At 68.1% G+C, this 220,353-nt stretch carries 209 protein-coding genes and 1 pseudogene (1 of these 210 only partly in view); 123 read left to right on the top strand and 87 right to left on the bottom strand.

Going from position 1 to position 220,353, the window contains the following annotated elements; genetic code table 11:
* From AC1RVY_RS22345 to AC1RVY_RS22335, 3 genes are all read left to right on the top strand, one after another.
* A protein-coding gene (locus AC1RVY_RS22345) for a hypothetical protein (protein ID WP_492808222.1) crosses the window boundary here: on the top strand, positions 1-2,269 show its 3' portion. It extends 1,316 nt beyond the left edge of the window; 2,269 of the gene's 3,585 nt are visible here — the last part of the coding sequence; its start codon lies off the left edge, out of view; it ends in the stop codon at positions 2,267-2,269.
* Positions 2,269-3,153 (top strand): UbiA family prenyltransferase, encoded by an 885-nt coding sequence (locus AC1RVY_RS22340; protein ID WP_492808220.1) that lies wholly within the window; start codon positions 2,269-2,271, stop codon positions 3,151-3,153. The genes AC1RVY_RS22345 and AC1RVY_RS22340 overlap by 1 nt, the downstream gene beginning before the upstream one ends.
* Before the next feature lie 138 nt (positions 3,154-3,291).
* Complete coding sequence (locus AC1RVY_RS22335) at positions 3,292-4,002, top strand: glycosyltransferase family 2 protein (protein ID WP_492808218.1); 711 nt, start codon at positions 3,292-3,294, stop codon at positions 4,000-4,002.
* Between the two features lie 101 nt (positions 4,003-4,103).
* Here AC1RVY_RS22335 and AC1RVY_RS22330 read toward each other — a convergent pair whose 3' ends face one another.
* The gene (locus tag AC1RVY_RS22330) at positions 4,104-4,667 is read right to left on the bottom strand and encodes a shikimate kinase (RefSeq protein ID WP_369641073.1); all 564 of its coding nucleotides are present in this window, start codon (positions 4,665-4,667) and stop codon (positions 4,104-4,106) included.
* Positions 4,668-4,723: 56 nt separating this feature from the next.
* Complete coding sequence (locus AC1RVY_RS22325; RefSeq protein ID WP_492808215.1) at positions 4,724-5,866, bottom strand: serine hydrolase domain-containing protein; 1,143 nt, start codon at positions 5,864-5,866, stop codon at positions 4,724-4,726.
* Between the two features lie 424 nt (positions 5,867-6,290).
* On the opposite strand from AC1RVY_RS22325, the gene AC1RVY_RS22320 reads away from it, so the two are divergent.
* The 5 genes from AC1RVY_RS22320 to AC1RVY_RS22300 all read left to right on the top strand — a co-directional run bounded on the left by AC1RVY_RS22320 (position 6,291) and on the right by AC1RVY_RS22300 (position 10,882).
* The gene (locus AC1RVY_RS22320; protein ID WP_218296566.1) at positions 6,291-7,154 is read left to right on the top strand and encodes a branched-chain amino acid ABC transporter permease; all 864 of its coding nucleotides are present in this window, start codon (positions 6,291-6,293) and stop codon (positions 7,152-7,154) included.
* Between the two features lies 1 nt (position 7,155).
* Positions 7,156-8,139, top strand: coding sequence for a branched-chain amino acid ABC transporter permease (locus AC1RVY_RS22315; protein ID WP_218339186.1), 984 nt, complete (start codon positions 7,156-7,158; stop codon positions 8,137-8,139).
* The gene (locus AC1RVY_RS22310) at positions 8,132-8,896 is read left to right on the top strand and encodes an ABC transporter ATP-binding protein (protein WP_492808213.1); all 765 of its coding nucleotides are present in this window, start codon (positions 8,132-8,134) and stop codon (positions 8,894-8,896) included. Before AC1RVY_RS22315 ends, AC1RVY_RS22310 begins: the two co-directional genes overlap by 8 nt.
* Positions 8,883-9,590 carry an ABC transporter ATP-binding protein gene (locus tag AC1RVY_RS22305; RefSeq protein ID WP_218296569.1) on the top strand — a complete coding sequence of 236 codons (708 nt, stop codon included), beginning with the start codon at positions 8,883-8,885 and terminating at the stop codon, positions 9,588-9,590. The genes AC1RVY_RS22310 and AC1RVY_RS22305 overlap by 14 nt, the downstream gene beginning before the upstream one ends.
* 113 nt (positions 9,591-9,703) lie before the next feature.
* On the top strand, positions 9,704-10,882 hold the full coding sequence (locus AC1RVY_RS22300; RefSeq protein ID WP_369641075.1) for an ABC transporter substrate-binding protein: 1,179 nt from the start codon (positions 9,704-9,706) through the stop codon (positions 10,880-10,882).
* Between the two features lie 190 nt (positions 10,883-11,072).
* Here the strand turns inward: AC1RVY_RS22300 and AC1RVY_RS22295 are convergent, their stop codons facing one another.
* The 4 genes from AC1RVY_RS22295 to AC1RVY_RS22280 form a co-directional block, all read right to left on the bottom strand.
* A complete protein-coding gene (locus AC1RVY_RS22295; RefSeq protein WP_492808211.1) occupies positions 11,073-12,770 on the bottom strand; it encodes a long-chain fatty acid--CoA ligase in 1,698 nt (565 codons plus the stop codon).
* A 41-nt stretch (positions 12,771-12,811) separates the two neighbouring features.
* On the bottom strand, positions 12,812-14,038 hold the full coding sequence (locus tag AC1RVY_RS22290) for an acyl-CoA dehydrogenase family protein (RefSeq protein ID WP_218296572.1): 1,227 nt from the start codon (positions 14,036-14,038) through the stop codon (positions 12,812-12,814).
* 40 nt (positions 14,039-14,078) lie between these two features.
* Entirely contained in the window at positions 14,079-14,852 is a 774-nt protein-coding gene (locus AC1RVY_RS22285) for an SDR family oxidoreductase (RefSeq protein ID WP_218296573.1), read from the bottom strand.
* A gap of 222 nt (positions 14,853-15,074) precedes the next feature.
* The gene (locus AC1RVY_RS22280; RefSeq protein WP_369641078.1) at positions 15,075-15,887 is read right to left on the bottom strand and encodes an IclR family transcriptional regulator; all 813 of its coding nucleotides are present in this window, start codon (positions 15,885-15,887) and stop codon (positions 15,075-15,077) included.
* Positions 15,888-16,014: 127 nt separating this feature from the next.
* Between AC1RVY_RS22280 and AC1RVY_RS22275 the strand changes: the two genes are divergently transcribed.
* Complete coding sequence (locus AC1RVY_RS22275; protein ID WP_218296575.1) at positions 16,015-16,941, top strand: YihY/virulence factor BrkB family protein; 927 nt, start codon at positions 16,015-16,017, stop codon at positions 16,939-16,941.
* Between the two features lie 40 nt (positions 16,942-16,981).
* Here AC1RVY_RS22275 and AC1RVY_RS22270 read toward each other — a convergent pair whose 3' ends face one another.
* Positions 16,982-17,893: a DUF72 domain-containing protein gene (locus AC1RVY_RS22270; protein ID WP_492808208.1), complete on the bottom strand. Its 912-nt coding sequence runs from the start codon at positions 17,891-17,893 to the stop codon at positions 16,982-16,984.
* A 267-nt stretch (positions 17,894-18,160) separates the two neighbouring features.
* On the opposite strand from AC1RVY_RS22270, the gene AC1RVY_RS22265 reads away from it, so the two are divergent.
* Positions 18,161-18,970, top strand: a complete 810-nt coding sequence (locus AC1RVY_RS22265) for an outer membrane lipoprotein (RefSeq protein WP_492254351.1) — start codon at positions 18,161-18,163, stop codon at positions 18,968-18,970.
* A gap of 64 nt (positions 18,971-19,034) precedes the next feature.
* Here the strand turns inward: AC1RVY_RS22265 and AC1RVY_RS22260 are convergent, their stop codons facing one another.
* The 4 genes from AC1RVY_RS22260 to fdxA form a co-directional block, all read right to left on the bottom strand.
* Positions 19,035-20,222 (bottom strand): amidohydrolase family protein, encoded by a 1,188-nt coding sequence (locus tag AC1RVY_RS22260; protein ID WP_492808206.1) that lies wholly within the window; start codon positions 20,220-20,222, stop codon positions 19,035-19,037.
* Between the two features lie 64 nt (positions 20,223-20,286).
* Positions 20,287-21,009, bottom strand: coding sequence for a TetR/AcrR family transcriptional regulator (locus AC1RVY_RS22255; protein WP_492808204.1), 723 nt, complete (start codon positions 21,007-21,009; stop codon positions 20,287-20,289).
* Positions 21,010-21,055: 46 nt separating this feature from the next.
* Entirely contained in the window at positions 21,056-21,832 is a 777-nt protein-coding gene (locus tag AC1RVY_RS22250) for a ferredoxin--NADP reductase (protein WP_218296579.1), read from the bottom strand.
* 66 nt (positions 21,833-21,898) lie between these two features.
* A complete protein-coding gene (gene fdxA / locus AC1RVY_RS22245; protein ID WP_218296580.1) occupies positions 21,899-22,228 on the bottom strand; it encodes a ferredoxin FdxA in 330 nt (109 codons plus the stop codon).
* A gap of 174 nt (positions 22,229-22,402) precedes the next feature.
* On the opposite strand from fdxA, the gene AC1RVY_RS22240 reads away from it, so the two are divergent.
* The 11 genes from AC1RVY_RS22240 (at position 22,403) to AC1RVY_RS22190 (ending at position 36,749) form a co-directional block, all read left to right on the top strand.
* Entirely contained in the window at positions 22,403-24,052 is a 1,650-nt protein-coding gene (locus AC1RVY_RS22240; protein WP_492808202.1) for a 6-hydroxynicotinate reductase, read from the top strand.
* Positions 24,053-24,063: 11 nt separating this feature from the next.
* The gene (locus AC1RVY_RS22235; protein ID WP_492808200.1) at positions 24,064-24,990 is read left to right on the top strand and encodes a UPF0280 family protein; all 927 of its coding nucleotides are present in this window, start codon (positions 24,064-24,066) and stop codon (positions 24,988-24,990) included.
* 21 nt (positions 24,991-25,011) lie between these two features.
* Positions 25,012-25,653 carry an amino acid synthesis family protein gene (locus AC1RVY_RS22230; protein ID WP_218296583.1) on the top strand — a complete coding sequence of 214 codons (642 nt, stop codon included), beginning with the start codon at positions 25,012-25,014 and terminating at the stop codon, positions 25,651-25,653.
* A 48-nt stretch (positions 25,654-25,701) separates the two neighbouring features.
* On the top strand, positions 25,702-26,286 hold the full coding sequence (locus tag AC1RVY_RS22225) for an amino acid synthesis family protein (protein WP_218296584.1): 585 nt from the start codon (positions 25,702-25,704) through the stop codon (positions 26,284-26,286).
* A 74-nt stretch (positions 26,287-26,360) separates the two neighbouring features.
* Positions 26,361-27,566, top strand: coding sequence for an ABC transporter substrate-binding protein (locus tag AC1RVY_RS22220; RefSeq protein ID WP_218296585.1), 1,206 nt, complete (start codon positions 26,361-26,363; stop codon positions 27,564-27,566).
* A 169-nt stretch (positions 27,567-27,735) separates the two neighbouring features.
* The gene (locus AC1RVY_RS22215) at positions 27,736-29,646 is read left to right on the top strand and encodes an ABC transporter permease (protein WP_218296586.1); all 1,911 of its coding nucleotides are present in this window, start codon (positions 27,736-27,738) and stop codon (positions 29,644-29,646) included.
* Positions 29,643-30,428, top strand: a complete 786-nt coding sequence (locus AC1RVY_RS22210; protein WP_218296587.1) for an ABC transporter ATP-binding protein — start codon at positions 29,643-29,645, stop codon at positions 30,426-30,428. The genes AC1RVY_RS22215 and AC1RVY_RS22210 overlap by 4 nt, the downstream gene beginning before the upstream one ends.
* Positions 30,429-30,430: 2 nt before the next feature.
* The gene (locus AC1RVY_RS22205) at positions 30,431-31,174 is read left to right on the top strand and encodes an ABC transporter ATP-binding protein (protein WP_492255350.1); all 744 of its coding nucleotides are present in this window, start codon (positions 30,431-30,433) and stop codon (positions 31,172-31,174) included.
* A 142-nt stretch (positions 31,175-31,316) separates the two neighbouring features.
* On the top strand, positions 31,317-32,489 hold the full coding sequence (locus tag AC1RVY_RS22200) for an ABC transporter substrate-binding protein (protein ID WP_218339176.1): 1,173 nt from the start codon (positions 31,317-31,319) through the stop codon (positions 32,487-32,489).
* A 22-nt stretch (positions 32,490-32,511) separates the two neighbouring features.
* Complete coding sequence (locus tag AC1RVY_RS22195; protein ID WP_218296590.1) at positions 32,512-33,015, top strand: (2Fe-2S)-binding protein; 504 nt, start codon at positions 32,512-32,514, stop codon at positions 33,013-33,015.
* A complete protein-coding gene (locus tag AC1RVY_RS22190) occupies positions 33,012-36,749 on the top strand; it encodes a molybdopterin cofactor-binding domain-containing protein (RefSeq protein WP_492808197.1) in 3,738 nt (1,245 codons plus the stop codon). Before AC1RVY_RS22195 ends, AC1RVY_RS22190 begins: the two co-directional genes overlap by 4 nt.
* Before the next feature lie 520 nt (positions 36,750-37,269).
* On the opposite strand, the gene AC1RVY_RS22185 is transcribed toward AC1RVY_RS22190, so the two are convergent.
* Both AC1RVY_RS22185 and AC1RVY_RS22180 read right to left on the bottom strand, forming a co-directional pair.
* Positions 37,270-37,806, bottom strand: a complete 537-nt coding sequence (locus AC1RVY_RS22185; RefSeq protein WP_492808195.1) for an EVE domain-containing protein — start codon at positions 37,804-37,806, stop codon at positions 37,270-37,272.
* Positions 37,807-37,909: 103 nt separating this feature from the next.
* Positions 37,910-38,530 (bottom strand): LysE family translocator, encoded by a 621-nt coding sequence (locus AC1RVY_RS22180; RefSeq protein WP_492808193.1) that lies wholly within the window; start codon positions 38,528-38,530, stop codon positions 37,910-37,912.
* Positions 38,531-38,632: 102 nt separating this feature from the next.
* Here AC1RVY_RS22180 and AC1RVY_RS22175 point away from each other — a divergent pair, with 102 nt between their 5' ends.
* Positions 38,633-39,085, top strand: coding sequence for an Lrp/AsnC family transcriptional regulator (locus AC1RVY_RS22175; RefSeq protein ID WP_492808191.1), 453 nt, complete (start codon positions 38,633-38,635; stop codon positions 39,083-39,085).
* 30 nt (positions 39,086-39,115) lie between these two features.
* On the opposite strand, the gene AC1RVY_RS22170 is transcribed toward AC1RVY_RS22175, so the two are convergent.
* The 3 genes from AC1RVY_RS22170 to AC1RVY_RS22160 all read right to left on the bottom strand — a co-directional run bounded on the left by AC1RVY_RS22170 (position 39,116) and on the right by AC1RVY_RS22160 (position 40,905).
* Positions 39,116-39,544, bottom strand: a complete 429-nt coding sequence (locus AC1RVY_RS22170; protein ID WP_218296596.1) for a VOC family protein — start codon at positions 39,542-39,544, stop codon at positions 39,116-39,118.
* A 15-nt stretch (positions 39,545-39,559) separates the two neighbouring features.
* A complete protein-coding gene (locus tag AC1RVY_RS22165; protein ID WP_492808190.1) occupies positions 39,560-39,937 on the bottom strand; it encodes a VOC family protein in 378 nt (125 codons plus the stop codon).
* An 86-nt stretch (positions 39,938-40,023) separates the two neighbouring features.
* Complete coding sequence (locus tag AC1RVY_RS22160) at positions 40,024-40,905, bottom strand: helix-turn-helix domain-containing protein (RefSeq protein ID WP_492808189.1); 882 nt, start codon at positions 40,903-40,905, stop codon at positions 40,024-40,026.
* A 103-nt stretch (positions 40,906-41,008) separates the two neighbouring features.
* Here AC1RVY_RS22160 and pobA point away from each other — a divergent pair, with 103 nt between their 5' ends.
* Entirely contained in the window at positions 41,009-42,181 is a 1,173-nt protein-coding gene (gene pobA / locus AC1RVY_RS22155) for a 4-hydroxybenzoate 3-monooxygenase (protein WP_492808187.1), read from the top strand.
* Between the two features lie 191 nt (positions 42,182-42,372).
* On the opposite strand, the gene AC1RVY_RS22150 is transcribed toward pobA, so the two are convergent.
* Complete coding sequence (locus AC1RVY_RS22150; protein ID WP_492808185.1) at positions 42,373-42,576, bottom strand: hypothetical protein; 204 nt, start codon at positions 42,574-42,576, stop codon at positions 42,373-42,375.
* Between the two features lie 374 nt (positions 42,577-42,950).
* Here AC1RVY_RS22150 and AC1RVY_RS22145 point away from each other — a divergent pair, with 374 nt between their 5' ends.
* Positions 42,951-43,166 carry a hypothetical protein gene (locus AC1RVY_RS22145; RefSeq protein WP_218339168.1) on the top strand — a complete coding sequence of 72 codons (216 nt, stop codon included), beginning with the start codon at positions 42,951-42,953 and terminating at the stop codon, positions 43,164-43,166.
* A 794-nt stretch (positions 43,167-43,960) separates the two neighbouring features.
* On the opposite strand, the gene AC1RVY_RS22140 is transcribed toward AC1RVY_RS22145, so the two are convergent.
* The 6 genes from AC1RVY_RS22140 to AC1RVY_RS22115 form a co-directional block, all read right to left on the bottom strand.
* On the bottom strand, positions 43,961-45,673 hold the full coding sequence (locus tag AC1RVY_RS22140; RefSeq protein WP_492808184.1) for a tannase/feruloyl esterase family alpha/beta hydrolase: 1,713 nt from the start codon (positions 45,671-45,673) through the stop codon (positions 43,961-43,963).
* A 123-nt stretch (positions 45,674-45,796) separates the two neighbouring features.
* Positions 45,797-47,551: an acyl-CoA dehydrogenase family protein gene (locus AC1RVY_RS22135; protein WP_492808182.1), complete on the bottom strand. Its 1,755-nt coding sequence runs from the start codon at positions 47,549-47,551 to the stop codon at positions 45,797-45,799.
* Between the two features lie 310 nt (positions 47,552-47,861).
* The gene (locus tag AC1RVY_RS22130) at positions 47,862-48,851 is read right to left on the bottom strand and encodes a Bug family tripartite tricarboxylate transporter substrate binding protein (RefSeq protein WP_218296604.1); all 990 of its coding nucleotides are present in this window, start codon (positions 48,849-48,851) and stop codon (positions 47,862-47,864) included.
* Positions 48,852-49,063: 212 nt separating this feature from the next.
* Complete coding sequence (locus tag AC1RVY_RS22125) at positions 49,064-49,849, bottom strand: SDR family NAD(P)-dependent oxidoreductase (RefSeq protein ID WP_492254364.1); 786 nt, start codon at positions 49,847-49,849, stop codon at positions 49,064-49,066.
* A gap of 42 nt (positions 49,850-49,891) precedes the next feature.
* Positions 49,892-51,760 carry a feruloyl-CoA synthase gene (locus tag AC1RVY_RS22120; protein WP_492808179.1) on the bottom strand — a complete coding sequence of 623 codons (1,869 nt, stop codon included), beginning with the start codon at positions 51,758-51,760 and terminating at the stop codon, positions 49,892-49,894.
* A 53-nt stretch (positions 51,761-51,813) separates the two neighbouring features.
* On the bottom strand, positions 51,814-52,599 hold the full coding sequence (locus AC1RVY_RS22115; protein WP_492808177.1) for a crotonase/enoyl-CoA hydratase family protein: 786 nt from the start codon (positions 52,597-52,599) through the stop codon (positions 51,814-51,816).
* Between the two features lie 157 nt (positions 52,600-52,756).
* Between AC1RVY_RS22115 and AC1RVY_RS22110 the strand changes: the two genes are divergently transcribed.
* From AC1RVY_RS22110 to AC1RVY_RS22100, 3 genes are all read left to right on the top strand, one after another.
* Positions 52,757-53,977, top strand: coding sequence for a thiolase family protein (locus AC1RVY_RS22110; RefSeq protein ID WP_218339162.1), 1,221 nt, complete (start codon positions 52,757-52,759; stop codon positions 53,975-53,977).
* Between the two features lie 2 nt (positions 53,978-53,979).
* Positions 53,980-55,248 (top strand): thiolase family protein, encoded by a 1,269-nt coding sequence (locus AC1RVY_RS22105; RefSeq protein WP_492808175.1) that lies wholly within the window; start codon positions 53,980-53,982, stop codon positions 55,246-55,248.
* Positions 55,249-55,330: 82 nt separating this feature from the next.
* The gene (locus AC1RVY_RS22100; protein ID WP_492808173.1) at positions 55,331-56,905 is read left to right on the top strand and encodes an acyl CoA:acetate/3-ketoacid CoA transferase; all 1,575 of its coding nucleotides are present in this window, start codon (positions 55,331-55,333) and stop codon (positions 56,903-56,905) included.
* A 29-nt stretch (positions 56,906-56,934) separates the two neighbouring features.
* Here the strand turns inward: AC1RVY_RS22100 and AC1RVY_RS22095 are convergent, their stop codons facing one another.
* Together AC1RVY_RS22095 and AC1RVY_RS22090 are read right to left on the bottom strand one after the other, a co-directional pair.
* Positions 56,935-57,435, bottom strand: a complete 501-nt coding sequence (locus AC1RVY_RS22095; RefSeq protein WP_218296611.1) for a MarR family winged helix-turn-helix transcriptional regulator — start codon at positions 57,433-57,435, stop codon at positions 56,935-56,937.
* A 155-nt stretch (positions 57,436-57,590) separates the two neighbouring features.
* The gene (locus tag AC1RVY_RS22090; RefSeq protein ID WP_492808172.1) at positions 57,591-59,135 is read right to left on the bottom strand and encodes a YifB family Mg chelatase-like AAA ATPase; all 1,545 of its coding nucleotides are present in this window, start codon (positions 59,133-59,135) and stop codon (positions 57,591-57,593) included.
* 218 nt (positions 59,136-59,353) lie between these two features.
* Here AC1RVY_RS22090 and AC1RVY_RS22085 point away from each other — a divergent pair, with 218 nt between their 5' ends.
* The 11 genes from AC1RVY_RS22085 to AC1RVY_RS22035 all read left to right on the top strand — a co-directional run bounded on the left by AC1RVY_RS22085 (position 59,354) and on the right by AC1RVY_RS22035 (position 69,265).
* Positions 59,354-60,085 carry a TorF family putative porin gene (locus tag AC1RVY_RS22085; RefSeq protein ID WP_218296613.1) on the top strand — a complete coding sequence of 244 codons (732 nt, stop codon included), beginning with the start codon at positions 59,354-59,356 and terminating at the stop codon, positions 60,083-60,085.
* 47 nt (positions 60,086-60,132) lie between these two features.
* Positions 60,133-60,471 carry a P-II family nitrogen regulator gene (gene glnK, locus AC1RVY_RS22080; protein WP_010466918.1) on the top strand — a complete coding sequence of 113 codons (339 nt, stop codon included), beginning with the start codon at positions 60,133-60,135 and terminating at the stop codon, positions 60,469-60,471.
* A 36-nt stretch (positions 60,472-60,507) separates the two neighbouring features.
* Complete coding sequence (amt, locus tag AC1RVY_RS22075; RefSeq protein WP_492244748.1) at positions 60,508-62,046, top strand: ammonium transporter; 1,539 nt, start codon at positions 60,508-60,510, stop codon at positions 62,044-62,046.
* A 276-nt stretch (positions 62,047-62,322) separates the two neighbouring features.
* A complete protein-coding gene (gene glcE, locus AC1RVY_RS22070) occupies positions 62,323-63,459 on the top strand; it encodes a glycolate oxidase subunit GlcE (RefSeq protein ID WP_492808170.1) in 1,137 nt (378 codons plus the stop codon).
* 24 nt (positions 63,460-63,483) lie between these two features.
* Positions 63,484-64,281 (top strand): YoaK family protein, encoded by a 798-nt coding sequence (locus tag AC1RVY_RS22065; RefSeq protein WP_218296616.1) that lies wholly within the window; start codon positions 63,484-63,486, stop codon positions 64,279-64,281.
* A 44-nt stretch (positions 64,282-64,325) separates the two neighbouring features.
* Positions 64,326-65,576, top strand: coding sequence for a glycolate oxidase subunit GlcF (gene glcF / locus AC1RVY_RS22060; protein WP_369641105.1), 1,251 nt, complete (start codon positions 64,326-64,328; stop codon positions 65,574-65,576).
* Positions 65,577-65,664: 88 nt separating this feature from the next.
* Positions 65,665-66,576, top strand: coding sequence for a ProQ/FINO family protein (locus AC1RVY_RS22055; protein WP_492808167.1), 912 nt, complete (start codon positions 65,665-65,667; stop codon positions 66,574-66,576).
* Between the two features lie 16 nt (positions 66,577-66,592).
* Positions 66,593-67,258: an alpha/beta fold hydrolase gene (locus AC1RVY_RS22050; protein WP_492808165.1), complete on the top strand. Its 666-nt coding sequence runs from the start codon at positions 66,593-66,595 to the stop codon at positions 67,256-67,258.
* A 171-nt stretch (positions 67,259-67,429) separates the two neighbouring features.
* Positions 67,430-67,720: a DUF2798 domain-containing protein gene (locus tag AC1RVY_RS22045; RefSeq protein ID WP_218339154.1), complete on the top strand. Its 291-nt coding sequence runs from the start codon at positions 67,430-67,432 to the stop codon at positions 67,718-67,720.
* A 178-nt stretch (positions 67,721-67,898) separates the two neighbouring features.
* Positions 67,899-68,378, top strand: a complete 480-nt coding sequence (locus AC1RVY_RS22040; RefSeq protein WP_218296620.1) for a GyrI-like domain-containing protein — start codon at positions 67,899-67,901, stop codon at positions 68,376-68,378.
* Positions 68,379-68,530: 152 nt separating this feature from the next.
* On the top strand, positions 68,531-69,265 hold the full coding sequence (locus tag AC1RVY_RS22035) for a helix-turn-helix transcriptional regulator (protein WP_218296621.1): 735 nt from the start codon (positions 68,531-68,533) through the stop codon (positions 69,263-69,265).
* 38 nt (positions 69,266-69,303) lie between these two features.
* On the opposite strand, the gene AC1RVY_RS22030 is transcribed toward AC1RVY_RS22035, so the two are convergent.
* Positions 69,304-69,783: a VOC family protein gene (locus AC1RVY_RS22030; RefSeq protein WP_492808163.1), complete on the bottom strand. Its 480-nt coding sequence runs from the start codon at positions 69,781-69,783 to the stop codon at positions 69,304-69,306.
* 411 nt (positions 69,784-70,194) lie between these two features.
* On the opposite strand from AC1RVY_RS22030, the gene AC1RVY_RS22025 reads away from it, so the two are divergent.
* Both AC1RVY_RS22025 and AC1RVY_RS22020 read left to right on the top strand, forming a co-directional pair.
* Positions 70,195-70,392 carry a hypothetical protein gene (locus tag AC1RVY_RS22025; protein WP_492808161.1) on the top strand — a complete coding sequence of 66 codons (198 nt, stop codon included), beginning with the start codon at positions 70,195-70,197 and terminating at the stop codon, positions 70,390-70,392.
* Between the two features lie 85 nt (positions 70,393-70,477).
* The gene (locus AC1RVY_RS22020) at positions 70,478-70,975 is read left to right on the top strand and encodes a GNAT family N-acetyltransferase (RefSeq protein WP_218296728.1); all 498 of its coding nucleotides are present in this window, start codon (positions 70,478-70,480) and stop codon (positions 70,973-70,975) included.
* 8 nt (positions 70,976-70,983) lie between these two features.
* On the opposite strand, the gene AC1RVY_RS22015 is transcribed toward AC1RVY_RS22020, so the two are convergent.
* Both AC1RVY_RS22015 and AC1RVY_RS22010 read right to left on the bottom strand, forming a co-directional pair.
* Positions 70,984-71,472: a glutathione peroxidase gene (locus tag AC1RVY_RS22015; protein WP_218296623.1), complete on the bottom strand. Its 489-nt coding sequence runs from the start codon at positions 71,470-71,472 to the stop codon at positions 70,984-70,986.
* A gap of 74 nt (positions 71,473-71,546) precedes the next feature.
* Positions 71,547-72,443 carry a DMT family transporter gene (locus AC1RVY_RS22010; RefSeq protein ID WP_492808159.1) on the bottom strand — a complete coding sequence of 299 codons (897 nt, stop codon included), beginning with the start codon at positions 72,441-72,443 and terminating at the stop codon, positions 71,547-71,549.
* A gap of 404 nt (positions 72,444-72,847) precedes the next feature.
* On the opposite strand from AC1RVY_RS22010, the gene AC1RVY_RS22005 reads away from it, so the two are divergent.
* The gene (locus AC1RVY_RS22005; protein ID WP_492808158.1) at positions 72,848-74,101 is read left to right on the top strand and encodes an ankyrin repeat domain-containing protein; all 1,254 of its coding nucleotides are present in this window, start codon (positions 72,848-72,850) and stop codon (positions 74,099-74,101) included.
* Positions 74,102-74,164: 63 nt separating this feature from the next.
* Here the strand turns inward: AC1RVY_RS22005 and lplT are convergent, their stop codons facing one another.
* The gene (gene lplT / locus AC1RVY_RS22000) at positions 74,165-75,469 is read right to left on the bottom strand and encodes a lysophospholipid transporter LplT (RefSeq protein WP_218296625.1); all 1,305 of its coding nucleotides are present in this window, start codon (positions 75,467-75,469) and stop codon (positions 74,165-74,167) included.
* Between the two features lie 155 nt (positions 75,470-75,624).
* Between lplT and alr the strand changes: the two genes are divergently transcribed.
* The gene (gene alr, locus AC1RVY_RS21995; RefSeq protein ID WP_492808156.1) at positions 75,625-76,740 is read left to right on the top strand and encodes an alanine racemase; all 1,116 of its coding nucleotides are present in this window, start codon (positions 75,625-75,627) and stop codon (positions 76,738-76,740) included.
* 133 nt (positions 76,741-76,873) lie between these two features.
* Positions 76,874-77,749 (top strand): hypothetical protein, encoded by an 876-nt coding sequence (locus AC1RVY_RS21990; protein WP_492808154.1) that lies wholly within the window; start codon positions 76,874-76,876, stop codon positions 77,747-77,749.
* A gap of 130 nt (positions 77,750-77,879) precedes the next feature.
* Here the strand turns inward: AC1RVY_RS21990 and AC1RVY_RS21985 are convergent, their stop codons facing one another.
* On the bottom strand, positions 77,880-78,353 hold the full coding sequence (locus tag AC1RVY_RS21985) for a MarR family winged helix-turn-helix transcriptional regulator (protein ID WP_492808152.1): 474 nt from the start codon (positions 78,351-78,353) through the stop codon (positions 77,880-77,882).
* Positions 78,354-78,421: 68 nt separating this feature from the next.
* Between AC1RVY_RS21985 and AC1RVY_RS21980 the strand changes: the two genes are divergently transcribed.
* Complete coding sequence (locus AC1RVY_RS21980) at positions 78,422-79,243, top strand: siderophore-interacting protein (protein ID WP_218296629.1); 822 nt, start codon at positions 78,422-78,424, stop codon at positions 79,241-79,243.
* Here AC1RVY_RS21980 and AC1RVY_RS21975 read toward each other — a convergent pair.
* A complete protein-coding gene (locus tag AC1RVY_RS21975; protein WP_492808150.1) occupies positions 79,227-80,114 on the bottom strand; it encodes a LysR family transcriptional regulator ArgP in 888 nt (295 codons plus the stop codon). The two genes, AC1RVY_RS21980 and AC1RVY_RS21975, sit on opposite strands and share 17 nt — an antisense overlap.
* Before the next feature lie 77 nt (positions 80,115-80,191).
* Between AC1RVY_RS21975 and AC1RVY_RS21970 the strand changes: the two genes are divergently transcribed.
* Positions 80,192-80,800 carry a LysE/ArgO family amino acid transporter gene (locus AC1RVY_RS21970; RefSeq protein ID WP_218296631.1) on the top strand — a complete coding sequence of 203 codons (609 nt, stop codon included), beginning with the start codon at positions 80,192-80,194 and terminating at the stop codon, positions 80,798-80,800.
* Between the two features lie 75 nt (positions 80,801-80,875).
* Complete coding sequence (locus AC1RVY_RS21965) at positions 80,876-82,456, top strand: ABC transporter substrate-binding protein (protein ID WP_492808148.1); 1,581 nt, start codon at positions 80,876-80,878, stop codon at positions 82,454-82,456.
* Between the two features lie 76 nt (positions 82,457-82,532).
* Here the strand turns inward: AC1RVY_RS21965 and AC1RVY_RS21960 are convergent, their stop codons facing one another.
* From AC1RVY_RS21960 to hpaI, 3 genes are all read right to left on the bottom strand, one after another.
* Positions 82,533-83,156, bottom strand: a complete 624-nt coding sequence (locus AC1RVY_RS21960; RefSeq protein WP_492808146.1) for a glutathione S-transferase family protein — start codon at positions 83,154-83,156, stop codon at positions 82,533-82,535.
* Positions 83,157-83,231: 75 nt separating this feature from the next.
* Positions 83,232-84,209, bottom strand: a complete 978-nt coding sequence (locus AC1RVY_RS21955) for a 2-dehydropantoate 2-reductase (RefSeq protein ID WP_492808145.1) — start codon at positions 84,207-84,209, stop codon at positions 83,232-83,234.
* Positions 84,210-84,284: 75 nt separating this feature from the next.
* A complete protein-coding gene (hpaI, locus tag AC1RVY_RS21950; RefSeq protein ID WP_492808143.1) occupies positions 84,285-85,115 on the bottom strand; it encodes a 4-hydroxy-2-oxoheptanedioate aldolase in 831 nt (276 codons plus the stop codon).
* Positions 85,116-85,232: 117 nt separating this feature from the next.
* Here hpaI and radA point away from each other — a divergent pair, with 117 nt between their 5' ends.
* The gene (gene radA / locus AC1RVY_RS21945) at positions 85,233-86,612 is read left to right on the top strand and encodes a DNA repair protein RadA (protein ID WP_218296636.1); all 1,380 of its coding nucleotides are present in this window, start codon (positions 85,233-85,235) and stop codon (positions 86,610-86,612) included.
* Here radA and AC1RVY_RS21940 read toward each other — a convergent pair.
* Entirely contained in the window at positions 86,609-87,295 is a 687-nt protein-coding gene (locus tag AC1RVY_RS21940) for a hypothetical protein (RefSeq protein WP_218296637.1), read from the bottom strand. The genes radA and AC1RVY_RS21940 overlap by 4 nt on opposite strands.
* A gap of 77 nt (positions 87,296-87,372) precedes the next feature.
* Complete coding sequence (locus tag AC1RVY_RS21935; protein ID WP_218296638.1) at positions 87,373-89,130, bottom strand: methyl-accepting chemotaxis protein; 1,758 nt, start codon at positions 89,128-89,130, stop codon at positions 87,373-87,375.
* A gap of 226 nt (positions 89,131-89,356) precedes the next feature.
* Between AC1RVY_RS21935 and AC1RVY_RS21930 the strand changes: the two genes are divergently transcribed.
* The 6 genes from AC1RVY_RS21930 to AC1RVY_RS21905 all read left to right on the top strand — a co-directional run bounded on the left by AC1RVY_RS21930 (position 89,357) and on the right by AC1RVY_RS21905 (position 94,215).
* Positions 89,357-89,791 (top strand): glycerate kinase, encoded by a 435-nt coding sequence (locus AC1RVY_RS21930; RefSeq protein WP_218296639.1) that lies wholly within the window; start codon positions 89,357-89,359, stop codon positions 89,789-89,791.
* Positions 89,792-89,830: 39 nt separating this feature from the next.
* On the top strand, positions 89,831-90,769 hold the full coding sequence (locus tag AC1RVY_RS21925) for a branched-chain amino acid transaminase (RefSeq protein ID WP_218296640.1): 939 nt from the start codon (positions 89,831-89,833) through the stop codon (positions 90,767-90,769).
* A gap of 5 nt (positions 90,770-90,774) precedes the next feature.
* Positions 90,775-90,981, top strand: a complete 207-nt coding sequence (locus AC1RVY_RS21920; RefSeq protein WP_492808141.1) for a zinc-finger domain-containing protein — start codon at positions 90,775-90,777, stop codon at positions 90,979-90,981.
* A 3-nt stretch (positions 90,982-90,984) separates the two neighbouring features.
* A complete protein-coding gene (locus tag AC1RVY_RS21915; protein ID WP_218296642.1) occupies positions 90,985-91,803 on the top strand; it encodes a glycosyltransferase family 2 protein in 819 nt (272 codons plus the stop codon).
* The gene (locus AC1RVY_RS21910) at positions 91,800-93,053 is read left to right on the top strand and encodes an O-antigen ligase family protein (protein WP_218296643.1); all 1,254 of its coding nucleotides are present in this window, start codon (positions 91,800-91,802) and stop codon (positions 93,051-93,053) included. Before AC1RVY_RS21915 ends, AC1RVY_RS21910 begins: the two co-directional genes overlap by 4 nt.
* A 187-nt stretch (positions 93,054-93,240) precedes the next feature.
* Complete coding sequence (locus tag AC1RVY_RS21905; protein WP_218296644.1) at positions 93,241-94,215, top strand: glycosyltransferase; 975 nt, start codon at positions 93,241-93,243, stop codon at positions 94,213-94,215.
* Positions 94,216-94,604: 389 nt separating this feature from the next.
* On the opposite strand, the gene AC1RVY_RS21900 is transcribed toward AC1RVY_RS21905, so the two are convergent.
* Together AC1RVY_RS21900 and AC1RVY_RS21895 are read right to left on the bottom strand one after the other, a co-directional pair.
* Positions 94,605-95,765, bottom strand: a complete 1,161-nt coding sequence (locus AC1RVY_RS21900; protein WP_492808139.1) for an NAD(P)H-dependent flavin oxidoreductase — start codon at positions 95,763-95,765, stop codon at positions 94,605-94,607.
* 55 nt (positions 95,766-95,820) lie between these two features.
* Positions 95,821-96,690: a LysR substrate-binding domain-containing protein gene (locus AC1RVY_RS21895; protein WP_492808137.1), complete on the bottom strand. Its 870-nt coding sequence runs from the start codon at positions 96,688-96,690 to the stop codon at positions 95,821-95,823.
* Positions 96,691-96,737: 47 nt separating this feature from the next.
* On the opposite strand from AC1RVY_RS21895, the gene AC1RVY_RS21890 reads away from it, so the two are divergent.
* Positions 96,738-98,021 carry a YbfB/YjiJ family MFS transporter gene (locus tag AC1RVY_RS21890; RefSeq protein WP_492808135.1) on the top strand — a complete coding sequence of 428 codons (1,284 nt, stop codon included), beginning with the start codon at positions 96,738-96,740 and terminating at the stop codon, positions 98,019-98,021.
* Here AC1RVY_RS21890 and AC1RVY_RS21885 read toward each other — a convergent pair.
* The 3 genes from AC1RVY_RS21885 to AC1RVY_RS21875 all read right to left on the bottom strand — a co-directional run bounded on the left by AC1RVY_RS21885 (position 97,990) and on the right by AC1RVY_RS21875 (position 101,550).
* Positions 97,990-99,249: a HAMP domain-containing sensor histidine kinase gene (locus AC1RVY_RS21885; protein WP_218296648.1), complete on the bottom strand. Its 1,260-nt coding sequence runs from the start codon at positions 99,247-99,249 to the stop codon at positions 97,990-97,992. The genes AC1RVY_RS21890 and AC1RVY_RS21885 overlap by 32 nt on opposite strands.
* A 46-nt stretch (positions 99,250-99,295) precedes the next feature.
* Entirely contained in the window at positions 99,296-100,018 is a 723-nt protein-coding gene (locus AC1RVY_RS21880; RefSeq protein ID WP_218296649.1) for a response regulator, read from the bottom strand.
* 149 nt (positions 100,019-100,167) lie between these two features.
* Complete coding sequence (locus AC1RVY_RS21875; protein ID WP_369641121.1) at positions 100,168-101,550, bottom strand: AmpG family muropeptide MFS transporter; 1,383 nt, start codon at positions 101,548-101,550, stop codon at positions 100,168-100,170.
* 126 nt (positions 101,551-101,676) lie between these two features.
* On the opposite strand from AC1RVY_RS21875, the gene AC1RVY_RS21870 reads away from it, so the two are divergent.
* Complete coding sequence (locus AC1RVY_RS21870; RefSeq protein WP_218296651.1) at positions 101,677-102,528, top strand: M48 family metallopeptidase; 852 nt, start codon at positions 101,677-101,679, stop codon at positions 102,526-102,528.
* Positions 102,529-102,656: 128 nt separating this feature from the next.
* Here AC1RVY_RS21870 and AC1RVY_RS21865 read toward each other — a convergent pair whose 3' ends face one another.
* The 6 genes from AC1RVY_RS21865 to AC1RVY_RS21840 form a co-directional block, all read right to left on the bottom strand.
* Positions 102,657-103,742 carry a GGDEF domain-containing protein gene (locus tag AC1RVY_RS21865; protein WP_218296652.1) on the bottom strand — a complete coding sequence of 362 codons (1,086 nt, stop codon included), beginning with the start codon at positions 103,740-103,742 and terminating at the stop codon, positions 102,657-102,659.
* A 123-nt stretch (positions 103,743-103,865) separates the two neighbouring features.
* Positions 103,866-104,195, bottom strand: coding sequence for a DUF2218 domain-containing protein (locus AC1RVY_RS21860; protein ID WP_218296653.1), 330 nt, complete (start codon positions 104,193-104,195; stop codon positions 103,866-103,868).
* On the bottom strand, positions 104,192-105,013 hold the full coding sequence (locus AC1RVY_RS21855) for an ABC transporter ATP-binding protein (protein ID WP_218296654.1): 822 nt from the start codon (positions 105,011-105,013) through the stop codon (positions 104,192-104,194). The genes AC1RVY_RS21860 and AC1RVY_RS21855 overlap by 4 nt, the downstream gene beginning before the upstream one ends.
* Before the next feature lie 165 nt (positions 105,014-105,178).
* Complete coding sequence (locus AC1RVY_RS21850) at positions 105,179-106,267, bottom strand: FecCD family ABC transporter permease (protein ID WP_492808131.1); 1,089 nt, start codon at positions 106,265-106,267, stop codon at positions 105,179-105,181.
* A 65-nt stretch (positions 106,268-106,332) separates the two neighbouring features.
* Entirely contained in the window at positions 106,333-107,268 is a 936-nt protein-coding gene (locus AC1RVY_RS21845) for an alpha/beta hydrolase (RefSeq protein WP_492808129.1), read from the bottom strand.
* An 8-nt stretch (positions 107,269-107,276) separates the two neighbouring features.
* Complete coding sequence (locus AC1RVY_RS21840; protein WP_218296656.1) at positions 107,277-108,431, bottom strand: ABC transporter substrate-binding protein; 1,155 nt, start codon at positions 108,429-108,431, stop codon at positions 107,277-107,279.
* 229 nt (positions 108,432-108,660) lie between these two features.
* Between AC1RVY_RS21840 and AC1RVY_RS21835 the strand changes: the two genes are divergently transcribed.
* Positions 108,661-109,662, top strand: a complete 1,002-nt coding sequence (locus AC1RVY_RS21835; protein ID WP_492808127.1) for a helix-turn-helix transcriptional regulator — start codon at positions 108,661-108,663, stop codon at positions 109,660-109,662.
* A 353-nt stretch (positions 109,663-110,015) separates the two neighbouring features.
* Positions 110,016-112,145, top strand: a complete 2,130-nt coding sequence (locus tag AC1RVY_RS21830; RefSeq protein ID WP_492808125.1) for a TonB-dependent receptor — start codon at positions 110,016-110,018, stop codon at positions 112,143-112,145.
* Positions 112,146-112,378: 233 nt separating this feature from the next.
* On the opposite strand, the pseudogene AC1RVY_RS21825 reads toward AC1RVY_RS21830, so the two are convergent.
* Positions 112,379-112,477 (bottom strand): annotated as a pseudogene (locus AC1RVY_RS21825) (MBL fold metallo-hydrolase); the annotation flags it as partial.
* Positions 112,478-113,019: 542 nt separating this feature from the next.
* On the opposite strand from AC1RVY_RS21825, the gene AC1RVY_RS21820 reads away from it, so the two are divergent.
* Positions 113,020-115,713, top strand: coding sequence for an IPTL-CTERM sorting domain-containing protein (locus AC1RVY_RS21820; RefSeq protein ID WP_492808123.1), 2,694 nt, complete (start codon positions 113,020-113,022; stop codon positions 115,711-115,713).
* 161 nt (positions 115,714-115,874) lie between these two features.
* Here AC1RVY_RS21820 and AC1RVY_RS21815 read toward each other — a convergent pair whose 3' ends face one another.
* Both AC1RVY_RS21815 and AC1RVY_RS21810 read right to left on the bottom strand, forming a co-directional pair.
* Positions 115,875-116,513, bottom strand: a complete 639-nt coding sequence (locus tag AC1RVY_RS21815) for an MBL fold metallo-hydrolase (protein WP_492808122.1) — start codon at positions 116,511-116,513, stop codon at positions 115,875-115,877.
* A gap of 60 nt (positions 116,514-116,573) precedes the next feature.
* A complete protein-coding gene (locus AC1RVY_RS21810; RefSeq protein ID WP_492808121.1) occupies positions 116,574-117,491 on the bottom strand; it encodes a LysR family transcriptional regulator in 918 nt (305 codons plus the stop codon).
* Between the two features lie 111 nt (positions 117,492-117,602).
* Here AC1RVY_RS21810 and gstA point away from each other — a divergent pair, with 111 nt between their 5' ends.
* From gstA to AC1RVY_RS21795, 3 genes are read left to right on the top strand one after another with little or no spacing between them, the layout of a single operon-like run.
* Positions 117,603-118,211, top strand: a complete 609-nt coding sequence (gstA, locus tag AC1RVY_RS21805; RefSeq protein ID WP_492808119.1) for a glutathione transferase GstA — start codon at positions 117,603-117,605, stop codon at positions 118,209-118,211.
* A 36-nt stretch (positions 118,212-118,247) separates the two neighbouring features.
* Positions 118,248-118,475 (top strand): tautomerase family protein, encoded by a 228-nt coding sequence (locus tag AC1RVY_RS21800; RefSeq protein WP_218339123.1) that lies wholly within the window; start codon positions 118,248-118,250, stop codon positions 118,473-118,475.
* A complete protein-coding gene (locus AC1RVY_RS21795) occupies positions 118,472-118,849 on the top strand; it encodes a nuclear transport factor 2 family protein (protein ID WP_492808118.1) in 378 nt (125 codons plus the stop codon). Before AC1RVY_RS21800 ends, AC1RVY_RS21795 begins: the two co-directional genes overlap by 4 nt.
* Before the next feature lie 144 nt (positions 118,850-118,993).
* Here the strand turns inward: AC1RVY_RS21795 and AC1RVY_RS21790 are convergent, their stop codons facing one another.
* Entirely contained in the window at positions 118,994-120,901 is a 1,908-nt protein-coding gene (locus AC1RVY_RS21790) for a GspE/PulE family protein (protein ID WP_492808117.1), read from the bottom strand.
* A gap of 22 nt (positions 120,902-120,923) precedes the next feature.
* Positions 120,924-121,727 carry an exodeoxyribonuclease III gene (locus tag AC1RVY_RS21785; protein WP_218296731.1) on the bottom strand — a complete coding sequence of 268 codons (804 nt, stop codon included), beginning with the start codon at positions 121,725-121,727 and terminating at the stop codon, positions 120,924-120,926.
* Positions 121,728-121,737: 10 nt separating this feature from the next.
* Here AC1RVY_RS21785 and pyrE point away from each other — a divergent pair, with 10 nt between their 5' ends.
* Together pyrE and AC1RVY_RS21775 are read left to right on the top strand one after the other, a co-directional pair.
* Positions 121,738-122,436, top strand: a complete 699-nt coding sequence (gene pyrE, locus AC1RVY_RS21780; protein ID WP_492254395.1) for an orotate phosphoribosyltransferase — start codon at positions 121,738-121,740, stop codon at positions 122,434-122,436.
* A 5-nt stretch (positions 122,437-122,441) separates the two neighbouring features.
* On the top strand, positions 122,442-123,149 hold the full coding sequence (locus AC1RVY_RS21775; RefSeq protein WP_218339121.1) for a DUF4124 domain-containing protein: 708 nt from the start codon (positions 122,442-122,444) through the stop codon (positions 123,147-123,149).
* Positions 123,150-123,240: 91 nt separating this feature from the next.
* Here AC1RVY_RS21775 and gatB read toward each other — a convergent pair whose 3' ends face one another.
* From gatB to gatC, 3 genes are read right to left on the bottom strand one after another with little or no spacing between them, the layout of a single operon-like run.
* Positions 123,241-124,695, bottom strand: coding sequence for an Asp-tRNA(Asn)/Glu-tRNA(Gln) amidotransferase subunit GatB (gene gatB / locus AC1RVY_RS21770; protein ID WP_492808116.1), 1,455 nt, complete (start codon positions 124,693-124,695; stop codon positions 123,241-123,243).
* 1 nt (position 124,696) lies between these two features.
* On the bottom strand, positions 124,697-126,199 hold the full coding sequence (gene gatA / locus AC1RVY_RS21765; protein ID WP_492808115.1) for an Asp-tRNA(Asn)/Glu-tRNA(Gln) amidotransferase subunit GatA: 1,503 nt from the start codon (positions 126,197-126,199) through the stop codon (positions 124,697-124,699).
* 7 nt (positions 126,200-126,206) lie between these two features.
* Positions 126,207-126,506, bottom strand: coding sequence for an Asp-tRNA(Asn)/Glu-tRNA(Gln) amidotransferase subunit GatC (gene gatC / locus AC1RVY_RS21760; RefSeq protein WP_218296668.1), 300 nt, complete (start codon positions 126,504-126,506; stop codon positions 126,207-126,209).
* A 204-nt stretch (positions 126,507-126,710) separates the two neighbouring features.
* On the opposite strand from gatC, the gene AC1RVY_RS21755 reads away from it, so the two are divergent.
* The 4 genes from AC1RVY_RS21755 (at position 126,711) to mrdA (ending at position 131,473) form a co-directional block, all read left to right on the top strand.
* Entirely contained in the window at positions 126,711-127,754 is a 1,044-nt protein-coding gene (locus AC1RVY_RS21755) for a rod shape-determining protein (RefSeq protein ID WP_008907364.1), read from the top strand.
* Between the two features lie 129 nt (positions 127,755-127,883).
* The gene (mreC, locus tag AC1RVY_RS21750) at positions 127,884-128,807 is read left to right on the top strand and encodes a rod shape-determining protein MreC (RefSeq protein ID WP_218296669.1); all 924 of its coding nucleotides are present in this window, start codon (positions 127,884-127,886) and stop codon (positions 128,805-128,807) included.
* A gap of 82 nt (positions 128,808-128,889) precedes the next feature.
* Entirely contained in the window at positions 128,890-129,408 is a 519-nt protein-coding gene (gene mreD, locus AC1RVY_RS21745; RefSeq protein WP_218296670.1) for a rod shape-determining protein MreD, read from the top strand.
* Between the two features lie 124 nt (positions 129,409-129,532).
* Positions 129,533-131,473, top strand: coding sequence for a penicillin-binding protein 2 (mrdA, locus tag AC1RVY_RS21740; protein ID WP_369641136.1), 1,941 nt, complete (start codon positions 129,533-129,535; stop codon positions 131,471-131,473).
* Between the two features lie 136 nt (positions 131,474-131,609).
* On the opposite strand, the gene AC1RVY_RS21735 is transcribed toward mrdA, so the two are convergent.
* The 6 genes from AC1RVY_RS21735 to AC1RVY_RS21710 form a co-directional block, all read right to left on the bottom strand.
* Positions 131,610-132,500, bottom strand: a complete 891-nt coding sequence (locus AC1RVY_RS21735) for a DMT family transporter (protein ID WP_218296672.1) — start codon at positions 132,498-132,500, stop codon at positions 131,610-131,612.
* A 218-nt stretch (positions 132,501-132,718) separates the two neighbouring features.
* Positions 132,719-134,014 carry a DcaP family trimeric outer membrane transporter gene (locus tag AC1RVY_RS21730; protein WP_218296673.1) on the bottom strand — a complete coding sequence of 432 codons (1,296 nt, stop codon included), beginning with the start codon at positions 134,012-134,014 and terminating at the stop codon, positions 132,719-132,721.
* Positions 134,015-134,060: 46 nt separating this feature from the next.
* Entirely contained in the window at positions 134,061-134,807 is a 747-nt protein-coding gene (locus tag AC1RVY_RS21725; RefSeq protein WP_218296674.1) for an amino acid ABC transporter ATP-binding protein, read from the bottom strand.
* On the bottom strand, positions 134,804-135,586 hold the full coding sequence (locus AC1RVY_RS21720; protein ID WP_218296675.1) for an amino acid ABC transporter permease: 783 nt from the start codon (positions 135,584-135,586) through the stop codon (positions 134,804-134,806). Before AC1RVY_RS21720 ends, AC1RVY_RS21725 begins: the two co-directional genes overlap by 4 nt.
* A 34-nt stretch (positions 135,587-135,620) precedes the next feature.
* Positions 135,621-136,385, bottom strand: coding sequence for an ABC transporter substrate-binding protein (locus tag AC1RVY_RS21715; protein WP_218296676.1), 765 nt, complete (start codon positions 136,383-136,385; stop codon positions 135,621-135,623).
* Positions 136,386-136,749: 364 nt separating this feature from the next.
* On the bottom strand, positions 136,750-137,508 hold the full coding sequence (locus AC1RVY_RS21710; protein WP_056164834.1) for a sulfite exporter TauE/SafE family protein: 759 nt from the start codon (positions 137,506-137,508) through the stop codon (positions 136,750-136,752).
* Between the two features lie 365 nt (positions 137,509-137,873).
* On the opposite strand from AC1RVY_RS21710, the gene AC1RVY_RS21705 reads away from it, so the two are divergent.
* Entirely contained in the window at positions 137,874-139,220 is a 1,347-nt protein-coding gene (locus AC1RVY_RS21705; RefSeq protein WP_492808111.1) for an ammonium transporter, read from the top strand.
* 173 nt (positions 139,221-139,393) lie between these two features.
* Positions 139,394-139,726, top strand: a complete 333-nt coding sequence (locus AC1RVY_RS21700) for a hypothetical protein (protein WP_492808110.1) — start codon at positions 139,394-139,396, stop codon at positions 139,724-139,726.
* A 42-nt stretch (positions 139,727-139,768) separates the two neighbouring features.
* Here AC1RVY_RS21700 and AC1RVY_RS21695 read toward each other — a convergent pair whose 3' ends face one another.
* Positions 139,769-140,119 (bottom strand): antibiotic biosynthesis monooxygenase family protein, encoded by a 351-nt coding sequence (locus tag AC1RVY_RS21695; RefSeq protein ID WP_369641137.1) that lies wholly within the window; start codon positions 140,117-140,119, stop codon positions 139,769-139,771.
* A gap of 20 nt (positions 140,120-140,139) precedes the next feature.
* Entirely contained in the window at positions 140,140-141,819 is a 1,680-nt protein-coding gene (locus AC1RVY_RS21690) for a GMC family oxidoreductase (RefSeq protein ID WP_218339114.1), read from the bottom strand.
* Positions 141,820-142,094: 275 nt separating this feature from the next.
* On the opposite strand from AC1RVY_RS21690, the gene AC1RVY_RS21685 reads away from it, so the two are divergent.
* From AC1RVY_RS21685 to AC1RVY_RS21670, 4 genes are all read left to right on the top strand, one after another.
* Positions 142,095-143,222: an MlaE family ABC transporter permease gene (locus AC1RVY_RS21685; protein WP_218296682.1), complete on the top strand. Its 1,128-nt coding sequence runs from the start codon at positions 142,095-142,097 to the stop codon at positions 143,220-143,222.
* A gap of 219 nt (positions 143,223-143,441) precedes the next feature.
* Positions 143,442-144,302: an ABC transporter ATP-binding protein gene (locus tag AC1RVY_RS21680; protein ID WP_369641139.1), complete on the top strand. Its 861-nt coding sequence runs from the start codon at positions 143,442-143,444 to the stop codon at positions 144,300-144,302.
* A complete protein-coding gene (locus tag AC1RVY_RS21675; protein WP_218296684.1) occupies positions 144,302-145,267 on the top strand; it encodes an MlaD family protein in 966 nt (321 codons plus the stop codon). The genes AC1RVY_RS21680 and AC1RVY_RS21675 overlap by 1 nt, the downstream gene beginning before the upstream one ends.
* A gap of 9 nt (positions 145,268-145,276) precedes the next feature.
* Positions 145,277-145,984: an ABC-type transport auxiliary lipoprotein family protein gene (locus AC1RVY_RS21670; protein ID WP_492808107.1), complete on the top strand. Its 708-nt coding sequence runs from the start codon at positions 145,277-145,279 to the stop codon at positions 145,982-145,984.
* A gap of 122 nt (positions 145,985-146,106) precedes the next feature.
* On the opposite strand, the gene AC1RVY_RS21665 is transcribed toward AC1RVY_RS21670, so the two are convergent.
* The 3 genes from AC1RVY_RS21665 to AC1RVY_RS21655 are packed head-to-tail and all read right to left on the bottom strand — an operon-like array spanning position 146,107 to position 150,865.
* Positions 146,107-147,483, bottom strand: coding sequence for an NAD(P)/FAD-dependent oxidoreductase (locus tag AC1RVY_RS21665; protein WP_492808105.1), 1,377 nt, complete (start codon positions 147,481-147,483; stop codon positions 146,107-146,109).
* Between the two features lie 32 nt (positions 147,484-147,515).
* Positions 147,516-148,955 (bottom strand): DUF1501 domain-containing protein, encoded by a 1,440-nt coding sequence (locus tag AC1RVY_RS21660; RefSeq protein ID WP_369641141.1) that lies wholly within the window; start codon positions 148,953-148,955, stop codon positions 147,516-147,518.
* Between the two features lie 35 nt (positions 148,956-148,990).
* Positions 148,991-150,865: a DUF1800 domain-containing protein gene (locus tag AC1RVY_RS21655; RefSeq protein ID WP_218339108.1), complete on the bottom strand. Its 1,875-nt coding sequence runs from the start codon at positions 150,863-150,865 to the stop codon at positions 148,991-148,993.
* Between the two features lie 360 nt (positions 150,866-151,225).
* Here AC1RVY_RS21655 and AC1RVY_RS21650 point away from each other — a divergent pair, with 360 nt between their 5' ends.
* The 3 genes from AC1RVY_RS21650 (at position 151,226) to AC1RVY_RS21640 (ending at position 152,793) form a co-directional block, all read left to right on the top strand.
* Positions 151,226-151,444 carry a CsbD family protein gene (locus AC1RVY_RS21650; protein WP_492254403.1) on the top strand — a complete coding sequence of 73 codons (219 nt, stop codon included), beginning with the start codon at positions 151,226-151,228 and terminating at the stop codon, positions 151,442-151,444.
* Positions 151,445-151,513: 69 nt separating this feature from the next.
* On the top strand, positions 151,514-152,095 hold the full coding sequence (locus tag AC1RVY_RS21645) for a hypothetical protein (RefSeq protein WP_492808102.1): 582 nt from the start codon (positions 151,514-151,516) through the stop codon (positions 152,093-152,095).
* A gap of 170 nt (positions 152,096-152,265) precedes the next feature.
* Positions 152,266-152,793, top strand: a complete 528-nt coding sequence (locus AC1RVY_RS21640) for a hemerythrin domain-containing protein (RefSeq protein ID WP_492808100.1) — start codon at positions 152,266-152,268, stop codon at positions 152,791-152,793.
* A 140-nt stretch (positions 152,794-152,933) separates the two neighbouring features.
* On the opposite strand, the gene AC1RVY_RS21635 is transcribed toward AC1RVY_RS21640, so the two are convergent.
* The gene (locus AC1RVY_RS21635; RefSeq protein ID WP_492808099.1) at positions 152,934-153,257 is read right to left on the bottom strand and encodes a hypothetical protein; all 324 of its coding nucleotides are present in this window, start codon (positions 153,255-153,257) and stop codon (positions 152,934-152,936) included.
* Positions 153,254-154,696: a cell envelope integrity protein CreD gene (creD, locus tag AC1RVY_RS21630; protein ID WP_218296692.1), complete on the bottom strand. Its 1,443-nt coding sequence runs from the start codon at positions 154,694-154,696 to the stop codon at positions 153,254-153,256. The genes AC1RVY_RS21635 and creD overlap by 4 nt, the downstream gene beginning before the upstream one ends.
* Before the next feature lie 172 nt (positions 154,697-154,868).
* Between creD and AC1RVY_RS21625 the strand changes: the two genes are divergently transcribed.
* Complete coding sequence (locus AC1RVY_RS21625) at positions 154,869-155,249, top strand: phosphopantetheine adenylyltransferase (RefSeq protein ID WP_492808098.1); 381 nt, start codon at positions 154,869-154,871, stop codon at positions 155,247-155,249.
* On the opposite strand, the gene creC is transcribed toward AC1RVY_RS21625, so the two are convergent.
* The 4 genes from creC to AC1RVY_RS21605 all read right to left on the bottom strand — a co-directional run bounded on the left by creC (position 155,246) and on the right by AC1RVY_RS21605 (position 159,107).
* Positions 155,246-156,706: a two-component system sensor histidine kinase CreC gene (gene creC, locus AC1RVY_RS21620; protein WP_369641143.1), complete on the bottom strand. Its 1,461-nt coding sequence runs from the start codon at positions 156,704-156,706 to the stop codon at positions 155,246-155,248. The genes AC1RVY_RS21625 and creC overlap by 4 nt on opposite strands.
* A 73-nt stretch (positions 156,707-156,779) precedes the next feature.
* Positions 156,780-157,469 carry a two-component system response regulator CreB gene (gene creB / locus AC1RVY_RS21615; RefSeq protein ID WP_218296695.1) on the bottom strand — a complete coding sequence of 230 codons (690 nt, stop codon included), beginning with the start codon at positions 157,467-157,469 and terminating at the stop codon, positions 156,780-156,782.
* 99 nt (positions 157,470-157,568) lie between these two features.
* A complete protein-coding gene (locus AC1RVY_RS21610) occupies positions 157,569-158,204 on the bottom strand; it encodes a MarC family protein (RefSeq protein ID WP_218296696.1) in 636 nt (211 codons plus the stop codon).
* Between the two features lie 147 nt (positions 158,205-158,351).
* On the bottom strand, positions 158,352-159,107 hold the full coding sequence (locus AC1RVY_RS21605) for an SDR family oxidoreductase (protein WP_370627736.1): 756 nt from the start codon (positions 159,105-159,107) through the stop codon (positions 158,352-158,354).
* 171 nt (positions 159,108-159,278) lie between these two features.
* Between AC1RVY_RS21605 and AC1RVY_RS21600 the strand changes: the two genes are divergently transcribed.
* The 3 genes from AC1RVY_RS21600 (at position 159,279) to AC1RVY_RS21590 (ending at position 161,629) form a co-directional block, all read left to right on the top strand.
* The gene (locus tag AC1RVY_RS21600) at positions 159,279-159,968 is read left to right on the top strand and encodes a dienelactone hydrolase family protein (protein WP_218296698.1); all 690 of its coding nucleotides are present in this window, start codon (positions 159,279-159,281) and stop codon (positions 159,966-159,968) included.
* 11 nt (positions 159,969-159,979) lie between these two features.
* Positions 159,980-160,909 carry an amidohydrolase family protein gene (locus AC1RVY_RS21595; RefSeq protein ID WP_492808095.1) on the top strand — a complete coding sequence of 310 codons (930 nt, stop codon included), beginning with the start codon at positions 159,980-159,982 and terminating at the stop codon, positions 160,907-160,909.
* Between the two features lie 66 nt (positions 160,910-160,975).
* Positions 160,976-161,629 (top strand): glutathione S-transferase family protein, encoded by a 654-nt coding sequence (locus AC1RVY_RS21590; RefSeq protein WP_492808093.1) that lies wholly within the window; start codon positions 160,976-160,978, stop codon positions 161,627-161,629.
* 23 nt (positions 161,630-161,652) lie between these two features.
* Here the strand turns inward: AC1RVY_RS21590 and AC1RVY_RS21585 are convergent, their stop codons facing one another.
* The gene (locus tag AC1RVY_RS21585) at positions 161,653-162,786 is read right to left on the bottom strand and encodes a magnesium transporter CorA family protein (protein WP_369641145.1); all 1,134 of its coding nucleotides are present in this window, start codon (positions 162,784-162,786) and stop codon (positions 161,653-161,655) included.
* 60 nt (positions 162,787-162,846) lie between these two features.
* Entirely contained in the window at positions 162,847-163,854 is a 1,008-nt protein-coding gene (hemB, locus tag AC1RVY_RS21580; RefSeq protein WP_492808091.1) for a porphobilinogen synthase, read from the bottom strand.
* A gap of 332 nt (positions 163,855-164,186) precedes the next feature.
* Between hemB and AC1RVY_RS21575 the strand changes: the two genes are divergently transcribed.
* From AC1RVY_RS21575 to AC1RVY_RS21475, 21 genes are all read left to right on the top strand, one after another.
* Complete coding sequence (locus AC1RVY_RS21575; RefSeq protein ID WP_218296702.1) at positions 164,187-164,615, top strand: CopD family protein; 429 nt, start codon at positions 164,187-164,189, stop codon at positions 164,613-164,615.
* A gap of 154 nt (positions 164,616-164,769) precedes the next feature.
* A complete protein-coding gene (locus tag AC1RVY_RS21570; RefSeq protein ID WP_492808088.1) occupies positions 164,770-165,867 on the top strand; it encodes a VanZ family protein in 1,098 nt (365 codons plus the stop codon).
* A 9-nt stretch (positions 165,868-165,876) separates the two neighbouring features.
* The gene (locus tag AC1RVY_RS21565; protein WP_218296704.1) at positions 165,877-166,236 is read left to right on the top strand and encodes a (2Fe-2S) ferredoxin domain-containing protein; all 360 of its coding nucleotides are present in this window, start codon (positions 165,877-165,879) and stop codon (positions 166,234-166,236) included.
* 87 nt (positions 166,237-166,323) lie between these two features.
* The gene (locus AC1RVY_RS21560; protein ID WP_218339103.1) at positions 166,324-166,977 is read left to right on the top strand and encodes an alpha/beta hydrolase; all 654 of its coding nucleotides are present in this window, start codon (positions 166,324-166,326) and stop codon (positions 166,975-166,977) included.
* A gap of 100 nt (positions 166,978-167,077) precedes the next feature.
* Positions 167,078-168,247, top strand: coding sequence for a D-alanyl-D-alanine carboxypeptidase family protein (locus AC1RVY_RS21555; protein ID WP_369641148.1), 1,170 nt, complete (start codon positions 167,078-167,080; stop codon positions 168,245-168,247).
* A gap of 288 nt (positions 168,248-168,535) precedes the next feature.
* Positions 168,536-168,913: a 30S ribosomal protein S12 gene (rpsL, locus tag AC1RVY_RS21550; protein ID WP_007851137.1), complete on the top strand. Its 378-nt coding sequence runs from the start codon at positions 168,536-168,538 to the stop codon at positions 168,911-168,913.
* A gap of 171 nt (positions 168,914-169,084) precedes the next feature.
* On the top strand, positions 169,085-169,558 hold the full coding sequence (gene rpsG, locus AC1RVY_RS21545) for a 30S ribosomal protein S7 (protein WP_005798541.1): 474 nt from the start codon (positions 169,085-169,087) through the stop codon (positions 169,556-169,558).
* A gap of 151 nt (positions 169,559-169,709) precedes the next feature.
* Positions 169,710-171,812 (top strand): elongation factor G, encoded by a 2,103-nt coding sequence (gene fusA / locus AC1RVY_RS21540; protein WP_218296707.1) that lies wholly within the window; start codon positions 169,710-169,712, stop codon positions 171,810-171,812.
* A 220-nt stretch (positions 171,813-172,032) separates the two neighbouring features.
* The gene (tuf, locus tag AC1RVY_RS21535; RefSeq protein ID WP_056642984.1) at positions 172,033-173,223 is read left to right on the top strand and encodes an elongation factor Tu; all 1,191 of its coding nucleotides are present in this window, start codon (positions 172,033-172,035) and stop codon (positions 173,221-173,223) included.
* A 26-nt stretch (positions 173,224-173,249) separates the two neighbouring features.
* Positions 173,250-173,561: a 30S ribosomal protein S10 gene (gene rpsJ / locus AC1RVY_RS21530; protein WP_005796953.1), complete on the top strand. Its 312-nt coding sequence runs from the start codon at positions 173,250-173,252 to the stop codon at positions 173,559-173,561.
* A 225-nt stretch (positions 173,562-173,786) separates the two neighbouring features.
* Positions 173,787-174,461, top strand: a complete 675-nt coding sequence (rplC, locus tag AC1RVY_RS21525; protein ID WP_218298005.1) for a 50S ribosomal protein L3 — start codon at positions 173,787-173,789, stop codon at positions 174,459-174,461.
* Positions 174,461-175,081: a 50S ribosomal protein L4 gene (gene rplD, locus AC1RVY_RS21520; protein ID WP_008906425.1), complete on the top strand. Its 621-nt coding sequence runs from the start codon at positions 174,461-174,463 to the stop codon at positions 175,079-175,081. Before rplC ends, rplD begins: the two co-directional genes overlap by 1 nt.
* Positions 175,078-175,392, top strand: a complete 315-nt coding sequence (gene rplW / locus AC1RVY_RS21515; RefSeq protein WP_007847815.1) for a 50S ribosomal protein L23 — start codon at positions 175,078-175,080, stop codon at positions 175,390-175,392. Before rplD ends, rplW begins: the two co-directional genes overlap by 4 nt.
* Before the next feature lie 2 nt (positions 175,393-175,394).
* Positions 175,395-176,219 (top strand): 50S ribosomal protein L2, encoded by an 825-nt coding sequence (gene rplB / locus AC1RVY_RS21510; protein ID WP_010467175.1) that lies wholly within the window; start codon positions 175,395-175,397, stop codon positions 176,217-176,219.
* 10 nt (positions 176,220-176,229) lie between these two features.
* Complete coding sequence (gene rpsS / locus AC1RVY_RS21505; protein WP_010467177.1) at positions 176,230-176,505, top strand: 30S ribosomal protein S19; 276 nt, start codon at positions 176,230-176,232, stop codon at positions 176,503-176,505.
* Positions 176,506-176,514: 9 nt separating this feature from the next.
* Positions 176,515-176,847, top strand: a complete 333-nt coding sequence (gene rplV / locus AC1RVY_RS21500) for a 50S ribosomal protein L22 (RefSeq protein WP_007847806.1) — start codon at positions 176,515-176,517, stop codon at positions 176,845-176,847.
* A 15-nt stretch (positions 176,848-176,862) separates the two neighbouring features.
* Positions 176,863-177,744 (top strand): 30S ribosomal protein S3, encoded by an 882-nt coding sequence (gene rpsC, locus AC1RVY_RS21495; protein ID WP_142149114.1) that lies wholly within the window; start codon positions 176,863-176,865, stop codon positions 177,742-177,744.
* Between the two features lie 2 nt (positions 177,745-177,746).
* Positions 177,747-178,163, top strand: a complete 417-nt coding sequence (gene rplP / locus AC1RVY_RS21490) for a 50S ribosomal protein L16 (protein WP_218298006.1) — start codon at positions 177,747-177,749, stop codon at positions 178,161-178,163.
* 16 nt (positions 178,164-178,179) lie between these two features.
* Positions 178,180-178,374, top strand: a complete 195-nt coding sequence (gene rpmC / locus AC1RVY_RS21485) for a 50S ribosomal protein L29 (protein WP_008906429.1) — start codon at positions 178,180-178,182, stop codon at positions 178,372-178,374.
* A 9-nt stretch (positions 178,375-178,383) separates the two neighbouring features.
* On the top strand, positions 178,384-178,653 hold the full coding sequence (rpsQ, locus tag AC1RVY_RS21480) for a 30S ribosomal protein S17 (protein ID WP_218298007.1): 270 nt from the start codon (positions 178,384-178,386) through the stop codon (positions 178,651-178,653).
* Positions 178,654-178,787: 134 nt separating this feature from the next.
* On the top strand, positions 178,788-179,294 hold the full coding sequence (locus tag AC1RVY_RS21475; protein ID WP_218298008.1) for a peroxiredoxin: 507 nt from the start codon (positions 178,788-178,790) through the stop codon (positions 179,292-179,294).
* 67 nt (positions 179,295-179,361) lie between these two features.
* Here the strand turns inward: AC1RVY_RS21475 and AC1RVY_RS21470 are convergent, their stop codons facing one another.
* Positions 179,362-179,853 (bottom strand): GNAT family N-acetyltransferase, encoded by a 492-nt coding sequence (locus AC1RVY_RS21470; protein ID WP_218298009.1) that lies wholly within the window; start codon positions 179,851-179,853, stop codon positions 179,362-179,364.
* A 49-nt stretch (positions 179,854-179,902) separates the two neighbouring features.
* Positions 179,903-180,586, bottom strand: a complete 684-nt coding sequence (locus tag AC1RVY_RS21465; RefSeq protein ID WP_492244708.1) for a cytochrome b/b6 domain-containing protein — start codon at positions 180,584-180,586, stop codon at positions 179,903-179,905.
* A gap of 168 nt (positions 180,587-180,754) precedes the next feature.
* Here AC1RVY_RS21465 and AC1RVY_RS21460 point away from each other — a divergent pair, with 168 nt between their 5' ends.
* On the top strand, positions 180,755-181,210 hold the full coding sequence (locus AC1RVY_RS21460) for a c-type cytochrome (protein WP_218298011.1): 456 nt from the start codon (positions 180,755-180,757) through the stop codon (positions 181,208-181,210).
* 236 nt (positions 181,211-181,446) lie between these two features.
* On the opposite strand, the gene AC1RVY_RS21455 is transcribed toward AC1RVY_RS21460, so the two are convergent.
* Positions 181,447-181,950 carry a TlpA disulfide reductase family protein gene (locus AC1RVY_RS21455; RefSeq protein WP_218298012.1) on the bottom strand — a complete coding sequence of 168 codons (504 nt, stop codon included), beginning with the start codon at positions 181,948-181,950 and terminating at the stop codon, positions 181,447-181,449.
* Between the two features lie 160 nt (positions 181,951-182,110).
* On the opposite strand from AC1RVY_RS21455, the gene AC1RVY_RS21450 reads away from it, so the two are divergent.
* The 6 genes from AC1RVY_RS21450 to AC1RVY_RS21425 all read left to right on the top strand — a co-directional run bounded on the left by AC1RVY_RS21450 (position 182,111) and on the right by AC1RVY_RS21425 (position 187,805).
* Complete coding sequence (locus tag AC1RVY_RS21450; protein ID WP_492808081.1) at positions 182,111-182,665, top strand: hypothetical protein; 555 nt, start codon at positions 182,111-182,113, stop codon at positions 182,663-182,665.
* Positions 182,662-183,933 (top strand): MFS transporter, encoded by a 1,272-nt coding sequence (locus tag AC1RVY_RS21445; protein WP_218341846.1) that lies wholly within the window; start codon positions 182,662-182,664, stop codon positions 183,931-183,933. The genes AC1RVY_RS21450 and AC1RVY_RS21445 overlap by 4 nt, the downstream gene beginning before the upstream one ends.
* On the top strand, positions 183,930-184,382 hold the full coding sequence (locus AC1RVY_RS21440; protein ID WP_218298015.1) for a PTS sugar transporter subunit IIA: 453 nt from the start codon (positions 183,930-183,932) through the stop codon (positions 184,380-184,382). Before AC1RVY_RS21445 ends, AC1RVY_RS21440 begins: the two co-directional genes overlap by 4 nt.
* On the top strand, positions 184,351-184,620 hold the full coding sequence (locus AC1RVY_RS21435; protein ID WP_218298016.1) for an HPr family phosphocarrier protein: 270 nt from the start codon (positions 184,351-184,353) through the stop codon (positions 184,618-184,620). The genes AC1RVY_RS21440 and AC1RVY_RS21435 overlap by 32 nt, the downstream gene beginning before the upstream one ends.
* Positions 184,617-186,374 (top strand): phosphoenolpyruvate--protein phosphotransferase, encoded by a 1,758-nt coding sequence (ptsP, locus tag AC1RVY_RS21430; RefSeq protein WP_218298017.1) that lies wholly within the window; start codon positions 184,617-184,619, stop codon positions 186,372-186,374. The genes AC1RVY_RS21435 and ptsP overlap by 4 nt, the downstream gene beginning before the upstream one ends.
* Positions 186,375-186,560: 186 nt before the next feature.
* Positions 186,561-187,805 carry an MFS transporter gene (locus tag AC1RVY_RS21425; RefSeq protein ID WP_492808079.1) on the top strand — a complete coding sequence of 415 codons (1,245 nt, stop codon included), beginning with the start codon at positions 186,561-186,563 and terminating at the stop codon, positions 187,803-187,805.
* Positions 187,806-187,871: 66 nt separating this feature from the next.
* Here the strand turns inward: AC1RVY_RS21425 and AC1RVY_RS21420 are convergent, their stop codons facing one another.
* The 3 genes from AC1RVY_RS21420 to AC1RVY_RS21410 all read right to left on the bottom strand — a co-directional run bounded on the left by AC1RVY_RS21420 (position 187,872) and on the right by AC1RVY_RS21410 (position 190,279).
* Complete coding sequence (locus tag AC1RVY_RS21420; protein ID WP_492808078.1) at positions 187,872-188,477, bottom strand: class I SAM-dependent methyltransferase; 606 nt, start codon at positions 188,475-188,477, stop codon at positions 187,872-187,874.
* A 75-nt stretch (positions 188,478-188,552) separates the two neighbouring features.
* Positions 188,553-189,386, bottom strand: a complete 834-nt coding sequence (locus AC1RVY_RS21415; RefSeq protein WP_218298020.1) for a DMT family transporter — start codon at positions 189,384-189,386, stop codon at positions 188,553-188,555.
* 146 nt (positions 189,387-189,532) lie between these two features.
* Positions 189,533-190,279 carry an AraC family transcriptional regulator gene (locus AC1RVY_RS21410; protein WP_218341843.1) on the bottom strand — a complete coding sequence of 249 codons (747 nt, stop codon included), beginning with the start codon at positions 190,277-190,279 and terminating at the stop codon, positions 189,533-189,535.
* 136 nt (positions 190,280-190,415) lie between these two features.
* Between AC1RVY_RS21410 and AC1RVY_RS21405 the strand changes: the two genes are divergently transcribed.
* The 5 genes from AC1RVY_RS21405 (at position 190,416) to AC1RVY_RS21385 (ending at position 204,903) form a co-directional block, all read left to right on the top strand.
* Entirely contained in the window at positions 190,416-192,578 is a 2,163-nt protein-coding gene (locus tag AC1RVY_RS21405; RefSeq protein ID WP_492808077.1) for a type I secretion system permease/ATPase, read from the top strand.
* A 1-nt stretch (position 192,579) separates the two neighbouring features.
* Positions 192,580-193,995, top strand: coding sequence for an HlyD family type I secretion periplasmic adaptor subunit (locus tag AC1RVY_RS21400; protein WP_492254419.1), 1,416 nt, complete (start codon positions 192,580-192,582; stop codon positions 193,993-193,995).
* A gap of 5 nt (positions 193,996-194,000) precedes the next feature.
* The gene (locus tag AC1RVY_RS21395) at positions 194,001-194,666 is read left to right on the top strand and encodes a response regulator transcription factor (protein ID WP_218298024.1); all 666 of its coding nucleotides are present in this window, start codon (positions 194,001-194,003) and stop codon (positions 194,664-194,666) included.
* A complete protein-coding gene (locus AC1RVY_RS21390; protein WP_255591960.1) occupies positions 194,659-194,889 on the top strand; it encodes a hypothetical protein in 231 nt (76 codons plus the stop codon). The genes AC1RVY_RS21395 and AC1RVY_RS21390 overlap by 8 nt, the downstream gene beginning before the upstream one ends.
* A 141-nt stretch (positions 194,890-195,030) precedes the next feature.
* Entirely contained in the window at positions 195,031-204,903 is a 9,873-nt protein-coding gene (locus tag AC1RVY_RS21385; RefSeq protein ID WP_492808075.1) for a retention module-containing protein, read from the top strand.
* Between the two features lie 270 nt (positions 204,904-205,173).
* Here AC1RVY_RS21385 and AC1RVY_RS21380 read toward each other — a convergent pair whose 3' ends face one another.
* Positions 205,174-207,087 (bottom strand): EAL domain-containing protein, encoded by a 1,914-nt coding sequence (locus tag AC1RVY_RS21380; RefSeq protein ID WP_218298026.1) that lies wholly within the window; start codon positions 207,085-207,087, stop codon positions 205,174-205,176.
* A 30-nt stretch (positions 207,088-207,117) separates the two neighbouring features.
* Entirely contained in the window at positions 207,118-207,816 is a 699-nt protein-coding gene (locus tag AC1RVY_RS21375; protein ID WP_492808073.1) for a transglutaminase-like cysteine peptidase, read from the bottom strand.
* 138 nt (positions 207,817-207,954) lie between these two features.
* On the opposite strand from AC1RVY_RS21375, the gene AC1RVY_RS21370 reads away from it, so the two are divergent.
* Positions 207,955-209,436, top strand: coding sequence for a TolC family outer membrane protein (locus AC1RVY_RS21370; RefSeq protein WP_492244700.1), 1,482 nt, complete (start codon positions 207,955-207,957; stop codon positions 209,434-209,436).
* 47 nt (positions 209,437-209,483) lie between these two features.
* On the opposite strand, the gene lipA is transcribed toward AC1RVY_RS21370, so the two are convergent.
* The 3 genes from lipA to AC1RVY_RS21355 are packed head-to-tail and all read right to left on the bottom strand — an operon-like array spanning position 209,484 to position 211,551.
* A complete protein-coding gene (gene lipA / locus AC1RVY_RS21365) occupies positions 209,484-210,473 on the bottom strand; it encodes a lipoyl synthase (protein WP_218298029.1) in 990 nt (329 codons plus the stop codon).
* Positions 210,474-210,487: 14 nt separating this feature from the next.
* Positions 210,488-211,186: a lipoyl(octanoyl) transferase LipB gene (gene lipB / locus AC1RVY_RS21360; protein ID WP_369641159.1), complete on the bottom strand. Its 699-nt coding sequence runs from the start codon at positions 211,184-211,186 to the stop codon at positions 210,488-210,490.
* Positions 211,187-211,233: 47 nt separating this feature from the next.
* Positions 211,234-211,551 (bottom strand): YbeD family protein, encoded by a 318-nt coding sequence (locus AC1RVY_RS21355; RefSeq protein ID WP_218298031.1) that lies wholly within the window; start codon positions 211,549-211,551, stop codon positions 211,234-211,236.
* 276 nt (positions 211,552-211,827) lie between these two features.
* Between AC1RVY_RS21355 and AC1RVY_RS21350 the strand changes: the two genes are divergently transcribed.
* The 9 genes from AC1RVY_RS21350 to AC1RVY_RS21310 all read left to right on the top strand — a co-directional run bounded on the left by AC1RVY_RS21350 (position 211,828) and on the right by AC1RVY_RS21310 (position 218,999).
* Positions 211,828-212,301: an ATP synthase subunit I gene (locus AC1RVY_RS21350; RefSeq protein WP_218298032.1), complete on the top strand. Its 474-nt coding sequence runs from the start codon at positions 211,828-211,830 to the stop codon at positions 212,299-212,301.
* Between the two features lie 19 nt (positions 212,302-212,320).
* Positions 212,321-213,199: a F0F1 ATP synthase subunit A gene (gene atpB, locus AC1RVY_RS21345; protein ID WP_218298033.1), complete on the top strand. Its 879-nt coding sequence runs from the start codon at positions 212,321-212,323 to the stop codon at positions 213,197-213,199.
* A gap of 59 nt (positions 213,200-213,258) precedes the next feature.
* Complete coding sequence (gene atpE / locus AC1RVY_RS21340) at positions 213,259-213,528, top strand: F0F1 ATP synthase subunit C (RefSeq protein ID WP_099657604.1); 270 nt, start codon at positions 213,259-213,261, stop codon at positions 213,526-213,528.
* 34 nt (positions 213,529-213,562) lie between these two features.
* Positions 213,563-214,033: a F0F1 ATP synthase subunit B gene (locus tag AC1RVY_RS21335; protein WP_007847746.1), complete on the top strand. Its 471-nt coding sequence runs from the start codon at positions 213,563-213,565 to the stop codon at positions 214,031-214,033.
* Between the two features lie 10 nt (positions 214,034-214,043).
* The gene (locus AC1RVY_RS21330) at positions 214,044-214,586 is read left to right on the top strand and encodes a F0F1 ATP synthase subunit delta (RefSeq protein WP_218341840.1); all 543 of its coding nucleotides are present in this window, start codon (positions 214,044-214,046) and stop codon (positions 214,584-214,586) included.
* 42 nt (positions 214,587-214,628) lie between these two features.
* Positions 214,629-216,182, top strand: coding sequence for a F0F1 ATP synthase subunit alpha (gene atpA, locus AC1RVY_RS21325; RefSeq protein WP_055396240.1), 1,554 nt, complete (start codon positions 214,629-214,631; stop codon positions 216,180-216,182).
* A gap of 18 nt (positions 216,183-216,200) precedes the next feature.
* Positions 216,201-217,067, top strand: a complete 867-nt coding sequence (gene atpG, locus AC1RVY_RS21320) for a F0F1 ATP synthase subunit gamma (RefSeq protein WP_218298035.1) — start codon at positions 216,201-216,203, stop codon at positions 217,065-217,067.
* Positions 217,068-217,100: 33 nt separating this feature from the next.
* Entirely contained in the window at positions 217,101-218,507 is a 1,407-nt protein-coding gene (gene atpD / locus AC1RVY_RS21315; protein ID WP_055396243.1) for a F0F1 ATP synthase subunit beta, read from the top strand.
* A 75-nt stretch (positions 218,508-218,582) separates the two neighbouring features.
* Positions 218,583-218,999, top strand: coding sequence for a F0F1 ATP synthase subunit epsilon (locus AC1RVY_RS21310; RefSeq protein ID WP_218298036.1), 417 nt, complete (start codon positions 218,583-218,585; stop codon positions 218,997-218,999).
* A gap of 131 nt (positions 219,000-219,130) precedes the next feature.
* On the opposite strand, the gene AC1RVY_RS21305 is transcribed toward AC1RVY_RS21310, so the two are convergent.
* Positions 219,131-220,006, bottom strand: a complete 876-nt coding sequence (locus AC1RVY_RS21305) for a hypothetical protein (protein WP_492808067.1) — start codon at positions 220,004-220,006, stop codon at positions 219,131-219,133.
* A 146-nt stretch (positions 220,007-220,152) separates the two neighbouring features.
* The coding region (locus AC1RVY_RS21300; RefSeq protein ID WP_492303073.1) for a DUF4148 domain-containing protein at positions 220,153-220,353 on the bottom strand (201 nt) is incomplete at its 5' end.

Genomic DNA, 220,353 nt, shown 5'->3' with positions numbered 1-220,353 from the left:
GTTGATCCGCAACGTGGTGGCAACCTGGCCAAAGGCGGGGCTGACCGCGATTTCGGCGCTGACGCTGATGGCGGTCCCCTTGCTGGGCGCAGTTCTTTTCGGTGCGCGGTGGATGGCCCAGTCCGATGTGCCGGGGCGGTTTCTCATCGGGCCTTATGCACTGTGGCTGCCTGTCGGCATCGCCTTGATCGTGCCGTACCTTTCCGCGAGGAAAACCGCCCAGGCGCTCATCGCGATGGTGGTCGCGTACTGCGCATACCAGCCCATGAGAGCGCTGGCCTACGATGCCGTGCAGGCGATCGCCGTGCCGGCCTCCGAAAAGCTGCTCAACGAACCTTTTGAAGAGATTGTCGGACCCCTCATGCCGGCTGGCGCCCGCATTCTTTTCGTGGGGCACCAGGACGCTCGCGACTATCCGCTTTTCTCTCCGGCCACAGGCTATTCCAACGCGGTGATTCCTTGGGGCACGGGGCCCTTCGATCCGGCAAGAATGGGCCGCCTGATCGCATCGGAAAAGGTAACCCACGTCCTGGTCCAGAACGATGAACAGGTATTCTTCGAATGGTTTCCGGCCCTCGATACGCGCGAGATGGTGACGTGGCTGGCCGCGCAGGCCGGACTGAAGGCGGTGCCCCTCAAGACGCCCCGCATGCGGCTGTTCGAAGTGAGCGGCACCGCATTGGCGAATGAGAAACCCTTCCAGACCACGGAGGCCCCCGCCGCCGCCCCCTTGATCAGGATCGCCGACACCCTCAAGGCCAAGGTAGGGATCGATCCGACCTTGCTGGAGACCCCCTGGCCCATTGAAAACCTCGGCGGCCGGGAGGCCGGATTCCTGTGGATGGGACAGGGGCATGCCGAGGGCATCGAGTTCGGGCTGTGGTCGCGGGAGGAGCGCGATGTGGACATCCGGTTCGACGTATCTCCCGGCCACGGCCTGACGGCGCCCGACCGCAGAACCCTGGTGCTGCATGACGGTGTGCCCGCCGGCGGCGAGCACATCTTCCGGGGAAAGACGTCCCTGGTGGTGCGCACCCGTCTCCATGCGGGGCGGAACATCATCAGCTTCTTTGCCGTGGATGCCGCCACGATCAATCCGCTGCCAAACGGGGATACGCGGAACCTGGTCGTCGGCCTGCACGAGATTCGCGTCGAATCGGCGCCCGTGGCGGCACCCGGCGCCGCGGCACGCTCCGCTTCGCCCGGCCCGGAGAGCCACGGCCCCGGCCACACCCGCCAGGGCGGGCTTGCCCACAGCGCACGCCAGGCGGTGGGCCTGATCAGCCGCAGGCAGCAGGTCGATGGCTATTGGCTCACCGCGTACACCGGCGAAGAGCGTTTCGAGGCGCCCAGGCTGGAAATGAATACCTACGTCACCTCGATGATGATCGATGTTCTGGGTTCGAAGGGCGTCCCGGCGGGGCTTGGAGGGAGCCTGGAGCGGGCGCGTGCGCATCTGCGCAGCCAGATCGAGGCCAGCGGACTCGTTCGCTACCATGGCAGGCCCGACGGCCGCGCCATGACCACGCACGGGCTGTGCCCCATCACGCCGGATTCCGACGATACGGCCCTGGCATGGCGTCTCGCCCCCGGTGCCGATGCGCTGCGACCGGCCGCCCTGGCGGTGCTGGAGCAGTACCGCACCGCCGAAGGCCTGTACAAGACCTGGCTGGGGCAGCGCAATGACTACCGGTGCATTGACCCGGGCGCCGATCCGAATCCCACCGACGTGGCCATCCAGATGCATGTGCTCATGTGGCTGTCGCAGGCCGACCCGCCCGCGGCCCGGTCGTTGTGCGGCGCGCTGGGCCAGGCCGTCGATCAGGATCGCCTCTGGGTGTACTACCGCAGGGCGCCGCTGGTGCCCGTCATGCGGCAGGCCGATATGAAGGCCGCGGGCTGCGCGTTGCAGCTGCCGCCATCGCGTCTGCAAACGGCGATCCCCGGACAGGCCATCTGGCTGGACGCCGGCCACCTGCTGCAGCGGCTGGAGGAGGGGGGCACGGACAAGGCGCCCACGCCGGCCGAGGTCCGCCCATTGCTGGAGGCACTGTCGAAGGATGGCTTCTCGCCGGTGAAGCTGAACCCGCCCTTGCTGTACCACAACGATCTGACCGCGTCGGTACGACGGTTCTACTGGTCTGAAGACGTGGGTTATGCCATCTGGCTCAAGCTGTACCAGGAAAGCGTGCGCCTGGGACTGCTGGGGACCCATGACAACGACCGCGATGCAGCCGGCGGCGGCCAGGCTGTTCTGAAAACACCATGATGGACCGCCCACGAGGAGCCCGGTGGGTTCTGCGCCTGCTGTCGTGCATCCGGTTCGACGAAGTCCTGGTCCTGCAGGGCGCGCCCTTGCTGGGCGCCGTCTTTGCAATGAGCAGCTTCACGGTCCAGGGCGCGGCGGCGCTGCTGCTGCTGGCCGCGGGAAACGCCTTTCTGGTGGCCCATGTCTTTTTGCTCAACGACTGGTCCGGGGTCCAGCAGGATCTCCGGGATCCGTCCAGATCCGCGGGCGTGTTCCTGAACCGGGGCATCCACCGCCATGAGATCGGCGCCCTGCTGCTGCTGCTGCTCGTGCTGGGCCTGATGGCCTTCGGTATCCTGGGCCCGGCGACGCTCGGCCTCGGGCTGATGATCGCCGTCGCGAGTGCGCTGTACTCCATCCCCCATGTCCACATGAAGGGCGTCCCGCTCGCCAATTCGTTTCTTCATGTGTTCAGTGGGGTGCTGCATTTTCTCCTGGGCTATTCGGTATTCCAGGTTCCCGATGCCAGGGGCGTGGAGATCGGATTGTTCTTCGCCACGATATTCAGCGCGGGACACCTGACCCAGGAGGTTCGCGATTGCGCGGCGGACTTGCGCAATGGCATTCAGACCAATGCCGTGAAATTCGGCGAGAAGCGAAGCTTCCTCACCGGCTTCGCGCTTTTCACGTTCGCCAATGTTCTGCTGATCGTGCTGGCCCTGAGGGGCACCATCCCCCAGGGACTGGCGCTGGTCGCGGCGTTCTACCCGCTGCATGGCTATTGGACGCTGCAGGCGATGCGCGAAGGCCTCACGTTCGAGAGTGTGCGCAGGCTCCAGGTGCGCTACCGCGCGCTGTATGCGTGCATCGGAGTGGCCATGGTCCTGTCCGTCTTCCTGGCGTGAAGCACGCATGCAGGCTGCCGCCCTTCCAGGACATCGGGCGGGTGCCGTCTGTGCTTGGATCCGCGCGCGGGCATCATGGCCCCCGGATCACATCGTCACCACCATCCAAGCCACGTGCCTACAGAAATAGATTCAGCCATGCAAAGCATGCCCTCCTCGGCGAAGCTGACGGTCATCATTCCCTGCTTCAATGAGAAAAAAACCATCCGCAGCATCATCGATGCGGTGCGCGCCGCGCCTTATCCCTCCAAGGAAATCATCGTCATCGATGATTTTTCCACCGATGGAACCCGGGAGATCCTTGCGAACGAACTGGCCGGCAAGATCGACAGGATCGTTCTTCACCCGTCCAACCAGGGCAAGGGCGCGGCGCTCAGGTCTGGAATCCAACTTGCCACGGGCGATATCGTGGTCATCCAGGATGCGGATCTTGAATACGATCCGCAGGAATATTCGATATTGATCGATCCCATCCTGTCGAACAAGGCCGACGTGGTCTTCAGCTCCCGCTTCATCGGTGGAAACTGCCATCGCGTCCTTTATTTCTGGCACCGCGTAGGCAATGGCTTCTTGACACTGGTTTCCAATGTATTCACCAACCTGAATCTGACGGACATGGAGTCCTGCTACAAGGCCTTCCGGCGCGAAATAATCCAGTCCATCCACATCGAGGAAAACCGGTTCGGGTTCGAGCCGGAGATTGTGGCCAAGGTGTCGAAATTGCGGTGCCGCATATATGAAGTCGGTATTTCCTACTTCGGCAGAACCTACGAAGAGGGAAAGAAGATCGGATGGAAAGACGGCGTTCGCGCCCTTTACTGCATAGTGAAGTACAACCTTTTCAGGTAAGTCAGTTTCTGGCTGGATTGGCCCGGGTTGAATCGCCTTGCCGGCAAGCCCCGGCAAGCCCCGGCGAGGGTGGCACGGGGCATCGGAAACCCCACCCCCCTCTAGGGCAGCAGGCCGTCGGCTGGTGGGGGTGACTCCCTGGCGCTGGCCGCCGCCATCTCCAGCTGCATCATGATCATGTTGACCAGCGTGTGCACCGTGGGGCGGCCGGTCTCGATCACGAAGTGGGCCGTTTCGCGGTACAGGCCGTCGCGGTGCGCGTACAGCTCGCGCAGCTTGTCCATGGGGTTGCCCACCTGCAGCAGTGGCCGGGTCTTGTCGTGCTTGACGCGGCGGTAGATCTCTTCGGGCGAGGCGCGCAGGTACAGCACGTTGCCGAAGCGGCGCAGCACCTCCCGGTTGGCCGGGCGCAGCACGGCGCCGCCACCGGTGGAGAGCACCATGCCGCCAGGCTCCTGCGCCACCTCGGCCAGGACCTGGGACTCGACATCGCGAAAGCGCGCTTCGCCTTCCGCTTCGAAAAAGCTGCGGATGGTGGTGCCGAGGGTCTGCTCCAGCCGGTGGTCCAGGTCGACGAATGGAACACCCGCCCGGTGGGCGAGTTGCCGGCCGATGGTGGATTTGCCCGAGCCGGGCATACCGACCAGTGCACAGCGAATCTGCATAAATTTCCTGTTGTTATGGCTGCCCAACTGGACGCAGAGTGTAAGGCGGCGGGCGCTCAGAGCGCGGCGTACACCAGGGCCGGATACAGCTCGCTCAGGTAGCGCAGTTGTCCCGGGGCCTGTGTGAGCAGGATGGCGAACAGGTCCTGCGCCGGGTCCACGAGGAAGAAGGTGCCGCCCAGTCCGCTCCAGCTGTAGTGCCCCGCCGAGCCGGGGCGCGTCGCCAGCCCGGTGGCCGTGCGCACCGCCACGCCCAGCCCGAATCCGTAGCCGGGGGGCAGCACGTCGCCGGCCGTGGGGATGCCGCCCAGGTGGTCCGCCGTCATGAAATCCACCGTGGCGCGGCTGGCCAGCCGCACGGGGCCGTCCGTGCCTTCCAGGGTGCCCCGGCCCAGCAGGAGCTGCAGGAAACGCGCGTAGTCCGCGGCGGTGGACACCAGCCCGCCCCCGGCGGATTCAAACGCGGGCGGGGCGGCCACGTCGATCAGCGCGACCTCGGTACCCGTCTGCGGGTCGCGCGCGAAGGGCTCGGCCAGCCGGTGCAGGTTCCGGGGAGGGACGCTAAAGCCCGTGTCGTGCATGCCCAGGGGCCCGAACACGCGGCGCTGCAGGATGGTGCCCAGGGGCGCGCCTTCCACCACCTCGAGCACGGCGCCCAGCACATCCGTGGCGCGGCTGTACTCCCAGCGGCTGCCGGGCGCATGCACCAGCGGCAGGGGGCCCAGCGCGGCCGCGAGACCGGCATTGGTGTGGCGGCGCGAACCAATGCGGGCAGCGCGGTACAGGTCGGGCACCGGGCCCGCCTCCCACGCGTAGCTGAGGCCGGCGGTGTGGCGCAGCAGGTCGTGCACGGTGGCCTCGCGCGGCGCGGGTGCCCGCTGGCCGGTGGCAGGGTCGTACACCTGCTGCCCGGCAAACGCGGGCAGGTAGTGCGACACGGGGTGTGCCAGCAGCAGGCGGCCTTCCTCCATGAGCATCAGTGCCACCAGCGAGGCAATCGGCTTGGTCATCGAGTAGATGCGAAAGAGCGTGTCGTGCTCCATGGCGGGGGCGTCCGCCCCGGGGCGCTGTGCGCCCACCGCCTGGTGCAGCACGGTGCGGCCCTGGTGGTGCACCAGCGCCACCGCGCCGGGCAGCACGCCCTGGTCCACATGGGCTTGAAGTACGTGGCACAGGCGTGCCAGGGGGGCTGGGTGCATGGGTTCCTCGAGACGGTGGTGGCAATGGGCCCCGTGCACGTTCCGCGTGTCGGAACGTCGCCGGTGGTGGACGGATTGTTTCAGTCTGTTGCGGCATCCCGCGGCGGCAAGTCGCGCAGATGACTGGCGCACCCGCCAATCGCTGGGTGATTACCCTGAAATGTTCTGCACAGCGGAATACGAGGTTGGGCATCCGGGGCTTCGTTATTAAGCTGGCCCGGCCTCGACCGCAAGGGGATCGCGCCGCTTCGGCGCATCGCGTGCGGCATGCGGGGCGGCTGGGCCGATGGCCGCAGCCTGTCTGCAAACCTACCAGGAGCACGACGATGGAGACACGCCCCCGCGGGGACGCCCCGAGCCCACGCCCCGAGGCCATGCCGCCCGCGCAGCACGGCCGCGCACCGCTCGCAGGGAGGGGTGGTTGATGGACCTGTTCCTGCAGCAAGTGCTCAACGGCCTCACGCTGGGCGGCATCTACAGCCTGGTGGCCCTGGGCCTCACGCTGGTGTACGGCATCCTGCACGTGCCCAATTTCGCCCATGGCGCGTTCTACATGGCCGGGGCGTTCGTGTCGTGGCACCTCATGGCGGCCTGGGGCTTCAACTACTGGGTGGCGATGGCGGGCTCGGCCCTTGCCGTGGCGCTGATCGGCGTGGTGTCGGAGCGGCTGGTGTTCCACCCGCTGCGCAATGCCTCGGGCCTGCATCCGATGATCGCGGCCATCGGGGTGCTGCTGTTCCTGGAGGCCGGCGCGCAGGCCCTGTGGGGCGCGGACTTCCACCGCATGCAGACGCCGTACACCGGCATCATCGACCTGGGCGGAGTCACGGCGCCGGTGCAGCGCCTGCTGATCATCGCGGCGGCCTTCGTGCTCATGGTGGTGCTGCACCTGTTCCTCAAGAAGACGGTGACGGGCTCGACCATCATCGCCATGGCGCAGAACCGCGATGGCGCGTCGCTGGTGGGCATCGACGCGAACCGCGTGGCCATGCTCACCTTCGCCATCTCGGGCGCGCTGGCCGCGGTGGCCGCCACGCTGTACGCGCCCATCAACCTCGTGTACCCGGCCATGGGGCACCTCGTGATCACCAAGGCCTTCGTGATCATCATCCTGGGGGGCATGGGCAGCGTGCCCGGCGCCATCATCGGGGGGCTCATCATCGGCTTTGCCGAGAGCTTCGGGGCGTTCTACATCTCCACCGACTACAAGGACATCATCGCCTTCGTGCTGCTCGTGGCCATCCTGTCGGTGCGTCCGCAGGGCCTGTTCACCAAGGGGGTGCGCTGACATGGCATTCCTGGAAGGCAAATGGGGCTGGGCCCTGCTGCTGGCCGCCGGGCTGGCGTTTCCCCTGTTCGTGGGCAATGACTACCACCTCACGGTGATGGGCACCGCCTACATCTTTGCGATCGCCACCATCGGCCTGAACCTCATCACGGGCTACACGGGGCAGTTCAACCTGGCGCACAGCGGCTTCATGGCGGTGGGCGCCTACACGGTGGGCATCCTCACGGTGGACCACCAGGTGCCGTTCTGGGTGGCGTTCGCGCTCTCGGGCGTGGTCACCACCGTGCTGGGCTTCTTCATCGGCGTCCTGTCGCTGCGGCTCAAGGGGCACTACTTCTCGATCTTCACGCTGTGCGTGGGCTACATCATGTTCCTCGTGATCGAGAAATGGGAAGGGCTCACCCATGGCACGGTGGGCATCATCGGCATCCCCGCCCCGTCGCCCATCGGGGGGCTGCGGTTCGACACGCCGCTGGCGCTGTACTACCTGGCCTTCTTCTGGCTGGTGGTGGGCATGTGGGCCATGCGCCGTATCGTCAACTCGCTGCTCGGGCGCACCTTCATGGCCATCCGCAACAGCGACGAGCTGGCTGAGTCGCTGGGCATCAACCTCATGCGCAACAAGGTGCTGGCGTTCATGCTGTCGGTGTTCTACGCGGGTATCGCGGGGGGGCTGTATGCGGGCTATGTGCGCTTCATCGGGCCCGGCGTGGCGGGGGTGGAGCACACCTTCGACATGACCATGTACATGCTCATCGGGGGGCTGGGGACGCTGCTGGGCCCGTTGCTGGGCGCGCTCGCCATGCCCTGGCTCACGCAGTACCTGCAGTTCCTGCAGGAGTACCGCTTCCTTGTCTTCGGTCCCATCCTCGTGCTGCTGGTGATCTTCGTGCCGCACGGCATCGTGGGCACCTACCTGGGCTGGAAGGCACGCCGCGCCACCCGGCCGTCCGCCACACCGCCCGCAGGAGGCGACCGTGCTTAAGATCGAACACCTCACCAAGCGCTTCGGCGGCCTGGCCGCCGTCAACAACGTCAGCACCACCATCGAGGCCGGCAGGATCAACGCGATCATCGGCCCCAACGGTGCCGGCAAGACGACGTTCTTCAACCTCATCAGCGGAATGCACCGGCCCAGCTCGGGCACCATCACGCTGGAGGGGCGCGACGTGACCTCGCTGCGCACCGACGAGGTGGCGCGCCTGGGCGTGGCGCGCACCTTCCAGACCACGGCGCTCTTTGACATGGCCTCGGTGCTGGACAACCTCATCGTGGGCCACCGCCTGCGCACGCGCTCGGGCCTGCTCGACGTGCTGTGCAATTCCAGCCGCCTGCGCGAGGAAGAGCGCATCTGCCGCGAGAAGGCGCGCGAGGCGCTCGATTTCGTGGGCCTCGCGCACCTGGAAAACCGCATGGCGGGCGACATCTCGCAGGAGGAGCGCAAGCGCGTGGCCTTCGCGCTGGCGCTGTCCACCGGGCCGCGCCTGGTGCTGCTGGACGAGCCCGCCGGCGGCGTGAACCCCGACGAGACCGAAGGCCTGGCCCAGCTCATCCGCAAGATGGTGGCCCATGGCCTCACCGTGTGCCTGATCGAACACAAGATGAACATGATCATGAGCCTGGCCGACAAGATCATGGTGCTGAACTACGGCGAGAAGATCGCCGAGGGCACCCCCGCCGAGATCCGCGCCAACCCGGCCGTCGTCGACGCCTACCTGGGGAGCGAGCATGCTGCAGCTTGACAATCTCTCGCTCAAATACGGCAGCTTCCAGGCGCTCAATGGCGTGAGCCTGCATGCCCGGCAGGGTGAGCTGGTGGTGCTGCTGGGCGCCAACGGCGCGGGCAAGAGCTCGATCTTCCTGACCATCAGCGGCATCCACAAGGCCGCCGGGGGCAGCATCCGCTATGGCGACAGGGAGCTGGCGGGCATGAAGCCCTCTCAGATCGTGCAGCACGGCGTGGTGCAGTGCCCCGAGGGGCGCAAGCTGTTCCCCGGCATGTCGGTGCTCAAGAACCTGATGCTGGGCGCCTACGTGCACCGGGGCGACACGGCGGGCAGCAGGAAGGTGCTGGACGAGGTGTTCGCGCTGTTTCCCATCCTGGCCGAGAAGAAGGACGACCCCGCGGGCTCGCTCAGCGGCGGCCAGCAGCAGATGGTGGCCATCGGCCGCGCCATGATGGGCCGGCCCAAGGTGCTGCTGCTCGACGAGCCCTCGCTGGGCCTGGCGCCGCTGGTCATCAAACAGACCTTCGAGGTCATCCAGCGCATCAACCAGGCCGGAACCACGGTGCTGCTGGCCGAGCAGAACGCGTTCGCGGCGCTCAAGATCGCGCACCGCGCCTACGTCATCGAGAGCGGCCGCATCGTGATGGAGGGCGACCGCGACAGCCTCATGAACAACGAGGCCGTGCGCCGGGCCTACATCGGCGCATAGGAGATGAGGAGCAGCCCCCCCGCGGCGCCGCGCGCGTGCGACGGTAGTGCCACCTGTTTGACGACCCTGACTCGCAAGAGCCGCTTTTTCAGAAACCCCAAGGAGACATCAGCATGATCACGAAACGCAAGACCATCCTTCGACTCGGTGCCAGCGCCTTCGCGGTGGCCACACTGCTGGGTGCCACCGGCACCGCCTTCGCCCAGCAGGTCGTGAAGATCGGCTACTCGGGCCCCTTGAGCGGCGGCGCCGCGCTGTACGGCAAGAACGTGCTCAGCGGCATGGAGATGGCGGTGCAGGAGATCAACGCCAAGGGCCTGGAGGTGGCCGGCCAGAAGGTCAGGCTCGAGATCGTCGCGCTGGACGACAAGTACAACCCCAGTGAAACCGCCATCAATACCCAGCGCCTGGTGCAGGAGCACAAGGCTCCCGCGGTGCTGGTGCCGCATTCGGGCGGCAGCTTCGCGGTGATGGCCACCAACGAGGCGCAGAAGGTCCTGCTGCTCTCGTACACCAGCGTGCCGCAGATCACCGAGCGCAACAACAAGCTCACGCTGCGCATCCCGCCCGAGTTCACGTCCTACGTGAAGCCCTTCGTGAACCACGCCATGGGCAAGTACGGCAAGAACGTGGCCATCGCCAATGCCGACCACGACTACGCCAAGGCCTGGACAGCCGCCTTCAAGCCCGCGTGGGAAGCCGCGGGCGGCAAGGTGGTGGCCGAGAACCCCATGTCCTACAACCGCGCGACGGACTTCTACAGCGGCGTGAGCCGGGTGCTCGCCTCCAAGCCCGATGTGCTCTTCATCGGCGGCGCGTCCGAGCCCACGGGCCTGGTGATCAAGCAGGCGCGCGAGCTGGGCTTCAAGGGGGGCTTCGTGATCATCGACCAGGCCAAGATGGACGAGATCGGCAAGATCACCGGCGGCTACGGCCCCCTGGAGGGATCGATCGGCGTGCTGCCCGTGGTGGAGGACAGCTCGCCGGTGACCAAGGCCTTCGTGGAACGCTTTCGCAAGACCCACCCCGGCCGCGACCCGAGTTCCGAGGTCTCGCTCAACTACACCACCGTGCACGCCACCGCGCTGGCGATGAAGCTCGCGGGCAGCACCACCGACGCCGCCGCGATCCGCGCGCAGCTGGACAAGGCCTTCAAGTCATTGCCCACCGAAAACAACCCGCACGAGATGGACGGCGTGAACGAGCGCGGCGGCTCCACGGCCAACACCCGCGTGGCCATCGTGGAAGGCGGCAAGGTCAAGGAGATCCGGCTGGACGCGCTGGCTAAGTAGGTCGGCGCGGGCCCTGGCCCGCCACACCACGCCACGCAGGGCCTGCCACGGAGAAGGGGCAGGCCTTTTTTTGCAAGGGATCCTGCCGTGCACCGCGCGCTGCCCCGGCACGGGCTGACTCCTGGATTTGCAGTGCTTTTGGCCGCTGGCGATTGACTGGCAAGCGCAAGGTGCTATAAAAAATGAAGCGTCAGGCGCGCGGAACCGCCCCGGGGGCTGCGCTGCGCTCCTGTTCCTGCAGCTCGCGCCACTGGACCTTGCCCGTGCCCGACTTGGGCAGGCTGTCCACGAACTGCACAAGGCGCGGGCTCTTGTAGGCGGCCATGTGGTCGTGGCTCCAGTCGATGATGTCCTGCGCGCTCACCTGGCCCTTGAAGGCGTCGCGCAGCACGACCACCGCCTTCACGGTCTCGCCCCGGCGTTCGTCGTGCGCGGCGATCACGCACACCTCTTGGATGGCGGGGTGGGCGTACATCATGGCCTCGACCTCGGCGGGCCAGACCTTGAAGCCCGATGCGTTGATCATGCGCTTCAAGCGGTCCACCATGAAGAAGTAGCCGTCCTCGTCCACCTGCGCCAGGTCGCCGGTGCGCAGGAAGCGCTTGCCCTCCAGGGTGATGAAGCTGTCGGCCGTGGCCTGCGGGTTGTTCCAGTAGCCCACCATGACCTGCGGTCCGTGCACCACGATCTCGCCGGTCTCGCCCGGCGGCAGTTCGGCGAACGTCGCGGGGTCGACCACGCGCGCATCCACGTCGAACACCGGGATGCCCAGGCATTGCGGCTTGGGCCGGTGCGGCGGGTTGATGTGCGTGGCCGCCATGGTTTCGGACATGCCGTAGCCCTCCACGTAGTCCAGCCCCGTCAGCTCCTTGAGGCGCTGCGCCACCGCCTTGGGCATGGCCGCGCCACCGCCCCGGATGGCCTGCAGGCTGGAGATGTCGTAGTCGCCGATGCGCGGGTTGGCCAGGAAGTCCACCACCATGGTGGAGATGGCCTGCCAGATGCTGATGCGGTAGCGCTGCATGAGCCGGGCCGTGGCGTCGCGGTCCCAGCGCGGCAGCACCACCACGGTGGCGCCCACGAACAGCGGCCCGTTCATGCTGCCCGACATGCCCGTGACGTGAAAGAGCGGCAGCACGGCCAGATAGGTCGCATCCTGCGTGCGCGAGAACCACTGCGCGCCGCCCACCAGCGTGCTCATGGCGCTGCGGTGCGTGTGCATGCAACCCTTGGGGTGGCCGGTGGTGCCCGAGGTGTAGGGCATCACGCAAAGGTCATCGGGTCCGGCGGTCAGCGGGCCGGGCGCGAGCCGCTGCGCCAGCATGTCGCTCCAGAGCGTCACGCCCGGGGCGGCGATGGCCTCGCGCGCCGCGCTGACGAACGCGGGCACGGGCAGGTCGGTGGGCATCTGCAGGTAGTCGCTGTAGGCCGCGACGATCAGGTGCTTCAGGCCGGCGCCACCCTGCGCCCCGCCCACCAGCGGCTGCGCCTGCGCATGCAGGTCCTGCGGCAGGAAGGCCACGGTGGCCCCGCTGTCGTGCACATAGTGGCGCAGCTCGTCGGTGAGGTTCATGGGGTTCACCGGCACCACCACGGCATTGGCGCGCAGGATGCCGTAGAACGCCAGGATCCACTGCGGGCTGTTCTGCATGTACAGCAGCACCCGGTCGCCGGCCTTCACGCCGCACCGCTGCTGCAGGAAACCCGCGATGTGCTCGGCCTCCTGCTGGAACTGCCGGAACGTCACCAGCGTGTCGTAGAACACCAGGAAGGGCTTGTCCGGGTAGCGCGCCGCCGAAACCTCGGCGTTGTGGAACAGGTTGGTCTGCGGCAGCGTGAGGTGGCGGGACAGCCCCGGGGGCCAGTGGGCAAGGTGGCGGTCGGACATGCGGGGCGGGCTCCTGAAGGCGTGGTTCGGCGGCGGGGCGGTCAGCCGCGTTTCAGATGGCGTGCCAGCTCGTCCTTGGCGATGGCATTGCGGTGCACTTCGTCGGGGCCGTCGGCAAACCGCAAGGTACGTGCCTGGGCATAGGCGGCCGCGAGCGGGAAATCATCGCTCACCCCGCCGCCGCCATGCACCTGCATGGCCCAGTCGATCACCTGGCAGGCCATGCTGGGCGCGGCCACCTTGATCATCGCGATCTCCTTGCGGGCGACCTTGTTGCCCACGGTGTCCATCATCTGCGCGGCATTGAGCACCAGGAAGCGCGCCTGGTCGATCAGGATGCGCGCGTTGGCGATGCGCTCGCGCGTGACGCCCTGGTCGGCCACCTTGCGGCCAAACGCCGTGCGGCCCAGGGCGCGCTGGCACATCAGCTCCAGCGCGCGCTCGGCCACGCCGATGAGGCGCATGCAGTGGTGGATGCGCCCGGGGCCCAGGCGGCCCTGGGCGATCTCGAAGCCACGGCCCTCGCCCAGCAGGATGTTGGCCACGGGCACGCGCACGTTCACGAAGCTCACCTCGCCATGGCCGTGCGGCGCATGGTCGTAGCCGAACACGGGCAGCGCGCGTTCCATGGTCACGCCGGGCGTGTCCATGGGCACGAGGATCATCGACTGCTGCTGGTGCCGGCTGGCATGATCGGGGTCGGTCTTGCCCATGAAGATCAGGATCTCGCAGCGCGGATCGGGCGCGCCCGAGGTCCACCACTTGCGGCCGTTGATGACGTAGTGGTCGCCGTCGCGCACGATGCGGGCTTCGATGTTGGTGGCGTCCGAGGAGGCCACGTCGGGCTCGGTCATGGCGAAGGCCGATCGGATCCGGCCGTCGAGCAGCGGCAGCAGCCAGCGCTGCTGCTGCTCGGGCGTGGCATAGCGCGCCAGCGTTTCCATGTTGCCGGTGTCGGGCGCCGAGCAGTTGAAGGCCTCGGGCGCGATGTGCGAGCGGCCCATGATCTCGCACAGGGGCGCGTATTCCAGGTTGGTCAGGCCCGCGCCCAGGTTGGATTCGGGCAGGAACAGGTTCCAGAGGTTGGCGGCCCGGGCCTTGGCCTTGAGGTCCTCCATCACCTGGGTGGGCTGCCAGGCGTTGCCGGCCTTGCGGTTTGCGGCCACCTCGTGGTGGTATACCGGTTCGGCGGGGTAGATGTGTTCTTCCATGAACGCCGTCAGGCGCTGCTGCAGGTCGACGACCTTGGGGGAGTAGGTGAAATCCATGAAGGGGTGCTTTCCGCAAAGGGCAGGGAATGGCGCGGTGTCAGATCAGGCTGGCGCCGCCGTCCACCACGATCGCGTGGCCTGTGATGTGGCGCGAGGCCTCGGAGGCGAGGAACACCACGGCGCCCTTGAGGTCCTCTTCGCCGCCGATGCGGCGCAGCGGGGTGCGCTCGATCATGGCCGGGCCCAGTTTGTCGATGAGGCCGCTGGCCATCTTGCTCGGGAAGAATCCGGGGCAGATGGCGTTGACGCGGATGCCGTAGTGCCCCCATTCGGAGGCCAGCGTGCGCGCGAAGTGGATCGCCGCGGCCTTGGAGGTGTTGTAGGCAATGGTGTTCATGCCCGGCGGCGTGCCCTTGATGCCGGCCACCGAGGCCGTCACGATGATGTTGCCCTTGCCGCGCGGAATCATGCAGCGCTTGCCCACCTCGCGCGAGAGGAAGAAGGGCGCGTTCACATTGAGGTCCATCACCTTGTGCCAGGCGGCGTCGGGGTGGTCCTCGGCCTTGGCGCCCCAGGTGGCGCCCGCGTTGTTGACGAGGATGTCGATGGTGCCAAAGCGCTCCACCACCTGGTCCACCAGGCCGGGGATGTCCCCGGTCTTCTGCAGGTCGTTGACCACGGTCAACACCTCGCAGCCCAGGCCTTCCAGGTGCTTTTTCGCTTCGGCCAGCTCATCGGCCTTGCGGGCCGTGATGGCGAGCCTGGCGCCCATCTCGCCCAGGGCCTCGGCCATCTGCAGGCCCAGGCCGCGCGAGCCGCCGGTGACCAGGGCGACCTGGCCGGTGAGATCGAAGAGTTGCTTGACGCTCATGAGAAGGGCTTTCGTTGGAAGTGCGTGGAGCGCGCGGGCTCGAAGGCGACAGGGCGCCCGGGCATCGCGCTGCCGTGGGATGGGGAAAGGTGCGGGGCACCACGCTCGCGGCGCGGAACCCGCAACTGCACTTCATGCTAGTCGGGGCCGCACCCGATGTAAAACGCGAGCTGTCACCTGCGAAACTCGGTGCGTGCCCGCGAAGGCCCGCCAGCGCGGTCCTTAGCGGTAGACCGCGGTCTCGATGCGGGCCACGATCTCTATCAGCCGCGGCCTCACCGCATCGAGCAGGAAATCCTGCGGGACATTGAACGCGGGCCCGCCGCAGTTGATCACCATGGGCGGCAGCCCGCCCCCCGGCTGAAACCCGCGGGCGATCGCATTGACGTTCTTCTGCCAGTCACCGAACGACGTTGCCACGGACAGGCTGCGGTAGTCCTGCAGTGCCTGGTCGATGCCCAGCTGCACCTGCGGCCACGCGGTTTCGTCGCGGCCCTGGATCTGGGCCAGCACCGCGCTGCGCTCCTTGGGCGGCACGGCGGCGAGCCAGGCGCGCCCCATGGCGGACGTGGCCAGCGAGATGCGCGAGCCCACGTCCAGGCTGAGCGTGTGCAGGGCCGCGCTGCGGCAGTTCTCGACATAGATCATCGACAGGCGGTCCCGGGTGCCCATCGACACCTCGGCGCCCGCGAAGTCGGCCAGTTCCTGCATCAGCGGGCGCGCGACCTGGCGCACGTCCAGGCGCACCAGCATCGAACTGCCCAGCGACAGCGTGGCGGTGCCCAGGCGGTACTTGCCGCAGGCCTCCACGTGGATGAGGTAGCCCAGCCGGGTGAGGGTGGCGGTCAGGCGCGACACGGTGGATTTGGGCAGGCGGCAGCGTTGCGCGATCTCCTGGTTCCCCAGGAGCTTGTCGCCCGCGCGAAAGCAGGCCAGCACCTCCAGGCCCCGGGCCAGCGCCGTCACGAAGTGCCGGTCCTGGGGAGGCCGCGCCAGGGGCGCGCGGGGAGTGTGGGCAGGGCGGGGCGGCGGCATGGGCGCATTATGGCGATGCGGTTCCAGGGGACTGCCTGGCGCCGGGCGGCCGCTGTGGGAGCGCACCTACCTGCACAGCGGTGATCCGCGCATGGACGCAACGGCCTTGCGGCCTTAGGCTGTGGCGATGAACGTGCGCCCGACAGTCCAACGCCTCCTCCTGCCTTTTCAAGCCCTTTGGCGGCTGCTGCAGCCCTTCTGGCGCGCGGCCCAGATGTGGCTGGATGCCGACGGGCTGCGCATGAGCGCGGCCATGTCCTTCTACGGCATGCTCAGCCTCGCGCCCCTGCTGCTGCTGCTGGTGGGCGTGCTGGGCTGGTGGATGGACCGCAGCTATCTGGAGAGCAATCTCATCGCGCAGGTGCAGGCGGTGATGGGCCAGCAGGTGGCCGACGTGGTGCGGCAGGCGCTGGCCAGCGCGCAGGCTCCCAGCGAAGGGCGGCTGGCCTCCCTGGTGGGTTTTGTGGTGCTGGTGTCGGGGGCCACCGGGGTGTTCGTGGAACTGCAGTCGGCGCTGGAGCATCTCTGGCGCGGCGGCGGGCCGGTGCCGCAGCGGGCGGCCTGGTGGCGCATGGCCTCGCTGCGCCTGCGGGGGCTGGCCTATGTGTTGGCGCTGGGGTTCCTGCTGCTGGTGTCGCTGGCCCTGTCCACGCTGATCCACCTGCTGGCGGGCTGGGCCGGGGCGCACCTGTCGTTCGCGCCGCTCGCGCCCGTCATGCAGGTCGTCAACGAAGCCGTCGCCTTCGGCTTTGCCGTGGCGTTGTTCGTGGGCCTGATGCGCATCGGCGCGGGGGCCAAGCCGCCCGCACGCTGCATCATGGCCGGGGCCGTGGTGGGCGCCACGCTGTTCACGGTGGGCAAGCAGCTGCTGGCCTGGTACCTGTCCACCGCAGCCGTGGTGTCGGCCTATGGCGCGGCCGGGTCGCTGGTGGTGCTGCTGATGTGGATCTACTTCTCGTCCGCCGTCCTCTTGTTTTCCGCGAGCTGCGCCCGGGCGTTCCAGGAGCTGGGCGCCTTGCCCGCGCAGCGGGGGCGCCTGCACGTGCCGCAGTAAGGCCTGAGGCCGGCGGTGCCGAGGGTGCCTTCCCGCGCGCTCAGGCGGAAATGTGCAGCTGGGCGTCCAGGCCCAGCGTGCGGGCGAGCTTCAGCGCGTTCCCGGGCGCATGGGTCTTCATGGTGTTGTCGAAGAAGCAGAACACATTGCGCGCGGCCATGGCGGCGGGGCCGGCGTCTTCTGCGCAGAGCAGCCGCACGTCGGGCGGCACGCCGCCGGCGGCCCACGCGCGGATGCGCCCGGCCCAGGCCGCCAGCTGCGCATCGCTGTAGCCGCTCGCGTACAGCTCCTGGGCGCCGTGCAGGCGCAGGTACATGAAGTCCGCCGTCACATCGCCCACCTCGGGCCAGCGGCCCGCCGTGTCCGCCACCACGAGCGCCACGCCGTGGCGGCGCAGCAGCGCCACCGTCGCCGGCTGGCAGAAGCTCGCGTGGCGTACCTCGAGGGCGTGGCGCATCCGCATCGGGGCCACGGGGCCCAGCCATTCCTTGCCCCGCATGCGGTCCTCGCGTTCATGGGCAAGGCGGGCTGCGGCCTCGGTGTCGTGCGGCAGGTGGCCCAGGAAGGCATCGAGCAGTGCTTCCTCGAAAGCCAGGCTTGGCGGCAGCTGCCACAGGATGGGACCAAGCTTGCAGCCCAGGGCCAGCGGCCCCGACGCCATGAAGTTCGCGATGGCCGCGCGGGCGTCGCGCAGCCGCAGGACGTGGGTGATGTACCGCGGGGCCTTCACCGTGAAGACGAAGCCCTCGGGGGTGTCGGCGGCCCAGCGCCCATAGCTGGACGGGCGCTGCAGCGCATAGAAGGAGCCGTTGAGCTCGATGCTGGGGAACTGCCGCGACGCGAATTCCAGCTCCCGCGCCTGGGTGAGGCCCGGGGGGTAGAAGCTGCCGCGCCAGGGCGGATAGCGCCAGCCGGATATCCCGATGCGGATCTGTGCCGCAGCCATCGCCATCGTGAGCCTCCTTTCTTTCCGCATCCGCGCGGCGCACGGGCCGACGGCCAGCATAGGCGGCCGTTTGCGCGGGCACAACCCGGGTGCTTGCTACCCTTTGGCGCCGGGAGTTCGCAGGGGGCCACGTGCCGCCCTGCCTGCAGCGCAGAGAAAAATGTGTAAACAGGTTCTTACGTCCTTTACAGAGGCTACGCCCGGATTCCCGGTACTGCCGGGTACGCTGGCAGCCACCCGCCCAGAACCATCTGGACCTTTCGGAGAACAGCCATGAGCCTCATCGTTTCACCTTCCAATACCACCCGCTCCCTGGCCGCCGCGCCCGTGGGGGCCTTCGGCGCGGCGCCCTCCCTCAAGTGGCTGTGGGCGGCCATCGGGGTGCTCGGCGTGAGCGTGGTCGCGCTGGGTACGACCCTGGTGGTGCAGAACGCGGGGCCGTCCGCGGCCGATGCGCCGTCGCTGGCCGCTGCCGCGCAGCCCGCCAATGGTGCGCCAGGGGCTGCCACGCCCCCACAGTCCTACCAGGAGCCACCGCCCGTGGGCAACAGGAACGTTGCCATCCACAGCGTGGCCAACCAGCCGCCGGCCTTGGCGCAGGGGTATGCCGAGCCGTCCCGGCAGCCGCAACAGCAGCAGCAACAACAACAACCGCTGCGCACCGCCGCGCAGGCACCTGTGTGCGCCACCTGTGGCCGTGTCGAGTCCGTCCAGGCCGTGCAGCAGGCGGCACCCGCCACCGGCGTGGGGGCGGTCGCCGGCGGGGTGCTGGGGGCGGTGGTGGGCAACCAGGTGGGCAAGGGCTCGGGCCGCACGGCGGCCACCGTGCTGGGTGCCGTGGGCGGCGGCTATGTGGGCCACAAGGTCGAAGAGCGCACGCGCACGCAGACGGTCTACCAGATCGCCGTGCGCATGGAAGACGGCTCCGTGCGGCGTTTCACGCGCGCGCAGCCCCCGGCCGTGGGCACGCCCGTGGTGCTGCAGGGCAAGGGCTTCCGCGTGGACGACGGTGCCGCCACGCGGGCGGCAGAGCCCTATCCACGCCCGCAGCCCGGCGCCGTGCGCGTGGCGGACACATATTGATCCACCTCGTTCCCAATGCAAAAAAAGCCCGCTGCCAGCGGGCTTTTTCATGGGCTGGGGGGTGCTACAGCACCACGGGGATTTCAGTCGCAGGCGGCGTGTTGCGGCTGCGGCCGCAGCGCACCAGGCCGTCGATCATCACCATGCCGATGCCCGGGATGTCGCCCAGCTGCACGCTTTCGAGCAGCGTGGCGCCGGCGGTGTGCTGCGCGCGGTCCATGAACACGAAGTCCGCCGCGCGGCCCGGCTCGATCAGCCCGCAGTTCAGGTTGCGGATGCGCGCCGTGTTGCCCGTGGCAAAGCAGAACACCAGCTCGGCGGGAATGTCGGCGAAGCTGGAGATCAGGGCGATCATGCGCAGCATGCCCAGCGGCTGCACGCCCGAGCCGGCCGGGCCGTCGGTGCCCAGGATCACGCGGTGCGGGCACTTGAGCTCGATGGCCGCGCGCGCGGCCTGGATGGCGATCTTCTCGTTGCCGTTGTGCACCAGCTCGATGGCGCGCGAGGACTTCTCGCACAGCTCGCACACATGCTCCCAGGGCAGGGAGGTGTGGCCGCCGTTGATGTGGCCGATCACGTCGGCATCGGCCTCCAGCACCACGTCCTTGTCGATGAGGCCCGAGCCCGGAATGGAGGGTCCTCCCGTGTGGATGGTGCTCTGGATGCCGTGCTTGCGCGCCCAGGCCACCATCTGCTGGGCTTCGTAGCCGGCCTTGACGGAGCCCAGGCCCACCTCGCCCAGCAGCGTCACGCCCGCGTCGGCCAGGTCCTTGAAGTCCTGCTCGGTCATGCCCTTCTCGATGACGGGGGCGCCCGCGATCACCTTCACGCCGCCGGGGCGGAAATTGTCGAACGAGCGCTGCGCGGTGATGGCCAGTGCCTTGAGCCCCACGATGTCCTTGGGGCGGCCCGGCAGGTGCACTTCGCCGGCCGAGACCATGGTCGTCACGCCGCCGTTCATGGTGGAGTCGATCCAGCCGATCTGGTTCTGGCGCGGCGTCCAGTCGCCAAAGACGGGGTGCACGTGGCTGTCGATCAGGCCGGGGGCGACGCAGGTCTTGCGCGCGTCGATCATGGTCTGCGCGTGTTCGGTGTCGCAATCCTTTTCGCGGCCCACGGCCACGATGAGTCCGTCGTTGACGACGATGGTGTCGGCATCGAGGATGGGGCGGTCCAGGTCGCCCGACAACAAAAGACCGATGTTCTTGATGACGACCTTGCCCGACTTGCCGCCGGCTGCTGCTTCTGCCATGGGATGCTCCTCGTGGGGATGTTGGACGCGGCCCGGGCGGGCCGCGCGGGAAATGGCTGCCTGCCTAGGCGCCCCGGGCCGCCTGGCCCTGGGGCAGGCTGGGGCCGGGTGCGACGGTGCGCAGCACGCTGTCGATGACAAAGGACTCCCAGTGCGCAAGGGCCTCGGGCGCCTCGAGGTTCTCGCCCAGGAAGGCCGACAGCGTGTGCCGGTTGGACATGTAGAAATAGCCGGTGGCCGCGATCAGCAGGTAGACGTCGCGCGCCGAGACATCCTGGCGGAAGGCCCCCTGGGCCTGGCCGCTTTCCAGCACGCGGCGGATCACCTCGATGGCCGGCGACGAATATTCGCGGGCGCGCATCGACTTGGAGATGTGCTTGCCCTTGTGCAGGTTCTCTGTGTTGAGCAGGGTGACGAACTCGGGGTGCTTGCGGTAGTAGCCCACCACGAAACGGATCACCGCCTGCAAGGCCTCGCCGGGGTTGTCCACGTCGAGGTTCAGCTTGGATTCCGCGTCGTTCATGCGCCGGTAGATCTCTTCGAGCACCTCGATGAACAGGCCTTCCTTGCTGCCGAAGTAGTAGTAGATCATCCGGTCGAACGACTTGGCGGCCTTGGAGATCTTCTCCACGCTGCCACCTTCGTAGCCATAGCGCGCAAACACCTTGGTCGCTGCTTTCAGGATGTTGTCGCGCGTGGTCTGCGCCGCCAGTTCGCGCACCCCCGTCTTTCGGGCGGAAGGGGAGCGGGTGGACGCCGTCCGGGTCTTGGTGGGTGTGGCAGACATGGATGATCCAGGTGAGAAGGGCCGGCCCCGCGGGGCCGGCCGGGGGTCACTGCTCCGCGAAGGCGCGTTCGATCACGAAGTCGCCGGGCTTCGTGGTGTTGCCTTCCTTGAAGCCGCGCTCTTCCATCATGTGCTTGAGGTCGCGCAGCATTTCGGGGCTGCCGCAGATCATCACGCGGTCTTCCGCAGGGTTCAGCGCCGGCAGGCCCAGGTCGCGCGCCAGCTGGCCGTTCTCGATCACGGTGGTCACGCGGCCCTGGTGCTTGAAAGGCTCGCGCGTGACGGTGGGGTAGTACTTGAGCTGCTTGCTCACGATCTCGCCCAGGAACTCGTGCTGCGGCAGTTCCTGCGTGATGTAGTCGTGATAGGCCAGCTCCTTCACCTCGCGCACGCCGTGCACCAGGATGACTTCCTCGAACTTCTCGTACGTTTCGGGGTCCCGGATCAGGCTCAGGAACGGTGCCACGCCCGTGCCCGTGGAGAACATGTACAGCCGCTTGGCGGGCAGCAGGTAGTCGATCAGCAGGGTGCCGGTGGGCTTCTTGCCCACCACGATGTGGTCGCCCACCTTGATGTGCTGCAGGCGCGAGGTCAGCGGGCCGTCGGGCACCTTGATGGACAGGAACTCCAGGTGTTCCTCGTAGTTGGGGCTCACGATGCTGTAGGCGCGCAGCAGGGGTTTGCCGTTTTCCCCGCGCAGGCCGATCATCGTGAAATGGCCGTTGGAAAAGCGCAGGGCGGTGTCGCGCGTGGTGGTGAAGGAGAAAAGTCGGTCTGTCCAGTGGTGGACCGTCAGGACGCGTTCTTCGAGAAAGGCGCTCATGGTGCTTGGGTCGGGAAAGTTGAAGAAAACAGGGGAAAACTGGCTGAAGTCCGCTCCCGGAGCGCGTCAGAACGCGATATCCAGGCCGGAAAGCTTGTGGCTCACAACCCTCCATTGTTCCGCATCTGGAAGTGGAGGCTTTCTTTTGGTGATTGTGGGCAGGCCCGGGGCCAGGTTTTTGTTGAATTCCAGGAAGGCAGCGAACTCCGCCGGCAGGTCCGTGTCCGCGTAGATGGCATTGGCCGGGCATTCGGGAATGCACACCGCGCAATCGATGCACTCGTCGGGATCGATCACCAGGAATTGCGGCCCTTCCTTGAAGCAGTCGACCGGGCATACGTCGACGCAATCGGTGTACTTGCACCGAATGCATGCGTCAGTGACAACGTGCGTCATATTGGGGCTCCTCATGCACCTTTTCGGGGGGTGCGAAAACACCATTGCGGACCATGGATGATTACGCTACATTCGCGATAAATGTAGTGATCACAACATTTAAGTTAAGTGAATGCTACACAAAATGCACTGAGCGTACAAGCATTTGAAAAGATGCAATGAATGGGCCGCACGATGACTGAACACACCAAGACCGATGGGCTTCCGGGCATGGATGCGCCGGATCTGCCGCAAGTGCTCGAGCGCGCCCGGCCCCGCAATGAGCGCATGAACGCGGCCAAGGTCGAGTGCAATGCGTGCCCGGTGCTGTGCCAGATTTCCGAGGGCCGCGCGGGGGCGTGCGACCGCTACGCCAACCACGCCGGGGTGCTGGTGCGGCTGGACCCGGTGGTGCTGCTGCGCAAGACCCTGGAGGCCGGCGAGGCCACGCTGGTGCCGTTCGCGGCGCGGGCCCAGGCCGCGCAGCAGAGCGGTGCGGATGCCGCCGCAAGCGATGCGGGGAGCGGGCCTTCCACACCGCCCGCGCCCTGGTCGGGCGACCTGCTGCTGAGCGAAGAGGTCTTCGTGACGGGTGTGGGTTCGTCCACCACCTATCCTGACTACAAACCCGCGCCGTTCATCGTGGGCTCCCAGGTGCAGGGCGTGGACATGGTGACCGTGGTCACCGAAGGCATCTTCAGCTACTGCAGCTTCAAGGTGAAGATCGACACCGACCGCTTCCTCGGCTCCGAGCAGGCCAATGTGCGCTGCAAGGGCGAGGTGGTGGGCCACGTGACCACGGCGGAGTACGGTTCGCAGATGCTGTCGCTCGGCGGCGTGCACCACCTGACCGGCGGCACCAAGAAGGAAGGCCGCGTCACCGCCGAGATGATGCAGCTGCTGGGCAACAAGCAGGCCGTGGAGTTCACCATCGACGGCGGCTCGCAGCTCGTGATCCAGGCCGGGCGCGCGCCCATCGTCAACGGCGTGGCCGAGCAGCGCATGCGCGTGGGCTGCGGCTCGGCCGCCATCGGCATCTTCGCGCGCCAGTTTTTCGGCCATGCGGATGAGGTGGTGGTGGTGGACGACCACATCACCGGCGTGTTGACCGAGCACCAGGCTGGGCGCTGCCTGGACATGAAGTCCTCGGGCATCCAGATGCGCGGGCGAAAGTCCACGCCGGGGCGCTATTTCCAGGTGGCGAATCCGGGAACGGGCTGGGGCGGCACCGACATCGCCGACCCGCTGGCCATCATCGAAGGCTGGGACCCCGAGGTGGCATGGCCCGGCCTGCGCCTGCTCATGACATCCACCACGGGCGAGCATGCCTGCTGGTATGTGCTGGACGGGCAGCTGAACCCGGTGGAGGCGCAGATGCCTTCCGAAGTGCGCCGCATCGTGGACCGCATCGGCGAGAACTGCGAGCCCTCGCTGGCTTCGGTGCTTTTCCTCGGCGGCGCGGGTGGCAGCCTGCGTGCCGGCGTCACCGAGAACCCCGTGCTGCTCACCCGCTCCATCAAGAATGCGCTGGTCAATGTGACCTGCGGCGGCGCGCCGGCCTATGTGTGGCCCGGTGGCGGCATCACCGTGATGGCCGATGTGCTGCGCATGCCCGACAACAGCTTTGGCACCGTGCCTACGCCCGCCATCGTGGCGCCCATCGAATTCAGCATGCGCCGCACCGACTACGAAGCACTGGGCGGCCATGCCGGGCAGATCCGCAGCCTGCGCGAGGTGCTGGAGCACGGCGCGTGGCACAACGACGGCGCGCCCCAGGCGCTGGCATGGCAGACGCTGCCGTCCGTCAACCCCTGGCCGCTGGGGCGCCCGCCCCTGCTGGGCTGAGCGGCACCGCCATGCAAGCCTGCCGCAATCCCCTGTCCGACGGCCGCTGGCATTTCCAGCACGGGCCCATGGATCTCGTCATCCAGGCGGAGGGCGCAGCCGATGCCGTGGCCCAGGCCCATGAGCGTGCCTGGGCGCGTTTCGAGGGTCTGCTGCAGGAACTGGTGGACGAGCTGCCAGCCCTGCGCGCGCCGGTGGAGGGGGGCGCCTGTCCTCTGCGCGGCGTGGTCGCGCGCCGCATGTGGACGGCCTGCAGGCCGTACCGCGCAGGCTTCATCACCGCGATGGCTGCGGTCGCGGGGTCGGTGGCGCAGGAGATCCTCGGGTGCTATGCCCAGGACGGCATTGGGCGGGCCTGGGTCAACAATGGCGGAGACATCGCGCTGCACCTGGCCCCCGGGCAGTCGGCCACCGTGGGGGTGTATTCCGACATCGCCGCGCTGGACGCCGCGCAATGGCGCCACGGGCTGGTCCTGGACGGAAAGATTCGCATCGACAGCGCCATGCCCGTGCGCGGTGTGGCCACCAGCGGCTGGCGCGGGCGCAGCCACTCGCTGGGCATTGCCGACAGCGTCACGGTGCTGGCCCGCACCGCGGCCGAGGCCGACGCCGCGGCCACGATCGTGGCCAATGCCGTCAATGTGGATGACGAACGCATCCTGCGCATGCCGGCATGGCGGGTCCGCGATGACAGCGATCTGGGTGCCATTCCTGTCACAGTGGATGTTCCGCCATTGCCTGCCGGGCTCGTGCATCGCGCGCTGGGGCAGGGGCTGCAAAAGGCGCAAGAATTGCAGGCACAGGGCCTGCTGTGGTTCGCCCTGCTCGCCTGCCAGGGCCAGTTCGTGGCCACCGCGGCGGCGCAGCCAGCGGCGGATGGCATGGCGCTGCCGGTGGAAATGGCGCCGCAGGCAGAAGTTGGTTCGGTATTTGCTTAACGAATTGCACAGGTTTCCAAAATGATCCAGATACGACGTGTTTTCACCCATCTCGAGGAAGTCCGGCATGAATTCGGGCCCGTGGCCGATGTGCCGCTGCTGCGCGGCGCCATCGGCGCGGTGCTGACAAACCCCTATTCCGGCCGGTATGAGCCGGACATCCTCCCGATGATGGACGCCCTGCAGGATGTGGGGCTGGACATGGCCCAGCGGCTGCTCAAGGCCATGGCCGTGCCCGCCGAGCGCATCGCGACCTACGGCAAGGGCGCCATCGTCGGGGCCGCCGGCGAGCTGGAGCATGGCGCGCTGTGGCACGTGCCCGGCGGCTATGCCATGCGCGAGCTGCTGGGCTGGAAGGGCGACCGCAACGCCTATGCCAAGGGCCAGGCGGAAAAGAAGACCGGGCAGCCCGCCAATGCCCTGTCCATCGTGCCTTCCACCAAGAAGGTCGGCGGCCCCGGCGCGGCGCTGGATGTTCCGCTCACCCACATCAACGCCAGCTACGTGCGCAGCCACTTCGATGCCATCGAGGTGCGCGTTCCCGGAGCGCCCGCGTCCGACGAAATCGTCTTCATCCTCGCCATGACCACGGGCGCGCGCATCCATGCCCGCGTCGGCGGGCTCAAGGCCGCCGACATCAGCCAATGGGACGGCCTGCGCTGAAGGCGTCAGGCCCGCTGCCGCGCCCACAAGAAAACCAAGGAGCAACACATGCCAGCCAAGATCCGGAAAATCATTGTCCAGACGGATGAAGTCCGCGTGGAGATGGGGCGCGACGTGCAGCCCCCCGTGCGCAAGGCCCTCGCCATGGCCGTGATCGACAACCCCTTTGCGGGCCGCTATGTCGAGAACCTCGACGAGCTGGTGGCCATCGGCGAGGAGCTGGGGGCCCTGCTGGGCGCCCGCTGCGTCGCCGCGCTGGGCATCGAGCCGGGCCAGGCGCAGAGCTATGGCAAGGCCGCCATCGTGGGCGAGGCGGGAGAACTGGAGCATGCCGCCGCCATCCTGCACCCCAAGCTGGGCGCCCCGCTGCGCGTGGCGGTGGAAAAAGGCGCCGCGCTGGTGCCGTCGAGCAAGAAGATCGGTGGCCTGGGCACGGCCATCGACGTGCCCCTGGGCCACAAGGACGCGGCCTACGTGCGCAGCCATTTCGACGCCATGGAGGCCCGCGTGGCCGACGCGCCGCGGGCCAACGAAATCGTCGTCGCCGTCGTCGTGACGGACGGCGGCCGGCCGCTGCCCCGCGTGGGCGGCCTCAAGGCGTCCGAAATCCAGGGTACGGACGGGCTGCGCTGAGCGCGGTCCCCGGCACTACCATCACCCACCACCATCCCCCCTGTCTCCCCAACCCACCTTTCAGGAGTTTCCCCATGACGATGCGACGAAACCTCATGCGTGCCACGGCTGCGGCCGCGCTGGCCATCACGCTGGCCCCTGTGCACGCCCAGGATGTCATCAAGATTGGCGAGATCAACAGCTACAAGGCGCAGCCCGCCTTCCTGGAGCCCTACAAGAAAGGCATGGAGCTGGCCGTTGACGAGATCAATGCCGCGGGCGGCGTGCTGGGCAAGAAGGTCCAGCTGGTCATCCGCGATGACAACGGCAACCCCGGCGACGCGGTCCGGGCCGCCGAGGAGCTGGTGTCCCGCGAGAAGGTCGATGTGCTCACGGGGTCCTTCCTGTCGCACGTGGGGCTGGCGCTGACGGACTTCGCCAAGCAAAAGAAATTCTTCTTTCTGGCCGGCGAGCCGCTGACCGACAAGATCGTGTGGCAGAACGGCAACCGCTACACCTACCGCCTGCGCCCCTCCACGTACATGCAGGTGTCGATGATGGTGCCCGAGGCCGTCGCCCTGAAGAAGAAGCGCTGGGCGCTGGTCTACCCCAACTATGAATACGGCCAGTCGGCCGTGGCCACCTTCAAGCAGCTGCTCAAGGCGGCCCAGCCGGACGTGGAATTCGTCGTCGAGCAGGCGCCGCCGCTGGGCAAGGTCGACTCGGGCAGCGTGGTGCAGGCCCTGGCCGATGCCAAGCCCGATGCGATCTTCAACGTGCTTTTCGGTGCCGACCTCTCCAAGTTCGTGCGCGAAGGCAACACGCGGGGCCTGTTCAAGGACCGTGAGGTGGTCAGCCTGCTGACGGGCGAACCGGAGTACATGGACCCGCTCAAGGACGAGGCGCCCAACGGCTGGATCGTCACGGGATATCCCTGGTACGGCATCCAGACGCCCGAGCACAAGGCCTTCCAGACGGCCTACCAGGGCAAGTTCAACGACTACCCGCGCCTGGGCTCCATCGTGGGCTACAGCGCCATCAAGTCGCTGGCCGAGGGCATGAAGAAAGCCGGCTCCACCGACACCGAAAAGCTCGTGGTCGCGTTCAAGGGCCTGCAGGTGCCCACACCCTTCGGCCCCATCGTCTACCGGGCCGAAGACAACCAGTCCACCATGGGCGGCTACGTGGGCCGCACCAAGAACGAGGGCGGCAAGGGCGTGATGGTGAACTACCGCTACGTGGACGGCAGCAAGGTGCAGCCCAGCAACGACGAAGTCAAGAAGATGCGCCCCGCGGATTGAGTCGCAACCCTCCCTGAGACGCTTCGCGTCTTCCCCCTTCTGCCGTGCTGTGCGCGGGAAGGGGGCGCCGTCCCCGCTGCGGGGCGGCCCTTGCTCGGCTGCCCTGGCCTGGGGTGCGCCAGTTTCATAGGCTGTGGGCGGCGCGTAGGTAGCGCCGTGGAGACCTGAGATGGGTTTTTCGAGTTTTATCGTTCAACTGCTCAACGGATTGGCGGGGGCTTCCTCGCTGTTCCTGGTGGGCGCCGGGCTCTCGCTGATCTTCGGCGTCACGCGCATCGTGAATTTCGCGCATGGCTCGTTCTTCATGGTGGGCATCTACGTCGCCTACTCGCTGGTGGCCAAGCTGGGCACGGGCCTGGGTTTCTGGCCCGCGCTGCTGCTGTCGGCCGTGGTGGTCGGCGCGCTCGGCGCCCTGGTCGAGGTGGTGCTGCTGCGCCGCATCTACAAGGCGCCCGAACTGTTCCAGCTGCTGGCCACCTTCGCGCTCGTGCTGGTGATCAAGGATGCCGCGCTCTGGATCTGGGGCCCCGAGGAGCTGCTCGGCCCGCGCGCGCCGGGCCTGTCGGGCTCGGTGGACATCCTGGGGCGGCAATTCCCCTCGTACGACCTGTTCCTGATCGTGGTGGGGCCGGTGGTGCTGGGCCTTTTGTGGCTGCTGCTCACCCGCACCCGCTGGGGCACGCTGGTGCGCGCCGCCACGCAGGACCGCGAGATGGTCAGCGCGCTGGGCGTGAACCAGGCCTGGCTGTTCACGGCGGTGTTCGCGCTCGGCGCTCTGCTGGCGGGCCTGGGTGGCGCGCTGCAGCTGCCGCGCGAACCCGCCACGCTGGAGATGGACCTGAACACCATCGGCGCCGCGTTCGTGGTGGTGGTGGTGGGCGGCATGGGGTCCATCCCGGGCGCCTATGTGGCGGCCCTGCTGATCGCGGAGATCAAGGCCGTGTGCATCTGGCTGGGCGTGGTGGAGATCCTCGGCTACAGCGTCTCCTTCTCCAAGCTCACCCTGGTGGTGGAGTTCCTCGTGATGGCGGTGGTGCTGGTGGTGCGCCCCTGGGGACTGATGGGCCGTCCGCAGGGCGTGAGCCGCAACACGGGCCTGCCGGAGACACCGCTGCGCGCGCCCGACCGCTGGTTCAAGCTCGGCGGCGTGGCCCTGGTGGCCGTGCTGGTGCTGCTGCCGCTGCTCACGGCCGGATCGCCGTACCTCACCGTGCTGTTCATCGACCTCTTGATCGCCGCGCTGTTTGCGGCCAGCCTGCACTTCATCATGGGCCCGGCGGGCATGCACTCGTTCGGCCATGCGGCCTACTTTGGCCTGGGTGCCTACGCGGCGGCGCTGCTGGTGCGCTCTGCGGGTATTCCCATGGAGCTGGCCCTGGTGCTGGCACCGCTCGCGGCCGCGGCGGGCGCGCTCATCTACGGCTGGTTCTGCGTGCGGCTGTCGGGTGTGTACCTGGCCATGCTCACGCTGGCCTTCGCGCAGATCACCTGGGCCATCTGCTACCAGTGGGACGGCTTCACCGGCGGCAGCAACGGCCTCACCGGCGTGTGGCCGGCGGCCTGGCTGTCGGACAAGCGCAACTACTACTACCTCACGCTGGCACTGGTCGTGGGGGGCGTGCTGCTGCTGCGCCGCATTCTGTTCTCGCCGTTCGGCTATGCGCTGCGCGCAGGCCGTGATTCGGTGCTGCGCGCCGATGCCATCGGCATCGACGTCAAGCGCATGCAGTGGACGGCCTTCGTGATCGCCGGGTTGTTCGCGGGCCTGGGCGGCGCGCTGTTCGCGTTTTCCAAGGGCAGCATCTCGCCCGAGACGCTGCACGTGGGCCGATCGGTCGATGGCCTGGTGATGGTGCTGCTGGGCGGCATCCAGACACTCGCGGGCCCCGTGGTGGGCGCCGTCACGTTCACCTGGCTGCACGACACCGTGGCGCGCAACACCGACTATTGGCGCGCCATGCTGGGCGCCATCATCCTGATCCTGGTGCTGCTGTTCCCCCAGGGCATTGCGGGGGCCATCAAGCAGCTCTTCGACAACCGGCGCGAAGCCGATATCAACAAGCAGGAGGGCAAGGCATGAGCTTGCTCAAAGTCACGGGCCTGGGCAAGTCCTTTGGCGGCGTCAAGGCCGTCGATGGCATCCATTTCGAGTTGGCCGCCGGCGAACTGCTGGCACTCATCGGCCCCAACGGCGCCGGCAAGTCCACCACCTTCAATATGGTCAACGGCCAGCTGGCGGCGGACGCGGGCTCGATCCAGCTCCACGGCCAGGAGCTTGTGGGCCGCAAGCCGCGCGACATCTGGCGCATGGGCGTGGGCCGCACCTTCCAGATCGCAGAAACCTTCGCCTCCCTCACCGTGGTGGAGAACGTGCAGATGGCGCTGATCTCCCACGACAGCCGCCTTTTCGCGATGTGGCGCAAGGCGGCCGACCACAAGCGAGAAGAAGCCCTGGCGCTGCTGGACCAGGTGGGCATGAAGTCCCAGGCCGACCGCCCCTGCAGCGTGCTGGCCTATGGCGATGTGAAGCGCGTGGAGCTGGCCATCGCCATGGCCAACGCGCCCAAGCTGCTGCTCATGGACGAGCCCACGGCCGGCATGGCGCCCAAGGAGCGCAACGAACTCATGGCGCTCACCAAGCAGCTCGTGATCGACCGCGGCATGGCCGTGCTGTTCACCGAGCACAGCATGGACGTGGTGTTCGCGTACGCCGACCGCATGATCGTGCTGGCGCGCGGGCGGCTCATCGCCGAGGGCAAGCCCCTGGAGCTGCGCGACCACCCCAAGGTGCAGGAGGTGTACTTCGGCACCGGCAAGACCTTCGAGAAGAAAACGGCAGCCGCTGCTGCGGAGGCCGCATGAGCATGACGACCAACGAACCCAAAGAAGTGCTGCTGCAGGCCCAGGGGCTGCAGGCCTGGTACGGCGCCGCGCAGATCCTGTACGACGTGGATCTGGACGTCCGCCGGGGCGAGGTCGTGGCCCTGATGGGCCGCAACGGCGCGGGCAAGTCCACCACGCTCAAGACGCTGATGGGCATGCTCGCCAAGCGCAAGGGCCAGATCCGGTTCATGGGCCAGGACATCTCCAAAAGCGACCCGCACGATGCGGCGCGCCTGGGCCTGGGCTTCGTGCCCGAGGACCGCCGCGTGTTCACCGACCTCACGGTGATGGAAAACCTGGAGGTGGGGCGCCAGCCCGCCCGCAGCTGGCCCGATGGCACGACAGCCCCGGTGTGGACACCCGAGCGTCTCTTCAAGCTGTTCCCCAACCTGGGCGAAATGCCCCAGCGCCCGGGTGGGCGCATGAGCGGCGGCGAACAGCAGATGCTGACCGTGGCCCGCACGCTCATGGGCAACCCCTACCTGGTGCTGCTGGACGAACCCTCCGAAGGCGTGGCGCCTGTGATCGTGGAGCAGATGGCGCACATGATCCTGGAGCTCAAGGAACAGGGCGTGAGCATCCTGCTGTCCGAGCAGAACATGCACTTTGCCGAACTGGTGTCCGACCGCGCCTATGTGCTGGAGAAGGGGCAGATTCGCTACCAGGCCACGATGGCGGAGCTGGCGGCGAACGAAGAGGTTCGCCGCGCCTACCTCAGCGTATAGCGCCATGGCCGCTGCCCGCCCGCCCATGGCGCGGCCAGGGCCCGGGGTGGCGGCTATGACGGATTCACAACACCTCGCGGAAATGGTTGCACAGCCGCTTCGCTTGCAGGGAAACTTGCGCCTTTGATGTAAGGAGCGTTTCATGAAGTTTCGTGGGATGGAGGATGGGAGCATCGACCGCCGGGTGGTGCTGACGGCCCTGGCCGCCGCCGCTCTGGGAGCCGCTGGCCCGGCAGCGGCCGAGACCGGGGTGACGGACACCCGCATCAAGGTGGGGCAGTCGGCCGTTTTCACGGGGCCGGCCAAGGATTTCGGGGTGGACTACAAGGCCGGCATCGTGCTGGCGTTCGACAAGGCCAACAAGACCGGCGGGGTGCACGGGCGTGCGCTGGAACTCGTCTCGCACGACGACGCCTATGAGCCCAAGAAGACCGCCGAGAACACCACGCGCCTCATCGAGGAGGACAAGGTGTTCGCGCTGATCGGCTACGTGGCCACGGGCAACCTGATCGCGGCCATGCCCATCGCCGAGAAGGCGGGCGTGCCCATGTTCGCGCCGCTGGTGGGCACGACCTCGTTCCGCACCAACCACAACCGCCACCTGTTCCACGTGCGCGCCAGCTACGAGACCGAGCTGCGCAAGATCGTGGGCCACCTGGCCACCCTGGGCATCAACAACATTGCCGTCATCTACCAGAACAGCGCGTTCGGCAAGTCCAACCTCGAGACCTGCCTGCAGATCGCGCAGGGCCTGAAGGTGAAGGTGGTGGAATCCGTGCCCATGGAGATCGCCGCCACCGACGCCAAGCCCCAGGTTGCCACGCTCACCAAGGCCCAGCCCGGTGCCGTGGTGATGATCATGGCCGGCAAGATGGTGGAAGTGTTCCTGCGCGACTACCGTGCCAGCGGCAGCGCGGCGCCGCTGTACACCATCTCCGTCGGCATCACCGACGCGCCGGGATCTGCGCAGCGCCTGAACGGCGGCATCGAAGGGCTGGTGACCGCCAGCATCGTGCCGTCGCCCCAGTCCAGTCGCATGCCCATCGTGGCGGACTACCGCAAGGACCGCGCCGACGCCGGCGAGAAGATCGACAGCTACACCATGCTGGAAGGCTACATCGCCGCGCGCGTGTTCGTCGAAGGCCTCAAGCGCGCGGGCCGCAACCTCACGCGCGATGGCTTCATCAAGGCCATGGAGGACATGGGGACGACCAAGCTCGGCGACTTCCCGCTGCAATACGGCCCGGGCAACCACAATGGCTCCAACTTCGTGGACCTGGAGATGTACACGCGCTCGGGCACCTTGAAGCGCTGAAGGCCAGGAGTCCGTTCGCCCCATGCACGCCACCCCCAGCGCCACGGCCACCGTCAACGGCCAGCCCTGCGCACTGCCCGCCACCGGCGCGGACGGCGCCACGCTGCTGCACGTGCTGCGCAACGACCTGCAGCTCAACGGCCCCAAGTACGGCTGTGGCCTGGGGCAGTGCGGCGCGTGCACGGTGCTGGTGGACGGCGTGGCCGCGCGGGCCTGTGTGATCCCCGCGCGGGGCGCGGCGGGGCGCGACGTGACCACGCTGGAGGGGCTGCCGGCGCGCTGCGGCCAGGCCGCGGGGCTGCACCCGGTGCAGCAGGCCTTCATCGACGAGCAGGCCGCGCAGTGCGGCTATTGCCTGAGCGGCATGGTGATGATGGCCGTGGCCCTGCTGGAGCGCAACGCCGACCCCGACGAGGCCGCCATCCGCCGCGAACTGGCCAGCAACCTGTGCCGCTGCGGCACCCATGTGGAGATCATCCGCGCCGTGTTGCGCGCGGCCGTGCTGATGCGGGAGGCCAGGGCATGAGCACCACGCCCGCCGGCGCCTTGCCATTGCGCGCCCACGCACCCCTGACCCGCGCCGACTTCCATGCCGCGCAGGGTGTGCTGCTGGTGGTGCGCAACCCGCCGCCCGCGCCGCCGCCCGTCAAAGGCCAGCCCGCGCTGGTGGCGGGCAATCCGGCCGAGGGGGTCGAAATCCTGATTGCCGTGTGGGACGACGGCAGCGTGACCGCGCTCAACGGTCACGTCGACCTGGGCACGGGCATCCGCACGGCGCTGGCGCAGATCGTGGCCGAGGAACTCGATGTGCCGCTGGCCCGGGTGCACATGGTGCTGGGCGACACCGCGCGCGCGCCCAACCAGGGCGCGACCATCGCCAGCGCCTCGATCCAGATCCACGCCAGGCCGCTGCGCATCGCCGCGGCGCAGGCGCGCCACTGGCTGGTGGCGCGCGCCGCCGCGCGCCTGGGCGTGGCGGCCGATACCCTGCGGGTGCAGGCCGGGGTGGTGCAGGCGGCCGCCGAACCGGCGCGCCAGATGGCCTATGGCGAACTGCTCGCTGGCGCGCACACCGCCCTGGAGCTCGCCGAGGCCACGCCCACCAAGCCCGCGGCCGACTACACCGTGGTCGGGCAGCCGGTGCCGCGCGTGGACATCCCCGCCAAGGTCAGCGGCGAGCTGGTCTTCGTGCACGACATGCGCGTGCCCGGCATGCTGCATGGGCGCGTGGTGCGCCCGCCCTATGCGGGCGCCGACCATGGCGACTTCATCGGCAACACGCTGGAATCGGTGGACCAGTCGTCCATCGCCCACATCCCGGGCATCCGCGCGGTGGTGGTGATCCGCGACTTCGTGGGCATCGTCGCCGAGCGCGAGGAGCAGGCCGAGCAAGCCCTGCGCGAGCTGAAGGTGCAGTGGAAGCACTGGCCCGGTTTCCCGCGCCAGGACAGCGCTGAAGCGGTGGAGCAGGCCATTCGCGCCAACCCCGCCACCCAGCGCCGCCTGGTGGACGAGGGCGATGTGGATGCCGCGCTGGCCGCTGCCGACCAGCCCATGCCGCGCACCTATGTGTGGCCCTACCAGCTGCACGGCTCCATCGGCCCCTCGTGCGCGGTGGCCGAGTGGCGCCAGGACGAAACCTCGGGCCGTGCCCGCATGGCCGTCTGGGCCGGCACGCAGAACCCCCATGTGCTGCGCGCCGACCTGGCCCGGCTGATGGGCCTGGCCGACGTGGACATCGACCTGGTGCGCATGGAGGTTGCGGGTTGCTACGGCCGCAACGGGGCCGACGACGTGGCGGCCGATGCTGCGCTGCTCTCGCGCGCCGTGGGGGCGCCCGTGCGCGTGCAGCTCACGCGCGAGCAGGAGCACCTGTGGGAGCCCAAGGGCACGGCCCAGCTCATGCAGGTGCGTGGCGGGCTCAACGCCGATGGCTCGGTGGCGGCCTACGACTTCGAGACCTCCTACCCCTCCAACGGCGCGCCCACGCTGGCCCTGCTGCTCACGCGCACCATCGAGCCCGTGGCCCAGGCCTACGAGATGGGCGACCGCACCGCGCGCCCGCCCTACGGCTACGACAACCTGCGCGTGGCCGTGAACGACATGGCGCCCATCGTGCGGGCCTCGTGGTTGCGCGGCGTCTCGGCGCTGCCCAACTCGTTCGCGCACGAGTCGTATGTGGACGAGCTGGCCACGGCGGCGGGCGTGGACCCGGTCGAATTCCGCCTGCAGCTGCTGAACGATCCGCGCGCGGCCGAGCTCGTGCAGGCCACGGCGGAAAAGGCGGGCTGGGTGCGCCGCACCGGCCCCTTGCAGCGTGGGCTGGACGGCGACTGGGTGCAGGGCCAGGGCTTTGCCTACGCGCGCTACATCCACAGCAAATGGCCGGGCTTTGGCGCCGCCTGGGCGGCCTGGGTGGCCGACGTGGACGTGAACAGGAAGACCGGCGAGGTCCACGTGCGCCGCGTGGTCGTGGGGCACGATGCGGGCCTCATGGTCAACCCGGCCGGCGTGGAGCACCAGGTGCACGGCAACGTGGTGCAGACCACCAGCCGCGCGCTCAAGGAGCAGGTGCGCTTCGACCCCGTCACGCAGGCGGTGGACACGCGCGAATGGGGCAGCTACCCGATCCTGAGCTTCCGCGAGGTGCCGGTCATCGAGGTCATGCACATGCCCCGGCAGGACGAGGCGCCGCTGGGTGCGGGCGAGTCGTCCTCCGTGCCCGGCACGGCGGCCATCGCCAACGCGATCTTCGACGCCACGGGTGTGCGCTTTCGCGCGCCGCCCTTCACGCCCGAGGTGGTGCGCGCCGGGCTCAATCCGCTGCCGGGAAACGCCGGCGCGGGAGATGCGGGCACGGCAGGCACCGCCACCACGCAGCCTGCCGACGTGCTGCCCACCCTGGAGCTGCCAGCGCCTACCGTGCCCGCCACCGCCACGTGGCCGCGCCAGCGGAGCCCCTGGGCGCGTGCACTGGCCCTGGCCGCGGGTGGGCTGGCCATGGGCGCCGCGCTGCTGGGCTGGCGCCCGTCCATCGCGCCCGTGGTGCAGACGGCGGGCGGTGCGGCGGTGTACAACGCCGCCACCATCGAGCGCGGCCGCCTGCTGGCCGCCGCGGGCGACTGCGTGGTCTGCCACACCGCGCCCGGCGGCACGCCCAACACGGGCGGGCGCGGCATGGAAACGCCGTTCGGCACCGTCTACACCACCAACCTCACGCCCGACGCCGAGACCGGCATCGGCCGGTGGTCGTTCAGCGCCTTCCAGCGCGCCATGCGCGAGGGCATCTCGCGCGACGGCCGCCACCTGTACCCGGCGTTCCCGTACACCTCGTTCGCGAAGATGAGCGACGACGACCTCACGGCGGTCTACGCCTACCTCATGGCGCAGCCCGCCGTGCGCGCCGAGGTGCCCGCCACCCGACTTGCATTCCCCTTCAGCGTGCGCCCGCTCATGGCTGGATGGAACGCGCTGTTCCACGACGCCACGCCCTGGAAGCCCGACCCCGCGCGCCCGCCCGAGTGGAACCGGGGCGCCTACCTGGTACAGGGCGTGGGCCACTGCGGCGCCTGCCACACGCCGCGCAATGCGCTGGGCGCGGAGCAGGGCGGGGCGGCCTTCCTGTCGGGCGCGCTCATTGACGGGTGGGAGGCCCCCGCGCTCACCGGCTTGTCCAAGGCACCCGTGCCCTGGAGCGCCGAGTCGCTCTACGGCTACCTGCGCCACGGCCACAGCGCGCAGCACGGCAGCGCCTCCGGCCCCATGGCACCCGTGGTGCGCGAACTGGCGCACCTGCCCGACGGCGACATCCGCGCCATGGCCACCTACCTCGCCTCGTTCACGGCCGCCACGGAGCCTGCCGCCGACGCGGCGCGGGCCCGCGCCACGGCGGCCGTGGCCCAGGCCGCCGCGCTCGCGCCCCAGCCCGGCTCCGCGCAGCGCCTGTTCAACGGCGCCTGCGCCGCCTGCCACCACGACGGCGATGGGCCGAAGCTGCTGGGCGTGAACATTCCGCTGGCCCTCAACAGCAACCTGCACAGCGACCGGCCCGACAACCTGCTGCAGGTCATCGTGCACGGCATCCGCGAACCCGCCGCGCGCGACATCGGCTTCATGCCCGCGTTCGGCCACGCGCTCAGTGATGCGCAGATCGCCGAGCTGGCGCTCTACATGCGCCAGCGCTATGCCCCGGGCCGGCCCGCGTGGACCGGCGTGCCCGAGGCGCTGGCGCGTGTGCGTGCGGCGCCCGCCCATCCCTGATTCAGGGTGTTTTTGGCCTCTGGCGCTTTATTGATAAGCGCTGGCAGCTATGAAAATATGAGTGAATGAGGCCGGGCGCGCTGCGCTGGCCACCCGCTGCGGGCCGTGGGTGCAGTAGGTGGCGCCGCCACCGGAGGATGAACAGCGCCGCCATTCCCCCTCACATCCCTGCCTTGCCCGTGCGCCGCGGGGGCACAGTGGCATGGGGCCCGGCCCCTGGTTGGGCGGGCCCGGGTGCCTGCCGGCCAGCCGCGTGCACCCAGAGGGGCCGGCCAGCCCGCGCGGCGGTCGGGGGACTTTTCTCCAAGGGGAACACCATGACCGCTGTCGAACTGGAAATCCATGGGATCGTGCTGCGCATGATGCGCGAAGGCTATGCCGCCCTGACCGCTGCCCAGCGAAGAACCGTGGACGCGTTGATGGCCGTGTGCTGACCGGTGGGGCGCGCCGGCAGGCGCAGCCCCGTGGGAGCCGCCTTGCGGGCTTCATGACTCCGGGCGGCGGGTGGCGTGCGTGCGCCCTATGCCAGGTGCAGCAACGTGGCATCCGCCCCCATCGCCCGCGCGATCAGGCGCATGTCGTGGTTGCTGACGGCGAACAGCCCGAAGCGGAACTTGCCGCCCCAATGCGTGCGGTCGTCCACAAACTCGAAGTCATCGAGCAGCGGCGCGATCGGCGCCTCCCGCGCGGGCACATAGGCCACATCCTTGCGGAACGGCACGAACCCGCCGCCCATGTCAAACGCATAGGGCGCGCCCGGCAGCACGAGGCCGATGGAGACAAACGCCTGCAGCCGGTCCTTGCCCCCCATGGTGACCGTGGGCGCGTAGTAGGCCACGCGGTCTCCCGGCTGGATGCGCCTGAGCGGCGCGGCCTTGCCATGGCACACCTGCATGTAGCCGGCGCCCGGCTCGGCGCAGCCCCGGCGGGCGTGCTGGGCACTGGCCACGGCGATCCAGTTGCGGCGCGCGGGGGCGTCAGAGGTTCCCGCCGATACGGGCATTCGCACAGGCTCGGCATCCGGCCAAAGGGTGTGTTGCAGCACGGCGTCGGTCATGAGAAAAGCTCCTGGTCAAAGAAGCCACCGATGGTGCGGGCGTGCTGCTGACACCGCAGTGTCAGTACCCTTGCAGCATCTCCTGCGTTGGCTACACGAGCCGTCAGACCAGCTGCACCCACTGCCACAGCGCGAACCCGCCCAGCAGCAGCGCCGATGCCTGGTTGATGCGCTGGCGCCAGGCCGGCGTGAAGCGCCGCCGCTGGTACGCGATGGCGCCGGTCAGCAGCAGCCACCACGCTGCGGAACCCGCCAGCACGCCCGCCACCATCCAAAGCGGTGACGGCATGGCCTGCCGGCCGCCGCCCAGCGACCCAAACACCGCGATGAACGACACGATGGTGGCCGGGTTGGCCAGCGTGAGCGCAAAGGTGCCCGCCGCCAGGCCCAGCAGGCCGCGCGCATCGCGCGCCGGGGCGGCGGTGTGGGCTACCGGCGCATGCCAGGTGCGCCAGGCCAGCACCAGCAGCAGCGCGCCGCCGCCCAGCGCGAGCGGTGTCTTGGCGCTGGCCAGCAGGTCGATCAGCCAGCGCACGCTGAAGGCGCCGATGGCGCCGTACACCGCGTCCGCGGCAGCGGCGCCCAGGCCGGTGGCCAGCCCGGCCGCCAGGCCCCGCTCCAGGGTGCGCTGCATCGTCAACAGGCCGATAGGCCCCACGGGGGCCGCGATGAGGACGCCAATGAGGGCGGCTTGAAGAAAGAGGGTGAGTGATGCGAAGTCCATGCACCGATGCTAGGGGGGCGCCTTGCGAAGGAGAATGCTGAAAATTAGGTATTTTTCAATTCTGGTTTCCTATTTTTCTGCATTTACTCAAAAAGGCGTTCCATGGAAGTCGATGACAAGGCCTGGCGGCTCATCACCGCGCTGCAGGCCGACGGGCGTGCATCCCTCAAGGACCTGGCGCACACGGTCGGGCTGTCGGTGCCCGCCACGCTGGAGCGCGTGCGGCGCCTGCAGGAGGCCGGGGTGGTGCGTGGCGTGCATGCCGACATCGACCCCGCCCAGGTCGGCTACGGCGTACGGGCGGTGGTGGGCATCAACGTGCCGCAGCCCGGCAAGAAGGCGCTGATCGACAAGCTGCGCCAATCCGCGCGGGTGCTGGAATGCCACCATGTCAGCGGCAACGATTCGTATGTGCTGCAGGTGGTGGCGCGCGACCTGCCGGACCTGGAGCGTTTCCTGGGCGACATCAACGGCTATGGAGAGACACGCACTTCCATCGTGTTCTCCACGCCGATACCGCTGCGCGGCCTGGCCCGCCCCGAGGTGGGTTGTTGATCCAGTGGCGGGGCCCGGGGCGTCAGGCCATCAGAACGTCACCTTGACCGACGGCGCGCTGCGCTGCGCCTCGCCGTGGAACACCGCCTCGATGTTGTTGCCGTCCGGGTCCAGCACAAAGGCGGCGTAGTAGCCGGGGTGGTACGGCCGTTCGCCCGGGGCGCCATTGTCCGTGCCGCCATGGGCAAGGGCGGCCTGGTGGAATGCCTCCACCATGGCGCGGTCCCGGGCCTGGAAGGCCAGGTGGTGCCGGCCCGTGAGATGGCCCTGGGCAGCGGCGCTGTCGGCGGTGGAGACAAACAGCTCATCCGCCCAGAAGTACCCTTCGCCCGTGCCGCCCATCGGCACCTGGAGCGCCTTGAACACGGCGGTGTAGAAGGCCTGGCTGGCCGGCAGGTCGCGCACGACCAGCTGGATGTGGTCGATGAGGCGGCCCCTGTGCAGTTCCTGTGTTTCCATGCGGTTGTCCTTTCTTCAAGACAGTGCGTGAAGACCCACGCGGTTGCCATCCAGGTCATGGATGTGCGCGAAGAACCCCATGCCCGGCGGCAGTGCCTGGCGCGGCAGGGCCAGGCGGCCGCCCTGGGCCACCGCGCGCTCCAGCGCGGCGTCGAGCGAGGGTGATGCATCGAGGTACACCAGTGTGCCACCGCCAGAAACCTGCGGTGCCGTGGGGCCCATCATCAGCGCGCCCCCCGCGCCATCGGCCGCGGGGTCGTAGGCAAACACGGCGCCTTCGCTCGGGCCCATGTTCTCGCGGCGCATGGGCTGGCCCAGCACGGCTTCATAAAAGGCCTGGGCGCGGTCCAGCTGGGTGGTGGGGATCTCGAACCAGGCGACGGCGTTTTTCATGGGGGCTCCTTGTGTGTGAAAGAAAGAAGCCCTGATGGTGATCGGGGGCTGCTGACAGCGGCGTGTCAGCAGCCTGTCACGCGGCATCACATCGCCGGGGTGGGCGCCGACGCAGCCACCTGCGCACGAAACGCGCGGGGTGACAGGCCCGCATCGCGCGTGAAGGCACGCGTGAAGTACGCCGGGTCGGCATAGCCCAACGTGTAGGCGATGGTGGCCACGCCCAGATGGGTGTAGGCCAGGTTGCGCCGCGCCTCGCGCATCAGGCGCGCCTCAATGAGGCGCTGGGCCGACACCCCGGTGGTGGCGCGGGCCACCCGGCTCAGGTGCGTGGGCGATACGGCCAGCGCGCGCGCATAGTCCGCCACCTGCCAGTGCTCCAGAAAATGCGCCTCGATCAGCGCCTCCAGCCGCTGCACCAGGCTGGACTCTGGCGCCGCGGTGTCGCCCGGGCTGTGCTCTTCCATGGCGCGGGCCACCCAGCCCAGCAGCGTGGCGCTCAGGCCCCGCAGCACCAGCGCACGCGCCTTGGCGCGGCCCGAGAACTCCTGCCAGATCTGGCCCATGGCCTGGTACAGCTCGGGCGGCGCGGGCGCCACGGCCGGCCGCGCCAGGTCGCGCCGCACATCGCCCACGCGCACAAAAATCTCGTCCATCAGCTCGTCCGCCAGCGTGGCCACCCAGCCCTGCGTGTGCTGCGTGAAGCGAAACGCATGCACGTGCCCCTGCGGCACGTTGATGAGCGCACCCGCAAACAGCGCAATCCGTTCGCCATCCAGGTGCGCCATGCCCCCGCCCGAGGTGATCAGCAGCACCTGGTGCAGCCGCGTGTGCCGGTGCGGCGCCAGCTCCCAGTCGTGCAGCACCGAGCGCTCGGCAATCGTCTCGCAGTGCAATACATCGGGCAGGTGTTGCGACTCGCCGAACAGGCTGTACGAGTGGATGGTTCCGATGTTCGAAAAGTGCATGTTCTGGCTCCATCCGTCCATTCAACGCGGCGACTGTGCCACGTATCTTTGGGTGGTCCGTTTGACCCATGTCATGAACGCACCAACCACTCCAGGAGACACCATGAAAACCCAGGTCTGCATCATCGGCGGAGGCCCCTCGGGCCTCATGCTCTCGCAGCTCTTGCACCTCAAGGGCATAGCCACCATCGTGCTGGAGCGCCAAAGCCGCGAATACGTCCTGGGCCGCATCCGCGCCGGCGTGCTGGAGCACGGCTTTGCCGCACTCATGCGCGAGGCCCAGTGCGGCGAGCGCATGGACCGCGAAGGCGAGATCCACGACGGCTTCATCATCGCCCACGACGGCAAGATGGAACGGGTCGATTTGCACAAGTACAGCGGTGGTAGCTCGGTGGTGGTGTACGGCCAGACCGAGCTGACGCGCGACCTGTACGAAGCGCGCGACCGCATGAAGGGCGTCGTCATCCACAACGCCGAAGACGTGCAGCCCCACGACCTCAAAAGCGCCAACCCGTATGTGACTTACCGCCAAGGCGACGAGGTGGTGCGCATCGACTGCGACTTCGTCATCGGCGCCGACGGCTTCCACGGCGTGAGCCGCAAGTCCATCCCGCGCGACGTGCTCAAGGAGTATGAAAAGGTCTACCCCTTCGGCTGGCTGGGCGTGCTCTCGCGCACCCAACCCGTCTCGCCCGAGCTGATCTACGCCAAGCACGAGCGCGGCTTCGCGCTGTGCTCGCTGCGCTCGCAGGTGCTGAGCCGCTACTACATCCAGGTGCCGCTGACCGACACCGTGGAAGACTGGTCCGACGAAGCCTTTTGGGACGAACTCAAGCGCCGCCTGCCCGCCGAGGTGGCCGCCAAGCTCATCACCGGCCCCTCCATCGAAAAGTCCATCGCCCCCCTGCGCTCCTTCGTGGCTGAACCCATGCGCTACGGCAACCTGTTCCTGGCCGGCGACGCCGCCCACATCGTGCCGCCCACCGGCGCGCGGGGCCTGAACAGCGCCGCGTCGGACATCTACTACCTGTACCACGCCATGGTGGCGCACTACAAGGATGGCGACAGCACCAGCCTGGACAAATACTCCGAAAAGGCCCTGGCCCGCGTGTGGAAGGCCCAGCGCTTCTCGTGGTGGATGACGACCATGCTGCACACCTTCCCCGAGTCGCTGGCCTACGACCAGAAGCTGCAGGACACGGACCTGGCGTATCTGTTCTCGTCGGAGAAGGCGCTGGGGTCGTTGGCAGAGAACTACGTGGGGTTGCCGTTCTAGTCACCCGGCAGTAGCACGTCACCCAATCAAAGGCTTGCATGGGGTTTCCTCTTGCAAGCCTTTTTCTACGCCCAAATCGGCGTTCAGTGCAGGCAGTCGCGTTGGGCAGCGGTCTCCATCTGCTACGCAAAATTTAGGCAGAACTGATGCTTACGCCAGGACGGTAGGCTCGATAGCATCACACCAAGTTTTCAGATCATTTGCCCAGTGGTGTCGGCGTCAGCGTTGACGATGGCTTGAACACGATGAAGCTGCAGACGCAGCGTTTTAGGCAGTGCACTTCGCGTTAGAGAGTGCCAATCAACAGCCAGGAAAATCTCAACAATGGATTGGGTCCCGATAGTCTTCATTGTGTTCAAGGTGGCCGTGTTCGGCACCGGCATGTTCTTCGCCATCAAGTGGCATTACGACCAAGGGAAGAAAGGGAAGAAAGGGAAGAACGAAGCCAGCAGATCGCCAGTGCCGACTGAACGCACACCGGGCGCGTCAGAGCAATAGCTAATTGCTGTCGATGGTCATAGCTGCGTCAACCCAACTCCGTGCGCCTACTCCACCCTGGATCCAGCCCTGCCAATGTCGTTGCTTGGCGTGACTTCGGCACTGTCAACCGGCTGGCAATCGAGCTTGCGAATTGAGTGCGAAAGTACGGTAACAGACGGGCGACCGCTTCAGGCCGGTTGCGGACGTACGCTCCACTTTCGTGAATGAGTACTATCGGCCAGTACCGGCCGTTGGCTGATGCCGTTCATCTCGACCAGAAGAAGCCGCCATGACTAGGTATCAAGTCGCAATAGTTCTGCTTATCTTTGCCGTTGTGCAGTCAGTCTTGGCTGTAAAAATCGCCAAGCTAAGCAAGCGCAGGTCTTCACAAAAATCTGCGCAACTCGATGTAGAAATTAACCGTCTGAATGCAATTAGCAAGCGTATTCAAGTGGCGGCTTGCAGTGCACTTCTTGTTTGGCTGGCAATTCAATACTTCGCATAGCCGCCAAAACCAGCCGTTGCAGACGGTTGGATCCAACCCCCTCGAAAGCGGACGTTCGTCGCAGAATCAGGAACTAGCTGGAGGCAAAGGAATGCAAATTCGTCGAGCGCGTGAGTCGGACCAAGATGCGGTGCTCAGCCTGTACCGTGAGCTACGTCCAAGAGCTATCGCGCGTGGACGCTCCTCATGTCAAACGTTAGGTGCCCTTTGAAAGCGTCTGTGGCGATCTCGATTGGCGTCTTGTGCAGCCTGGTTCTGCTAGCGCTATTGTTCGCGGTACTCGGATGCCACGAGTTCCTTGTGCCTGGCGTCCTTGTATTGCTTGCACTTGGGGTGTTTGCTTTACTGCGCGCACGGCTGTTTGTGCGCATGGGGGCCTCGGTGTTGATGTTTGCTATCAATGTAGCGCTTGCCTCGCAAGCGATGTGCAGGTCTGACTCCGAGCCCAAATCCGCACCTAGCTCAGAGCCTAGTCGACGAGGTACATCTAACCTCCCCATCGAGCGGCAGCTGTCGGCAAGCCGCTAGCTGCCGCTCATGTCGAACGTTGAGCGTCCGCTTTGCTAGCCGCCACCGACTGCTCCTGGCCGATAGTACGCATTCGTGACCGAGATGCGAACGGCAGCAACCGCTGCAAAGCTGCCAATGAATCTGCGCAAATCGCTTCTCACTAGTGTGTAACCCGGGCCCAAAAGTCTGGAACTTCCGGGGCTGCACGCAGCAGCGCTTCTAGTCACCCCTTCGCCCGATGAAAAAGCCCGGCACAAGCCGGGCTTCCCACTTTCAATCCGCCATCACTTGCAGCTGAAACTGCTCGCACTCTCCACATCCCCCGTGCCGTTGTAGCGCGCCACCTTGGGGTACACGCACAGCGGCCGGGTGCGGTTGGCGGACCAGCTGGCGGGCAGCTCGGCATTCACCACATTGGCCTCTGCGCCGCGCGCCTTGGCCGTCACGTTGTCGGGTGCCTTGCCTTGTTCCACCCACGCCACCAGTGGGGCCAGCATGTCGAACTGGTCGGTGGCGGGGCCGCCGGAGCAGTGGTTCATGCCGGGCACCAGGAACAGGCGGGCAAACGCATCGGCCTTGCCGCTGTGGTTGGCCTGCAGGCGGTCCATCCAATTGGCGGTGTCCATGGGCGAGAACACGCCGTCGGCCACGCCATGGAAAACGATCATCTTGGCGCCCCGGTTCTTCAGGGTGCTCAGGTCGGCTTCGTTGGGCGGGGTCATGTAGGACCAGGGGGACTCGGTGTACGTGGTGTTGGTGGCGAACATCTTGGGGTAGTCCGTCTCCATGCTGAAGTTCAGCGCGTACTGCATGCCGGGGATGGCGGTGAACGCGGCCACGGTGGACGGGGGCGAGGTGAAGATGAAGGCCACGGCCCCTGCGTCGCGCGTGGCGGGCGAGCCAAAGTGCCAGGACGCGAAGTTGGCGCCCGCGATGCCGGGGTCGAACCAGGTGCCCGTGTACAGCGCCTCGCCCTTGCTGTTCCTGGGGCCCGCAAAGATGCTGGCCAGCACGCTCTTTTGTTCGCTGGTGATGCACGAACCGTCGCGCGCGCCGGTGCAGGTGGGCACGTCGGTCTGCAGGTTGAAGGCGGCCTGGCAGGCTGCCACGTCGTTGACCTGGCCGTCGGCCACGCCGTCCAGCGCGTCGCATTTGGCGACGATCTTGCTGCCGATGAGCTTGAACTCGGCGGGGCTCACGGCCGTGTTCAGGTCGGGCAGGCCGGTGGTGGCGTCTTTGGTGGACACCTTGGCGTATTGCTGGGCCTTCCACAGCTGGGTGGTGGCGGCCTTGGGCAGGTGAAAGCCGGGGTTGCCCGCCAGGATGCCGTCGTACTGGTCGGCATAGCGCGATGCGCCCACCATGGCGTGGCGGCCGCCGTTGGAGCAGCCGGCCAGGTACGAGCGGTCGGGCGCCTTGCCGTAGGCGCTCTTGATGAGGTTCTTGGCCATGGGGGTGAGGGTGCCCACGGCCTGGTAGCCGTAGTCCAGCCGGGCCTGCGGGTCCACGCCGAAGAAGGGAGTGGGCGCGCCATGGCCTGCGTCGGAGCTGAGCACCGCAAAGCCCTGGACCAGGCCGGGGGCCACCGGCGCGGCGCCGCTCACCGAGCCCAGCGCGGTGACCACGCTGCCGTCCAGTCCGCCGTTGGCCTGGTGCAGAAAGCGGCCGTTCCACGCCACGGGCAGGCGCATCTCGAAACCGATGGCGTAGCTGGCGCCATCCACGGGGCCGGTGCGCTCCTTCATCTTGCCCTTGACGAGGCAGTGCGCGGGCGCCTGGGTGGTCACGCCCTGCAGGGTCAGGGGCCCCTCGGGCACCTGCTCGGCGGAGGTGATGCGCGTGTCGGGCAGGGCCAGACTGGTGGCGAGCGTGGCGCACGACTGTAGGGGGGCCGGTGTGGCGGCGGAGAGCTGGGGCAGGGCGGCATCGGACGAGCCGCCGCAGCCCATGAGCAGGGCCGTGGTCACGGCCGACAAAGCGATGGGATGGGCGTGCATTCTGGTCCTTCTTTTTTTCAAGCTCATGGTGTGTCTCCTGTTTTTCTGAGGCGCAAGGAAACCCGCAGCGTGGCCTCAACACGCTGTGGGCGGGAGATCGGCGGAAGGCGGATTGCTACTGAATCAGGAGCTGCTGGCGCATATGGATCCAGCGCCTGTGGCCTCCTGGGGCCTGAATTCCAAGGCGTGCGCGATGCGCTGGCGCAGGATGCCGGTGCGCAGGTCGAATTCGGGCAGCACCCACAGGGCAAAGGCCTGGGCGGGGGCGGTCCAGCGGTCCGTGGCGCTGGTGGGTTCGCTCCCGCGTTCGCGGGGGCTGGCGGCGCCGATCTGGCCCCAGGCCCATTCCAGCAGCACCAGCGCCACGGCGCGCAGGTAGTCGTCGGCCACCCAGTAGGGCAGCTCGGGGTCGGACTGGGCGGCGGCCGCCAGGGTCTGCGTGATCTCGACCAGCGCATGGCGGCGCGCGCTGGCGGCAGTGCTGGGGGCCGCGCCGGGCAGACTGCCCAGCAGGGCGCCCAGGCCCTGGCCGCGATCGGCCAGCACCTTGCGCACCAGCAGGTCGATGGCCTGGATCTCGTTGGTGCCCTCGTAGATCATGGCCACGCGCGCGTCGCGCACGATCTGCTCGATGCCCCATTCACGCACATAGCCGTGGCCGCCAAACACCTGCAGGCAGGCGCTGGCCCCGTGAAAGCCCTGGTCGGTGAGCGCGGCCTTGAGCACGGGCGTGACCAGCGCGCACCAGCGCTGGGCGGCGGCGCGCGCGGCAGCGTCGGTGCTGTGCTTGGCCACGTCGAGCTGCAGGGCCGTGTGGTAGGCCAGCACGCGGCCGCCGTCGATCCAGGCGCGCTGCGTGTGCAGGATGCGGCGGATGGCGGAGTGGTCTTGAATGAGGCTGGTGTCCTTGGCGCCGGGGGCGCGCATCTGGCGGCGCTCGGCGGCGTAGGCGCTGGCCTTTTGCCATGCGGCTTCCAGGAGGCCGATGCCCTGCAGGCCCACGTGCAGGCGCGCCGCGTTCATCATCACGAACATGGCGTTGAGGCCCTTGTTCGGCTCGCCCACCAGCCAGCCGGTGGCGTCGTCAAAGCGCATCACGCAGGTGGGGCTGCCGTGCAGGCCCATCTTTTCTTCGATGCGCTCGCACACCACGGCATTGCAGCTTCCATCTTGAAGAATCTTGGGCACCAGGAACAGCGACAGGCCCTTGGGCCCCGCAGGCGCATCGGGCAGGCGCGCCAGCACCAGGTGCACGATGTTGTCAGTCAGGTCGTGCTCGCCGCCGGAGATAAAGATCTTGCTGCCGTTCACCCGCGCGCTGCCATCGGGCTGCGGCACCCCACGTGTGCGCACCAGGCCCAGGTCGCTGCCCGCGTGGGCTTCGGTCAGGCACATGGTGGCCAGCCATTCGCCGGTGGCGACTTTCTCCAGGTATTGCGCCTTGAGTTCGTCGCTGGCGTGGTGTTTGATGCATTCGTACGCGCCGTGCAGCAGGCCGGGGGCCATGGTCCAGCCGTGGTTGGCGCCGGCCAGCCATTCGAACAGCACACATTCGAGCACCGCAGGCAGGCCCTGGCCGCCGTCCTCGGGCGCGCATGACAGCGACGGCCAGCCCGCCTGCCAGAAGGCCTGGTAGGCGTCGCGGAAGCCTGCGGGCGTGCGCACCTGGCCTGCGTCGAAGCGGCAGCCTTCTTCGTCGCCGCCGCGCTGCAGCGGGGCGATGGCGCTGTCCACAAACTTGGCGGCTTCGTCGAGCACCTGCGCGGCCAGCTCGCCATCGGTGTCCGCAAACGGGGGCAGCGCCTGCCAGCGGCTGGGCGCCTGCAGCACATGGGTCAGCAGATGCTGGATGTCGGCAAGGGCCTGGCGTGCTTGCATGGTTTGCTCTTGTTCTGATAGCTATTGGCGCTTGATGGACGCGCGGTAGCGGCTGTTTTTGCTTGGAATCCTGGTCAGCCAGCGGCAGCCCGTTCACCCTGATCCGGTCGAACGGGCTGCGCGGGTGGCATGCCCAGGCTTCGACAGGCTCAGCCTGAACGGGTGGGGAATGGCTGCGCGCCCTCCCGCCGCGTTGCGCACTGCCCGTGATGCCGGCGCGGCCCCGGCCAGCGCCACCGTGGAGCTGGCTTTGCCAGGCCACGGGTGGCGTCCCCCTCAGGGGGAAGCGGCGAAGCCGCTCAGGGGGAGCTCAGGAATCCGCGGTGAAGCCAATCTTCTTGATCAGCGGACCCCAGGTGTCGTACTCGGCCTTCTGCCAGCGCGCCTGCTCCTCGGGCGTGGAGCCGTGGGGCATCAGGCCCACGATGGCCAGGCTGTCGATGACCGACTTTTCCTTCAGGGCTGCGTTGATGGCGGCGTTGGCGGCGGCGATCACCGGCTTGGGCGTGGCGGCGGGGGCGTAGAAACCAAACCATTCCTCGGTCGTCAGCTCGGGGAAGCCCTGCTCGGCAAACGTGGGCACATCAGGAACGTACTGCGAGCGCTTGGGGCCCGAGGTGGCCAGGATGCGCAGCTTGCCCGCCTTGTAGTTGGCGATGAAGTCGCCGTGTGGCGTGACCATGGCCGCCACCTGGCCGCCCACGACGTCCGTCACGCCGGGGATGGAGCCGCGGTAGGGCACGTGGCGCAGGTCCACGCCGCTGTTGATGCCCAAGAGCGCGCCCAGGAAGTGGGGCGTGGAGCCCGCGCCGGGCGAGCCGTAGCTCGCGTCCTTGGGGTTGGCCTTGGCCCAGGCCAGGAAGTCCTTCACCGTCTTGACGCTGGCGGGCACCATGGGGCCCACGGCCAGGCCGTGGTGCATGATGGCCGCGATCGACACGGGCGCGAAGTCCTTGTCGGTGTAGTTCATCTTGCTGTAGATGTGGGGGTAGTTGGCCAGGGCCGACACCTGCGCCACCGCCAGCACCGAGCCATCGGCCGGGGCCGACTTCAGGGTCTCCAGCGCAATGCGCCCGCCCGCGCCGGGCTTGTTTTCCACCACGCCGGCGTTCTTGCTGAAGGCCGAGCCACCCCATTTTTCGGCCACGCGCCGCGCCACGGTGTCGCCCGAGCTGCCGGCCGGAAAGCCGAAATACACCTTGACCTGGTCCACCTGCGCATGGGCGGCGAAGGGGTGCAGGGCGCCCAATGCGGCGCTGGCGCCAAGGGCCTGAACGAATTGACGGCGTGTGGTGGTCATGGTTTGTCTCCTGGTGTGTATCTGACGGACATCTCAAAAATCAACTGGGGTGTTCGCACACCCTCTCGTTATCAGCGGTGCGGTGCCTCCCGGGGCGCAAGAAACTGGCGCTGCCCAAGCCAGCGCCACCGTGGAACTGGCTTTGCCAGGCCACCGGTGGCGTCCCCCTCCCGCAGGAGAGGGGGACGGCGCGAAGCGACTCAGGGGGTGCATTACCGTGGCGCCATGCGCAGGGCACCATCGAGGCGGATCACCTCGCCGTTCAGGTGCCCGTTGGTGACGATGTGGCAGGCCAGCTCGGCAAACTCCTCGGGCTTGCCCAGGCGCGGCGGGAAGGGGATGCTCGCGGCCAGCGACTGCTGCACGGCCTCGGGCAACTCCTTCATCAGCGGCGTGGCGAACAGGCCGGGCGCCACGGTGCACACGCGGATGCCGTGCTGCGCCAGGTCGCGCGCCATGGGCAGCGTCATGCCCACCAGGCCGCCCTTGGAGGCGCTGTAGGCCTGCTGGCCCACCTGGCCGTCGAACGCGGCGGCCGAGGCGGTGAACATCATCACGCCGCGCTCGCCATTGGGCAGGGGCTCCAGCTTGGCGCAAGCGGCGGCGAACAGGCGGCTCACGTTGTAGCTGCCGATCAGGTTGATGGTGACCACGCGCGTGAAGTCCTCCAGCGGCGCGGCGCTGCCGTCGCGCTGCACGATGCGCTTGGCGCTGCCGATGCCGGCCACGTTCATCAGGATGCGCGCGGGGCCGTGGGCCGCAGCCGCCTTCTCCAGCGCGGCGGTGACGCTGGCGGGGTCGGTGATGTCGCAGGCGCAGGCCACGGCGCAGCCGTTGCCAAATTCCTTGCCAATGTCGGCCGCGACCTTCTCGGCCAGCTCGGCGTTGCGGTCGAGCACGGCGACCTTGGCGCCCAGGCGGGCGAGTTCGCGGGCGGTGGCTTCACCGAGGCCCGATGCGCCGCCGGTCACGATGGCGGCTTGTCCTTGGATGTCCATGCTGTGTGTCCTTGAGAAAAATGGTGGGTGTGTCTTTGGCGTTCAGCGGCGCGGCACCAGCGTGCCGGGCAGCGTGCCGCCGTGCAATGCGTCCACCACATCCGCGCGGTGTTGCAGCACGGCGCGCTGGTTGATGGAGCCCTTGTCGGTGATCTCGCCCTTGTCCAGCGAGGGCGGCTCGGCCATCAGGTGCGCACGGGCCACGCGGGTGGCGCTGCCGGTGGACTCGGCCGCAAGCTTGTCCAGCACCTGCTGGAAGTGCTGCTGCACTGGGGCGCTGTGCAGCACCTCGTGCAGGCTCGCGCTCTCGGGCAGGCCGCTGAGCGTGCGGATGGTGGCCGTGGGCACCAGCAGCGCGCCGATCTCCTTGAGGTTGATGCCGGTGATGACCGCGTCTTGCACGTAGGGCGCGCAGGCCGCGATGATCTTCGCGCGCATGGGGCCCACGCTCACGAAGGTGCCGGTGGAAAGCTTGAAGTCCTCGGCAATGCGGCCGTCGAACTTCAGGCCCTTGTTCGGGTCGTTCTCGTCGATCCACTTCACGGCGTCGCCCGAGCAGTAGAAGCCCTCTTCATCGAAGGCGTCGCGCGTGGCTTCGGCATTGCGCCAGTAGCCGGGCGTGATGTTGGGGCCGCGGTAGCGCACCTCGACCTTGCCGTCCACCGGCACGAGCTTGAGTTCGAGCCCCGGCGTGGGCACGCCGATGTCGCCGGCCTGCACGTCGGGGCTGTTCACCGCCACGCAGAAGGGGCAGCCTTCGGTCATGCCCAGGCCCGTGTTCATCACGATGCGCTCGCCGACCTCGCGCTCGGCGCTCTCGAACAGAGAGTCCCAGATGGGCTGCGAGAGCGCAGCAGCGGCAAAGAAGAACATCTTCACGCGGCTGAGCAGGTTCTTGCGCAGCTGCGCGTCGGTCTTCATGGTCTGCGCGATCACCTCGAAGCCCGTGGGCACGTTGAAGTACACCGTGGGCGCGATCTCGCGCAGGTTGCGGATGGTCTCGGCCATGCCCTTGGGCGTGGGCTTGCCCTCGTCCAGGTAGAGCGTGCCGCCGTTGTAGATGACGATGCCGAAGTTGTGGTTGCCGCCGAAGGTGTGGTTCCACGGCAGCCAGTCCACCAGCACCAGGGGCTCTTCGGCCAGCACCGGCATCGATTGGTTCATCTGCTGCAGGTTGGCGGCCCACATGCCGTGCGTCACGATCACGGCCTTGGGCAGCTTGGTGGAGCCCGAGGTGAACATGAACTTGGCGATGCTGTCGGCCGTGATGGCGCCATGCGCCGCATCCACAGCCGGCGTGGCAGAGGTGGCCAGCAGATCGCGGAAGGCCACGGTGCTGCGGCCCGGGATGCTGCCGGTGCCCAGCACCACCTTCACGTCGTCGGCCACGGTGGCCTCGATGGCGCGCGCGAAGCGCGTGGCGTCGCTCGCGAACACCAGGCCGGGGGTCAGGGTGTCCAGCACGTGGCGCAGCTTGTCGAAGTCCTGGCTGATGGTGGAGTACGCGGTGGACACCGTGCACTGCGGCACGCCGGCCACCAGGCACCCCAGCGACAGCAGCGCGTGGTCCAGATCGTTCTCGCTCAGGATGGCCACGGGGCGCTCGGCGCTCAGGTGCATGTCGAGCAGGGCCTGGGCAATGCTGCGCGCGGCCTGCCAGGCCTGGCCGTAGGTGATGTGGCGCCAGTCGCCCAGGCTGCCGTCGGCGTTCTTCACGCGCTGGGCCATCCAGGTGCGGTCGGGCACGGTCTCGGCCCAGTGCGCGAGCCGGTCGGTCAGGCGCAGCGGGTAGGCCTCCAGGTCCTGCGTGGCCCGCACATAGACCACGCCGTCGTCGGCCCGGCGGGTGCTGACTTCGGTCACGCCGAAGCGCAGCGGCCGGTAGCGGGGAGAGGGGTTGGTTGCCGTCATGGAAAAGCGTCTCGGTGGGGCTGGGGTGGCGCCGTGGGGAGCGTGTCGGTCGGTCAGTCCTTCTTGACCTTGGCAGCCTTGCCGTCCAGGAAGGCGCGCACGCGCGCCTTGGCCTCGGGGGCGCTCTGGGCGATGGCGGCCATCATGGCTTCGGTCATCAGGCCCTGGTCCGAAGGCTGCTCGGCGATGCGCGGCAGCGCGTGCATCAGCGCGTAGTTGGTCAGCGGCGCGTTCTGCGCAATGCGCTGGGCCAGCTCGAAGGCCTTGTCGAACGCCGTGCCGGTGGGCACGAGGTACTGCGCAAAGCCCACGCGCTCGCCGTCCGCCGCGTTGTAGACGCGGCCGGTCATCATCATGTCGGTCATGCGCGCCGTGCCGATCAGGCGCGGAATGCGCACCGCACCGCCGCCGCCCACGAAGATGCCGCGCGAGCCTTCGGGCAGCGCGTAGAAGGTCGATTCATCGGCCACGCGGATGTGGCAGGCGCTGGCCAGCTCCAGGCCCCCGCCCACCACCGCGCCGTGCAGCGCGGCCACCACGGGCACGGGGCCGAACTGCACGCGGTCCAGCGCCGCATGCCACATGCGCGAGTGGTGCAGGCCCTGGCCCGCATCGCGCTCCTTCAATTCGGACAGGTCCAGGCCCGAGCAGAAGTGCTCGCCTTCGCCATCGATCACGGCCGCGCCCACGGTGGCGGGCAGGTTGTCCATCACGTCCCGCAGCGCCAGGATCAGGCCGTCGTTCAGGGCATTGCGCTTGGCGGGGCGGGCGAGGCGGATGACCGCGATGTCCTCGCGTTCGCCGCGGATTTCGAGGGAGATGTCGGAGTGCTTGGTCATGGTCATCGAGGTGAGTTGGAGAAATTATGGTTATCAAAAATAACTAAAACAAGGCCATGGAGGCGGTCTTTGCTAGGTGCTTTCCCTAGCTTTTCTGGGTGCTCATATGATTATGATAAATAACTAAAATGGCACCGATTCATACCAAGGAACCGTCATGAACGCCTTCATCCCCTACGGCATTTACTGGTCGTCCCCGTTCGCCAAGTGGCAGGGCTCGCTGGCCAACCTCAACGCGCTGCCGCTGGCGGCCACGGTGGGCAAGCAGGCGCTGGCCGCGCGCGGGTACGACCTGGCGGCGGTGGACCTGGCGATCCTCGGCATCACCAACCCGCAGAAGGGCAGCTTCTACGGCCTGCCCTGGGTCACCGGCCTCATGGGCATCGACCGCGTGGCGGGCCCCACGGTGCAGCAGGCCTGCGCCACCAGTGTGCGCGCGCTGCAGATGGCCGCGCAAGAGGTGGCCTGCGGCACGGCCACCAGTGCGCTGCTGGTGATGGCTGACCGCCAGTCCAACGGGCCGGTGGTGTACTACCCCGATTCGAGCGGCACCGGCGGCTATGGCATCACCGAGCACTGGGTGCCCGACAACATGGGCCACGACCCCTACGCCAAGAACCCCATGCTGCAGACGGGCGAAAACGTGGCGGCGCGCTACGGCATCACCACCGAAGAGCAGCACGCGCTCAAGCTGCACCGCTACACGCAGTACCAGGCGGCGCTGGCCGACGACCGCGCCTTCCAGAAGCGCTACATGGCCGATGTGCCGGTCACCGACTCGAAATTCCGCAAGCAGACCGGCACGCTCAGCGCCGACGAAGGCATCTTCCCCACCACCGCCGAAGGCCTGGCCAGGCTCAAGCCGGTCAAAGAAGGCGGCACCGTGACCTTCGGCGGCCAGACGCACCCGGCCGACGGCAATGCGGGCGCCATCGTCACCACGCGCGACCGCGCCCGCGCCTTGGCCACCGACCCCGGCATCGAGGTCGAGATCCTGGGCTTCGGCATGGCGCGCGTGGAGGCCGGCTTCATGCCCATGGCGCCGTCGCCGGCGGCGTTCAACGCCTTGAAGCACGCAGGCCTGTCCATCGCCGACGTGCACGCGATCAAGACGCACAACCCGTTTGCGGTGAACGACATCGCGCTGGCGCGCGACACCGGCTTTGCGTGGGAGCGCATGAACAACTACGGCAGCTCCATCATCTGGGGCCACCCGCAGGCGCCTACCGGCCTGCGCGCCATCATCGAACTCATCGAAGAGCTGGTGCTGCGCGGCGGCGGCGTGGGCCTGTTCACCGGCTGCGCCGCGGGCGACACCGGCTACGCCACCGTGCTGCGCGTGACCGACAGCAGAACCAGCACCACCCCCAAGGCCTGACCATGACGACCACTGCGACGACAACCAGCACTGAACATTCCTTTTCCGCCCCGCTGAACGCCTGGCTGGTCGACGGCGTGCGCACGCCCATGGTCGACTACTGCGGCCCGCTCGGCCATGTGTCGCCCACCGACATGGGCATCAAGGTCGCCCGCGCCGTGCTGGACAAAAGCGGCGTGCCCGCTGCCGACGTGAACTCGGTCATCACCGGCTCGATGGCGCAGGCCGACTTCGACGCCTTCGTGCTGCCGCGCCACATCGGCTTGTATGCGGGCGTGCCGCAGAGCGTGCCGGCCATCCTGGTGCAGCGCATCTGCGGCACGGGCTTCGAGCTGTTCCGCCAGGCCGCGGACCAGATCGCGCTGGGCTATGCCGACGTGGCGCTGGTGGTGGGCACCGAATCCATGACGCGCAACCCGATCGCCGCGTACACGCACCGCACGGGCTTCAAGCTCGGTGCGCCGGTGGAGTTCAAGGACTTCCTGATGGAGGCGCTGATTGACACCGCCGGCCCCGTCACGATGATCGAGACCGCCGAGAACCTGGCCAAAAAATACGGCATCACCCGCGAAGACGTGGACGCGTACGCGGCGCGCTCGTTCGAGCGGGCGCTGCAAGCCCAGGCCGACGGCTTTCTGGCCGGCGAGATCGTGCCGGTGACGAGCGAGAAGTTCGAGCTGGCAGGCTACGCCACGCGCGGCATCACGCTGCCGCGCAAGGTGGCGCAGCTCGATCGCGACACGCACCCGCGCCCCTCCCCCATTGAGGCCCTGGCGGGGCTGCGCACGGTGTACCCCGGTGGCGTGCAGACGGCGGGCAACAGCTCGGCCCTGGTGGACGCGGCCGTGGGCGCCGTGGTGGCCAGCGATGCCTATGTGCAGCGGCGCGGCCTGAAACCCCTGGCGCGCCTGCGCGGTGCGGCAGCGGTGGGCGTGGCGCCCGAGTACATGGGCATCGGCCCGGCCCCCGCCATCCGCGCGCTGCTGGCGCGCACCGGGCTCACGCTGGAGGACATCGGCCTGTTTGAAATCAATGAAGCACAGGGCGCGCAGACCATCGCCGTGGAGCGCGAACTGGGCCTGGACCGCGACAAGCTCAACGTGAACGGCGGCGCGATTGCGCTGGGCCACCCCTTGGCCGCCACGGGCGTGCGCCTGACGGTGACCCTGGCGCGCGAGCTGCGCCGGCGCGGCCTGCGCTACGGCATCTCGAGTGCCTGCGTGGGCGGCGGGCAGGGCATTGCCTTGCTCATCGAGAACCCGGATGCTTGAAATTTAAGAGAAACAGGGCTCAAGCGCTTATGGGATAAGCGCGAGCAGCTATCGAAGTAATAGTGTTCAATTGAAGGTCACCATGAAAATCATCACCGCAGCCCAGGCCGGGGCCCTGATCCCCGACAACGCCACCATCTTCCTGGGCGGCCTGGCCGTCTCCAGCCTGCCCGAGGAAGTGCTCAAGGGCGTGGAAAAGAATTTCCTCGACACCGGACACCCGAAGAACGTGACCACCTGGGCCTGCGGCGCCATCGGCAACAGCAAGGACGCGGGCATGGTGCACTTTGCCCACCCGGGCATGATCAAGCGCACCGTGGCGGGCCACTTCGGCCAGACCGGCGCCGAGATGATGAAGATGGTCTTCGACGGCGAGGTGGAGGCGTACAACTTCCCGCAGGGCAGCCTGTCGCACCTCACGCGCCACATCGCCAGCCGCAGCCCCGGGCTGCTGACCAAGGTGGGCCTGGGCACGTTCGTGGACCCCCGCATCGAAGGCGGCAAGCTCAACAGCAAGTCCACCGAAGACCTGGTCAAGCTCGTCGAGTTCAACGGCGAGGAATGGCTGTTCTACCCCGCGCCCAAGGTTGATGTGGCCATCATCCGCGGCACGCTGGCGGATGAGAACGGCAACATCACGCTGGACAAGGAAGGCGTGCTGCTCGAGCAGATCAACATCGCCCACGCGGCCAAGGCCTGCGGCGGCATCGTGATCGCGCAGGTGGAGCGCATCGTCAAGGCGGGCAGCCTGCATCCCAAGTCGGTCAAGGTGCCGGGCGTGTCGGTGGACTACGTGGTGGTCAGCCAGCCCGAGAACCACATGCAGACCATCACCACGCAGTTCAACCCCGCGCTGTGCGGCGATGTGCGCGTGCCGCTCAACTCGCTGGCGCCCATGCCGCTGGACGAGCGCAAGGTGATCGCGCGCCGCACGGCGCTGGAGCTCACGCCCGGCGCCATCACCAACCTGGGTATCGGCATCCCGGCCGGCGTGCCGTCGGTGGCGGCGGAAGAGGGCGTGTCCGACCAGTTCACGCTGAGCGTGGAAAGCGGCATCACCGGCGGCATCCCGGCGCAGCTGGGTGACTTCGGCACCGCCTACAACGCCGACGCGATCATCGAGCAGTCGCTGCAGTTCGACTTCTACGACGGCGGTGGGCTGGACGCGAGCTTCCTGGGCCTGGCGCAGGCCGACAACCACGGCAACGTGAACGTGAGCAAGTTCAACGGCCGGCCCGTGGGCTGCGGCGGCTTCGTGAACATCACGCGGTCCACCAAGCACCTGGTGTTCTGCGGCACCTTCACGGCGGGCGGGCTGGAGGTGCAGGTGGCCGACGGCCAGCTCACCATCGTCAAGGAAGGCCGCTCGCGCAAGTTCATCGAGAAGGTCGAGCAGATCACCTTCAACGGGCTGGACGCCGCGCAGCGCGAGCAGAACGTGCTGTTCGTCACCGAGCGCGCCGTGTTCCACCTGACCACCGAGGGCCTGGAGCTGACCGAGATCGCGCCCGGCATCGACCTGGAACGCGACGTGCTGGCGCACATGGGGTTCAAGCCCCTGATGCGCGATGTGAAGATGATGGACCCGGGCCTGTTCCGTGCCCAGTGGGGCGGGCTGGCGCAGGCAATGGCCGCCAAGGCCAGGTCCGCTGCCTGATACGGAACGGAGCAACCCTGCGCGGGCTCTCAGGAGGCGGGGTCCGGCGAATAGACCTTCTGCAGCAACCGGATCAGCGTCTTGCGCTCGGCGGCGGTCAGGCCCGCCGTGGCGTCCACTTCCAGCTGGGCGGCGGTCTCCTCGGCCTGCGCGGTCAGCTCCACCCCCGCGGGCGTGAGGTGCACGCCCATGGCGCGCCCGTCGCTGGGGTGCGGGCGGCGCTCGATCAGCCCGCGCCGCTCCAGCGCGGCGATCAGCCCCACCAGGTTGGGCGGCAGCACATTGAGCGTGGCGCACAGCTGGCGCGAGGTGATGCCCGGGTTGTGGGCCACCAGCGACAGCACGGAAAACTCCACCACCTTCAGGCGGTACACCGCCATGCGCTCCATGAACACCTCGATGACCGCCAGCGACGCACGGCGCGCGTTGTAGCCCACCAGCGTGCGCAGGAAGCTGGTGTCCACGGCCTCCGGCGTGGAGAGCGCGGTGGCGGGGGGCGGTGGGTTTTTGAAGGGGCGGGCGCTGGACATGGGGCGATGGGTGCCGGAGCAAGGTCGGGTTTGGCGACGCATCGGGCAAGACCACTTTCTGACTCCCTTTCGCCGCTGCCGCTTATTTTATATACATCTTTTGCTATTAAAAATATAGCTATATCGCGAAATCGAAAAACGCGGCTCCACCCGCCTCAAGCGGGGCTGCGCAGCACGCGGCGGTATTGCACGGCCTCGGCCACATGGATGACCTCGGTGGTGGGCGAGCCCGCCAGGTCGGCGATGGTGCGCGCCACCTTCAGCGCACGGTGCGTGCTGCGGGCCGACCATCCCAGCCGCGCGGCGGCGGTGTTCAGGAATCTGGCGGCCGCATCGTCCAGCCGCAGGTGCGTGTCGATCTCCTGGCCCTGCAACGCCTGGTTGGCCTTGCCCTGCCGCGCCAGCGCCAGGGCGCGGGCATGTTCCACCCGCCCGCGGATGGCGGCGGTGGGCTCGCCCGCGGGGGCCTGCACCAGTTGCTCGGCGGGGAGGGCGGGCACCTCCACATGCAGGTCGATGCGGTCCAGCAGCGGGCCGCTGAGCTTGCCCTGGTAGCGGTTGACCTGGTCGGGCGTGCAGCGGCACGCGCGTTGCGTGGACCCGAGAAAGCCGCACGGGCAGGGGTTCATCGCCGCGATCATCTGAAAGCGCGCGGGGAAGTCCGCGCGCTGCGCGGCCCGCGAGATGGTGATGTGGCCCGTCTCCAGCGGCTCGCGCAGCGCCTCGAGGGCGGCGCGGGGAAATTCCGGCAGCTCGTCGAGGAAGAGGACGCCGTGGTGGGCCAGCGAGATTTCGCCCGGCCGGGGCGGCGATCCACCTCCGACAAGGGCCACCGCGCTGGCCGTATGGTGGGGCGTGCCCGTGGGCCGCTGCCCCCACAGTTCGGGGCGGAACCGCCCGGCCAGGCTGGCGATCGCTGCGCTCTCCAGCGCCTCGCCCACCGTCATGGCCGGCAGCAGCCCGGCAAAGCGCAGGGCCAGCATGGACTTGCCCGAGCCCGGCGGGCCGGCCATCAGGACACTGTGGGCTCCGGCGGCCGCGATCTCCAGCGCGCGCTTGGCCGTGGCCTGGCCTTTCACGTCGGCCATGTCCAGGGAGGCCGCTGCGGCCGCCATCGGCGTGGCTTGCAGGCGGGTCCAGCCATCGTTGTCCACGGAGGCATCGCCCGCCGCGGCGCTGCCCGGTGGCAGGAAGGCGCGCACCACGTCCAGCAGGTGCCGGGCGCGCACCACCTGCGCGGCGGGCACGAGGGCGGCCTCTTCGGCGCTGCCGGGCGGCAGCACCAGCACGGCGCTGATCTGCTGCGTCTGCAGCGCGAGGCTCGTGGCCAGCGCGCCGCGCACCGGCCGCAGTTCGCCCGACAGCGACAGCTCGCCCGCGAATTCGTGCCCCGGCAGGCGGGCGCCGTCCAGCTGCCCGCTGGCCGCCAGGATGCCCAGCGCGATCGGCAGGTCGAACCGGCCGGAATCCTTGGGCAGGTCGGCGGGGGCGAGGTTGACGGTGATCCGCTTGTTGTGGGGGAACTCCAGCCCCGCGTTCTGCAGTGCCGACCGCACGCGCTCGCGCGCTTCCTTCACTTCCACTTCGGCAAGGCCCACCAGGGTGAAGCTGGGCAGGCCGTTGGCCAGGTGCACTTCGACAGTGACGGACGGCGCCTGCAGCCCCAGAAGGGCGCGGCTTTGCACCAAAGCAAGACTCATGAAGCGATTCCTCCCCAGATGGGTGCGTTTTATGGCGTTCCCGCGCGGGCCCTTGGCGCCATGCACCAATAGCGTGCGTATGGCCGTGGCACGGTGCTGATGCTCACTGTACCGGGGATCGTTGTAACGCGAAGCAACGGCGCGCGCGGATGTATTGCGCCGCGTGGCACGGTCCGTGCTTAAAGCGCTCGTCCCTACTTTGTCCAACCGGAGGAAACATGACCCGCGCCATCATCAAGACCCTGGGCGTTGCCCTTGCAGCATCCCTTCCCCTGCTGGCCAGCGCCCAGCTCACCGGCAACGTCAGCCTGACCACCAACTACAAGTTCCGTGGCCAGGACCAGGACGCCTCCAAGGCCAAGGCCCTCAAGCCCGCGCTGCAAGGCGGTTTTGACTATGCCTTCGGCGAGTCTGGCTGGTACGTGGGCAACTGGAATTCCAGCGTGGACTGGCTGGCCAACAACTCGCTCGAAGCCGACCTGTACGGCGGCTACAAGTTCAAGGCCGGCGGCGCCGACCTGGATCTGGGCGCGCTGACCTACATCTACCCCGGCAATGCCAACGGCAACACCACCGAGCTGTATGGCGCGGCCACCATGGGCCCCTTCACCGCCAAGTATTCGCACACCATCTCCAAGGACTACTTCGGCTGGGCCGGCGCCAAGTCCGGCTCGGGCCTGAAGGGCCGCAACACCGGCTACCTGAACCTGGCGTTCGCCCAGGAAGTGGCTCCCAGCGTCACCCTGAAGGCCTCGGTGGGCTTCACCCGCTTCGCCAGCGACATCAAGGACCTGGGCGTGCCCAACTACATGGACTACAGCGTGGGCGGCGCGTATGACTTCGGCAGCGGCCTGTCGCTGGGCGCCGCCGTGGTGGGCGCCAACAAGAAGGCCTTCTTCGGCCACGTCAACAAGTCGCGCGTGATCGTCACGCTCACCAAAACCCTGTAAGCAAGTCTCGATGGGCGCCGGGTGCGCCCATCGTCGGAGGAACCAAAATGAAAATGGTGACAGCCATCATCAAGCCCTTCAAGCTCGACGAGGTGCGTGAAGCACTCTCGGACATCGGCGTGCAAGGCATCACGGTGACCGAGGTCAAGGGCTTCGGCCGCCAGAAGGGCCACACCGAGCTGTACCGCGGCGCGGAGTACGTGGTCGACTTCCTGCCCAAGGTCAAGATCGAGGCCGCCGTGGCGGATGACCTGGTGGACCGCGTGATCGAGTCCATCGAAAGCGCCGCGCGCACCGGCAAGATCGGCGACGGCAAGATCTTCGTGACCCACCTGGAGCAGGTGGTGCGCATCCGCACTGGCGAAACCGGCAAGGAAGCCCTGTAAGGGCCCGGCCGCATCACACCCAAGAAGAGAAACGCCATGAAAAAACTGCTTGCTTCCTTCATTCTGGGGCTGGGCCTGCTGACCATGGGCAACCTGTCCCTGGCCCAGGCGCCCGCCGCCTCCGAGCCGGCCGCCGCCGCGCCCGCTGCGGCGGCCGCTCCCGCCGCTGAAGCCCCTGCGGCTGCCCCTGCTCCCGCGGCGGCCGCTGCACCGGCCGCCGCCGCCGAAGCCCCCGCTCCGGTCCCCAACAAGGGCGACACCGCCTGGATGATGACCTCCACCATCCTCGTGATCCTGATGGTCCTGCCCGGCCTGGCGCTGTTCTACGGCGGCCTGGTGCGCAGCAAGAACATGCTGTCCGTGCTGATGCAGGTGATGGTCACGTTCTCGCTGATCGTGGTGCTGTGGTTCATCTACGGCTACAGCCTGGCCTTCACCGAGGGCGGCGCCTTCATCGGCGGCTTCGACCGGCTGTTCATGAAGGGCATCTGGGACAACGCCGCCGGCACGTTCGCCAACGCCGCCACCTTCAGCAAGGGTGTCGTGATTCCGGAAGTGGTGTTCGCCGCCTTCCAGGCCACGTTCGCCGGCATCACCTGCGCCCTGATCGTCGGTGCGTTCGCAGAGCGCATCAAGTTCAGCGCCGTCATGATGTTCATGGTGCTGTGGTTCACCTTCAGCTACCTGCCGATCGCCCACATGGTGTGGTTCTGGATGGGCCCTGACGCATACGCCTCCAAGGAAGTGGCCGACGCCATGACCGGCAAGGCCGGCCAGATCTGGCAGTGGGGCGCGCTGGACTTCGCCGGCGGTACCGTGGTGCACATCAACGCCGCCGTGGCGGGCCTGGTGGGCGCGTTCATGGTGGGCAAGCGCATCGGCTACGGCAAGGAAGCCATGGCGCCCCACAGCCTGACGCTGACCATGGTCGGTGCCTCGCTGCTGTGGGTGGGCTGGTTCGGCTTCAACGCCGGCTCCGCCCTGGAAGCCAACGGCTTTGCCGCCCTGGCCTTCATCAACACGCTGGTGGCCACCGCCGCCGCCGTGCTGGCATGGTCCATCGGTGAAGCGCTGATGCGCGGCAAGGCTTCGATGCTGGGTGCGGCGTCGGGTGCCGTGGCCGGCCTCGTGGCCATCACGCCCGCTGCCGGCAACGTCGGCATCGGCGGTGCGCTGGTGATCGGCCTCGTGGGCGGCTTCGCCTGCCTGTGGGGTGTGAACGGCCTCAAGAAGCTGCTGGGCGCGGACGACTCGCTCGACGTGTTCGGCGTGCACGGCATCGGCGGCATCGTGGGTGCCCTGCTGACCGGCGTGTTCAATGCGCCTGGCCTGGGTGGCCCCGGCTACGTGGCCGACTGGGTGACCGCCACCATGGTGACCTCCGCCGACTACTCCATCGCCGCCCAGGTGTGGACCCAGACCAAGGCCGTGCTGCTGACCATCGTGTGGTCGGGCGTGGTCTCCTTCGTGGCCTACAAGATCGTCGACCTGACGGTGGGCCTGCGTGTCTCGGAAGAAGACGAACGCGAAGGCCTGGACATCACCTCGCACGGCGAAACAGCGTACAACCGCTGAAGCAGGCTGGTGCGCCCGACGCGCCGCGGTGTCTGGTGGCACCGTGGCGTCGCAACAAGAACAAGCGAGTCGCTCCTTTGGTTGTTGAACCCGCCGGCAACGGCGGGTTTTTTTCGTACCGGGCGGGGGACTTGCTTGTCTGCATTCTGTTCTGGCACGCACGCCCAGAGCACACGTCCGCAGACATCCCTCCCGGCGGTCCCGAGCCATTTGCACGCGCGCTGTTCAAAAAATTCACGCGCTCTCCGCGTGGCGCCGGACATCGCTGGAGCTACGATGCAAGGCATGGACCTCGCCCTTGCCCAGATCGCCGACCGTGTGCGCACCGCCGCCGCCGACCAGACCCCCTTGCGCATCCGGGGCGGGGGCACCAAGGACTTCCATGGCCTGGCGCTGCATGGCGAGGTGCTCGACACCCGCGTGCTGCGCGGCATCGTGAGCTACGAGCCCAGCGAACTGGTCGTCACCGTGCGCGCGGGCACCCCGCTGGCCGAGCTGGAGGCCACGCTGGCCGAACAGGGCCAGTGCCTGCCCTTCGAGCCCCCGCACTTCGCCAAGACCCCGCCGGATGCCGCCACCGTGGGCGGCATGGTGGCGGCCGGCCTGTCGGGGCCGGCCCGCGCCAGCGTGGGCGCGGTGCGCGACTATGTGCTGGGGGTCACGCTGCTCAACGGCCGGGCCGAGCTGCTGAGCTTTGGCGGGCAGGTGATGAAGAATGTGGCGGGCTATGACGTGTCGCGCCTCATGGCCGGCGCCTGGGGCACGCTGGGCCTGCTCACCGAGGTCAGCCTCAAGGTGCTGCCGGTGGCCCCGGCCGAGGCCACGCTGCGCTTCGAATGCAACCAGGCCGATGCCTTGCGCAAGCTGCACGCCTGGGGCGGCCAGCCCCTGCCGCTCAACGCGAGCTGCTGGGTGCAGGACACGGGCACGGGCACCCTCTACGTGCGCCTGCGCGGGGCCGTGGCCGCCGTCGAGGCCGCGTGCAAGACCATGGGTGGCGTGCGCATGGACGACAGCGCCGCCGTGGCTGCCGATTGGGCCGCCTGCCGCGAACAGACCCTGCCCTGGTTCAGCGACCGCGCCCAGCGCCCCGGCCACGCGCTGTGGCGCCTGTCCCTGCCGCCCACGGCCCCCGCGCTCCAACTGCCTGCGGCGGCCCAGCCGCTCATCGAATGGCACGGCGCCCTGCGCTGGGTGCAGGCGCCGGAAGCGGCGGGCGATGCCCTGCGCGAGGCCGCACGCGCGGTGGGCGGAAGTGCTTCTGTTTTCATAGCTTCCAGCGCAGGTGCATCAAGCGGTAGCGGCCAGTTTGGCTTGAAATCCAGTGCGCTGGAGCAGATCCACGCGCGCCTCAAGCACAGCTTCGACCCCGCGGGCATCTTCAACCCCGGGCGCATGGCCCGCGCCTGGTAAGCCACGCGCCAGCCTGCGGCACCCATGCGACGCCTGCGCCATCTCACCGGACACCACCGCACGGTGGCGAGCAACCGCGTGCTGGGCCTGCTGCTGGCCTTCAATGCGGGCGCGGTCAATGCCGGGGGGTTCCTGGTGGTGCACCTGTACACCTCGCACATGACCGGCTTTGTCTCGATGCTGGCCGACAACCTCGTGCTGGGCAACATGGCCCTGGTGCTGGGCGCGGTGGGGGCGTTGCTGGCCTTCGTCAGCGGCGCGGCCACCACGGCCGTCATGGTCAACTGGGCGCGCCAGCGCAAGCTGCACAGCAGCTATGCGCTGCCGCTGCTGGTGGTGGCGGTGCTCATGCTGGTGTTCGGCCTGGTGGGCGCCATCACGCTCAACTGGCGCACGCCGTTCGCCGTGCCCACCACGGTGCTGCTGCTGTCGTTCATCATGGGCCTGCAGAACGCCACGGTGACCAAGATGTCCTCGTCCCAGATCCGCACCACGCACATGACCGGCGTGGTGACCGACCTGGGCATCGAGCTGGGCAAGATGCTCTACTGGAACCGCACCGGCACCGCGCCGGAATCCCAGGTGCGCGCCAACCAGGCCCGGCTGCGGCTGTTCGCGGGGCTCGTGGCGATGTTCCTCGTGGGAGGCGTTGCCGGGGCCGCGGGCTTCAAGCACGTGGGCTTCGTGTTCGTGGTGCCGCTGGCGCTGGTGCTGCTGGGGCTGTCGCTGCCCCCCTTGTGGGCCGACCGCGCGCGCCTGCGCCACCCCTTGCGCAAGGCGCTGCCGCTGGAGCCGCCGCTCACTCCGCCGCCCGCGCTCTGAGCGTTTCCGGCCCTGTTTTACCTTCCCCTGTCCAGGCATGCTCCATGCAAACCCAACTCGCCCCTGAATACCGCGCCCGCGCCGATGGCCTGGAGGCCGAGGCCATCCTGCGCAAATGCGTGCACTGCGGCTTCTGCACCGCCACCTGCCCCACCTACCAGCTGCTGGGCGACGAGCTCGACGGCCCGCGCGGCCGCATCTACCTCATCAAGCAGGTGCTCGAGGGCGCCGAGCCCACGCGCAAGACCCAGATGCACCTGGACCGGTGCCTGACCTGCCGCAACTGCGAAAGCACCTGCCCGAGCGGCGTGCAATATGGTCATCTGGTCGATATCGGCCGCAGGATCGTCGATGAGAAAGTCGCCCGCCCGGTGGGCGAGAAGGCCTTGCGCTGGGCGCTGAAGGAGGGCCTGCCTTCGCCCCTGTTCGCCCCCGCCATGAAGGCCGGGCAACTGGTGCGCGGCCTGCTGCCCGCATCCCTCAAGGCCAAGGTGCCCGCGCCCCAAAATGCCGGCGCCTGGCCCGTGCGCGAACATGCGCGCAAGGTGCTTTTGCTGGCCGGCTGCGTGCAGCCGGCCATGATGCCCAACATCAACACCGCCACCGCCCGCGTGCTCGACGCCGTGGGCATCCAGACCGTGGTCGCGCCCAAGGCGGGCTGCTGCGGTGCCGTCAAGTTCCACCTCAACGACCAGGACGGCGGCAAGGCCGAGATGCGCGCCAACATCGACGCCTGGTGGCCGCTGGTGGAGCAGGGCGGGGTGGAAGCCATCGTCATGAACGCCTCGGGCTGCGGCGTCACCGTCAAGGAATACGGCCACATCCTCAAGGACGACGCGCAGTACGCCGCCAGGGCCGAACGCATCAGCGCGCTCACGCGCGACCTGTCGGAGCTGCTGCCGGCCCTGCTGCCCGAGCTGGCCGACAAGCTGGCGGGCCGCGCCCAGCCCGCCGCCGACGTGCTGTACGCCTACCATCCGCCGTGCACGCTGCAGCACGGCCAGAAGCTGCGCGGCGGGGTGGAAACGCAGCTTGCGCGCCTGGGGTTCCGGCTGCGCGCGGCGCGCAACGAGGCCCACCTGTGCTGCGGCTCGGCGGGCACGTATTCGGTGCTCAACCCGGACCTGGCGTACCAGCTGCGCGACCGCAAGCTCGGCGTGCTCGGCGAGGCGTTCGGCGACCAGCCCCCGGACGTGATCCTGTCGGCCAACATCGGCTGCATCACCCATTTGCAAAGCGGCACCGGCACGCCGGTGCGCCACTGGATCGAGGTGCTGGACGAAGCCCTGGCCTGACAAGGGGATGCCGCCGCTGGCGGGCTTTTCTCCAACGCTGGCATGATTGAGGGTTTTGTTGCCCTCTCCCTCACCCATTCGCACCGCCATGACCGACTCCGTGCCCGCACAAGAACAACCGAACGCAGCCCCTGCCACACCGCTGGCGGCGCCTGTTTCGGCCGCACCGGCCGAGGCGGCTGCCGCCGCTCCCGGGGCGTCCGCCGCCGCCGACCCTGCCGGGGCACCCCAGCAGCGCGCGGGCGGATCACGCCGTGGCGGCCGCAACCGCCGCAAGCCCGAAGGGCGCCCGGCGCCAGAGGGCGGCGCCGAGGCCTCTGCCCCCGCACCTGCGGGCGCGCGCGCGCCGCAGCGTGTGCACCCCGCGCTGGAGCAGCTGGCGGGACTCTACCCGCACCTGTTCGGCGCGGTGTTCCGCCCGCTCAAGCGCGGCATCTTCCAGGACCTGCTGGCCGCGCACCCCGAGGTGTTCGAGCGCGAGGCGCTCAAGGTGGCGCTGGGCATCCACACCCGCTCCACGCGCTACCTGCAAAGCGTGGCGGCGGGCGACCGGCGCCATGACCTCTCGGGCCAGCCCGTGGAGGACATGGCCCCCGAGCACGTGCACCATGCGCTGCTGGAGGTCTACCGCCGCAAGAAGGCCCGTGCCACCGAGGACCTGCTGCCCAAGCTGCGCAACCGCATGATGGCCGCGTTCGAGGCCTCGGGGCTCACGCGCGAGGCCTACACCGAGCTGGTGCAGGGCCGCGACGAAGCCGCCAACGCCATCCTCGAAGAGGCCTTTGCCGAATGGTCGGCGCGCAACGCCAAGGACGAGGCCCTGCTGCGCGCGTTCGAGGCCAGCGGCCAGACACTGGAGGCCTTTGCCGACATGTACGGCCTGGTGCCCCGCACCGTGGGCCAGCAGCTCGAGCGCGCTCGCCGCCTCGCCGCCGCGCGGGTGCAGGCCGCGGCGGCCGCGGCCGTGGCCGCCATCGCACCGGCCCCGCAAGACGCCTGACGCGAGAGGCTCGCCCGTGCCGGCGGCACCTTCCAGGCTGATCTTCCTGCCCGGCGTGGGGGGTGACCCCGCGTTCTGGCAACCGGTCTCGTCGGCCATGCCGCTGCCCGCCGCGCGCGTGCTGCTGGGCTGGCCCTGGCGCGATGCCGGAGCCGGCGCGGGGCTGGCGCCGGACGCGGCCGGTGGCATGCAGGATCTGGTCGATGCGGTCACGCCGCACATGGACCGGCCCTGCGCGCTGGTCGCGCAGTCCCTGGGCGGCGTGGTGGCCCTGCTCGCCGCCCTCGAGCGGCCCGACCACCTGACCCACCTGGTGCTCGTGGCCACGTCGGGCGGCGTGCCCATGGACGACCTGCATCCCCACGACTGGCGGCCCGATTTCCTGCGCGCCAACCCCGCGTTTCCGCCGTGGATGGCCCAGGCGCGGTGGGACCTGTCGGCCCGGCTGGCGTCGGTGCGCGCGCCCGCCCTTTTGCTGTGGGGCGACAGGGACCCCATCAGCCCCGTGGCCGTGGGGCGGCGCCTGTGCGGCCTGCTGCCCGGCGCGCGCATGCACGTGCTGCCAGGCGGTGCCCACGACCTGGCCCGCACGCACGCTGGGGCAGTGGCCGGGCACATCCACCGCCATCTGCGGGGCGGCGCCTCAGGGGATGCCGGACAGGGCGCTTCGCAGAACGCCTAGAATCCCGCTGCGGCCCGGTTCATGGGTTGCCGTAAGCGTTTACGTCAATCAACGTGCCAACCAACGCCGGCCTTGCCGGGGTGGTGGCCCCTTTCCTGTCCCGGCGCGGCCCGCGCCGCGTGGGCGGGCGGGGGCGGCACCTTGTCTGACCGGCTGCTTTCTGGAACTGCAATGAACCACTCTTCGTCGCCCACCCCACCGCCTTCCCCCAGGACCTCCTGGGGCCTGCGCAAGCTGCCCGCACGGTCCGCGGCCTGGGTCATGCCCCTGCTGCTGTCGCTGCTCATGACCTTCATCGTGTCCCTGATCAGCACCGTGCGCGTGGTGGGCTTCTCGCTGGATCTTCCCCGCCTGTGGATGAGCTCCTGGGCACTGTCCTGGCTCGTCGCCTTCCCCACGCTGCTGCTGGTGCTGCCCGTGGTGCGCCGGGTGACGGCCGCCATCGTGGAGCCGCAGGGCTGAGGCCCCCCCGGGGCAGGCTGCTGACACGGTGTGTCAGCAGCCTGCCGCCCGGCCCCCAGCGCGTTGCGCACGCTACTGACATCAGGCTGTCAGCAGTGGGCCCGCACCATCGGTCCTTGCAGCTGCACACCACCGATCGATCCCTCGATCCCCTTCACAGACAAGAGAGGACCAGCCCATGACCACACCCACCACCGTCCAGATTCCCGCCTTCAGCGTGGCCGGCATTGCCGTCCGCACGCGCAACAGCGACGAGATGAACCCCGCCATCGCGCGCCTCGGGGGCCTGTGGGACCGCTTCTTCAGCCAGAGCTGGGAGCGCAAGTTGCCTGGCCGCGACAGCGATGGCCGCATCTTCGGCGTCTACAGCGGCTACGAATCCAACGAACACGGCGCCTTCGACGTGACCGCCGGCGTGGCCACGGCCGACCCGGAACTGGCCCAGGCGGTGCCCGGAGCCGCCCGCGTGGACATCCAGGCGGGCGACTACCTCGTCTTCACCGGCCATGGCGACATGCCCCAGATGGTGATCGACACCTGGGTCCGCATCTGGCGCTACTTCGCCGAGAACCCGCAGGTGCAGCGCCGTTTCGGCACCGATTTCGAGGCCTACGAGGGCCCGGACAGCGTGGCCATCCACGTCGGCGTGAAGCCGTAGCGCCACCGGCCTGCCGATGGCGGCGCATCCCGCCCAGCCGCCACGCGCAGCGCCTTGGCGTTGGTGCATGATGCTATATGTTCAATAGCTTCCCGCGCTGATGGCATGAGCGGTGCAAGCCAGGAATACCCACAAGATGTCCCCTTTCATCCATGCGCCGCGCTGACCGCCTTTTCCAGATCGTCCAGCTCATCCGGGGGCGGCGCCTGTCCACGGCGGCGTTCCTGGCCGAGCGGCTCGAGGTGTCTCCGCGCACCATCTACCGCGACGTGGCGGACCTGCAGCACCAGGGCGTGCCCATTGAGGGCGAGGCCGGCGTGGGCTACCGGCTGGGCGCCGGCTTCGAGCTGCCGCCGCTGATGTTCAGCCAGGGCGAGGCCAACGCGCTGGTGGCGGCCGCGCGGCTGGCGCAGGCCTGGCTGGACGCGGGGCTCGCGCGCGAGGTGGAAGGGGCCCTGGGCAAGATCCTGTCGGTGCTGCCGCCGGCCGCGCGCGCGGCGGCCGAGGCGCAGGCGCTGTATGCGCCGTCCGTGGGGCTAGACCCCCGGGCGCAGGCCACCCTGCAGGCCCTGCGCGAGGCGGTGCACAGCCGCCACGTGGTGCAGATCGACTACGCCGACGTGCACGGCCGCCCCAGCCTGCGCCGCCTGCGGCCGCTGGGGTGCTTCTACTGGGGCAAGGTCTGGACGCTGTCGGCCTGGTGCGAGCTGCGCAACGATTTCCGAGGCTTTCGCATCGACCGCATCGTGGACCTCGTGGTGCTGGAGGAGCAGTTTCGCCAGGAGCCCGGCAAGACGCTGGCCGACATGCTGCGCAAGGTGGAGGCGGAGATGGCCTCGCGGCCGCCCGAATGGCCGCCCGCGCCGACGCCCGGGCTGACGGCCTGAAGGCCTTCGGGCCCTGGGCCGCGCCGGCCCGCCAGGCATCAGCCGCGCCGGGCCGCCTCGATCGTGGCGATGTCGATTTTTTTCATCCCCATCATGGCTTCGAACGCGCGCGCGGCCGCCGCCTTGTCGGGACCGGTGACCGCGGCCGTCAGGGCGCGGGGCGTGATCTGCCACGGCAGGCCCCAGCGGTCCTTGCACCAGCCGCAGGCGCTTTCCTGGCCGCCATTTCCGACAATCGCATTCCACAGACGATCGGTTTCGGCCTGGTCCTCGGTCGCCACCTGGAACGAGAAAGCCTCGCTGTGCCGGAAGGCGGGGCCTCCGTTCAGGCCCAGGCAGGGGATGCCCATCACCGTGAACTCGACCGTCAGGACGTCGCCCTGCCGGCCCGAGGGAAAGTCCCCGGGCGCCCGGTGGACCGCGCCCACGGCGCTGTCCGGAAACGTCTCGGCGTAGAACTTCGCGGCATCCAGCGCGGTGCCGTCGTACCACAGACATACCGTGTTCTTGCTGACCATCTTGGTGCTCCTTGGGGGCGGGACAGCGCAGTAGCCTCTCACATCTGGCGGCAGGCTGCAATGCGCGCGAGGGGCCGTGGATGGCGGGGCATCGGCGGTGCGGTGGTTTTCTTCATGCTATTAAAAAAATAGCTATTTGCGCAGATTCGATAAGCGCTGATGGGACTTTGAGCTACAGATGCCCGGCCTGGAAGACGGCCCTCGCATGGGGCGCCAGGGCCGAGGGCCTGGGGTGCGGCGGTCCTGGCACCATAGTGCAACGAATTGCTACGCACCGGGATTTGCATGCGGTTTCGGGACGCTCGATCAAGGATTCCGGACCCCTAGGACAATCCGGGCCGGCGCCGTCGCCGTCGCCGTCGCGCAAGATCCGCTGCCGCGCCTGGGGCGCATGGCGGCCGCGAACCCGTCGTGCCCACCGGCGCTACGGCCTCCCTGGCGGCCGACCAGGCCGGCAATGCGCGGTACCTGGGCGCCGCCCTCGTGGCACCCGGGCACGCCGTGGTGCATGAAGGAGGCTGCGGGGCGCTGGCGCCCGCGCGACTGGGGCCGGTGGTGGAGCCGCGGGTCCTGGTGGCCGGGACGGTGGGGCTGTGTGCCGGGGGCTGACGGCGGTGGTGCGGCGTGTGGCGTGGCTGCGGCCGCTGTTCGGGTTGCCGGGCGGGCACGGGCGCGTTCCGAAGACAATGCCAGCATGCAGCCCCGCTCCCATGCCCCTGGCGTCCAGCCCGTGATCCGGCCGGCGACCGATGCCGACAGCCACGCCGGCCTGGCCCGCGTGTGGCGCAGGGCCTGGCGTTCCGCCAACCCCTCGGTGAGGCCCGTGGCTCCGCCCGGCCACTGGGAGGCGCGGGTGCGCGCGGAATTCGGTCCGCCGTGTGCGGTGCTGGTGCGTGCGGTGGGGCCGGAGGTCACGGCGTTCCTGGTGCTGGACGTGGGCGGCGCGCATCTGCACCAGCTGTTCGTGGACCCCGCATGCCAGGGCCGGGGCGTGGGGGCCGAAATGCTGCAGCAGGTGATCCGCCTGTGCCCGGGCGGCTGGACCCTGCACGTGGCCACGGGCAACCACGGCGCGCGCCGCTTCTATGCGCGCCATGGCCTGGTGGAGGGGCCGGTCGATACCCATCCGGCCACGGGCCGCGAGCGGGTGCTGTGCCGCTGGGCGCCTGCGGCGGCAGCGGCAGCAGGCTGAGCGCGGCCTTAGGCCGCGAGGGCCGCCTCGATGTCGCCCGCCAGCTTCTTGGGCGCGTCCTGCGGCGCATAGCGGCGGATCACGCGGCCGTCCTTGCCAACCAGGAACTTGGTGAAATTCCATTTGATCGCCTTGCTGCCCAGCAGGCCGGGCGCTTCGGCGGCGAGCCACTGGTACAGGGGCGACGCGTTGGCACCGTTCACATCGATCTTGGCCATCATCGGAAAGCTCACGCCGTAGTTGAGCTGGCAGAAGCTCGCGATCTCGTCGTTGCTGCCCGGGTCCTGGCTGCCGAACTGGTTGCAGGGAAAGCCCAGCACCACCAGGCCCTGGCCGCCGTACTGCTTGTGCAGCTCTTCCAGGCCCCCGAACTGGGGCGTGAAGCCGCAGGCGCTGGCGGTGTTCACGATGAGCAGCACTTTGTCCTTGTATTGCGACAAGGGCACGGTCTGGCCGTTCATCTGCTGGGCTTCAAAGTCGTAGATGCTGTCGGGCATGGCGCATGCTCCTGAAGGTGGAAGACTGTGCATGGTAGGGGTTGCGCCCCTTTTCCGCTTTTCACCCCGGCGGTTCAGGGGGTGCTGGGGCCTGCCCTGCGGAACTGCAGCGCGGCGAGCAGGGACGCCAGCAGGATCATCGCCCCGCCCAGCACGGTGCGCGTGTTCAAGGCCGAGGCGCCCAGCAGCGCGGAAGACACGCTGGCGAACATCACCTCCGACAGCATCACCAGCGCCGTGGTGCCGGCCGCCAGGCGCGCGGCGCCGAACTGCAGCGCCCAGTTGCCCAGCATCAGCACGCCGGCCAGCAGCAGGCCGGTGACGACCCAGGTGCTGTTGGGGGCGGGGAAGGGATCGACCACGCCCACCTGCAGCCCGAGGCCAGCCACGGCCAGCGCCATGAGCATGCAGCCGCCGAACATGGTGGCCATGCGCGCCGGCCCCGGCACGGCGTGCAGGCGGCGCAGGGTGACGTTGGTGAGCGCGAACATGAAACCGCCCAGCAGGGCCAGTGCGTCGGCCAGGCTGAGGTTCTGCAGCAGCCGGGCGGCGGGCGCGCCCTCGGGCAGCAGCACCAGCACCACGCCGGCGAAGGCCAGGGCCAGGCGCAGCAGCGCGGCGGGCGTGGGGCGTTCGCCCAGGATCCGCCAGGCCAGCAGCACGGCCCAGGCGGGCATCAGATAGAACAGCAGGATCACGCGCACCACGTCGCCGATGGTCACGGCCCAGTTGAAGGCCACGTTGTTCAGTCCCGAGGCCAGCGCCAGGAGCCACAGCTGCGGATGTTCGCGCACCTGCCGCAGGATGCCCGGGCGCCAGGCCATGAGCGCGAGCAGCACCACGGCGTACATGCAGGCCGTGGCCCACAGCGGATGCAGCCCCGCCTGGTGCATGTGCTGGAACGGCCACCACGCCAGGCCCCAGACGAAGGCGTTGAACAGCAGGGCGGCAAAGGGCAGGGGAGATTGCATTGACACCCTGTGACGGGAGGAGGAATTTCGCGAGTCAGCAGTCTAAGCCAAGCGGTCCGCAGCCCTCGGAGCACCTCCAGCGGCAGGCGCCGTCATGGTGCAGGGCAGATTTAGGCCTCCGTGGAGAACGTCAGCGCAGCGGCCCAGCGTGGCGGGCCGCCGTCGCGCCGAGGGCCGCGGGGGCGCCGAAGGGATTCGAGGACATTGCGCGGGGTCGCGTTGCGCAGCGAGCGGCCTGACAACTTGTCCATAGCACGCTGCGAAAGCTATCTATCATCACCATGGCGTGACAACGGCCGTCTCTGGTGCACCGTGCCGGACCAGCGGGGTTGAGGCGGTTTCCGCTTGAGCTTTGACAACAACGATATTCAGGACGAACACCCATGGGAATGAACTCTTCGGTCATGGCCACGACCGTAAGGATCAATGAGGGCAATCAGGCTGCCGCGTTGAAGAGCTTGCAGAGCGGGTGTATTTCGCACCCGGCGGTGTCGGGCTACATCGTGGATGCGCAGGAGTTCGGCCAGACCCCTTTCCTTGCCAGAGCGCTGGAGCTGCTGCACATGGAGTGCGAAATGGACGGGCGGGACCTTGTGCGCATCGGATTTGCGGGCGGCAAGAACGACATGTCTCACGATATCTGGCCCTTCCTCGAGAAGTTCGTGGAATCAGGCTCAGAGATTTCCACGCAATGGGAAACCGGTGAGGTGGAGATCGTGCGATGGGGCGGAGCCGGCGATGGCGAATATGGTGGAGACACGCCCAGCAACGTGAGCGAAGCGGCGGAGGGCTTCTTTGACGAAATGAGGCGGCGCAAGATCACCGATTCCGAACTCGATGCCATCGTCGATCTGGAGGGAGGCCTCGAATTTACCGACGAGAGCCGCAATACCCCTTTGCTGGCGGCATCTGAGAGCTACCGTTGGGCATTGCACCGCCATGCCGACGCAACGGCCGACGACGACGAGGATGCGGGCGCTGAAGCCGCAGAAGAGTGCGACATCCATGCGCACAACCTTGAAACCGTCTTGCGCCGCAATCCCGACCTGGCCGCTTGCGACAAGAATGGCTGCGACGCACTTGGGTTCGCCACCCAGTCCGGGAACGTTGAATTCGTCGACCAACTTTTGTCGCGCGGTGCCCGGGTCAACTCCGGAGCCTTCGAAGGAGCGGTGGAAAGCCTGTCCCTGGCGGTTTTCAAAAGAATCGCCGAGAACAATGCACCTTGGGCGGCTGGAGACTTGCTGGTCCGCGCTTGCGCCGCAGCGAGCTACGAGCCCGCCAAAATGGGCATGGTCCGCCATCTTGTGGAGGCCTTCGGCTGCGACGTGAACACCAGGGCGTCGGAGCCCATCTGGGTGATGGAGGGGCGCGTGGGCCGCGAGGGCACGCCCTTGATGGCCGCCGCGCTCACGGACGATATCGCTGTGGCGCGGTACCTGCTCCAAGCGGGCGCCGATGTACATGCCCTGGACAGCTATCACAACACGGCACTGCATTATTGCAGCGGGCAGACGTGGCTGGGGGGGAACGGAATGCAATGCTGGTTCGCCCGTGATGAAAACCCCCAGGTGATCGAGATATTGCGCCAGCATGGAGCAGATGCCCAGGCCAGGAATGCTGCGGGCCGGACCCCGGCCGATTTGGCTCTCAACTAGCGGGGCCGAGACGCACGGGGCGGCATGAATACCAAGTCGCCGGGCGCGCGCACAGGGGGCAACTCAGTGGTGCGTATCGTGCCGCGCAATGTGCAGCAGGTGGTTCACTTCGTCGCGGTGGTTGATGCAGTTGCGCTGGTGCCAGCGGCGGATGATCCACATGATGGCCGCCACCACGAGGCCGAAGGTGATGATCGCACCAAACACCGACAGGCCCAGCTTGAGCGACAGGCTGTAGAACGCGCCCAGGCCCAGGATGCAGGCCTGCTCGTTGAAGTTCTGCACGGCGATCGAGCGGCCCGCGCCCATGAGGTTGTGGCCCCGGTGCTGCAGCAGCGCGTTCATGGGCACCACCAGGTAGCCGCCCAGGCCGCCCAGCAGGATGAGGAAGGGGATCGCGAGCCAGATGTTGCTGATGAACACCATCAGGATCAGCAGCAGCCCCATGGCGATGCCCAGCGGGATCACCCGGGTGGCCATGTCCAGGCGCATGCGCATCGAGGCCACCACCGCGCCCACGGCGGTGCCGATGGCCACCACCCCGGTGAGTGCCGAGGCCTGCGTGGTGTTGTAGCCCAGCGCCACGGCGGCCCAGGCCAGCACGATGAACTTGAGGTTGCCGCCCGCACCCCAGAACAGGGTGGTGGTGGCCAGCGAGATCTGGCCGAGCTTGTCGCGCCACAGGCGGCCGTTGCAGGCCCAGAAGTCCGGCAGCAGGGCCAGCGCGTTGGAGAACACGCTGCGCGCGGGGTCGGCGCGCAGGGGGCGCATTTCCACGCCGGTGTGCGGGATGCGGGTGTTGAACCAGGCCGCCAGCGCATACACCGCGATCAGCGCGGCGATGGCGGACTCGGCGGGGGTGTCCACACCCGTGTCGATCATCGGCAGGTCGAAGCCCAGCAGCATGCCCGACAGGTGCTGCCCCACGAGCTGCCCGCCGAACAGCACGCCCAGGATGATGGACGCGATGGTGAGCCCCTCGATCCAGCCATTGGCCTTGACCAATTGCGAGGCGGGAAGGAGTTCCGTGAGGATGCCGTATTTGGCGGGCGAGTAGGCCGCGGCGCCCAGACCCACCACCGCATAGGCGATGAGCGGGTGCGAACCGAACAGCATCATCAGGCAGCCCACCACCTTGATGGCGTTGCTGACGAACATGACCTTGCCCTTGGGCAGGGCGTCGGCAAAGGCGCCGACGAAGGGCGCCAGCACCACATAGAACAGCGCGAACATGGGCACCAGGGCGGCGCGCTGCCACTCGGGAGCGCCTTCTGTGCGCAAAAGCTCCACGGCGGCCACGAAAAGTGCATTGTCGGCCAGCGAGCTGAAAAACTGCGCCGACATGATGGTGTAGAAACCGCGCTTCATCGAATGGCTGGTGGCTGCATCAGTTCGGCTGATGCCCTGTTAAATGTGGGGACCCTGGCAAGTGACGGACGGTTATATCACGCGGATAAACGGCCACGGTGCCAGAATCCTGCGCGTATTCCCCGGTAAATCCCTTGCCCCACCTGGTCCTTTCCATGCCCCGTCCCATCGCCGCCACCATCCACACCGCAGCCCTGCACCACAACCTGGAGCGTGTCCGACAGGCGGCGCCCGATGCCAAGGTCTGGGCCGTGGTCAAGGCCAATGCCTACGGGCACGGCATCGAACGCGCGTACGAAGGCCTGCGTGGCGCCGACGGCTTCGCGCTGCTGGACCTGGCCGAGGCCGAACGCGTGCGGCATCTGGGCTGGCGCGGGCCCATCCTGCTGCTCGAAGGCGTGTTCGAGCCGCGCGACCTGGAGCTGTGCTCGCGCCTGGGCCTGTGGCACGCGGTGCATTGCGACGAGCAGATCGACATGCTGGCCGCCCACAAGACGCAGGTGCCGCACCGCGTGTTCCTCAAGATGAACTCGGGCATGAACCGGCTGGGCTTCGCGCCGCAGCGCTTTCGCGCGGCCTGGGCGCGGCTCAACGCGCTGCCGCAGGTGGACGAGATCTCGTTCATGACCCACTTCAGCGATGCGGACGGCCCCAGGGGGGTGGCGCACCAGCTGGCCGTGTTCAACACCGCCGCCCAGGACCTGCCGGGCGAGCGCACGCTGAGCAACAGTGCCGCCACCCTGCGCCACGCGGCGGACGCGCGCGTGCGCGCCGACTGGGTGCGCGCCGGCATCGCGCTGTATGGCAGCGCGCCCGACTACCCCGAGCATGACGCCAGCCATTGGGGCATGCGCCCCCCGATGACCCTCGCCACCCGCCTCATCGCCACGCAGCAGCTGCAGGCGGGCGACACCGTGGGCTATGGCTCGCGCTTCACGGCCGAGGGGCCGCTCTTGATCGGCGTGGCGGCCTGCGGCTATGCCGACGGCTACCCGCGCCACTGCGATACCGGCACCCCGGTGCTGGTCAACGGCGTGCGCACGCGGCTGGTGGGGCGGGTGAGCATGGACATGGTGACGGTGGACCTCACGCCGCTGCAGCAGGCGGGCGTGGCCGCAGGGTTCGGCTCCGAGGTCACGCTGTGGGGCCAGGCTGGCAACGGCACGGTGCTGCGCGTGGACGAGGTGGCCGCCGCCGCGGGCACCGTCAGCTGGGAGCTGCTGACGGCACTGGCCCAGCGCGTGCCCGTGTCGGTGGATGGCATCGGCTGATCCGAACCGTCGACAAGTTCACGCACGGCGGGGCGCGGGGCCGCACGGCCGGGCCAAAGTGGTGTGAAATGGCGCGGCGCCGGCACGCAACGCCGCCGGCCGCGCCCCTCTTTCCACCGCAGGTGTTTCCTCCATGGCCACTTCCCGCAGCGACCGCCACAGCAACAGCAAGAAGAAAACCTCCACCTGGCGCTCCGTGCGCATGCCGCACCACAGCCGGGTGGCACGCACCCTGCAGCAGCGCTACAGCCTGCGCTGGCATGGCCTGCTGATCGGCAGCTTCACGTTGCTGCTCATGTGGTGCGCCTCCCACGTGCAGATGCTGGTGGGCGTGGAGTCGCTGGCGCTGCGGTATTTCGTCACCCTCTCGGTCGGCTACCTGGGGTACCTGCTGGTGCTGCGGGCCTGGGCGGCGCGGCTGGTGCGGCAGGACCGCGACACGGGTGGCGATGGCAGCGGCCTGGATGTGCCCGACGTGTCCTGGCCCGGCAACGGGCCGTCGGGCGGTGGCGGTGGCCAGGTGCCGCTGCCGCGCACGGGCGGCGGTGATTTTGGCGGTGGCGGAGCGTCGGGCGATTTTGGTGGCGCATGGACGCAGGGCCTGTCCAGCGGGGGCTCCGGCGGCGATTCCAGTGCGCTGGGCGACCTGGCCAGTGGCGCCGCCGACGCCCTGGGCAGCGCCGACGAAGGCGCCGTGGTGGTCGTGCCCGTGGTGGCGATCTTCCTCATCGGCGCGGCGATCATTTTTGGCGCGGGCTCGCTGGCCATGCTGTTCTTTGGCTGGGATGTGCTGCTGACCGTGGCGGTGGAGATCGCCTTCTCGGTGGCCACTGCGCGGGCCGCCGTGGGCGTGGAGCGCGAGGGCTGGCTCACGGCCGCCGTGCGCCTGACCTGGAAGCCGCTGCTGGGCGCGTTGGTCTGCGCCGTGGTGCTGGGTGCCACCATCGACCATTTCATGCCCGGCGTGCAGTCGTTGCCCCAGGCCGTGCGCGTGATCCAGGGGCAGTGATGCAAAAGGCAGAATGCTACTAAATTGGTAGCTTGAAATATAGACTTATCAAGCGGTAGGGGCCGGTTCTTTTCATGTCCTGGCGCCTCCCGGCCTGGGTCAGGCTGGCCCCGCGTTCCCTCTCCCGGCCTCAGCGGCGGCAGTCCCGGCCGCCCTGGCAGCCGGTCTCGATGGCGTCCAGGTTGCTGCGCACCTGCGCCAGCAGGGCGAGCAGCTGGGCCTGCGTGGCGTCGTCGCACCCTTTGAGCAGGGACGCCGCCAGCCCCCGGCGGGCGTCGCGCAGCGCCTGGTGCAGGGCCGCACCCTGGGCGCTCAGGCGCAGGCAGCGGCTGCGTTTGTCCTCGGCATTCGGTGCGCTCTCCAGCCAGCCCTTGTCCTGCAGCATCCCCACCATGCGGGCCACCTGTGCCTTGTCGGCGCCGCTGTGGGCCACCAGTTCGCGCTGCGTGGTGCCGGGGTGGCGGCCCACGAACATCAGCGCCCGCACTTCGTTGTGCGTCAGGTCGGGGTGGATGGCGGCCATGGCGCGCACCATGTGGGCCCGGTAGACATGCAGCAGGTCGTGCATGGCTTCAAAGACATCGGCGGGCGCGTGGGTGGTCATGGGGGTTTGTGGTTGACAAAATCAACCAATGCGCAGATCATTGGTTGATCAAATCAACATTTTAAGTCATGAACGCACCCCTGCCTACCGCCACACCCCGCGCCGACGCTGCGCACCTTGCCATCGAACGCGTCCGCCACCCCTTGCAAGCCCGCCACCTCCAGGTGGTGCGGCGCACCGCCGTCAGCCCCGGTTTCGTGCGGCTCACCCTGGCCGGGCCCGAGCTGGCCGGGTTTGTGAGCGCGGGGTTTGACGACCACCTCAAGCTCATCCTGCCCCAGCCAGGCCAGGAGCGCCCGTCGCTGCCGTCGATGCAGGACGGCCGCCCCGTCTTCCCCGACCCACGCCCCGTGCTGCGCGACTACACCCCCGCGCGCCATGACGCCGCTGCGGGCGAGCTGGACATCGAGGTGGCCCTGCACGACGCAGGCCCCGCCACCGACTGGGCCGCGAGCGCCGCCGTGGGCCAGTGGGTGGGCATTGCCGGGCCGCGCGGCAGCATGGTGGTGCCGACCGGTTTTGACTGGCATTGGCTGCTGGGCGACGAAACCGCCTTGCCCGCCATCGCCCGCCGCCTGGCCGAGCTGCCCGCGCACACCCAGGCCACCGTGCGCATCCAGGTGAGCAATCCTGCCGACCAGCGGGTCCTGGCCAGCGCGGCGCGGCTCGATCTGCAATGGGTAGACGCGCTGCCTGCGGCGGTGGAAGACCTGGCGCTGCCCACCGGCGCGGGGTTTGTGTGGGCCGCCGGCGAACACGGCGACATGGCCGCCGTGCGCCGTGCCGTGCTGGCCAAGCCGGGCGTGGACGCCAGGCGCATGCGCATCTCCGCCTACTGGAAGCGCGGCGCTGCAGACCACCACGAAGACCTGGTCAGCGCAGCAGCGTAAGCGCCGCCGCCTGCTGCACCGCTTCGGTCATGCGGTGCAGCGCCTGCACGTTCAGGCGCCAGTACTGCCAGTACAACGGAACATCGACGGGCTTGCCCGGAATCAGCTCGACCAGCGTGCCGGCCTTCAGGTCGTGCTGCACCATCGGGTCCGGCGTCATGCCCCAGCCCAGGCCAGCCCGGGAGGCCATGACAAACGCGTTCGCCTCGGGCAGCCAGTGCACGGGCGGCGTGAGTTTGCGGCGCGTGATGCGCCCCACGAAACGCGCCTGCAGCGCATCCTTGCGGTTGAACACCAGCATGGGCGCCTGTGCCAGGGTGGCGGCGTTCACCCCCTGGGCAAAGTGGCGCTGCAGGAAGGCGGGGCTGGCCAGCGCGCGGTACCGCAGCGTGCCCAGCGGCAGCACCTTGCAGCCCTGCACGGGTTGGGGGTCGGCCGTCACGGCGGCCATCACGCGGCCTTCGCGCAGCAGGTTGGCCGAATGGTCCTGGTCTTCGACATGGATGTCGAAGGTGACGGCCTGGCCCTCCGCGGCCTGCGCCATGGCATGGGGAAACCAGGTGGCCAGCGAGTCGGCATTGACGCCGAGGGCCAGGCGCGTGGACGCGTGCTGCCCGCCGCCGAGCGTGGCCAGCGCGTCGGCCTCGCTCAGGGCCACTTCGCGGGCGTGCCGGTACAGGGCCTGACCGGCCTCGGTGGGCGCGCAGGGCGTGGCGCGGCGCACCAGCACCTGGCCCACGCGTTCTTCCAGCAGCTTCACGCGCTGCGACACCGCCGAGCGGGTGACGTGCAGCGCGGCAGCGGCGCGCTCGAAGCTGCCCTCGTCGATCACGGTGGCAAAGGCGTTGAGCTGGGCGGAGTCGAGGCGCATGGATGGTTAGCCATTCTGACGGATCGTTAAAAAGTATAGCTGGCGTGACCATGGCACGCGGCCCACAATCCGCGCCCATGAGCACCACTGCCTTTCTTCACGGATTCACGTCGACGGCCATCCTGATCATGGCCATCGGCGCGCAAAACGCCTTCGTGCTGCGCCAGGGCCTGCGGCGCGAGCATGTGCTGCCGGTGGTGCTGGTGTGCGCCCTGTCCGACGCGGCGCTGCTGCAGGCGGGGGTGTGGGGCATGGGCGGCGTGCTCCTGGCCCGGCCGGAGTGGGCGCAGTTCATGCGCTGGGCGGGGGCGATTTTTCTGGCCGCGTACGCGGTGCAGGCCGCCAGCCGGGCCTTCAAGCCGGCCCATCTGCTGGTGTCGGCCAACGGGCCGGGTGCGAGCCTGCGCGCCACGCTGCTCACCGTGGTGGCGCTGACCTGGCTGAACCCGCATGTGTACCTGGACACCGTGGTGCTGCTGGGCACCATGGCCAGCCCCTACCCGGTGTGGGGCCGCGCCACGTTTGCGGCCGGGGGCTCGCTGGCCAGCGCCCTGTGGTTCCTGAGCCTGGGCTTCGGTTCGCGCTGGCTGGCGCCCGTGTTCGCTTCGCCCGGGGCCTGGCGGGTGCTGGACGGGGTGACGGCGGCCACCATGATGGTTCTGGCGGTGGCGATGGGTCTAAGCTAAGAAAGATAAGTTCGTTGGGTAAAACGCGGGCTTGCTCCATAGTCGGTCTATTGACTGATCTGGAGTGTTTTCCCCATGCGTTTCAAGACCCTTTTGCTCGCGGCCGCCCTGGCCACTGCCCTGCCGATGGCGGCACAGGCCAAGACCTTCCGCTGGTCCCGGTCGGTGGACATTTCCACCTGGGACATCCACGCCCAGAACGTGGGCGTGAACAACACCATGCACGGCGCGGTGTACGACACGCTGGTCGAATACAACAGCAAGACCTTCAAGCCCGAGCCTTCGCTGGCCACCGAGTGGAAGCTCATCAAGCCCACCCAGTTGCGCCTGACCTTGCGCAAGGGCGTGAAGTTCAGCGACGGCAGCGAGTTCACGGCCGACGACGCCAAGTTCTCGCTGGAGCGCGCCAAGGCCAAGAGCTCCAACTTCGCGGTGTACACCCAGGGCATCGACCGCGTGGAAAAGGTCGATGCGTACACCATCGACATCCACTCCGACCTGCCCAACCCGGTGCTGGTGAACCAGCTCACCGAGCTGCGCATTCTGAGCAAGGCCTGGGCCGAAAAGAACAAGTCGGTCGAGCCCAAGGACATCAAGACCAAGGACGAGACGTACGCCCACCGCAATGCGCTGGGTACCGGCCCCTACCAGCTCAAGCAGTGGACGCCCGACCAGCGCGTGGTGCTGGAGCCCAACCCGCACTGGTGGGGCAAGGGCAAGTACCCCACCAACCTGACCGAGATCGTCTACACCCCCATCAAGGCCGACGCCACGCGCACGGCCGCGCTGCTGTCGGGCGAGATTGACTTTGTGATCGACCCCAGCCTGCAGGACCTGGCGCGCATCAAGCAGACGCCCAACCTGCAGGTGCTCGAAGGGCCGGAGTACCGGACCATCTTCCTCGGCCTGGACCAGTTCCGCGACGAGCTGCCCGGCTCGGACGTGAAGGGCAAGAACCCGCTCAAGGACCTGCGCGTGCGCAAGGCGCTGTACCAGGCGATCGACATCCAGTCCATCCAGCGCGTGGTGCTGCGCGGCCTGGCCCAGCCCACGGGCACGCTGATCGCCAACCAGGTCAATGGCTGGACCAGGAAGGCCGACGTGCGCTGGCCCTACGACCCCAAGGCCGCGCAGAAGCTGCTGGCCGACGCGGGCTACCCCAACGGCTTCGAGGTGGACTTTGCCTGCAGCGCGGGCCGCTACATCAACGACGAGCAGCTGTGCCAGGCCATCACCGCGCACTGGGCCAAGGTGGGCGTGAAAGCCAAGCTGCGCTCGCTGCCGTTTGCCACCTACTTCCCGATGATCCAGCGCAACGAGGCCAGCATCTATCTGCTGGGCTGGGGCGTACCCACGTTCGACGCGTTCTACAGCCTGCAGTCGCTGGTGCGCTCGCCTGGCGCAGGCGGCGATGGCAACTTCAACCTGGGCCGCTTCTCCGACCCGCAGCTCGATGCCCTGGTGGAGCGCGTGAAGAAGGAGACCGATGCCACCACGCGCAACGGCCTGATCGAGCAGGCGCTGATCAAGGAGCATGAGCTGGTGTCGCACATCCCGCTGTACAACCAGGTGATCCCGTGGGCGGCGACGAAGAAGGTGGACATCATCCACCGTGCCGACAACCGGATCGACTGGCGCTACCTCAAGGTGAATTGATCACCTGCGCCCGCAAAAAAAGCCCCGGTGCTGCCAGAGCCCGGGGCTTTTTTCCTGCCGCTGCTCGCTGCGGGCTTCAGGCCAGGGCGCGCTGCACGGCGGGGCGTTGCAGCATGCGCTGGGTGTGGGCGTGCACCTTGGGAAAGAGCGCAATGTCCACGCCATCGCTGGCCAGCCAGCTGGCGATGGTGAAGAGATAACCATCGGCCACGGTGTACTGCGCGCCCATCACCCAGGGGCCGTGTTCCGCAGCGGGCAGGTAGTGGCTTTCGATGAGGTTGAAGCAGTCGGTCATGTTCTGCGGCACCTTGCGCTGCATGGCGGCAATCGCTTCGGGCTCGTCGGCCCAGCGGCTGGCGCGGGGGCGGTGCGCATGGGCGATGTGCACCGTGGAGGCCAGGTAGCTGTGGAACTCCTGCAGGCGCGCAAAGCCGTGGGCATCGGTGGGGGCCAGGCGCGCCTCGGGGAAACTCTGCGCCACATACGCCAGCAGGGCGGGTGTTTCGGTCAGGGTACCGTGTGGCGTGGCCAGCGCGGGCACGCGGCCCTTGGGGTTCACGGCAAGGTATTCGGGCGTGCGCTGCTGGCCCGCGGCGAAGTCCACGCGCACCAGCTGGTGCTGGGCGCCAGCCTCTTCCAGAGCGATGCGCACGGCCTGCGCGCAGGTGCCGGGGGTGTAGTAGAGCGTGAGAGTGGTCATGGTTGATGTGCTATAAAATAGATAGCTATTGGCGCTTGATAGGTAAGCGCTGACGGCCAATTTTCTTGAAATATTTCAGTACAGGCCTCGTGTGCGTGCCATCAGGCGGGTCAGGCCCAGCAGCGCATCGGTGTGGGGCGTGGGTGTGTGGGTGATCTGCCCCAGTTCGCGCACCGCGCCTACCAGGGCGTCGATCTCCATGGGCTTGCCGGCCTCCACGTCCTGCAGCATCGAGGTCTTGAACGCGCCCAGCTTGCGCGTGACGGCGTGGCGGTCCTCGGGCTGCTGGTCGATGGGCAGGCCCAGTTTCTCGCCAATGGCCTTGGCCTCCAGCATCACGGCGCTGACAAAACCGCGCACCAGGTCGTCCTCCAGGATGCGGTCGGTGGTGGCGCCGGTCAGCGCGCTGATCGGGTTCATGGTGAGGTTGCCCCAGAGCTTGAACCAGATGTCCTTCTGGATGCAGCCGGTCACCTCCACATCGATGCCGCCGCGCTGCAGCGTGTCGGCCAGCGCCTGCAGCCGCTCGCTGCGGCGGCCGTCGGGCTCGCCCACGATGAGGCGGTTGCCAAAGTGCTGGCGCACAAAACCGGGCGATTCGAGCGAGCAGCTGGTGTGCACCACGCTGCCCACCACGCTGCGCGCCGGGATGGCTTTGGCAATCACGCCGCCCGCATCCACCGACTGCAGGGCATGGCCCCGCGCCGCGCCGCCAAAACCGTCGAGGAACCACCACGGCACGCCGTTCATGGCCGTGAGCACGGTGGTTTCGGGCCCGATCAGCGGGGCCATGGCGCGCGCCACCTCGGGCAGGCCCGGCGCCTTGACTGCGACCACCACCAGGTCCTGCACGCCCAGTGCCGCCGGGTCGTCGTGCGCGGTGACGGCCACCTGCGCCAGCGTGCCGTCGGCGCGCCGCATGCGCAGCCCCTCGGCCTGCAGGGCGCGCAGCGTGTCGCCGCGCGCCACCATGCTGACCGGGTGGCCCGCCTGCGCGAGGGCCACGCCCAGCCAGCCGCCGATGGCGCCCGCGCCGTAGATACATGCTTTCATGGTTGTAGAGCCTTTTCTTCCAGGGTTGTTGTTTGTGGTGGTGAGGGATTCGGGGCGCGCGACTGCTGCGGGGCCTCAGTAGCCCGCCGGGCGCTGGGGGGTGCCCACGGCATCGGTGCGAAAGCGGGCCAGCAGATCCTGCGCGGCGCTGGCCAGCAGCATGGTGTCCACGCCCACGGCCACGAACAGGGCGCCCGCCGCCAGCCACTGGCGCGCCTGCGACTCGGTGGTGGCCAGAATGCCCGGCGCCTTGCCCGCGCGCAGGATGCGGGTGATGCCATCGTGGATGGCGGCCTGTACGTCAGGATGTGCCGGGTTGCCGGGGTGCCCCATGGAAGCCGACAGGTCGGCCGGGCCGATGAACACGCCGTCCACACCGGGCGTGGCGGCAATCGCATCCAGGTTGGCCATGGCTTCCACCGTTTCGGCCTGCACCAGCAGGCACACCTGCTGGTTGGCCTCGTGCACATACCGGGGGTAGGCCTGCCAGCGCGACGAACGGGCCAGCGCGCTGCCCATGCCGCGCACACCCTCGGGCGCATAGCGCGTGGCGCGCACCAGCTGCCGTGCCTGCTCGGCGGTGTCCACCATGGGCACCAGCAGGGTTTGTACGCCGATGTCCAAGTACTGCTTGATGAGCGCGGTGTCGCCCACGGGAACCCGCGCAATGGGGTGGGGCGCCCGCGCGCCGGGGGCGAGGGCGCTGCTGGCGCTGGCGATGGCCTGCAGCTGGTGCAGGATGGAGCGCACGTCGTTGGGCGCATGTTCGCCATCGACCAGCAGCCAGTCGTAGCCAGTGCCGGCGATGATTTCCGCGCTGTAGGCGTCGGCCAGCGCAAGCCACAGGCCGATCTGCGACTGGCCCTGGGCCATGGCCTGTTTGAAGGGGTTGACGGGTGTCTGCAATGTGAGCTTCCTGCGGCGGGGTGCCAAGCCCTCCATCGTACGGGCTGTTGCCAGCACGTGGGGGCATGGCCGCTATAGTCGGCTGCCCCACCCCGGGGGCTTTCCCTCTACATCGCCATGGCCAAAGAAAAAACCACGTTCACCTGCACCGAATGCGGCGGCACCAGCCCGCGCTGGCTGGGCAAATGCCCGGCCTGCGGTGCCTGGAACACGCTGATCGAGCAGGTGGCGGACGCGGGGCCGGGCAAGAACCGCTACAGCGGGTCGCAGTTTGCAGGCCTGGCCCAGGCGCAGGCGGTGATGCCCTTGTCGGCCATCGAGGCCAGCGATGTGGAGCGCACACCGAGCGGCATCGACGAGCTGGACCGGGTGCTGGGCGGCGGCATTGTCGAAGGCGGCGTGGTGCTCATCGGCGGCGACCCGGGCATCGGCAAATCCACGCTGCTGCTGCAAGCGCTTGATGCCCTGCAGCGCGCCGGGCTGCCCACGCTGTATGTGACGGGCGAGGAAAGCGGCGCCCAGGTGGCGCTGCGCTCGCGCCGCCTGGGGCTGGACCACAGCCAGGTCAACGTGCTGGCCGAGATCCAGCTCGAGAAGATTCTGGCGACCATCGAGTCCATGCAGCCTGCGGTGGCCGTGATCGATTCCATCCAGACGGTGTATTCCGACCAGCTCACGTCCGCGCCCGGCTCCGTGGCCCAGGTGCGCGAATGTGCGGCGCACCTCACACGTTGCGCCAAGTCTTCGGGCGTGGCCATCGTGCTGGTGGGGCATGTGACGAAGGAAGGCGCCCTGGCCGGGCCGCGCGTGCTGGAGCACATGGTGGACACGGTGCTGTACTTCGAGGGTGACACGCACAGCCAGTTTCGCCTGGTGCGCGCCATCAAGAACCGCTTTGGCGCGGTCAACGAGATCGGCGTGTTCGCCATGACGGAAAAAGGCCTCAAGGGCGTGAGCAACCCGAGCGCCATCTTTTTGAGCCAGCACAGCGAACCCGTGCCGGGCAGCTGCGTGATGGTCACGCTCGAAGGCACGCGCCCGCTGCTGGTGGAGATCCAAGCGCTGGTGGACAGCGGTGGTCCCAGCCCCCGGCGCCTGTCCGTGGGCCTGGACAAGGACCGCCTGGCCATGCTGCTGGCCGTGCTGCACCGTCATGCGGGGGTGGCGTGCATGGACCAGGATGTGTTCGTGAACGCGGTGGGCGGCGTGCGCATCAGCGAGCCGGCGGCCGATCTGGCGGTGATGCTGGCCATCACCTCCAGCCTGCGCGGCAAGGCGCTGCCGCGCGGCTTCCTGGCCTTTGGCGAAGTGGGCCTGGCGGGCGAGGTGCGACCCGCGCCGCGCGGGCAGGAGCGCCTGAAAGAAGCCGCCAAGCTGGGCTTCAGCGTGGCGGTGGTGCCCAAGGCCAACGCGCCCAAGAAGCCCATCGAGGGCCTGACCATCCACGCCGTGGAGCGCGTGGAGGAGGCGATGAACGTGGTGCGGGAGATGGGCTAGGAGGGCCTGCAGACGGCGGTGACGCGCTGGTACAGCACGCTGCCGCTGTACAGGCCCAGCACCTCCTCGCGCGTGCATTGCATGGTCAGCACATGCTGGCCCTGGGCGGAAATGGCCGCCGCCGATTCAGACCGCGCCGTGGCCTGGGTGCCATCGGCATTGACGCGGATGTCCAGCTTGCCCAGCCGGCTTGCGGAGCGCAGACCGCTGGCCTGCATGGCCTGCGCGGACTGCTGCTGCAGCGCACAGATCTCCGCGCGCCCGCCGGAGTACACGCTCGCGGGGCTGCTGCTGTGGTCGGTGAGCTTGAAACTCAGGTCGGGCGCGGCCAGCGCGCACTGGGCACGGTAGTCCGACCGGTCGCCGAGCTCCACGGCTCGCCGCAGCACACCCTCCACCACGGCCGGGGTCAGCCTGGTGATGTTCTCGGCCTTGGGGCTGCTGGCGGCGGGCGCGGCCGGTGGCGCGGAGGGCGCGCTGGCCTTGACCTTGGCCACGGGTGCCGTGGCGGGGGACGGCCGTGGGCTGGGCGGCGCGGCCGGGCGTGGCGCCTGGGCGCAGGCCCGGTCGGAGAAGGTGGTGTGCCCCTTGTCGTCCGTGCACTTGAACAGGTTCTGGCCGCTGGCCGTGGAGGCGGCCAGCATGGCGGCGAGGGCCGCCAGCAAAAGGGGAGGGTTGCGCATGGAAAGCGGTGGGGGGCTGGATGCAGAAGTGCGCAATTAGAGCAGCCGATGGTGGCGGCCCGTGCCGCACCGGCACGTCAGAAAGACTCCCAGTCGTCATCCGACGCCTTCTGGCCCGCCGGGGCCGCGGGTGCGGGAGGCGGTGCTGGGCGCGCCGCGGGGGCCTGCAGCGGCCTGGCAAGGGGCGGGGCGGCCTTGGCGGGGGCGGCTTTGAGCGCGCTGCCCGCCGCCCGAGGCCTGGGCGCCGGGGCCGGCGCGCGGGCAGGGCTGGGCGTGGTGCTGGCGGGCTGGTGGCCCACGTTGAAGACGGACACGACCTCGGCCAGGCGCTGCGCCTGGTCGCGCAGCGAGGCCGCGGCGGCCGCCGATTCCTCCACCAGGGCGGCGTTCTGCTGCGTCATCTGGTCCAGGTTGCTCACGGCCTGGTTGACCTGGCCGATGCCGTCGCGCTGTTCGCTGGAGGATGCGGTGATCTCGCCGATGAGGTCGGACACCCGGCGCACGCTGGCCACGATCTCGTCCATCGACTGGCCCGCCTGCGCGACTTGGCCCGAGCCGGTCTCCACGGTGTCGACCGAGGCGCTGATCAGCTCCTTGATCTCCTTGGCCGCGGAGGCGGAGCGCTGGGCCAGGCCCCGCACCTCGCTGGCCACCACGGCGAAGCCCCGGCCCTGTTCGCCCGCGCGGGCGGCTTCCACGGCGGCGTTGAGGGCGAGGATGTTGGTCTGGAAGGCGATGCCGTCGATCACGCCGATGATGTCGGCGATCTTGCGCGAGCTGCTGGTGATGTGCTGCATGCTCTCGACCACCTGCGCCACGACCTCGCCGCCCCGCGTGGCCGCCTGCGCGGCCGTGGTGGCCAGCTGGTTGGCCTGGCGCGCGGTGTCCGCCGACTGGGTGACGGTGGCGGTCAGCTCTTCCATGCTGGCGGCGGTCTCTTCCAGGTTGGCGGCCGTCTGCTCGGTGCGCGACGACAGGTCCTGGTTGCCCGTGGCGATCTCCACCGAGGCATTGGACATGGAGTCCACGCCGCTGCGCACCTCGGAAACCAGGCCGCGCAGGCGGGCCGCCATCTGCGATACCGAGCGCAGCAGGTGGCCGAACTCATCCTGGCGATCATCCTGCGCGGACACGGTGAGGTTGCCGCTGGCGATGGCATCGGACAGGTCCACCGCCCGGTTCAGCGGGCGCGTGATAGAGCGCACCAGCAGGAACGACAGCACCAGGCCCAGCGCGAACACGGCCCCCTGGGTGATCCAGGCCAGCAGGTTGGCGCGGCTGCGGGCGGCCTGGGCCTCCTGCCGGGCCGCGTCGCGCTGGCTCTGCTGCAGCTGCACGAAGGTCTCGAGGCTGTCCACATAGCGGCCGATGGACGGCAGGTACTTGGATTCGATGAACGACTTGAAGGCGGCCCCGTCGCCACCCTGCTTGATTTCGCGCGCCTGCTTGTTGAGGGCCAGCACATGGGTGCGCTCGGCGGCCACGCGCTCGAGGGCGGCCTTGTCCGCCGGGCTGGTCGCCAGTTCCACCACCTTGGCCTGGATGGCCGAGATGCCGGCCACGCCGGCCTTCACGCGGCCGTCGAACAGGGCCGTCAGGTCCGCATCGGGCGTGGAATTGCTGGCCAGCACCCGCTCGCCGGTGGTTTCGGTGGCGCCCTTCCATTGCGCGGCGAGCGTGATGCGATTCTCGAACGATGCCATCGACTCCATGGACCGGTCCATCACCTGGGCCACCTGGTGCTGCGCCCAGACCGACACCAGCAGCATGGCACCCAGCAGCCCCACGATAGAACCCCACAGCTTGGGCGACAGGCGCACGTTATCCAATTTCATTGACCATCTCCAGAAAGGACGAGTCCGCATTTTTCGTGCTTCCGCCACGGCCGTAAACACTTGCGGGGCCCGGCCCGCCTTCGCGTGCGATGTTCTTTCATTAATGTAGTGCTTACACAACGAAACAATTTCTCGGCCAGCGTCTGGAGGTGCCTTGCCGGCCGCTTGGCGCCCCGGCCTCGGGATCTTTGCCGGCGGCCCGGGCGCTCATATGACAATACCGCCCATGAATTTGCGCAAAATCCTGGTGCCCCTGGGCGTGGTGGGGCTGGTTGTTTTTGGTTTCATGGCCTACGGATGGCCCGGTGTGGCCGCCGTCATGGGCGGGCTCGTCATGTGGGCGCTGCTGCATTTCACGCGGCTCATGAATGTGATGAAGAAGGCCGCCAACCGCCCCATCGGGTATGTGGGCAGCGCGGTCATGCTCAACGCCCGCCTCGGCGAGGGAGTCAACCTGATGCATGTGGTGGCCATGACGCAGTCCCTGGGCGAGCAGCTGTCGCCGGCGCAGGCCGAGCCGGAGGTGTACCGCTGGACGGATGGCACCCAGTCGCACGTGACGTGCGAGTTCCGCCACGGCAAATTGGCGAAGTGGACGCTGTGGCGGCCCGAAGGCGACGGTTCCGCCGCCCCGGCGGGCCAGCCCCCGGCCGCCCCGTAAAATCCCCGGTTTGCGACCCACAGCAACAAAAGGACACCCATGAGCCCCGTAGTTCCCTCGATGGCCGACCGTGACGGCAAGATCTGGATGGACGGCCAGATGGTCGATTGGCGCGACGCCAAGATCCATGTGCTGACCCACACCCTGCACTACGGCTGCGGCGCCTTTGAAGGCGTGCGCGCCTACAACACCGCCAACGGCACGGCCATCTTCCGCCTGGAAGAGCACACCGACCGCCTGTTCAACAGCGCCAAGATCCTGCGCATGAAGATTCCCTTCAGCAAGGAAGAAGTGAACGAGGCCCAGAAGGCCGTGGTGCGCGAGAACAAGCTTGAATCCTGCTACCTGCGCCCGCTGACCTGGATCGGCTCGCAGAAGCTGGGCGTCTCCCCCAAAGGCAACCAGATCCACCTGATGGTGGCCGCCTGGGCCTGGGGCGCCTACCTGGGCGAAGAGGGCATGAAGCGCGGCATTCGCGTGAAGACCAGCAGCTACACGCGCCACCACGTCAACATCACCATGACGCAGGCCAAGGCGGTGAGCAACTACACCAACTCCATCCTGGCCAACATGGAAGCGCTGGACGATGGCTACGACGAGGCGCTGCTGCTCGACAGCTCCGGCTTCGTGTCCGAGGGCGCGGGTGAGAACATCTTCGTGATCAAGAACGGCGTGATCTACACGCCCGACCTGTCGGCCGGCGCCCTGAACGGCATCACCCGCAACACCGTGTTCCACATCGCCAAGGACCTGGGCCTGGAGATCGTGCAAAAACGCATCACGCGCGACGAGGTCTACATCGCCGACGAAGCCTTCTTCACCGGCACGGCCGCCGAGGTGACGCCCATCCGCGAACTCGACCGCATCGAGATCGGCGCGGGGTCGCGGGGCCCGATCACCGAAAAAATCCAGAGTGCCTTCTTCGACATCGTCAACGGCCGCAATTCCAACTACGCCCACTGGCTCACCAAGGTCTGATGAACATGTCGCAAGCAACCGTTGAACTCCTGGCCAAGGACCTGAACGCACAGGGCGGGGTTTTCTGCCCCAGCCCCAAGGCCGACATGAAAATCTGGAACAGCCATCCCAAGGTGTACCTGGACGTGGCCCGCACGGGCGAGGCCAAGTGTCCCTACTGCGGAACGGTGTACCGCCTCAAGGCGGGCGAGCGCGTGCACGCCGGTCATTGATTGATGCCAGTTGCAGCCGGCGGCGCATCGCCGCCGCCCACGTTGACCGTGGCGGTGCTGACCCACAACGAGGCGCACCGCATTGAAGCCTGCCTGAAGAGCGCCGCCTTTGCAGACCAGCTGCTGGTGGTGGACAGTGGAAGCACGGACGACACCGTGGCCATCGCGCGGGGCCTGGGCGCCGAAGTCCATGTCCACCCGGACTGGCAGGGCTTTGCCGTGCAGCGCAACCGCCTGCTCGCCCATGCGCGCGGCGACTACATCTTCTTCCTCGATGCTGACGAAGTGATGACACCGGCTTTCGCGCGGGAGCTGCAGGCCATCGTGCGCTCGGGCGAGCAGGCCGTGTGGAAGATCCGCTGGCGCATGGTGGCGTTCGGGCAGGAGCTCACGCACTTTCGCTCGCAGTCCCAGATCGAGCGGCTGTTCGTGCGCGGCATGGTCCGGGAATACACGGGCGTGGTGCACGAGCAGGCGCAGCTGCATGCGCTGCCCGGTGGTGGCGAGGTGCCGCGCCGCCTGATCAAGGCGCGCCTGCTGCACTACTCGCGCACCACGGTGCGCGGCAGCCTGGAGAAGCTCACGCAGTACGTGATGCTCGGCGCGGCGAAGCGCGCCGAGAACGGGCAGCGGGGGGGGGTGCTGCGGGGGCTGGCTTCGGGCACTTCCATGTTCGTGCGCCTGTACGTGTTCCGCCTGGGCTTCCTGTGCGGGGGCGCGGGCTTCCTGTACTGCTTCTTCGTGGCGCTGGAGGGGTTCTTCCGCTATGCGGCGCTGCGGTACGACCGTGACCGCCTCACGGGCCGGGTGATCCGCGGATGAAGGCCTACCGCTGGTTCGGGCGCTGCGCCAGCCTCGGCGCGTTCATGGTTCCGGGCCTGGCCCTGTGGCTGCCCTCGGGCTATTCCTATGGGGCGGTCGTGCTGCTGCTGGCCGCGCTCGCCAGCGCGCCGGTGTGGTGGAACCGGCCCGCGCCGCGCGCGGCCTGGTGGCTGACGGCGGCGTTTTCCTGCATGGCGGCGCTGTGGCTGCTGGACGTGGGGGCCACCTGGGGCTGGGGCAGCATGGACCGCCCCGTCAAGTACCTGCTGGCGCTGCCCTGCATCTTCTACCTGATGACCTTCGAGCCGCGCGCATCGTGGCTGTGGATGGGGGTGGCGGTGGGCGCGGTGGGCAGCGGCCTGGTGGCCATCTACCAGATCTGCGTGCAGGCGCTGCCCCGCGCCAATGGCTTCACCAACGCGATCCAGTACGGCAACCTGAGCATGCTGCTGGCCGTGATGAGCGGCCTGTTGCTGGTGGTGCAGTGGAAGCGCTGGGTGCTGTGGCAGCGGGTGCTGCTGGCGGCGGCCATCGTGCTAGGCGCGGCGGGGTCGGTGCTGTCGCAGTCGCGGGGCGGATGGCTGGCGCTGGTGCTGCTGCTGCCGGTCAGTGCGTGGCTGCTGGTGCGCACCACGGGGCAGCGCCGAATGTACTGGGGCCTGTGCGCGCTGGCGCTGGCGGCGGCCGCGTTGTCGCAGGTGCCCGCGGTGGAGCAGCGGGTGGACGAGGCGCGCCAGGAAGTGCAGACCTACAAGGACCACGGCGATGGCCGCAGCTCGGTCGGGCAGCGGCTGGCGCACTGGGGCCTGGCGTGGGAGATGGGCTGGGACCGGCCTTTGACCGGCTGGGGCCGCGCGGGCTATGCCGAGGAGAAGGCGCGGCGCGTGGCGGCCGGGCTGGCACACCCGGTGGTGCTCGAATTCGGCCACGCGCACAACGAAATCCTGGATCTTTTCGCCAAGCGGGGGCTGCCCGGCGTGCTGCTGTTGCTGGCGTTCTATGGCATTCCGCTGGCGATGTTCTGGCCCACGGCCCGGCGCATCCGCGATGGGGCGGGAAAGATGGACAAGGAATCGCTTTCCCTGTGCCTGGTGGGAGTGATGGTGCCCCTGTCGTACATCGGCTTCGGCCTCACCCAGGTCTTCCTGGCCCACAACAGCGGCAACATGTTCTATCTTTTCATGTGCCCGCTGCTGCTGGCCGCCCTGCACGAGCGGCGTGCCCGCATCGGCTGCGGCCGGCCGTTCTAGATGCGACACCCCCCTGAGCGGCTTCGCCGCATCCCCCCGCTCTCGCATTGCTGTGCAATGCGGGCAGGGGGACGCAGCCCTCGCTGCGGGGCGGCCCTTGCTCGGCTGCCCGGGACTGGGCCGTGCCGGTTTCAACCGTTGCGGGCCTCGCACAGAGCCATAGACAACTGAGACAGAGGCATTCTTCATGCACATCCTGCTGGTCAACAACTCCCCCATCCCCGTCTACGGCTACGGGGGAACCGAGCGCGTGATCTGGGACCTGGGCAAGACACTCGTCCAGCAGGGCCACCGCGTGAGCTACCTGGTGCCCGAGGGTTCGACCTGCGACTTCGGCGACGTGCTGCCCATCCGCCCGGACGAGCCGTGGGAGGGGCAGATCCCGAAGGGCGTGGACATCACGCACTTCCAGTTCAACCCCCGTACCGAGCTGGCCAAGCCGTACCTGGTGACCGAGCACGGCAACGCGCGCAAGCCCAAGCCGCTGCCACTCAACACGGTGTTCCTGTCGCGCGACCACGCCGCGCGGTATGGCTCCACCGAGTTCGTCTACAACGGCCTGGACTGGAGCGGCTACGGCCCGGTGGACTTCCAATCGCCGCGCCCGCGCTACCACTTCCTGGGCAAGGCGGCGTGGGGCGTGAAGAACGTGCGCGGCGCCATCAAGGTGGCACTGCGCGCGGGTGTGGAGCTGGATGTGCTGGGCGGCACGCGGATCAATTTCAAGCGCGGCTTTCGCTGGACACTGTCGCGCAAGATCCATTTCCACGGCATGGTGGGCGGCACGCAGAAGACGGGCTTGCTCAACGCATCGCGCGGGCTGATCTTTCCGGTGCGCTGGCACGAACCCTTCGGGCTGGCGGTGATCGAGAGCCTGTACTTCGGCTGCCCGGTGTTTTCCACGCCCTATGGCGCGCTGCCCGAGCTGGTGCCGCTGCACTGCGGCGTGCTGTCGGCCGAGGCGAACGTGCTGGCCGAGGCGGTGCGTGGCAACCGTTTCGATGCGCGCGCCTGCCACCAGCACGTGGTCGACCATTTCAGCGCCGAGCGCATGGCGCGCAATTACCTGCGGATGTACGAACGTGTGCTCGCAGGCGAGAAGATCAATGCCCAGCCGCCGGTGATCCAGGGGCCTGCGCGCGAACTGCCCTGGAGGCAGTGAAGCCCCCCTGAGGCGCTGCGCGCCATCCCCCGAGGGGGACGCACCCGGTGGCCCGGCAAAGCCGGTTCCACGGGTGCACTGGCGTCAGGGGCGCGCCAGTTGCGAGGACCGGGGCCTCTCCCTGCGCGGCTGCGCCGCTTCCCCCACAGGGGGACGCACCCTCTGGCCCGGCAAAGCCGGTTCCACGGGTGCACTGGCGGGGCCGCGCGCTTTGCAGAGACCGGGCTTGACCGTCCGCACTGCCTCCATCACTCCCACCCGTTCGGGCTGAGCCTGTCGAAGCCAGGGCGTACACGGTGTTGCAACGCCCGATCACTCTCCAGAGAATCCTGGTTGAATTGCCGATAGCGCTTGTCCAGTAAGCGCTAGAAGCTATCGAATAGATAGCGTCAATGCGCTTGCAGCAACGCTGCCTGCGCGGCCAGCGCCGTCCGCCATTCCGCTTCCAGCGCGGCCACCAGCGCGGCGGCGGGCATGGGGCGCACGGCGGCGACGCCCTGGCCGGCCCAGAGGGACAGGTGGTCGGCGCGGCCGGCTTCGGCGCTGGCCCGGCGCAGGGCGCCGGTGAGGGCGTTCTGCACCGGGTAGGCCGGCACCTCCGTCTCGTGCGCATGCAGGCGCTGCAGCATGGGGTTGACGATGCCGCGCGCGGGGCGGCCCGAGAACACGCGGGTGGTGCGCGTGTCGGTGGCGATGGCCTGGGCCATGGCATCGCGGTAGGCGCGGCCGATGCCCGATTCGTCGCAGGCGAGGAAGGCCGTGCCCATCTGTACCGCCTCGGCCCCCAGCGCCTGCGCGGCGGCGATGCCGCGTCCATCCATGATGCCGCCCGCCGCGATCACGGCCACGCCGCGTGGGCGCAGCGCATCCACGCACTGTGGCACCAGCGCGAGCGTGCCCACCATCGCGGCGGCAAAGTCGGCCTGCGATGGCACGCCCGCGCGCACGGTGGCGTCCGCGGGGGCAAGCCCTTCGGCCTGCGGCCGGCCCATGGGCAAAAAGGTGCCGCGGTGGCCCCCGGCCTCCATGCCCGACGCGCAGACCGCATCGGCCCCCACGTCGGCCCAGGCCAGGGCCTCGGCCACCGTGGTGGCGGTGCCGATCACGTAGCAGCCCGCGTGGTGCAGGCGCTCGACCTGCGCGGCAGTGAGGATGCCGAAGGTGAAGCTCGCCACGGCGGGCCGGGCCTCGACCAGGGCCTCGAATTGCGCAGGGAAGTCCTCGCACCAGCGCGCGGGCACGGCGGCCTGCAGGCCGAACTCGGCGTACAGCGGGGCCACGCGGGCCAGCGCCTGCTCGACGGTGGCGGCATCGGGCGCGGGTGTGTCCTGCACGAACAGGTTGAGCCCGAAGGGCCGGTCGGTGCGGCGGCGCACCTCGGCGGCGGCCTCGGCCATGGCCGCCGGCGAGCGCATGCCGCAGCCCAGCGTGCCCAGCCCGCCCGCGGCGGACACGGCGGCCGCCAGGGCCGGCGTGTCGGCACCGGTCATGGGCCCCTGCACGATGGGCAGGCGAAGGGAGAGGGCGGTGCGCAGGCTGCGGTCGGGCATGGTGACGTTCCGTGAAAGAAAGAAGGAAATAAAGGGGGAAACGAGCTGAAGGCGGTCACTCGACCAGCACCTGCTGCAGCGCATTGAGCGCGGCCGAGCGGTAGCCTTGGCGCCAGGTCAGCAAGGTGGTGATGGTGGTGATCGGCTGCTGGCTCAGCAGGGCCGCGTTCGGCGAGATGCTGAGCACCGAGCGCGGCACGATGCCCGCGCAGCCGCCGCCCGCCACACTGGCCAGGATGGCGTGGTACGAGCCCAGTTCCAGCAGCTGCATGGGCTCGCGCCGTGGCGCGAACCAGTCCTGCGCGATGCGGCGGTAGGTGCAGCCGGGTTCGAACACCGCCAGCGTGCCGGGCTGCACCTGGTCGGGCCCGGCGGCATGCGGGTGGCCGGCGGGCAGGACCAGCAGCAGCTCTTCGGTGAACACCGGCCGGGTTTCCAAGGCCGGGTCGGCGGGCTGGCCCGGCGGCCAGGCCACCAGCACCGCATCGAGCGCATGCGCGCGCAGGCGTTCCACGAGCACGCGGGTCGCGGCGGTCGTGAGCTCCAGCGCCACTCCGGGCCACTGGCGGTGCAGGCGCGCGAGCGGCGCGGGCAGGCGGCTCGCCGCGGTGCTTTCCATCGACCCCAGGCGCAGGCGGCCGGCGGGCGGCCCCGGGTGCAGCGCCTGGCGGGCTTCCTCGGCCAGCGCGAGCAGCCGGTCGGCATAGCCCAGCAGCACCTCGCCCTCGGGCGTGAGCGCCATGCGCTTGCCCTCGCGCAGGAACAGCGGGGTGCCCAGGTCGGACTCCAGCTGGCGCACCCGCGTGGTCACGTTGGACTGCACGCGCTGCAAACGCTCGGCCGCGCGCGTGACGCTGCCCTCCGCCGCCACGGTGCGGAAGATGTCGAGAGCGGCGAGGTCGAGCGGGGGTGGCCCTTTGTCCATCATGAAAAAGTATGAATTACAAAAATTCAATCTCTTGCTAAGATGATATGCAACAGCATTCCCCGTGGCAACCCCATGTCCCCACCGTGAACCCGGCGTCTCTTTCCCCTTCCACCTCCCGGCGCGCTGACGGCGCCACGGCCCTGCAGGTCGCCCTGGCCGGCATGGCCGCGCTGGCGGCGGCCATGGGCATCGGCCGTTTTGCCTTCACCCCGCTCTTGCCCATGATGCTGCACGACGGCGTGGTGGACATCGCCACGGGCAGCTGGCTGGCCACGGCCAACTACGCCGGCTACCTCGCGGGGGCGCTGCTCTACATGGCCTTGCCCTGGCTGGGCCGGCGCCTGGGCGGCGTGCCCGGCAACGCGGCGCTGGTGCGCGGCGGGCTCGTGGCCACGGTGCTGCTCACGGGGCTGCTGGCCGTGCCGTGGCCGGCCTTTTGGCCCCTGCTGCGCCTGCTCGCGGGCGTGGCCAGCGCGCTGGTGTTCCTGGGCACGGCCAACTGGTGCATGGGGCGGCTGGCGCACCTGGGGCGCCCGGCCCTGGGGGGGCTGATTTTCTGCGGGCCGGGGTTGGGCATCGTCATCACCGGCCTGCCCACCAGCGCCATGGTGGCTGCGGGCTGGAGCGCCGCGGCGGGCTGGGCGGCCTTCAGCGCACTGGCGGCCGTGCTGTGCGCGGGGGCGTGGGCGGTGTTCCAGGGGGTGGACGCCCCGGCCGCGGGGGCGGCCGCAGGCGGCGCCTCTGCGCCCGCGCGCCCCGTGGCCGAGCGGACCCTCCTGGCCGTGGCCTACGGCCTCGCGGGCCTGGGGTACATCGTCACGGCCACCTTCCTGCCCGTCATCGCACGCGCGGCGCTGCCCGCCGGATCGGTCTGGCCCGACCTGTTCTGGCCGCTCTTCGGCGCGGGCGTGGCGCTGGGCGCGCTGCTCTCCACACGGATCGCACCCACCCGCGACCGGCGCATGCTGCTGGCCTGGGCCTACCTGCTGCAGGCGGCGGCCATCGGGCTGGGCCTGCTCTGGCCGGGGCGCGCGGGGTTCGCGCTGGGCAGCCTGTTGCTGGGGCTGCCGTTCACCGCCATCACGTTTTTTGCCTTGCAGGAGGCGCGCCACCAGTGGCCCCAGGCGGGCGCGGGCTTCACCGGCCTGATGACCGCGCTCTATGGCATCGGCCAGATCGTGGGGCCGCCCATGGCGGCGGCGCTGCTGGCACGCGCGGGTTCGCAGGCGCAGGGTTTTGACTGGGCGCTGGGCGTGGCGGGGTCGGTGCTGGTGCTGGGGGCCGTGCTCTACGGCGTCATGGCATGGCGCTGGCGCCAGCCGTGCTGACCGGCAGGCGCAGCACGAAGCAGGCGCCACCGCCCTCGCGGTCCTCGCAGTGCACGGTGCCGTTGTGGCGCCCTGCGATGGAGCGCACCAAGGCCAGCCCCAGGCCCACGCCCCCCGCGCGCTCGCTGGCGCCCGGCAGGCGGTAGAAGGGCTCGAAGATGCGTTCGCGCTGGCTGGCTGGCACGCCTGGTCCCCGGTCGCACACGCGCACCTCGGCGTGGCCCTGGCGGCGGTGCACCACCACCGTGATCTCGCCCGTGCTGTAGCGCCGGGCGTTTTCCAGCAGGTTGCGGATGGCGCGGCGCAGCAGCTTGGAGACGCCGCGCACGTCCACGGAGTCGGCGCTGGAGCTCACATCCAGGTCGGCATCCACGCGCGCGCATTCCTCGGCGGCCAGGCCGATGAGGTCCACCAGCTCCACGGTGCCCACGTCGGCCTCGCGCGCATCGAGGCGGCTGGCCAGCAGGATCTCGTCCACCAGCTGGTCCAGCTCGGCGATGTTGCGCAGGATTTCCTCGCGGAACGCGGGCGAGGGCTGCTGCCCGCCCATCAGCTCCATGCCCATGCGGATGCGGGTGAGCGGCGAGCGCAGTTCGTGCGAGGCGTTGGCCAGCAGGGATTTGTGCGACTTGACCAGCGTTTCCACGCGCGCGGCGGCGGCGTTGAACTGGCGCGCGAGGTCGGCCACCTCGTCCTGTCCCTGCTCGGGCACGCGCACCGACAGGTCGCCCTCGCCGAACTTCTGCACGCTGCGCTGCAGCGCCTCCAGCCGCAGGGTCAGGCGCCGGATGATGGGGTACACGCCCACGGCCACCGCCAGGCTCACGATGCCCAGCAGCCACAGGAAGCCGAACGGCGGCCGGGTCCAGAACGCCGCGTCGCCCTGGTTGGGGCCGCCGGGCCGGCCGCCGCGTTCGCCGCGCGGCTGGCGGGGCGCCATCTGCAGCACGAACGGCTGGCCGGTGCCCGACTCGATATGGAACTCGGCCCCTTCGCCGGGTTCGCTGGGCTGGCGCGTGGCCAGGCCGCGCAGCACCAGGTTGCCGGCGGGGTCGCGCAGCACCATCTCGCGCGACGGCGGCACAAAAGGCTGCGCGTTCTGCGCCTTCTGCTCTTCGGCCATGCGCCAGGCCCAGCCCACGGTCAGCGTCAGCACCGCGATGCCGCCGACCACGGCCAGCCAGATGCGCAGATACAGGCGGCGGGAGAAGGGGGTGGAGAGGGACATTCAGCAAAGCGGGGGTGCGCGCCGTGGCAGGGCCGCGCTCCACCGGTCAGTCTTGTTGTTTTGCGAATACATAGCCCACGCCGCGCACCGTGAGGATGCGGCGCGGGTTCTTGGCGTCGGCCTCGATGGCGGCACGGATGCGGCCCATGTGCACGTCGATGGAGCGGTCGAACGCCTCCAGTTCGCGGCCGCGCACGGCCTCCATGATCTGGTCGCGCGTGAGCACGCGGCCCGCGCGCTCGGCCAGGGCCACCAGCAAATCGAACTGGTAGGAGGTGAGGTCGGCCAGCTCGCCGGACACGGTCACGGTGCGCGCGTCGCGGTCGATCTCCAGCGTGCCGAACCGCAGCACCTGCGTGGCCGCCGAGGCACCGCCGCCATCGGTGCGGCGCCGCAGGATGGCGCGGATGCGCGCCAGCAGCTCGCGCGGCTCGAAAGGCTTGGGCAGGTAGTCGTCGGCGCCCAGCTCCAGGCCGATGATCCGGTCCATGGGGTCGCCCTTGGCGGTGAGCATGAGCACCGGCACCTGCGCCGCGCTGCCCTGCAGCGAGCGGATGCGGCGGCACACCTCCAGCCCGTCCATGTCGGGCAGCATGAGGTCCAGGATCACGAGGTCGGGCAACGGCCCGGCGTCCGGCCCCTGCAGCTGCGCCAGGCCGCTCTTGCCGTCCGCGCGGTGCGTGACCTGCAGGCCCGACTGGCCCAGGTACTCGCCCACCATCTGCGCGAGGCGGGCGTCGTCTTCGATCATCAGCAGTTGGGAGCTCATGGGGGCAGTGTAGTGGGAGGCCTGGACAGAGCCCCCATGCTCGCGCGCGGGCGTCTCCCCGTGTTGAAGCCTCCGTAAAGTTGCGGTAAACCGCCGGGGGTGACAAACAGGCGATTGCTATAAATTGGATAGCTATTCGCGCCTTGCCATCAAGCGCCAGAAGCCGTTTTTACCCTGGATGCCAGCCACACCAGCACCAGCACCGGCAACCCCAGCATCGCGGTGGCCGTGAAGAAGTGCGCGTAGCCGAAGGCATTCACGTAGTCGCCCGAGAACCCCGCCACGAACTTCGGGGCAAGCAGCATCATGGAGCTGAACAGCGCGTACTGCGTGGCCGAGTAGCTCACGTTGGTCAGGCTCGACAGGTAGGCGATGAACGCCGCCGACGCGATGCCGCTGGCCAGGTTGTCGGCCGACACCACGGCGATGAGCGCCGTCACGTCGTGCCCGTGGCCCGCCAGCCAGGCGAACAGCAGGTTGCTCGCGGCGCTCAGGATGGCGCCCAGCATCAGGATGCGCATCACGCCAAACCGCATCGACAGCACGCCGCCCACGAAGGCGCCCGCCAGCGTCATGATCACGCCGTACACCTTGGTCACGGCGGCCACCTCGTCCTTGGTGAAGCCCATATCCACGTAGAACGGGTTGGCCATGATGCCCATCACCACGTCGCTGATGCGATAGACGGCGATGAGCGCCAGGATCAGCGCCGCGTGCCAGCCGTAGCGGCGCAGGAAGTCGGCGAAGGGCTCCACCATGGCGCCCTGGATCCACTCGGCCGCGTTTCTGGCCGGGGGCAGTTGCACGGGCGCGGGCTCGCGCGAGAACAGCACGGTGACCACGCCCACCGCCATCGACGCCGCCATGGCCAGGTAGGCCGCCTGCCAGGCGCCGTTCTGGTACGCGGCCGCGCCTTGCGCCACCACCTGCCCCACCGCAGGGGCCACTTCGGAGCGCGCCGCAATCCACAACACGCCCGCACCGGCCCAGATCATGGCCAGGCGGTAGCCTGTCTGGTACGAGGCCGCCAGCGCGGCCTGGTGGTTGGCGTCGGCCGATTCGATGCGGAACGCATCGAGCGCGATGTCCTGCGTGGCCGAGCCGAACGCCACCGCCAGCGCGCACCACACGATGGGTCCGAGCGTCTGGCGCGGGTCGGCCAGCGCCATGCCGATGAGTCCGCCCACGATGAGCGCCTGCGACAGCAGCAGCCAGCTGCGCCGCCGTCCCAAGGCCCGGGTGAGCAGCGGGATCGGCATGCGGTCCACCAGCGGCGCCCACACCCACTTGAAACCGTAGGCCAGGCCCACCCAGCTCAGGTACCCGATGGTGCTGCGGTCGATGCCCGCCTCGCGCAGGCGAAAGCTCAGCGTGCCCAGCACCAGCAGCAGCGGCAGCCCGGCGGAGAACCCGAGCGTGAGCATGCGCAGGCTGGCGGGCTCCAGGTACACGCGCAGGGTCTGCAGCCAGGGCGTGCGCGCGGACTTTTCGGGGCTGAGGCCGGGGGGGGATGAAGTGGATGTGTCTGACATGGGGGGCGGAGGTTTTGTCTATCATCGCCGACACCCTTGCAGCCCGGCCTGCCAGCCTCCATCTGGCGACAAGCCCTGGTGTGTGGTGCGCCAGCGCTGCTTATTATTCCTTCAGGGATTGCCTGTATGTGCCTTTTCTGCCCCGCTCCCTCCGTTGCACCGTCGTCCCCGTGGTCGGCGCGCCGTGCGTTCCTGCTGGCGGCCGGCGCCACTGCCGCCGCGCCGGTGCTCGCGCAGGTGGACGTGGGCACGGCGTCCAGCCTGCGCAAGCTGGTGCCCGCCGAGACGCTGGAAAACTCGGCCGCCCAGCAGTACCAGCAGATGCTGCAGCAGGCCAAGGCCAAGCGCGCGCTGGCGCCCGAGGGGCATCCGCAGCTGCAGCGCCTGCACGCCATCGCCAAGCGGCTGATCCCGTACGCCGCGCCGTGGAACGACCGCGCCAGGCAGTGGCGCTGGGAGGTCAATCTCATCGGCAGCCAGCAGATCAACGCGTTCTGCATGCCCGGCGGCAAGATCGCGTTCTACACCGGCATCCTGGACCAGCTCAAGCTCACCGACGACGAGGCCGCGATGATCATGGGCCACGAAATGGCCCATGCGCTGCGCGAACATGCGCGCGAGCGCATCGCCAAGACGCAGGGCACCAACCTCGCGCTGCGGCTGGGCTCGCAGCTGCTGGGCCTGGGCGACCTGGGCCAGGCGGCCGCCGGCCTGGGCGGGCAGCTGCTCACGCTGCAGTTCAGCCGCTCGGACGAGAGCGAGGCCGACCTGGTGGGCCTGGAGCTGGCCGCCCGCGCGGGCTACCAGCCCTCGGCCGCCGTGAGCCTGTGGAAGAAGATGGGCAATGCCAGCGGCAGCAAGCAGGGCGGGCTGGCGTTCCTGTCCACCCACCCCTCGGGTCCCGCGCGCATCCATGAGCTGGAGCTGAACGTGCCCAAGGTGCAGGGCCTGTACGAGGCGGCGCGGCGCAACGGCTGAGGCGCCGGGCGGCCCCCGGGGCCGGGTGCTGGCGCCGCGTTGCTATTAAAATGGTAGCTTGCTGCGCTTGTCCATCAAGCGCCAGCTGCCTTTTTTGTGCCCTGCCCCGCTCGGCATGGACGTTGGCCTCAGGCCACGCTCACGCGGTTGCGGCCTGCGTGCTTGGCTTCGTAGAGCGCCTTGTCGGCGCGCACGATGGCGGCCTGCAGGTCGTCCGCGCCATGCACCTGCGCCACGCCAAACGACATGGTGAGCGACAGGGGCGCGGGGCCGACCTCCATCGGCGTTGCCTGCACCGCGGCGCGGATGCGTTCGGCCGTGGCGCAGGCGGCGTCGAGCGGGCTGGCGGGCATCAGCGCCAGGAACTCCTCGCCGCCCCAGCGGGCGAGCACGTCGCCTTCGCGCAGGCTCTGGCTGAGCGTGCGGGCCATGGCCACCAGCACCTCGTCGCCCACGGCATGGCCGTACTGGTCGTTCACGCGCTTGAAGTGGTCCACGTCGCACAGCAGCAGGGCGATGGGCGTGCCGTCGCGCTGGCCGCGGGCCAGCGTGTGGGCGGCCAGCGCCTCGAAGTGGCTGCGGTTGTTCAGGCCGGTCAGCGGGTCCAGCGTGGCCTGCTTGCGCAACCGGCCCTCGGCGATGAGGATGGTGCGGCGGTAGAACGCCGCCAGCGCCGCCGACATCGCGAACACCAGGCAGATGTGGATCCAGTTGACGATCTTCACGCTCAGGGGCGGCAGGGGGGCCAGCGGCCCCAGGTGGTCGCACAGCACCTGCAGGCCCAGGTAGTACGCCAGCAGCGCGATCACCATGGGCGCCGCGAAGCCGCGCGTGTTGGCGATCACGATGGCCGGAATGAACAGCAGCAGGTAGTAGTGAAAGCCGCTGTTCCAGCCGATGAGCAGCGAGCCCAGTGCCGCGTGGCCCACCACCTCCAGCCAGATCAGCGCCAGCGCGGCCGCGTTGTAGCGCGACTGGATGAGCCGGTAGGCTCCCAGGTACATCGCGATGCTCACCAGGTTGACGGCCGCCAGCGGCAGCGACCCCAGCCACAGGAACAGCACGATGTAGCCGCCGTCGATGGCCGCCGCCGTGAGCGCCACGCGCTGCACCATGGCCCAGTAGGCCTTGCCCGCCAGGCTGGAGCCGCGCTGCGGGATGGCGAACGGGCGGGGCGGGCGGGGCTCGGGGCGGGCGGATGCGGAATGTGCCATGGCGGGCAGGGGCCTCGCCGGTGTTCGGGCACCGGTGCGGCGCGATAACAAAATGTCACATTCTAGGAAGCGCCTGCGCGGCCCATCGTCCGATGTGGGCGGCAGGCGGGCCGCAATTGGGGCTTAAGGGGCGGGGGGCGCCGTGCCAGCCGCCGGCGCGCTGACGGTTTGCACGGGCTGCCAGTCCACGGCCATGGGGCTCTTGCGCGAGAACAGCTCCACGTGCGAGTCGATCGCGAACTGCACCCGGTCCAGGCTGGCCTGGTCGTCGGCGCTGCAGTCGAAGTGCAGCGCCGCGCCATCGGCCCGCAGCAGGCACAGGCCCCAGGGAAAGTGGGCCTGGCCCTGGTGCTCGTCATACGTCACGGTGATCTTGCGCGTGAAGTGGTAGCACAGGCGCTGCAGGTAGCGGCTGGCGTCGGGCGTGGGCACATGGCCCTGGCGTCGCATCATGGGAAGGGGCTGGTTGTGGTCATGGAAGAAGCGGCATCCAGCGGCAGCGCGGCGTCGGCCAGCACCAGCAGGTTGCCTTGCGAGCAGCGCTCCACGCGGGCCTGGACGCCATAGGCGCGCCGCAGCAGCGCGGGGGTCAGCAGCGGGGCCGGCGCGCCGGCGGCCAGCACGCCGCCGCCGCCCAGCACCAGCACCTGCTGGCAAAAGCGCAGCGCCAGGTTCAGGTCGTGCACGGCCACCAGGCCCACGGTGCCCTGCTGCTGCACCAGGTCGCGCACGGCCTGCAGCACCTGCAGCTGCCAGCGCAGGTCGAGCGCGCTGGTGGGCTCGTCCAGCAGCAGCAGGCGCGGCGCGCGCACGATGGCCTGCGCCAGTCCCACCATCTGGCGCTGCCCGCCCGAGAGTTCATCGAGCCGGCGCAGCGCCAGCGCCTGCAGCCCCAGCGATGCCACGACGGATTCGATGGCCGCCTCGCGCCGGGCGGCGCTCCAGTCGCTGCGCCCGGCGCGCAGGGCGCTGTGCCAGGTCTCGTAGGCCACGAGCGAGGTGCTCTGGGGCAGCGCCTGCGGCAGGTAGCCCACGCGGCGCAGGCGCTCGCGGGGCGGCAGGGTGGCCAGGTCCGTGCCCTCGAGCCACACGCGGCCCTGCGCCGGCCGCAGCCCGGCCACGGCCTTGAGCAGCGTGGACTTGCCCACCGCGTTGGGCCCCACCACGGCCACCAGCGTGCCGGCGGGCACGGCAGGCAGGTCCACGCCCTGCAGCACGGGCCGGCCGGGGTAGCCGGCGGTGAGTTGTTCGAGGGTCAGGCCGGTTGTCATATCAAGCCTCCATGGCGCTACGTACCCTCGGCAGCCAATGAAACTGACGCGGCCCGGGCCAGCGCCCCCGCGCAAGGGCCGCCCCGCCGCGCTGGGGGCGTCCTCCTCCCGCGTCGCGCAGCAATGTGAGAGAGGGGGAAGACGCGCAGCGGCTCAGGGGGTGCTTCATGTGGCCCTTCTCTGGCGCAGCACCAGCACCATGAACAGCGGCACGCCCACCAGCGCGGTGATGATGCCGATGGGCAGCACCACGCCGGGCACCAGCGCCTTGCTGAGGATGGACGCGAGCGACAGCATCAGCGCCCCGGCCAGCGCGCTGCCGGGCAGGTAGTAGCGGTGGTCCTCGCCCAGCAGCATGCGCGCGATGTGCGGCCCCACCAGGCCCACGAAGCCGATGGTGCCCACGAACGACAGGGCGGTGGCCGCCAGCAGGCTCACGCGCAGCAGCGTGACCAGGCGCAGCCGCTCCACCCCGATGCCGAAGCTGCGCGCCTGGTCCTCGCCCGCGCGCAGCGCCGTGAGGGCCCAGGCCTGGCGCGCCGACCAGAGCATGCACAGCGCCAGCACGGTGCCCACGATGCCGATCTTGGTCCAGGTGGCGCGGCCTAGGCTGCCCATGGTCCAGAACACGATCTGCTGCAGCGCGTTGCTGTCGGCGATGAACTGCAGCAGCCACAGCAGGGCCTCGAAGCTGAACAGCAGCGCGATGCCGAACAGCACCACGGTGTCCACCGTGGCGCCCTGGCGCCAGGCCAGCAACTGGATCAGCGCCGTGGCGCTGGCCGCGCCCGCGAAGGCGCACAGCGGCACGGCCAGGTTCTCGCCCCAGGCCACGAGCGTGAAGCCCGTGACCACGGCGGCCGAAGCGCCCACGGCCGCCGCCGCCGACACCCCGAGCGTGAACGGGCTGGCCAGCGGGTTGTTGAGCGCGGTCTGCATCTCGGCCCCCGCCAGGCCCAGGCTGGCGCCCACCAGCACGGCCATCACCGCGTAGGGCAGGCGCACTTCCCACAGGATGACCTGCTGCGCCTGCGGCAGGCTGGCGGGGGCGAACAGGCCCCGCAGCACGTCGGCGAACGCGAAGGTGGAGGGGCCGAGCGCGATGTCGGCCACCACGCTGGCGCACAGCACGGCGAGCAGGGCGGCCAGCAGCAGCAGGCGCAGGCGCACGAAGTGCTGGTAGCGCCGCGCCAGCGAACCAGCGCGGGCCGCGTCCAGGGGCGGCGGCAAGGGAGACGGGGCGGCGGGGTTCAACGAAGGCAGTTCCGGGGCTGGGCGTGTGGGGTGCGAGAGGGTTCCATGGCGCGGGGCGGCGGTTTTCAGCGGGGCTGCTGGGCCCATGCCAGGGCGTCGATGAGCCCCGGCGCCATGGCGCCGCCATGGTCCACGCCGGGCAATATGCCCATGTGGACGCGCAGTTCGGGCCAGTGCAAGGCCTCCAGCTGGTCCGCCAGCGCCTGCGTGCGTTCGATCATGCGGCGTTCGTGCTGCACGGCGGCGCGTGCCGCGGTGGGGGCGGCCCGGGGCTGCTCCAGGCTGCCCACGCGCAGCTGCAGCCGGGCCCGGAAGGGGCGCGGCGCCGTCGCGTGCGCCTGCATGAACTGCGATGCCGTCTGCAGCACCTGCGCGCCGTTCCACCACACCGACGGGCTGGTGGCCGCATACCGGGTGAACAGCGCGGGGCGCGTGAACAGCGCGTGCAGCACCAGCAGGCCGCCGAACGAGTGCCCGCTCAGCGCCTGGCGCTGCGGGTCGATGGCAAACGCCCGCGCCACGCGCGGCTGCAGCTCGCGCGCGATGAAGTCGAGCAGGATGTCCGCGCCGCCGGCCTCGGGCGTGGCCGAGCCGCCGGGCGCGGGCGGCGTGTAGTCGCGCTGGCGTTGCGCGGGGTGGACCACGGCATCGCCGGGGTGGCCGATGCCCACGACGATGGCGCTGTCCGCGCGCATCTGCGCGGGGCGCGCTGCCTCATTGCGGGCCAGCTGGGCCGCGAGCGCAAAGGCGGCATTGCCGTCGAGCACATACAGCACGGGGTGTCCGGTGGCGGGCGCGGGGCCGGCGGACTGCTGCACCCAGATGCGCCAGACGCGGCCGCTCGCCGGGTCGCGCAGGTCCAGCTGGTGCGTGTCCGGCAGCCGCGCGGGGCCCGCCTGCAGCAGGGACGCCTCTGGCGCGCCGCTGGCGCAGCCCGCCAGCCACAGGCTGGCACCAGAGGCCAGCAGCGCGCGGCGGCGGGTGTCGCGGGGCATGGGCATGGAGCGCATCAGAGGCTGGTCCAGTACACGCCCGTCAGCGGGATGGGCTGGAAGCGGGTGAACATCGTCTGCAGGGTGTCGCGCGGGTCCAGGTCGGCAAACAGCTCGGGGTGCAGCCATTTGGCGAACACCTGCACCGCCACGACATTGAAGGGCGAGTTGTAGTAGTGGTGCCAGATGGCATGCGCGCGGCCGGGCTGCTGCACGGCCTGCAGCTGGGCGATGCCCCGGCGCTGCGTGGCGCGCGCCAGCGAGGCGCGGGCGGCCTCGGGCGTGGCGTCGGCGCCCAGCACGATGCGCAGGGGGGATTTCTCGGCCGTGGCCATGCTGCCGATGCCGGTGCCGATGTACAGCTGGGGCTGCGTGGCGATCAGGAATTCGGGGTTGAGCGTGCCGTGCTCGCCCGGAATGCGACCGCGCGCCACATTCTGAGCCCCGGCGGCATCCAGCAGCACGCCCACCAGGCCGACCATGGTGGCGCAGCATTCATCGGCCAGGCCCACGCGGTTCTCCAGGAACACGCCGGGGTGCCGCGTGCCGGCCGGCAGAGTGCGCAGGCGAGCTTCCACGCGGTCGAGCTGGGCCCGCCAATAGGTGTTGAACGCCTGGGCCTCCTGGCGCTTGCCCAGCACGGCGCCCAGCAGCTCCATGCTGCGCGCCGTGTTGCGGAGCGGGTCGTGGCGGAAGTCGACGAACACCACGGCCACGCCGGCCGCCTCCAGGCGGGCCAGCGTTTCGCGGTCGTTCTTGCTCGGGCCGTGGCCACCCGCCAGCCCCAGGATGGCGACCTGCGGACGCAGCGCGATGGCCTGTTCGTCGCTGAAGCTGCCGCTGCTGTTGCGGCCCACGCGCGGCACCTTGTCGATCTGCGGGAAACGGCCGCGCCACTGCGCATAGCCGGCGGCATCCAGCGTCTCGTAGTCGCCCATCATGCCCACCAGGCGGCGGGCCACGTCGTCGCGCTCGAACACGCCCAGCGCGGGCAGCAGCCGGCCTTCGCCCAGCAGGATGCGCTCCACCTTGGCCGGCAGGGTGACGGCGCGGCCCGCCAGGTCGGTCACGGTCTGCGTGCCCCCCTGCGCGCGCGTGGGCGAGGCACCCAGGACCAGGGCGCAGAGCAGGGCCGCCAGTGGCGCCCAGGGGCAAAAACGGATCAGGGGCATGGGAGGGACGGTGTGCGGGCGGCCATCGGCGGCGGCCGGTTCAATGGACAATATTGAGAATCATTTGCATTTATTATGCCGACTTGCTAGCATCCCATGCCCCGGTGCCCGCCGTGTTTGCCAAGCGGAGAAAAACCTTTGCGCAAACGCCAGGCCCCGGGTTCCACGCGCCGTGGTGCATTGCCGTCCGCTGACCCTGCCGCTTTTTCGCCGTCACACCTGCCTGCCCATGTCTGTCGTCAGCCCCTTGAAAGTGCTGTCCGCCGCGCCCGCGTCGGACGGCATGCAGGCGTCGCTGCAGCGCCATCTGCAGCGCCTGCGCGTGCTGCGCCCGGGCCTGCACCTGCACGCGGACGATGCCGCCGATGCGCAGGATTTCACGGCCAGCGGCGAGATGGAGACGGGCCTGCGCATCGTGGTGCTGCTGGAGGGCTCGGTGGACGTGAGCTATGGGCCGCGCCGCGTGGCGCTGTCGAGCGCGGCGGACCACGCCCGCCAGTCCCACGATGCAGGCCTGGCCAGCCTGCCGCGCGCCCTGCTGGTGTCGGTGGCGGAGCCGGAGCGCTTCGAGCGCCGCGCCCGCAAGGGCGCGTATGCGCGCCGGGTGAGCGTGGGCCTGGGCGGCGAATGGCTGGAGCAGGTGGCCGGCCCGTCGGCCTCCGGCGCCATCGAGGCCTTCCGCCGCCAACACCTGGCCATGCACCACTGGCAGCCCTCGGCGCGCATCGCCGCCCTGGCCGAGCAGATCACCCATGCGCCGGACCTGAGCCCCCTGCTGCTGCACCTGTACCTGGAGAGCCGCGCGCTGGAGCTGGTGGGCGAGGCGCTGGGCAGCCTGGCGCAGCACGCCCCCGGGCCCGCGCCCGCGCCGGCACCTGCTCCCGCGCCCACCGGGCTGCGGCTGCTGCCCCACGAGCACCGGCGCATGCGGGCGCTGCATGCCTTCCTGCAGACCGAAGGGGCCATGGACCTGTCGCTCGATGCCCTGGCGCGCCAGGCCGGCACCAACGCGAACACGCTGCAGCGGCACTTTCGGGCGGTGTACGGCACGACGGTGTTCGACTTCGTGCGCGAAAGCCGCCTGCAGCGCGCCCGCAAGGCCCTGGAGCAGGAGGGCCTGACCGTGGGCCAGGCGGCGCTGGTGGCGGGCTACAACAGCGCCGCCAACTTCGCCACGGCCTACCGCAAGCGCTTTGGCATGCCCCCCAAGCTGGCGCGAGTGAGGGTCTGAAGCCCGCCGGGCCGCCTCGCGGCTCCCCCGGTCCTGGCAAGGCCCGTTCCACGGCGGCCCTGGCGGGGCCGCGGCAAACGTCTTTGTTGGGCGTGCAAACACAGGGCGGCGGGCTGCGTGAAATCATCGCTCCCATGCCGGGTGGAACCAGCCGGCACGCCTTGCAACACGTTCCGGGCACCGCGCCTGGATGGCTTCCTCGCTGAGCCACTGCGCGCCCTGAGTGAAATCGCATTCATTCCTGTTTGCAATCCGTTGGCGAGGCGGACTCCCTTCTCGTTCGTTTTTGATTCAGGACTTCTATGCAGACTCGCCGCCCATCCCCGGGTGTCCCCCGGGCACATCCTTTTGCCTTGCGCCAGGTCGCCCAGGCCTGCGCGTGGACCTTGCTGGCGGGTGCCGGCGCGGCCCTGGCGCAGCAGAACGCGCCCGCCCCGTCCGCCACGCTGCTGCGGGAAGTCACGGTGAATGCGGCCGCCGAGACTCCCGACAGCCTGCCAGCCGCGGCCCCGGGCGGCCAGGTCGCCAGGGGCACGCGGCTGGGCGTGCTCGGCAACGTGGGGGTCATGGACACGCCGTTCAACATGACGGGCTACACCGCCGAAGGCATCGCCGACCAGCAGGCGCAGACCGTGGGCGCGGTGCTCAAGAACGACCCTTCGGTGCGCACCACCACCAACGAAGGCCACATCGTCGAGAACTTCATCATCCGGGGCTTCGGCGTGGGCGCCGGCTCGCTGGCCATCAACGGTGCCTATGGCCTGGCGCCCGAGCAGAACACGCCCACCGAGATGTTCGAGCGGGTGGAGGTGCTCAAGGGCCCCGGCGCCATGATGATGGGCCTGCCCCCCGCGGGCGACGTGGGCGGCGCGATCAACCTCGTGCCCAAGCGCGCGGGCAAGGAGCCGCTCACGCGCGTGACCACCACCTATTCGTCCCAATCCAACGTGGGCGTGCACGCCGACGTGTCGCGCCGCTTCGGCGGGGAACAGCGCCTGGGCGTGCGCGTCAATGGCGTGCTGTCGGGCGGCGAGACCTGGCTCGACCACCAGACCAAGGCGCGCGAGATCGGCCACCTGGCGCTGGACTACCAGGGCGAGGGCTGGAACGTGGAGGCCGATGCCTATTCGCTCAGGAACAAGGTGCGCAAGGGCTCGCCCATGCAGCCCATCATCGCGGGCTGGACCACGGTGCCCAAGGCGCCCGACGGCTCCACCAACTTCTTCTACGGCGAGGGCGTGTACAGCAACACGCAGACCCAGGGCCTCATCGTGCGCGGCCAGGCGAAGATCAACGCGGGCTGGACGGCGTTTGCCTCGGCGGGCAAGGCCGAGCATTCCTACGACGGCTTCATCTTCGGCACCCGCCCGGTGTGGACGGCGGCGAACGCGGCCTCGGGCAACGCCACGGGCACGGCCTACAACTCCTGGGGCGAGTACGGCACCACCACGGCCGAGCTGGGCCTGCGCGGCCAGTTCGGCACCGGCGCCGTGGCGCACAGGCTGACCCTGGCCGCCAACGTGATGAATTACGAAGGCGGCAGCCGCGGCAACGGCACGGCGCCCATCAACAGCAACATCTACCACCCCACGCCCATCACCATGCCGGCCGGGGCGGCGGCATCGACGTACAGCAAGATGAACGATGACGCGATGACGGCGCTGAGCGCGGTCGACACGCTGTCGTTCGCCGACGACCAGGTGCAGCTCACCCTGGGCCTGCGCGCGCAGCGGGTGCACCAAAAGCTCAACAAGTACAAGGAGAGCGCCGTGACGCCGCTGGTGGGCGTGGTGGCCAAGCCCTGGGGCGAGACCGTTGCGCTGTACGGCAACTACGTGGAAGGCCTGAGCGCGGGCACGACCGTGAAGGCGCCCTATGCCAACGAAGGCCAGACCTTCGCGCCGTACAAGAGCAAGCAGATGGAGGTCGGCGTGAAGTGGGTGAGCGGCAGCCTGACGCAGACCGTGAGCCTGTTCCAGATCAGCAAGCCCGCCCTGATCGAGCAAGACAACCGCCAGGTGCTCGACGGCGAGCAGCGCAACCGGGGCGTGGAGTGGAACGTGTTCGGGCAGTTGGCCCCGGCGCTTTCCCTGTTGGGCGGCGTGGCCTACACCGAGGCCGACCAGACCCGGACGAACAAGGGCGTGAACCAGGGCCGCGCGCAGTTTGGCGTGCCCCGGCTCACCCTGAACCTGGGTGCCGACTGGGCGGTTCCCGGCGTGCAGGGCCTGTCGGTGAACGGCCGCGTGAACCACACCGGTTCGCAATGGCTCACGGGCGACAACAGCGTGAAGCTGCCGTCCTGGACCACCCTGGACGTGGGCGCCCGCTATGCCACGCGTCTTGGCGCGCAACCGGTGGTGCTGCGCGCCACGGTGACCAACCTCGCCAACCGCGCGTATTTCGAGAGCATCTGGGGCGCGGGCCGGGTGAACGTGGGCGCGCCGCGCGCCGTGCGCCTGTCGGCCTCGTTCGACTTCTGATCTCGGCGAAGCACGGCGCGAGCGAAGCAACCCCGCCACGGGGTCTGGCGTGTGTCCTGGTGGGCACGCCAGGCGCCTGTGGTGGGGCTGGTTATGCTATTAATATAGTAGCTATTGGCGCTTGATGGATAGGCGCTGGCGGCCAAAAACATCCAAAACACCAAGACTTCCGTCGGCACGGCATGCAAGCCGGGCCACGGGCCGCGCGCCGCCGCGGGTCTGTCCAGCGGGGCTCAGGTCCCGCCCACGTAGGGATTGCTCTGGCGCTCCCGCCCGAACGTGCTCCCGGGCCCGTGGCCGGGAATGAACACCGTCTGATCTCCCATCGGCCACTGTTGTGACAACGTGAGGCCCAGGCTCCGAACCTCCGTGAACAGCAGGTCCAGGTTGCTCACGGGGTCCATCATGACGACCTGGTGGGGTGTTGCTGACAGAGATAGGCAGTTGCAAACAGGGATTGACGATCTCGCGGGGCCGCGCTGGAGCACCATCAGGATGCCGTGGATGCCGTGGATGCTTGGGGGCGTCGCATGGGCCCGTGCCCAGGCAAGCAGCCGGAGGATGTTGTGCCACGTCGGGCATGCCCGCACGCAGATTTTGATACGCACAGTCAATTTGTCTGAAACTCCCAGTCAATCTGGATGTGGTTGACCCTCCTAGGATGCGATAGCTGGTCAGCGATGTTCGTCTCGCGCTCACTCCAGCCAGGAGGTACTGGCTTTCATTCGGCGCCTTCTCCCCCAAGACTCATTCAGGGAAGACGGTTCCAGTGAAGCCATTGCAAGCCCAGTGCACAGCGGTCTTATTTCGCATTCATCAGATCCGGCGTTCGCTGTCCCGGATTTACCAGACGCCTGGCTCCCGTTGCGGGGCCATGGCGATGATCCGCCGCTCCGTCCCGGGGGCGCTTTTGCGCTGCACCGTCGCGTTGGCCATGGTGCTGCTGTCAGGTGTTGTGCAGGCGCAGACCAACACCTGGGCTGGCAGCGGCAGCCTGGCTACCGCACGCAAAGCCCATACCGCAACGGTCCTGCCCGATGGCACCGTGCTGATTGCGGGGGGCTGGGCCTACAGCAGCAGCAACCTTGCCAGCACCGAGTTGTATGACCCGGTCGCAGGCACCTGGAGCGCCAAAGGAAATCTAAATGCTGGGCGCGCGTACCACACCGCCACCCTGCTGCCCAATGGCAAGGTGCTGGTTTCCGGTGGAGCAGGGAGCCGCGGCGCGCTTGCCGGCGCCGAACTCTACGACCTTGGCACAGGCAGTTGGAGCGCCACGGGCAGCATGTCCGGCGCACGTTTGTTCCACACCGCCACCCTGCTGGCCAATGGCAAAGTGCTTGTCGCGGGGAATGGCGCAGAGGTCTACGACCCGGCCACCGGCCAGTGGAGCACCACGGGCACCATGGTCACCACGCGCGACGCCCACACTGCCACGTTGTTGCCCAACGGCAAGGTACTCGTCGCGGGGGGGAACAACGCGGACGTTGGCTACCTTGCCACCGCTGAACTTTACGACCCGGTCACTGGCACATGGAGCGCCACAGGCACTATGACCACACCGCGTATCAGTCACACCGCCACCCTGCTGCCCAGTGGCAAAGTGCTGGTGGCTGGTGGGGGAGGCAACGGCGCGCGCTCCAGTGCCGAGCTGTACGACCCGGCCACAGGCACGTGGAGCACCACTGGCAACCTGGCCAACAAGCGCAGTTCTCAAACCGCCACGTTGCTGCACAGCGGCAAAGTGCTTGTTGCCGGAGGAGATGGCAGCACTTACCTCGCTAGCGCTGAGCTCTACGATCCCGCTACCGGCACCTGGGACACTACCAGCAGCCTGGCCACCGGCCGGGTCAGCCACACGGCCTCCCTGCTGTCCAACGGTAGAGTGCTCGTTGTAGGCGGGTGGAATACTGGTGGCTACCTCGCAAGTGCCGAGCGATACGAAGTAGGCCCTGGCGCCTGGAGGGCTACCGGCAGCATGATTGGCGGGCGCAGTGTCCACACCTCCACTTTGCTGCGCAGTGGTGAGGTGCTCGTCACCGGCGGTTTCGGCGGTGGCGGGGGTTTTCTTGCAAGCGCTGAACGGTACAACCCCGCCACAGATAGCTGGAGCCCCACGGGCAGCATGATCACCGGGCGCACTTTTCACACCGCCACCGTGCTGCCCAGCGGCAAGGTACTGGTCACTTCAGGGGTCGCGAACGGCGGTGCGCTTGCCAGCGCAGAACTTTACGATCCCGTCGCTGGCACATGGAGTGCTGCCGGCACCCTCGCCGTCGCTCGCTACAACCGCACGGCCACTCTGCTGGCCAATGGCAAGGTGCTTGTCGTGGGAGGTGAGGGCGCTGGCAGCGTCTTCACCAAAGGCGAGCTCTACGATCCCGAGACGAACCAGTGGAGTGTCACAGGCAACATGGCCGATGAGCACATTTATCACACGGCCTCCCTTCTGCCCAATGGCAAAGTGCTTGTCGCAGGTGGATACACCAGCGTCGGCATGCTCTCCAGCACTGAACTCTACGACCCCGTATCCAACGCCTGGAGCCCCGCGGGCGGCATGGCCACCTGGCGCTATTCCCACACGGCCACCCTGCTGCCCGACGGCAAGGTCATCGTCGCGGGGGGGCGGGGCGTCAGTGGCATGCCGGCCGATGCAGAACTCTACGACCCTGGCGCAAATACCTGGCGCGCAGCGGGCAGTCTGGTACGCACCCGCACAGGTCACACGGCCGCCCTGCTGCCCAGTGGCAAGGTCCTCCTCGCGGGCGGAAGCAGCGGCGATTTCGCCAGCTCTGAGCTCTACGACCCGGCCACCGCCACTTGGAGCGCCACGGGCAGCCTGAACACCGGGCGCGTCAACCACCGAGCCACCCTGCTCGCTGACGGCAGGGTCCTGGCTACAGGGGGCAGCGGCAGCTCTGACGCCAGCGTCGAGCTTTATGCAACTTCTGCCCCTGCAGTGCAGACATACAGCGCCATGGTGTCCGTTCTGGTGGGTGGCGGGCCGGGCGGAGGGGGGAGCGTGGGCACGGGTGTGGGGTCGGTAGCGATCAGTGGCGGCGCGCCAGGCTGCGCGCTCGATACCACCGCCACGGGGTTCAGCAGCGCGGTGCCTTCAGGCCTGCCAGCCAACGCCAGCACGCCCGCCGGGATGTTTCGCTTCCGCTCCACAGGCTGCGCGGGCAACACGCTGACGGTGCGAATCACCTACCCCCACGCACTTCCTGCCGGGGTGCAGCTGATGAAGTATGGGCCTGCCAGCGCGGGGGCCGCCAGCAGCTGGTATCCAATGACCGGTGCAACGCTGAGTGCAGACCGGTTGACTGTGGCGTACGCGATCACCGACAACGGCATGGGCGATGGCAATACAGCCGATGCGGGGGTGATTGAAGACCCGTTCGCACCGGTGTTGCTGGCTGCGATCCCCGGCACGTCAGGCCCAGCTTCCATTCCCACCCTGAGCGAGTGGGGGCTGATCCTGTTGTCGCTGATGGCGGCTGGCCTGGGCATGCACCAGATGCGCCGTAGCAGCGCCTTCCGGTCCCGTGCCTGTGGGCGGGGGGCATAGGGCGAAATCGTAGACCTGCGTGGCGGGGCACGTCCCGAGAACTTCACGTCCTTGTCGACATGCTCGCTGCGCGCCGGCGCCGCCATGGCAGGCGTCACCAGGTAGTAGCCGTTGCGCCACTGCACCCTGGGCGAAGTCCGCTGGCAGCGAAACGGCCCAGGTCAGGTATTGCCCACGTAGGGATTGCTCTGGCGCTCCCGCCCGAACGTGCTCTCGGGGCCGTGGCCGGGAATGAACACCGTCTGATCTCCCATCGGCCACAGGCGCTGCGTGATGCTGTCGATGAGCTGCTGGTGGTTGCCCTGCGGGAAGTCCGTGCGGCCGATGCTGCCTGCGAACAGCACGTCGCCCACAAACGCGCGGTCGATCTGCGGCGCGTGGAACACCACATGCCCCGGCGTGTGCCCCGGGCAGTGGCGCACGTTCAGCGTCTCGTTGCCGATCTGCACCTGGTCGCCATCGTGCAGCCAGCGCGTGGGCGTGAAGTGCTGCGCGGGCGGAAAACCAAACATCGCGCTCTGCTGCGGCAGGCCGTCGATCCAGAACTGGTCGCCCGGGTGCGGGCCCACGATGGGCAGCGAAAGCCGCTGGGCCAGCTCGCCCGTGCCGCCCGCGTGGTCGATGTGGGCGTGGGTGAGCCAGATCTGTTCGAGCGTGAGGTCAAGGCGCCGGATTTCTGCCAGCAGCACATCCAGGTCACCGCCAGGGTCGATCACGGCGGCTTTGTGGGTGGCGTCGCACCAGACGAGGGAGCAGTTTTGCTGGAACGCAGTAACAGGGACGGTGAGGTAGCGGAGCATGGTGGGTGAGGATTGGTTTTGTGTATTTTGCGGGTCTGGCGCATGGCGGACGGGACGGGGTCAAGCCCGCGCCAGCCGATCAACAAGGAAATCCACCAGCACGCGCACGCGCAGCGGCATGTGCCGGTTGGCGGGGTACAGCAGTGAAAACGGGCGGGAGGCGCCCGCGTGCGCGGGCAGTAGCTCTTGGAGCGCGCCGCTGCGCAGGTCGGCCTCCACAATGAAGCGGTAGGTCTGCAGCAGCCCTGCGCCTGCACGCGCCAGGGTCACGGGGCCCAGGATGTCGTCGGCACAGCGCAGGTGGCCTTGGGTGGGCACCTCCACATCGCGCCCGGCGGCGTCGCGCAGTATCCATGGCACCGCCTGGCCGCTGCTGGGCAGCACGAACTGGATGCACTCGTGCGCCGCCAGGTCGGCCGTTTCGTGCGGCGTGCCGCGACGCGCCAGATACGCCGGGGCGGCGACCACCACCAGGGCGGCGTCCTCCAGCTTGCGCGCCACCAGCCCCGACTCGATGGGCGCGCGACCGCGCACGGCCAAGTCAAAGCCTTCCTCGGTGAAGTCCACGTTGCGGTTGCTCAACTGCAGCTCCAGCTCCACGTCGGGGTAGGCCTGCGCAAATGCGGGCAGCAGCGGCAGGATGCGGCAGTGCCCGTAGGACGTGGGCAGGCTGAAGCGGACCAGGCCCGCCGGGCTTTGCTGCTGGCCTGACAGTTCGCGCTCCGCCTCGGCCAGCTGCCCCAGCGCCTGGCGGCATTGCTCGTAGTAGCGCTTGCCAGCGTCGGTCAGCCGCACCTGGCGTGTCGTGCGCTGGAACAGGCGCACGCCCAGGCGCGCCTCCATGCGTGCCACGGATCGGCTCACCGCCGCCGCCGTCAGCCCGGCCGCCTGGGCGGCGGCCGTGAAGCTTTGCCACTGCGCGGTCAGGCAGAACAGCTCGATGCTGCCCAGCTTCAGGTCGTCAAATTGGCGCGCCATGTCTTGTTTATTACTTCATGTAATCAGTGAAATTCCAAGAACCTAGTTTATTGCTGTTTGGATCGCCAATACCATCGCTTCACCTTTCCACCACACCCCCAGGGCCTCTCCATGAAGCTGTACTTTTCCCCCGCCGCCTGCTCCTTGTCGCCCCACATCCTGCTGCTGGAATGTGGCCTGCCGTTTGTGCTGGAGAAGGTCGATACCGCGCGCCACCAGACGGCCGATGGGCAGGATTTCTATGCGATCAACCCCAAAGGCCAGGTGCCCGTGCTGGAGCTGGACGACGGCTCCCGCCTCACCGAAGGCCCGGTCATTGCGCAATACATCGCTGACCAGGCCCGGGCCACGCAACTGATGCCGGCCGCCGGCACGTGGGCGCGCTACCGGGTCATGGAGTGGCAGAACTACGTCAGCACCGAGCTGCACAAGTCCTTCACGCCCCTGTTCCAGGCCGGGCTGGACGACAACGCCAAGGCCGCGCTGGCCGCCCTGCTGCGCAAGAAGATGGAGTGGCTGGACGCGCAGCTGCAGCACGGCCCCTACCTGACGGGCGAGCACTTCACGGCGGCCGACGCCTATCTTTTTGTGGTGCTGGGCTGGGCCAAGTTCGTGAAGCTGGACATCAGCGATCTGGCCAGCCTGCAGGCGTTCATGCGCCGCGTGGCCGCGCGCCCCGCCGTGCAGGCCGCGATGCGGGCCGAAGGGTTGCTGGGATGAGACGCCGTTCATTCATCCATCCACAAGGAACACGCCATGCCTTACATCAACATCAAAGTGACGCGCGAAGGGGTCAGCAGTGCGCAAAAGGCCGCACTGATCCAGGGTGCGACCGATTTGCTGGTGCGCGTTCTGAACAAGGAGCCCGCCACCACCTTTGTCGTGATCGACGAGGTCGAGACCGACAACTGGGGTGTGGCCGGTGAGACGGTGACCGTGCGGCGCCAGCGTGCCCGGGTGGCCGCCGCAGGGAATGCGCCATGAGTGACCCGCGCTTCGACGCAGTCGCCGCCGTGCTGCAGGACTATTTCGACGGCCTGTGCCACAGCGACACGCAGCGCCTGCGCCGCGTGTTCCACCCGCAGGCGGTCTATGCCTGCGCCACGGCCGAGCCTGCGGTGATCCTGCGCATGGAGGCGTATTTCCCCATCGTGGACCAGCGCCCCTCGCCTGCCAGCCGGGGCGAGACGGTGCAGGAGCGCATCCTGTCGATTGAATTTGCCGGGCCGGTGACGGCCCTGGCCAAGGTCGAATGCGCCATCCTGCCCAAGCACTTCACCGACCTGCTGACCCTGATCCATGTGGACGGGCGCTGGCAGATCATTGCCAAGGTGTTTCACCACGAGCTGGATCGCTGAGGCGGCGGTGCGCGCAAGCCGGTGGGCGAGTTCCTCCTTTCGGAAGGACTCATTTATTGATAGCTGCTGGCGCTTTCCAGATAAGCGCTAGAGCCCATTTTTGCTAAAAAACCGGCGGCAGGCACCACCGGCGGTGTGCCCGCCTCACAGGTTGGTCGCCGCGACCACTTCCGACATGTCGGTCAACCCCTGCAGCACCTTCTCGATGCCGTCCTGGCGCAGCGTCAGCATGCCCGCGGCCAGTGCCGAATGGCGGATGTCCGACGCGGGGGCGCGGTGGCGGATGTGCTGGCGAATGGTCTCGTCGCTCAGCATCAGCTCATGGATGCCCAGGCGGCCGTGGTAGCCATGGCCTTCGCATTGCGTGCAGCCCACATGGCGCCACAGGCGCAGCTCGCCCTGTGCGCCACCGTGCTGCTGGCGCCAGCGCGCCACCTGTGCCGCGCGGGCCTCGGGGGTGTTGTGGGTGCCGCTGTCCAGGTACTGCGACGCCAGGCCCAGCAGCGTGTCGTGGTCGGCCACACGCGGCGCGCGGCAGGCTGTGCACAGGCGGCGCACCAGGCGCTGGGCCAGGATGGCGAGCAGCGAATCGGAGAAGTTGAACGGGTCCAGGCCCATCTCCAGCAGCCGCGCAATGCTCTCGGGCGCCGAGTTGGTGTGCAGGGTGGACAGCACCAGATGCCCCGTCAGCGAAGCCTCGATGGCGATGCGCGCGGTTTCCTCGTCGCGCATCTCGCCGATCATGATCACGTCCGGGTCGGCGCGCAGAAAGGTGCGCATGGCGGCGGCAAAGGTCCAGCCGATGCGCGGGTTCACCTGCACCTGGCGCAGCCCTTCCTGGGTGATCTCGATGGGGTCTTCGGCCGTCCAGATCTTGCGGCCTGCCGTGTTGATGTCGCGCACTACTGAGTGCAGCGTGGTCGTCTTGCCGCAGCCCGTGGGGCCGCACACCAGCACCAGGCCATAGCTTTTCTGCACCACCGCCCGCAGGGCCTGCAGGTTGGGCGGGCTCAGGCCGATGTTCTCCAGTGGCAGCGGCTTGGCACCGGCCAGCAGGCGCAGCACCACGTCCTCCAGCCCGCGCGAGGTGGGCACGGTGACCACGCGCAGCTCCACCGGCGGGCCGCCGAAGCGGGCGAAGTCGATCTTGCCGTCCTGGGGCTTGCGGTGCTCCGAGATGTCCATGCCCGCCATGATCTTGATGCGCGCCACCATGGCGAAGCGGTAGCGCGCTGGCAGCTCCAGGTAGGGCGTGAGGTCGCCGTCGATGCGCAGGCGGATGCGCACGTTCTGCGGAGCGGGCTCGGTCTCGATGTGGATGTCGGACGCGCGGTGGTGGATGGCTTCGTCGATCACCGAGTTGATGAGCCGCACCAGGGTGTTGTCCGACTCGCTGATCACGTCGGCCTGCTCGGAGTCCGCGTCCGGGACGGTGCTGCCCAGGTTGGCGGCCAGCTCGCGCGAGGTGGCGCGGGCGGCGGTGGTGGCGTCAGCGGCGCCGCCAGGCTGGGTGCGGTAGGCGCGGTGGATGGCGGGCATCAGCGTGCCTGGCGCGGCCTGCAGCGGAATGAGCCGGCGCTGCGTGAGAAACCGCAGTTCGTCCAGCAGCACGCGATCGAGCGGGTCGGCCATCAGCAGTACCAGCGCATCCTCGCGGGCGATCAGCGGCAGCACGGATTCACGTTCGGCCATCGCCCGGGGCACCAGGGCCAGGGCCGCCGCCTCGGGCGTGATGTCGCCGGGGTGCACGGTGTACTCGCCCAGCCACGCGGCAATGACCTGGCGCAACTGCTCCTGGGTCAGGACGCCATCCTCCACCAGAATCTGTCCGATCAGCCGGTGCTGCCCGCCGCTGCGCTCCTGCTGCTGGGTCTGCAAGCCGTCTTGCAGGGCCGAGGGTGACACCATGCCGGCATGGATCAGCGCCTCGCCCAGGTGCCGCGCTTTGCCGACGGTGGGGTGGGGAGTGGAGAGCTGCTTCCACAAGGATTCCGCGTTGACGGGGCGAAAACCATGGGGCGGGGGGGCGGTGGAGGCAGCGGTGTCGGGCATCAATGGTCAGGGGCGGGCATCGTCAAAGGCTGAAGTCATAGTCCACCGTGATGGGCGCGTGGTCCGAGAATTTCTCACCTTTGTAGATGGATTCAGCACGTGCCAGCGCCGCGATCGCGGGGGTGGCCAGGTGGTAATCCAGCCGCCAGCCCACGTTGTTGGCATACGCCTGCCCCCGGTTGCTCCACCACGTGTAGGCGGTGTCGGTGGCGGTAGGTTGTAACTGGCGGTAAACGTCTATGATGCCGCCGCCTTCATCAGTTGTGTGCAACAACTTTGTCATCCAGGCCCGCTCTTCGGGCAAAAAACCACTGTTTTTCTGGTTGCTGCGCCAGTTTTTGAGGTCGATTTGCTGGTGCGCAATGTTGATGTCGCCGCACAGGATGAAGTCGCGTTCGCCCTTGACTTTCATCAGATGGGGATGGAACTCGGCGAGGAAGCGGAACTTGGCCAGCTGGCGTTCCTCGCCGGACGAGCCGCTGGGAAAATAGGCGCTGATGATGGACAGCTTGCGGGCCGGCGTGTCAAAGCGCAGTTCCACGTAGCGGCCTTCTGTATCGAACTCTGGCGACCCATAGCCAATGACTACATCAGAGGGTTCATGCCGGGTATAGATGCCCACGCCGGAATAGCCCTTTTTCTGGGCAAAGTGGAAGTGACCCTGCAGGCCGGCCAGGCGCTCGAAGCGGTTGGCCATGTCGGCCGCCTGGGCCTTCACTTCCTGCACGCAAATACAATCCGGCCGCGTGGCTGCCATCCAGCTTTCCACGCCTTTGCTGGTGGCCGAGCGGATGCCATTGAGATTGAGGCTGGTTAACTTGAACAAGGATTTCCCCATGGTGGATGTTGGCGCGCAAACCTCAGAGCAGGGCCAGCTCGCGCAGGATTTTGTACGGTTTGCCGTCGAATCAGGCGTGCTGCGGTTCGGTGAATTCAAGACCAAGGCGGGCCGCCTGAGTCCCTATTTCTTCAATGCGGGCCTGTTCGACGATGGCCGCAAGATGGGACGGCTGGCGGAATTCTATGCAAAAGCCCTGCTGGCCAGCGGCATTGAATTCGACATGGTTTTTGGCCCGGCCTACAAGGGCATTCCCCTGGCGGCCACGGTCGCGGTGGAGCTGGCCCGGCTGGGGCGCAACGTGCCTTTTGCCTACAACCGCAAGGAGGCCAAGGACCACGGCGAGGGCGGCACGCTCGTGGGCGCCCCGCTCAAGGGGCGGGTGCTGATCGTGGACGACGTCATGTCGGCCGGCACCGCCGCCCGCGAATCGATCGCCATCATCCGCGCCGCGGGCGCCACGCCCCACGCGGTGGCCATAGCGCTGGACCGGCAGGAAAAAGCCACGGAGAATGGCCAGGATGTGGACCACAGCGCGGTGCAGTACGTTCGCGGGCAACTGGGCATGCAGGTGTGCGCCATTGCCCGACTGGCAGACTTATTGCTGTACCTCTCGCACAACGGGGAAGAGGGGATGCGCTCCCATCATGAGAAAGTGCTGGCCTACCGCCAGCGGTATGGCGTCAACGAAGGGTAGATGATTTGAGCAAGTCGGCGTGGATCATGGGCGGTGTTCTGCTGGTCACCCTGGGCGCCGAGCTGGCCTTGGCACAGCCCCAGGGTGCGCCCGGCAGCATCTATACCTGTGTGGACCGCAGTGGGCGCCGGCTGACGGCCGACCGGCCCATTCCCGAATGCCTGGACCGGGAGCAGCGCGAGCTGAGCCCCTCGGGCATCACGCGCCGGCAGATCGGGCCGTCGCTCACCGAGCTGGAGCGTGCGGCCCAGGACGCCCAGAACCGCAAGGATGCCGAGGAGCGGGCCCGCGTGGTGGAGGAGCGCCGGCGCGAACGCGTGCTGGTGACGCGCTACCCCGACAAGGCGGCCCACGATGTGGAGCGCGCGGCCGCGATCCAGCTGGTGGACGATGTGACCGCCACCGCCGAAAAGCGCATTGCCGAGCTGAAAGCGGAGCGCAAGAAGCTGGATGTGGAAATGGAGTTCTACAAGAAGGACCCCAACAAGGCACCCATGACGCTGCGCCGCAAGATCGGTGAAGTCGATGACAGCGTTGCCGAGCAGCAGCGGTTCATTGCCGGCCAGGACCAGGAAAAGCGGCGCGTGCACGCGCGGTTCGATGCGGAACTGGCCCATCTGCGCAAGCTGTGGGACGCGCAGCGTGTGCCTCCCGCCATGGGCTCGGCCAGTGCCGTTCCCCCCGTTGGCGCACCGGCAGCGCGCGTGCCCTAGGGCCGGGCTGGGGAAGTAAAAACAAAAGGGGCCCTGCGGCCCCTTTGTTTTTTTACTGTGCCTTTGCCCCGCAGGGCAGGCTGGTCAGGCGTCAGCTGCCCAGCTTTGCGCGCAGCAGATCATTGACCTGCTGCGGGTTGGCCTTGCCCTTGCTGGCTTTCATGATCTGGCCGACCAGCGCATTGAACGCCTTGTCCTTGCCCGCGCGGAACTGGGCCACGTTGTCGGGGTTGGCGGCGATGACTTCGTCGATGATTTTCTCCAGCGCGCCGGAGTCGTTCATCTGCTTGAGGCCCTTGGATTCGATGGTGGCGTTCACGTCCGTCGATTCGCCCGTCCACAGCGCGTCAAATACCTGCCTGGCGGCGTTGTTGGAGACCGTGCCGTCGGCGATGCGTGCAATCAAGGCCGCCAGCTGCGATGCACCCACGGGCGCCTGCTCGATGCCTGATTCGCTGGTGTTCAGGCGGCGCGATACCTCGCCCATGATCCAGTTGCTGGCCAGCTTGGGCTGGCCGCAGGCCTTGGCCACGGCCTCGAAGTACGCCGCCATCGCCTTGCTCTGCGTGAGCGTCGTGGCGTCGTACTCGGGCAGGCCGTAGTCGGCCACGAAGCGCGCGGCCATGGTGCGGGGCAATTCGGCCATCAGCGCCCGCTGTTCCTGCACCCATTGCTCCGAAATATGCAGCGGCGGCAGGTCCGGGTCGGGGAAGTAGCGGTAGTCCGCCGCGTCCTCCTTGGTCCGCATCGCACGCGTTTCGCCCGTGTCCGGGTCGAACAGCACGGTGGCCTGCTGGATGGCGTGGCCGTCCTCGATCTGGTCGATCTGCCAGCGGATCTCGTAGTCGATCGCCTGCTGCATGAACTTGAACGAGTTCAGGTTCTTGATCTCGCGGCGCGTGCCCAGCGGCCCGCCGGGCTTGCGCACGGACACGTTGGCGTCGCAGCGGAAGCTGCCCTCCTGCATGTTGCCGTCGCAGATGCCGATCCAGGTCACGATCTTGTGCAGCTCCTTGGCATAGGCCACGGCTTCGTCGGACGAGCGCATGTCGGGCTCGGTCACGATCTCCAGCAGGGGCGTTCCGGCGCGGTTCAGGTCGATGCCCGATTGGCCGATGAAGTCCTCGTGCAGCGATTTGCCCGCGTCTTCTTCGAGATGGGCGCGCACCAGGCGCACGGTCTTCTTCTCGTCGCCCAGGAAGAACTCCACCTCGCCGCCTTGCACCACCGGGATCTCGAACTGGCTGATCTGGTAGCCCTTGGGCAGGTCGGGATAGAAATAATTCTTACGCGCAAAAATGCTCACGGGCGCAATGTGGGAGCCCAGGGCAAGTCCTAATTTGATAGCGCAGGCCACGGCTTCGCGGTTCATCACGGGCAGCGTGCCGGGCAGGGCCAGGTCCACTGCACAAGCCTGCGTGTTGGGCTCGGCGCCGAAGGCGGTAGGCGCGCGGCTGAAGATCTTGCTCTGCGTGGCAAGCTGGGTGTGGGTTTCGAAGCCGATGACGACTTCATAACCGTGGATCAATTTGCTGGTCGTCGTCATGTCACAGACCTCCGGGTTGGCGGAGGTGGAAATCGGTGGCTTGCTGCAGGCGGTGCGCAGCGTTCAGAAGGCGGGCTTCCTGGAAGTAGTTGCCGATGAGCTGCAGGCCCACCGGCATGCCGCCTTCGCCAAAGCCGGCGGGCACGCTCATGCCCGGCAGGCCGGCCAGCGAGCCGGGCAGGGTGAAGATGTCGGCCAGGTAGTCGGCCAGCGGGTCGTTGCCATGTTCGCCCAGCTTCCAGGCCACGGTGGGGGCCACGGGGCCGGCGATCACATCGCATTCCTTGAACGCGTTCTGGAAGTCGTCGGCGATCATGCGGCGGATCTTCTGCGCCTGCAGGTAGTAGGCGTCGTAGTAGCCGTGACTCAGCACGTAGGCGCCGATCATGATGCGGCGCTTGACCTCGTCGCCAAAACCTTCGGCGCGGGTCTTCTTGTACATGTCCACCAGGTCGGTGTAGTCCTTGGCGCGGTGGCCGAACTTCACGCCGTCAAAGCGGCTGAGGTTGGACGACGCCTCGGCGGGCGCGATGATGTAGTACACCGGGATGGACAGTTCGGTGCGCGGCAGGCTGATGGGCACGAGCCTGGCGCCGAGCTTTTCGTATTCCTTCAGGGCGCCGTCGACCGCGGCGCGCACGTCGGGCGCGAGGCCCTCGCCAAAGAACTCGGCGGGAATGCCGATGCGCAGGCCGTCGATGCTGCCGTTCAGGTGGGCGCTGAAGTTTTCGGCTGGCACGTCGAGGCTGGTCGAATCGCGGTCCGGGTCGGGGCCGCACATGGCGGACAGCAGCAGCGCGCAGTCCTCGGCGCTGCGGGCCATGGGGCCGGCCTGGTCCAGGCTGGAGGCGAACGCGATCATGCCGTAGCGGCTGGCGCGGCCATAGGTGGGCTTGATGCCGGTGATGCCACAGAACGATGCGGGCTGGCGGATGGAGCCGCCTGTGTCGGTGCCGGTGACGGCAGGGGCCAGGCGCGCGGCCACGGCCACGGCGCTGCCGCCCGACGAGCCGCCGGGGATGCGGTGGGTGTCCCAGGGGTTGCGCACGGGCGCGGGGGCCTCGAAGCCCACGGGCGCCACGGCCGAGTTTTCATTGGACGAACCCATCGCGAACTCGTCGCAGTTGAGCTTGCCCAGGGTGACGGCGCCCGCGTCGGCCAGGCGGGTGACCACGGTGGCGTCGAACGGAGACTGGTAGCCCGCCAGCATCCTGGAGCCTGCGGTGCTGGGGAAGTCGCGCGTGACGAAGATGTCCTTGTGGGCGATCGGCACGCCTTCCAGCGCGCCCGCCGTGCCGGCGGCAAGGCGGGCGTCAGCGGCCTGCGCCTGCGCCAGGGTGGCGTCTTCGTTCAGGGCCACGTAGGCGCCCAGGTTCTGGTGCGCTTTGGCGCGGGCCAGGAAATGCCGGGCGGCTTCGACGGCAGAAAATTGCTTGTTGCGCAGGCCGGCGGCCAGCTCGGAAACGCCCAGGTCGTGCAGGGCTTTGGTCGTTGTCGTGCTCATGCGCGCCTCACTCGATCACTTTGGGGACGAGGAACAGGCCACGCTCCACGGCGGGGGCGCTCTTCTGGTTGGCTTCGCGCTGGTTGGGCTCGCTGGCCACGTCCTCGCGCAGCCGCAGGGCCACGTCCTGGACGGCCGCGACGGGGTGCGCCAGGGGCGTGATGCCCGAGGTATCCACAGCCCGCATCTGTTCCACGATGTCAAAGAAGCCATTGAGCTGGGTCAGCATGCGCTCACTTTCAGAGGGGGTCAGCTCAAGCCGTGCCAAATTGGCGATGCGGCCGATGTCCTGGGGGGTCAGTGCCATAGGGAGGAGAATTGAGGGAAACCAGAAGTAAAGCTGTGATCCGGGCCGCGCCGGAGGGAGTTATTCACAGGGGATGGGGTATTATCCCGGCTTTGCCGCAATACCCTCCTACCTGCCGGTCATTGTGCGAAAAAAGCGATATTTGACCCCGTAAACCCGGCGATGGCAGGCCGACGTGCATGCCGTGCCTGAGAGGATTTTTGAATGTTCGGAGCTTTCCGTCGGTATTTCTCCACCGACCTTGCCATTGACCTTGGCACAGCCAACACCCTCATCTTCGCCCGCGACAAAGGCATTGTGCTCGACGAGCCCTCTGTCGTCGCCATCCGCCACGAAGGCGGGCCCCATGGCAAGAAAGTCATCCAGGCCGTAGGCCACGAGGCCAAGGCCATGCTGGGCAAGGTGCCCGGCAACATCGAAGCCATCCGCCCCATGAAGGACGGCGTGATCGCCGACTTCGTGATCACCGAGCAGATGATCAAGCAGTTCATCAAGATGGTGCACCCGCGCACGCTGTTCACCCCCAGCCCGCGCATCATCATCTGCGTGCCCTGCGGCTCCACCCAGGTCGAGCGGCGCGCCATCAAGGACGCGGCCGAAGCGGCCGGCGCCACGGCGGTGTACCTGATCGAGGAACCCATGGCCGCCGGCATCGGCGCGGGCCTGCCCGTCTCCGAAGCCTCGGGCTCCATGGTCGTGGACATCGGCGGCGGCACCACCGAGGTCGGGGTGATCTCGCTGGGCGGCATGGTCTACAAGGGCAGTGTGCGCGTGGGCGGCGACAAGTTCGACGAAGCCATCATCAGCTACATCCGCCGCAACTACGGCATGCTGATCGGCGAGCCCACCGCGGAAGCCATCAAGAAGAACATCGGCTCGGCCTTCCCCGGCTCCGAAGTGCGCGAGATGGAAGTCAAGGGCCGCAACCTGTCCGAAGGCGTGCCACGCAGCTTCACCATCTCCAGCAATGAAGTGCTCGAAGCCCTGACCGACCCGCTCAACCAGATCGTCTCCGCCGTGAAGAACGCGCTGGAACAAACCCCCCCTGAGCTGGGCGCCGACATCGCCGACCGCGGCATGATGCTGACGGGTGGCGGCGCGCTGCTGCGCGACCTGGACCGCCTGCTGGCCGAGGAAACCGGCCTGCCCGTGCTGGTGGCCGAAGATCCGCTGACCTGCGTGGTGCGCGGCTGCGGCATCGCGCTGGAGCGCATGGACCGCCTGGGCAGCATTTTCACGAGCGAGTAAGCCCCCGGGCCTGTATGCTGCAGGCACTTTTTTTGCGCTCTGAACTGCATGATTGCACCCGCTCCAATGCTTTTTGAGCATGCGTCCGTGGCCCCGGCTCCACGCGACAGATCCTGACCGCTGCGCACGATGCCACTGGGTACCCTCGAGCGCAGCGCTCCGCCTTTCTTCAAACAGGGCCCTTCGGCCCTTTCGCGCCTGGCCGTCTATAGCGCGCTGGCGCTGTTCCTCATGGTGGCCGATGCACGTTTCCAGCTCACGGGGCCGTTCCGCCAGGCGGTTGCCACCGTGCTTTACCCGGTGCAGTGGCTGATGCTCAAGCCGGTGGAGTTCGCAAGCCATGGTTCCGGGTACTTCCAGTCGCTGCAGACCGCGCAGCAGGAACTGGACGCCGCGCGCAAGAAAATGACCGTGATGGGCCAGCGCGCCAACCAGGCGGAACAGCTGGCCCTGGAGAACGAGCGGCTGCGGCAGCTGCTCGCGCTGCGCGGCCGCCTGGAGACGCCCGCGCAGGCCGCCGAGGTGATCTATGACACCGCCGACCCCTACACGCGCCGCGTGGTCATCGACCGGGGGCAGATGGGCGGCGTGGAGATGGGCGCGCCCGTGATGGATGAGGCAGGCGTGCTCGGCCAGGTGACGCGTGTCTTTCCGCTCGTGAGCGAGGTCACGCTGCTGGTGGACCGCGACCAGGCCATTCCGGTCCTCAACATTCGCACGGGTGCGCGGGGTGTCGCCTATGGGGATCCGGTGGCCGGGCATGGCGGCGGCATGGAACTGCGCTTCATGCCCGCCAACGCCGATGTGCGGGAGGACGATCTGCTGACCACCAGCGGCGTGGATGGCCTGTACCCGTCGGGGCTCCCCGTGGCGCGGGTGGTGCGCGTGGAGCGCAGGGCCGATTCCGCCTTCGCGCGCATCTACTGCGTGCCCCTGGCACAGGTGCAGGGCGCCCGCCATGTGGTGGTGCTCAAGCCGCTGGCCGACAACGAGCTGCCGCGGCCGGAGCCCGCGCACCCGGCGCCGGCGAAACGCGGGGGGCGCAAGGGATGAGGGCATCGCCTGTGCCTGCCATGGCCCTTGTGGGGCCGCGCGTCCTGCGCGATGGCCCGTGGCTGCCGCGGGGAGGTGCGCGATGATCATGCCGCGCGGCGAGCCGCTGCTGCTTCCGGTCAATCCGGTCTTCATCGTCGCCAGCCTCGCTGCGGGGCTGGCCATCAACATGCTGCCGCTGGGCCGCATTGTCTGGACGCCGGATGTCCTGATGGTGCTGCTGGTCTTCTGGGGCGTGCACCAGCCCCTGCGCATCGGCATGGGCGTTGCTTTCGTGCTGGGCCTGTGCATGGATGTGAGCCAGTCGGCGCTGCTGGGCCAGCACGCGCTGTCCTACACCGTGCTGTCGTTTGGCGCCATCGCCATCCACCGCCGCCTGCTGTGGTTCAGCGTGCCGTCGCAGGCCCTGCAGGTGCTTCCCCTGTTCGCGCTGGCCCATGCCATCGAGCTCTTGCTGCGGATGGCGTCCGGGGGCATATTCCCGGGCCTGTGGAGCTTTCTGGCGCCGGTGCTCGAAGCCCTGCTCTGGCCGCTGGCCAGCTGGGTGCTGCTGGCGCCGCAGCGCCGGCCTCCCGACCGCGACCAGAACCGGCCTCTGTAGCCATGAAGCAACCTCCTGAGCGCCCGCGCCGCATCCCCCTTGTCCCGCAGCGCTGCGGGCCGGGGGACGGGCGCGCGCCGGTTTCAGCGCACGCCTTCGGGGCGTGGCGCGATGGAGCTGCCGCATGACCGAGGTGCGCAGCAGCGAGGCCGATGCCTCGCGCTTTCGCGTGCGGGCGCTGATCGTCGGCGCCCTGGTGTTCTGTGCGTTCTGCCTCATCGCGGCCCGGCTGGTGTTCCTGCAGGTGGTCCGGCACGAAGACCTGGCGGCGCAGGCCGAGAGCAACCGCACGGCGGTGGTGCCCATCGTGCCCAACCGGGGGCTCATCCTGGACCGCAACGGCGTGGTGCTGGCCACCAACTATTCGGCCTATACGCTGGAGATCACGCCCTCGCGGGCGGGAACGCTCGACGACACCATCGACGAGCTGTCCAAGGTGGTGGAGATCCAGAGCCGCGACCGCCGCCGCTTCAAGCGGCTCATGGAAGAGTCGCGCAACTTCGAATCGCTGCCCATCCGCACGCGCCTGACCGACCAGGAAGTGGCCCGCTTCACGGCCCAGCGCTACCGCTTCCCGGGGGTGGACATCAAGGCGCGCCTGTTCCGCAACTACCCGCTGGGTGACGTGGCCAGCCACGCCATCGGCTACATCGGCCGCATCAACCAGAGCGAGAAGGCGCGCATCCAGGATTCCGAGGACGAGGCCAACTACCGGGGCACGGAATACATCGGCAAGCTGGGGATCGAGCAGAGCTTCGAGTCCGCGCTGCACGGCGCCACCGGGGTCGAGCAGATGGAGACCTCGGCGGGCGGGCGGGCGGTGCGCAAGCTCTCCAGCCACGCGGCAACGCCCGGCGACAGCGTGATGCTGTCCATCGACATCAAGCTGCAGAAACTCATCGAGGAGCTGTACGGCACCCGCCGTGGCGCGTTGGTGGCCATCGACCCGCGCAACGGCGAGATCCTGGCCCTGGTCAGCAAGCCCACGTTCGACCCCAATCTTTTCGTCGAAGGCATCGATGTCGAGAACTGGACGGCGCTCAACGAATCCATCGACAAGCCGCTGCTGAACCGGGCCCTGCGGGGTACGTACCCGCCAGGCTCCACCTACAAGCCCTTCATGGCGCTGGCCGCGCTGCAGCTGGGCAAGCGCTCGCCCAGCCTGGTGGTGAACGATCCGGGGTACTACACCTTCGGCGGCCACACCTTCCGCAGCCACGAGGGCGGGCTGGGCGGTGTGGACATGCACCGCGCCATCCAGCAGTCGAGCAACACCTACTTCTACTCGCTGGCGGTGGACATGGGCGTCGATGCCATCCATGACTTCATGAAGCCGCTGGGCTTTGGGCAGTCCACCGGCATCGACCTCAATGGCGAAGTGCGGGGCACGCTGCCCAGCACGGAGTGGAAACGCAATGCCTACAAGCGCCCGGACATGAAGCGCTGGTTTCCCGGCGAGACCGTGTCCCTGGGCATCGGCCAGGGCTACAACAACTTCACCATGCTGCAGCTCGCGCTGGCGCAGGGCACGCTGGCCAACGGCGGCATCCGCTACCGGCCGCACATGGCCAAGGCCGTGAAGAACGCGGTCACGGGCGTCGTCACCGAGATCGTGCAGCCGCCCGGCGAAGACCTGGGGTATCTGCCCCGGAACGTGGACATCGTGCGCAATGCCATGGTCGCCGTGAACAAGGGCGGCACCGGCACGCGCGTGTTTGCCGGGGCGCCGTACACCTCCGGCGGCAAGACCGGCACGGCGCAGGCGGTGACCATGGGCCAGAACGTGAAGTACAACGCGAAGGCGCTGGAAGAGCACCAGCGCGACCACTCGCTGTATGCGGCGTTCGCCCCGGCAGAGCAGCCCACGATAGCGCTGGCGCTGATTGTCGAGAACGCCGGGTTTGGCGCGGCCCATGCGGCGCCCATCGCGCGCCGCGTATTCGACTACTGGCTGATGGGGGACTACCCGAGCGAGGAAGACATCGCGGCGGTGCAAAAGGGCCAGGCCGGCGCTCCCATTGGCAAGCCGCGCAAGGCGGCGGATGTGCCCGTGGCGGCGCCTTGATATAAAAACAATAGCTGTTAGCGCAATACAGATAAGCGCTGGAGCCCAATCCGGCATCGAATCGCGGTGCCGGCCATTCTCGAAATGAACCCGGTGCCTGCGCCTGGGCGCTGCCCCATGCCGGGCCGTGCCGCCCTCAGGCCGCCGCCGCCCGCGCTGGCGGTGGCTGAAGCTGGCTGAACACCAGCGCCGCCACGATCAGCGCCGCGCCGCCCAGGCCCGCCCATCCCAGCCGCTCGCCGAGCAGGGCCCAGGCGGTGAGCGCGGCGAACACCGGCTCCAGCCCGAACACGATGGCGCTGCGCATGGCGTCCACCCGCTGCTGGCCCCAGGCCTGCAGCGTGACCACCACCACGCTGGCCAGCAGGCCCAGGTACAGCAGCGCCACCCAGGCATCGGCGGGCAACTGCGCGGCGGTGTGCAGCCAGCCCATGCCGCCGCCCTGGCCCAGCAGCATGAACGTGGAAGCCAGTGCCATGACGGTCGCCTGCGCGGCCGCCATGCGCGTGGCCCGCGGCGGGCTTGCCGCCGTGCGGCGCGCGCACTCCTCCAGCGCCAGGATGTAGATGGCGTAGAACACCGTGCTCGCCAGCGTCAGCGTATCGCCCAGGTTCCAGGGCTCGTTCTCGTGGAACATCAGCGCCATGCCCGTGCAGGCCAGGGCGCACGCCGCCCACAGCGGCCAGCCGTAGCGGCGCCCCAGCGCCGCCATCGCAATCAATGGCACCACCAGCACATTGAGCCCGGTCACGAAGGCATTGCGGTTGCTGCTGGTGCGCGCCAGCCCCTCGATCTGCAGCCAGAACGCGAGGAACAGCAGGACCCCCAGCGCGCAGCCCCACCGCCGCTCGTGGCGCCGCATGCCCCACCACAGCGGGGCCAGCACCACCAGGGCGATCACGAACCGCAGCCAGATGATCTGCAGTGCATCAAGGTGCGCGGACAACAGCTTCATGGCGGGGAAGGTGGTGCCCCACACCACGGTCACCACCAGCAGGGCAATCAGGCCCAGACGTTCGGGTTTCATAGGCTCCAAAACAAGAAAGGGCTGGTCGGTGCCCCGGCCAGCCACTCGCAAAAGATTCCTTGCCGCGCATTGCGCACGGCGCACGGCCGTCGCTCAGGCGCAGCCCCAGGCCAGTGCCACCGTGGAACTGGCTCTGCCAGGCCACCGGTGGCGCCCCCCTCCCTTGGCGCGCAGCGCGTAGAGAGAGGGGTGAAGGCGCGCAGCGCCTCAGGGGGGTGTCAATTAAAAAGATAGCGTGCCTGCAGGTTCAGGCGCAGCATCTCGCCCTGCTGGCCGTCGAACGTCGTGCGGCGGCCGCCGATCAGCTCGCCGCCCAGCTCCACGTTCTTGATGGGCAGGTAGTACATGCCGGCATGCCACTGGTACAGCTTGTGGTTGCCTTCGGCGCCGTAGGCGTCCACATAGGCGTCGCCCAGCTTGTGGCGCGAGCGGACCATGCCCAGCGACACGGTGCCGCGCAGCTTCTCGCTGAACACGTTGGACAGGCCCAGCACCACGCCGTGCGACTTGTCCAGGCGCACGGTGCCGCCGTCCAGCACGGGGTAGTTGGTGCCCACCAGGTAGGCGCCGTCGCCGTCGCCGTCCAGGCGCGTGTACTGCGCCATCAGCGTGGTGGTGCCGGTGATCTTGTAGCCCGCGCCCAGGCCGAAGCCGGTGCCGCGCTTGCCGATGCCGTCCACGCGCTGCTCGTGCGAGAGCAGGCGGGCGTTGATGTTGCCCCAGTCGAAGGCCTTGTCCACGCGGGCCACGAAGTTCAGGCTCTTGGCGCCGTCGGTGGGCTCTTCCACCGCGAACTGGAACTTGGCCAGGTCCGGGTTGTTGTAGGTGTAGCGCACCTGGGCCGGGCGGCGGAAGGTGGCGCCGGGCGGGCCGTTGAAGTCCACGGTCTCGGGCAGGTTGTCCACGTCCATGAAGGTCGACCAGGTCTGGCCGATCAGCCAGCCGGCGTACTCGCCGTAGGCGTGGCGCAGGCGCAGGCGGTTGCGGTTGCACTCGGCGCCGCAGTAGGCGTAGAAGTCGGCCTCGATCTTGGTGTTGAAGGTTCCGATGGAGGTGGGCGTGGAGGTCTCGAAGCCGAAGCGCGAGGTCTGCGCCGTCAGGCTGCTCTTGCCGTGGCGGCTGTCGCCCAGGGGCTGCTCCATCAGGTTGGTGAAGGTGTCGCCGGGCGCCGTGCCCTTGAAGTCCTTGACCATGTTGGCCTCGGCAAAGCCGTACACGCGGATCGAGGTCTCGCTGCCCGGCAGGCGGAAGCTGCCCGGAATGTCGCCCAGCACCACGGCGTCCTTCTGCTTGAGTTCCACGGCCTCGATGCGGTCGTTCCAGGCCGATGCCGACGCGGCGGGCGCGGCAGGCGCCTGGGCCTGCTGGGCCTTGAGCTGGTTGAGCTCGGCGCGCAGGGCCTTGAGCTCGTTGCGCATCTCTTCGAAGTCCTTGGCGGACTGCGCGAACGCGGCGGGGGGCAGGCTGCACAGGCCGGCGGCCAGCAGGGCGAGGAACGTGGGGTTCAGTTTCATGGTCACTCCGGTAGGGGCTGGTAATGGCATTGCATGGGCCTGGATCTCAGGCGCTCATGCGGCCGATGAAGGCGCGGATTCGGTCGTTGGCGGGGTTGTTGAAGAATTCGGCGGGCGTGGCGTCGTGGGCGATGCGCCCCTGGTCGAAGAACATCACGCGGTCGGCCACCTCGCGGGCGAAGCCCATCTCGTGGGTCACCACGATCATGGTCATGCCGCCACGGGCCAGCTCGCGCATCACGTCGAGCACCTCCTGCACCATCTCCGGGTCCAGGGCCGAGGTGGGCTCGTCGAACAGCATCACCTGCGGCTGCATCGCCAGCGCGCGGGCGATGGCCACGCGCTGCTGCTGGCCGCCCGACAGCTGCCAGGGGTACTTGTGCGCGTGGTCCTGCATGCCCACGCGGCGCAGCAAGGCCATCGCCTGCTCGTTCGCCTGGGCCCGCGGCGTGCGGCGGATGCGGCGGGGCGCCAGGGTCACGTTGTCCAGCACGCTCATGTGGCCGAACAGGTTGAACTGCTGGAACACCATGCCGACCTCGCTGCGCTGCTTTTGCAGCGTGGCCAGGTCGTCGGTGACTTCCTCGCCGCCGATGGTGATGCGGCCGGAGTCATGGGGTTCGAGCCGGTTGATGGCGCGCAGCAGCGTGCTCTTGCCGGAGCCCGAGGCGCCGATGATCACGGTGACCTCGCCGGTGTTGAACACGGTGGACACATCGCGCAGCACCTGGTGGGCGCCGAACGACTTGCAGACCCGGTCCACCACGATGAAGGGTGTGGCCTGGCGTGTCATTGGTTGCGGCCTTCCACGTCGAAGCGGTATTCCACCGCGTTCGAGATCTGCGTGACCAGGGTGGTCAGCAGCAGGTAGGTGATGGCCACGGTGGACAGCGTGGCAATGGGCTGGAACGTGGCGGACTGGATGCGGTTGCCCACGTTGGTCAGCTCCACCACGCCGATGGCGTAGGCCAGCGACGAGTCCTTGAGCAGCGCCACGAAGTTGCTGACCAGCGGCGGCAGCGATATCTTGAAGGCCTGTGGAAACACCACGTCCAGGAACACATGCATGCGGCCCAGGCCCAGGGCCTTGGCGGCCTCGGTCTGGCCGCGCGGCACGGCCAGCAGGCCGGCGCGAATGGCCTCGGCGTTGTAGGCGCCCACGTTCAGGCCCAGCGCCAGCACGGCGGCCGCGAAGTCGGGCAGGTTCAGGCCCGGCACCAGCACCGGCAGCGCGAAGTACACGAACAGGATCTGCACCAGCAGCGGCGTGCCGCGGATGACCCAGATGTAGAAGCTGGCCACCCAGCGCACGGCGGCAAAGCGCGCGGTGCGGGCGAGCGCGGCGGCGGTTCCCAGCACCAGCCCGACGCTGCCGCTGATCAGCGTGAGCCACAGGGTGGTGCGCGCGCCGTCGGAGAACGCCTGGGCGTTGGGGCCGATGGGCTCGGGCAGGAAGGACAGCAGCTTGCCGAGCAGTGCCAGCACCAGCACCATCAGGATGACGGCCGAGACGAGCGTGGCGTTGCTGCGCTGCTGGCGGCTCCAGCGCTGCGGCCAAAAGGCGGTGAGCATGAAAAAGACCCCTGTGACTACAAGCGGGTCGTGCTTACTGGCAGCGGACGTCTTCGTTGAAATACTTCTTGGACAGCGCGGCATAGCTGCCGTCGGCCATGACTTCGGCCAGCGCCTTGTTCCAGCCGGCGGCCAGCGAGCTGTTGCCCTTGGCCACGGCGGCGGCGATGCGCTCGATGAACAGCATGTCGCCGAGCTTGAAGCCGGCGCCGGGGTTCTTCTCTGCCACGGCCTTGGCCACGAAGCGGTCGGTCACCCAGGCGTCCACGCGGCGCGAGTTCAGCGCGCTGCGGGCATCCACGTCGGTGGGGAAGTTCTTCATTTCCTTGATGGACGAGACCTTCTGCACGTTTTCGAGGTAGCTCGTGCCGGTCTGCACGGCCACCACCTTGCCCGCCAGGTCCTTGGCGCTCTTGATGGCGGGGTCCATGGCGATGATCATGCCGCCCGAGCAGTAGTGCGGGTCGGTGAAGGTGACGGCCTTGGCGCGCTCTTCGGTGATGCCGTGCGAGGCGATCACCAGGTCCCAGCGGTCCTGGCGCAGGCCGGTGAGCAGCGCATCGAAGCCCAGAGTCTTCCACTGGATCGCGAGGCCCATCTTCTTGGCCACCAGTTCGGCCGTCTCCACCTCGAAGCCGGTCAGCGTGGTGCCGTTGAAGAAATTGAACGGAGCGAACTGCCCCTCGGTCGCGATGAGGATCTTGCCGTCCTTCTTGACCTCGTCCAGCGTGCGGGCCTGGGCAGAAGCGAAAGCGGCGCAGAGCGCGAGGGCGGTGGCAACAGCCTTGAACAATTTCATGGGATGGGTCCTGTCGGGGGTATTTCAGGTACAAAAAATCCGGCATGCGGGTAGCAGGCCGGAGGCTGGTGGATCGGATGCACAGGCATCGCGAAACGCGAAGCCTGCCGTCATCAAGTAGTAACGATTATAAATATGCGAATTTTTTCCTTGGGCCTGCGGACAACCCTCAAAGCCCCGTTGTGTGCCAATTCACAACAGGTTTAGAGCGGCGTCCCCAACCGGACGCAGGGGCTGGGCCCGCGGTTGCAGTGCGCGGTCTGCACTACCGGCGCGCCCCAGCCCAGTGCCCCCGCGCAAGTGCCGCCCCGCCGCGCTGGGGGCGTCCCCCTCCAGGGGGCGGCGCCGAAGGCGACTCAGGGGGTTACCGAAGAAATGCGTCGTAGCCGGTCTTGAGGATCAGCGTGCTCACCACCACGATGAAGATGCCGCGCACAAAGCCCGTGCCGTGCTTGAGCGCCAGGTGCGTGCCCAGCAGGCTGCCCACCACGTTGGCCACCGCCAGCGTCACCGCGAAGTGCCACCACACGTGGCCCTTGGCCGCGAACAGTGCGATGGCGGCAAAGTTGGTCGCGCAGTTGAGCAGTTTGGCCGACGCCGATGCGTTGAGGAAGTCATACCCCAGCAGCCGCACGAACAAAAAGACGAAGAAGCTGCCGGTGCCGGGGCCGAAGAACCCGTCGTAGAAACCGATCAGCACGCCGATCAGGCTGGCGGCCACCACCTCCGTGCGGCCGCTGTAGCGCGGCGTGTGGTGCCGCCCCAGCTCCTTCTTGGCCAGGGTGTAGGCCAGCACACCCAGCAGCACCAGCGGCAGCAGCTTGCGCAGAAAGTCCGCCGACATCACCGTCACGGCCCACGCGCCGGCGAAAGATCCCGCGAACCCCGCGGCGGCCGCGGGCAGCATGGCGTGCCACCGCACCTGCACGCGCCGGCTGTACTGCCAGGTGGCCATGGCCGTGCCCCACACCGACGCGGCCTTGTTGGTGCCCAGCAGCGTGGCCGGCGGCGCCGCCGGAAAAGCCGCGAACAGCGCCGGCACCATCACCAGCCCCCCTCCGCCCACGATCGCGTCCACAAACCCTGCCAGCAGCGAGGCCAGGGTGATAAAAATCCATTCCATCGCTGGATTGTCGCACCCGGTGCGCTATCAATTCAGGAGTCATCGGTGCGCCCGTCGAGGCCGCACACGCTGCGAGCAGGCAAGAAAAAGGCGCTGGGATCGCCAGCGCCTGGAAAGGGTCTGCACCTCGTTGGGTGCTTTGAATATGTTTATTGGTAGAAAGTGTCTCCTCGGGCCCCTCGCTTGGCACACCGAAGCGCGCTCTCGAGTGCCGCAACTGTAACGGCCGCACCCCTGTGGTGCATTGGGGGTTTCCCGACCCCTTTCCGGGGCATGGGGCTGGGGCACCCCCTGCATCTCCCTGGCATTTTCTGCTGGCATGGCTCGTGCAACCTGCTTGTAACAATTTGCGATAAGGAGCCTTCATGCGGGGAACTGTGCACCGGATTGTGGCGTGGGTGGTCTTGACCTTGGGGCTGTGTGCGGCTGCGCTCGCGCAGGGCACGCCGCCGGACGCAGTGCCTGCGCCCGTGCGGCCCATGCTGGTGGCCCAGGACACGATCAGCGCTGCGCACACCGGCTGGATGATGACCTCGACCGCGCTGGTCCTGCTGATGACGCTGCCGGGCGTGGCGCTGTTCTATGCGGGCATGGTGCGCAAGAAGAACGTGCTCAACACCATGGCCAGCGTGGTGGCGGTGGCGGCGCTGGTCAGTCTGTGGTGGTTCGCGGCAGGCTACTCGCTGGCCTTCACGCCCGGCAGCCCGTGGCTGGGCGGGTGGGACCGGGCGGGCTTTGCCGGGCTGGACTTCGATCTCGCGGGCGGCAAGCTCGCGGTGAGCCATGTGGCGCCGCACATCCCCGAGTCGGTGTACGCGATGTTCCAGCTCACCTTCGCCATCATCACCGCCGCGCTGCTGGTGGGGGCGCTGGTCGAGCGCATGCGGTTTTCTGCGCTGCTCATCTTCACCAGCCTGTGGACCCTGGTGGTCTATGCGCCGGTGGCGCACTGGGTGTGGGAGCCCGGCGGCTGGCTCGCGAAGATGGGCGCGCTCGACTTTGCGGGCGGCTCGGTGGTGCACGTCAACGCGGGCGTCGCGGGGCTCGTCTGCGCGTGGTTCCTGGGGCGGCGCACGGGGTACGGGCGCGAGCCTTTCGAGCCCTACAACCTGGGGCTCACCATGGCGGGCGCCGGCATGCTGTGGGTGGGCTGGTTCGGCTTCAACGCGGGCTCGGCCGTGGCGGCCGATGGCCGGGCGGGCCTGGCCATGGCGGTCACGCACCTGGCCGCCGCCGCTGGTGCGCTGTCCTGGATGCTGGGCGAGTGGGTGGTGCGCGGGCGCCCTTCGCTGCTGGGGCTGTGCTCGGGTCTGGTCGCGGGGCTCGTGGCGATCACGCCCGCCGCAGGCTTCGTCACGCTGCGCTCGGCGGTGGTGATTGGCCTGGTGGCCGGGCTGGCATGCTACTGGGGCGCCACGGGGCTCAAGCGCCTGCTGCGTGCCGACGATTCGCTGGATGTGTTTGGCGTGCATGGCATTGGCGGCATCGTGGGCTCGCTGCTCACGGGGGTGCTGGCCAGCAAGACCGTGGGGGGCGTGCAGGGCAGCCTGCTCACCCAGGCCATCGGGGTGGGCGCCGTGATGGCCTACAGCCTGGTGGTGACGGCCGCGCTGCTGTGGATCATCAATTTTGCGATGGGCGTGCGCGTGGATGCGCAGAGCGAGCAGACCGGGCTCGACATCGCCCAGCACCGCGAACACCTGGGCGGCTGAATGAAGCCCGCTCTCCCGAGGCCCTGCGGGCCTTCCCCCGCTCTCGCACCGCCGCGCAATGCGGGCCGGGGGGCGCAGCCAGCGCGGCGGCCCGCGCCTGGGCCGCACCGGTTTCATTCGCCGCGGGTTGTGCGCAGCGCAATGGATGACTGAAATGCAGTAAGGAGCCGACCATGCCCGATTCCGACAAGCTCGCCATTGCCGCCCACCTGCATGTGCTGCTGCGCCGCAAGACGGGGCGCGTGACCGACACCGAGTGGATGGCGGCCAACGCCGAGTACGCGCTGGAGATCGTCCGGTTCGCGCGCCAGCGCGCGCAGGAGGACAACGCGCCCGAACTCACCGAATGGGCGGACCGCCTGGACCAGGCCATCCATGCCGCGCCACCGCCCGCCCCGCGCCGCCCCTTGCTGGATGTGGCCACCCAGGCGGTGCGCCAGCGCATGGCGCCGCCCCCGCCGGAGCCCGCGCCCGAGGTGCCCCGGTATGTCGGGGGAATCCGCTGACCGCGCCGCGGCCGTGGGGCCCGCGCGTGGGCGGGATCCATATCAGTGCGCTGCCGCGCCCTGCACGAACAGGCCCGCCGTGGGCAGCAGCCCGGCCAGCTTGTCGTCGCCATAGGTGCGCAGCACCTGCGCAATCACGACCTGGTAGCCGTTGAGCCACTGCGCTTGCGCCGCCTTGGCCTTCAGGTGGGCGGGGTGCTGCATCAATGCCTGCAGGGCCTCGAGCGACTGCCAGTAGTACACGTTGGACACCAGGCCCTTGCCCGTGTCCTCCCACGATTCCTCGCCCAGGTAGCCGTCGATGGAGCGGGCGGCGGTGGCAATCGCCTCGTCCAGGCGGTGGAAGGCGTCGTCGAACTGTTTGGTGGCGAAGATGAAGGTGGAGGAGTACATGGGCGCGATGGTACCCACGCCTATGCCGTGCGCCGCGCCTGGATGATCCACTCCGCCGCCTTCTCGGCCAGCATCAGGGTGGGCGAGTTGGTGTTACCGCTGGTGATGGTGGGCATGGCCCCCGCATCCACCACCCGCAGGCCCGCAATGCCGCGCACGCGCAGTTGCGAGTCCAGCACGGCCATCGGGTCATCATCCCGCCCCATCTTCGTCGTGCCCACGGGGTGGAAGATGGTGGTGGCGATGTCGCCGGCCAGGCGCGCCAGGTCCTCGTCGCTCTCGAACTGCACGCCGGGCTTCCATTCCTCGGGCCGGTACTTGGCCAGCGCGGGCTGGGCCACGATGCGGCGCGTGACGCGCAGGCTGTCGGCCGCCACCTGGCGGTCTTCGGCGGTGCTCAGGTAGTTGGGCGCGATGGCCGGTGCGGCCTTGAAGTCGGCGTTCTTGATGTTCACCGTGCCCCGGCTCGTGGGGTTGAGGTTGCACACGCTGGCCGTGAAGGCCGGAAAGCTGTGCAGCGGCTCGCCAAACGCGTCGAGCGACAGCGGCTGCACGTGGTACTCGATGTTCGGCCAGGGCTGGTCGGCGCTGCTGCGCGTGAAGGCGCCCAGCTGCGAGGGCGCCATGCTCATGGGACCGCTGCGCTTGGTCGCGTATTCGAGCCCGATCTTGGCCTTGCCCCAGAGCGAGCTGGCCATGGTGTTGAGCGTGGGCACGCCGCCCACCTTGAACACCGCGCGGATCTGCAGATGGTCCTGCAGGTTGGCGCCCACGCCGGGCAGGTCGTGCACCACGTCGATGCCGTGCTGGCGCAGCAGCGCGGAGGGGCCGATGCCCGAGAGCTGCAGCAGCTGCGGCGAGTTGACGGCACCGGCGCTCAGGATGACCTCGCCCGTGGCGCGGGCCGTGACCATCTCATGCCCGTCCCACACCTGCACGCCCGTGCAGCGCTTGCTGCCGTCGGGCTGCGTCTCGATGAGGAGCTTGGCGGCCTGCGCGCTGGTCCACATCTCGAAGTTGGGGCGGCCGTAGCAGGTGGGCCGCAGGAAGGCCTTGGCGGTGTTCCAGCGCCAGCCGCTTTTCTGGTTGACCTCGAAGTAGCCCACGCCCTCGTTGCTGCCGCCGTTGAAATCGTCGGTGGCGGGGATGCCGGCCTGCTGCGCGGCCTGGGCGAAGGCGTCCAGCACGTCCCAGCGCAGGCGCTGCTTTTCCACGCGCCATTCGCCGGAGCTGCCCGTGGCCTTGTTGCCGTGCAGGCGCTTGAAATTTTCATTCACGCCATCGGGCTGGTCCAGGCGCCAGTGGTCCTCGTGGCGGCGGAAGTAGGGCAGGGCGTTCTCCCATCGCCAGCTGGCGTCGCCCGTCAGCTCGGCCCACTGGTCGTAGTCGCGCGCCTGGCCGCGCATGTAGATCATGCCGTTGATGCTGCTGCAGCCGCCCAGCGTCTTGCCGCGCGGGTAGCGCAGGGTGCGGCCGTTCAGGCCCGCGTCGGGCTCGGTGTTGTAGAGCCAGTCGGTGCGCGGGTTGCCGATGCAGTAGAGATAGCCGACGGGGATATGGATCCAGTGGTAGTCGTCCTTGCGGCCTGCTTCGATCAGCAGCACGCGGTGGCGGCCGTCGGCGCTCAGGCGGTTGCACAGCAGGGCGCCGGCGGTGCCTCCGCCGATGATGATGGTGTCAAACGTGGTGTGGTCGCTCATGGGCAGGCGGTGCGGTGCAAGGGTTGGGACGGAGGGCCATTGTGCGGATGGCACCACGCGTGTCGAGAGGGTCAGTGCCTATTGCTACTAAATATGTAGCTTGAAGTGCTTGATGCCAAAGCGCTGGAGGCCTGTTTGATATTAATTTCACGCGGCCCCGGCCGGCCTGTGCTTGGCGGCCCGTGCGGGCGGGCGTAAATCCTACGCGCCGCCTGTGCGTGGCTCCGCTACCATGCACCCTCTCTTTCCCTCTTGGCGGCCGCGCCGCCCAGTCCATGACCGACCACGCACCTCGCATTGTTCGCGCCGACACGCCCCAGGGGGCGAGTGCGCAACTGCATGGGCGCTGGGGCGCGGCCGAACTGGGCACACGGCCGCAGTGGGAGGCGGTCTGCGAGCAGCTGCGCGCCAGCCCCCCCGCGCCCGGGCTGGGCTGGGACCTGACGCAGCTGCAGTGGCTGGACCACGTGGGCGCGCAGCTGGTGTGGAACCACTGGCAGCGGGCCTGGCCGGCGCAACTGGCCTGTACCGACGGCCAGCGCGACATGCTGGAGCGCGTGGCGGAGTTCACCACGGCCACCCCGCCGGCCCGGGAGCCCTGGCGCCTGGCCGAGCAGGCGGACCACCTGGGCGTGCTGGTGCTGCACGGCCTCAGCCATGCGCGGCACATGCTCGAAATGGTGGGGCAGCTGCTGCTCGACCTGGGCCGCCTGGCGCGCGCGCCGCGCCGGGGGCCGTGGCGCGACGTGTCGGGCCACCTGTACCGCATGGGCGCCACGGCGCTGCCCATCACGGCGCTGGTGGGATTTCTGATCGGCGTGGTGCTGGCCTACCTGATGAGCCTGCAGCTGCGCCAGTTCGGGGCCGAGTCGTTCATCGTCAACATCCTGGGCATCTCGCTCATCCGCGAGCTGGGCCCCATGCTGGCGGCCATCCTGGTGGCGGGGCGCTCGGGCTCGGCCATCACCGCGCAGATCGGCGTGATGCGCGTGACCGAGGAGCTCGATGCCATGCGCGTCATGGGCATCCCGCACGGCTTTCGGCTGGTGATGCCGCGCACGCTGGCGCTGGCGCTGGCCATGCCGCTCATCAGCGTGTGGACCACGCTGGCCGCGCTGGCCGGGGGCATGCTGGCGGCCGACATCTCCATGGACATATCGCCCGCGTATTTCGTGCAGGCGCTGCCCGCGGCGGTGAAGGTGGGCAACCTGGGGCTCGCCATGGCCAAGTCGGTGGTGTTCGGCGCCTTCATCGCGCTCATCGGCTGCCACTGGGGGCTGCGCGTGAAACCCAACACCCAGAGCCTGGGCGAGGGCACCACGGCCTCGGTGGTCACGTCGATCACCATGGTCATCATCGTGGACGCCTTGTTCGCGGTGGCCTTCAAGAACATCGGAATATGAAGATGAGGTGGCTTCCCCCTGAGCGGCTTCGCCGCTTCCCCCTTCTCCCGAACTGCTGCGCAGCTCGGGAAGGGGGACGCCGCCAGCACCCGCATGTGAAGCCCCCCCTGAGCCGCTTCGCGTCTTCCCCCCAAGGGGGGACGCCACCCGTGGCCTGGCAAAGCCAGTTCCACGGTGGCACGGGTATTGCGCCGCGCCAGTTTCTACCGGAGCGTGGCCATGGCTGAGCGCATCGCCAAGCCCGAGCACATCGCAGTCGCGCCGGGCGAGCCGCCCATCGTGGACGTGCAGGGCCTGTGGACGGTGTTCGGCAAGGGCGACGAAGCCTTCACCGTGCACCAGGACCTGAACTTCACCGTGCAGCGCGGCGAGATGCTGTCGCTGGTGGGGGGCTCGGGCACGGGCAAGACGGTACTGCTGCGCCAGATCCTGGGGCTGGCCAGGCCGGCGCGCGGCACGGTCACGGTGCTGGGGCGGCCGGCGTCCGAGATGGGGCGCGAGGGCGCGGCCAGCCGCGTGGGCATGCTGTTCCAGCACGGCGCGCTGTTCTCGGCCTTCAACGTGCTCGACAACGTGGCCTTCGCGCTGCGCGAGCAGGGCACCCTGCCCGACGACCTGGTGCGCGATGCCGCGCTGGTCAAGCTGCAGATGGTGGGCCTCAAGCCCGAGCACGCCAGCCGCATGCCGGCCGACCTGTCGGGCGGCATGGTCAAGCGCGTGGCGCTGGCGCGCGCGCTCATCATGGACCCGCCGCTGCTGCTGCTCGACGAACCCACCGCCGGGCTGGATCCGAGCAGCTCCGACGATTTCTGCGCGCTGCTGCGCGAGCTGCGCGCCGCGCTCGGGCTCACGGTGGTCATGGTCACGCACGATCTGGACACGCTGTTCGCGCTCAGCACCCGCGTGGCCGTGCTGGCCGACAAGAAGGTCATCGTCACCGGCCCGCCGCACGAGGTCGCGCATTTCAGGCACCCCTTCATCGAGCACTTCTTCATGGGCGAACGCGGCCAGCGCGCCATGGCCCCGGTACCGGCGGCGGCGCGGCCGGCCGCCTCCCCGCCAGACAAGGAACATCCCTGATGGAAAACAAATCACACGCCCTCGCCGCAGGCATCTTCGTGCTGGTGGTGGCCGCCATGCTGGCGGGCCTGGCCATCTGGCTCACGCGCGACAACGCCAACTACGAGCAGTACGAGCTGTCCACCAAGGACGGCGTGAGCGGCCTGCAGCCCCAGGCCACCGTCCGCTACAAGGGCGTGGCCGTGGGCAAGGTCACGCGCATCGGATTCGACCCCCAGGTCACCGGCAACGTGCTGATCCGCATCGCCGTCAACGAACAGGCGCCCATCAGCCCCACCACCTTCGCCGTGCTGGGCTACCAGGGCGTCACGGGCCTGGCCCATGTGCAGCTGGACGACGCCGACAAGCCCTATCCCGAACTGCCGCCCGGCCCCAGCGGGCTGCCCCGCCTACCGCTCAAGCCCTCGCCGTTTGGCAAGCTCGCCGAGCAGGCGCCGGCCATCCTGGCGCAGGTGGAGGAGGCCACGCGCCGCATCAACCAGCTGCTGGGCGACACCAACCAGCAAAAGCTCACCGAAGCCCTCGCCAACATCGGCCAGGCCGCGGGCAGCGTCAACACCCTGACCCAGCGGCTCGATGCCACCGTCGCGCAGCGGCTGGACCCGGCCCTGGCCGCGCTGCCGCCGCTGGCCAGCGACGCGCGCAAGACGCTGCAGTCGCTGCAGCAGGCCGGCGCCAGCGTGACGTCCCTGGCTGCCGACGTCAGCAAGACCACCCAGCGCCTGGGCGCGGAGGGCGGCCCCATCGACCAGATCACCATCGGCACGCAGTCCCTCGCCCGCGCGGCCGACCAGTTCGGCGCCTCCACGCTGCCGCGCCTGAACCGCGCCGCCGACGACACGTCGCGCGCGGCCCGCCAGCTCGGCCGCACGGCGGGCGGCGTCACCGACAACCCGCAGCTGTTCATCTATGGGTCCGGCCGCATACCGCCCGGCCCCGGCGAGCCCGGCTTTGCGGCACCGTGAGGAGTGTTCATGAAAAGTACTATTAAAAACATAGCTGCCGGCGCCTTCCAGAAAAGCGCTGGCGGCCTGCTGGGCGGCATGGTTCTGGTGGTGGTGATCGGCCTGGCCGGCTGCTCGGCCCTGCCCAGCCCGCCCTCGCGCCCCGTGCTGTACGACTTTGGCCCCGGCCCGGTGGCCCCGGCGCCGGCCGACCGCCGGGCACCGCTGCAGCCCCTGGCCCTGGCCGACGTGGAGGCGCCCGGCCTGCCCGAGGGCAGCAATGCCGTGCTCTACCGCCTGGGCTATGCCGACGCCCAGCAGCTGCGCCCCTACAGCCAGGCCCGCTGGAGTCAGCCCCCCGCCCAGCTGCTGCAGCAGCGGCTGCGCGAGCAGCTGGGCCAGCGGCGCGCCATCCTCAAGGCCGACGACGGTGCGGCCCAGGCGCGCGACGCCAGCCAGGGCGGCCGGCTGCCCCCGGTGCTGCGCGTGGAGCTGGAGGAATTCAGCCATCTCTTCGCCAGCCCCACCGAAAGCGCTGGCGTGGTGCGCCTGCGTGCCACGGTGGTGGAGCTGACGCTGGCGGGCGAGTCGCTGCGCGGCCAGCGTGTGTTCATCGTGCGCACCCCGGCGCCCAGCGCCGACGCGGCCGGCGGCGTGAAGGCCCTGGCGGAGGCCTCCACACAGGTCGCCCAGGAGCTGGCGGACTGGCTGGAACAGGTGACGCGGCGCACGAACTGAGCTGCCGGGGGCACCACCGGTCCCCGCCCGTGCGCCCTCTCGCGGCGCGCGCGCTCCCGGGCCCCCCGCGCCATCCGCTCGCGGCAGCGGCGTTCGCCGCGCGGTGTGGTGCCTGGCCCGCGTCAGGACCGCGGGGGCGGCGGGGCCGTGCCCGGCTCGATCCCCGTCACCACACGCGCATACCGTGCAAAGCTCCAGTACGCCCAGGCCCAGTCGAGCAGCACCACCAGCCGGTTGCGGAAGCCGATCAGGAAATACACGTGCGCAAACAGCCAGAACAGCCAGGCAAAGTAGCCCGAGAACCGCACCGGCCCCGCGGGCGAGGTGAGGTCCACCACGGCGGAGTTGCGGCCGATGGTGGCGAGGTTGCCGTAGTCGCGGTAGCGAAACGCTTGCGTGGCCTGGCCGCGCAGGCGGCGCAGGATGTTGGCGGCCGCCGCGCGGCCCATCTGCTTGGCGCCGGGCGAGACGCCGGGCACCGGCCGGGGAGGCTGGCCGGGCGCGTGGCTCTGGGCGGCGGCAAGGTCGCCGATCACGCTGATCTCCGGGTGGCCGGGCAGCGTGAGGTCGGGCGCCACGACCACGCGGCCCGCGCGGTCGATCGTGCAGCCGGTGGCCTCGGCCAGATGGCGGCCCAGCGGGGAGGCCGCCACCCCGGCCGCCCAGATGATGCATTTGCTCTTGATTTGATAGCTGACTGCGCTTGATGAGCTGGCGTCAGGGGGCGATTCGACCCTCAGGCCGTCACCGTCGATGGTGGTGACGCGGGCCTGCAGGCGCACTTCCACGCCCAGTTTTTCCAGCTGCTCCCTGGCGCGCTGGCTCAGTGCTTCCGGCATGGCCTGCAGCACCCGCGTGCCGCCTTCGAGCAGGATGATCCTGGCGCTGGCCGGGTCGATGTGGCGGAATTCGCCCGGCAGCGTGTGGCGCGCGATCTCGGCCAGGGTGCCCGCCATCTCCACGCCGGTGGGCCCGGCGCCCACGACCACGAAGTTGAGCCAGTCGGCGCGGCGGACGGGGTCGGGCTCCTTCTCGGCGGCCTCGAAGGCCAGCAGGATGCGGCGGCGGATCTCGAAGGCATCGTCCAGCGTCTTGAGCCCGGGCGCGTGCGTGGCCCACGCATCCTGGCCGAAGTAGCTGTGCGTCGCGCCGGCCGCGACGATGAGATGGTCGTACGGCAGGGGGGCGGAGGGATGGGGGCCGTCCTTCAGATACACGGTGCGCGCCGCCACGTCGATGTGCGTGACCTCCCCGAGCAAGGTGGTGGCGTTGGGCTGCTGGCGGAACAGGTGGCGGATGGGGGCCGCGATGGCGGGGGCCGACAGACCGGCGGTGGCCACCTGGTACAGCAGCGGCTGGAAGAGGTGGTGGTTGGTCTTGTCGACCAGGGTGATGTCCACGGCCGCACCGCGCAGCGCCCGGGCGGCTTCCAGGCCGCCGAAGCCGCAGCCGATGATGACGACGCGGGGGCGGGACGAAGGGGTGGAGGCTGGGGTCATGCCCCCATTATTGGGGCACCGCCCGCGCCGCTTCAGGGAGGGCCCATGAACCCCATGTCCACCGGATAGTCGGGCCGGCCGGCGGCGGCGCCGAAGTGCGTGATGTTGGGCAGCACGCCGGCCATTTCGCTGTCGGCCACGCCAAACCACCTGGCCAGGGTGGCCGCGTACTGGTCCACCGAGGTGGTGGGCAGCAGGCGGCCCTGGCCCACGTGCCACTGGTCCTCGGGGGCCGCGGTGTTGGTGATGCTCACGGGCGGTGCGCTGCCGTAGAACGCCTTGCCCTTGACGGCGCCGCCCACCACCAGGTGGTGGCTGCCCCAGCCGTGGTCCGAGCCGTCGCCGTTGGAGCTCAGCGTGCGGCCGAAGTCCGACGCGGTGAACGCGGTCACCTTGTCGGCCACGCCCAGTTCCACCGTGGCGCTGTGGAAGGCGGTCAGGGCGTCGCTCACGCGCTGCATCAGCAAGGGCTGCTGCGAGATCAGGTTGTCGTGCAGGTCGAACCCGCCCAGCGACACCATGAACACCTGGCGCTTGCTGCCCAGCGCGTTGCGCGAGCCGATGAGGCGGGCCACCATCTTGAGCTGGTCGGCCAGCGAATTGTTGGCGGGGAACGGCGTGCCCAGCGTGGTGCCGGCCAGCGCGCCGGTGATCTGGCTTTCGGACGTGACCGCGCGGGTGGTCACGCGGGTGTACTCGTTCTCCAGCGTGTGCGCGCTGGGCTGCTGGATGAGCGCCGACAGCGCGCCGCGCACCGCGCTGGACCCGTAGACATTGTTCTTCACGCCGTTGATGGCCACGGCGCCGTTCGTGCTGACCTGGTATTGCAGGGCCGAGTCGCCCGAGAGGAACACCGCGTTGCCGGTGACGGCGATGCAGGTGAACAGCGAGTTGCCGTTGGACGAGAGCGCCAGGTCGCCGATGTTGCCGCCCCAGCCCACGGTGGAGCCCTCGGGCGAGGACGACTGCCACACCGACTGCTGGTCGTTGTGCGAGAACAGCTTGGGCGGGACGGGGTAGGCCTTGCGGTCGGGGCTGTTGTACTGCGCGCGCGTCAGGGGCACGACCAGCGGGCCGACGTTCAGCTGCACGGCGGCCTTGCCGCTGTTGAACAGGCCCGCCAGCCCGGTCATGGCGGGGTGCAGCGCGTATTGGCGCCCGTCGGGCAGCGGCGTGGAGGGGTTGAGCAGCGTGGGCGTGAGCGAGGCCTTGGGCAGCGCGATGCTGCCGCGGATGGCGCTGTAGCGGCCGTGGCTGGCGTCGTCGTAGGTGACCACGGTGTTGGCGTAGTCGTTGCCGCCATAGAGGAACACGCAGACCAGGGCCTTGTAGTCGTTGGCCGCGAAGGCGGCTGCCTCGCCCATCGCGGCGAGGTTCATCGCGAAGGGCAGGGCCGTGCCCGCCAGGCCCAGCTGGGTGGAGCGGCGCAGGAACGCGCGGCGGGTGTGGAGTTCGGGTTGAAGCAGGTGCATGGCGTGGCTTCTCGGGTGCGGTCCGGGCTTGTTGCTTATTTCTGGATGAGGTACTCGGCCGAGGCCATGACCAGGAAGACGGCGGCCGCCACGCGGTCGCGCCGGACGTTGTCCGCGCTGGCCGCGGTGACGTTGGTGGCCTTGAGCGCATCGGTGATGAGCTTGACGGTGCCGGCCGAGAGCTGGCCCGCGCACATGAGCAGGTTGATGCGCGCGACGAGCGCGTCCGCGTCGGCGACCAGCGCCAGTTCCTGCGCGTAGCTGGCCTTCAGGTCGAAGCCGTTGTTGGCGGTGCTGGCGTTGTGGGGCAGCTCCGGCGCGTTCACGAAGATGCCGTTGCGGATCACGCCCTGCATGAAGTTGAGGTAGCCGCCCACGCTGCTTTCGTTGACCAGCTGGAACTCGGGCGCCACCGCGCCATTGGCCGCCAGCGCGGTGGACGGCGGGATGTAGCCAGGCCGAAAGAAGTTGAACACCGAGGGCGAGCGCAGCGGGCTTTGCCCCAGCCGCGAGCCCGGGTCGCTGAAGTTGCCGATCTTCCAGCTGCCCTGGGCCGACTCCAGCCCGAAGGTGCGGCCCCACTGGACAAAGCGCAGCATGGGCTCGCGCAGCTTGCCAAACCCGGGCTGGGCGAGGCCGGCGGGCGCGCGCGCCTCGTCGTCGAGCAGGATGGCGCGGACCACCGCGCGCATGTCGCCGCGCACGCCGGCACCGTTGTTGTTGAAGGCGGCGGTCACGCGCGCCACGTAGGCGGGCGAGGGGTTGCTGGTGACCAGCCGCTGGATGAGCTGCTTGCCGATGAACGGGCCCACGTTGGGGTGGTTGAACAGGGTGTCCAGCGCCGTCTTGAGGGCCGCCGCGCCCGGCGTGTTGGCCGGGATGGTGGTGCCCAGGAAGGAGGCCGCCAGCGTGGAATGGCGCGACTCGGTGAGCGCCATCGGCAGGCGCGCGAAGGTGGTGCCGGGCACGACGCGCGTGGTTCCCGGCACGGTGGTCGGCGTGTTCTGCGACTGGTCGTAGTCGTAGCCGGTGAACACGCGCGCCAGGTTGGTCACGTCGCTTTGCGTGTAGCTGTCGATGGGCTTGCCCGCGCTGTCGCGCTGGGGCGTGCCATCGGGGTTGAGCAGCACCAGGCCGATCGACATGAGCTGCATCACCTCGCGCGCGTAGTTCTCGTCGGGCTGTCGGCCGGTGGCGGCGTTTTCCTTCTGGTTGCCGCGCGTATTGAGGTAGTAGCCCATGGCCGCGTTGAGCGTCACGTCCTGCAGCAGGTTGCGGTAGTTGCCGAACGCGTTGGCCACCAGCTGGTCCCAGTACCACGCGAGGGCATGGCTGCGCCAGCTCAGGTCCAGGCCCGAGAGCGACACCACGCAGATCTCCGACAGCGCGAGCGCCACCCGCTTGCGCACCCCGTCGCTGGACTGCAGGAGCTGGTGCCAGATCATGTAGTCGCCCGGGTAGGTGTTGTCGTAGTAGGCCGTGTCCTTGTTGACGTCGGCGTAGCCGCGCTGGTTCAGCCAGTCCCAGCCGCTCAGCGACGGGGGGGCGCTGAACTGGCTCTCCAGCCAGCTGGCGTAGGTGGTGGAGCGCAGGGCGGCGATGTCCGCGGTGGAGGCGGAGAACTGGGCCTGCAGCAGGAAGCGCGCGGCCTCCGCGTCCGTCAGCGGCGCCGTGTGGGTTGCGCCGGGCAGCGCGGAACCGGCGCCCGGGCTGGCTGTCGTGCCTTCTTCCCCGCCACCTCCGCCACCGCCGCAGGCCGCCAGCGCCGCGGATGCGGCCAGCCCGGCCAGCAGGGGAAGGGGGTTCTTCGTGTCTTGGGAAGAAACGGCGGCCGGCGCGGGGTGGCGCGGGCTGTCTTGTGCCTCGCCCGCAGTCTGCGTTGCGGGAGGCGCCTCGGAGGTGGTGTGCATGGATCGTGGGGGGTGAAGGTGCGCGTTCAAAACCAGCGCATTTCAGGACTTCACCACATGCCGTTGCGGCGTGGAAACACAAGCGTTACCAAACGAAACAGCTTGCTGGGAAGGGGCCGCGCGTAACAGTGGAGCAGTGATGGCAAATTGCAACACTTTGTTGGCCGCTGGCGAGGGGCGCCGCCCTCGCCGCCGCGCCCTGTCCTTCAGCCGCCGTAGTCCTGTGCTGACGCGTGCTGCGTGGCATGGCCTACGGTCCCCGCGGCAAATCATTTCTAGAGTCAATCCCATCGCATCACGCACCTGTTCCACGCATTCCGGGTGGATGGCTGACGCGAAATCTTTTCGAGGATGCACGCCATGAATGAAGACACCGTCAAGGGCAACTGGAAGCAGTTCAAGGGAAAAATGATCGAGCAGTGGGGCAAGCTCACGAATGACGATTTCGACGTTATCGACGGCAAGCGCGAACAGTTCCTGGGCAAGCTGCAGGAACGCCAGGGCATCGCCCGCGACGCGGCCGAGAAGCAGCTCAGCGACTGGCAGGCCCGCCACCCCGATTTCCGCTTCAACGACTGAGGCCACGGCCCCTTCGTTTCCCGGCCCCTCCCTTCCTATTTCTATCCATTACCGATCGAGGAGAAACCCATGAAATTCACCCGCACCCTGATGGCTTCTGTCGCAGCCGGCCTGCTGGCCACTTCCGCCTTCGCGCTGACGGACGCCGAATACAAGGCTGGCAAGGAACGCATTTCCGCCGACTACAAGGCCAGCAAGCAAAAGTGCGATGGCCTGCAAGGCAACGCCAAGGACATCTGTGTGAAGGAGGCCAAGGGCGCCGAGGACGTGGCCAAGGCCGAGCTCGACGCGCAGCACAAGCCCAGCCCCAAGGCCACCCGCAAGGTCGCCGACGCGCGGGCGGATGCGGCCTACGGCGTCGCCAAGGAAAAGTGCGACGACCTCAAGGGCAATGACAAGGACGTGTGCGAGAAGGATGCGAAGGCAGCCCGCGTGAAGGCCAAGGAAGATGCCAAGGTGGCCGAGGCCCAGGCCAAGCCTGCGGACAACGCCGCCGAGAAGAACGCGGCGGTGGCCGAGGCCCGCAAGGATGCCAACGCCGAAAAGAACGATGCCGCCTACAAGGCCGCCAAGGAGCGCTGCGACGCGATGTCCGGCGACCTGAAGTCCAAGTGCGTGGATGACATGAAGCGCATGTACGGCAAGAGCTGAGCGCGCAGGGCCCCGGCCCGCGCCCACCCAGGAGCCCCGCCCCGTGCGGGGCTTTTTTCATGGGATGGCCGCGGCCCTGGGGCGGAACCCTGACCTGCATCAATATGCGGGCCGCCGCGAAAAACTAACCTCGCTCCCCTGTCTTTGACCTGGTGCACAAGGGGATTTGCATGGCTCAACTCGAATGGTCCGACGCCCTGGCCCTGGACCTGGCCCTGATGGACGACACCCACCGTGAGTTCGTCGACCTGCTGGCCGCCGTCGATGGCGCGGACGACGCGCGCCTGCTGGCTGCCTGGCAGGCGCTGGTGGAGCACACCGACCACCATTTCGCGCAGGAGGACGCCTGGATGGCCTCCACGCGCTTCGCATCGGGCAACTGCCACAGCATGCAGCACCGGGTGGTGCTGCAGGTGATGCGTGAAGGCACCGCGCGTGCGCAGCAGGGCGACCTCGCGGTGCTGCGGGTGATGGCCAGCGAACTGGCCCTGTGGTTTCCGCAGCATGCGCAGAGCATGGATGCCGCGCTGGCCCTGCACTTGCGCCGCGTGGGATTCGACCCCATCTCGGGCGTGGTGCACGCCCCCGGGGCGCTGCCGGGCGAGCTGATCCACGGATGCGGCGGTGCGACCTGCTCGGAGGACGCCGGGGCTCCATCGCCCGCCGCCGCCTGCGCACCGCGGGAAGCGGTGGCCTGACCTTTCTCCCACCTGCCGGTGCGCCAGGCCCGGCCAGCCGCAATGGCCGGGGTGGGTAATGTGCTTCTGTTTTTATAGCTGCCAGCGCTTGCCAATCAAGCGATGGCGGCTATTTTCATCAAAAACCCGGCGCCGGGCACTCAGTGCCGCGGGCTGCGCGGCAGCAGCAGGCCCGCCATGCGCCACGACAGGTCGCGCAGCGCCCTGCGCAAGGCGGGGGAGTCGGTGGGGCCGCAGGCCGCATCGGGGGCGCCGCACGGGTGGTAGGCCGCTTCCAGCACGTGCTGCTTGGCACTGAGCAGCGCCGCCCGGTCCTGCGCCCGCAGGGCCGCCGTCAGCTGATCGCGGTGGCGCTGCACGTGCTCGGCTTCCGCCGGGGTCAGCGTGGGTACGGGTGCGCCGGTGCATGCCGCCGGGTCCGCCAGGTGCTGCGCCCAGGAGGTCGGCGCGGTGTGCGTTCTCATGCGGCCTCCGCGCGGGGTGCGGTGGGGCGGGCGGCGGGCGGGGTGGGGCGGCTTGGCGCGCCGCCTTGCGACAGCCCGTACCAGTTCACCTTGCGCGTGAGCACCATCACGGCCGCCAGCACCAGGAAGAGCGCGATGGCACCGACGACCAGCGCCGTCTGCTCCAGCTGCAGCAGCAGGTACAGCAGGCCATACAGCAGCGCGATGCCGGCCCCCAGGGGAATGCCGCGCGCCAGGCTGCCCAGCATGTGGCTGGCGTAGTAGGCCAGCAGCAGCACGCAGGCGGTCGCCGCCACGGCGTAGGAGGCGCCGAACGGCAGGTGCTCCGACAGGCTCACGAGCAGCAGAAAGAAGCTGCACAGCGCGCTGCCCACCAGCAGGTACTGCACGGGGTGCACGCGCAGCTTTTTCATCAGCTCGAACAGGCCCACGGCCACGAAGGTGAGTGCGATGAACAGCACGCCGTACTTGGTGGCGCGGTCGGAGAGGGAGTAGGGGTTCACCGGGTCGACGAAGGCCACGCTGAAGCTGTCCGCGCAGTCGCCCGGCGTGGCGCCGGAGGGCGCGTCGTCGCCGCGGGCGCCGTCGTCCGCGCCCCCCAGGCAGATGCGCTTGCCGTGGGCGACATCGGCCTGCGCCGTGGTGGCCAGCGACGACAGCCGCCATTGCGCCGAGAAGCCGGTCTTCTTGACCTCCCGCTCCGATGGCAGGAAGCGCCCCGCGAACGAGGGGTGCGGCCAGCTGCTGGTCATCACCACCTCGGTGCTGCCCCCCAGGGGCACGATGGCCAGGCGCTCGGTGCCCACCAGTTCCAGGTCCAGCGTGGCGGTCAGGCCATCGGCCTTGCCGCGCACCGATTCGGGCAGCACGGCGTGCAGGCCCCGGCTGTAGGTGGGGTGGAAGGTGCCGGGCTTGAGGGCCAGGGCCTGGTCCGCCAGCGTGAGCTGCGCCGTGCGGATGCCGCGCGCGTCGCCCACGGCCATCATCGCGATGGGCGCGCCGCAGTGCATGCGCGAGTTCTTCATGGTGCTTTGCGGCTCGAGGCTGGCCAGCGACCCCCACTGCGCCGTGACGTGGGCCTTGAGGTTGTAGGTGTTCACCTTGTGCAGGCCGCGCGCGCGCTCCTCCATCGCCGCGCCCGTGCTCAGCTTGAGCTGCTCGGGCATGGCCGTGAGCAGGAACTCGCGGCGCTGCTCCACCATGCGGCGCTCGTCGCCCTTGCCGGTTTCCACGTCCCAGGTCTCCACGCAGGCGCTGTGGATCATGGGGCCCATCAGCGTCTGCGGCCCGGCCAGGCTGTCGGCCACGCTCTGCGCGGTGAGGCTGCGGTAGCGCTGGCGGTCGCGCACCACGTTGTCGATCATGCCCAGGCCAAGGAGCAGCAGCAGGGTGACGGCCGCGAGCGCGGCCAGTTTGGTGAACAGGGGGTGCTTGAACAAGAGGTCCTCCACAAGTGAATGTTGTGGAGGCAGTGTTGTGGGCCGGTGTGAGGGCGCTATGAAGTTTGTGAGGCCAGTGTGAAGTCTGGTGCCGCGCCGCCATGACCTGCCAGGTCATCGACGGCCGCGCCCCTTGCGCCTACAACCACCGCTTCACAACAAAGGGGCTGGCATGCGCCATGTGGTCGCGGTGATTCTGGGGGTGGTGGCGGTGGTCCACGCCCTGCCCGTGGTGGGGGTGCTGGGGGCGGGCAGGCTGGCGCAGCTGTACGGCACCCCGGTGCCGGATGCGGGGCTGGAGCTGCTGCTGCGGCACCGGGCCGTCCTGTTCGGGCTGCTGGCCGCCTTCATGGGGCATGCCGCCATGCGCCCCGGACTCCATCGGCTGGCCCTGGTGGCGGGGCTGGTGAGCGTGGTGTCCTTTCTGCTCCTGGCGTGGCTGCAGCGGGGCAGCGGACTGGGCGCCCCGCTGGCCGTGGTCGTGCGGGTGGATGCGGTGGCGCTGGCCCTGCTGGTGGCGGGGGTGGCCGTGCACCTGCGCCAGCGGAGCTAGGCCGCGGCAAAGTCCAGCGTGGCGCGCAGCCCCGGTGCGGTGTTGCGCACCACCAGCTGCCCCCCGTGCAGCGCCATGACGCGCCGCACGATGGCCAGGCCCAGGCCCGAGCCGCTGCGCTCGCCCCCCGGGCGCGCCGTGGTGAAGAAGCGCTCGCCCAGGCGCGGCAGCGCGTAGTCGGGCACGCCCGGGCCGCTGTCCTGCACGGCCACGCAGCTGCCTTCCAGCTCCACCTGCACGGTGCTGCCCTGCGGGGCAAAGTCGATGGCGTTGTCCAGCAGGTTGGTGAGCGCCAGCGTCACCAGTTCGGCTTCCCAGGGGCCGCTGCTTCCCGTGCCGGCCAGCGCGAGCGTGATGCCGCGCTGAGCCGCGCGCGCGCGGGTCTGGCCGATGGCGGCGCGGGCGCAATCGTGCAGGGCCACGGGCGCACGGCCCTCGGCGTGGTGGCGCTGCTCCAGCTTGGACAGTTCCAGCAGCCGGTCGATGATGCGCTGCAGGCGCTCGCTCTGCTGCACCACCTGGGTGGCGAATTCGGCGCGGTCGGCTGCGGGCAGGTCGTCCTGCAGGAGTTCGCCCGCGCCCCGAATGGCGGCCACGGGGCTCTTGAGCTCGTGCGTGAGGGCGCGCACGTAGCCCTCGATGTAGTCGCGCCCTTCCAGCCGGGCGCGCATGCGGTCCATGGCGCGGGCCAGGTCGCCCAGCTCGCCGGGCACCTGGGGCACGGCCAGGGCCGCCATGGGCGGGGTGTCGGGGTCGCGGTGTTCGCCGTCGGCCGGCCCCTGCACGCTCAGGGCGTAGTCGCGCAGGCGGCGCACGTTCCACACCATCCACAGCGTCACGGCCACGCCCACGGCGGCCGAGAGCGCCAGCAGCAGCAGCCCGCCCATGAACACCTTGCGCTCGGCGCGGTCGATGAAGCGCTGCACGGTGCGCGTGGGCTTGGCCACGGTCAGCACGCCGGCGATCTCATTGTTCACGTAGATGGGGGCCGCCACGTGCATCACGCCGCTGGTGTCGTCGCCCTCCACGTCGCGCGTGGAGCGCGCGCCGTACTCGCCGCGCAGCGTGCGGGCCACGTCGCGCCACCGCGAATAGTCAGCGCCGATGGCGCGGTTTTCGGAGTCGAACAGCACGCGCCCCGTGGTGTCGGTCACGTAGATGCGGTAGTCCAGCGACTGCTTGGAGAAACCCCAGATCGCGGCGTCGATGGGCCGGCTCGCATAGCGGCGCACGTGCTGCGCGAACGGGCTGTGCTGGCCCGTGCCGTCGGACAGCCGGCCGGCCGCCAGGTCCTCGCTGGCCAGCTCGGCCAGGATGTTGGCCGTGTCCACCATCATGTCCTCCATCACCTCGCGCACGCTGGGCTTGATCTCGGCCATGAACACGCGCAGCACGAAGAACGCGGCGATGCCGTTGATGAGGAAAAACGCAAAGAGCAGGCGGATGCCGAGGCGCATGGATCTGTGGGGTTTGCTTCAAGAACAATATCTGTCAGCGCTTGATGGGCAAGCGCCAGCGGCCCATTTGGTTTCAGACGTCAAGGCAGTAGCCCATGCCGCGGTGCGTGCTGATGTACTCGCGCGCCGGGTCCACTTCGCGCAGCTTGGCGCGCAGGGTCTTGATGTGCGTGTCCACCGTGCGGTCGGTGCTGTCGCTGTCGTCGCCCCAGGCGGCGGCCAGCAGCGCGTCGCGCGAGTGGATGCGGCCCGCGCCGCGCAGCAGGCACGACAGGAGGCGGTATTCGCGCCGCGTCAGCGGCAGGGCCTGGCCGTGCAGGCTGATGCGCTGCCCGGCCTCGTCGTCATGGAACAGGCTGGCCGTGGCGGTGGGCGCCGCGGCAAGGCGGGTGCCCGCGCGCCGCAGCAGGGCCTTCACGCGGGCCGCCAGCTCGCGCGGGCTGAAGGGCTTGGCCAGGTAGTCGTCGGCGCCCAGCTCCAGGCCCAGCACGCGGTCGATCTCCTCGCCATGGGCGCTGAGCATGAGCACGGGAACGGCCGCGGTCTGCGGGGCGCCGCGCACATCGCGCAGCAGGTCGAGTCCGCTGCCGTCGGGCAGGCCCACGTCCAGCACCAGGAGGTCAAAGCGGTGCGAGAGCATCTGCTGGCGCGCGTCGTGCACCAGCAGGCTGTGCGTCACGGACAGCCCGTCGCGTTCCAGCGCATACGCCACGGTGCGGGCGATGGCGGGGTCGTCCTCCAGCAGCAGAAGCCTTGCAGACATGCCTAGTCACCCCTCGTGCTGCGAGACACCCGCCGCATACGAAACTGGCACGGTCCCGGCCGGGAAGGCCGCCGAAGGCGATTCAGGGGGTGCTCCATCTCAGCGGGAGATGAGGATGGGAAAGAGCTTGCCCAGCCCGTCGGCCATCACTTCCACGGCCAGCGCGGCCAGGATCAGGCCCATCAGCCGGGTCATCACGTTGATGCCGGTCTTGCCCAGCACGCGCGCGATCGGGTCGGCCAGCGCGAAGCACACGGCCGTGGCCAGGGCGATCACCACGCCGTAGCCCACCAGGGCGGCATGCTGCCAGAAGGTCTGCGCGCGGTCGGCGTAGATCACCACGGTGGACATGCTGGCCGGCCCGGTGAGCAGCGGGATGGTCAGGGGCACCACGGCGATGCTGCTGCCCGCGGCGGCCTTCTCGGCGCCTTCCTCGTATTCGTTGGTGCTGGGCTTGGCCTCGGCGGGCTGGGCGTTGAGCATGTTCATCGCGCTGATGAGCAGCAGCATGCCCCCGCCCACCTGGAAGCTCTGCAGCGAGATGTTGAAGAAGTCCAGGATCTGCAGGCCCAGCAGGGCGCAGGCGGCGATCACGCAGAACACGCTGAAGCTCGCCACCTGGATGGTGCGCCGCCGCTGGGGGTACGAGAAACCCTGCGTGTAGTGGATGAAAAAGGGAACGATGGCCAGCGGGTTGACGATGGCCAGCAGGGTGATGAGGGGTTTGAGGTCCATCAGGGCGCTCCGGGAGGCAGGGGGCAGGGCGGTGGATCGGGCTGGGCCCGGCAAGGCAGCGCACAGGCGCCGCCGCCGGGCTGCTGTGCGCGAGTATGCGGTGTTTTTGGCGCGGTTTGGCGCCCGCGCATGCTGCACCGCAGCGCTCTAGCGCCCGCCCGAGACGTCCATCAGCGTGGCGGTGGTGTAGCTGGCGGCGGGCGACATCAGCCACACGATGGCCTCGGCCACCTCCTCGGCCGTGCCGCCGCGCAGCATGGGCACCTGGTGCGAGAGGTCGCGCACGCGGTCGGGCAGGCCGCCGCTGGCGTGGATGTCGGTCTCGATCAGGCCGGGGCGCACGGCGTTCACGCGGATGCCGTCGGCGGCCACCTCGCGCGCCAGCCCCAGGGTCATGGTGTCGATCGCGCCCTTGGCGGCCGCGTAGTCCACGTACTGGCCCGCCGCCCCCAGCCGCGCGGCGGCGCTGGACACGTTGACGATGCTGCCGCCGGCCCCGCCGTGGCGCGTGCCCATGCGCAGCACGGCCTCGCGCGCGCAGACGAAGCTGCCGATCACGTTGATGTCGAACATGCGCTTGAGGCGCGCCACGCCCATCGCCTCCACCCGCGCGGGCACGTCCACCACGCCGGCGTTGTTCACCAGGGCCGAGAGGCGGCCCAGCTGCGCGTCCACCGTGCGGAACATGGCCATCACCTGCGCCTCGTCGGCCACGTCGGCCTGCACCGCCAGGGCGCGGCCGCCCTGGGCGGCGATGGCGGCGACCACGGCCTCGGCGGCGTGCGCGTCGCGGGCGTAGTTGACGGCCACGGCCCAGCCCTGGCGCGCCGCCAGCCGGGCGGTGGCCGCGCCGATGCCGCGCGACCCTCCGGTGATCAGTGCTACTTTGTGGGTGTGGGTCACTGCAAGGACTCCTCTGAAAATGGCCCGCATTTGAACAGAGGTCCGCTCAGCGGCCAGAATGGCGCGTTCAGCGGGCGCCGGGACCGGCGCGTGGGGGAGCCCCGGCACCCGCGCTGGCCGCATGCCCCCGAGTCACACATCAGTCCATCAACGCAGCAAGGAGTCAATGCCATGGGTCAATTCGTCAATCTGACATCAAGCGATGGTCTCGCCGTGCCCGCCTGGGTGGCGCAGCCCGATGCGGCGCCGCGCGGTGCGATTGTGGTGCTGCAGGAAATTTTTGGCGTGAACTCGCACATCCGCGCGGTGGCCGACCGGTTTGCCGCGCGCGGCTACCTGGCCGTCGCACCGTCGACGTTTCACCGCGTGCAGCAGGATGTGGACATGGGCTACACCGGCGACGACATGAAGGCCGGCATGGGTCTGAAGGCCGCGGTCGAGGCCTTGCCCGCGCCAGGCGTGATGCCCGACATCCAGGCCGCCATCGACTACGCCGCGCAGCAAAGCGGCCGCAAGGTCGGCATCGTGGGCTTTTGCTGGGGCGGCCTGTTGACCTGGCGCGCGGCCTGCACGCTGAGCGGGCTGTCGGCGGCCGTGCCTTATTACGGCGGCGGCATGACCTCTGCCGACGAAGCAGCGCGCCACCCGCAGGTGCCGGTGCTGGCGCACTTCGGCCAACGCGACCACTACATCCCGCTCGACACCGTGCAGGCATTTGCCCGCGCCCATCCCGAGGTCGAGGTCCACATCTACGACGCCGACCACGGCTTCAACTGCGACCAGCGCGGCAGCTACGACGAGCCTTCGGCCATGGCCGCGCGCGACCGCACGCTGGCGTTCTTCGACAAACATCTCGCCTGAGGGGCGGCACCATGGCCGCCCCGCTTCAGAGTGTGAAGCCTTTTTGGCATCTGGCGCATGCTGGTAAGGCGCTGGTAGCTATCGGTTTGATAGCGTTCGGGGTCCAGCCTCATGCGGCCGACTATCCCGGGCCGCTGTTCGACGCCCACCTGCACTACAACGAAGAGGCGTGGGACGGCAAGAACGGCCCGCACCCGCCGGCCGACGTGCTGGGCCGCATGCAGAAAAGCGGCGTGCGGGCCATCGTGGCCAACTCCCGGCCCAACACCGGCTCGCTCACGCTGGCCGGCCTGCGCGAGACGCGCGAGGCCGGCGTCGCCGTGGTGCCCTTCGTGCGGCTGTACCGCAGCCGCGCCGACTACACCGGCTGGTTCGCCGACGAGAGCATCTACGCCATGGTGCAGGCCGAGCTGGCGCGCGGCACGGCGGCCGGGCCGTACCGGGGCATCGGCGAGTTCCACCTGTACGACAGCGCCAATGCCGACGGCCCGGTGGCCAGGAAGCTCATGGCTCTGGCCGAGGAGCGCGACCTGGTGGTGCTGGCCCATGTGGACGACGTGGCCATCGACAAGCTCATGGCGCACACCCCCACGCAAGGGCGCAAGCTGCGCCTGATCTGGGCGCACACGGGCATCGGCGGCGCGCCGGCCGAGCGGGTGGACGCGCTGCTCGCGCGCTACCCCGGCCTCGTGGGCGAACTCTCGTACCGGCCGGGCCTGGTGTGCGACGACGACCAGCTGTGCCCCGCGTGGCGCGCGCTGCTGCTCAAGTACCCCACGCGTTTTGTCGTGGGCTCCGACACCTGGGTGAACCAGCGCTGGCAGCACTATGAAAGCCTCATGCAGGGCTACCGCACCTGGCTGGGCGGCCTGCCCGCCGACGTGGCGCGCAAGGTCGCGTGGGACAACGGCGCCGGCCTGTTCGGCGTGGCGCGGCCCTGATCTATCCCCGCGCGGTCCGCGCATCCTCCTCTTTTTCAGGCCACCGGTCCCCTCCCGCACAACACCATGCTCGAGCTTCACCACGCCCCCAGCAGCGCCGCCATGGTGCCGCACATCCTGCTTGAAGAGCTGGGCACGCCCTACGCGCGCGTGTCCGTGGACATCGGCCAGCGTGCCCACCAGGCGCCCGCCTATCTGCGGCTCAACCCCAACGGGCTGGTGCCCGTGCTCACCGACGGGGACCTGGTGCTCTACGAGACGGCCGCCATCACCCTGCACCTGTGCGACACCCACCCCGCCGCGGCCCTGGCGCCCGCGCTGGGCACGGCGCAGCGCGCGCAGTTCTACAAGTGGCTGATGTGGCTCACCAACACGCTGCAGGCGACGCTCATCGTGTACTTCTATCCCCACCGCTGGGTGGACGAGGGCCATGAGGCCGGCATGCTGGAGCTGCAGCGCCACGCGGAGCTGCGCATCGACGGCCTGCTGGCGCAGCTGGACGCCGAGCTGGCCCGCCACGGGGGCCCGTGGTTCCTGGGCGCGGGCTACAGCGCGCTCGACGCCTACGTGTTCACGCTGTGCCGCTGGACCCGCAACTTCCAGCGCACCGCGCCGGCCCGCAGCCGTCCCCACCTGGGGCCGTACCTGCGGCGCATGCTGGAGCGCCCCGCCGTGCAGCGGGTGCTGTTCAACGAGGCGCTGGCCGAACCCTTCGTCTGACGGCGGCGGGCAGGCGCGCTCCCCTACCTGCTCGTGCGCGCCAGATAGCGCTTGCGCCAGAACACCAGCACCAGCGCCACGGCGATGAACGCCATCGAGCCCATCGCCCACCAGAAGCCGTTGGCCTTGTGGATCAGCGGAATGAACTCGAAATTCATGCCGAAGATGCCGGCGATGAGGTTCAGCGGCAGGAACACGGCGGTGAGCGCCGTGAGGGTGCGCATGATGTCGTTGGTGCGGTTGCTCTGCACGGAAAAGTGCATCTGCACGGCGGTCTCCGTGCTCTGCTCCAGCCGCCGCACGTGGTGCACCACGCGCTCGATGTGCTCCAGCACGTCGCGGCTGCGCACCTTGAGCAGGTCCAGCTCGCGCAGGCCGGCGGGGGTGTCGGGCAGGGCCCAGGTTTCGAGGGCGTCGATCCAGTCCTGCACGGCGGTGCGCTGGTCCTCGCAGATTTCATCGAGCTTGTGCAGCGCCAGCCGCGCCTCGAGCAGCGAGCTCCAGTTCACGTAGCGGGCGCGGGGCTTGAGCAGTTCGGTCTGCCAGTGGTCCAGCTGGCGCGTGAGTTCGCGGCGCAGGTCCAGGTAGCCGTCCACCATGAGGTTGACCACGCGCAGCATCAGGTCGGCCGGGCTGGTGGGCCGGCGCGCCCCGGGCACGGGGCTGCTGCGGCCCTCGCTCGCGGGGGCGGGCGTGGCGGCCAGCAGGCGCGCGGCATACGCATCGCGCACGGCGCAGTCCGTGGGGTGCACCGTCAGCAGCAGCTGGTCGAACACCGCGAAGCCCACGGGGCTGGTGTCGATGCGGCGCAGCACCGGCGGGCCGGCCCGCCTGAGCGGGGAGGCGGCGTCGCCGGGCTGCCCCGCTTCGGCCTCCGGGCCGCCGCCCTGCGCGGTGGCCAGCCGGCGGAACACGAGCAGATCGTACTGGGAGGTGTAGTCGTAGTGCGAGGGAAGCTGCGCGTTCAGCAGGTCGGAGACATGCAGGTCCACCAGCTGCAGCCCCACCAGGGCCTGCAGGCTCGCCTGGATCTCGGCCAGCCGCGCCTGGAAGGCCGGGCGCGCGCAGGCGATCCAGACAAAGCCCTGGGCAGGCATCTGCGTGGGCAGCTCGGCCAGCTCCTGCACGCTGCCGCTGTGGATGTGAAAAATGCGCATGCGACCCCGGGTGGCAATAAAAAGTGCTTCTGGCGCTTGTCCATCAAGCGCTAGCAGCTCTTATTTTCGGAGCAAGCGCGCGGCATCGCGCGCAAAGTAGGTCAGCACGCCGTCGGCGCCCGCGCGCTTGAAGGCCAGCAGCGACTCCATCATCACCGCGTCGTGGTCCAGCCAGCCATTGGCGGCGGCGGCCTTGATCATGGCGTACTCGCCGCTCACCTGGTAGGCGAACGTGGGCACCTTGAACTCGTCCTTCACGCGGCGCACGATGTCCAGGTAGGGCATGCCGGGCTTGACCATCACCATGTCGGCGCCCTCGGCGATGTCGATGGCCACCTCGCGCAGGGCCTCGTCGCTGTTGCCGGGGTCCATCTGGTAGACGTTCTTGTCGGCCTTGCCCAAGGCGCCGCGCGTGCCCACCGCGTCGCGGAAGGGGCCGTAGAAGGCGCTGGCGTACTTGGCGCTGTAGGCCATGATGCGGGTGTGGATGTGGCCCTGCACCTCCAGCGCCTCGCGGATGGCGCCGATGCGCCCGTCCATCATGTCGCTGGGCGCGACGATGTCCACGCCCGCCTCGGCGTGCGTGAGCGCCTGGCCGGTGAGGATCTCCACCGTGTCGTCGTTGATGATGTAGCCGGTGTCGTCGAGCACACCGTCCTGGCCGTGGCTGGTGTACGGGTCCAGCGCCACGTCGGTCATCACGCCCAGGGCCGGAAATTCCTTCTTCAGGGCGCGCACCACGCGCGGGATCAGGCCGTCGGGGTTGAGCGCCTCCTTGCCGTCCGGCGTCTTGAGCGCAGGGTCGATGGCCGGGAACAGCGCCAGCACCGGAATGCCCAGCTGCACGCAGTCCTCGGCCACGGGCAGCAGCAGGTCCAGGCTCAGGCGGTCCACGCCGGGCATGGAGGTCACGGCCTCGCTGCGGCCCTGGCCCTCGTGCACGAACACGGGGTAGATCAGGTCGTGCGGCGTGACGGCGTTCTCACGCACCAGATTGCGGGTGAAGGCATCGCGGCGCAGGCGGCGCGGGCGGTTCTGGGGGAAGGGGGCGGGGCTTTGGAGATGCATGTGAAGATTATCCCCCTGAGCCGCTGCGCGGCTTCCCCCAGAGGGGGACGCACCCGGTGGACCGGCAAAGCCGGATCCACGGGTGCACTGGCATGGCGGAGCGCCCGTTGCCAAACGCTGGCGCCGCAGCGCCGCGCCCTGGAAATGCCGCTTGTAACACCTCTTGCCCGGTGCTAAATTGGCGCCGGGCGGCTTGCTGCCCCCCGCTTTCCCTCCCTGAGCGGGGCCTTGGATTGCAGCGATGCAAAACAGGCTTTCCCGGCCCGGCGGATTTGCCGGGCTTTTTTTTGGCGTGGCCCCGGCGGCATGGTGCGGGCCCTTAAACTGCCCCCATGCTCTGGGTCAAAGCCTTTCACATCGTCTTCGTGGCCAGCTGGTTTGCCGGCCTTTTCTACCTGCCGCGCATCTTCGTCAATCTGGCGATGGTGGCGCCGGGCTCGGCCGCGGAGCGTGACCGCCTGCTGCTCATGGCCAGGAAGCTGCTGCGCTTCACCACGCTGCTGGCCGTGCCCGCGCTGGCGCTGGGCGCGTGGCTGTGGATGGGCTATGGCATCGGGCGCGGCCCGGGCAACGGCTGGATGCACGCCAAGCTGGCGGTGGTGCTGCTGGTGATCGGCTACCACCACGCCTGCGGTGTGCTGCTGCGCAAGCTGGCCAACGGCACCAGCCGCAGGAGCCATGCGTGGTTCCGCTGGTTCAATGAAGTGCCGGTGGTCCTGCTGCTGGCCGCCGTGGTGCTGGTGGTGGTCAAGCCGTTCTGAAGTGGGCAGCTCCCTGCGGCGCCGCGCGCCTTCTCCCTGGTCCCCTCTACCGGCCCGCTGCGGTGGCCGGGCCCCGCGCGGCGCCCCTGCCCTCTACCGCGCCCGTGCTTGCGGGGCATGGGTGATGCATGGCGCCATGGATGGCTGAGACGGCATGCACAAGACCTCCGCCTGGCCTCTGGCGCTGATCTACACGGCGCTGATCGTCTTCGCCAGCCTGTTCCCGTTCGACGGGTGGCGCGCGCAGGGCATCGATCCCCTGGTGTTCCTGCTGGCGCCGTTGCCGCCGCCGTACTGGACGGGCTTCGACATCGCCACCAATGTCGTGGGCTATGCGCCGCTGGGTTTTCTGCTGGTGCTGGCCATGCTGCGCTCGGGCTGGCGGCGCGGCGCGGTGCTGCTGTCCACGCTGGTGGGCGTGCTGCTGTCGCTGGCCATGGAGTTTCTGCAGATCTACCTGCCCCGGCGCGTGCCCTCCAACCTGGACCTGCTGCTCAACGCTTCGGGGGCGCTGGCGGGGGCGCTGAGTGCCGCGCTGCTGGAGCGCGCGGGCGCCATCGACCGCTGGAGCGACTTCAGGGGGCGCTGGTTCGTCGCCGATGCCAGCGGCGCCATCGTGCTGCTGGCGCTGTGGCCCCTGGCGCTGCTGTTCCCGGCGGCCGTGCCGTTCGGGCTGGGCCAGGTGCTCGAGCGGCTGGAGGCCGCGCTCATCGAGCTGCTGGCCGATACCCCGTTCCTGGAATGGCTTCCGCTGCGCGACGCCGCGTTCGACCCGCTCTCGCCCAGCGGCGAGCTCCTGTGCGTGACGCTGGGCCTGCTGACCCCCTGCCTGCTGGGCTACTGCGTGATCCGCTCCGTGGGCCGGCGCGCGCTGTTTGCCCTGGGGGTCGTGGCCGTGGGCGTCACGCTCACCGCGCTGTCGGCCGCCTTGAGCTGGGGGCCCGTGCACGCCTGGGAGTGGATGGGCCTGCCCACGCGCGTGGGCGTGTGGGGTGCGCTGGCGCTGGCGCTGCTGCTGCTGGCGCTGCCCCGGCGTGCCTGCGCGGCCGTGCTGCTGGTCGCGCTGGTCTGGCACCTTGCGCTGCTCAACCAGGCGCCCACCAGCGCCTACTTCGCGCAGACGCTGCAGATCTGGGAGCAGGGCCGGTTCATCCGTTTTTACGGCCTGGGCCAGTGGCTGGGCTGGCTGTGGCCCTATGCCACGCTGCTGTATGTGCTGTTGCGCGTGTCCCGGCGCGAGTCGCAAACCTAAAATGGGTGGATGAGCGACACCAACCCCTCGCCGGCCGCAGCGCCCGGCTACTACCAGCGCCACATCTTTTTCTGCCTGAACGACCGGACCAACGGCGAAGACAGCTGCGCCCACCACAACGCGCAGGCGGGCTTTGACCGCTGCAAGGCGCAGGTCAAGGCGGCCGGCCTGGCGGGCGCCGGCAAGGTGCGCGTGAACAAGGCGGGCTGCCTGGACCGCTGCGCGGCCGGCCCCGTCGCGGTGGTCTACCCCGAAGGCACCTGGTACACCTATGTCGACGATGCCGACATCGACGAGATCGTCGAGTCGCACCTCAAGAATGGCCAGATCGTGGAACGCCTGGTGCCACCGGCGGAACTCGGGCGCTGAAAGCGCCTCCATCCTGGACTTTGGAATGATTTCAGCCGCTGGCGCACGACTGCCGTGCGCTAACAGCTATTGATTGAGTAGCAATTCGTGAATGCCCAAACCGAACGCCTGAGCTTGTCCGGCGCCGCTGGCGCCATCGAGGCCGTGCGCGATGCCGCCGCGCCCGACGGCGGTGCGCCTCCCCGGGGCGTGGCCATCATCGCGCACCCCCATCCCCTCTTTGGCGGCACCATGGACAACAAGGTGGTGCAGACGCTGGCGCGCGCCTTCGTGCAGTGCGGCTGGACGGCGGTGCGCTTCAACTTCCGGGGCGTGGGCGGCAGCGAAGGCGTGCACGACGAAGGCCGGGGCGAACTGCAGGACCTGCTGGCCGTGGTGGAACAGGTGGCGCCCGCGGGCGACGCGGGGCCGCGCATCGCGCTGGCGGGTTTTTCGTTCGGCGCATTCGTCACCAGCCACGCGCTGGCCGCCCTCTGGCCGCAGGGCCGCGTGGACCACGCGGTGCTGGTGGGCACCGCAGCCAGCCGCTTCACCGTCGCCCCGGTGCCCCCCGACGCCCATCTGCAGACCCTGGTCGTGCATGGCGAGCAGGACGACACCGTGCCGCTTTCCGCCGTGATGGACTGGGCGCGGCCCCAGATACTGCCTGTCACAGTCATTCCCGCGGGCGGCCATTTCTTTCACGGACAATTGCCGCTTTTGAAAAATCTGGTGGTGCGCCACCTGCGGTCGGGGGGCTGAAACGCCCCGGCCGCGGCAGGCCACGCCGCCGCGCCTTCCTGTCCCGTCTTTCTTCTTCATTCCCTTTTTTCCTCGAGCCTTTCCAGCCCCCTATTGCCCCATGAAACGAATCCTGTCCGCGCTGCGATCCCTGGCCGTCCTTGCTGCGGTGGCCCCTGCCGCCTTCGGGGCCTTTGCCCAGGCGCCACAACCTCCCGAAATCGCCGCGCGCACATACCTGCTGGTGGATGTCACCGCCAACCAGGTGCTCGCGGCCAAGGACATCGATGCTCCCGTCGAGCAGGCCTCGCTCACCAAGCTCATGACCGGCTACCTGGTGTTTGATGCGTTGCGCGCCAAGAAGATATCCCTGGAGCAGAAGCTGCCCGTGAGCGTGCGCGCCTGGAAGATGCCCGGCTCGCGCATGTTCATCGACCCCAAGATGCAGGTGCCGGTGGAAGACCTCATCAAGGGCATGATCGTGCAGTCGGGCAACGACGCCACCATGGCGCTGGCCGAAGGCGTGGGCGGCACGGCCGAGAACTTCGTCAAGCTCATGAACGACCAGGCCCAGGCACTGGGCATGAAGGGCACGAGCTACAAGAACCCCGAAGGCCTCACCGAACCCGGCCACACCACCACCGCGCGCGACCTTTCCGTGCTGGCCATGCGCCTGATGAAGGACTTCCCGGAGTACATGCACTACTACTCCACCAAGCAGTACAGCTACCCCGGCACCCCCGCGTCGAACGGGAGCAACCGCAATTCGCTGCTGTTCCGCGACCCGACGGTGGACGGGCTCAAGACCGGCCATACCGCTGCCGCGGGCTACTGCCTGGTGGCCACGTCCAAGCGTGAATTCCCCGGCGTGGGCCAGCGCCGCCTGCTGTCCATCGTGCTCGGGGCCGCCAGCGAAAATGCGCGTGCGAATGAAAGCCAGAAGCTGTTGAACTGGGGCTATACCGCGTTCGAGGCCGTCAAGCTGTTCGAGGCCGGCAAGCCCGTGGCCACGCCCGCCGTCTGGAAGGGCACGGAAAACACCCTCAAGATCGGCCGCGAGGAAGCCATCGTCGTGGCGGTGCCCTCGGGCAGCGCAGGCAAGATCACCACGCAGATCGCGCGGCCCGACCCGCTGGTGGCACCGTTCACCAAGGGCCAGTCCGTCGGCCACCTCAAGGTGATGCTGGGCGAGCAGGCCCTGGCCGAGGTGCCCCTCATCGCGCTCGAAGGCGTGGAGCAGGCGGGGATCCTGGGCCGGGCCTGGGATGCGATCCGGCTGTGGATCAAGTAGCAGGACCATCCCCCTGAGGCGCTGCCGCGCCTTCACCCCGTCTCGCGAATGGCTGCGCCATTCTGGACGGGGCGCGCAGCCAGTGCAGCGGGGCGGCCCTTGCACGGCTGCTCTGGCATGGGTCGCACGCTTTCAAGAGCGGCGGGCAATGTTGGCGTACCGGGATGGGTTTTAAGGGGAACGCCCCACGGCACTTGCCCGTTGGGGGCCATGCTGCTACATTAGAAGGCTTTTCGGAATTTCCGAAGGGTTTCACGTTTTCGTTTTTTACGTTTAGGGACGTATTTCATGCCAACCATCAATCAACTAGTCCGTCAGGGGCGCGAGGTCGAAAAGATCAAGTCCAAGAGCCCTGCGATGGAAAACTCTCCCCAGCGCCGTGGCGTGTGCACCCGTGTGTACACCACGACGCCAAAGAAGCCTAACTCCGCTCTGCGGAAGGTCGCCAAGGTTCGCCTGACCAACGGCTTCGAAGTGATTTCCTACATCGGCGGTGAAGGCCACAACCTGCAGGAACACAGCGTGGTGCTGGTTCGCGGCGGTCGTGTCAAGGACTTGCCCGGTGTGCGTTACCACATCGTGCGCGGTTCGCTCGACTTGCAAGGCGTGAAAGACCGCAAGCAATCGCGCTCCAAGTACGGTGCCAAGAAGCCCAAGGCCAAGTAAGCCCTGCGCTTTTGCACAACAGAATTTTCGGTGCTGTCTCCCGCGTGGCGCGGTGATGCAGCGTAGTGACCCCAAACGCAGGTGTTCTGCGCGGGTCGAGTAAGTGGGAGTCCTGATTGGCTCTCGCGGTGTCTGAAAAGATGCCAACTGAAGCAAAGATAGAGGTGAAAAATGCCACGTCGTCGCGAAGTCCCCAAACGTGAAATCCTGCCGGATCCCAAGTTCGGCAATGTAGAGCTGTCCAAATTCATGAACGTGATCATGGAAGGCGGCAAGAAGGCAGTTGCAGAGCGCATCATTTACGGCGCCCTGGAACTGATCGAGAAGAAGCACCCTGACAAGGACCCTCTGGAAGCGTTCACCGTTGCCATCAACAACGTGAAGCCCATGGTCGAAGTGAAGTCCCGCCGCGTGGGCGGTGCCAACTACCAGGTGCCCGTCGAAGTGCGCCCTGTCCGTCGCCTGGCCCTGTCCATGCGCTGGATCAAGGAAGCCGCCCGCAAGCGCGGCGAGAAGTCGATGGCCCAGCGTCTGGCCAACGAGCTGCTCGAAGCCACCGAAGGCCGTGGCGGCGCCATGAAGAAGCGTGACGAAGTGCACCGCATGGCCGAAGCCAACAAGGCATTCAGCCACTTCCGCTTCTAAATCGACGAACTGCCCTCGTCGCCAAGCGCAAGGCTGCCGGCATTCTTGCCTGCAGCCTTGTGGCGATTGAGGCGGTCACAAAATTGACGGGTCGCAGCGCCACAATGCTGGGCCCTTCCCCTGAATAACACGACCCATCCAAGGATCCACCATGGCTCGCAAGACTCCCATCGAGCGCTACCGCAATATCGGTATCTCGGCCCACATTGACGCTGGCAAGACCACGACCACCGAACGTATCCTGTTCTACACGGGCGTGAGCCACAAGATTGGTGAAGTGCACGACGGCGCTGCCACCATGGACTGGATGGAGCAGGAACAAGAGCGCGGCATCACGATCACCTCGGCTGCCACGACCTGCTTCTGGAAGGGCATGGACAACTCCTACGAAGAGCACCGCTTCAACATCATCGACACCCCCGGTCACGTGGACTTCACGATCGAAGTGGAACGTTCGATGCGCGTGCTCGACGGCGCCTGCATGGTGTACTGCGCCGTGGGTGGCGTGCAGCCCCAGTCGGAAACCGTCTGGCGCCAGGCCAACAAGTACAAGGTGCCCCGTCTGGCCTTCGTGAACAAGATGGACCGTACCGGTGCCAACTTCTTCAAGGTCTACGAGCAGATGAAGCTGCGCCTGAAGGCAAACCCCGTGCCCGTGGTGATCCCGATCGGCGCCGAAGACAAGTTCACCGGCGTGGTCGACCTGCTCAAGATGAAGGCCATCCTGTGGGATGAAGCCTCGCAGGGCATGAAGTTCACCTACGAAGAAATTCCAGCCGACCTGGTCGCATCCGCCAAGGAATGGCGCGAGAAGATGGTGGAAGCCGCTGCCGAAGCCTCCGAAGAGCTGATGAACAAGTACCTGGAAGAGGGCGACCTCTCCGAAGCCGAGATCAAGTTCGGCCTGCGTACGCGTACCATCGCCACGGAAATCCACCCGATGCTGTGCGGTACCGCTTTCAAGAACAAGGGTGTGCAGCGCATGCTGGACGCCGTGATCGACTACCTGCCAGCACCGACGGACATTCCTGACGTGACCGGCACGGACGAAGACGAAAAGCCTGTCACCCGCAAGGCGGATGACAACGAGAAGTTCTCGGCCCTGGCATTCAAGCTGATGACCGACCCGTTCGTGGGCCAGCTGACCTTCGTGCGCGTGTACTCCGGCGTTCTGAGCAAGGGCGACACCGTCTACAACCCCATCAAGGGCAAGAAGGAACGTATCGGCCGTATCGTGCAGATGCACGCTAACGAGCGTCAGGAAGTCGAAGAAATCCGCGCCGGCGACATCGCTGCCTGCGTGGGCCTGAAGGACGTGACGACCGGTGAAACGCTGAGCGACATCGACTCCCAGATCATTCTGGAGCGCATGGTGTTCCCTGAGCCCGTGATCACGCAGGCCGTGGAACCCAAGACCAAGGCCGACCAGGAAAAGATGGGCATCGCGCTGCAGCGCCTGGCTGCGGAAGATCCATCCTTCCGCGTGAAGACCGACGAAGAATCGGGCCAGACGCTGATCGCCGGCATGGGCGAACTGCACCTGGAAATCATCGTGGACCGCATGAAGCGTGAATTCGGCGTGGAAGCCAACGTGGGCAAGCCCCAGGTGGCCTACCGCGAAACCATCCGCAAGACGGTGGAAGAAGCCGAAGGCAAGTTCGTGCGCCAGTCCGGCGGCAAGGGCCAGTACGGTCACGTCGTGCTCAAGATCGAACCCAACGAAGCCGGCAAGGGCATCGAGTTCGTCGACGCGATCAAGGGCGGTGTGGTTCCTCGCGAATTCATCCCGGCCGTGGAAAAGGGTATCAACGAAGCTGTCACGCAAGGCGTGCTGGCCGGCTACCCCGTGGTGGACGTCAAGGTCACGCTGCACTTCGGTTCGTACCACGATGTGGACTCGAACGAACTGGCGTTCAAGATGGCTGCCATCTTCGGCTTCAAGGAAGGCTGCCGCAAGGCCAACCCCGTCATCCTGGAACCCATGATGGCCGTGGAAGTGGAAACGCCTGAAGACTACGCCGGCACGGTGATGGGCGATCTGTCCTCCCGCCGTGGCATGGTCCAGGGCATGGACGACATCCCGGGCGGTGGCAAGGCCATCCGCGCCGAAGTGCCGCTGTCGGAAATGTTCGGCTACTCGACCTCGCTGCGTTCCGCGACGCAAGGCCGCGCCACGTACTCGATGGAATTCAAGCACTACAGCGAAGCGCCTCGCAACGTGTCCGAAGCCATCATGGCTGCACGCGCCAAGTAAGCGCGTCGAGTGAAAGGTCTGCCCTGGGCAGCCTTTCCTCTTTTTTTTGAGTCAAATTGGCTGCTGGCGCTTGTCTATAAAGCGCTAGCAGCTATTAAAACAGTAGCAAAATTCTTGCAATCTGCGACCCGGTGCCGTCCTGTTGCCCTGTGCGGGACGAACCAGCAATCGGGTGCAGACGTTAAACCCCAACACAGGCATTGCTCTTTGGAGATTCAAAATGGCAAAAGGTAAATTCGAACGGACCAAGCCTCACGTCAACGTGGGCACGATCGGCCACGTGGACCATGGCAAGACGACGCTGACGGCGGCCATCGCCACCGTGCTGTCCGCCAAGTTCGGCGGCGAAGCCAAGGCATACGACCAGATCGATGCGGCGCCCGAAGAAAAGGCCCGCGGCATCACGATCAACACCGCGCACGTGGAATACGAAACGGCCAACCGCCACTACGCCCACGTGGACTGCCCCGGCCACGCCGACTATGTGAAGAACATGATCACCGGCGCTGCCCAGATGGACGGCGCCATCCTGGTGTGCTCGGCCGCTGACGGCCCCATGCCCCAGACCCGTGAACACATCCTGCTGGCCCGCCAGGTGGGCGTGCCTTACATCATCGTGTTCCTGAACAAGTGCGACATGGTGGACGACGAAGAACTGCTGGAACTCGTCGAAATGGAAGTGCGCGAACTCCTGGACAAGTACGACTTCCCAGGCGACGACACCCCCATCATCCGTGGCTCGGCCAAGCTCGCCCTGGAAGGCGACAAGGGCAAGCTGGGTGAAGAAGCCATCATGAAGCTGGCCGAAGCGCTGGACACCTACATCCCCACGCCAGAGCGCGCTGTGGACGGTGCCTTCCTGATGCCCGTGGAAGACGTGTTCTCCATCTCCGGCCGCGGCACCGTGGTGACCGGTCGCGTCGAGCGCGGCATCATCAAGGTCGGCGAAGAAATCGAAATCGTCGGTATCCGCGACACGCAAAAGACCATCTGCACCGGCGTGGAAATGTTCCGCAAGCTGCTGGACCAAGGCCAGGCTGGCGACAACGTTGGCCTGCTGCTGCGCGGCACCAAGCGCGAAGACGTGGAGCGCGGCCAAGTGCTGTGCAAGCCCGGCTCGATCAAGCCCCACACCCACTTCACCGCTGAAGTGTATGTGCTGAGCAAGGACGAAGGCGGCCGCCACACGCCGTTCTTCAACAACTACCGCCCACAGTTCTACTTCCGCACGACCGACGTGACCGGCGCCATCGAGCTGCCGGCCGACAAGGAAATGGTCATGCCTGGCGACAACGTGTCGATCACCGTCAAGCTGATCAACCCCATCGCCATGGAAGAAGGCCTGCGCTTCGCCATCCGCGAAGGCGGCCGTACGGTCGGCGCTGGCGTCGTGGCCAAGATCATTGCTTAATTCATAAGCAGAACAAGGAACTTGCCATGTCCAAGCAAAAAATCCGCATCCGCCTGAAGGCGTTTGACTACAAGCTGATCGACCAGTCCGCTGCCGAGATCGTTGACACCGCCAAGCGCACCGGCGCCATCGTCAAGGGCCCCGTGCCCCTGCCGACGCGCATGAAGCGTTTCGACATCCTGCGCTCGCCGCACGTCAACAAGACCAGCCGCGACCAGCTCGAAATCCGCACGCACCAGCGCCTGATGGACATCGTGGATCCTACGGACAAGACCGTGGACGCCCTGATGAAGCTCGACCTGCCCGCGGGCGTGGACGTCGAAATCAAGCTGCAGTAATGGCTTTTGCGGGGTGGGTTCGCCCACCCCGCAAGGTCCGAAATAACGCGAACTTGCTTGCGAAAGCAGTTCGCGTTATACTTTAGGGCTTCGCTCGATTTGCGCCTTTGAAAAGGTGCCGGCCGTGCGGAGTTTTATTAACCTTCTTTCATGCACGCAGGCGAGAGCTTGCGGAAACGCCGTAGCCAATTGAAGTTGCGGCGGTGAGAGTTTTGGAGAAAACCAATGAGTCTGAGCAACTCCCTCGGGTTGCTGGGTCGCAAAGTGGGCATGATGCGTCTGTTCACCGATGATGGGGACGCAGTGCCTGTCACGGTGGTGGATGTGTCCAACAACCGCGTTACCCAGATCAAAACCCAAGAGAACGATGGCTACGTGGCCCTGCAGGTCACGTTCGGTTCGCGCAAAGCATCGCGCGTGACCAAGCCAGAAGCCGGCCACCTTGCCAAGGCAGGTGTGGAAGCCGGTGAAATCATCCAGGAATTCCGCGTGACCGCCGATACCGCAGCCCAGTACCAAGCTGGCGCCTCGGTGGCTGTGACGTCCGTGTTCTCCGTGGGTCAGAAGGTCGACGTGCAAGGCACCTCGATCGGTAAAGGCTACGCCGGTACCATCAAGCGCCACAACATGAGCTCGCAGCGCGCGTCGCACGGTAACAGCCGTTCGCACAACGTGCCTGGCTCGATCGGTATGGCACAAGACCCAGGTCGTGTGTTCCCCGGCAAGCGCATGACGGGCCACCTCGGCGATGTCACCAAGACCACGCAAAACCTCGATGTGATCCGCATCGACGAAGCGCGTCAACTGCTCTTGATCAAGGGCGCTATTCCGGGCTCCAAGGGTGGGTTCGTGACGGTGCGTCCAGCGGTCAAGGCCAAAGCCTCCAAAGGAGCGAACTAATGCAGCTCGAACTCCTGAATGACCAAGGCCAGGGCGCATCCAAGCTGGATGTTCCTGAAACCGTGTTCGGTCGTGAATACAACGAAGATCTGGTGCACCAGATCGTGGTGGCCTATCAGGCCAACGCACGCCAAGGCACTCGCGCCCAGAAGGACCGCGAGCAAGTCCGTCACTCGACCAAGAAGCCTTTCAAGCAAAAGGGTACGGGTAACGCACGTGCAGGTATGACCTCGTCGCCACTGTGGCGCGGGGGCGGTCGGATTTTCCCGAACATGCCTGACGAAAACTTCACGCAGAAGATCAACAAGAAGATGTACCGCGCCGGTATGTCTGCCATCTTGTCGCAGCTGGCCCGCGAAGGCCGTCTGGCTGTGGTCGACTCCCTGAAGCTTGATTCGCCCAAGACCAAGGTCCTGGCCGACAAGTTCAAGGCGATGAACCTGCAATCGGTGATGGTGATCGCCGATGAAGTGGACGAAAACCTGTACCTGGCTTCGCGCAATCTGGTGAACGTGCTCGTCGTCGAGCCCCGTTACGCAGATCCCGTGTCGCTGGTCCGTTTCAAGAAAGTGCTCGTCACCAAGGGTGCAATCGACAAACTCAAGGAGATGTTCGCATGAGCACACTCAAGTTTGACGAAGGTCGTCTGATGCAAGTGCTGGTCGCTCCCATCGTGTCCGAAAAGGCCACCATGGTTGCCGAGAAGTCCAATGCTGTGACGTTCAAGGTGCTGCAGAACGCTACCAAGCCAGAAATCAAGGCCGCTGTGGAATTGATGTTCAAGGTCGAGGTCAAGGGCGTTTCTGTGGTGAACACCAAAGGCAAGACCAAGCGCTTCGGCAAGACCGTCGGCCGCCGCGACAACGTTCGCAAGGCATACGTCACGCTGCAGCCAGGTCAAGAGCTGAACCTCTCCGGGGAGGCCGCGTAATCATGGCTGTCATCAAGATGAAACCCACTTCGCCCGGCCAACGTGCCGTGGTGAAGGTCACGCGTGACCACCTGTACAAGGGTGAAGCGTACGCCCCCCTGCTGGAACCACAATTCCAGAAGGCCGGCCGTAACAACAACGGTCACATCACCACCCGCCACAAGGGCGGTGGTCACAAGCACCACTACCGCGTGGTGGACTTCAAGCGCAACAAGGACGGCATTCCGGCCAAGGTTGAGCGCATCGAGTACGACCCCAACCGTACGGCCCACATCGCTCTGGTGTGCTATGCCGACGGCGAGCGCCGCTACATCATCGCTCCCCGCAACCTGGAAGTGGGCGCAACCCTGCTGTCCGGTTCGGAAGCCCCGATCCGCGCTGGCAACACGCTGCCGATCCGCAACATCCCCGTGGGTTCGACCATCCACTGCATCGAGCTCAAGCCCGGTGCCGGTGCGCAGATCGCCCGCTCGGCAGGTGCCTCGGCAACGCTGCTGGCCCGCGAAGGCGTTTACGCCCAGGTGCGCATGCGCTCGGGTGAAGTTCGCAAGATCCACATCGAATGCCGCGCCACCATTGGCGAAGTGGCCAACGAAGAACACAGCCTGCGCCAACTGGGCAAGGCCGGTGTGAAGCGCTGGATGGGTATTCGTCCCACGGTTCGCGGCGTGGCCATGAACCCGGTGGATCACCCTCACGGTGGTGGCGAAGGCCGCACCGGCGAAGGCCGCCATGCAGTCGATCCTTGGGGCAATCTGACCAAGGGTTATCGCACCCGTAACAACAAGCGCACACAGATCATGATCGTGTCGCGTCGCAAGAAGTAAGGGGTAACAGATGACTCGCTCTCTTAAAAAGGGTCCATTTGTTGACCATCACTTGCTGGCCAAGGTCGAAAAGGCCGTTGCCACCAAGGACAAGAAACCAGTCAAGACCTGGTCGCGTCGCTCCATGGTTCTGCCCGAGTTCATCGGTCTGACCATTGCCGTGCACAACGGCAAGCAGCACGTACCTGTCTATGTCACCGACCAGATGGTGGGCCACAAGCTGGGCGAATTCGCCCTGACGCGCACCTTCAAGGGTCACCCCGCTGACAAAAAAGCGAAGAAGTAAGGAACGACCATGTCTGAAACACGTGCAGTCCTCCGGGGCGTCCGTCTGTCGGTCGACAAGGGCCGTCTGGTCGCCGATCTGATCCGCGGCAAGAAGGTGGACCAGGCTCTGAACATCCTGAACTTCACGCAGAAAAAAGCTGCGGGAATCGTCAAGAAGGTTCTGGAGTCGGCCATCGCCAACGCCGAACACAACGATGGCGCCGACATCGACGAACTGAAGGTCAAGACCATCTACGTCGAACAAGGCACCACGCTCAAGCGCTTCACCGCGCGCGCCAAAGGCCGCGGCAATCGCATCAGCAAGCCCACGTGCCATGTGTACGTGACGGTTGGCAACTAAAGGCTCGGGAAGACTATGGGACAGAAAATCCATCCTACCGGCTTCCGCCTTGCGGTCAGCCGCAACTGGTCCAGCCGTTGGTACGCCAGCAACCGCGATTTCGCGGGCATGCTGGCCGAAGACATCAAGGTGCGTGAGTACCTGAAGGCCAAGTTGAAGAACGCCGCCGTGTCGCGCATCCTGATCGAGCGTCCTGCCAAGAACGCCCGCATCACCATTTACTCGGCTCGTCCTGGTGTGGTGATCGGCAAGAAGGGTGAAGACATCGAGAACCTCAAGAAGGAACTCGCTGCTCGCCTGGGCGTGCCTGTTGCAGTGAACATCGAAGAAGTGCGCAAGCCTGAAATCGATGCCAAGCTGATTGCCGACAGCATCACGCAGCAGCTCGAAAAGCGGATCATGTTCCGCCGCGCCATGAAGCGCGCCATGCAGAACGCCATGCGTCTGGGTGCCCAGGGCATCAAGATCATGTCGTCCGGCCGTCTGAACGGTATCGAAATCGCTCGCTGCGAGTGGTACCGCGAAGGCCGCGTGCCACTTCACACGCTGCGTGCGGACATCGACTACGGTACCTCTGAAGCCAAGACCACCTACGGTGTGATCGGCGTCAAGGTCTGGGTCTACAAGGGTGACACGCTGGGCCGCAATGACCTGCCCGCCGTGGAAACGCCTCGTCCAGACGAAGAGCGCCGCCCACGCGGTCCACGCCGTGATGGCCGCCCAGGTGGCGACCGTCCAGGCGCAGGCCGTGGCCCACGTCGTCCTGTCGGTGGCAACACCGCTCCGGCCGACGGCAGCGACAAGCCAGCGGAAGCTGGTGGCGCTGATAACACCGCCGTTAAGCGCGTACGCAAAGTCGCCGCGCCCGCTACAGCAGCGGACGGTAAAGGAGAATAACTATGCTGCAACCTGCTCGCCGCAAATACCGCAAGGAGCAAAAGGGCCGTAACACTGGTGTCGCAACGCGGGGTTCCTCCGTTGCGTTCGGTGATTTCGGTCTGAAGTGCACCGACCGTGGCCGTCTGACGGCCCGTCAGATCGAGGCTGCACGCCGTGCAATCTCCCGTCACGTCAAGCGTGGCGGCCGTATCTGGATCCGCGTGTTCCCGGACAAGCCAATCTCTACCAAGCCCGCAGAAGTGCGTATGGGTAACGGTAAGGGCAACCCCGAGTACTACGTGGCCGAAATCCAGCCCGGCAAGATCGTTTTCGAGATCGTCGGTGTGCCCGAAGAACTGGCCCGTGAAGCGTTCCGCCTGGCTGCCGCCAAGCTGCCGCTGCGCACCACGTTCGTCAGCCGCCTGATCGGCGCGTAATTCAGGAGAACAAGCAATGAAGACTACTGAACTGCGCCAAAAAGACGTCGCCGGCATCGAAGCCGAAATCAAGGCGCTGCAAAAGGCCCATTTCGGCCTGCGCATGCAAAAGGCCACGCAGCAACTGGGTAACACCAACACGCTGCGCACCACCCGCCGCGATATCGCCCGTGCCAAGACCATTCTTGCTGAAAAGCAAGCCGCCAAGTAAGGAGCCCACATGACGGAACCTAAAAAATCCCTCAAGCGCACCTTGGTTGGCAAGGTGGTCAGCGACAAGCGTCAAAAGACCGTGACCGTGCTGGTCGAGCGCCGTGTGAAGCACGAGCTCTACGGCAAGATCGTTGCGAAGTCGAGCAAGTACCACGCCCATGACGAAAAGGGCGAGTACAAGCTGGGCGACGTGATCGAAATCACCGAGAGCCGTCCGCTCTCCAAGACCAAGAACTGGGTTGCCACCCGCTTGGTGCAAAAGGCCGGCCTGCTCTAAGCCCTCCCGGCTTCCAGGCAGCACAGCCCCTCAAAACGACCCACAATGTGGGTCGTTTTGTTTTGTGGGCCGCGTTTTTTTGCAGGCCTGCAGGCGAATGTGTTCAATACCCCCAGCAACCCAAGGAGAGATCAATGATCAAAATCGGTGACACCCTGCCAGCCAGCACCCTGATGGAATACTCGGAAGTCGAGGGCGAAGGCTGCTCCATCGGCCCGAATCCCGTGCCGGTGGACAAGGCCACGGCAGGCAAGACGATTGCCCTGTTCGCGCTGCCTGGCGCCTTCACGCCCACCTGCTCGGCCAAGCATGTGCCTGGCTACGTGGAAAAGGCAGCCGAATTCAAGGCCGCCGGCGTGGACGAGATCTGGTGCGTGAGCGTGAACGATGCCTTCGTGATGGGCGCCTGGGCGCGCGACCAGAAGACCGACGGCAAGGTGCGCATGCTGGGCGACGGCGATGCCACCTTCGCCAAGGCGACCGGCCTGACGCTGGACCTGAACGGCAAGGGCCTGGGCCTGCGCAGCAACCGCTATTCGATGCTGGTGCGCGATGGCAAGGTGGTCACGCTCAACGTGGAGGCCCCTGGCAAGTTCGAGGTGAGCGACGCCGACACCCTGCTGGCCCAGGCCAGGGCGTGATGCCCTGATTTGCTATTCAATTGGTAGCTTCTGGCGCTTGTGAACCAGGCGCCAGAGCCCAAAAACCTCAGAAGATATCGACCTTGAGGTAGTGGGCCCCCGCAATGGGGTTGTGGTAGTAGGGCGGAATCTCCTCGAAGCCCAGGTCGGTGTACAGCGCGCGCGCCGACTCCATGTCGTCAAGGGTATCGAGCAGCACACAGGCATAGCCTGCCTGCCGCGCGAGGTCGAGCATGGCTTCGGCCAGCTCGCGGCCCAGGCCGAATCCACGGAACGCCTTGCGCACGTACAGGCGTTTCATCTCGCTCGCATTGGGGTAGTCGGCCGCATCCAGCGGCCGCAGGGCGCAGCAGCCCGCTATCGCACCCTCCACCTCGGCCAGCAGCAGGGCACCGCGCGGCGCGGCATAGTCGCCGGGCAGGTGGGCCAGCTCGCTCTCGAAGTCCTGAAAGCACAGATCGACGCCCAGGGTGTCGGCGTATTCGCGGAAGATGTCGCGGACCGCCTGAAGCTCGGCAGGCGAGGAGGGGATCCGCAGGGTGACGGCAGGCTTGTCCAAGGCACAAAGTGGTGTGAAACGACGGAAGCCGCAGTGTAGCCAGTTCGGTTCAGAACCCGGGCGCCGCCGCCAGTGTCGACACCCACCAGGCCAGCCCGAAGCTCAGTCCCAGCACCACCAGCGCGACCACCCGGGTGGCCAGATCGTCGCGCGATGCAGGCGCGGGCGCCGCCAGCAGCTTGTCGCCGTGCAGCATGGGCTTGACCAGGCGCTGCTTGCGCACCAGCACGTAGAACACGATGGCCAGCAGGTGCAAGGCCACCAGCGCCAGCACCAGGTACTGCCCGATTTCCTTGTGGTAGCCCGTGGCCTGGCCCACCACCGCATTGGGCACGAACCGGGTGAGCGGGCCGGCAAAGGCGATCTCGTCATCGCTGAGCAGGCCGGTTGCCACCTGCGCGGCCAGCACGGCCAGCAGCGCGAACACGGACAGCGCCCCCAGGGGGCTGTGGCCGATGCTGTCCTCGGCGTGCGCCGCGCCGCGCACATAGCGCAGCACCCGGGCGGGGGAGTACAGGAAGCTCGCGAAACGCGACCAGCGCCCGCCGATCAGTCCCCAGACGGCGCGGAACACCAGCAGCGCCAGCACCACGTGGCCCAGCCGGAAATGCCACTCCATGGCGTTGCCGCCCACCTTGGCCGTGACCACCAGGGCCACGACGCAGGCGGCCAGGGTCCAGTGGAAGATGCGGGTGGGAAGGTCCCAGATGCGTACGGTGTGCTGCTGCGTCATGGTGGCGGTGGGCTGGGTGTTGAGGAGGAGGAGAATGGCCGCATTGTGAAGGAGGCGGGGTAAACCCGGAAGGAGGGCGCCGCTGCGAAACCCGTGGTAAACCGGCATACTCCCTGCGGGTCAAAAGGTTTTTGCATTTACCCCCCCACGAAAAAAGGAAATACCCCCATGAAAGCACTTGCCGCGTTCGCCCTTGCCGCTGCCACGCTGACCGTGTCGGCACCGGCCTCCGCCCAGTTCGCCAAGGCCGAGGACGCCATCAAATACCGCCAGAGCGCACTCTTCGTGATGGGCCAGCACTTTGGCCGGCTCGGTGCCATGGCCAACGGGCGCATTCCGTTCGATGCCAAGGCGGCGCAGGAGAACGCGGATGTGGTGGCCCACATGGCCAAGCTGCCCTGGGCGGGCTTCGGGGCGGGCACGGACAAGGGCGCTCCCACCAAGGCGCTGCCCGAGATCTGGACCGAGCAGGCCAAGTTCAAGGAACACTCCGAGAAGCTCGAGGCCGAATCCGTCAAGCTGGCCGCCGCGGCCAAGACCGGCAGCCTGGACAACCTGAAGACGGCCTTTGGCGCTGCTGCGGGCACCTGCAAGGCCTGCCACGACAACTACCGCGCCAAATAAAGTGCGTCGCCCTGAGCGGCGTTGCCGCTTCTCCCGTCTCTCTGCGCGCTGCGCGCTCCGGGAGGGGGGACGACACCAGCGCGGCGGGACAGCCCTTGTGCGGCGTCCGCTGGCCGGGGCCGCGCGCGCTCAATGCGCATGCTATTAAAGTGGTAGCTGTTTGCGCTGAATCCATAAACGACAAAGGCCGATTTCGCATGAAATCGGCCTTTTGCCTTTGAAGGTGCCGTAGCGGCTCAGGTCTCGGCCAGCAGCTTTTCGATGAGCTGGTGCAGCTCGGGGAAGTTGGGTGCGCCCACGTAGGTCTTCACGATCTCGCCGCGCTTGTTCACGATGAAGGTCGAGGGCGTGAGCCGCACATCGCCCCAGGCCTGGGCTACCTTGCCGGTGTTGTCGATGGCGACCTGGAAGGGCAGCTTGCGGGTTTCGGCAAAGTTCACCACGTAGCTGGGCGGGTCGTAGCTCATGGCCACGGCCAGGGTGTCGAAGCCCTTGGCGTGGTACTTGTTGTAGGTCGCCACGATCTCGGGCATCTCGGCCACGCAGGTGGTGCAGCTCGTGGCCCAGAAATTCACCAGCGTGACCTTGCCGCGCAGATCGGCGGTGGACTTGCTGGAGCCGTCCAGCAGCACGAAGTTCGACTCCGGCGCCACGGAGCGGCCCGTATCCAGGTACACATAGGCGCCCACGGCCGCGAACGCCGCCACCGCCACACCTGCTGCCCAATGCTTGATCGCCATGACTTCCTATCCATCCAGAACTGTGGGCCGGGCCCGCGCCGAAACCCGGCCGCGGCCGGTGCCCCGATTGTCGCAGCTTGGGTGGAGTCGTGTGCTGCGCAAAAGTTCGCGCAAAACGGCGCACGCGGCCCGCGCTGCGTGCTGTGCCGATAATCGGCCAATGAACCGAACACCAACCCGCGCGGCCGCCTTGCCGCCCATGCTCCTGCTGGCGTGGCTGGCAGGCTGCAGCCCCGCGCTGAACTGGCGCAGCGTGCCGCTGCCCGAGGCGGCCATCACCATCACACTGCCCTGCAAGCCCGACCGGGCCGTGCGCCCGGTGGAGCTAGCGGGCTCGCCCGTCGAGCTGGCCATGGCGGGCTGCGATGCGGATGGCGCGACCTTTGCGGTGTCGCATGCCGCGCTGGCCGACCCCGCGCAGGTGGGCACGGCGCTCACGCACTGGCGGGCGGCCGCGATCGCCAACCTGGGCAGCGGCGCGGCCGCCCGCGCGGTCGACACGCCGTACGCGCCGCCGGGCGTGCTGCCCCTGCCCCAGTCGGTGCGCACCGTGGTCCAGGGCCAGCGCCCGGATGGCAGCGCCGTCACGGCCCAGGCCGTGTGGTTCGCGCGCGCCGTGGGCCCGCAGGTGCGGCTGTACCACGCGGTGGTCTACACCCCCAAGCCCCGCCCCGAGGTGGCCGACCAGTTCTTTGCCGGGATCACGCTCCAATGACGGCCCCCGGCGTGCTGCCGCGGCGGGCCGCGGTGATTGTCTTCCTGGCATTTGCCTTCGCGTATTTCCTGTCGGCCCTGGTGCGGGCGGTGACGGCCACCCTGGCGCCCACGCTGTCGCAGGAGTTCTCGCTGCACGCCAGCGACCTGGGGCTGCTGGCCGGGGGGTACTTCCTGGGGTTCGCGGCCACGCAGCTGCCGCTGGGCACCTGGCTGGACCGGCACGGGCCCAAGAAGGTCGCCCTCGGCTTCCTGGGCGTGGCCGTGGTGGGCAGCCTGGTGTTCTCGGTGGCGACGGGGTTCTCGGGCCTGCTGGCCGGCCGCGTGCTGTGCGGCGCCGGCGTCAGTGCCTGCCTGATGGCGCCCCTCACCGGCTACCGGCGCTGGTTCGAGCCCACCCTGCAGATGCGGGCGAACTCGTGGATGCTGATGACCGGCTCGCTGGGCATGGTGGCGTCCACGCTGCCGGTGCAATGGGCGCTGCCGCTGGTGGGATGGCGGCCTCTGTTCTGGGTCCTGGCCGCGCTGATCGCGGTATCGATGGTGGTGATTGCCGTCTGGGTGCCGGCCTGGGGCGCCACCACCCCGCGGGCAGACGGACCGGTGTCTCCTGCCGGGGCCACCGAGGGCGCGGAACACGGCTACGCCATGGTGTGGCGCCATCCCTACTTCCAGCGCCTGGCGCCCCTGGGGTTCTTCGTGTACGGCGGCATGGTGGCCATGCAGACCCTGTGGGCCGGGCCCTGGATGCAGCGCGTGGCGGGCTATACGCCGCTGGAGGCCGCCACGGGCCTCTTCTGGATCAATGTCTCCATGCTGTGCACGTTCTGGACCTGGGGCATGCTCAACCCCTGGCTGCTGCGAAAAGGGCTGGGGGCCGACCGCCTGATGGCGGCGGGCCTCCCGCTGTGCCTGGTAGTGCTGCTGGGCACCATCGTGGCGGGGCCCCGGGCCGGGGGCGGGGCGTGGGCGCTGTTCTGCATGTCGTGCACGTTCGTATCGCTGTCGCAGCCCGCGGTGGCCATGGCGTTCCCGCAGGCGCTCGCGGGGCGGGCCTTGTCGGCCTACAACCTCGTGATTTTTGCGGGGGTGTTCGTGGTGCAGTGGGGCATCGGCCTGGCGGTGGACGCCTTCGCCGCCGCGGGCCTGTCCGCGGTGCAGTCCTTCCAGGCCGCGATGGCGGTGTACCTCGCGTGCAACGCGGGCGCCTACGCGTGGTTCCTGCTGCGGGGGCGGCGCCATAATGTGCTGCAAACCACCGCGCCATGAGCACCACCAGCATCCTCATCATCGCCCACGCCCCGCTGGCCCATGCGCTGCGCGAATGCGCGCTGCATGTGTTCCCCGACTGCGGGGGCAGCGTGTCCGCGCTCGACGTGCAGCCCAACCAGCCGCCCGAGGAGTCGCTGGCGCAGGCCCGCATCATGCTCGATCAACTGGGCGCGGATTCGACGCTGGTGCTCACCGACGTGTTCGGCGCCACGCCCTGCAACATTGCGCAGCGCCTCATCGGCAACGTGCGCTCGCGCCTGGTGACGGGCGCCAACCTGCCCATGCTGCTGCGGGCCGTGAGCTACCGCCACGAGCCCCTTGATTCGGTGGTCACCCGCGCCGTGGTGGGTGGCACCCAGGGCGTCATGCAGGTGGCCATCTCCGCACCGCAGAACCAGAATACCCGCAACCGACATGATCAAGACCCGTACGACCATCAACAATAAACTGGGCCTGCATGCCCGCGCGTCGGCCAAGCTCACCAAGCTGGCCGGCAGCTTTCCCTGCGATGTCTTCATGAGCCGTGGCGACCGGCGCATCAACGCCAAGAGCATCATGGGCGTGATGATGCTGGCCGCCGGCATGGGCACCGAGGTGGAGATCGAAACCAGCGGCGAGCGCGAACAGGAGGCCATGGACGGGCTCCTGGCCCTGATTGCCGACAAGTTTGGCGAGGGTGAATGACCTTCTCCGTCCACGGTCTCGCAGTCGCCCGCGGCATCGCCATCGGCCGTGCGGTGCTGGTGGCGTCCAGCCGGGTGGACGTGGCGCACTATTTCGTCAAGCCCGAGCAGATCGAGGGCGAGATCGAGCGGGTGCGCAACGGGCGCAATGCCGTGGTCGAGGAACTGCAGCGCCTGCAGGTGGAGATGCCCGCCGATGCGCCGCATGAACTGACCGCGCTGCTCGACGTGCACCTGATGCTGCTGCAGGACGAGGCCCTCACGGGCGGGGTCAAGCACTGGATCACCGAGCGCCTGTACAACGCCGAGTGGGCGCTCACCACGCAGCTCGAAGTCATCGCGCGCCAGTTCGACGAGATGGAGGACGAATACCTGCGCGAGCGCAAGGCCGACCTGGAACAGGTGGTCGAGCGCATCCTGCGCTACATGAAGGGCGTGGCCAGCCCCGTGGCGCCCCCCGCCAGCAGCCCGCGCCGCAAGACCCAGCAGGACCTGCTGCTCGACGACACGGTGGACGTGCCCCTGGTGCTGGTCGCGCACGACCTCTCGCCCGCCGACATGCTGCAGTTCAAGCAGAGCGTGTTCGCGGGCTTCGTGACCGACGTGGGCGGCAAGACCAGCCACACCGCCATCGTGGCGCGCAGCATGGACATTCCGGCCGTGGTGGGCGCGCGCGCGGCCAGCCAACTGGTGCGCCAGGACGACTGGGTCATCATCGACGGCGATGCGGGCGTGGTCATCGTGGACCCGTCGCCCATCATCCTGGCCGAGTATGGCTTTCGCCAGCGCCAGGTGGAGCTGGAACGCGAGCGCCTGGCCCGGCTGCGCCACACCCCGGCCATCACGCTCGACGGCCACAAGATCGAGCTTCTGGCCAACATCGAGCAACCGGGCGACGCCGCCGCCGCCGTGCGCGCCGGCGCCGTGGGCGTGGGCCTGTTCCGCAGCGAGTTCCTGTTCATGGGCAAGAGCGGCAACCTGCCCGGCGAGGACGAGCAGTACCGCGCCTACTGCGAAGCCATCGACGGCATGCAGGGCCTGCCCGTCACCATCCGCACCATCGACGTGGGCGCCGACAAGCCGCTGGACCACAAGAGCCACAAGGACAGCTACCTGAACCCGGCCCTGGGCCTGCGCGCCATCCGCTGGAGCCTGGCCGACCCGGCCATGTTCCGCACCCAGCTGCGCGCCGTGCTGCGCGCGGCGGCGCATGGCAAGGTCAACCTGCTGTTCCCGATGCTGGCGCACACGCACGAGATCCAGCAGACCATCGCGCAGGTGGACCTGGCCCGCGCCGAGCTGGATGCGCGCGGCGTGCCCTACGGCCCGGTGCAGCTGGGCGCGATGATCGAGGTGCCCGCGGCGGCGCTCATGGTGCGCACCTTCCTGCGGTATTTCGATTTCCTCTCCATCGGCACCAACGACCTGATCCAGTACACGCTGGCCATCGACCGCGCGGACGAGGCGGTGGCGCACCTGTACGACCCGCTGCACCCCGCCGTGCTGCGCCTGGTGGGCGATGTGATCGCCGAGGGCGAACGCCAGGGCAAGAGCGTCTGCGTGTGTGGCGAAACGGCCGGCGACGTGACCATGACGCGCCTGCTGCTGGGCCTGGGCCTGCGCAGCTTTTCCATGCACCCCGCGCAGATCCTGGCCATCAAGCAGGAGGTGCTGCGCGCCGACACGCGCAAGCTCGCGCCGTGGGCGCGCCAGGTGCTGGAGGGGGACGAACCCGCGGCCGCGCTGGCGCCGTAGGGTGGTGCTGAAATGCTCCTTAATCGATAGCTTTCTGCGCTTGATGGACCGGCGCCAGGGGCCGGTTTTGCCAGATTTTTTTTGAAAAGTGAAGCGCGGCGTCCGCCAGCCTGCAAGGCCGGCGGATGCACTTCTCCCCGCCCGTTCTGATGGCCTGCGCTGCATCCAGAAAAACCCATGCCTCCCATGCAGCTTGCCCACGCAGACCCGTCCCTCATCGACTCGCCCCAGGCCCTGCGGCGGCTTCTTGCGACCCTGGGCCTCGTCGTGCTGGGGAACAGCAGCATGTACGTGGTGTCGGTGGTGCTTCCGGCGGTGCAGACCGAGTTCGGAATCGGCCGCGCCAGCGCCTCGCTGCCCTATACCCTGATGATGGTCTGCCTGGGCCTGGGCGGGCTATGGACAGGGCGGCTGGCGGACCGCCACGGCCTGATGCCCGTGCTCTGGCTGGGTGCCCTGGCGGTGTTTGGCGGCTTCATGGGGGCGAGCCTGTCGGGCAGCATCTGGGCTTTCGGCCTTGCGCACGCGGTGATGGGGTTCATTGGCGGCTCCGCGACGTTCGCGCCCTTGCTGGCCGATACGGCGCTCTGGTGGAATCGCCGGCGGGGCATCGCGGTGGCGGTGTGCGCCAGCGGCAACTACGTGGCGGGCGCGGTCTGGCCGCCCATCGTGCAATACGGCGTCGACTCCATCGGCTGGCGGCCTACCTACATGGTGCTGGGCAGCATCTGCGGCGTGGGTATGCTCGCGCTGTCCCTGCGCATGCGCCAGCGCCCTCCCGCGATTCCGGCGTCTGCGGCAGCGGGCGCGAACCGGGCGGCGCCGGACCGTGCCCGCCCTTTCGGCCTGGCTCCGAACCACGCGATGGCGCTGCTGTGCCTGGCAGGCATCGCGTGCTGCGTCGCCATGGCCATGCCGCAGGTCCACATCGTGGCCTACTGCACGGACCTGGGCTTCGGCGCCGCCCAGGGCGCCCAGATGCTGTCGCTCATGCTGGCCTGCGGCATCGTGAGCCGCCTGGTCTTCGGGCTGATCTGCGACCGCATCGGCGGCATCCGCACCCTGTTGCTGGGGTCGGCGCTGCAGGGCATCGCCCTCGTGCTTTTCCTTCCCTACGACGGCCTGGTGCCGCTGTACGTCATCTCGGGGCTATTCGGGCTGTTCCAGGGCGGCATCGTGCCCACCTACGCCATCATCGTGCGCGAGTACTTCCCGCCCGGCCAGGCGAGCGTGAGGGTGGGGGGCGTCATCATGGCCACGCTCGTCGGCATGGCGCTGGGCGGCTGGCTTTCCGGCTGGATATTCGACGCCACGGGAAGCTACCACGCCGCCTTTCTCAACGGCATCGGCTGGAACCTGCTGAACCTCTCCATCACCGGCTGGCTCTACCTGCGCGTGCGCCGGGAGCGCGCGGACCCGCGCATGCCGTGAATTGCTCCTGAATAGATAGCTTTTCGCGCTTTCCGGACAAGCACGGGAGGCCCGCTGGATGCAGACTCACACGGGCCGCCGCAGGGCCAGCACGCTCCAGCGCACGTCCGGCCGCCCCTGGGCGTCGTCCCGCGTGCCGCTGTGCGCGGTGGTCAGCCCGTGCCGTGCGCCCAGCGCCGCCGTTTCCTGCATCGACACGTCGAACATGCGCCGCCCCCGGGGCACGGGGCCATGGCGCAGAGACATCACCACCAGCGCGCCCGGCGCGAGCAGGTCCGCCACGGCCCGCATGGCGGCGGTGCGTTCCGCGGCGTCCAGATGCATCCACACGGCGGTCAGCAGCACCAGGTCGAACTGGCGGCCCCGCAGGCCGGTGAGCGCGGGCAGGTGGTCGTCCACCCACTCGATGGGCAGCCCCGCGTGGATGCGCTGCCCCTCCTGCCGCAAGGCCGCCGTGGGCTCGGCGGCCACCACATGGTGGCCCGCGCGCACCAGCGCGGCTGCGTCCCGTCCCGAGCCCGCGCCGATGTCGAGCACCCGGCTGGGCGTGCGTGGGAACAGGTGCAGCGTGCTGCGGTGCACATCGGCGAACGCAATGCTTTCATACTGCGCCGCCAGCGCGGCGGCGTGCGTGCCATAGCCCGCCGTGCCGGGGATGGGGAGGGTGTCCATGCGAAGATCGGGTTTGCTATCGGATAGATAGCTATCAGCGCTTGATGGGCAAGCGTCTGGGCCATTTTGATTGAATCAGCGCGCTCGCATGCCCATCACGGCCGCGCCGATGATCATCACCGTGGCCAGCGCGATGCTCCAGGTGAACGGGCGGCCGCTCACCGCGATCAGCAGCGCGGTGGACGCCAGCGGCGTGATGTAGCTCAGGATGCCGATGTGCCGCGCGTCGCCCAGCTTGAGTGCCTTGTCCCACAGAAAGAACGAGGCGCCCAGCGGGCCCAGGCCCAGCACGGCCAGCAGCGCCCAGTCGCGCGGCTGCAGCGCCACGGCGGGCTCCAGCAGCGCGTGGCACAGCAGCGACAGCACGCCCGACACCAGCCCGAACAGGCCGATGGCGGTGGTGGGGAACGCCGCCACCCGCTTGGTCATGAGCGAATAGGTGGCCCAGATGAAGGCCGCCGCCAGCGCCGGCAGGTAGCCCCAGGCGAGGGTGCCGCTCAGCGCGCGCCCGCCCGCGATGGCGATGGCGGCCCCGCCAAAGCCCAGCAGTGCCGCCAGCACATGCGGCGTGCGCAGCGACACGCCGGGCAGTACCACGGGCGAGAGCACGACGATGAACAGCGGCCACAGGTAGTTGACCAGGTTGGCCTCGACCGGCGGCGCGTGGCGCAGCGCGATGAACAGCAGGAAGTGGTAGGCGAACAGGCCGTACACCCCCAGCGCCAGCGTGCGCGCCGGAATGCGCCACTGCGACGGATCGCGCAGCACGAAGGGCCAGGCCGGCACGCTGCCGATGATGAGCGCGATGCCCGTGAGCAGGAACGGCGGAATGTGGGTGAGCGACACGCCCAGCGAGGCGAGCGAGGCCCACAGGGCGATGGCGCCGAGGGCATAGAGATTGGCTTGCATGGGCTTGACTGTATGCGCGAGCGGCGGCCCGCATCGTCGCGCAACGGCGGCCGCTCGTCGCGCAGCGGCGGTGCGGCGGCGCCGCACCGGTCATTCCCTCACCGATCCATGCATCCATTCATTTGCTCACTCACCCATTCGCCGATTCATTCACCGGGGCCCGGGCTCCCCGCCGCGCCCGCCTGGCGCCGCAGCGCCGCGGTCAGCGCCGAGGGTGAACGGTAGCCCGTGCGCTGCGCCACTTCGGCCACGGCCATCCCGCCGCCGCGCAGCAGCCGGGCCTGTGCCAGCCGCTGGCCGCGCAGCCAGGCCATGGGCCCCAGGCCCTGCTCGTCGCGGCAGCGGGCCGCGAACTGGCTGGGGCTCAGGTGCACGCGCGCGGCCAGGTCGGCGACCGAGAGCGCCCCGTCCCACTGCTGCGCGGCCCACTGCCGCAGCGCGGCCCAGTCGATGGGCCGCTGGCGCGAGGGTGCCAGGCCGGGGGGCCAGGCGCGGGGGCCGGAGCCTGCCAGCCACGCCTCCAGCAACAGCGCCGGGCCGTGGGCCTGCGCCAGGGGGCGGCCTTGCTGCAGTGCGCCCGCCAGGTAGTGCGCCAGCGGCAGGGCCTCGGCGGGGGGCGCGCTGGCGCCCTGGCCGTGCGGCCGCAGGCAGCGCGCCCATCCGGGCTGCGCACTGTCGAGCACCAGGCACAGGCTGCCGCGCGCCGACTCGAAGTCATGGCGGTCGCCCGGGGCGATCACGCACCCCCCGCCGGGGCTGACGCGCACGCCGCGCCCCTCGACTTCGAGGTCGAGGGCGCCGGACAGCCCCAGCAGGACCTGGAAGTGGTCATGGCTGTGGCTACCGGGAGAGGCACCGTAGCGGCGCAGCGAAAGCTGTTCGGAGGAGGGCATGTGCACCGTGGATTTTGCTGCAACCGCACACGGACCACCAGCCGGGCGGGCGCGCGCCGGGGTGGCGATTTTTTCCTTCGCGCTTTGAATTTATGTTGCTAGAGTGAATTTCAACAAGTGGCAACAAGGAATTCATATGGTTTCAAGTGCGGGCTTGGCGCAGCCTGCAGAACTTTCAGGCAGCGGTTCCGACGAGCTGTTGGCGTGCCTGCTCATTGTTGCCAAGGCCCACGGCCTGCCTTCGACGCCCGAGGCGGTGATGGCCGGGTTGCCTGCTGAAAACCACCGGCTGACCCCCGGCCTCTTTGCCCGTGCGGCCCAGCGCGCGCACATGAGCAGCCGTCTCGTGCGGGAGCCGCTGACCCGCGTCAAGGACGCCTTGCTCCCGGCGGTCCTGCTGCTGCAGGGCGAGCGCGCGTGCGTGCTCCTGGGCTGGAGCGACGGCCACAGCGAAGCGCGTGTCGTGCTGCCCGAACTGGGGGACGCGCCCATCCAGGTGTCGCGCGCGGCGCTGGAGGCGGACTACCTGGGCACCACGGTGTATGTGCGCCCTTCCCAGCGTTTCGATGCGCGCGCCCCGCAGGTCAGGGCGGGCCGCCATGGGCACTGGTTCTGGACCGTGCTGGCCGAAAACCACGGGCTGTACCGCGACGTGCTCATGGCCGCCTTCCTGGCCAACCTGTTCGCCCTGGGCATGCCCATCTTCACGATGAATGTCTATGACCGGGTGGTGCCCAACAACGCCATCGACACCCTGTGGGTGCTGGCGCTGGGGCTGTCCATCATGCTCGTGGGCGACCTGGTGCTGCGCACGCTGCGCGGGCGCTTCGTGGACCTGGCCAGCAGCCGTGCCGACGTGAAGCTGTCGGCCTACATCATGGAAAAGGTGCTGGGCACGCGCATGGAGCAGCGGCCGGCCTCGGCGGGCTCGTTCGCGTCGAACCTGCGCTCGTTCGAGTCGGTGCGGGACTTCATCAGCTCGGCGTCCGTCGTGGCGTTCATCGACCTGCCGTTCGGCCTGATCTTCATCGTGGTGATCGGCTGGATCTCGTGGCCGATGCTGATCCCGCTGCTGTGCGGCGCGGCGGTGATGCTGCTCTACGCCCTGGCCGTGCAGGGGCGCATGCACGCGCTGTCCGAAACCACCTACCGCGCGGGCGCGCAGCGCAATGCCACGCTGGTGGAGGCGCTGGTGGGCTTCGAGACCGTGAAGGCGCTGGGCGCGGAGGCGCCCCTGCAGCGCAAGTGGGAGCGCAGCACGGCGCTGCTGGCCCGCGTGGGCGTGCAGCTGCGCCTTCTGTCGGCCACGGCCAGCAACACCTCGGCCTTCCTGCAGCAGCTCATCAACCTGGTGATCGTGATCGTGGGCGTGCACATGATCGGCGAGCGCCAGCTCACCATGGGGGGGCTGATCGCATGCACCATGCTCGCGTCGCGGGCCATGGCGCCGGTGGGGCAGGTGGCGGGCCTGCTCGTGCAGTACCACACGGCATCGACGGCCCTGACCTCGCTCAACGAGATGATGAAGCGCGAGGTGGACCGCCCCGAGGGCGCCAGCTTCATCAGCCGGGGGCGGCTGCAGGGCGCGATCGAGTTCAGGGATGTCGGCTTCACCTACCCGGGCCAGCAGACGGCCTCGCTGCGCAACGTGACGCTGTCCATCAAGCCCGGCGAGCGGGTGGCCATCCTCGGGCGCATCGGCTCGGGCAAGACCACGCTGCAAAAGCTGATGCTGGGGCTGTACCGGCCGACCTTGGGCGCGGTGCTCATCGACGGCATCGACCAGCGCCAGCTGGACCCCGCCGAGCTGCGCCGCCAGGTGGGATACGTGCAGCAGGACGTGGTGCTTTTCTATGGCTCGCTGCGCGAGAACATCACGCTGGGCGCCCCGCTGGCCGACGACGCGGCCGTGGTGCGGGCGGCCGAGATCGGCGGCATCCTGCCGCTCGTGAATGCGCACCCGCAGGGCTTCGACATGCTGGTGGGGGAGCGGGGCGAGTCGCTGTCGGGCGGGCAGCGGCAGGGCGTGTCCATCGCGCGCGCCGTCATCAACGATCCCGTGGTGCTGCTGCTGGACGAACCCACCTCGTCCATGGACCATTCCAGCGAGGAGGACATCAAGCGCAGGCTGGCCGATTTCTCGAAGGGGCGCACGCTGGTGCTCATCAGCCACAGGACCTCGCTGCTGGCCCTGGTGGATCGCATCATCGTGATGGACGCGGGCCGCATCGTGGCCGATGGCCCCAAGGAGCAGGTGGTGCAGGCCCTGCGCCAGGGCCGCATCGGAAAGGCGGTGTGAGATGGCCGAACTCAACGAGAAAGCCTTCGAGCAGATCGGCCGTGCCGTCAGGACGGGCGGGGCGGCCAGCGAATCCGTCTTCGGGCGCATGGTCCGGCGCCTGACGCCCACGGGCGCGGCCGACACGCTGGACTGGGCGGACGATGCCGACTGGGCGCGGCTGCAGCAGGAGCCCCTGCGCGCCCGGGTCCTTCTGCGCCTGGCGGTGCTCTTTCTGCTGCTGCTGGTGCTCTGGGCCGCGTATGCGGAGCTCGACGAAGTCACGCGGGGCGACGGCAAGGTGGTGCCCACGAGCCAGGTGCAGGTCATCCAGAGCGTGGATGGCGGCGTCGTGGAAGTGCTGCCGGTGCGGGAGGGGCAGATCGTCGAAGCGGGCCAGTTGCTGCTGCGCGTGGACTCCACCCGGTTCATGTCGAACATGCTGGAAAGCCGGGCGAGCCTGCTCGCGCTGCAGGCCAAGGCCCTGCGCCTGCAGGCACTGACGCAGGGCGGCACATTCATTCCTCCGCCGGACCTCCTGCGGGACGCGCCGGACATCGTTGCGCAGGAGATGCGCCTGTACCGCTCGCGGCGCGAGGAGATCAGCGCGCAGGTGTCCATCTCGCAGAACCAGCTCCTGCAGCGCCAGCAGGAGCTCAATGAGGTGCGTGCCCGCAAGGAGCAGGCCGAGCGTGGCCTGGAGTTGATGCTCAAGGAGCTGAACGCCACGCGGCCCATGGTGGCCACGGGCGCGGTGTCCGAGGTGGAGGTGCTGCGGCTGGACCGCGAGGTGGCGCGCCTGCGCGGCGACCGCGAGCAGGCGGATGCGCAGATATCCCGCGTGCAGGCCGCGATCCAGGAGGCCTCGCGGCGCATCGAGGAGGTGCAGCTCACGGCCCGCAACCAGATGAGCGCCGAGCTGTCGGAGACCATGAGCAAGCTCTCCAGCCTGTCCGAGGGCGGCCGGGCGCTGGCCGACAAGGTCAAGCACGCGGACATCCGCTCGCCGGTGCGGGGCACCGTCAAGCGCCTGCTGGTCAACACCGTGGGCGGCGTGGTGCAGCCTGGCAAGGAGGTGGTGGAGATCGTGCCGCTGGACGACGCGCTCATCCTGGAGGCGCAGGTCAGTCCGCGCGACATCGCGTTCCTGCACCCGGGCCAGGAGGCCATGGTCAAGTTCACGGCCTACGACTTTTCGATCTACGGCGGCCTGGCGGCCGAGGTGGTGAACATCAGCGCGGACTCGGTCGTCGATGACAAGGGCAATGCCAACTACCTGGTGCGCGTGCGCACGCGCAAGGCTAGCCTGGGGGCGAACCTGCCCATCATCCCCGGCATGGTGGCGCAGGTGGACATCCTCACGGGCAAGAAGACCGTGCTGGCCTACCTGCTCAAGCCGGTGCTGCGCGCCAAGGCGAACGCCTTGTCCGAGAGGTGAATGCGATGAACCACTACCTGGCCAGCGATGTGCCGCAGTCCCTGGACCGCTGGGGGGCCGCATTCCCGCAGGGCACGCGCATCGACAAGGCGCAGTGGCCCGCCATGGTGGCCGCGCTGCGCGGCGGCGGCGGGGGGCGCTCGGCCATCGTGTGGCTGAGCACCGAGTACCCCGAGTGGCCGGCGCTGCTGGGCGAACTGGTCCAGTCGGACAAGCGCGCGCGCGTGGTGGTGGCCACCGGCGTACCGGACGACCGCGAAGGCCTGAAGGCCATCAACGAAGGCGCTCGCGCCTATTGCCACCTGTTTGCCGTGCCCGAGATGCTGCAGGAAGTGGCGCTGGTGGTGCAGCACGGCGGCCTGTGGGTGGGCCGGGCACTGGTGTCGCGCCTGGCCGCCGCCACCGCGGGCCTGACGGCGCCGCACGCCGTGCCACAGGCGCACCAGGACCTGCAGCTGCGGCTGTCCTCGCGGGAGCTGGAGGTCGCGCGCGCGGTGGCGCAGGGGTTGTCCAACAAGGAGATCGCGGACCGGCTGTTCATCTCGGAGCGCACCGTCAAGGCGCACCTGGGGGCCACCTTCGAGAAGCTCGGCGTGCGCGACCGGGTGCAGCTCGTGCTGCGCATGAACCAGGGCCCGCAGGTTGCACAGGGGCCCGCATCCCATGCCTGACAAGAGCCTGCCGCCCCACGGCAATCCGCTGAGCTCCTCCGACGCCGGGCTGGCCCGGGTGACCGAGGACCTGATAGATCTGCTCATCGTGCGCGGCGTGATCCGCTTCACCGACCTGCCGCTGGCCGCGCAGAACAAGCTCCTGGAGCGCAAGGAGACCCGGGCCCGCCTGAGCAATAGCCTGGATCTATTGGGTGACGATTCGGGCAACGAAACTATTTGAGTTTCCGGGGCCGGCGGGCCCAAAAGTGGACCTAAGTCCAATAGTGGATACGGGGCGGCGTCAGTAGCCTTCACTGACATCAGTCACATGCCGTTACTTCCTGCCGCTGCGCAGGGCGTAGGGGTTTACCGGAGCCAGCCCATGTCCCAAATCGCCACCGTGGTTGCCGTCACCGGCACCGCTTTCGCGGTCGATGCCGATGGCCATCGCCGTCCCCTCAAGGCCGGAGACGCCTTGCAAAAGGGTGAAATCGTCCAGACCACGGCAGGAGGCCGGGTGGAGCTGCTGCTGGACGACGGCCAGACGCTGGCCGTGGCGCCCGCGCAAAGCGTCAAGATCGATGACAGCGTCACGCAGACCGCTGAACGCCCCACCGCCCAGGAGGCCAGCGTCGGGCAGGGCACCATCGACACGGTCATCCAGGCGCTGCAGCGTGGGGGCGACCTCAACGAGCAGCTGGACGCCACGGCCGCCGGCCTGGGCGGCGGTGCCGGGGGCGAAGGCGAGGGCAGCAGCTTCGTGCAGCTGCTACGCATCTTCGAGGGGGTGGACCCGCTGGCCTACCAATACAGCTTCACACCGCAATCGGCGCCCGACATCGACTTCAATCCATTGGCGGTGCTCACCGTCGACGCGGCCCCCACGCCGGCGCCGCCCCCGCCCGTGGCTCCGCCGCCCCCGCCGGTGCCAGCGCCTCCTCCCCCTGCGCCACCCACTCCCCCGGTGCCCGCACCTCCTCCTCCGCCGGCTCCGCCCCCACCCGGCCCTCCCGGTCCACCCCCTCCTGCGCCACCGCCACCTCCGCCACCGGGGCCCGTGCGGGTCAACCTGAATGTGACGCTGGAGGAAGAGTCCGTGGCTTCAGCGGGCGGCAACCAGGGCAACAGCTCGGGGGGCAACGGTGTCATCGGAAACGACGAGGACGATGGCCTGTCCAGCGTGCGCAACGGAAACTTCGACCTGGGCGGCGGCTCGATCTTCTCCGTCACCTTGCCCGGCTATGCCGGCGTGCCGGTGCCGCCGGGCGGCGTGACGATTTACTTCGATGCCCTGGGGCAGCCCATTCCCCAGGGAGACAGCAGCGCCCAGCCCGCGGTGCTGTTGGTGATCCTGCCGGACGGCAGCTTCACGCTGGCGGTCGTGGGGCCCCTGCACCACGCGCCCGGAGACGGTGAGAACTTCCTGGCGCTGCCGCTGATCACCTTCAACGGCGTCACCGGAGAGGGCGGGGAGTTCACCGCCGAGGTGAACATGTCGGTGCAGGACGACATCCCCGTGATCACGACCAGCGCCGAGGATGCGCCCACGCTGACGACGTCGGACCGCGGCGTCAACCAGGCCACCAACACGGGGTACGAGGGCACGGAGAACAACCCGGACGCCGTGGACTCGGACACGGACAGCAACACCTTCAACGGCACGGCCTTTGTGGTGTCCTTCGGGGCGGACGGCCCCAAGCTGCTGCCTGGCGGCAGCGAGGGAGAAGGCCCTGCCGTGCGCGACGGCTATGCCTTCGCATTCCAGATCGGCAATGGCGGAGCCACGGGGCTCTACGCCACCGGCACCAACACCGAGATCGTGCTGAGCACGACCGGGGACCCCTCCGTGGTGGTGGGACGCGACGGCAGCGGCAACGTGATCCTGACGCTGCAGATCGACCCGCAGACCGGTGCCGTGGTGATGACGCAGACCGGGGCCATCCGGCATGCCGCGCCCGATGGCGTGGACGGCGGCGGCGACGAGCTGCAGGCGCTGGGAACCGGGGTTCTCAGCGTGGTGCTGGAGGCCACCGACAACGACGACGATACCGTGGCGGCCGAGCTGGACCTGGGCGGGCGCCTGCTGTTTGGCGACGACGTGCCGGTCCACCGCTATGACGAGGCCCCCGGGCAGGGCGAGGGCCCCGGGGAACCCGTGGAGCGCGTCCTCTCGCTGCAGGCCGAAGAAGAGTCCGCCATGGAGGGCGGACACACGATAGGCAACGACGAGAACGACCTTCCGCTCACATCCGTCGACAGTGGAGGCCTGACCCAGATCAATGGCGCGATCAACTGGGGAGCCGATGGCTTTGGCAAGCTCACGGGCGTGCGCGTGGGCAGCGGTGAAGGCGCGACCAACGTTCCTGTTGGCCAGGCGGTCTGGTTCAATGCCAACGGCGAAGTAATTCCCTCGGGCCCCGGTGGAGCGCAGCCCGACGGGGCCGCCGCCAGCCTGGTGGTCGAGGCCACGGGCAGCTACACGCTCACGGTGCTTGCCACCATGAACCACGCCGCGGGCGGCACCGTGGTGCAGGGCGAGGACTGGCTCAACCTCGAAACCGTGCGCCTCGTCGGCGAAGATGGCGACGGCGATGCCATCACCGTCGCGCTGGAAACGCGGGTGCAGGACGACATCCCCGTGCACGTCAAGCTGCTGGGCATCCCGGTGCCATTGGTCGCGCTGCTGGAGGAGGAATCCGCGTCCAACGGCGACGGCGGCGTGATCGGCAATGACGAGTCGCTCGACTGGCTGGCCATCATCCCCGTGGGCTCGCTGAGCGCGTCGACGGGTGCCCAGTCCATGACGGGGGTGGTGCGCTGGGGCGCAGACCAGTTCGGCGGCGTGGCCGCCGTCCAGGTCGGCGCCCAGGAATATGCCGTGGGCAACACCATTGCCACCGTGTACCTGGACCGCGAGGGCCAGCCCATTGCAGATGGGGACACCACAACCCCCCGGTCGGTCGAACTGCGCATCGACGGCGCCACGGGCGGCTACCGCTTGACGGTCATCGGGCCGCTGGACCACGATCCGGGCCAGGGCGAGAACCTGATGCTGCGCACCTTCACCTTCGTGGGCATTGATGGCGACGGCGACCGGATCGGCGTGGATCTCTACGCCAAGATCCAGGATGATGTGCCCGAGCACGCCAGGGAGAATGGCAGTGTCGTCAAGCTCAGCCTGAAAGTCGAGGAAGAGTCGGTGCCCCACAGCGGCGGCACGCTGGGCAACAACGAAACGGCGGATGGACTGAGCCACGCCCACACCGACGCCACGGGCTTCCAGGGCGCCGTGAAGTGGGGCGCCGATGACTTCGGCGGCATCACGGGCGTCAAGGTGCAGACGGGCATCTTCACCGAGAACAGCTACAGCCCGGTGGCCGGCGTGGTGACCGTGTACTTCGACCAGAACGGCAAGGCCCTGCCCCCCGGGGCCACCAGCGGCGCGGCGGTGCTGACGGTGGAGGCGGACGGCGCCTACCGGTTCGAGGTGCTGGACAACCTCATCCACAAAGGCGCGGGCGAAGACTGGCTGAACCTGCCCAGGATCACCTTCGTGGGCGAGGATGGCGATGGCGACAGGATCGGCGTGGAGTTGAACGCCTCCATCCAGGACGACGTGCCCATCGTGACGGTGTCCGACGCCGTGCCGGTCGCCGAGCACAGCTTCACGGTGGAGTACAAGGGCGGCGAGGCCGGCTACAACAACAGCTTCGGCTATTACTTCAAGAACCCGGATGGTTCCATCGACACCTCCAGGGGCGGGTTCGTGCTGTGGGACAACGTCAAGACCGAAGGCGGCATGACCGTGTCGCTGCCCACGGGCGTGACGGCCGACCAGATCGGTTTCTTCATCATCCCCAACGGCGACAGCCAGAACGGCGCGCTGGGCGACGCCCAGGCGGTGTCGTTCCAGCTCGTGGGCGGGAAGTGGACGGCGTTCGCCGGCGGATCGCCGCTCGCGGGCGAGGGGGCACCCATCTACTTCTCCGACCAGGCGCTCAACAGCGACGGGCAGTCCCACCTGCAGCAAACCCCGTCGGGCACGGCGGCCGGCCAGGACAGCAGGGGCAACTTCAACTGGGAAGATCTCAAGATCACCTCCGGCAGCTCGGACAAGGACTACGACGACGTCAACCTGGACCTGAACTGGAACGTGCCGCTGCTGGTCAAGGATGCGCAAGCCGATCTGGGAACGAGTTCGGACAACGACGGCAAGGCGCTGGCGGGCAGCTTCCAGTTCCACTTCGGCGCGGATGGCGCTGCGGCCAGCGGCAGCAAGACCTTCGGCCTGAGCGTCGGCGCGCAGGGCCAGGCGTCGGCGCTGAAGGACACCGCGACCGGCTCTGCCGTTCTGGTGAAGATGGAGGGCGGCGCGGCCGTTGGCTACATCCTCATCGGCGGTGTGCAGACCAATGTGTTCAAGGTCTCGGTGGCGGGCGACGCGGCCAACAACGGCCAGGTGACGGTGGAGCAGTACCGCGCGGTGGTGCACCCCACCAACGATCCGCACGAGATCGTCAACATCGGCGGCGGCGTGATCCAGCTCACCGCGCAGGCCAAGGATGGCGATGGCGACAAGTCCAATACCGCCACCTACGACATCGGCCGGCAGATCAACTTCCAGGACACGGGCCCGGTGGCTGCGGACGATGCCGCCAATCTCACGGCCTCGGCGGGGACCATGGGCACCACGGAGCATGCCGTGGGCAATGTGCTGGGCAACGACATGTACGAGGCCAAGGCGGATGGCGCCCATGCCGAAGTGGTGTTCAACCGCGCCGGTGGCGACAGGTCGGGCAACACGACCGACCTGGACGGCCCGTCGTTCGATGCCAACGGCACCCTGGGCACGCTCAGGATCGCGGCCAATGGCGATGCCACCTATGCGCTGAATGACCTCAAGGCGATGGCGCTGGGCGAAGGCGCCTCGGTCACCGACAGCTTCAACTACCAGATGAAGGATGCGGATGGCGACACCGACGTGGCCAATGTGCGCGTGACGGTGCAGGGCGTGAACGACGCGCCCGAATTCGTGACCGGCAACGACCAGACGACCGAGATCTGGGTGGACAAGGATGGTGATGGCAACAAGGACGGCGACGAGGTCTCGCGCTATTCCGGGCCGAATGCCGACCAGATCGCGGTGAGCGTGCAGGAAGACGCGCTGGAGCCGGGCAACCGCGAGAGCACGGACCAGACCACCACGGATGCGGCCAGCTTCGGTGTGGCCGACCCCGACATCGGCGACACCGTGGGCGTGCGCTTCGATACGACGGGCAGCCTGCTGCCAGCGCTGACCTCGGGCGGTGCGCCCATCGTCTGGACCCCCAACGCGTCGGGCACGGAACTCATCGGCAAGGTGGGCGGCACCGAGATCATCAAGGTGACCATCGGGGGCACCTATGAAAGCGGCTACACCAGCAGCGTGGTGCTGCTGGGCCCCGTGGACCATGCGCCGCCCCCCGCGGGCACGGCCACCGATGGCGATGTGAAGGAACTGAACTTCACGGTCATCGCGAACGACCGCCCGCTCAACCCGTCCACCGGCCTCACGGACACCATGGCGCTCAAGGTGACGGTGGAGGACGACGCCCCCACCGCCAGGCTCGTGGATGGCGCCGCCATGGTGCTGAGCGCCACGCTCGAGGAAGAGTCCGCACTGCGTGGCGGCGCGAAGATCGGCAATGACGAACGGGATGCGAGCGACCTGGTCCATGGCGCGCAGCTGGAGGCATCGACCGGCGTGCAGGTGATGACCGGCGCCGTGAAGTGGGGCGCCGACGGTTTCGGCAAGGTCACCGGCCTGCAGTTCGGCGGCACCACCGTGAACGTGGATCTGGGCACGGGGGGCAAGGTGTACTTCAATGCCGACGGGCAGCCGCAAGGCAGTTCCACGGGGGCGGCCGCCGTGCTGGAGGTCCAGGCCAATGGCGAATACACGCTCACGGTGACGGGGGCGCTCATGCACTCGGCGCAAGGCGAGGACACGCTGAACCTGGGCCGCGTGCAGATCGTGGGCGAGGACCGTGACGGCGACGCCATCGGCGTGGAGCTGGCCGCCAGCGTGAAGGACGACATCCCCGTCATCACCACGGTGGAGCCCGCGCCCGTGCCGGGCATCACCGTGCAACTGGTGGGCAGCGACGCGGGCTACAACAACACCTGGGGCTACTACATCAAGGACGCCAGCGGCATGCCCACCACGGGCACGGTGGTGTGGGACAACGTGAAGAACCAGCCGGTGACCAGCGTCACCCTGCCGCCGGGCGTGCTGCCCGGCCAGGTCGGCTTCTTCATGATCCCCAATGGCGACAGCCTCAATGGTTCGCTGGGCAACAACACGGCGGTCACCTTCTCGCAAGACAGCGGCGGCCAGTGGGTCGCGCACGCGGGTGGCGCTCCGCTCGCCGGGCAGGGCGCGGCCGCACTGTTCGACAACAGCGCGCTCAATCTCGACGGCCTGTCCCATGTGAACACCCTCGCGGTGGGCCCTGTCTCGGGCAACCAGAACTGGGAGGACATCGCGGGCGGCGGCGACCTGGACTACAACGACGTGCTGCTCAACGTCACCATGCCGCTGCTGGTGGACGACAGCTTCCTGAACATCGACGCGGAGTCCGATGTGGGCTCCACGCGCTTCACCGTGAGCTACGGCGCCGACGGTGCGGCCGCGCTGCAGGGCAAGGCCTATGGGCTGGTCCTGACCGGTGGTGAAGGCACGCCCTCGGGCTTCAAGGACACCGCGCAGTACTCGAACGGCCAGCCCGCCGATGTGCTGCTCAAGAGCGGGCCCGGCGGCACGCTCATCGGCTACGTGACGGTGGACGGCGTGGAAAAGACGGTCTTCCAGCTGTCGGTCGATGCCGCCACCGGCGAGGTCACGTTCGACCAGCAGCGCACGGTGGTGCATTCGACGCCGGGCGACTCCAACGAGGTGCAGTCGGCGCTGGCGGGCAAGATCGGCCTGCAGCTCACGGCCACCGATGGCGATGGCGACCATGTCAACGCGAGCATCGACCTGGGCCGCATGCTGTTCATCGCGGACGACGGCCCCGTGGCGAAGGACGACACGGATGGCACGCAGTGGGTGGTGGACCACTGGGTCGCCACCGGCAACGTGCTCACGGGGGCGGGCACCACCTCGGGCGATGCCGGCAAGGACCAGCACGAGGGCATGCAGGACGGCGCCAAGGCCGAGGTCGTGCAGGTGCGCGCGGGTGCAGAGGGCGCCGTGTGGACGCCTGGCACGGCCGTGGCCAGCGGTGGCAGCGCCACGGTGGCGGGCCAGTACGGCTCGCTCACCATCGAGTCCGATGGCGACTACACCTACACCGGGCACCAGACCACCGTGCAGCTCGGAGGGGGCGCGGGCGTGCCGGCCGGCACCGATGCCTTCGACTACGGCAAGCCCTACACCACGAACCTGGGCGAACAGCTGATCACCAGCCCCACGCCCGCGCAGACCGGCGGCGCCGTGGTCACCAGCCAGGGCAATGGCGCGGGCGTGGACGACCCCACCGAGCCCGTGCCGGGCGACGTGGGCGCCAGCACACCCGAGCAGGTGGGCTACTCGCCCAGCCAGGGCACGGAGGCCCTGTCGGTGGACCTGGGCACGATGGCCGTGCGGGCCGTGGTGGAAATTTCCAACCTGTTCCAGAACGAATCGGGCCAGACGGGCAACCAGGGCGAGACCGGGCGCTGGGAGGCGTTCGACGCCGCCGGCAACAAGGTGGGCGAGGGCATGATCGGCGGCGCGCTGTTCCACAACGGCGCGAACGGCAGCGACCCCGTGCACCAGGGCCAGGTGGAGATCGAGGTGCTGGGCGCCGACGGCAACCCCATCGCCTTCCAGAACGTGGTGTTCTCGGGCGTGGACTATCTCGCCGGTGACAAGGGCAGCGACAGCTCGGACTACTTCGTCAAGGCGGTCAGCTTCGAGGAAGCCGTGGCGCCCGAGACGACGGACACGTTCAGCTACCAGATGAAGGACGGCGATGGCGACACCGACAGCGCCACGCTGACCATCGAAACCGGCCACCAGCAGAGCACGCAGGGCCTGGGCATGGTGTACGAGGACGGCCTGGCCACGGGCAACGTGGACAGCAGCCCGCACACCACCGATACGGCTGGCACGCTGGGCATGGGGGGCGCCACCTACGCGCTGGTGGCCCCGGTGCAGAAGATCACCTCGGCGGGGGAAGAGGTGCGCTGGAGCACGTCGGCCGATGGCAAGACCCTGACCGGCACGGCCGGCGCGGGCGCCGATGTGCGCACGGTGGCCGTGGCCACCATCGACGACAGCGGCCAGTACAAGGTGGAACTCAAGGGCCAGGTGGACCACGCCTACACCGAGAGCGGCGAGGAGAACCTGTACCTGCAGCTGGTGGCGCAGAAGACGGTGGACGGCGAGACCGAGGTCCAGGGCTTCAACATCAAGATCCAGGACGACGCGCCGGTCTACGTGGGCGGTACGCAGGACACCCTGGTCGCCAACAGCGGCGTGGGCGAGGTCACGGCGGACCTGGGCGCACGCGTGGGTGCCGACGTGGTGGGGGCGGACGTGAACCTCACGGCGACCTCGGCCACCACCGTGGGCACGTCCCCCGTGCGGTATGTCTCCATGTCGTACCTGCAGGGCGGCGATGTGCATTCCACCGTGATGACGGTGGACGGCAACAAGGTGTTCTACCAGGCCACGAGCGACGGCAGCATCAAGGCGGTGTACGACGACGGCGGTGTGCTGAAGACCGCGTTCACCGTGAACGGCGTGGTGAATGCCGACGGCACGACCAGCTACGTCACCAACATGGTGGCGGTGGCCGACAAGGTGCAGGTGGGCGAGACGGTCACACCCGGCAGCACGACGACCGTGGAGAAGACCGTGGTCTTCGGCGACAGCAAGAACGACGATGTGTTCAAGCCCAGCAGCTATACCCACTCGTCGGCTGGCGGCAGCGAAATGGGCGCGCGGTACGTGGACTCCGCCACGGGCATCTACATGCAGATCTCGGCCGACAAGGACGAGACCAAGGCCAACACCGTGCAGTGGAAGAACGGGAAGTGGGAGGTCACCCAGGACGACACCTCGCTGCAGACCGACGGCAACCAGGCCAACGACCCCGAGGTCAACTGGTCGTCCACGGGCAACGGCAATGGCGGCGGGGGCTTTGGCGTCGGCGACAACTTCATCGGCAACGACAGCTCGGTGGGCGAGCGCGATTCCGACAGGAGCGATGCCGTGAAGGCCGGCGACGGCGCGGGCGAGCGCCTGGTGGTCGAGTTCTTCAAGGCCGATGGCACGCGCCTGAACGTGACCTCCGCCGACTTCAAGCTCGACCACCTGGGCAAGGAGGAAGCCGCCGTGGTCACGGCCGTGAACACCGGCAGCGGCGGCGCCACGACCGTGGTGGGATCGCCCATCGTTCAGGAGGGCACGGCCAGCGGCGGCAACACCAATGGTGGTACCGCCAGCGTGGAGACGCCCGTCAGGGTGGATCCGGCGGGCTCGGCCACATTCAACACCGTCCAGTTCACCGCCGAGGATTGCACGGACTACCGGGTGACCGATGCGGCCACCCTGACCTACACCGAGACGGTGACGACACCTCCGGTCACGACGCCTGTCTATGCCGACCAGATGTGGATCGACCTGCAGGCCGTGATCGTCGATGGCGACGGCGACACGCTGGCGGACCCGATCGACGTCAAGATCGTCATCGACACCGGCAACACGCTCGATGGCGACGAGGTGGAGCTGTCCGATGCGGCGGCGGGCGGGCTGGCCATCAAGGGTGGCGATGCGCCGGAAACCATCGTGGGCAGCGCGGGCGACGATACCGTGCAGGCTGGCGAGGGCAATGACACCGTGCAGGGAGGTGACGGCGACGATGTGCTGGATGGGGGCCCTGGCAGCGACATCCTGGCCGGCGGCGATGGCGACGACACCATCGAGATCAACCTCGCGGACAGCAGCCCCGGCGGCACCGACAAGGATGTCGTCAAGGACCTGGAGGAGGGCGACAAGATCGAGGTGGCGGACCTGCTGACGGACGACGGTGGCGACCTGCTCGCAAGCCTGCCTCTGGCGGCGGATGCCTCGGGCGACACGAACATCGCGGTGGACAGCAACGGACCGGCGGCGGGCGGAGCGTCCCAGACCGTGGTGGTGGAAGACACCACGCCGGAGGCCCTGGCCGTGGACCTGGCCCTGGGGACCCCCGATGTGGCGACGGTGACCAAGCCGAACGACGACTGAGCCACGCACCCCAGGCGCAAGGGGCCTGGGGTGCGTGGGTTGTGGATGGGCAAGAAAAAGGCTGCCACCGCTTGTGGATCAAGCGGTGGCAGCTATCTGTTTTGATGACAGGCAAGAGGCCGGCGGCAGAGTGCCTTCGCCCTCGCTGGCACCGGACCCTTCATGTCGCGCGGAGCCACCGCGGCGCATGACGCCGCGCCAGAGCGGCATCCCTTGCGTGCGGCAGCGCGCGAGGATGGCAAGGAAGATACCAGGCGCTGCCGGAACGCCTCAACGGATGCCCGGCCCCGTGGCGCCATCAAAGCCCAGCGAGGCCAGCAGGGGCAGGTCGTCCCGCGATTCGACCCCCAGCGCGATGACCTGGATACCAATCGCATGGGCGATGCTGCACAGCCCCTTGAGGAACTCCTGGTTGCCCAGATTGCCCGCGATGCCGCGCACGTAGCTGGGATGCACCTTGATGTAGTCCAGCCCCAGGTCGGCGAGTTTGTTGCCTTCGGTGAACCGCTGGCCGAAGTATTCGATGCCCACGCGGCATCCGAGTTGCTGCAGGGTGTGGGCAAGCTCCTTGAACGCATCGAAGGCGCGGAACACCCCGTACTCCGGCACCTCGAAAAGCAGGCGTGGACAGATGTCGGGGTAGGCGCGCAGCAACTGCATCAGCTCGTTGCGGAAGTGGAAGTCCGCGATGGTCTCGGACGACAGGTTGATCGCGATGTCGCCGGCCGTGCCGCGCAGGTGCTCGATGGCAAGGCGCACCACGCGCAGGTCGATCGGGGCCGTGAGGTTCAGGTGCGCTGCCATCGGCATGAAGTCGCCCGCGGACAGCAGGGCGCCCGAGGCGTCGGACGCCAGGCGGATCACGCCTTCCTGGTGGATGGCGCCTTCGCCGCGTCCGTCGACAACGGGGTAGAAGGCCAGCTGCAGCCTGCCACCGGTGACGGCTTCGGTCAGCAGCGTGCGCCATTGTTCGGCGGGCCGGGCCTCGGCGGGGTGCTCGCCTTCGTCGGCGAACATGCTGTTGGGGCCCAGGGATTGCGCCCGCGCCAGCGCCTCATCCGCCCTGCTGAAAAGCGCGCCCAGGGTTTCCTGGCGCCGGTAGCCCACGGCGCAGATGTGGAACAGGTCGGGGGCCGTGGCAGACCAGTGGGGCAGCCATTGCGATGACAGGCGCGCGAAGATATCCTGCGCGGCCTCGGACGGGGACGGCGTGGAGGGGCACAGGACGCCGAACTCACCGCCGTTGAGGCGCCCCGCGCGCTGGCCGGGCTTGCCCTCGCCGCTCTTGTAGAGCACGGAGCCCAGGTGCTTGAGCAGGGCATCCACCCGCTGATGGCCCAGTTGCGCGTTCAGCCTCTCCAGATTGGCCAGGCGGACAATCACCAGGCTGCCCGATGAGAGGAATTGCTCGCCTTCCAGGGCTTCGCGCAGGTGCGACAGGAAGTACTCGCGGCTGGAGAGCCCGGTGACTGCATCGCGGTTGACCTTCTTGCGCAGCCCTTCCAGGCGGGCCGCCTCCTCCCCGAACATGGACCGCAGGCGCGCGACCATGTCGTTCATGCCCCGCGCCACGCTGCGCAGTTCGGGTGTCCGCGGCTCCGTGATCTTGATGAAACGCCGCTCCGCGATGGCCTCGGCCTGCGCGACCACATCGCGCAAGGGGCGCGTGATGCGGCGCACCGCGATGGTTCCCGCGCCGCCCGCGACAAGGCTGCCCAGGACGAACCAGGCCAGCAGCTCCAGCGTGCCGCTCCAGAGGCTGCGGTAGGCGTACTGGTCGTGGCTTGCGAGGGTCAGCGTTCCATATTGTTTCCATCCATCCTGGATCAGCGCCCTGCCAGGCTCCGCGCTGATCGGGATCAGCCGGGCGAACCAGCCGGGCGCGCCTTCCAGCTGCCCGTCGAAGGTGCGCTGCACGAGCGTCTGGCCCGTGGGCGAGGCGATGCGGATGAAGCGGTAGTGGCCAGCGTCAAACTGCGCGGCGACCTGCAGCTCCACCGTGACCGGGTCCTTGTCGAGCTGCGAAAGCGCCAGCGCCAGCGACGTGGCGTTGTCGAAGTTCTTGATCTGCAACTGCTGCTGCAGGTAGTGCCGCGCGGACAGGACGCTGACGAGCATGCTGCCTCCAAAGGCCAGCGCCATGACCAGTCCGATGGCAAGCCAGAGTTGTTTGGTGAGTGACATGGTCGCTATCTCCGGTGATTGGTGCAGGGGTCAGAAACCCTCTTGCCGCATGCGTTCGAGTACGTCGCGCCAGCGTGACAGCCGCGTCGTCGGGTCTGCCGACGATGTGGATGCGCCGGACACCCACAGCCCTTCGTTGTTGAAGCTGAACACGGGGGACAGGTCCGGCCGGGACGAGGCCGGGCGGATGGCCGTGATCAGGTTGTCCAGCACCACCGGCTCTTCGGCCGGATGGGCGTAGTAGCCCAGGACCATGTGGGCTTCGCTCTTGCTGCTGCTGGGGCCGCCGATGCGGGCCCTCACGTAGATCATCCGCAGCCTGTCGTTGGGCACGCCCATGTGCAGCAGCGTGATGTACTTGGCGATGGAGAAGTCTTCGCAGTCGCCCGCGCCGCGCCCCATGAACTCCAGCGGCGTGGCCCAGTAGTCGTTTTGCTGCCAGACCACCGCATCGCTTTCAAACAGCATGCGGCGGTTGAAGAAGCTGTTGACGTGGGCGAGCTTGTCCACCTCGCTCAGGTGCTGGCCCTCGTTGAGCATGGCGCGCCAGGCGCTGACCTGCTCGGCCCCCTTGGGGCCGTGGCGCTGGAGGGCGAGGGCTTGAATCCTGTCCAGGTCAGGGGCGCTGAATACGGCCCCCAGCAGGGTTGCGACGGCCAATGCCAGCACCACCCGGAAGTGCGCGGTGGCCCGGGGCGCGTGCTGGAAAAGTGGCTGCAGGAAATGCATGGAACACGCGAAACGCGGCTACCTTGCGCGGAAGTAACTGGATTCAACCAGTGGTTGCAGAGTTGTAAAAAAAAACTGTGCGAGTTTCAATCGAAATGCTACGTTTCAATTCTGCATCACAAATGATTCGGAGTTGTCATGAAACTTCCTCTTACCCTGATCGCCGCGGCCGTCGTGGTCAGCACTAGTGCATCCGCACAAGCTCTCCCGGAAGGCCTTGTGGACGCAGCCCGAAAGGCGGTGGTGAGCAACCCGGACGTCCAGGCGCGATGGTTCGGTTTCCGGGCAGCCGATTCAGAGCGAAGCGTTGCGCGCGCCGGCTTCCTTCCCCAGCTGGACGCGGTGGCCAGCACCGGCCGCGAGAACCGTGTGCGGCCTTCCGGCAGCACGGGCTCGTACCACCATACCGGCGCGGCGCTCACGCTGAACCAGATGCTGTTCGATGGCTTCTTCACCAGCAGCGAAGTGCGGCGGCTCGGCCACGCCAAGCTCACGCGGTACTACGAACTGGTGGAGGCCTCCGAGACAGCGGCGCTGGAAGCGGTGCGCGCCTATGCCGATGTGGCGCGGTACCGCGAACTGGTGGAGCAGGCCAAGCAGAACTATGTGGAGCACAAGCTGACCACCAACCAGATTGACGAGCGCACTTCCGCGGGCGTGGGGCGCCGCGTCGATCTCGAACAGGCGACGGGCCGCCTCGCGCTGGCGGAGTCGAATCTGCTGACGGAAATCTCCAACCTGCACGATGTCAGCGCCCGCTACCAGCGGCTGGTGGGCGAGCTGCCGCCGCCCGCGCTGCCGCCCTTGCCCGAAGGCTTTCGGCTCACCCAGCTGCCGCAAAAGACCGACGAGGTGGTGGCCCTTGCGCTCAACAACAGTCCCACGATCAACGCTGCCATCGAGAACATGCTGGCCAGCGAGGCAGGCATTGCATCGCAGAAGGCCGGCTTCATGCCCCGGGTCGACTTCAGGGCCCGCCAGTCGTGGGACCGCAACCTCATCGGGGAGCAGGGGCGCTCGCGCGACAGCACCGTGGAGCTGGTGCTGACCTACAACTTCTTCAGGGGCGGTGCCGACAAGGCGCGGGAGCAGCAGGCGGTGGAGAACAAGTTCCAGGCCCGGGAGCTGAAGGAAAAGGCCTGCAGGGACGTGCGCCAGACCACGGCGATCGCGTTCAATGATGCGCGGAGGCTGGTGGAGCAGATGACCTATCTGGACCAGCACCGCCTGTCGACGGAAAAGGCCCGGGAAGCCTACCGCCAGCAATTCGATCTCGGGCAGCGCACCCTGCTGGATTTGCTGGACACGCAGAACGAGGCATTCCAGGCGAGCCGGGCCTATGTCAACGCGCGCTACGACCAGGTGGTGGCGCAGGCGCGGACCCTGGGCGCGATGGGGCAGCTGCTGGCCGCGTTGAATGTGAGCCGGACCGACATGCCCTCGCCCGCAGACGCGGGCCAGCAGCGCAGTGGCATCGACCCCGCCGATCTGTGTCCCGCCGAAGTCCCTGTATCGATCGCCGTGGACAAGGCGAGGGCGGTTGCCGATACGCCGGCACGCCCGCGTGCCACGCTGCCCGCGCAGCCCACGGGTGCGCCCCGGCCCGCCGCTGCCCGCTAGGGGGCGGGGCGAAGGCCCCGGCCGCCTGGCTTCGCGAGGCGTTCGGACTAGGCGGCGGCGACGCCCGCGGCGTGCGCCTGCTGATCCGCGTGGTAGCTGCTGCGCACCATGGCGCCCACCGCAGCGTGGCTGAAGCCCATCTTGTAGGCCTCCTGCTCGAACATCTTGAAGGTGTCGGGATGCACGTAGCGGCGCACCGGCAGATGGCTGTTGCTGGGCGACAGGTACTGGCCGATGGTCAGCATGTCGATGTCGTGCGCGCGCATGTCGCGCATCACCTGCAGGATCTCTTCATCCGTCTCGCCCAGGCCCACCATGATGCCGCTCTTGGTCGGTACCTTGGGGTGCAGCGCCTTGAACTTCTTGAGCAGGTTCAGGCTGAACTGGTAGTCGGAGCCGGGGCGCGCTTCCTTGTACAGGCGGGGCGCGGTCTCCAGGTTGTGGTTCATCACGTCGGGCGGCGCGGCCTTGAGGATCTCGAGCGCGCGGTCGTCGCGGCCCCGGAAGTCGGGCACCAGGATCTCGATCTGCGTGGCGGGCGACAGTTCGCGGATGTTCTGGATGCATTCCACGAAGTGGCCGCTGCCGCCGTCGCGCAGGTCGTCGCGGTCCACGCTGGTGATCACCACGTACTTGAGCTTGAGGGCGGCGATGGTCTTGGCCAGGTTCAGCGGCTCGTCCTTGTCCAGCGGATCGGGGCGGCCGTGGCCCACGTCGCAGAACGGGCAGCGTCGCGTGCATTTGTCGCCCATGATCATGAAGGTGGCCGTGCCCTTGCCGAAGCATTCGCCGATGTTGGGGCAGGAGGCTTCCTCACAGACCGTGTGCAGCTTGTGCTCGCGCAGGATCTCCTTGATTTCATAGAAGCGCGTTGTCGGGCTGCCGGCTTTCACCCGGATCCACTCAGGCTTCTTGAGCACCTCGCCCTGCTCCACCTTGATGGGGATGCGCGACAGCTTGGCCGCGGCCTTCTGCTTGGCCAGCGGGTTGTAGGCTTCTGTGGATTGCGCTTCGCGGACGACTTCAGGGGTGCTCATGGCGTGTAGGCGGTTCAGGGCGCGAGCCGGATGCTGAGCTGCTGGCCCAGCACCTGTGCGGCTTCCTCCCAGGTGGTGTGGACCCCGATTGTAGAAAGGTCCACCGTTCGCAATCCTGCGTAACCGCAAGGGTTGATGCGCTCAAAGGGTTCCAGGTCCATCGCCACGTTGAGCGCCACGCCGTGGTAGGTGCAGTGCCGGCTGACCTTGATGCCCAGGGCCGCGATCTTGCCCAGGCCCGTGAAGTCCGGCGCGGCGATGGCGCCGTTCTCCGGGCGCTTCTGGGGGCGCTGCGGCAGCAGTGCATGGCTGTGCGGGTCGTCCAGGCGCACGTAGATGCCGGGGGCCCCGGCGACGCGATGGCCCGTGACGCCAAAGTGCGCCAGCGTGCGGATCGCGGCTTCCTCCACGCGGTACACATACTCCTTGACGAAGTAGCCCGCGCGCTGAAGGTCGATCAGGGGATAGGCCACGACCTGGCCGGGGCCATGGAAGGTGACCTGGCCCCCCCGGTTGGTGGCAACGACAGGAATATCTCCAGGGTGCAGGAGGTGGTCGCTTTTACCGGCCAGCCCCTGGGTGTACAGCGGCGCGTGCTCGCATATCCATAGCGCATCCACGGTCTCGGCTGCGCGGGTGGCCGTGTAGTCCTGCATGGCCTGCACCGTGGCGGCATAGTCCACGCGGCCAAGCACGCGAAGGTCGATGGCCATGAGTGCTATCTCTATCTATCTCTGTCTGGCTGATGCGGGCGCGGGCCTTACAGCACCACCTTCACCATGGGGTGCGACGACAGCGCGCGGTACAGATTGTCGAGCTGCTCCCGGCTGGTCGCGGTGATGGTGATGGTAACTCCGAGGTAATTGCCGGCCCGGCTGTCGCGCAGTTCAATGGTGCCAGCGTCGAAGGTCGGGTCGAACTGGCGGGCCAGTTCCGTCACGGCATGCACGAAGCCATCCACCTTCGCACCCATGACCTTGATCGGGAACCTGGAGGGGTATTCGATCAGAGAGTCCTTGCGGGGATCGTTAGGCTGTGTGTCGGGGCCGTTTTCAGGCGGCAGGCTGGAGGATGTCATGGCGGAAAGTGCTTCGGTTTCAGGAGCTGGCAGGGCTTTGCCATTGTGCTTCAACGGCGTGTCCGTTGTGAAAACCCTGACCGGGCGGCATGCGCCAGATCGGTGCGCGGGGGCCGCAGGGAAAGGGAAAAAGCCGTTGGCCCGTCACCACAACGGCGCAGGCTTGCGCACCGGTTTTGGACCGGGGTTGCGGGTCTTTGTCGAGCGCCACGGGTTTTTACTTATAATTAGAGGCTTTGTGAAAGTTGCAGTCTGTAACGCGGGCGTCATTCAACAATGAAAACAATCGCGCCTGAGACTGAAACTGAGGCTGAAGAATCTGACTTCAAGCCCCTGACGGCCCAAGAGGCCGAACAGTGGCGCAGTCGCAATCCTCCCATCTCCGTATGGAAGGTGGTGGCGGGTCAGGCGCTGGTCGGGATGCTGGTGGCCCTGGTGGCCTGGCTTCTGACGGGCAGGGCGTCGGTAGGCTGGTCTGCGGCTTATGGTGCTCTGGCGGTGGTGGTTCCGGCTGGCTTGTTTGCACGGGGGGTGTTGCGCCACAAGGCGTCTTCCAATCCGCGTGCTGCCATGGTGGGGTTCTTTGGTTGGGAAATCGCCAAGATCGTGTTGACGGTGGCGCTGCTCGCAGCGGCACCCCGGCTGGTGGCGGGCCTGAACTGGATTGCCCTGCTGGTAGGCATGGTGATCACAATGAAAACGTACTGGGTGGCACTGTTGGTGCGGCCCGGTGTCCGAAAAACCGATTGATAGAGAGAAGAGTTGTCCGATGGCCGCAGAAGCGCACGCTCCGACTGCAAGTGAATACATCGTTCACCACCTGCAGCATCTTCAAAACATCAACCAGACCAAGATTGTTGACTTCACGGTCATCAACTATGACTCGATCATCGTGGGTTTGGTTCTGGGTGCCCTCACTCTTTTGATCCTGTGGTCAGCTGCCCGTAAGGCAACCTCCGGCGTGCCGGGCCGCTTCCAGGCGGCTGTGGAGATGCTGGTCGAGATGGTGGACAACCAGGCCAAGGCCAACATCCACAACGCCGAAAGCCGCAAGTTCATCGCCCCCCTGGGCCTCACGGTGTTCGTCTGGATCTTCCTGATGAACTTCATGGACATGCTGCCCGTGGACCTGCTGCCCGCGATCTGGGCCCAGATCTATGGCGCCGCCGGCCACGACCCGCACCACGCCTACCTGCGCGTCGTGCCCACGGCCGACCTGTCCACCACCCTGGGCCTGGCGTTTGCCATCCTGGTGCTGCGCTTCTGGTATAGCGTCAAGATAAAGGGCGCTGGCGGCTGGGCGCACGAACTCGTGTCGGCCCCGTTCGGCACCAGCAAGAATCCCATCTTCGCCCTGATCCTGGGCGTGGTGAACCTGCTCATGCAGGTCATTGAATATGTCGCCAACACCGTGTCGCATGGCATGCGGTTGTTCGGCAACATGTACGCTGGCGAACTGGTGTTCATGCTGATCGCCCTGATGGGTGGCGCGGCTGCACTGTCGCTGTCGGGTGTGCTGCTGCCTGTGGGCCACGTCATCGCTGGCACCATCTGGACGCTGTTCCACATTCTGGTGATCTCGCTGCAAGCCTTCATCTTCATGATGCTTGCGCTGATCTACCTCGGTCAGGCGCACAACGCGCACTAACGGTTCCCTTTCGTTTCTCTTTCCTTTTCAACCTTTCTTTTTTTAACTCAGGAGTCATCATGGAAAACATTCTCGGTCTCGTCGCTCTGGCTTGTGGTCTGATCGTTGGTCTGGGCGCTATCGGCGCTTCCATCGGTATCGCACTGATGGGTGGCAAGTTCCTCGAATCGTCGGCACGTCAGCCTGAGCTGATCAACGAACTGCAAACCAAGATGTTCATCTTGGCCGGTCTGATCGACGCTGCTTTCCTGATCGGCGTGGCCATCGCCCTGCTGTTCGCATTCGCCAACCCCTTCGTCTCCACGTTCTTGGTCAACCTGCCCAAGTAATTCCCACTCAACGCCACTCTAGAAAGGTGTTGCCGTGAGTATCAACGCGACCCTGTTCATTCAGGCCATCGTCTTCCTGATCCTGGTGTGGTTCACGATGAAATTCGTGTGGCCCCCGATCGCGAAGGCGTTGGATGAACGAGCCCAGAAAATCGCCGAAGGCCTCGCTGCTGCCGACCGTGCCAAGTCCGAACTGACCGCTGCGAACCAGCGCGTCGAGAAGGAACTGTCACAGGCACGCAACGAAACGGCCTCGCGTCTTGCGGACGCCGACCGACGTGCCCAGGCCATCATCGAAGAAGCCAAGGCACGCGCCACGGAAGAAGGCAACAAGATCGTTGCTTCCGCCCGTGCCGAAGCCGAACAGCAAACGGTGCAAGCCCGCGAAGCCCTGCGCGAGCAGGTGGCTGCGCTGGCCGTCAAGGGTGCTGAGCAGATTCTCCGCAAGGAAGTCAATGCCGGCGTTCACGCCGACCTGCTCAACCGCCTGAAGACCGAGCTGTAAGGGGACACACATGGCTGAACTCGCCACCATTGCCCGCCCCTACGCCGATGCCCTGTTCAAGGCCGCTACCGCGGGTGCGGGCATGGACCTGGCCAGCACCGCTGCCTGGGTCGATGAACTGGCGGCCATTGCCGCCAACCCCCAGTTGCGTCAGCTGGCGGACAACCCCAAGGTGACGGCAGACCAGGTGTTTGCCGTTGTCACGGGGGTTGCGCGTTCGGCGCTGTCCGACACGGCCAAGAATTTCCTGCGCACGGTCATCGACAACGGGCGCCTCAACGCGCTGCCGGAAGTCGCCGCGCAGTTCCGTGCCCTCGTGAATCGCCGCAGCGGCTCTTCGGATGCCGTGGTGCACAGCGCCTTTCCGATGGACGCAGCAGCATTGGCCGAGGTCAGCGCTGCGCTGGAAAAGCGCTTTGGCCGCAAGCTCAATCTCACCGTTCAGCTGGATGAATCCCTGATCGGTGGCATTCGCGTAGTGGTGGGTGACGAGGTGCTGGACACTTCGGTCAAGGCCCGTCTTGAACAAATGAAAGCGGCCCTCACCGCGTAACGCGCGGCGAGGACAGCGAACCAAAGAAAGAAGGAAAGAGTCATGCAACTCAATCCCGCAGAAATTTCTGAACTCATCAAGAGCCGCATCGAAGGTCTGGCCGCCAGCAGCGATATCCGCAACCAGGGTACCGTGGTGTCCGTGTCCGACGGTATCGTGCGCGTTCACGGCCTGTCGGACGTGATGCAGGGCGAAATGCTTGAGTTCCCCGCCACCAAGGACGGCCAGCCCTCCTACGGCCTGGCCCTGAACCTCGAGCGCGACTCTGTCGGCGCCGTGATTCTGGGTGAGTACGAACACATCTCCGAAGGCGACACCGTCAAGTGCACGGGCCGCATTCTGGAAGTGCCGGTCGGCCCCGAGCTGATCGGCCGCGTGGTGAACGCCCTGGGCCAGCCTATCGACGGCAAGGGTCCCATCAACGCCAAGCTCACCGACGTGATCGAAAAGGTCGCGCCGGGCGTGATCGCCCGTAAATCGGTGGACCAGCCCCTGCAGACCGGCCTGAAGTCCATCGACTCGATGGTGCCCGTGGGCCGTGGCCAGCGCGAGCTGATCATCGGCGACCGCCAGACCGGCAAGACCGCCGTGGCCATCGACGCCATCATCGCCCAGAAGGGCCAGGGCGTGACCTGCATCTACGTCGCCATCGGCCAGAAGGCTTCGTCGATCAAGAACGTGGTGCGCGCGCTGGAACAAGCCGGCGCCATGGAATACACGATCGTCGTGGCCGCATCGGCCTCCGAATCGGCCGCCATGCAGTACGTGTCGGCCTACTCGGGCTGCACGATGGGCGAGTACTTCCGCGACCGTGGCGAAGACGCCCTGATCGTGTATGACGACCTGTCCAAGCAGGCTGTTGCCTACCGCCAGGTGTCGCTGCTGCTGCGCCGCCCACCAGGCCGCGAAGCCTACCCTGGCGACGTGTTCTATCTCCACAGCCGTTTGCTCGAGCGCGCAGCCCGCGTGAACGCCGACTACGTCGAAGCCTTCACCAAGGGTGAAGTCAAGGGCAAGACCGGTTCGCTGACCGCACTGCCGATCATCGAAACGCAAGCCGGCGACGTGTCCGCTTTCGTGCCTACCAACGTGATCTCGATCACGGACGGCCAGATCTTCCTGGAAACCAGCCTGTTCAACGCCGGTATCCGCCCCGCCATCAACGCCGGTATCTCGGTGTCGCGCGTCGGTGGTGCTGCCCAGACCAAGCTGGTGAAGAACCTGTCCGGCGGTATCCGTACCGACCTGGCCCAGTACCGTGAACTGGCTGCGTTCGCGCAGTTCGCTTCCGACCTGGACGAAGCCACCCGCAAGCAGCTGGACCGCGGTGCCCGCGTGACCGAACTGCTCAAGCAGGCACAGTACAGCCCGCTGTCCATCTCGCTGATGGCTTCCACGCTGTTCGCTGTGAACAAGGGCTTCATGGACGACATCGACGTCAAGAAGGTTCTCGACTTCGAACACGGCCTGCACCAGTTCCTGAAGACCAGCCACGCCGCACTGCTGGCCAAGCTGGAACAGGCCAAGGCCATGGACAAGGACGCAGAAGCCGAATTGACCGCTGCCATCGCCGCGTTCAAGAAGTCGTTCGCTTAAACCGGACGAGGATCCATCATGGCAGCAGGCAAGGAAATACGCGGCAAGATCAAATCGGTGGAAAACACCAAGAAGATCACCAAAGCCATGGAAATGGTGGCTGCATCCAAAATGCGCAAGGCGCAGGAACGGATGCGGGCTGCCCGCCCTTACAGCGAGAAGATCCGCAACATTGCAGCCAACCTCGGCCACGCCAATCCGGAATATGTGCATCCGTTCATGAAAGTGAACGATGCCAAGACGGCCGGCGTGATCGTGGTGACGACCGACAAGGGCCTGTGCGGTGGCATGAACACCAACGTGCTGCGCGTCGTGACGTCCAAGCTGCGTGAGCTGCAGGGCGCTGGCGTGTCCACCGAGGCGGTTGCCATCGGCAACAAGGGCCTGGGTTTCCTGAACCGTGTCGGTGCCAAGGTGGTTTCGCACGTGACGGGCCTGGGCGACACGCCCCATCTGGACAAGCTGATCGGCCCGGTCAAGGTGCTGCTCGACGCCTATGCAGAAGGCAAGATCAACGCGGTGTACCTCTCGTACACCAAGTTCATCAACACCATGAAGCAGGAATCGGTGGTGGAGCAGCTGCTCCCCCTGTCGTCCGCGCAGATGCAGGCCGAGAAGACCGAGCATGGCTGGGACTACATCTACGAGCCCGATGCACAGACCGTGATCGACGATCTGCTGGTCCGCTATGTCGAGTCCCTGATCTACCAGGCGGTTGCGGAAAACATGGCGTCCGAGCAGTCGGCACGCATGGTGGCCATGAAGGCCGCCACCGACAACGCCGGCAGCGTCATTGGCGAGTTGAAGCTGGTCTACAACAAGACGCGCCAGGCAGCGATCACGAAAGAACTTTCGGAAATCGTGGCTGGCGCCGCTGCTGTGTAAGCAGCTCAACCAACATCTTTATTGGAGCGAAAAATGGCTCAAGTGCAAGGCAAGATTGTTCAATGTATCGGCGCTGTGGTGGACGTTGAGTTCCCACGCGACCAGATGCCCAAGATTTACGACGCTCTGAAGCTCGACGGTTCGACCCTGACGCTGGAAGTGCAGCAGCAGCTGGGCGACGGCGTGGTGCGTACCATTGCGCTGGGTTCGTCCGACGGCCTGCGTCGCGGCATCATGGTGACCAACACCGGCAACTCCATCACCGTGCCCGTGGGCAAGGCGACGCTGGGCCGCATCATGGACGTGCTGGGCGCGCCCATCGACGAACGTGGTCCCGTGAGCCAGGAACTGACGGCCTCCATCCACCGCAAGGCCCCTGCGTACGACGAACTGTCGCCTTCGCAAGAGCTGCTGGAAACCGGCATCAAGGTGATCGACCTGGTGTGCCCGTTCGCCAAGGGCGGCAAGGTGGGTCTGTTCGGTGGTGCCGGCGTGGGCAAGACCGTGAACATGATGGAGCTCATCAACAACATCGCCAAGGCCCACAGCGGTCTGTCGGTGTTCGCTGGTGTGGGCGAGCGTACCCGCGAAGGGAACGACTTCTACCATGAAATGGCCGATTCCGGCGTGGTGAACCTGGAGAAGCTCGAAGAGTCCAAGGTTGCCATGGTGTACGGCCAGATGAACGAGCCCCCAGGCAACCGTCTGCGCGTGGCGCTGACCGGCCTGACCATCGCCGAGTCCTTCCGTGACGAAGGCCGTGACGTGCTGTTCTTCGTGGACAACATCTACCGCTACACGCTGGCCGGTACCGAAGTGTCCGCCCTGCTGGGCCGCATGCCTTCCGCCGTGGGCTACCAGCCTACGCTGGCCGAGGAAATGGGCCGCCTGCAAGAGCGTATTACGTCCACCAAGGTGGGTTCGATCACTTCCATCCAGGCCGTGTACGTGCCAGCCGATGACTTGACCGACCCATCGCCCGCCACGACGTTCGCCCACTTGGACTCGACCGTGGTGCTTTCGCGTGACATCGCTTCGCTGGGTATCTACCCTGCCGTGGACCCCCTGGACTCCACCAGCCGCCAGCTGGACCCGAACGTCGTGGGCGAAGACCACTACGCCACGGCCCGTGCGGTGCAAGGCACGCTGCAGCGCTACAAGGAACTGCGCGACATCATCGCCATTCTGGGCATGGACGAACTGGCTCCTGAAGACAAGCTGGCCGTGGCCCGCGCGCGCAAGATCCAGCGTTTCCTGTCGCAGCCTTTCCACGTGGCCGAAGTGTTCACGGGCTCGCCAGGCAAGTACGTTCCCCTGTCGGAAACCATCCGTGGTTTCAAGATGATCGTGAACGGCGAATGCGATCACCTGCCGGAACAGGCGTTCTACATGGTGGGCACCATCGACGAAGCCTTCGAAAAGGCCAAGAAGGTGGCCTGATTGCCCGGCGGCTGAGCAGCCTACCGCCGCTCGGCCTTCAGCAATCAAGCAACCCACCTTTTCCTAGGAGCAATGATGAACACCATCCACGTTGATGTGGTCAGTGCCGAAGAGTCCATCTTCTCCGGTGAAGCACGCTTTGTCGCGCTGCCTGGCGAAGCTGGCGAACTGGGCATCTTTCCCCGCCACACCCCGCTGATCACGCGCATCAAGCCGGGCTCGGTGCGCATCGAAATGGCCGACGGCAGCGAAGAGTTCGTTTTCGTGGCCGGTGGCATTCTGGAAGTGCAGCCCAACTGTGTGACCGTGCTGTCCGACACCGCCATCCGCGGCAAGGACCTGGACGACGAGAAGGCCAATGCTGCCAAGGCCTCTGCCGAGGAAGCACTGAAGAATGCCAAGAGCGAGATCGATCTGGCCAAGGCGCAGTCCGAACTGGCGGTGATGGCTGCGCAGATCGCGGCACTGCGCAAGTTCCGCCAGAAGAAGTAAGCAATTCAGGCCCTCGCGGATCTGCCCAGAGAAAACCCGGCTTTGCCGGGTTTTTTTATGCCGCAATGCAATGAAGGAGCCTCCACACCCCGCGCCATCCGGGCTGCAGCGCCTGGGCGGGCGCAGGTGTTTCATGGACTGCCGCAGCCGCAGCCGCAGCCGCAGCCGCAGCCGCGGACGCCGGGCGGAGCCGGTGCCTCCACCAGATGGATGTGCAGGCCTTCGCAGGCCACGCCAAGCTGATCATCCTCCGTGCCGGCCCCCAGCAGTTGGTGGTGGGCCAGAAAGGTGCGTGCCACGGCCAGCGAACGGACCCTGAAGGACAGCGATTCAATCCGCAGGTGCTCGCCCGGCACCAGTTCCAGCGAGACCTCCGGGGTGAGCGCGATGGAGTGGCCGCCGGGGGAAGAACCGCTCAGCGCCTGCCATTGGCGCCGATGGGTCGCCAGATCCGGCGTGCCCATGCGGACCGCGTGCAGTCCGAGCAACCCCAGGGGGCCGCCACCGCTTGCCTCCAGCACCTGCCTGTGCCGCATTCGGCGTTCCACGGGTGTGGTGGCATCGTCCCAGGGGTAGATGGGGGCGCCCGGTGCCCATTCGCAGAAGAACACGCAACAGCTGGGGGCTGACAGATCCAGCAGGACAGAGTTGGTGAAGTTCGTGACCACTTCGCCTCGGTGGCCTGCAGATTGGAAGGGGCGGGCAGGTTTGCAGGCGATGCCCAGCGAGGTGGCGTGGGCCATGGCGCCGGGCAAGGGCCCGGAGGGCTCCAATGCGAAACCATGGACCAGCGGCGGCCGCGCGCAGGCCGGCAGGTCGCCATTGTCGGCTGCCGCCCAGAACTCCAGGTCCGTGTTGCCCACGTGCACCCAGCCATAGGTGGCGAAGCCGGTGCGCTGCAGGGGCCACGCCACGGGCAGGCCGAAGGTCCGGCTGAACAGTTCGAACAGAGGCTCTGCCGCAGGGAGCCGCAGCATGACGTGGTCGATGGATCGGAAGGGGGGCATGGCGGCGGTGTGGTGGGAACCATCAGCCCGGCCATTGTGACCGACCGGCCCATGCGAAAAAGGCCGGGGCCCTTCGCGGGGCCCCAGCCTTTTTGGCTTGCATCTGCACCTTCCGTCCCGCATGCGCCGCATGCGGGATCTAGGCATTACATGGCGTTGCCGATTTCGCCCGCGGAGATCTGGCCGGTGCGCACGGCTTCAGCAGCCTGGGCACGCACGGCGGCGCGGTCGGCGGTGGACTTGTAGGTCACCACGCGCGAACCTGCGGGCTCGATGGAGCGGGTCTGGGCCACGGTGGCGGCTTCGGCGGCCACTTCGGCGCGCGTGCGGTTCGTCTCGAACTTCGT

The organism is Acidovorax sp. GW821-FHT11A03 (assembly GCF_058809075.1).
Note: the sequence above shows the minus strand (reverse complement) of the source record. Positions and strands in the feature narration are given on the sequence as shown.

What these genes read in the sequence shown, in the direction of transcription:
- AC1RVY_RS22340 (WP_492808220.1), top strand. Translation starts at nt 2,269, where the DNA reads ATGGACCGCCCACGAGGAGCCCGGTGGGTTCTGCGCCTGCTGTCGTGC.
- AC1RVY_RS22335 (WP_492808218.1), top strand. Translation starts at nt 3,292, where the DNA reads ATGCAAAGCATGCCCTCCTCGGCGAAGCTGACGGTCATCATTCCCTGC.
- AC1RVY_RS22330 (WP_369641073.1), bottom strand. Translation starts at nt 4,667, where the DNA reads ATGCAGATTCGCTGTGCACTGGTCGGTATGCCCGGCTCGGGCAAATCC.
- AC1RVY_RS22325 (WP_492808215.1), bottom strand. Translation starts at nt 5,866, where the DNA reads ATGCACCCAGCCCCCCTGGCACGCCTGTGCCACGTACTTCAAGCCCAT.
- AC1RVY_RS22320 (WP_218296566.1), top strand. Translation starts at nt 6,291, where the DNA reads ATGGACCTGTTCCTGCAGCAAGTGCTCAACGGCCTCACGCTGGGCGGC.
- AC1RVY_RS22315 (WP_218339186.1), top strand. Translation starts at nt 7,156, where the DNA reads ATGGCATTCCTGGAAGGCAAATGGGGCTGGGCCCTGCTGCTGGCCGCC.
- AC1RVY_RS22305 (WP_218296569.1), top strand. Translation starts at nt 8,883, where the DNA reads ATGCTGCAGCTTGACAATCTCTCGCTCAAATACGGCAGCTTCCAGGCG.
- AC1RVY_RS22300 (WP_369641075.1), top strand. Translation starts at nt 9,704, where the DNA reads ATGATCACGAAACGCAAGACCATCCTTCGACTCGGTGCCAGCGCCTTC.
- AC1RVY_RS22295 (WP_492808211.1), bottom strand. Translation starts at nt 12,770, where the DNA reads ATGTCCGACCGCCACCTTGCCCACTGGCCCCCGGGGCTGTCCCGCCAC.
- AC1RVY_RS22290 (WP_218296572.1), bottom strand. Translation starts at nt 14,038, where the DNA reads ATGGATTTCACCTACTCCCCCAAGGTCGTCGACCTGCAGCAGCGCCTG.
- AC1RVY_RS22285 (WP_218296573.1), bottom strand. Translation starts at nt 14,852, where the DNA reads ATGAGCGTCAAGCAACTCTTCGATCTCACCGGCCAGGTCGCCCTGGTC.
- AC1RVY_RS22280 (WP_369641078.1), bottom strand. Translation starts at nt 15,887, where the DNA reads ATGCCGCCGCCCCGCCCTGCCCACACTCCCCGCGCGCCCCTGGCGCGG.
- AC1RVY_RS22275 (WP_218296575.1), top strand. Translation starts at nt 16,015, where the DNA reads ATGAACGTGCGCCCGACAGTCCAACGCCTCCTCCTGCCTTTTCAAGCC.
- AC1RVY_RS22270 (WP_492808208.1), bottom strand. Translation starts at nt 17,893, where the DNA reads ATGGCGATGGCTGCGGCACAGATCCGCATCGGGATATCCGGCTGGCGC.
- AC1RVY_RS22265 (WP_492254351.1), top strand. Translation starts at nt 18,161, where the DNA reads ATGAGCCTCATCGTTTCACCTTCCAATACCACCCGCTCCCTGGCCGCC.
- AC1RVY_RS22260 (WP_492808206.1), bottom strand. Translation starts at nt 20,222, where the DNA reads ATGGCAGAAGCAGCAGCCGGCGGCAAGTCGGGCAAGGTCGTCATCAAG.
- AC1RVY_RS22255 (WP_492808204.1), bottom strand. Translation starts at nt 21,009, where the DNA reads ATGTCTGCCACACCCACCAAGACCCGGACGGCGTCCACCCGCTCCCCT.
- AC1RVY_RS22250 (WP_218296579.1), bottom strand. Translation starts at nt 21,832, where the DNA reads ATGAGCGCCTTTCTCGAAGAACGCGTCCTGACGGTCCACCACTGGACA.
- fdxA (WP_218296580.1), bottom strand. Translation starts at nt 22,228, where the DNA reads ATGACGCACGTTGTCACTGACGCATGCATTCGGTGCAAGTACACCGAT.
- AC1RVY_RS22240 (WP_492808202.1), top strand. Translation starts at nt 22,403, where the DNA reads ATGACTGAACACACCAAGACCGATGGGCTTCCGGGCATGGATGCGCCG.
- AC1RVY_RS22235 (WP_492808200.1), top strand. Translation starts at nt 24,064, where the DNA reads ATGCAAGCCTGCCGCAATCCCCTGTCCGACGGCCGCTGGCATTTCCAG.
- AC1RVY_RS22230 (WP_218296583.1), top strand. Translation starts at nt 25,012, where the DNA reads ATGATCCAGATACGACGTGTTTTCACCCATCTCGAGGAAGTCCGGCAT.
- AC1RVY_RS22225 (WP_218296584.1), top strand. Translation starts at nt 25,702, where the DNA reads ATGCCAGCCAAGATCCGGAAAATCATTGTCCAGACGGATGAAGTCCGC.
- AC1RVY_RS22220 (WP_218296585.1), top strand. Translation starts at nt 26,361, where the DNA reads ATGACGATGCGACGAAACCTCATGCGTGCCACGGCTGCGGCCGCGCTG.
- AC1RVY_RS22215 (WP_218296586.1), top strand. Translation starts at nt 27,736, where the DNA reads ATGGGTTTTTCGAGTTTTATCGTTCAACTGCTCAACGGATTGGCGGGG.
- AC1RVY_RS22210 (WP_218296587.1), top strand. Translation starts at nt 29,643, where the DNA reads ATGAGCTTGCTCAAAGTCACGGGCCTGGGCAAGTCCTTTGGCGGCGTC.
- AC1RVY_RS22205 (WP_492255350.1), top strand. Translation starts at nt 30,431, where the DNA reads ATGACGACCAACGAACCCAAAGAAGTGCTGCTGCAGGCCCAGGGGCTG.
- AC1RVY_RS22200 (WP_218339176.1), top strand. Translation starts at nt 31,317, where the DNA reads ATGAAGTTTCGTGGGATGGAGGATGGGAGCATCGACCGCCGGGTGGTG.
- AC1RVY_RS22195 (WP_218296590.1), top strand. Translation starts at nt 32,512, where the DNA reads ATGCACGCCACCCCCAGCGCCACGGCCACCGTCAACGGCCAGCCCTGC.
- AC1RVY_RS22190 (WP_492808197.1), top strand. Translation starts at nt 33,012, where the DNA reads ATGAGCACCACGCCCGCCGGCGCCTTGCCATTGCGCGCCCACGCACCC.
- AC1RVY_RS22185 (WP_492808195.1), bottom strand. Translation starts at nt 37,806, where the DNA reads ATGACCGACGCCGTGCTGCAACACACCCTTTGGCCGGATGCCGAGCCT.
- AC1RVY_RS22180 (WP_492808193.1), bottom strand. Translation starts at nt 38,530, where the DNA reads ATGGACTTCGCATCACTCACCCTCTTTCTTCAAGCCGCCCTCATTGGC.
- AC1RVY_RS22175 (WP_492808191.1), top strand. Translation starts at nt 38,633, where the DNA reads ATGGAAGTCGATGACAAGGCCTGGCGGCTCATCACCGCGCTGCAGGCC.
- AC1RVY_RS22170 (WP_218296596.1), bottom strand. Translation starts at nt 39,544, where the DNA reads ATGGAAACACAGGAACTGCACAGGGGCCGCCTCATCGACCACATCCAG.
- AC1RVY_RS22165 (WP_492808190.1), bottom strand. Translation starts at nt 39,937, where the DNA reads ATGAAAAACGCCGTCGCCTGGTTCGAGATCCCCACCACCCAGCTGGAC.
- AC1RVY_RS22160 (WP_492808189.1), bottom strand. Translation starts at nt 40,905, where the DNA reads ATGCACTTTTCGAACATCGGAACCATCCACTCGTACAGCCTGTTCGGC.
- pobA (WP_492808187.1), top strand. Translation starts at nt 41,009, where the DNA reads ATGAAAACCCAGGTCTGCATCATCGGCGGAGGCCCCTCGGGCCTCATG.
- AC1RVY_RS22150 (WP_492808185.1), bottom strand. Translation starts at nt 42,576, where the DNA reads ATGGCGAAGAACATGCCGGTGCCGAACACGGCCACCTTGAACACAATG.
- AC1RVY_RS22145 (WP_218339168.1), top strand. Translation starts at nt 42,951, where the DNA reads ATGACTAGGTATCAAGTCGCAATAGTTCTGCTTATCTTTGCCGTTGTG.
- AC1RVY_RS22140 (WP_492808184.1), bottom strand. Translation starts at nt 45,673, where the DNA reads ATGCACGCCCATCCCATCGCTTTGTCGGCCGTGACCACGGCCCTGCTC.
- AC1RVY_RS22135 (WP_492808182.1), bottom strand. Translation starts at nt 47,551, where the DNA reads ATGCAAGCACGCCAGGCCCTTGCCGACATCCAGCATCTGCTGACCCAT.
- AC1RVY_RS22130 (WP_218296604.1), bottom strand. Translation starts at nt 48,851, where the DNA reads ATGACCACCACACGCCGTCAATTCGTTCAGGCCCTTGGCGCCAGCGCC.
- AC1RVY_RS22125 (WP_492254364.1), bottom strand. Translation starts at nt 49,849, where the DNA reads ATGGACATCCAAGGACAAGCCGCCATCGTGACCGGCGGCGCATCGGGC.
- AC1RVY_RS22120 (WP_492808179.1), bottom strand. Translation starts at nt 51,760, where the DNA reads ATGACGGCAACCAACCCCTCTCCCCGCTACCGGCCGCTGCGCTTCGGC.
- AC1RVY_RS22115 (WP_492808177.1), bottom strand. Translation starts at nt 52,599, where the DNA reads ATGACCAAGCACTCCGACATCTCCCTCGAAATCCGCGGCGAACGCGAG.
- AC1RVY_RS22110 (WP_218339162.1), top strand. Translation starts at nt 52,757, where the DNA reads ATGAACGCCTTCATCCCCTACGGCATTTACTGGTCGTCCCCGTTCGCC.
- AC1RVY_RS22105 (WP_492808175.1), top strand. Translation starts at nt 53,980, where the DNA reads ATGACGACCACTGCGACGACAACCAGCACTGAACATTCCTTTTCCGCC.
- AC1RVY_RS22100 (WP_492808173.1), top strand. Translation starts at nt 55,331, where the DNA reads ATGAAAATCATCACCGCAGCCCAGGCCGGGGCCCTGATCCCCGACAAC.
- AC1RVY_RS22095 (WP_218296611.1), bottom strand. Translation starts at nt 57,435, where the DNA reads ATGTCCAGCGCCCGCCCCTTCAAAAACCCACCGCCCCCCGCCACCGCG.
- AC1RVY_RS22090 (WP_492808172.1), bottom strand. Translation starts at nt 59,135, where the DNA reads ATGAGTCTTGCTTTGGTGCAAAGCCGCGCCCTTCTGGGGCTGCAGGCG.
- AC1RVY_RS22085 (WP_218296613.1), top strand. Translation starts at nt 59,354, where the DNA reads ATGACCCGCGCCATCATCAAGACCCTGGGCGTTGCCCTTGCAGCATCC.
- glnK (WP_010466918.1), top strand. Translation starts at nt 60,133, where the DNA reads ATGAAAATGGTGACAGCCATCATCAAGCCCTTCAAGCTCGACGAGGTG.
- amt (WP_492244748.1), top strand. Translation starts at nt 60,508, where the DNA reads ATGAAAAAACTGCTTGCTTCCTTCATTCTGGGGCTGGGCCTGCTGACC.
- glcE (WP_492808170.1), top strand. Translation starts at nt 62,323, where the DNA reads ATGCAAGGCATGGACCTCGCCCTTGCCCAGATCGCCGACCGTGTGCGC.
- AC1RVY_RS22065 (WP_218296616.1), top strand. Translation starts at nt 63,484, where the DNA reads ATGCGACGCCTGCGCCATCTCACCGGACACCACCGCACGGTGGCGAGC.
- glcF (WP_369641105.1), top strand. Translation starts at nt 64,326, where the DNA reads ATGCAAACCCAACTCGCCCCTGAATACCGCGCCCGCGCCGATGGCCTG.
- AC1RVY_RS22055 (WP_492808167.1), top strand. Translation starts at nt 65,665, where the DNA reads ATGACCGACTCCGTGCCCGCACAAGAACAACCGAACGCAGCCCCTGCC.
- AC1RVY_RS22045 (WP_218339154.1), top strand. Translation starts at nt 67,430, where the DNA reads ATGAACCACTCTTCGTCGCCCACCCCACCGCCTTCCCCCAGGACCTCC.
- AC1RVY_RS22040 (WP_218296620.1), top strand. Translation starts at nt 67,899, where the DNA reads ATGACCACACCCACCACCGTCCAGATTCCCGCCTTCAGCGTGGCCGGC.
- AC1RVY_RS22035 (WP_218296621.1), top strand. Translation starts at nt 68,531, where the DNA reads ATGCGCCGCGCTGACCGCCTTTTCCAGATCGTCCAGCTCATCCGGGGG.
- AC1RVY_RS22030 (WP_492808163.1), bottom strand. Translation starts at nt 69,783, where the DNA reads ATGGTCAGCAAGAACACGGTATGTCTGTGGTACGACGGCACCGCGCTG.
- AC1RVY_RS22020 (WP_218296728.1), top strand. Translation starts at nt 70,478, where the DNA reads ATGCAGCCCCGCTCCCATGCCCCTGGCGTCCAGCCCGTGATCCGGCCG.
- AC1RVY_RS22015 (WP_218296623.1), bottom strand. Translation starts at nt 71,472, where the DNA reads ATGCCCGACAGCATCTACGACTTTGAAGCCCAGCAGATGAACGGCCAG.
- AC1RVY_RS22010 (WP_492808159.1), bottom strand. Translation starts at nt 72,443, where the DNA reads ATGCAATCTCCCCTGCCCTTTGCCGCCCTGCTGTTCAACGCCTTCGTC.
- AC1RVY_RS22005 (WP_492808158.1), top strand. Translation starts at nt 72,848, where the DNA reads ATGGCCACGACCGTAAGGATCAATGAGGGCAATCAGGCTGCCGCGTTG.
- lplT (WP_218296625.1), bottom strand. Translation starts at nt 75,469, where the DNA reads ATGAAGCGCGGTTTCTACACCATCATGTCGGCGCAGTTTTTCAGCTCG.
- alr (WP_492808156.1), top strand. Translation starts at nt 75,625, where the DNA reads ATGCCCCGTCCCATCGCCGCCACCATCCACACCGCAGCCCTGCACCAC.
- AC1RVY_RS21990 (WP_492808154.1), top strand. Translation starts at nt 76,874, where the DNA reads ATGGCCACTTCCCGCAGCGACCGCCACAGCAACAGCAAGAAGAAAACC.
- AC1RVY_RS21985 (WP_492808152.1), bottom strand. Translation starts at nt 78,353, where the DNA reads ATGACCACCCACGCGCCCGCCGATGTCTTTGAAGCCATGCACGACCTG.
- AC1RVY_RS21980 (WP_218296629.1), top strand. Translation starts at nt 78,422, where the DNA reads ATGAACGCACCCCTGCCTACCGCCACACCCCGCGCCGACGCTGCGCAC.
- AC1RVY_RS21975 (WP_492808150.1), bottom strand. Translation starts at nt 80,114, where the DNA reads ATGCGCCTCGACTCCGCCCAGCTCAACGCCTTTGCCACCGTGATCGAC.
- AC1RVY_RS21970 (WP_218296631.1), top strand. Translation starts at nt 80,192, where the DNA reads ATGAGCACCACTGCCTTTCTTCACGGATTCACGTCGACGGCCATCCTG.
- AC1RVY_RS21965 (WP_492808148.1), top strand. Translation starts at nt 80,876, where the DNA reads ATGCGTTTCAAGACCCTTTTGCTCGCGGCCGCCCTGGCCACTGCCCTG.
- AC1RVY_RS21960 (WP_492808146.1), bottom strand. Translation starts at nt 83,156, where the DNA reads ATGACCACTCTCACGCTCTACTACACCCCCGGCACCTGCGCGCAGGCC.
- AC1RVY_RS21955 (WP_492808145.1), bottom strand. Translation starts at nt 84,209, where the DNA reads ATGAAAGCATGTATCTACGGCGCGGGCGCCATCGGCGGCTGGCTGGGC.
- radA (WP_218296636.1), top strand. Translation starts at nt 85,233, where the DNA reads ATGGCCAAAGAAAAAACCACGTTCACCTGCACCGAATGCGGCGGCACC.
- AC1RVY_RS21940 (WP_218296637.1), bottom strand. Translation starts at nt 87,295, where the DNA reads ATGCGCAACCCTCCCCTTTTGCTGGCGGCCCTCGCCGCCATGCTGGCC.
- AC1RVY_RS21935 (WP_218296638.1), bottom strand. Translation starts at nt 89,130, where the DNA reads ATGAAATTGGATAACGTGCGCCTGTCGCCCAAGCTGTGGGGTTCTATC.
- AC1RVY_RS21930 (WP_218296639.1), top strand. Translation starts at nt 89,357, where the DNA reads ATGAATTTGCGCAAAATCCTGGTGCCCCTGGGCGTGGTGGGGCTGGTT.
- AC1RVY_RS21925 (WP_218296640.1), top strand. Translation starts at nt 89,831, where the DNA reads ATGAGCCCCGTAGTTCCCTCGATGGCCGACCGTGACGGCAAGATCTGG.
- AC1RVY_RS21920 (WP_492808141.1), top strand. Translation starts at nt 90,775, where the DNA reads ATGTCGCAAGCAACCGTTGAACTCCTGGCCAAGGACCTGAACGCACAG.
- AC1RVY_RS21915 (WP_218296642.1), top strand. Translation starts at nt 90,985, where the DNA reads ATGCCAGTTGCAGCCGGCGGCGCATCGCCGCCGCCCACGTTGACCGTG.
- AC1RVY_RS21910 (WP_218296643.1), top strand. Translation starts at nt 91,800, where the DNA reads ATGAAGGCCTACCGCTGGTTCGGGCGCTGCGCCAGCCTCGGCGCGTTC.
- AC1RVY_RS21905 (WP_218296644.1), top strand. Translation starts at nt 93,241, where the DNA reads ATGCACATCCTGCTGGTCAACAACTCCCCCATCCCCGTCTACGGCTAC.
- AC1RVY_RS21900 (WP_492808139.1), bottom strand. Translation starts at nt 95,765, where the DNA reads ATGCCCGACCGCAGCCTGCGCACCGCCCTCTCCCTTCGCCTGCCCATC.
- AC1RVY_RS21895 (WP_492808137.1), bottom strand. Translation starts at nt 96,690, where the DNA reads ATGGACAAAGGGCCACCCCCGCTCGACCTCGCCGCTCTCGACATCTTC.
- AC1RVY_RS21890 (WP_492808135.1), top strand. Translation starts at nt 96,738, where the DNA reads ATGCAACAGCATTCCCCGTGGCAACCCCATGTCCCCACCGTGAACCCG.
- AC1RVY_RS21885 (WP_218296648.1), bottom strand. Translation starts at nt 99,249, where the DNA reads ATGTCCCTCTCCACCCCCTTCTCCCGCCGCCTGTATCTGCGCATCTGG.
- AC1RVY_RS21880 (WP_218296649.1), bottom strand. Translation starts at nt 100,018, where the DNA reads ATGAGCTCCCAACTGCTGATGATCGAAGACGACGCCCGCCTCGCGCAG.
- AC1RVY_RS21875 (WP_369641121.1), bottom strand. Translation starts at nt 101,550, where the DNA reads ATGTCAGACACATCCACTTCATCCCCCCCCGGCCTCAGCCCCGAAAAG.
- AC1RVY_RS21870 (WP_218296651.1), top strand. Translation starts at nt 101,677, where the DNA reads ATGTGCCTTTTCTGCCCCGCTCCCTCCGTTGCACCGTCGTCCCCGTGG.
- AC1RVY_RS21865 (WP_218296652.1), bottom strand. Translation starts at nt 103,742, where the DNA reads ATGGCACATTCCGCATCCGCCCGCCCCGAGCCCCGCCCGCCCCGCCCG.
- AC1RVY_RS21860 (WP_218296653.1), bottom strand. Translation starts at nt 104,195, where the DNA reads ATGATGCGACGCCAGGGCCATGTGCCCACGCCCGACGCCAGCCGCTAC.
- AC1RVY_RS21855 (WP_218296654.1), bottom strand. Translation starts at nt 105,013, where the DNA reads ATGACAACCGGCCTGACCCTCGAACAACTCACCGCCGGCTACCCCGGC.
- AC1RVY_RS21845 (WP_492808129.1), bottom strand. Translation starts at nt 107,268, where the DNA reads ATGCCCATGCCCCGCGACACCCGCCGCCGCGCGCTGCTGGCCTCTGGT.
- AC1RVY_RS21840 (WP_218296656.1), bottom strand. Translation starts at nt 108,431, where the DNA reads ATGCCCCTGATCCGTTTTTGCCCCTGGGCGCCACTGGCGGCCCTGCTC.
- AC1RVY_RS21835 (WP_492808127.1), top strand. Translation starts at nt 108,661, where the DNA reads ATGTCTGTCGTCAGCCCCTTGAAAGTGCTGTCCGCCGCGCCCGCGTCG.
- AC1RVY_RS21820 (WP_492808123.1), top strand. Translation starts at nt 113,020, where the DNA reads ATGGCGATGATCCGCCGCTCCGTCCCGGGGGCGCTTTTGCGCTGCACC.
- AC1RVY_RS21815 (WP_492808122.1), bottom strand. Translation starts at nt 116,513, where the DNA reads ATGCTCCGCTACCTCACCGTCCCTGTTACTGCGTTCCAGCAAAACTGC.
- AC1RVY_RS21810 (WP_492808121.1), bottom strand. Translation starts at nt 117,491, where the DNA reads ATGGCGCGCCAATTTGACGACCTGAAGCTGGGCAGCATCGAGCTGTTC.
- gstA (WP_492808119.1), top strand. Translation starts at nt 117,603, where the DNA reads ATGAAGCTGTACTTTTCCCCCGCCGCCTGCTCCTTGTCGCCCCACATC.
- AC1RVY_RS21800 (WP_218339123.1), top strand. Translation starts at nt 118,248, where the DNA reads ATGCCTTACATCAACATCAAAGTGACGCGCGAAGGGGTCAGCAGTGCG.
- AC1RVY_RS21795 (WP_492808118.1), top strand. Translation starts at nt 118,472, where the DNA reads ATGAGTGACCCGCGCTTCGACGCAGTCGCCGCCGTGCTGCAGGACTAT.
- AC1RVY_RS21790 (WP_492808117.1), bottom strand. Translation starts at nt 120,901, where the DNA reads ATGCCCGACACCGCTGCCTCCACCGCCCCCCCGCCCCATGGTTTTCGC.
- pyrE (WP_492254395.1), top strand. Translation starts at nt 121,738, where the DNA reads ATGGTGGATGTTGGCGCGCAAACCTCAGAGCAGGGCCAGCTCGCGCAG.
- gatB (WP_492808116.1), bottom strand. Translation starts at nt 124,695, where the DNA reads ATGACGACGACCAGCAAATTGATCCACGGTTATGAAGTCGTCATCGGC.
- gatA (WP_492808115.1), bottom strand. Translation starts at nt 126,199, where the DNA reads ATGAGCACGACAACGACCAAAGCCCTGCACGACCTGGGCGTTTCCGAG.
- gatC (WP_218296668.1), bottom strand. Translation starts at nt 126,506, where the DNA reads ATGGCACTGACCCCCCAGGACATCGGCCGCATCGCCAATTTGGCACGG.
- AC1RVY_RS21755 (WP_008907364.1), top strand. Translation starts at nt 126,711, where the DNA reads ATGTTCGGAGCTTTCCGTCGGTATTTCTCCACCGACCTTGCCATTGAC.
- mreC (WP_218296669.1), top strand. Translation starts at nt 127,884, where the DNA reads ATGCCACTGGGTACCCTCGAGCGCAGCGCTCCGCCTTTCTTCAAACAG.
- mreD (WP_218296670.1), top strand. Translation starts at nt 128,890, where the DNA reads ATGATCATGCCGCGCGGCGAGCCGCTGCTGCTTCCGGTCAATCCGGTC.
- mrdA (WP_369641136.1), top strand. Translation starts at nt 129,533, where the DNA reads ATGACCGAGGTGCGCAGCAGCGAGGCCGATGCCTCGCGCTTTCGCGTG.
- AC1RVY_RS21735 (WP_218296672.1), bottom strand. Translation starts at nt 132,500, where the DNA reads ATGAAACCCGAACGTCTGGGCCTGATTGCCCTGCTGGTGGTGACCGTG.
- AC1RVY_RS21730 (WP_218296673.1), bottom strand. Translation starts at nt 134,014, where the DNA reads ATGAAACTGAACCCCACGTTCCTCGCCCTGCTGGCCGCCGGCCTGTGC.
- AC1RVY_RS21725 (WP_218296674.1), bottom strand. Translation starts at nt 134,807, where the DNA reads ATGACACGCCAGGCCACACCCTTCATCGTGGTGGACCGGGTCTGCAAG.
- AC1RVY_RS21720 (WP_218296675.1), bottom strand. Translation starts at nt 135,586, where the DNA reads ATGCTCACCGCCTTTTGGCCGCAGCGCTGGAGCCGCCAGCAGCGCAGC.
- AC1RVY_RS21715 (WP_218296676.1), bottom strand. Translation starts at nt 136,385, where the DNA reads ATGAAATTGTTCAAGGCTGTTGCCACCGCCCTCGCGCTCTGCGCCGCT.
- AC1RVY_RS21710 (WP_056164834.1), bottom strand. Translation starts at nt 137,508, where the DNA reads ATGGAATGGATTTTTATCACCCTGGCCTCGCTGCTGGCAGGGTTTGTG.
- AC1RVY_RS21705 (WP_492808111.1), top strand. Translation starts at nt 137,874, where the DNA reads ATGCGGGGAACTGTGCACCGGATTGTGGCGTGGGTGGTCTTGACCTTG.
- AC1RVY_RS21700 (WP_492808110.1), top strand. Translation starts at nt 139,394, where the DNA reads ATGCCCGATTCCGACAAGCTCGCCATTGCCGCCCACCTGCATGTGCTG.
- AC1RVY_RS21695 (WP_369641137.1), bottom strand. Translation starts at nt 140,119, where the DNA reads ATGTACTCCTCCACCTTCATCTTCGCCACCAAACAGTTCGACGACGCC.
- AC1RVY_RS21690 (WP_218339114.1), bottom strand. Translation starts at nt 141,819, where the DNA reads ATGAGCGACCACACCACGTTTGACACCATCATCATCGGCGGAGGCACC.
- AC1RVY_RS21685 (WP_218296682.1), top strand. Translation starts at nt 142,095, where the DNA reads ATGACCGACCACGCACCTCGCATTGTTCGCGCCGACACGCCCCAGGGG.
- AC1RVY_RS21680 (WP_369641139.1), top strand. Translation starts at nt 143,442, where the DNA reads ATGGCTGAGCGCATCGCCAAGCCCGAGCACATCGCAGTCGCGCCGGGC.
- AC1RVY_RS21675 (WP_218296684.1), top strand. Translation starts at nt 144,302, where the DNA reads ATGGAAAACAAATCACACGCCCTCGCCGCAGGCATCTTCGTGCTGGTG.
- AC1RVY_RS21670 (WP_492808107.1), top strand. Translation starts at nt 145,277, where the DNA reads ATGAAAAGTACTATTAAAAACATAGCTGCCGGCGCCTTCCAGAAAAGC.
- AC1RVY_RS21665 (WP_492808105.1), bottom strand. Translation starts at nt 147,483, where the DNA reads ATGACCCCAGCCTCCACCCCTTCGTCCCGCCCCCGCGTCGTCATCATC.
- AC1RVY_RS21660 (WP_369641141.1), bottom strand. Translation starts at nt 148,955, where the DNA reads ATGCACCTGCTTCAACCCGAACTCCACACCCGCCGCGCGTTCCTGCGC.
- AC1RVY_RS21655 (WP_218339108.1), bottom strand. Translation starts at nt 150,865, where the DNA reads ATGCACACCACCTCCGAGGCGCCTCCCGCAACGCAGACTGCGGGCGAG.
- AC1RVY_RS21650 (WP_492254403.1), top strand. Translation starts at nt 151,226, where the DNA reads ATGAATGAAGACACCGTCAAGGGCAACTGGAAGCAGTTCAAGGGAAAA.
- AC1RVY_RS21645 (WP_492808102.1), top strand. Translation starts at nt 151,514, where the DNA reads ATGAAATTCACCCGCACCCTGATGGCTTCTGTCGCAGCCGGCCTGCTG.
- AC1RVY_RS21640 (WP_492808100.1), top strand. Translation starts at nt 152,266, where the DNA reads ATGGCTCAACTCGAATGGTCCGACGCCCTGGCCCTGGACCTGGCCCTG.
- AC1RVY_RS21635 (WP_492808099.1), bottom strand. Translation starts at nt 153,257, where the DNA reads ATGAGAACGCACACCGCGCCGACCTCCTGGGCGCAGCACCTGGCGGAC.
- AC1RVY_RS21625 (WP_492808098.1), top strand. Translation starts at nt 154,869, where the DNA reads ATGCGCCATGTGGTCGCGGTGATTCTGGGGGTGGTGGCGGTGGTCCAC.
- creC (WP_369641143.1), bottom strand. Translation starts at nt 156,706, where the DNA reads ATGCGCCTCGGCATCCGCCTGCTCTTTGCGTTTTTCCTCATCAACGGC.
- creB (WP_218296695.1), bottom strand. Translation starts at nt 157,469, where the DNA reads ATGTCTGCAAGGCTTCTGCTGCTGGAGGACGACCCCGCCATCGCCCGC.
- AC1RVY_RS21610 (WP_218296696.1), bottom strand. Translation starts at nt 158,204, where the DNA reads ATGGACCTCAAACCCCTCATCACCCTGCTGGCCATCGTCAACCCGCTG.
- AC1RVY_RS21600 (WP_218296698.1), top strand. Translation starts at nt 159,279, where the DNA reads ATGGGTCAATTCGTCAATCTGACATCAAGCGATGGTCTCGCCGTGCCC.
- AC1RVY_RS21595 (WP_492808095.1), top strand. Translation starts at nt 159,980, where the DNA reads ATGGCCGCCCCGCTTCAGAGTGTGAAGCCTTTTTGGCATCTGGCGCAT.
- AC1RVY_RS21590 (WP_492808093.1), top strand. Translation starts at nt 160,976, where the DNA reads ATGCTCGAGCTTCACCACGCCCCCAGCAGCGCCGCCATGGTGCCGCAC.
- AC1RVY_RS21585 (WP_369641145.1), bottom strand. Translation starts at nt 162,786, where the DNA reads ATGCGCATTTTTCACATCCACAGCGGCAGCGTGCAGGAGCTGGCCGAG.
- hemB (WP_492808091.1), bottom strand. Translation starts at nt 163,854, where the DNA reads ATGCATCTCCAAAGCCCCGCCCCCTTCCCCCAGAACCGCCCGCGCCGC.
- AC1RVY_RS21575 (WP_218296702.1), top strand. Translation starts at nt 164,187, where the DNA reads ATGCTCTGGGTCAAAGCCTTTCACATCGTCTTCGTGGCCAGCTGGTTT.
- AC1RVY_RS21570 (WP_492808088.1), top strand. Translation starts at nt 164,770, where the DNA reads ATGCACAAGACCTCCGCCTGGCCTCTGGCGCTGATCTACACGGCGCTG.
- AC1RVY_RS21565 (WP_218296704.1), top strand. Translation starts at nt 165,877, where the DNA reads ATGAGCGACACCAACCCCTCGCCGGCCGCAGCGCCCGGCTACTACCAG.
- AC1RVY_RS21555 (WP_369641148.1), top strand. Translation starts at nt 167,078, where the DNA reads ATGAAACGAATCCTGTCCGCGCTGCGATCCCTGGCCGTCCTTGCTGCG.
- rpsL (WP_007851137.1), top strand. Translation starts at nt 168,536, where the DNA reads ATGCCAACCATCAATCAACTAGTCCGTCAGGGGCGCGAGGTCGAAAAG.
- rpsG (WP_005798541.1), top strand. Translation starts at nt 169,085, where the DNA reads ATGCCACGTCGTCGCGAAGTCCCCAAACGTGAAATCCTGCCGGATCCC.
- fusA (WP_218296707.1), top strand. Translation starts at nt 169,710, where the DNA reads ATGGCTCGCAAGACTCCCATCGAGCGCTACCGCAATATCGGTATCTCG.
- tuf (WP_056642984.1), top strand. Translation starts at nt 172,033, where the DNA reads ATGGCAAAAGGTAAATTCGAACGGACCAAGCCTCACGTCAACGTGGGC.
- rpsJ (WP_005796953.1), top strand. Translation starts at nt 173,250, where the DNA reads ATGTCCAAGCAAAAAATCCGCATCCGCCTGAAGGCGTTTGACTACAAG.
- rplC (WP_218298005.1), top strand. Translation starts at nt 173,787, where the DNA reads ATGAGTCTGAGCAACTCCCTCGGGTTGCTGGGTCGCAAAGTGGGCATG.
- rplD (WP_008906425.1), top strand. Translation starts at nt 174,461, where the DNA reads ATGCAGCTCGAACTCCTGAATGACCAAGGCCAGGGCGCATCCAAGCTG.
- rplW (WP_007847815.1), top strand. Translation starts at nt 175,078, where the DNA reads ATGAGCACACTCAAGTTTGACGAAGGTCGTCTGATGCAAGTGCTGGTC.
- rplB (WP_010467175.1), top strand. Translation starts at nt 175,395, where the DNA reads ATGGCTGTCATCAAGATGAAACCCACTTCGCCCGGCCAACGTGCCGTG.
- rpsS (WP_010467177.1), top strand. Translation starts at nt 176,230, where the DNA reads ATGACTCGCTCTCTTAAAAAGGGTCCATTTGTTGACCATCACTTGCTG.
- rplV (WP_007847806.1), top strand. Translation starts at nt 176,515, where the DNA reads ATGTCTGAAACACGTGCAGTCCTCCGGGGCGTCCGTCTGTCGGTCGAC.
- rpsC (WP_142149114.1), top strand. Translation starts at nt 176,863, where the DNA reads ATGGGACAGAAAATCCATCCTACCGGCTTCCGCCTTGCGGTCAGCCGC.
- rplP (WP_218298006.1), top strand. Translation starts at nt 177,747, where the DNA reads ATGCTGCAACCTGCTCGCCGCAAATACCGCAAGGAGCAAAAGGGCCGT.
- rpmC (WP_008906429.1), top strand. Translation starts at nt 178,180, where the DNA reads ATGAAGACTACTGAACTGCGCCAAAAAGACGTCGCCGGCATCGAAGCC.
- rpsQ (WP_218298007.1), top strand. Translation starts at nt 178,384, where the DNA reads ATGACGGAACCTAAAAAATCCCTCAAGCGCACCTTGGTTGGCAAGGTG.
- AC1RVY_RS21475 (WP_218298008.1), top strand. Translation starts at nt 178,788, where the DNA reads ATGATCAAAATCGGTGACACCCTGCCAGCCAGCACCCTGATGGAATAC.
- AC1RVY_RS21465 (WP_492244708.1), bottom strand. Translation starts at nt 180,586, where the DNA reads ATGACGCAGCAGCACACCGTACGCATCTGGGACCTTCCCACCCGCATC.
- AC1RVY_RS21460 (WP_218298011.1), top strand. Translation starts at nt 180,755, where the DNA reads ATGAAAGCACTTGCCGCGTTCGCCCTTGCCGCTGCCACGCTGACCGTG.
- AC1RVY_RS21455 (WP_218298012.1), bottom strand. Translation starts at nt 181,950, where the DNA reads ATGGCGATCAAGCATTGGGCAGCAGGTGTGGCGGTGGCGGCGTTCGCG.
- AC1RVY_RS21450 (WP_492808081.1), top strand. Translation starts at nt 182,111, where the DNA reads ATGAACCGAACACCAACCCGCGCGGCCGCCTTGCCGCCCATGCTCCTG.
- AC1RVY_RS21445 (WP_218341846.1), top strand. Translation starts at nt 182,662, where the DNA reads ATGACGGCCCCCGGCGTGCTGCCGCGGCGGGCCGCGGTGATTGTCTTC.
- AC1RVY_RS21440 (WP_218298015.1), top strand. Translation starts at nt 183,930, where the DNA reads ATGAGCACCACCAGCATCCTCATCATCGCCCACGCCCCGCTGGCCCAT.
- AC1RVY_RS21435 (WP_218298016.1), top strand. Translation starts at nt 184,351, where the DNA reads ATGATCAAGACCCGTACGACCATCAACAATAAACTGGGCCTGCATGCC.
- ptsP (WP_218298017.1), top strand. Translation starts at nt 184,617, where the DNA reads ATGACCTTCTCCGTCCACGGTCTCGCAGTCGCCCGCGGCATCGCCATC.
- AC1RVY_RS21425 (WP_492808079.1), top strand. Translation starts at nt 186,561, where the DNA reads ATGCAGCTTGCCCACGCAGACCCGTCCCTCATCGACTCGCCCCAGGCC.
- AC1RVY_RS21420 (WP_492808078.1), bottom strand. Translation starts at nt 188,477, where the DNA reads ATGGACACCCTCCCCATCCCCGGCACGGCGGGCTATGGCACGCACGCC.
- AC1RVY_RS21415 (WP_218298020.1), bottom strand. Translation starts at nt 189,386, where the DNA reads ATGCAAGCCAATCTCTATGCCCTCGGCGCCATCGCCCTGTGGGCCTCG.
- AC1RVY_RS21410 (WP_218341843.1), bottom strand. Translation starts at nt 190,279, where the DNA reads ATGCCCTCCTCCGAACAGCTTTCGCTGCGCCGCTACGGTGCCTCTCCC.
- AC1RVY_RS21405 (WP_492808077.1), top strand. Translation starts at nt 190,416, where the DNA reads ATGGTTTCAAGTGCGGGCTTGGCGCAGCCTGCAGAACTTTCAGGCAGC.
- AC1RVY_RS21400 (WP_492254419.1), top strand. Translation starts at nt 192,580, where the DNA reads ATGGCCGAACTCAACGAGAAAGCCTTCGAGCAGATCGGCCGTGCCGTC.
- AC1RVY_RS21395 (WP_218298024.1), top strand. Translation starts at nt 194,001, where the DNA reads ATGAACCACTACCTGGCCAGCGATGTGCCGCAGTCCCTGGACCGCTGG.
- AC1RVY_RS21390 (WP_255591960.1), top strand. Translation starts at nt 194,659, where the DNA reads ATGCCTGACAAGAGCCTGCCGCCCCACGGCAATCCGCTGAGCTCCTCC.
- AC1RVY_RS21385 (WP_492808075.1), top strand. Translation starts at nt 195,031, where the DNA reads ATGTCCCAAATCGCCACCGTGGTTGCCGTCACCGGCACCGCTTTCGCG.
- AC1RVY_RS21380 (WP_218298026.1), bottom strand. Translation starts at nt 207,087, where the DNA reads ATGTCACTCACCAAACAACTCTGGCTTGCCATCGGACTGGTCATGGCG.
- AC1RVY_RS21375 (WP_492808073.1), bottom strand. Translation starts at nt 207,816, where the DNA reads ATGCATTTCCTGCAGCCACTTTTCCAGCACGCGCCCCGGGCCACCGCG.
- AC1RVY_RS21370 (WP_492244700.1), top strand. Translation starts at nt 207,955, where the DNA reads ATGAAACTTCCTCTTACCCTGATCGCCGCGGCCGTCGTGGTCAGCACT.
- lipA (WP_218298029.1), bottom strand. Translation starts at nt 210,473, where the DNA reads ATGAGCACCCCTGAAGTCGTCCGCGAAGCGCAATCCACAGAAGCCTAC.
- lipB (WP_369641159.1), bottom strand. Translation starts at nt 211,186, where the DNA reads ATGGCCATCGACCTTCGCGTGCTTGGCCGCGTGGACTATGCCGCCACG.
- AC1RVY_RS21355 (WP_218298031.1), bottom strand. Translation starts at nt 211,551, where the DNA reads ATGACATCCTCCAGCCTGCCGCCTGAAAACGGCCCCGACACACAGCCT.
- AC1RVY_RS21350 (WP_218298032.1), top strand. Translation starts at nt 211,828, where the DNA reads ATGAAAACAATCGCGCCTGAGACTGAAACTGAGGCTGAAGAATCTGAC.
- atpB (WP_218298033.1), top strand. Translation starts at nt 212,321, where the DNA reads ATGGCCGCAGAAGCGCACGCTCCGACTGCAAGTGAATACATCGTTCAC.
- atpE (WP_099657604.1), top strand. Translation starts at nt 213,259, where the DNA reads ATGGAAAACATTCTCGGTCTCGTCGCTCTGGCTTGTGGTCTGATCGTT.
- AC1RVY_RS21330 (WP_218341840.1), top strand. Translation starts at nt 214,044, where the DNA reads ATGGCTGAACTCGCCACCATTGCCCGCCCCTACGCCGATGCCCTGTTC.
- atpA (WP_055396240.1), top strand. Translation starts at nt 214,629, where the DNA reads ATGCAACTCAATCCCGCAGAAATTTCTGAACTCATCAAGAGCCGCATC.
- atpG (WP_218298035.1), top strand. Translation starts at nt 216,201, where the DNA reads ATGGCAGCAGGCAAGGAAATACGCGGCAAGATCAAATCGGTGGAAAAC.
- atpD (WP_055396243.1), top strand. Translation starts at nt 217,101, where the DNA reads ATGGCTCAAGTGCAAGGCAAGATTGTTCAATGTATCGGCGCTGTGGTG.
- AC1RVY_RS21310 (WP_218298036.1), top strand. Translation starts at nt 218,583, where the DNA reads ATGAACACCATCCACGTTGATGTGGTCAGTGCCGAAGAGTCCATCTTC.
- AC1RVY_RS21305 (WP_492808067.1), bottom strand. Translation starts at nt 220,006, where the DNA reads ATGCCCCCCTTCCGATCCATCGACCACGTCATGCTGCGGCTCCCTGCG.